The 175,466-nt window shown below is 60.2% G+C and carries 149 protein-coding genes, 1 tRNA gene and 2 pseudogenes (1 of these 152 running past the window's edge); 52 read left to right on the top strand and 100 right to left on the bottom strand.

The annotated features are described in order from the left end of the window. The 6 genes from V7714_RS06830 to V7714_RS06855 form a co-directional block, all read left to right on the top strand. A protein-coding gene (locus V7714_RS06830; RefSeq protein WP_335709039.1) for a branched-chain amino acid ABC transporter substrate-binding protein crosses the window boundary here: on the top strand, positions 1 to 306 show its end. 933 nt of this gene lie to the left of the window's left edge; the window shows 306 of its 1,239 coding nt (coding positions 934–1,239); its start codon lies off the left edge, out of view; it ends in the stop codon at positions 304 to 306. Positions 307 to 497: 191 nt separating this feature from the next. Then, on the top strand, positions 498 to 1,427 hold the full coding sequence (locus V7714_RS06835; protein ID WP_284197629.1) for a branched-chain amino acid ABC transporter permease: 930 nt from the start codon (positions 498 to 500) through the stop codon (positions 1,425 to 1,427). 16 nt (positions 1,428 to 1,443) lie between these two features. Further along, positions 1,444 to 2,586, top strand: a complete 1,143-nt coding sequence (locus V7714_RS06840; RefSeq protein WP_335709040.1) for an ABC transporter permease subunit — start codon at positions 1,444 to 1,446, stop codon at positions 2,584 to 2,586. After that, positions 2,579 to 3,364 (top strand): ABC transporter ATP-binding protein, encoded by a 786-nt coding sequence (locus tag V7714_RS06845; protein WP_335709041.1) that lies wholly within the window; start codon positions 2,579 to 2,581, stop codon positions 3,362 to 3,364. Before V7714_RS06840 ends, V7714_RS06845 begins: the two co-directional genes overlap by 8 nt. A 17-nt stretch (positions 3,365 to 3,381) precedes the next feature. After that, positions 3,382 to 4,104, top strand: coding sequence for an ABC transporter ATP-binding protein (locus tag V7714_RS06850; RefSeq protein ID WP_284197631.1), 723 nt, complete (start codon positions 3,382 to 3,384; stop codon positions 4,102 to 4,104). 129 nt (positions 4,105 to 4,233) lie between these two features. Further along, positions 4,234 to 5,010, top strand: coding sequence for a competence/damage-inducible protein A (locus V7714_RS06855; protein ID WP_335709042.1), 777 nt, complete (start codon positions 4,234 to 4,236; stop codon positions 5,008 to 5,010). Between the two features lie 9 nt (positions 5,011 to 5,019). Here the strand turns inward: V7714_RS06855 and V7714_RS06860 are convergent, their stop codons facing one another. Together V7714_RS06860 and nudC are read right to left on the bottom strand one after the other, a co-directional pair. Next, complete coding sequence (locus tag V7714_RS06860) at positions 5,020 to 5,910, bottom strand: ATP-grasp domain-containing protein (protein ID WP_335709043.1); 891 nt, start codon at positions 5,908 to 5,910, stop codon at positions 5,020 to 5,022. Continuing rightward, positions 5,910 to 6,722 carry an NAD(+) diphosphatase gene (gene nudC, locus V7714_RS06865; protein WP_335709044.1) on the bottom strand — a complete coding sequence of 271 codons (813 nt, stop codon included), beginning with the start codon at positions 6,720 to 6,722 and terminating at the stop codon, positions 5,910 to 5,912. The genes V7714_RS06860 and nudC overlap by 1 nt, the downstream gene beginning before the upstream one ends. Positions 6,723 to 6,828: 106 nt before the next feature. Between nudC and V7714_RS06870 the strand changes: the two genes are divergently transcribed. Next, entirely contained in the window at positions 6,829 to 8,529 is a 1,701-nt protein-coding gene (locus V7714_RS06870; protein ID WP_335709045.1) for a methyl-accepting chemotaxis protein, read from the top strand. Positions 8,530 to 8,623: 94 nt separating this feature from the next. Here V7714_RS06870 and V7714_RS06875 read toward each other — a convergent pair whose 3' ends face one another. After that, positions 8,624 to 8,926, bottom strand: a complete 303-nt coding sequence (locus tag V7714_RS06875; RefSeq protein ID WP_290331855.1) for a PilZ domain-containing protein — start codon at positions 8,924 to 8,926, stop codon at positions 8,624 to 8,626. A 93-nt stretch (positions 8,927 to 9,019) separates the two neighbouring features. Between V7714_RS06875 and V7714_RS06880 the strand changes: the two genes are divergently transcribed. Continuing rightward, positions 9,020 to 10,132: a serine hydrolase domain-containing protein gene (locus tag V7714_RS06880; protein ID WP_335709046.1), complete on the top strand. Its 1,113-nt coding sequence runs from the start codon at positions 9,020 to 9,022 to the stop codon at positions 10,130 to 10,132. On the opposite strand, the gene V7714_RS06885 is transcribed toward V7714_RS06880, so the two are convergent. Both V7714_RS06885 and V7714_RS06890 read right to left on the bottom strand, forming a co-directional pair. Continuing rightward, positions 10,116 to 11,291 carry an amino acid aminotransferase gene (locus tag V7714_RS06885; RefSeq protein WP_335709047.1) on the bottom strand — a complete coding sequence of 392 codons (1,176 nt, stop codon included), beginning with the start codon at positions 11,289 to 11,291 and terminating at the stop codon, positions 10,116 to 10,118. The two genes, V7714_RS06880 and V7714_RS06885, sit on opposite strands and share 17 nt — an antisense overlap. A gap of 138 nt (positions 11,292 to 11,429) precedes the next feature. Continuing rightward, on the bottom strand, positions 11,430 to 12,365 hold the full coding sequence (locus tag V7714_RS06890; RefSeq protein WP_335709048.1) for a DMT family transporter: 936 nt from the start codon (positions 12,363 to 12,365) through the stop codon (positions 11,430 to 11,432). Positions 12,366 to 12,516: 151 nt separating this feature from the next. On the opposite strand from V7714_RS06890, the gene V7714_RS06895 reads away from it, so the two are divergent. The 3 genes from V7714_RS06895 to V7714_RS06905 all read left to right on the top strand — a co-directional run bounded on the left by V7714_RS06895 (position 12,517) and on the right by V7714_RS06905 (position 15,836). Beyond that, positions 12,517 to 12,978 (top strand): Lrp/AsnC family transcriptional regulator, encoded by a 462-nt coding sequence (locus tag V7714_RS06895; RefSeq protein WP_290331859.1) that lies wholly within the window; start codon positions 12,517 to 12,519, stop codon positions 12,976 to 12,978. Positions 12,979 to 13,411: 433 nt separating this feature from the next. Continuing rightward, complete coding sequence (locus V7714_RS06900; protein ID WP_335709049.1) at positions 13,412 to 15,025, top strand: DUF262 domain-containing protein; 1,614 nt, start codon at positions 13,412 to 13,414, stop codon at positions 15,023 to 15,025. After that, positions 15,012 to 15,836 (top strand): PIN-like domain-containing protein, encoded by an 825-nt coding sequence (locus tag V7714_RS06905; protein ID WP_335709050.1) that lies wholly within the window; start codon positions 15,012 to 15,014, stop codon positions 15,834 to 15,836. The genes V7714_RS06900 and V7714_RS06905 overlap by 14 nt, the downstream gene beginning before the upstream one ends. A 262-nt stretch (positions 15,837 to 16,098) precedes the next feature. Here the strand turns inward: V7714_RS06905 and V7714_RS06910 are convergent, their stop codons facing one another. Beyond that, positions 16,099 to 17,271, bottom strand: a complete 1,173-nt coding sequence (locus V7714_RS06910) for a DUF3103 family protein (RefSeq protein ID WP_335709051.1) — start codon at positions 17,269 to 17,271, stop codon at positions 16,099 to 16,101. 489 nt (positions 17,272 to 17,760) lie between these two features. On the opposite strand from V7714_RS06910, the gene V7714_RS06915 reads away from it, so the two are divergent. The 3 genes from V7714_RS06915 to V7714_RS06925 all read left to right on the top strand — a co-directional run bounded on the left by V7714_RS06915 (position 17,761) and on the right by V7714_RS06925 (position 20,581). After that, positions 17,761 to 18,243, top strand: coding sequence for a MarR family winged helix-turn-helix transcriptional regulator (locus tag V7714_RS06915; RefSeq protein ID WP_335709052.1), 483 nt, complete (start codon positions 17,761 to 17,763; stop codon positions 18,241 to 18,243). A 246-nt stretch (positions 18,244 to 18,489) separates the two neighbouring features. Continuing rightward, positions 18,490 to 18,846 carry a hypothetical protein gene (locus V7714_RS06920; protein ID WP_335709053.1) on the top strand — a complete coding sequence of 119 codons (357 nt, stop codon included), beginning with the start codon at positions 18,490 to 18,492 and terminating at the stop codon, positions 18,844 to 18,846. A 265-nt stretch (positions 18,847 to 19,111) separates the two neighbouring features. Beyond that, positions 19,112 to 20,581, top strand: coding sequence for an amidohydrolase family protein (locus tag V7714_RS06925; RefSeq protein ID WP_335709054.1), 1,470 nt, complete (start codon positions 19,112 to 19,114; stop codon positions 20,579 to 20,581). A gap of 342 nt (positions 20,582 to 20,923) precedes the next feature. Here V7714_RS06925 and V7714_RS06930 read toward each other — a convergent pair whose 3' ends face one another. Continuing rightward, on the bottom strand, positions 20,924 to 21,802 hold the full coding sequence (locus tag V7714_RS06930) for a LysR family transcriptional regulator (RefSeq protein ID WP_335709055.1): 879 nt from the start codon (positions 21,800 to 21,802) through the stop codon (positions 20,924 to 20,926). Between the two features lie 91 nt (positions 21,803 to 21,893). Between V7714_RS06930 and V7714_RS06935 the strand changes: the two genes are divergently transcribed. Then, complete coding sequence (locus tag V7714_RS06935) at positions 21,894 to 22,862, top strand: MBL fold metallo-hydrolase (protein WP_335709056.1); 969 nt, start codon at positions 21,894 to 21,896, stop codon at positions 22,860 to 22,862. Positions 22,863 to 22,970: 108 nt separating this feature from the next. Here the strand turns inward: V7714_RS06935 and V7714_RS06940 are convergent, their stop codons facing one another. From V7714_RS06940 to V7714_RS06955, 4 genes are all read right to left on the bottom strand, one after another. Then, on the bottom strand, positions 22,971 to 23,141 hold the full coding sequence (locus V7714_RS06940) for a hypothetical protein (protein WP_335709057.1): 171 nt from the start codon (positions 23,139 to 23,141) through the stop codon (positions 22,971 to 22,973). Positions 23,142 to 23,148: 7 nt separating this feature from the next. Further along, the gene (locus V7714_RS06945) at positions 23,149 to 23,571 is read right to left on the bottom strand and encodes an ExbD/TolR family protein (RefSeq protein WP_290332051.1); all 423 of its coding nucleotides are present in this window, start codon (positions 23,569 to 23,571) and stop codon (positions 23,149 to 23,151) included. A gap of 2 nt (positions 23,572 to 23,573) precedes the next feature. Beyond that, the gene (locus V7714_RS06950; RefSeq protein ID WP_335709058.1) at positions 23,574 to 24,320 is read right to left on the bottom strand and encodes a MotA/TolQ/ExbB proton channel family protein; all 747 of its coding nucleotides are present in this window, start codon (positions 24,318 to 24,320) and stop codon (positions 23,574 to 23,576) included. Between the two features lie 69 nt (positions 24,321 to 24,389). Next, positions 24,390 to 25,049, bottom strand: a complete 660-nt coding sequence (locus tag V7714_RS06955; RefSeq protein WP_335709059.1) for an energy transducer TonB — start codon at positions 25,047 to 25,049, stop codon at positions 24,390 to 24,392. A 162-nt stretch (positions 25,050 to 25,211) separates the two neighbouring features. Here V7714_RS06955 and V7714_RS06960 point away from each other — a divergent pair, with 162 nt between their 5' ends. From V7714_RS06960 to V7714_RS06970, 3 genes are all read left to right on the top strand, one after another. Beyond that, complete coding sequence (locus V7714_RS06960; protein WP_442890661.1) at positions 25,212 to 26,255, top strand: YheT family hydrolase; 1,044 nt, start codon at positions 25,212 to 25,214, stop codon at positions 26,253 to 26,255. Between the two features lie 64 nt (positions 26,256 to 26,319). Beyond that, complete coding sequence (locus V7714_RS06965) at positions 26,320 to 27,693, top strand: phosphomannomutase/phosphoglucomutase (RefSeq protein WP_335709060.1); 1,374 nt, start codon at positions 26,320 to 26,322, stop codon at positions 27,691 to 27,693. 82 nt (positions 27,694 to 27,775) lie between these two features. Beyond that, positions 27,776 to 28,705, top strand: a complete 930-nt coding sequence (locus V7714_RS06970) for an alpha/beta fold hydrolase (RefSeq protein WP_335709061.1) — start codon at positions 27,776 to 27,778, stop codon at positions 28,703 to 28,705. Here V7714_RS06970 and V7714_RS06975 read toward each other — a convergent pair. From V7714_RS06975 to purU, 11 genes are all read right to left on the bottom strand, one after another. Continuing rightward, on the bottom strand, positions 28,702 to 30,384 hold the full coding sequence (locus tag V7714_RS06975) for an Ig-like domain-containing protein (RefSeq protein ID WP_335709062.1): 1,683 nt from the start codon (positions 30,382 to 30,384) through the stop codon (positions 28,702 to 28,704). The two genes, V7714_RS06970 and V7714_RS06975, sit on opposite strands and share 4 nt — an antisense overlap. A gap of 20 nt (positions 30,385 to 30,404) precedes the next feature. Next, complete coding sequence (gene gspK, locus V7714_RS06980; RefSeq protein WP_335709063.1) at positions 30,405 to 31,346, bottom strand: type II secretion system minor pseudopilin GspK; 942 nt, start codon at positions 31,344 to 31,346, stop codon at positions 30,405 to 30,407. Continuing rightward, positions 31,343 to 31,921, bottom strand: coding sequence for a type II secretion system minor pseudopilin GspJ (gspJ, locus tag V7714_RS06985; protein ID WP_335709064.1), 579 nt, complete (start codon positions 31,919 to 31,921; stop codon positions 31,343 to 31,345). Before gspJ ends, gspK begins: the two co-directional genes overlap by 4 nt. 22 nt (positions 31,922 to 31,943) lie before the next feature. Next, positions 31,944 to 32,306, bottom strand: coding sequence for a type II secretion system minor pseudopilin GspI (gene gspI / locus V7714_RS06990; RefSeq protein WP_335709065.1), 363 nt, complete (start codon positions 32,304 to 32,306; stop codon positions 31,944 to 31,946). Continuing rightward, positions 32,303 to 32,818, bottom strand: coding sequence for a GspH/FimT family pseudopilin (locus V7714_RS06995; RefSeq protein ID WP_335709066.1), 516 nt, complete (start codon positions 32,816 to 32,818; stop codon positions 32,303 to 32,305). The genes gspI and V7714_RS06995 overlap by 4 nt, the downstream gene beginning before the upstream one ends. A 21-nt stretch (positions 32,819 to 32,839) precedes the next feature. Further along, the gene (gene gspG / locus V7714_RS07000) at positions 32,840 to 33,259 is read right to left on the bottom strand and encodes a type II secretion system major pseudopilin GspG (protein WP_335709067.1); all 420 of its coding nucleotides are present in this window, start codon (positions 33,257 to 33,259) and stop codon (positions 32,840 to 32,842) included. Between the two features lie 3 nt (positions 33,260 to 33,262). Next, positions 33,263 to 33,598, bottom strand: a complete 336-nt coding sequence (locus V7714_RS07005; RefSeq protein ID WP_335709068.1) for a nucleotide pyrophosphohydrolase — start codon at positions 33,596 to 33,598, stop codon at positions 33,263 to 33,265. Then, positions 33,598 to 34,812, bottom strand: a complete 1,215-nt coding sequence (gspF, locus tag V7714_RS07010; RefSeq protein ID WP_335709069.1) for a type II secretion system inner membrane protein GspF — start codon at positions 34,810 to 34,812, stop codon at positions 33,598 to 33,600. Before gspF ends, V7714_RS07005 begins: the two co-directional genes overlap by 1 nt. Further along, positions 34,812 to 35,378 carry a hypothetical protein gene (locus V7714_RS07015; RefSeq protein ID WP_335709070.1) on the bottom strand — a complete coding sequence of 189 codons (567 nt, stop codon included), beginning with the start codon at positions 35,376 to 35,378 and terminating at the stop codon, positions 34,812 to 34,814. The genes gspF and V7714_RS07015 overlap by 1 nt, the downstream gene beginning before the upstream one ends. Before the next feature lie 59 nt (positions 35,379 to 35,437). Beyond that, a complete protein-coding gene (locus V7714_RS07020; protein WP_335709071.1) occupies positions 35,438 to 35,827 on the bottom strand; it encodes a hypothetical protein in 390 nt (129 codons plus the stop codon). 104 nt (positions 35,828 to 35,931) lie between these two features. Beyond that, positions 35,932 to 36,786, bottom strand: a complete 855-nt coding sequence (gene purU / locus V7714_RS07025; protein WP_335709072.1) for a formyltetrahydrofolate deformylase — start codon at positions 36,784 to 36,786, stop codon at positions 35,932 to 35,934. Between the two features lie 423 nt (positions 36,787 to 37,209). Between purU and V7714_RS07030 the strand changes: the two genes are divergently transcribed. From V7714_RS07030 to V7714_RS07040, 3 genes are all read left to right on the top strand, one after another. Then, on the top strand, positions 37,210 to 37,959 hold the full coding sequence (locus V7714_RS07030; protein ID WP_335709073.1) for an electron transfer flavoprotein subunit beta/FixA family protein: 750 nt from the start codon (positions 37,210 to 37,212) through the stop codon (positions 37,957 to 37,959). Further along, complete coding sequence (locus V7714_RS07035; RefSeq protein ID WP_335709074.1) at positions 37,960 to 38,895, top strand: electron transfer flavoprotein subunit alpha/FixB family protein; 936 nt, start codon at positions 37,960 to 37,962, stop codon at positions 38,893 to 38,895. 83 nt (positions 38,896 to 38,978) lie between these two features. Beyond that, positions 38,979 to 40,763, top strand: coding sequence for an acyl-CoA dehydrogenase C-terminal domain-containing protein (locus V7714_RS07040; protein ID WP_335709075.1), 1,785 nt, complete (start codon positions 38,979 to 38,981; stop codon positions 40,761 to 40,763). A gap of 148 nt (positions 40,764 to 40,911) precedes the next feature. On the opposite strand, the gene V7714_RS07045 is transcribed toward V7714_RS07040, so the two are convergent. Further along, positions 40,912 to 41,715, bottom strand: coding sequence for an MBL fold metallo-hydrolase (locus V7714_RS07045; RefSeq protein ID WP_335709076.1), 804 nt, complete (start codon positions 41,713 to 41,715; stop codon positions 40,912 to 40,914). 252 nt (positions 41,716 to 41,967) lie between these two features. Here V7714_RS07045 and fabI point away from each other — a divergent pair, with 252 nt between their 5' ends. Together fabI and V7714_RS07055 are read left to right on the top strand one after the other, a co-directional pair. Beyond that, positions 41,968 to 42,750, top strand: a complete 783-nt coding sequence (gene fabI, locus V7714_RS07050) for an enoyl-ACP reductase FabI (RefSeq protein WP_284198118.1) — start codon at positions 41,968 to 41,970, stop codon at positions 42,748 to 42,750. 283 nt (positions 42,751 to 43,033) lie between these two features. After that, the gene (locus tag V7714_RS07055; protein WP_335709077.1) at positions 43,034 to 43,825 is read left to right on the top strand and encodes a substrate-binding periplasmic protein; all 792 of its coding nucleotides are present in this window, start codon (positions 43,034 to 43,036) and stop codon (positions 43,823 to 43,825) included. A 70-nt stretch (positions 43,826 to 43,895) separates the two neighbouring features. Here the strand turns inward: V7714_RS07055 and V7714_RS07060 are convergent, their stop codons facing one another. The 23 genes from V7714_RS07060 to V7714_RS07170 form a co-directional block, all read right to left on the bottom strand. Further along, positions 43,896 to 44,576: a 4'-phosphopantetheinyl transferase family protein gene (locus V7714_RS07060; protein WP_335709078.1), complete on the bottom strand. Its 681-nt coding sequence runs from the start codon at positions 44,574 to 44,576 to the stop codon at positions 43,896 to 43,898. Between the two features lie 9 nt (positions 44,577 to 44,585). Beyond that, positions 44,586 to 45,023, bottom strand: coding sequence for an excinuclease ATPase subunit (locus V7714_RS07065; RefSeq protein ID WP_335709079.1), 438 nt, complete (start codon positions 45,021 to 45,023; stop codon positions 44,586 to 44,588). Between the two features lie 157 nt (positions 45,024 to 45,180). Beyond that, positions 45,181 to 45,741: a hypothetical protein gene (locus V7714_RS07070; protein WP_335709080.1), complete on the bottom strand. Its 561-nt coding sequence runs from the start codon at positions 45,739 to 45,741 to the stop codon at positions 45,181 to 45,183. A 71-nt stretch (positions 45,742 to 45,812) separates the two neighbouring features. Next, the gene (locus V7714_RS07075) at positions 45,813 to 46,376 is read right to left on the bottom strand and encodes a hypothetical protein (RefSeq protein ID WP_335709081.1); all 564 of its coding nucleotides are present in this window, start codon (positions 46,374 to 46,376) and stop codon (positions 45,813 to 45,815) included. A gap of 58 nt (positions 46,377 to 46,434) precedes the next feature. Continuing rightward, entirely contained in the window at positions 46,435 to 47,664 is a 1,230-nt protein-coding gene (locus V7714_RS07080; RefSeq protein ID WP_335709082.1) for a beta-ketoacyl-ACP synthase, read from the bottom strand. Then, positions 47,661 to 48,389, bottom strand: coding sequence for a 3-ketoacyl-ACP reductase FabG2 (locus tag V7714_RS07085; RefSeq protein ID WP_335709173.1), 729 nt, complete (start codon positions 48,387 to 48,389; stop codon positions 47,661 to 47,663). Before V7714_RS07085 ends, V7714_RS07080 begins: the two co-directional genes overlap by 4 nt. A gap of 29 nt (positions 48,390 to 48,418) precedes the next feature. Further along, positions 48,419 to 48,883 (bottom strand): hotdog family protein, encoded by a 465-nt coding sequence (locus V7714_RS07090; RefSeq protein ID WP_335709083.1) that lies wholly within the window; start codon positions 48,881 to 48,883, stop codon positions 48,419 to 48,421. Next, complete coding sequence (locus V7714_RS07095; RefSeq protein ID WP_335709084.1) at positions 48,880 to 50,070, bottom strand: beta-ketoacyl-ACP synthase; 1,191 nt, start codon at positions 50,068 to 50,070, stop codon at positions 48,880 to 48,882. The genes V7714_RS07090 and V7714_RS07095 overlap by 4 nt, the downstream gene beginning before the upstream one ends. Next, complete coding sequence (locus V7714_RS07100; RefSeq protein ID WP_335709085.1) at positions 50,067 to 50,648, bottom strand: DUF3261 domain-containing protein; 582 nt, start codon at positions 50,646 to 50,648, stop codon at positions 50,067 to 50,069. The genes V7714_RS07095 and V7714_RS07100 overlap by 4 nt, the downstream gene beginning before the upstream one ends. After that, a complete protein-coding gene (locus tag V7714_RS07105) occupies positions 50,636 to 51,862 on the bottom strand; it encodes an NAD(P)/FAD-dependent oxidoreductase (protein ID WP_335709086.1) in 1,227 nt (408 codons plus the stop codon). Before V7714_RS07105 ends, V7714_RS07100 begins: the two co-directional genes overlap by 13 nt. Positions 51,863 to 51,901: 39 nt before the next feature. Continuing rightward, positions 51,902 to 52,198 (bottom strand): hypothetical protein, encoded by a 297-nt coding sequence (locus V7714_RS07110; protein WP_335709087.1) that lies wholly within the window; start codon positions 52,196 to 52,198, stop codon positions 51,902 to 51,904. Between the two features lie 11 nt (positions 52,199 to 52,209). Further along, positions 52,210 to 54,576, bottom strand: a complete 2,367-nt coding sequence (locus V7714_RS07115; protein ID WP_335709088.1) for an MMPL family transporter — start codon at positions 54,574 to 54,576, stop codon at positions 52,210 to 52,212. Further along, positions 54,566 to 55,177 carry a LolA family protein gene (locus V7714_RS07120; RefSeq protein ID WP_335709089.1) on the bottom strand — a complete coding sequence of 204 codons (612 nt, stop codon included), beginning with the start codon at positions 55,175 to 55,177 and terminating at the stop codon, positions 54,566 to 54,568. Before V7714_RS07120 ends, V7714_RS07115 begins: the two co-directional genes overlap by 11 nt. Further along, positions 55,174 to 55,593, bottom strand: a complete 420-nt coding sequence (locus V7714_RS07125; protein ID WP_335709090.1) for an acyl-CoA thioesterase — start codon at positions 55,591 to 55,593, stop codon at positions 55,174 to 55,176. Before V7714_RS07125 ends, V7714_RS07120 begins: the two co-directional genes overlap by 4 nt. Continuing rightward, entirely contained in the window at positions 55,583 to 57,136 is a 1,554-nt protein-coding gene (locus V7714_RS07130; RefSeq protein ID WP_335709091.1) for an HAL/PAL/TAL family ammonia-lyase, read from the bottom strand. Before V7714_RS07130 ends, V7714_RS07125 begins: the two co-directional genes overlap by 11 nt. Further along, a complete protein-coding gene (locus V7714_RS07135) occupies positions 57,123 to 58,064 on the bottom strand; it encodes an LpxL/LpxP family acyltransferase (RefSeq protein WP_335709092.1) in 942 nt (313 codons plus the stop codon). Before V7714_RS07135 ends, V7714_RS07130 begins: the two co-directional genes overlap by 14 nt. After that, positions 58,061 to 58,798 (bottom strand): glycosyltransferase family 2 protein, encoded by a 738-nt coding sequence (locus tag V7714_RS07140; RefSeq protein ID WP_335709093.1) that lies wholly within the window; start codon positions 58,796 to 58,798, stop codon positions 58,061 to 58,063. Before V7714_RS07140 ends, V7714_RS07135 begins: the two co-directional genes overlap by 4 nt. Beyond that, positions 58,795 to 60,486, bottom strand: coding sequence for an AMP-binding protein (locus V7714_RS07145; RefSeq protein ID WP_335709094.1), 1,692 nt, complete (start codon positions 60,484 to 60,486; stop codon positions 58,795 to 58,797). Before V7714_RS07145 ends, V7714_RS07140 begins: the two co-directional genes overlap by 4 nt. Further along, positions 60,479 to 61,039, bottom strand: a complete 561-nt coding sequence (locus V7714_RS07150) for a hypothetical protein (protein ID WP_335709095.1) — start codon at positions 61,037 to 61,039, stop codon at positions 60,479 to 60,481. The genes V7714_RS07145 and V7714_RS07150 overlap by 8 nt, the downstream gene beginning before the upstream one ends. 1 nt (position 61,040) lies before the next feature. Continuing rightward, the gene (locus tag V7714_RS07155) at positions 61,041 to 61,295 is read right to left on the bottom strand and encodes an acyl carrier protein (protein ID WP_284198099.1); all 255 of its coding nucleotides are present in this window, start codon (positions 61,293 to 61,295) and stop codon (positions 61,041 to 61,043) included. Positions 61,296 to 61,414: 119 nt separating this feature from the next. Next, positions 61,415 to 61,675, bottom strand: coding sequence for a phosphopantetheine-binding protein (locus V7714_RS07160; protein WP_335709096.1), 261 nt, complete (start codon positions 61,673 to 61,675; stop codon positions 61,415 to 61,417). Next, positions 61,662 to 62,444, bottom strand: a complete 783-nt coding sequence (locus V7714_RS07165; RefSeq protein ID WP_335709097.1) for a lysophospholipid acyltransferase family protein — start codon at positions 62,442 to 62,444, stop codon at positions 61,662 to 61,664. The genes V7714_RS07160 and V7714_RS07165 overlap by 14 nt, the downstream gene beginning before the upstream one ends. Continuing rightward, positions 62,437 to 63,162, bottom strand: a complete 726-nt coding sequence (locus V7714_RS07170) for a beta-ketoacyl synthase chain length factor (protein ID WP_335709098.1) — start codon at positions 63,160 to 63,162, stop codon at positions 62,437 to 62,439. The genes V7714_RS07165 and V7714_RS07170 overlap by 8 nt, the downstream gene beginning before the upstream one ends. A 674-nt stretch (positions 63,163 to 63,836) precedes the next feature. On the opposite strand from V7714_RS07170, the gene V7714_RS07175 reads away from it, so the two are divergent. Beyond that, complete coding sequence (locus V7714_RS07175) at positions 63,837 to 64,769, top strand: diguanylate cyclase domain-containing protein (protein ID WP_335709099.1); 933 nt, start codon at positions 63,837 to 63,839, stop codon at positions 64,767 to 64,769. Between the two features lie 52 nt (positions 64,770 to 64,821). On the opposite strand, the gene V7714_RS07180 is transcribed toward V7714_RS07175, so the two are convergent. The 7 genes from V7714_RS07180 to V7714_RS07210 form a co-directional block, all read right to left on the bottom strand. Further along, positions 64,822 to 65,373: a DUF2799 domain-containing protein gene (locus V7714_RS07180; RefSeq protein WP_335709100.1), complete on the bottom strand. Its 552-nt coding sequence runs from the start codon at positions 65,371 to 65,373 to the stop codon at positions 64,822 to 64,824. A gap of 110 nt (positions 65,374 to 65,483) precedes the next feature. Continuing rightward, complete coding sequence (locus tag V7714_RS07185) at positions 65,484 to 66,701, bottom strand: argininosuccinate synthase (protein WP_335709101.1); 1,218 nt, start codon at positions 66,699 to 66,701, stop codon at positions 65,484 to 65,486. A 21-nt stretch (positions 66,702 to 66,722) separates the two neighbouring features. Then, positions 66,723 to 67,094, bottom strand: coding sequence for a 5-carboxymethyl-2-hydroxymuconate Delta-isomerase (locus V7714_RS07190; protein WP_335709102.1), 372 nt, complete (start codon positions 67,092 to 67,094; stop codon positions 66,723 to 66,725). Positions 67,095 to 67,096: 2 nt separating this feature from the next. Beyond that, on the bottom strand, positions 67,097 to 67,489 hold the full coding sequence (locus V7714_RS07195) for a VOC family protein (RefSeq protein ID WP_335709103.1): 393 nt from the start codon (positions 67,487 to 67,489) through the stop codon (positions 67,097 to 67,099). A gap of 14 nt (positions 67,490 to 67,503) precedes the next feature. Continuing rightward, positions 67,504 to 68,421 carry an ornithine carbamoyltransferase gene (gene argF / locus V7714_RS07200; RefSeq protein WP_335709104.1) on the bottom strand — a complete coding sequence of 306 codons (918 nt, stop codon included), beginning with the start codon at positions 68,419 to 68,421 and terminating at the stop codon, positions 67,504 to 67,506. 127 nt (positions 68,422 to 68,548) lie between these two features. Beyond that, the gene (locus V7714_RS07205; RefSeq protein WP_335709105.1) at positions 68,549 to 70,357 is read right to left on the bottom strand and encodes a diguanylate cyclase; all 1,809 of its coding nucleotides are present in this window, start codon (positions 70,355 to 70,357) and stop codon (positions 68,549 to 68,551) included. A gap of 37 nt (positions 70,358 to 70,394) precedes the next feature. Continuing rightward, complete coding sequence (locus V7714_RS07210) at positions 70,395 to 72,386, bottom strand: aminotransferase class V-fold PLP-dependent enzyme (RefSeq protein ID WP_284198088.1); 1,992 nt, start codon at positions 72,384 to 72,386, stop codon at positions 70,395 to 70,397. Between the two features lie 85 nt (positions 72,387 to 72,471). On the opposite strand from V7714_RS07210, the pseudogene V7714_RS07215 reads away from it, so the two are divergent. Further along, positions 72,472 to 72,759, top strand: a pseudogene (locus tag V7714_RS07215) (DUF3579 domain-containing protein); the annotation flags it as partial. Between the two features lie 137 nt (positions 72,760 to 72,896). On the opposite strand, the gene V7714_RS07220 reads toward V7714_RS07215, so the two are convergent. Both V7714_RS07220 and ubiD read right to left on the bottom strand, forming a co-directional pair. Next, entirely contained in the window at positions 72,897 to 73,916 is a 1,020-nt protein-coding gene (locus tag V7714_RS07220; RefSeq protein WP_335709106.1) for a DUF475 domain-containing protein, read from the bottom strand. 78 nt (positions 73,917 to 73,994) lie between these two features. Then, positions 73,995 to 75,518, bottom strand: coding sequence for a 4-hydroxy-3-polyprenylbenzoate decarboxylase (gene ubiD, locus V7714_RS07225; protein ID WP_335709107.1), 1,524 nt, complete (start codon positions 75,516 to 75,518; stop codon positions 73,995 to 73,997). A 339-nt stretch (positions 75,519 to 75,857) separates the two neighbouring features. On the opposite strand from ubiD, the gene V7714_RS07230 reads away from it, so the two are divergent. Then, positions 75,858 to 77,678 carry a DUF885 domain-containing protein gene (locus V7714_RS07230; RefSeq protein WP_335709108.1) on the top strand — a complete coding sequence of 607 codons (1,821 nt, stop codon included), beginning with the start codon at positions 75,858 to 75,860 and terminating at the stop codon, positions 77,676 to 77,678. 3 nt (positions 77,679 to 77,681) lie between these two features. On the opposite strand, the gene dacB is transcribed toward V7714_RS07230, so the two are convergent. From dacB to V7714_RS07270, 8 genes are all read right to left on the bottom strand, one after another. Continuing rightward, a complete protein-coding gene (gene dacB, locus V7714_RS07235; protein WP_335709174.1) occupies positions 77,682 to 79,088 on the bottom strand; it encodes a D-alanyl-D-alanine carboxypeptidase/D-alanyl-D-alanine endopeptidase in 1,407 nt (468 codons plus the stop codon). Positions 79,089 to 79,171: 83 nt separating this feature from the next. Next, the gene (locus V7714_RS07240; RefSeq protein ID WP_335709109.1) at positions 79,172 to 80,896 is read right to left on the bottom strand and encodes a CAP domain-containing protein; all 1,725 of its coding nucleotides are present in this window, start codon (positions 80,894 to 80,896) and stop codon (positions 79,172 to 79,174) included. A gap of 213 nt (positions 80,897 to 81,109) precedes the next feature. Next, complete coding sequence (locus V7714_RS07245; RefSeq protein WP_335709110.1) at positions 81,110 to 83,269, bottom strand: primosomal protein N'; 2,160 nt, start codon at positions 83,267 to 83,269, stop codon at positions 81,110 to 81,112. A gap of 409 nt (positions 83,270 to 83,678) precedes the next feature. Beyond that, complete coding sequence (gene hemE / locus V7714_RS07250) at positions 83,679 to 84,743, bottom strand: uroporphyrinogen decarboxylase (protein WP_335709111.1); 1,065 nt, start codon at positions 84,741 to 84,743, stop codon at positions 83,679 to 83,681. 80 nt (positions 84,744 to 84,823) lie between these two features. Next, positions 84,824 to 85,405 carry an HD domain-containing protein gene (locus V7714_RS07255; protein ID WP_335709112.1) on the bottom strand — a complete coding sequence of 194 codons (582 nt, stop codon included), beginning with the start codon at positions 85,403 to 85,405 and terminating at the stop codon, positions 84,824 to 84,826. After that, positions 85,398 to 86,219 carry an orotidine-5'-phosphate decarboxylase gene (gene pyrF / locus V7714_RS07260; RefSeq protein ID WP_335709113.1) on the bottom strand — a complete coding sequence of 274 codons (822 nt, stop codon included), beginning with the start codon at positions 86,217 to 86,219 and terminating at the stop codon, positions 85,398 to 85,400. The genes V7714_RS07255 and pyrF overlap by 8 nt, the downstream gene beginning before the upstream one ends. 112 nt (positions 86,220 to 86,331) lie before the next feature. Beyond that, a complete protein-coding gene (locus tag V7714_RS07265; protein ID WP_335709114.1) occupies positions 86,332 to 88,032 on the bottom strand; it encodes a glutamine--tRNA ligase/YqeY domain fusion protein in 1,701 nt (566 codons plus the stop codon). Positions 88,033 to 88,153: 121 nt separating this feature from the next. After that, entirely contained in the window at positions 88,154 to 88,507 is a 354-nt protein-coding gene (locus V7714_RS07270) for a DMT family protein (RefSeq protein WP_335709115.1), read from the bottom strand. 76 nt (positions 88,508 to 88,583) lie between these two features. Between V7714_RS07270 and V7714_RS07275 the strand changes: the two genes are divergently transcribed. Both V7714_RS07275 and V7714_RS07280 read left to right on the top strand, forming a co-directional pair. Beyond that, positions 88,584 to 89,693, top strand: a complete 1,110-nt coding sequence (locus V7714_RS07275; protein WP_335709116.1) for a L,D-transpeptidase Cds6 family protein — start codon at positions 88,584 to 88,586, stop codon at positions 89,691 to 89,693. 5 nt (positions 89,694 to 89,698) lie between these two features. Next, on the top strand, positions 89,699 to 90,964 hold the full coding sequence (locus V7714_RS07280) for a L,D-transpeptidase family protein (RefSeq protein WP_335709117.1): 1,266 nt from the start codon (positions 89,699 to 89,701) through the stop codon (positions 90,962 to 90,964). 78 nt (positions 90,965 to 91,042) lie between these two features. Here V7714_RS07280 and V7714_RS07285 read toward each other — a convergent pair whose 3' ends face one another. Both V7714_RS07285 and V7714_RS07290 read right to left on the bottom strand, forming a co-directional pair. Beyond that, positions 91,043 to 91,783, bottom strand: a complete 741-nt coding sequence (locus tag V7714_RS07285) for a beta-ketoacyl-ACP reductase (RefSeq protein ID WP_284198068.1) — start codon at positions 91,781 to 91,783, stop codon at positions 91,043 to 91,045. Between the two features lie 425 nt (positions 91,784 to 92,208). After that, complete coding sequence (locus V7714_RS07290; protein WP_335709118.1) at positions 92,209 to 93,813, bottom strand: ABC-F family ATPase; 1,605 nt, start codon at positions 93,811 to 93,813, stop codon at positions 92,209 to 92,211. Positions 93,814 to 93,969: 156 nt separating this feature from the next. On the opposite strand from V7714_RS07290, the gene V7714_RS07295 reads away from it, so the two are divergent. Beyond that, positions 93,970 to 95,460 carry a hypothetical protein gene (locus tag V7714_RS07295; RefSeq protein ID WP_335709119.1) on the top strand — a complete coding sequence of 497 codons (1,491 nt, stop codon included), beginning with the start codon at positions 93,970 to 93,972 and terminating at the stop codon, positions 95,458 to 95,460. Positions 95,461 to 95,484: 24 nt separating this feature from the next. Here the strand turns inward: V7714_RS07295 and V7714_RS07300 are convergent, their stop codons facing one another. Together V7714_RS07300 and V7714_RS07305 are read right to left on the bottom strand one after the other, a co-directional pair. Beyond that, positions 95,485 to 97,215, bottom strand: coding sequence for a sensor domain-containing diguanylate cyclase (locus V7714_RS07300; RefSeq protein WP_335709120.1), 1,731 nt, complete (start codon positions 97,213 to 97,215; stop codon positions 95,485 to 95,487). Positions 97,216 to 97,259: 44 nt separating this feature from the next. Further along, positions 97,260 to 97,784 (bottom strand): GNAT family N-acetyltransferase, encoded by a 525-nt coding sequence (locus V7714_RS07305; RefSeq protein WP_335709121.1) that lies wholly within the window; start codon positions 97,782 to 97,784, stop codon positions 97,260 to 97,262. 114 nt (positions 97,785 to 97,898) lie between these two features. Here V7714_RS07305 and V7714_RS07310 point away from each other — a divergent pair, with 114 nt between their 5' ends. Next, positions 97,899 to 99,515: a methyl-accepting chemotaxis protein gene (locus tag V7714_RS07310; protein WP_335709122.1), complete on the top strand. Its 1,617-nt coding sequence runs from the start codon at positions 97,899 to 97,901 to the stop codon at positions 99,513 to 99,515. 58 nt (positions 99,516 to 99,573) lie between these two features. On the opposite strand, the gene V7714_RS07315 is transcribed toward V7714_RS07310, so the two are convergent. From V7714_RS07315 to V7714_RS07330, 4 genes are all read right to left on the bottom strand, one after another. Continuing rightward, positions 99,574 to 101,253, bottom strand: a complete 1,680-nt coding sequence (locus V7714_RS07315; protein WP_335709123.1) for an ATP-binding protein — start codon at positions 101,251 to 101,253, stop codon at positions 99,574 to 99,576. Positions 101,254 to 101,333: 80 nt separating this feature from the next. After that, positions 101,334 to 102,134, bottom strand: coding sequence for a D-hexose-6-phosphate mutarotase (locus V7714_RS07320; RefSeq protein WP_335709124.1), 801 nt, complete (start codon positions 102,132 to 102,134; stop codon positions 101,334 to 101,336). 58 nt (positions 102,135 to 102,192) lie between these two features. Then, positions 102,193 to 102,354, bottom strand: coding sequence for a hypothetical protein (locus tag V7714_RS07325; protein ID WP_335709125.1), 162 nt, complete (start codon positions 102,352 to 102,354; stop codon positions 102,193 to 102,195). A gap of 85 nt (positions 102,355 to 102,439) precedes the next feature. Beyond that, positions 102,440 to 103,471 (bottom strand): MBL fold metallo-hydrolase, encoded by a 1,032-nt coding sequence (locus V7714_RS07330; RefSeq protein ID WP_335709126.1) that lies wholly within the window; start codon positions 103,469 to 103,471, stop codon positions 102,440 to 102,442. Positions 103,472 to 103,561: 90 nt separating this feature from the next. Here V7714_RS07330 and V7714_RS07335 point away from each other — a divergent pair, with 90 nt between their 5' ends. From V7714_RS07335 to V7714_RS07405, 15 genes are all read left to right on the top strand, one after another. After that, positions 103,562 to 103,939 (top strand): MerR family transcriptional regulator, encoded by a 378-nt coding sequence (locus tag V7714_RS07335; protein ID WP_284198058.1) that lies wholly within the window; start codon positions 103,562 to 103,564, stop codon positions 103,937 to 103,939. A gap of 157 nt (positions 103,940 to 104,096) precedes the next feature. Then, on the top strand, positions 104,097 to 105,260 hold the full coding sequence (locus V7714_RS07340; RefSeq protein ID WP_335709127.1) for an isovaleryl-CoA dehydrogenase: 1,164 nt from the start codon (positions 104,097 to 104,099) through the stop codon (positions 105,258 to 105,260). Between the two features lie 56 nt (positions 105,261 to 105,316). Next, on the top strand, positions 105,317 to 106,498 hold the full coding sequence (locus V7714_RS07345; protein WP_335709128.1) for an acetyl-CoA C-acetyltransferase: 1,182 nt from the start codon (positions 105,317 to 105,319) through the stop codon (positions 106,496 to 106,498). 57 nt (positions 106,499 to 106,555) lie between these two features. Next, positions 106,556 to 107,320, top strand: a complete 765-nt coding sequence (locus tag V7714_RS07350) for a substrate-binding periplasmic protein (protein ID WP_335709129.1) — start codon at positions 106,556 to 106,558, stop codon at positions 107,318 to 107,320. A 10-nt stretch (positions 107,321 to 107,330) separates the two neighbouring features. Next, a complete protein-coding gene (locus V7714_RS07355) occupies positions 107,331 to 107,789 on the top strand; it encodes a MaoC family dehydratase (RefSeq protein WP_284198054.1) in 459 nt (152 codons plus the stop codon). Position 107,790: 1 nt separating this feature from the next. Further along, positions 107,791 to 108,390 carry a glutathione S-transferase family protein gene (locus V7714_RS07360; RefSeq protein WP_335709130.1) on the top strand — a complete coding sequence of 200 codons (600 nt, stop codon included), beginning with the start codon at positions 107,791 to 107,793 and terminating at the stop codon, positions 108,388 to 108,390. Between the two features lie 51 nt (positions 108,391 to 108,441). Beyond that, positions 108,442 to 109,581, top strand: a complete 1,140-nt coding sequence (locus V7714_RS07365; protein WP_335709131.1) for an acyl-CoA dehydrogenase family protein — start codon at positions 108,442 to 108,444, stop codon at positions 109,579 to 109,581. Between the two features lie 49 nt (positions 109,582 to 109,630). Further along, on the top strand, positions 109,631 to 110,140 hold the full coding sequence (locus V7714_RS07370) for a GNAT family N-acetyltransferase (protein ID WP_335709132.1): 510 nt from the start codon (positions 109,631 to 109,633) through the stop codon (positions 110,138 to 110,140). A gap of 5 nt (positions 110,141 to 110,145) precedes the next feature. Then, entirely contained in the window at positions 110,146 to 110,886 is a 741-nt protein-coding gene (locus tag V7714_RS07375; RefSeq protein WP_335709133.1) for a GNAT family N-acetyltransferase, read from the top strand. A 19-nt stretch (positions 110,887 to 110,905) separates the two neighbouring features. Then, complete coding sequence (locus V7714_RS07380; RefSeq protein ID WP_335709134.1) at positions 110,906 to 111,253, top strand: cupin domain-containing protein; 348 nt, start codon at positions 110,906 to 110,908, stop codon at positions 111,251 to 111,253. A gap of 91 nt (positions 111,254 to 111,344) precedes the next feature. Beyond that, entirely contained in the window at positions 111,345 to 112,952 is a 1,608-nt protein-coding gene (locus V7714_RS07385; protein WP_335709135.1) for a carboxyl transferase domain-containing protein, read from the top strand. Positions 112,953 to 112,964: 12 nt separating this feature from the next. Then, entirely contained in the window at positions 112,965 to 113,621 is a 657-nt protein-coding gene (locus tag V7714_RS07390; protein ID WP_335709136.1) for a hypothetical protein, read from the top strand. Next, positions 113,618 to 114,091, top strand: coding sequence for a YaiI/YqxD family protein (locus tag V7714_RS07395; RefSeq protein ID WP_335709137.1), 474 nt, complete (start codon positions 113,618 to 113,620; stop codon positions 114,089 to 114,091). Before V7714_RS07390 ends, V7714_RS07395 begins: the two co-directional genes overlap by 4 nt. Positions 114,092 to 114,102: 11 nt before the next feature. Then, complete coding sequence (locus V7714_RS07400; protein WP_335709138.1) at positions 114,103 to 114,891, top strand: enoyl-CoA hydratase/isomerase family protein; 789 nt, start codon at positions 114,103 to 114,105, stop codon at positions 114,889 to 114,891. Between the two features lie 81 nt (positions 114,892 to 114,972). Continuing rightward, positions 114,973 to 116,970, top strand: coding sequence for an acetyl/propionyl/methylcrotonyl-CoA carboxylase subunit alpha (locus V7714_RS07405; protein WP_335709139.1), 1,998 nt, complete (start codon positions 114,973 to 114,975; stop codon positions 116,968 to 116,970). 92 nt (positions 116,971 to 117,062) lie between these two features. Here the strand turns inward: V7714_RS07405 and fliD are convergent, their stop codons facing one another. Next, positions 117,063 to 118,463 carry a flagellar filament capping protein FliD gene (gene fliD / locus V7714_RS07410; protein WP_335709140.1) on the bottom strand — a complete coding sequence of 467 codons (1,401 nt, stop codon included), beginning with the start codon at positions 118,461 to 118,463 and terminating at the stop codon, positions 117,063 to 117,065. 116 nt (positions 118,464 to 118,579) lie between these two features. Between fliD and V7714_RS07415 the strand changes: the two genes are divergently transcribed. Beyond that, positions 118,580 to 119,344, top strand: coding sequence for a class II glutamine amidotransferase (locus V7714_RS07415; RefSeq protein ID WP_290331944.1), 765 nt, complete (start codon positions 118,580 to 118,582; stop codon positions 119,342 to 119,344). A gap of 487 nt (positions 119,345 to 119,831) precedes the next feature. On the opposite strand, the gene V7714_RS07420 is transcribed toward V7714_RS07415, so the two are convergent. The 6 genes from V7714_RS07420 to V7714_RS07445 all read right to left on the bottom strand — a co-directional run bounded on the left by V7714_RS07420 (position 119,832) and on the right by V7714_RS07445 (position 131,757). Further along, positions 119,832 to 120,548 (bottom strand): FecR family protein, encoded by a 717-nt coding sequence (locus V7714_RS07420; protein WP_335709141.1) that lies wholly within the window; start codon positions 120,546 to 120,548, stop codon positions 119,832 to 119,834. A 13-nt stretch (positions 120,549 to 120,561) separates the two neighbouring features. Next, the gene (locus tag V7714_RS07425; RefSeq protein WP_335709142.1) at positions 120,562 to 127,107 is read right to left on the bottom strand and encodes a two-partner secretion domain-containing protein; all 6,546 of its coding nucleotides are present in this window, start codon (positions 127,105 to 127,107) and stop codon (positions 120,562 to 120,564) included. A 77-nt stretch (positions 127,108 to 127,184) separates the two neighbouring features. Further along, on the bottom strand, positions 127,185 to 128,765 hold the full coding sequence (locus V7714_RS07430; RefSeq protein WP_335709143.1) for a ShlB/FhaC/HecB family hemolysin secretion/activation protein: 1,581 nt from the start codon (positions 128,763 to 128,765) through the stop codon (positions 127,185 to 127,187). A 392-nt stretch (positions 128,766 to 129,157) separates the two neighbouring features. Beyond that, entirely contained in the window at positions 129,158 to 130,255 is a 1,098-nt protein-coding gene (locus V7714_RS07435) for a hypothetical protein (protein ID WP_335709144.1), read from the bottom strand. Between the two features lie 31 nt (positions 130,256 to 130,286). Then, the gene (locus V7714_RS07440; RefSeq protein ID WP_335709145.1) at positions 130,287 to 130,877 is read right to left on the bottom strand and encodes a malonic semialdehyde reductase; all 591 of its coding nucleotides are present in this window, start codon (positions 130,875 to 130,877) and stop codon (positions 130,287 to 130,289) included. A 190-nt stretch (positions 130,878 to 131,067) separates the two neighbouring features. Continuing rightward, positions 131,068 to 131,757: a Bax inhibitor-1/YccA family protein gene (locus V7714_RS07445; protein ID WP_335709146.1), complete on the bottom strand. Its 690-nt coding sequence runs from the start codon at positions 131,755 to 131,757 to the stop codon at positions 131,068 to 131,070. 219 nt (positions 131,758 to 131,976) lie between these two features. Here V7714_RS07445 and V7714_RS07450 point away from each other — a divergent pair. After that, positions 131,977 to 132,066 (top strand) — tRNA-Ser (locus tag V7714_RS07450). 147 nt (positions 132,067 to 132,213) lie between these two features. On the opposite strand, the gene V7714_RS07455 is transcribed toward V7714_RS07450, so the two are convergent. Further along, positions 132,214 to 132,906 (bottom strand): hypothetical protein, encoded by a 693-nt coding sequence (locus tag V7714_RS07455; RefSeq protein ID WP_335709147.1) that lies wholly within the window; start codon positions 132,904 to 132,906, stop codon positions 132,214 to 132,216. A gap of 212 nt (positions 132,907 to 133,118) precedes the next feature. Here V7714_RS07455 and V7714_RS20605 point away from each other — a divergent pair, with 212 nt between their 5' ends. Both V7714_RS20605 and V7714_RS07460 read left to right on the top strand, forming a co-directional pair. Next, on the top strand, positions 133,119 to 133,361 hold the full coding sequence (locus V7714_RS20605; protein ID WP_442890693.1) for a helix-turn-helix transcriptional regulator: 243 nt from the start codon (positions 133,119 to 133,121) through the stop codon (positions 133,359 to 133,361). Continuing rightward, positions 133,355 to 134,866 carry a DUF3987 domain-containing protein gene (locus V7714_RS07460; RefSeq protein ID WP_335709148.1) on the top strand — a complete coding sequence of 504 codons (1,512 nt, stop codon included), beginning with the start codon at positions 133,355 to 133,357 and terminating at the stop codon, positions 134,864 to 134,866. The genes V7714_RS20605 and V7714_RS07460 overlap by 7 nt, the downstream gene beginning before the upstream one ends. 1,120 nt (positions 134,867 to 135,986) lie before the next feature. Here V7714_RS07460 and V7714_RS07465 read toward each other — a convergent pair. Further along, positions 135,987 to 136,316, bottom strand: a complete 330-nt coding sequence (locus V7714_RS07465; RefSeq protein ID WP_335709149.1) for a hypothetical protein — start codon at positions 136,314 to 136,316, stop codon at positions 135,987 to 135,989. 190 nt (positions 136,317 to 136,506) lie between these two features. On the opposite strand from V7714_RS07465, the gene V7714_RS07470 reads away from it, so the two are divergent. Beyond that, the gene (locus tag V7714_RS07470) at positions 136,507 to 136,875 is read left to right on the top strand and encodes a helix-turn-helix domain-containing protein (protein WP_335709150.1); all 369 of its coding nucleotides are present in this window, start codon (positions 136,507 to 136,509) and stop codon (positions 136,873 to 136,875) included. Here V7714_RS07470 and V7714_RS07475 read toward each other — a convergent pair. After that, on the bottom strand, positions 136,872 to 137,831 hold the full coding sequence (locus V7714_RS07475; RefSeq protein ID WP_335709151.1) for a DUF932 domain-containing protein: 960 nt from the start codon (positions 137,829 to 137,831) through the stop codon (positions 136,872 to 136,874). The genes V7714_RS07470 and V7714_RS07475 overlap by 4 nt on opposite strands. Positions 137,832 to 138,024: 193 nt before the next feature. Beyond that, complete coding sequence (locus tag V7714_RS07480; RefSeq protein WP_335709152.1) at positions 138,025 to 138,390, bottom strand: hypothetical protein; 366 nt, start codon at positions 138,388 to 138,390, stop codon at positions 138,025 to 138,027. Positions 138,391 to 138,802: 412 nt separating this feature from the next. Here V7714_RS07480 and V7714_RS07485 point away from each other — a divergent pair, with 412 nt between their 5' ends. Further along, positions 138,803 to 139,870, top strand: a complete 1,068-nt coding sequence (locus tag V7714_RS07485) for a YagK/YfjJ domain-containing protein (RefSeq protein WP_335709153.1) — start codon at positions 138,803 to 138,805, stop codon at positions 139,868 to 139,870. Between the two features lie 554 nt (positions 139,871 to 140,424). On the opposite strand, the gene V7714_RS07490 is transcribed toward V7714_RS07485, so the two are convergent. The 16 genes from V7714_RS07490 to V7714_RS07565 all read right to left on the bottom strand — a co-directional run bounded on the left by V7714_RS07490 (position 140,425) and on the right by V7714_RS07565 (position 172,516). After that, positions 140,425 to 141,024 (bottom strand): DUF416 family protein, encoded by a 600-nt coding sequence (locus V7714_RS07490; protein ID WP_335709154.1) that lies wholly within the window; start codon positions 141,022 to 141,024, stop codon positions 140,425 to 140,427. Positions 141,025 to 141,027: 3 nt separating this feature from the next. Beyond that, positions 141,028 to 141,537, bottom strand: a complete 510-nt coding sequence (locus V7714_RS07495) for a hypothetical protein (RefSeq protein ID WP_335709155.1) — start codon at positions 141,535 to 141,537, stop codon at positions 141,028 to 141,030. 396 nt (positions 141,538 to 141,933) lie between these two features. Beyond that, the gene (locus tag V7714_RS07500) at positions 141,934 to 142,668 is read right to left on the bottom strand and encodes a hypothetical protein (RefSeq protein WP_335709156.1); all 735 of its coding nucleotides are present in this window, start codon (positions 142,666 to 142,668) and stop codon (positions 141,934 to 141,936) included. 5 nt (positions 142,669 to 142,673) lie between these two features. Continuing rightward, positions 142,674 to 152,435 (bottom strand): Ig-like domain-containing protein, encoded by a 9,762-nt coding sequence (locus V7714_RS07505; RefSeq protein ID WP_335709157.1) that lies wholly within the window; start codon positions 152,433 to 152,435, stop codon positions 142,674 to 142,676. Positions 152,436 to 152,634: 199 nt separating this feature from the next. Further along, positions 152,635 to 153,138, bottom strand: a complete 504-nt coding sequence (locus tag V7714_RS07510) for a PilN domain-containing protein (protein ID WP_335709158.1) — start codon at positions 153,136 to 153,138, stop codon at positions 152,635 to 152,637. A 3-nt stretch (positions 153,139 to 153,141) separates the two neighbouring features. Beyond that, positions 153,142 to 153,903, bottom strand: a complete 762-nt coding sequence (locus tag V7714_RS07515) for a hypothetical protein (RefSeq protein WP_335709159.1) — start codon at positions 153,901 to 153,903, stop codon at positions 153,142 to 153,144. Then, the gene (locus tag V7714_RS07520) at positions 153,884 to 155,536 is read right to left on the bottom strand and encodes a GspE/PulE family protein (protein ID WP_335709160.1); all 1,653 of its coding nucleotides are present in this window, start codon (positions 155,534 to 155,536) and stop codon (positions 153,884 to 153,886) included. Before V7714_RS07520 ends, V7714_RS07515 begins: the two co-directional genes overlap by 20 nt. A 15-nt stretch (positions 155,537 to 155,551) precedes the next feature. Beyond that, positions 155,552 to 156,730: a type II secretion system F family protein gene (locus V7714_RS07525; protein ID WP_335709161.1), complete on the bottom strand. Its 1,179-nt coding sequence runs from the start codon at positions 156,728 to 156,730 to the stop codon at positions 155,552 to 155,554. Between the two features lie 16 nt (positions 156,731 to 156,746). After that, entirely contained in the window at positions 156,747 to 157,169 is a 423-nt protein-coding gene (gspG, locus tag V7714_RS07530) for a type II secretion system major pseudopilin GspG (protein WP_290332794.1), read from the bottom strand. A 51-nt stretch (positions 157,170 to 157,220) separates the two neighbouring features. Next, positions 157,221 to 157,682 carry a type II secretion system protein gene (locus V7714_RS07535; RefSeq protein ID WP_335709162.1) on the bottom strand — a complete coding sequence of 154 codons (462 nt, stop codon included), beginning with the start codon at positions 157,680 to 157,682 and terminating at the stop codon, positions 157,221 to 157,223. A gap of 4 nt (positions 157,683 to 157,686) precedes the next feature. Continuing rightward, complete coding sequence (locus tag V7714_RS07540; RefSeq protein ID WP_335709163.1) at positions 157,687 to 158,055, bottom strand: type II secretion system protein; 369 nt, start codon at positions 158,053 to 158,055, stop codon at positions 157,687 to 157,689. 2 nt (positions 158,056 to 158,057) lie between these two features. Continuing rightward, on the bottom strand, positions 158,058 to 158,543 hold the full coding sequence (locus tag V7714_RS07545) for a type II secretion system protein (protein WP_335709164.1): 486 nt from the start codon (positions 158,541 to 158,543) through the stop codon (positions 158,058 to 158,060). A gap of 8 nt (positions 158,544 to 158,551) precedes the next feature. Continuing rightward, positions 158,552 to 160,888 (bottom strand): cohesin domain-containing protein, encoded by a 2,337-nt coding sequence (locus V7714_RS07550; protein WP_335709165.1) that lies wholly within the window; start codon positions 160,886 to 160,888, stop codon positions 158,552 to 158,554. A 48-nt stretch (positions 160,889 to 160,936) separates the two neighbouring features. Then, entirely contained in the window at positions 160,937 to 161,206 is a 270-nt protein-coding gene (locus V7714_RS07555; RefSeq protein ID WP_335709166.1) for a hypothetical protein, read from the bottom strand. Between the two features lie 262 nt (positions 161,207 to 161,468). Then, positions 161,469 to 162,017 carry a hypothetical protein gene (locus tag V7714_RS07560; RefSeq protein WP_335709167.1) on the bottom strand — a complete coding sequence of 183 codons (549 nt, stop codon included), beginning with the start codon at positions 162,015 to 162,017 and terminating at the stop codon, positions 161,469 to 161,471. 371 nt (positions 162,018 to 162,388) lie between these two features. Beyond that, positions 162,389 to 172,516: an RHS repeat-associated core domain-containing protein gene (locus tag V7714_RS07565; RefSeq protein WP_335709168.1), complete on the bottom strand. Its 10,128-nt coding sequence runs from the start codon at positions 172,514 to 172,516 to the stop codon at positions 162,389 to 162,391. A 172-nt stretch (positions 172,517 to 172,688) separates the two neighbouring features. On the opposite strand from V7714_RS07565, the pseudogene V7714_RS07570 reads away from it, so the two are divergent. Beyond that, positions 172,689 to 172,931: pseudogene (locus V7714_RS07570) on the top strand (IS5/IS1182 family transposase); the annotation flags it as partial. Positions 172,932 to 173,297: 366 nt separating this feature from the next. Here the strand turns inward: V7714_RS07570 and V7714_RS07575 are convergent. Beyond that, a complete protein-coding gene (locus tag V7714_RS07575) occupies positions 173,298 to 173,627 on the bottom strand; it encodes an H-NS histone family protein (protein ID WP_335709169.1) in 330 nt (109 codons plus the stop codon). An 11-nt stretch (positions 173,628 to 173,638) separates the two neighbouring features. Beyond that, entirely contained in the window at positions 173,639 to 174,904 is a 1,266-nt protein-coding gene (locus tag V7714_RS07580) for a tyrosine-type recombinase/integrase (protein WP_335709170.1), read from the bottom strand. Positions 174,905 to 175,466 lie beyond the last annotated feature (562 nt).

Here is a 175,466-nt window from a genome sequence, read left to right on the forward strand (position 1 = left end):
AAGGCCAAGTTCAACACCGACATCCAGATCTACGCACCGTTCACCTACGATGCAACCCGCCTGATGGTGGAAGCCATGAAGCGTGCTGGCTCGGCCGACCCGGCCAAGTACCTGCCCGAACTGGCCAAGACCGATTACCAAGGCGTGACCGGCCCCATCAAGTTCGACGAGAAGGGTGATATCGTCGGCGGCCAGGTAACCGTGTACCAGGTCAAGGCTGGCAAGTGGGAAGCAGTGGCCACCGTGGGCAGCCCAGCTGCCGCACCGGCAGCCGCAGCAGCGCCTGCTGAGCAACCTAAGCAGTAAGGTTGTTACAACAAAGGCGGCGTCGAAAGACGCCGCCTTTTTCACTTCCGGTTTTCCCCAACTACAACTGTAGTCATACCCCAGTCACAATCAGGCCCGCCTCAATATAATAATTCTGAGGCACACGGGGTTTCGTTTGCCTACCCGGCACGATTCGCTTTCCCTCACGCAACAAGACGAGGAGTCAACGCGTGGACATTTTCATCCAGCAACTTATCAACGGCCTGGTAGTCGGCAGCATCTATGCGCTGATCGCTCTGGGCTACACCATGGTCTACGGCATCCTGCAGCTCATCAACTTCGCCCATGGCGAAATCGTGATGATGGGCGCCATGATCACCATCTCGGCTGTCAGCATCCTCTCGGGTAGCGGCGTCAACCTGCCAGGGCCACTGCTGGTCGTGGCCGGCTTACTGGTCTCCATACCCATTACCATGCTGCTGGGCTTCACCATCGAGCGGGTAGCCTACCGACCGTTGCGTAAAGCACCACGCCTGGCCCCCCTGATCACCGCCATCGGTATCTCCATCGTGCTGCAACAGGTTGCAGTGCTGATCTGGAAGAACAACCCCCGTTCCTTCCCCGATCTGCTGCCCCATGCCTCGCACGACTTCATGGGCGCCGTGATTACCGATCTGCAGATACTCATCGTTGTACTGGCCCTGGTTGTCATGGGTGGCCTGCTCATCATGGTCGAGAAGACCAAGTTGGGTCGTGCCATGCGCGCAGTATCCATGAATCAGTCGGTTGCCAGCTTGATGGGCGTCAATATCAACTACGTTATCTCCATGACTTTCGTCATCGGCTCGGCGCTCGGTGCTGTGGCCGGCGTGATGGTTGGCGCCAACTATGGCCTGGCCTACCCCACCATGGGCTTCATGATAGGCCTGAAGGCCTTCACCGCAGCCGTGCTGGGTGGTATCGGCAACCTGGCTGGCGCAGTCGCTGGCGGCCTCCTGCTGGGCATTATCGAAAGCGTTGGCGCTGGTTACCTGGGCCCGATTACCGGTGGTGTGCTGGGTAGCCACTATCAGGACATCTTTGCCTTCATGGTGCTGATCCTGGTGCTGGTATTCCGCCCCAGCGGCCTGCTGGGCGAACGTGTCGCCGAACGCGCCTGATCGGGAGAGAGAGAACATGCTAGCCAACATCAAACAATCCAAGCCAGCGGCCTACGCCGGCATGGCGATCTTCGCCGTGGTACTGGCGGTGCTGCCGTTTGTCATGGGCGCCACCCTGGGCAATACCTGGGTGCGTAACCTCGACCTCGCCATGCTCTACATCATGCTGGCGCTGGGTCTTAACATCGTGGTGGGCTATGCCGGCCTGCTGGACCTGGGCTACATCGCCTTTTACGCTGTGGGGGCCTATGTCTATGCCCTGCTGAACTCGCCACACCTGGTGCCCATGCTATCGGGCACGGGCTTCGAGTGGCTGCTGCACATGCCTTTGCTGGTGGTGTTACCGCTGGCGGCGCTGTTGGCGGGCATATTCGGTGTGCTGCTAGGTTCACCCACACTGAAACTGCGTGGTGACTACCTGGCCATCGTGACCCTGGGTTTTGGCGAAATCGTCCGCCTGTTCATGAACAACCTGGATCGCCCCATCAACATCACCAACGGCCCGCAAGGCGTGAACCTGATCGAACCCGTGTCGCTGTTCGGCCACAAGTTCTCCCAGGCCATCACCGTGTTCGGCATCGAGTTCCGCAGCGTCCACCTCTACTACTACCTGTTCCTGGCACTGGCGCTGTTGATCATCGTGGTCTCCATCCGCCTGCAAAGCTCGCGTATCGGCCGTGCCTGGGTAGCCATACGGGAAGACGAAATTGCGGCACAGGCCATGGGTATCAACACCCGTAACGTCAAGCTGCTGGCCTTCGCCATGGGCGCCAGCTTTGGCGGTGTCTCCGGCGCCATGTTTGCCAGCTTCCAGGGCTTTGTGTCCCCCGAGAGCTTCATCCTGATGGAGTCCATCGTGGTGCTGGCCATGGTGGTGCTGGGCGGCATGGGGCACATCCCCGGCGTCATCCTGGGTGCGGTACTGCTGTTCCTCACCCCCGAGGTACTGCGTGATGTGGTCAACCCCCTGCAGGACAAACTGCTGGGCGAGCGCCTGGTCAACCCCGAGAACCTCCGCATGCTGCTGTTCGGCATTGCCCTGATCTTCGTCATGCTGGTACGTCCGGAAGGTCTGTGGCCTTCCAAGCAACGCAAGGCAGAGTTCCACGAGGATGATGACCCGGCCAAGGGTGCAGAGAAGGAGGCCGCTCATGGCTAATCAAGCAAATGGCGAAGTCCTGCTGGAGATTTCCGGCATACACAAGCGCTTTGGCGGCCTGCATGCCCTCAGCGATGTGGCGCTGTCCATCAACAAGGGCGAAATCTATGGCCTGATCGGCCCCAATGGCGCCGGCAAGACCACGCTGTTCAACGTGTTGACCGGTCTGTACCAACCCGACGAAGGCAAGTTCACCTTCAAGGGCATAGACCTGTTCCGCAAGAAGCCCAATGTGGTGGTGGAAAGCGGCATCGCCCGGACCTTCCAGAACATCCGTCTGTTCCACAACATGACGGCCCTGGAGAACGTCATGGTCGGGCGCCATGTCCGTACCCGTGCCAACGTGCTGGGTGCGGTCTTCCGCGATCCCAAGACCCGCGCCGAAGAGGCTGCCATCCACGAACGGGCGACCTCACTGCTCGACTACGTGGGGATACGCAAGCACGGCGGTGAGTTTGCAAAGAATCTGTCCTATGGCGACCAGCGCCGGCTGGAAATCGCCCGCGCGCTGGCAACCGACCCCCAGTTGCTGGCGCTGGACGAGCCCGCTGCCGGCATGAACCCCAAGGAAACCGACGACCTGAAGAAGCTCATGGAAAAGATCCGCAACGATGGCGTCACCATCCTGCTGATCGAACATGACGTGAAGCTGATGATGGGCTTGTGCGACCGTATTGCCGTACTGGACTACGGCAAGAAGATTGCCGAAGGCGTACCTGAAGAGGTCAAGAACAACCCGCGCGTGATCGAGGCTTACCTCGGCGCGTCGCCGGACTGAGCGGGTAAGGACATAGCATGAGCGAACAGAAAACACTGCTGGAAGTAAAAGGCCTGCAGGTTGCCTATGGCGGCATCCAGGCCGTCAAAGGCATAGACCTGGAGATCAAGCAGGGCGAGCTGGTGGCCTTGATCGGCGCCAACGGCGCCGGCAAGACCACCACCCTCAAGACCCTGGTGGGCATGGTCAAGCCGGCTGCCGGCACCATCATCTACAACGGCGAGGACAGCACCCGCATACCGGTGCATCACTATGTCTCCCGTGGCCTGGCCATGGTGCCGGAAGGCCGTGGCATCTTCCCCCGTCTGACGGTGGAGGAAAACCTGTGGATGGGTGCCTATTACCGTAACGACAAGGCCGAGATCCTGATGGATCTGGAGCGGGTCTACGGCCTGTTTCCCCGCCTGAAGGAACGCTACAAGCAGTTGGCCGGTACGCTGTCCGGCGGTGAACAGCAAATGGTGGCCATGGGCCGTGCCATTCTCAGCCGCCCCAAGCTGCTGCTGCTGGACGAGCCCTCCATGGGCCTCGCCCCCATCATCGTGCAGAAGATCTTTGAGATCATCCGGCAGATTGCCAGCGAAGGCGTGACCATGCTGCTGGTGGAACAGAACGCCAAGCTGGCGCTCAAGACCGCCAATCGTGGCTATGTGATGGAAAGCGGCCGTATCACCTACGCCGACAGCGCCGATGCCCTGCTGGCCAATGAAAAGGTACAGCACGCCTATCTGGGCGAGTAAGCTCGCCGTACCGAGTCATGCAGCCCGTTCGGCCCGCCCCTAGGCGGGCCGTTTTCATCGTGCCATGATGGCAGGGCACCTTGGCCCTGGCAGGGTCGCCAGTACCTATCGACAAGGAGTCTCCCCAGCATGCCCCAGCAATTTGGCGTGATCATTGTCGGCGACGAAATCCTCGCCGGCCGGCGCGAAGACAAGCATTTGCGCTTTGCCACCCAGGAACTGAGCAACCGCGGCCTACAGCTCGCCTGGGCCCGCTACATCGGCGACGATCCAGCCGCACAGACCGCGCTCTATCGCGAGACGCTGGCGGGCGACTGTATCGTCTTCAGCTTTGGTGGTATCGGCGCCACGCCCGATGACCACAGCAGGCAGGCTGCCGCAGCAGCAGCGGGCGTCCCCCTGGTACAGCACCCGGAAGCGACCTCGCTGATTACCGAACGCTTTGGCGAAGCAGCCTACTCCAATCGTATCCGCATGGCGCAGCTACCCGACGGCTGCCTGCTGATCCCCAACCCCATCAACCAGATCGCCGGCTTCAGCCTGGCCCGGCACTATTTCGTACCGGGCTTTCCCGAGATGGCCCACCCCATGGTGCGCTGGGTGCTGGATCAGCACTATCGCCACCTGGGCATTGCAGAAGAACGCGCCAGCCTGATCGTGCCCGACGCCAAGGAGGGTGACCTGATCGATCTGATGGAGGACCTGCTGGCGCGCCATCCGGATATCAGGCTTTCCTGCCTGCCCAGCTACGGCAACGCCCGCCACAGCGGCCTGCATATCGAGTTCACCCTGAGCGGCCGCCCAGGCTTGGCCGGCCCGGCCGCTGAGTGGCTGTCACAAGCCCTGCGGACGCAAGGCTACCAACCCGGCCCGGTTAGCCTGAGCCAGCCACCAGCAACCGCATAGCAGTTCCAGCTAATTGGCCAATCGCCGGGCAATGGCCGCCGCCAGTGCATCAGCCGCAGGGGGATGGAAGCGCAGGAACAACTCCGGCTCTATCAGCTCCAGTTCCATCAGGCGGCAGCCTGCTGCTGTCACCACGAAATCCACCCTGGCATAGGCCGGCAGGCTTGGGCAGGCAGCAACGGCGGCTTCGGCAAAGTCCACCTCAGCCCTGCTCGGCACATAGGGCTGAACCGTGCCCCCATGGTCGTCCTGCACCCGAAAATCCCCCGCCTTGGGCGATTTGCGTATGGCGTGGGTGTAACGGCCATCCATCACCATCAGCGACACCTCGCCCAGTGCAAGTATCTCAGGCTGGAATGGCTGCAGCAGCATGCCCTCGGCAGCCACACAGGCCGCAAAGACAGCTTGCAGCGCCTGCAGCTCCGGGCCAGTGGCACGGTAGGTCAATCGGGCACTGCCAGACACGGCCGGCTTGAACACCACGGCATCCCAGCCCTGCTCTGCCGCCAGCTGCGCCAGACTGGCCGTTTCTCCCCGTGCCACGAAACGGGTAGGCACGATCGCCACACCAGCCTGTGCCAGATCGGCCAGGTAGTGCTTGTCGATATTCCAGCGCAGCAGTGGCAAAGGGTTAAGCAGCATGGTCTGGCCGTCGGCACCCGCCAGCCAGGACGAAAAGGCATCGTAACGATGGAAATAGTCCCAGGTAGAACGCAGCACCGCACAGCGAGTCTGGCGCCAGTCCACCTGGCCATCAGCCCAGTCTGCGCGCTGGCACTGCAGGCCCAGCGCGGCCAGCGCCGTTGCCAGCAAGCGCTCTTCATGGTGTATCTGGCTGACATACCAGTCATCAGGCTGTGCCGCCAGATAGGGGCCAGCCGTCACCAGCGTCACGTCCATCAGCCCGCCTTCCCTTGCATGGCGGCCACCGTATCGCGTATCAGGTGTCCCGCTATGCTGAAACGCGGCGGTATGCCCGGCAGGCCGTCCAGCGGAAACCAGGCAGCATGCTCTATCTCCCCGGCCTGTGGCACGATTTCGCCCCCTACCCAGCGCGCGGTAAAGGCCAGCATAAAGCTATGGGGAAAAGGCCAGCTCTGGCTGCCGTAATAGCGTAGATCGCTGACCTGCAGACCCACCTCCTCCTCCACTTCACGCACCACGCACTCCTCCAGTGTTTCGCCCGGCTCCACAAAGCCCGCGAGCGCGCTGTAAATGCCCGGTGTAAACCCCGGCGAGCGCGCCAGCAACAGCTCACCCTCCCGCCACACCAAGGCCATCATGGCAGGGCTCAGGCGGGGGTAGGCCAGTTGGCCGCAACTAGGGCAGACGCGCGCCCGCTCGCCAGGCTTGTGCTCGGTTGGCGTGGCGCAGGCGCCACAGTAGCGGTGAGTCCTGTCCCACTCCACGATCTGTGCCGCACGTACTGCCAGGCTGAGCAACGCTGCCGGCATCTGCATCATGGCTGCGCGCAAGGCCATGGGCTGCCAGCCGTCCGGCACATCCAGCAGGGTGATGGCCCAGCAATCCAGGCCATCCAGCCTGCCCAGATAGTGCCGGCTACTCGCCGCCGGTTCGAAATCCAGTACAGGCACCGGTGCCAACGCCGCCCCCTCGACTGCGGGCAGCAATAATTTGCCCGCCACAAAGAACAGGCGCCAGGCCAGCGGGCTTGGGGTATCCAGCAGTTGCACAGCAGGAGAAAACATCATAACTAGAGTCAGGAAGCGGGGAAGTGACGCAGTATAGCTGCCAGGATATCGGCTATCGCTTATAGTTTCCTCATAAAAAAGCCGAGTCAACGCGGAGAACAAGCCGATGCGCAAGCCACTGAAATGGACCTTCAAGCTCCCCCACCTACCTGCCGCCAAGCCCGGGGGCTGGTCGCTGCGCAACCGCTCTCTCAAGTTCAAGCTGCTGGCCATCTTCTTTGTCGCCAACTTCATCACCGGCGCGCTCTATACCGGCTACGCCTACTACCTCAAGTCGCAGACCGTACTGGCCGGCATCGATGGCAAGTTGGTCGCCGCAGCCAGCGCAGCGCCCGATCTGGTGGGCGACAGCTATATCTCACGCGGTAGTTCGGCGGGCGGGATATCCGATACCGAATACACCCGGGTAGGCGAGAAGCTGAGACAGCTGGCCGACAAGGTAGGCCTGAGCTACCTGTATTTTGTTGGCAGCAGCGACGGCAAGCTGGTTTACCTGGCCGACGGCTTCAGCGCCGAGGACAAGAAAAAGGACACCTACCACAAGCACTTTGCCAGCTTCACCAGCGCCCCCCAGGCCGCCAAGGCCGCCCTGAGCCAGGGCAAGGAGAGCTATGCCGACTATGACGCCAATGGCCCCCTGCGGGCGGTCCTGGTGCCCTTCAAGACAGAGAGCGGCAAGGTCTATCTGATCGGCGCCGATGTCAGGGTAGACCATGTCGGCAAGGAACTGGCCACCACCTTCCTCTACTCGGTTGCCATTGGTGCCCTGGGCTTCATCCTGGGCATGCTGGTGTCGTACCTGCTGGTAGGCATCATCGTCAGGCGGGTACAGGCCATCAGCCAGACCATCGATACCATCGCCCGCGACAAGAACCTCACCCTGCATGTCGATGCCAGCCATGGCGATGAGCTGGGCCATATCGCCCGCAATCTCAACGAACTGATGGCCAGCTTCCGGCAGGCACTGGGCGAAGCCAAGTCAGCCTCAGGCGGCAATGCGCGCATCTCCACCGAGTTTGTCGAACAGACTGCCGCCATTTCCAGCGACACCATACAAGCCGCCGAGGGCCTGGACGTGGTTACCCATCGCGCCGACGAGATCGCCAGCGTCACCGCCCAGTCGGCCGAGCGTGCCAATAGCCTGCGGGCCGAGATAGGCAAGGTGGAAGCCAAGCTGGGCAACGCCCGCCAGCAAATCGACACCATGACTGGCCAGATCGAAGCCGGCGCCCAGGCCAATCGTGAGTTCACCGGTGCCTTCAAGACACTGTCGGGCAATGTCCGCGAGATCACCGGCATACTTCGCACCATTGCCGATATTTCTGAGCAGACCAATCTGCTGGCGCTGAATGCGGCCATCGAAGCCGCCCGTGCCGGTGAAATGGGCCGTGGCTTTGCCGTTGTGGCGGATGAAGTACGCAAGCTCGCAGGGCAAACCAAGGAGACCCTGGGCAAGACCAACGAGATGGTCAGCCGCATCCTGTCCACCATCGAAGCCACCAGCAAGCAGGTTGACGATCAGGCACGCCAGATAGATGGCCTGGTGGCCGCCTCCGGTACGGTAGATGCCGCTATCGCCAGCACAGCCGAGCTGATGTCCCAGACCAGCGGGGTGGTCGGTGAAAGCGCCCAGGACGCCGATGCCGCCCGGCAATCGGTCGATGCCATACGGGAGGCGCTGCTGGCGCTGAACGCCACCATGCAGGCCAATCGCGACAAGGCCGAGGGCATGGGCGAGGCAGCGCGCCAGTTGGGTGAGACCTCACAGCAGCTCGATGGCACGCTGGCAGTATTCCGCACCGAATAAGCCTCTCTGTCACACGCCTGGCAGCGCTAATGCCAGACAGCAAAACGGCGACCTAATGTCGCCGTTTTGTTTTCTGTGCAAGCCGCCCAACACTTCAGGTCAGTATCTGGACAATCTCCAGGCCAATTTCATAGGTCAGCCCAGCCTCGATCTCATGGCAGCGACGTACCTTCACCCTGGCCGTCATCGGCGGTACCGCCTTGCCACCGTTGCGCGGCGGCATCACTGTCACCTCAAGCTCCTCGTCGTGGCGGGGCACGAAGTTGCTATGTATCGTGAGGCCGCCAACAGAAAGGTCAGTACAGGTACCGTAATAGCTCGGCCCGATATCCAGCGTGCGGATACGGGCGGGACAAGCTACCGGAACGCGGCGGGCTGTACGCTTATCGCGGCTCATGGCCGGCCTTTGGGTTGAGTTCGCATGCTATGCAGGGATGAATGGCTCTCTCCATCAGCATAATCTGAAAAAGCCGCATCCAGAAACATTACGATGCAGACAAACGCCTTTTCAAAAAAGAACAGCCATGTCCGCACCAAGGACGTTACAGCGGTTGCAGTGGTGACGGTGGCACTGGCCGTATGCGTAGCCGAGACTCTGCACCCTATCACCCCACAAGCCCCTACCATGCTACTTGCACTGATCAGCCCACTGGCGCTGGCTACCCACCCAGTGCCACCCTATACCGCCGCCCTGGCCCAATTGCCAGACCGGCCATTCCGGGGCGTAGCCCTGATCAGCCAGGCGGGTGCCATCCAATGGCAATACCAGCAACTCGCCGCTGCAGATCTACCGCCGCGCTTTGTCATTGGCTCGCTGACCAAACAGATCACCGCAGCCATCGTCCTGCGCGAGGTGGATGCCGGCCGCGCCCAGCTGGATGCACCGGTAGGCAAGTACCTTCCGCAGCTCGACCCTGCCTGGCGTAGCCAGGTTACCTTGCGCCAGCTGCTCGATCACACAGCAGGGCTGACAGGTGAAGCTGGCCCACCCAGCACCCCGCCAGGCAGCCAGTTTGCCTATTCCAATCGGGCTTACGACCTGCTGGGCCATGTTGCGGCCAGCAGCAGCGGGCAAAGCTATGAGCAGCTGGCCAAGGACGTATTCCGCCTATGTGGCATGCACAGCGCCGCCGTGCAAGACCAGCAGCCCAGGCAGCCCGGCTTGCAGGAGCAAGAGGATGGCGCACTGCAGCCAGCTAAAGGCGCCACTTCGGTCGCTTCCGGCGGCATCGTTGCCAGTGCCGATGACTTGGTACGGTGGCAAGCCTGCCTGCACGGGGGCAAACTACTCTCGTCGGCCAGCTACCGCGCCATGGTCACCCCCAGCAGCCAGCGGCCACATCGCTGGGGTACGCTGGCTTATGGCCTGGGTTTGCAGATCAGCCAGGCCGATGGCTTGCTCGAATACAGCCATAGCGGCTATACCGCAGGCTATATCGCCACCCTCAGCTACTATCCGGCCAGCCAGACCAGCATGGTGGTATTGGAAAGCACCAGCTGGCGCAGCAGCGATATCGTCAGGGCCTTCGCCCCCCACGATAGCCTGAGGGCCCTGTTAAGACAGCACCTCCAGGCCCCATCGGCAACTAGGCCGCCAGGCTAACCCGCGCAACTGCATCGGCCAGCTCATCTATACGGCTCTCATCCAGGCCCGCCAGATTGATGCGGCCACCTGCCACCAGGTAGATGGCAAACTCATCGCGCAGCCGTGCAATAGCCGCCTCGCTTAGTGGCAACATGGAGAACATACCCTTGTGCTGGCGCAGATAGTCTGCCGCCAGGCCGCGCTGCGCCAATGCCGTCGCCAGCTTGTCGCGGCTAGCCAGCATGCGCAGGCGCATGGCTTCCAGTTCGGCCTGCCAGTTGGCCCGCAAATCATCAGACGCCATGATCATGGCCACGATCTCGGCACCATGGTCCGGCGGCATGGTGTAGCTGCGCCGCGCCAGTTCGAACAACTTACCGCGCACCAAGGCAGGTTGCGCCGATTTCACCATGGCCGCGCCAGTACGCTCGCGGTACAGGCCAAAATGCTTGGAGCACGAGTACACCAGCAGCATCTCGGGGCAAGCCGCAGCCAATACCCGCAAACCGGCTGCATCCTGTTCCAGCCCATCACCAAAGCCCTGGTAGGCCATATCAACAAACGGCAAAAATCCCTGCGCCTGCGCCATGGTGGCAATCGCCTGCCAATCCGCCAGGGTCAGGTCCAGGCCACTGGGGTTGTGGCAGCAGCCATGCAATAGCAGCACATCATCCTGGCCCAGGCCTGCCACCGCCTCAAGAAAGGCCTCGCGCCGCAGGGTGCCAGTTGCGGCATCCAGATAGGGATAGCGTTCAACACCCAGGCCAGCAGCCTGCATGATGGGGGCGTGGTTCACATAACTGGGGTCGCTGATCCAGATCTTGGCATGGCGCCGGCTGGCGGCAATCAGGTCTGCCACCAGGCGCAAGGCACCGCTGGCGCCAGGCGTCTGTATGGTCACCCAGGCGCTGGCATCTGCCTCCTGCCCCAGCACCAGTTGCTCCACGCAACGGTTGAAGCGCAGATTGCCCGCCAGGCCCACATAGCTCTTGCTGGGCTGATTGGCCGCAAGCTGCTGTTCCGCCTCGCGCACCGCCGCCATCACCGGCGTATTGCCGGCTGCATCGCGATACACCCCCACGCCCAGATCCAGCTTGTGGGTACGGCCGTCTGCGCGGAAAGCCTCGGCTACCGACAATATCGGATCAACAGCCGCAGGGCTCAGATTCTGGAACATGGGTGACTCCAAGTAAAAATAGGTAAGAAACACGCAAGCGCGCAGCAGACAGTACGTGGGTACGACAAGCTTGCACAACAACGCCAGAAGGTTTTGTTCGTGGCGCTTAGAGAGTATGGGCTGGCAGCCGCGCCAACCCTATCGGGACAAACGGTGAGTCAACACCACGCCAGCCACGATCAAGCCCATGCCCAGCAGGGAGGCCAGCGTGGGGACTTCGCCAAACAAGGGCAGCGCCAGCACCGACGCAACGACCGGCGTCAAAGCGCCCGCCGCCGCAGCCCGGCCAGCACCTAAACGCGCAATGGCATAGGCGTAGCAAAGCGTGGAGAGCAAGCCCACCCCCAAACCCTGCACCGCGACATGGAAACCCAGCGACGCCACCGGCAGGGCCAGCAAGCCGACGGGCGGGTGCATCAACAGCCAGACAGCCAGCAAGGCCAGCGAGCCACAAGAGATAACAGCCGCCCCTTCCCAGGGGCTCAGGCCAGACTGCTTGAGCGACACCGTGAAGTTGGCCCACATCAAGCTACCCAGCAGAAACAGGCCATAGCCCTGCCAGATATCGCCACTGCCATGATTGAGCAACAACATCAGCACCACGCCAGCCGCAATCAAGCCCAGCGCCCGCAGCTTGACGCTGGCCCAGGCCTGGCCGTAAAGCAATACGGAGATGGCCGCCACGAACAGCGGCAAGGTGCCCGGTATCAGGGTAGCCCCATCGCTGACCGGCGCGTGCCGCATGCCCATGCCCGCCACCAGAAAATAAGGCAAGCCACTGCCCGCCAGTATGCCCAGCAGATGGCGCAGGGGCACGGCCGCAATACGCCGCCACTGCCGCAGCAACACCGGCAGAAACACCAGCCCCGCCGGACCAAAACGCACCAGCGCCAGTTCATCCGGTGCCAGGTTGGCACGCGCACCCGCGCGCAGCGACAAAAAGAAACCCGCCCAGATCAATACCGTCACCACCAGCGCAGCCACCCCCAGCATAACGCCACGACGCTGCGCATCAAGGGTGTCGACCAGGCCACCGGCAGGTAGCGTCAATCGGGCATCGACAGGGGTAGTCATGGCAGAACTCCAGCGGGGCGGGGAATGCGCAAATTATCCGCCGCAAGCCTGGGTGTTTATGGGCATAGTTCACATAGGCACTCAGCAATATTGGCAATATCCACCAATCAACCCCACAATATGAGTGGAAACCACCAAGATCACCTAAACCATGGATCGCATAGACAGGCAAATGCTGCAGTTGCTGCAACAGGAGGGCCGGCTCAGCACGGTAGAACTGGCCGAGCGCGTTGCACTCTCGCCCTCCCCTTGCGCACGCCGGCTCAAACGGCTGGAAGACAGCGGCATCATCAGCAGCTACCGCGCCGTACTCAACCGCAAGCTGCTGCAGCTGGCCACCACGGTATTCGTCAACGTACGGCTCATGCACCACCGCGAAGATGCCGTCAGGCTGTTTGAAGAAGCCGTCACCACCATGGACGAGGTGATCGCCTGCCACGTGGTCTCGGGCGCATTCGATTACCTGCTGGAAGTCGTGGTGCGTGATCTGCCCGATTACGAAAAACTGGTGCGCAAACTGCAGGCGCTCAGCATGGTGCAGGACATCACCAGCAACTTCGCCATACGCACCGTCAAGAGTGGCACGCCGCTGCCTTTGCCTGGGCAGCTTTGAGCGCTGGCACGCGCAGCAGGTGCGTGCAGCGGACAATACGTGGGTACGGTGCGGATTCTGCTTGAACTGATTACGCGTTCTTGCCGCTCAAGATCGTGCCGCAGATTTTTCATGTGTACATTGCTGATTGGGGGGCTAGTGATGAATCGTTGGCCGCTTGTCGGCAGAAACGGTCATTGGTTGCTCTGTAAGATGGGGCCAGTCAGAGGCAGAAAGAGGGCTTTGAGGCCTGGGCGCCTTTCGACGCCCGGTTTCGTTGCACCTGAGCGCATATTTTCTACCCGTTGCTGACCTTCGTGCGGTCTCGGGTTAAGCGGCAGGTTACAAATCGCTACTAACGCCAGAAGCGACACGTCACCGACAAGTTATCAGGTTGGGTTGTCATCGCGATCCATGCTAAGGTTTATCACCTAAGGAACGAAAGCCCTTCACAGTGCAAACGCCACTAAATGCCTCCGCTAGCAGTGCTGGCGCCCTACTTTCCAGCTCAACATTTGATATCCCCCCGTTCCAGCGCGAGTATTCGTGGCAGGAAGATGAGGTCTCAGAGTTCTGGAGCGACTTACGCAATAGCATAGAAGCAGAGTCGTACTTCCTTGGTCTTATAATCCTAACCGACGAAGAAAAAAGAAAACACGTCGTAGATGGGCAGCAGCGCTTGGTTACGCTTACATTACTAGCAAATGCGCTTTATTTCGAAGCCGTAGAACGAGATCGGAAAGCGCTGGCGGACCGCATACAAGCTGACTTTCTTCGCTCTATAGACTATGCGACAGATCAGACAGATCCGCGTGTAAGGCTGACTGATCAAGCAGATAATGAAACCCTTCAGTCAATTCTCTCCACCGGACAGCCGCCAGTGGATACAGGAGAAGAAGGATCCGTATCTAGCCGAATGGTTCATTCATACAGATACCTACGCGAAAAACTGAGAGACGATCTCAAATCCGATCCATTCAAGCGGCTAGGCAAGTGGACCGAGTTTCTAACGCACAGAGTTTATTTTGCAGTTTTTGTACACCCGGACCCTGCTTCCGCGTACCAAGTTTTTGAAGTTATCAATACTAGGGGTAGAGAGCTCACAACAGCCGACCTACTTAAGAACTATGTTCTGAGTCAGACCGCACCACTGGAGCGCGAAGCCCGTTATAAGCAATGGCATTCAATCTCATGCCAGTTCTCGCCCGTTGGATCAAACTCTTTCGTTCAATATATCAGGCACGTGGTTACAGTGCAGAGCGGGCACATATTACCAAAGGACTTGTTTGGCTTTCTTGCACAACGTACTGCCAATTCCGATAAACACCCTCCGGCACCGACCAAGTTGATAGAGTTGCTAGAAAATCATCTGCCCTTATATATGCAGATGATTGACCCCTCTCTTGCTGGGCCTGCTGAACCAGAAGCACTAAAAGTCTTCGGAGCACTCAACAGTTTAGGCGTAATTGCAGTCCGACCAATTCTTTTGGCCGTCTCTAATGTGCCTGACTCCCTAAGTGGGATGAAATATGTTCTACAACTAGTACTACGTCGAATCGTTGTTGGGAACCTTGGCACTGGGAATGTTGAAAGAAGATTGGGTGAGGCTGCGAGAAGGGTGCATGAAACCGGAAATTGGAAGTCGCTTGTAGACGACCTGAAAGACTTGAATCCGACCAGGCAAGAATTCGTTGATCAAATCTGCAAACGATCCTTCAATAAGGGTGTACTCACATTTCTTCGCCGATCAATTCTCGCGAATAGCATTACACCGGATCCCACAGGCACGCTTCACTTCATTTGGACACGCCAAGCACCTCAATGGAATGGCATGAGCGAGGAGGACGGGGCATTTTGGGCCGCCACCATCGGCAACACGATCCTCTCGACACTAGATCGTAGACATAAAGCCGCTACTGATTGGCAAGGTTTCATTGAGCACATGCTATCTTCTACAATTCATGGCGAATGGGCGAGCAAATTGGGGGAAATTAATGAGTGGGACGCTGCCGCGATTGAACAGGTCGGTAAGGAATTGGCTAAGGTCGCTGGCGATGTTTGGTACTGATAAGGCCGATTTTCAGGAAAATTTACCTGAACAAGTAAGCCTATTTAATGTTCTTGATCGACGAACTGCGATCGAGTCTTTAGATGCCTTAGTCTACGCTTTGCGTCCATCGCATACGGCTACCCTCTTGGGGCGCACTGCGATTGGCCTAGACGCAAATGTTTTCTTGCGCCTTAGCGGGCATGCGAAAAGTGTGGACATCATCGACTACCTCAGCGCGACTCATTCTGCGCCATTGATTCTTCCTGGCCAAGCTATCCAAGAATTCTGGAATAATCAGCTCCAAGCAGTAGATACTGTAACATCAGGCCTAAGAAAGAAGTTTGATTCGCTGAAGGCAGACTTTGGGAAAGTTGATAAAAATTTTGGCGATTATGCCGCCCAAATCGATGAGCTACTTGAAAAGTTCAGTGCGGAACATGGGCACATCTATGAGGAAGGCACCGTACGTAAAACACTAGCCCTCTTAGAGATGCTGCAGAAGAAAGCTCTTGTACCTTATGCACCAAGGCTAAAATTTCGTGAGATTGCAGCTCAGCGCAAGAAGACAAAAACCCCACCTGGATTTAAAGACGAAGGAGACGGCGATTTTTTTATTTGGGTTGATCTATTAACTGGGCTTCAAAAGGCCAAAGCTGCCGGTCATGATTTCGACCTAGCAGTACTTATCTCGCATGACCAAAAGATCGATTGGAGCCGGGCTGGAATAGCTCATCCCATTCTTGTAGCAGAGGCTAAGGCGCTAGTCGGCGTGCCATTTGAGATTTGGACCATTGAAAAGCTGGCAAGCGAGATCGCCAACGCCACATGATATAGCTATGTCCTGGATAATCCGGAAATGGCGTACATTTCCGCTGAATGGGCAATTAGTGCTGTAAACCGGCAGTGACCGCGCTTTCTCAGGGAGATGAAGACTTTCCTGAGGAGTGGAAGGCTGCCAGAAATCGTCGGTTTAGCGCGCTTGTGTCCCCTACCCAAAAGTAAAAACCCCTCTCCATCCAGAGAGGGGTTTCCATCACCCTGCCCGCATACCAGCAGGCAAGGCGCAAACCAGCGTCACCGCAACAGCGGTTTTATTGCTCGTTCAAGCGATACGGCGTCAGCGTCATCACCACATTGCCGCCTACCCCCGCCCAATCGGTATAGGCACGGTTCTTTTCCAGGGTGTAGAACGCGTCCATATAGTCGTCGTCATTGGCGAACCAGTGGCTGGGCATGGCTTGCACAATGGCATTGGCTACCGTCGCGATAATGGCGAACTCCGGCTTGAACACACCCAGTATCTTCTCCACGCCCGAGGTCAGCGCCAGTACCAGGTCCTTGTAGTTGGTATTGTCGTCATGCTCGTAGAACAGCACATTGGCTGCGGCATAACGGAAATCCGCCCACTGGATCAGGATCTGGTTGGGGTTGTAGGTGGTGCCCGAGTAATCCAGGTAAGGCATGTCTACCGCCACGATCTGCGCCTTGGCTTGGTCTGGCTGTACGCCCGACACCAGCGCGTACACCTCGGCCGCACCCGAGATCCAGGGTTCCTGGTCATCCTTGACCGAGATACGGTCCAGCTTGGCGGTATCGACATAGCCACCAGCCTGCGCCCGTGCTTGCTGGGCCAGCTTGCCCGGCGCGGTCTGCATGCCATGCTGACGCAAAGCCTGGTTGATCAGCTTGAGGCCGGCACGCATGTCTTCGCGGGCATCGATGTCGGCCACCAGCACCGGCACATTCGGTGCCGATCGGGCATCGAAGCGGTGCACATTGCCCTGGCGGTCGTAGGCTTCGATCACCTTCCATTGCTTGTCGTCGCCAGCGGGCTCAAAGGCCACCAGGGTATTAGCCAGGCTGACCTCGGTGCTGGCCGTGGGCTGGTACAGCCGCACTTGCAGCAAGCCATCGCTATAGCCCTGCAGACCCTTGTGGCGCAGCGCCTCCTGATCCAGCCGCTTCAGCCCCTGGCTGTTGACCACCTGCTTGCCGGCAAAGCGCTGTACCCGCTCATACTGGGCCAGCACATTCCGCAGCGACGCGGCCTTGGCCTGCCCTGGTTTGGCTTCGACCTTCATCCGCTGCGCTAGGCTGGCGGCAAAATCCGGGTCGTTCAGCAATTGCGATACTTCATGTGCAGCCTGGCGCTTTACCAGGTCTACCGGTGTAGCGACTGCATTCAGGTCTTCCGCCTGTACACCCAATGCCAGCAGGCAAGCAGCACCTACCAGGCAACGTCGGGCCAGATGTTTCACACTCATGATTTCTCCTTAAGTTTTTATGGGTACTACATCGGTACGCTTTATCTCTACCAAGCGACCGATAGGCAAAACCTTAGTTGAGAGATCATGACAAATCAATATTTTGACGAAAATAATTCTCGCCAGAAAAATCGGGAAGCACCCTATGCCAGCCGCTTGGAAATCGCGAGGTACCCAGCCAAGTACCCGATATCTAAAAGGAAAATAGCGCGCATCATCCTGCCACAACCGCCGGCCAGGCCCTACTGGTAGAAGTAATGGGCTTTGTGGATAAAACCACGCCGTCCATATACATTTGTGTAAATGTATACAGGCATGCTAGTTTTAGCCCTGCGAACTCCGGCCCAGGCCGGCAGCGAACAGAGCAGCTTCCACCAGCGCCTCCGGGCGCTGTTTTTTTCTGTGCCCGCCCATCCCCCACCGGCTCTTGGTGAAATAGTTCGCCGCAAGCTCTAGAATCCGCCCATTCCCTTACTACGGCGCAAGCCAATGCCTCGCCCCGACCACCCTCTGGATGTAGAAGTACTGCAACAGTTCCGGCTGATTTTCCAATCCGTGCGCAAGCATTTTCAGTCGGTAGAGAAGCAATGCGGCATCTCTGGTTCGCAGCTCTGGGCCCTGGCTCGTATTGCCCAGCAGCCAGGCCAACGGGTTACCGAACTGGCCCGCGCCATGGCCATACATCAATCCACCGCCAGCAATCTGATAGAAGACCTGGTGCGCCAAGGCTTGATACGGCGCGAGCGCAGCCAGCAGGATCAACGCGCGGTACTGCTGCACCCTACCGAGCAAGGCCTGGCCGTCTATCAACGTGCCCCGCAGCCGCTGCGCGGACTCCTGCCCGACGCCTTGGAAAAGCTCGACCCCGCCGTCTTGCACGCGCTGCACGCCCAACTGGACACCCTCATCCGCGCCATGGGCCAGGATGTCGACCCCAAGGCCAAGCACACACCGCTATCGGATATACACTAGCTGGTTGGCGGGCGGAGAGTGGCAATACCTGGACAGTCTTCAGATTCCGGGGTAGCTGCCCACCTACACCGACGCATTCTCAGCGCTTCAAGAATGCCGCGCTGGTGATGGCAGCTTGCGGTTGATACGCTTCCAGCCAGATCGAAATTGCTATGTCACGTCTCGGCCAGAAGCGGAAGGTCGAGAACCCTCCCAAAAGCGGTCACATGCTCGTCCTTCAAGTCCTCAAGAAACACTAGGTGCCATATGTCGTCCACGCTCTCATACGCACAACACTGGATCGAACGAGCTTGGTCGGAAATGGGCCAAAACTTCGAGGCGAATCTTGTGCCGGTCTCTCGGTTTGACCGACTTGAAGTTGACGATATGGCGTTTCCATTCAAGAACGTCGCACTTGAGTCTTGGTGCTTGAAGGATGGGGTGCTAGTGAAAGATCCAAGTGCAAAGATAGTTCGTGTTCCTTTTATCGCGTTCTCGGTTGATGACAAGGAGAACACTATGAACATTCAGGTCCATTGGGCCGGTCGTTGTGGCTACGGTTTCGAGATCGTATTCGAAGAACATGGTAGCGTTCTCAATCAGAAAATGCGGTGGATTTCCTGACCCAACAGCCGCCTAGCCATTGCATTGAGGGTGCCTGCACGCCGGGCTTGCATGCACCTTCTGTCCTTTGGGCTCTGGCTGCCCCTCACTTACCAGCGCTTTGGTCAGCCTGAGCCAGCACGACTGACAGCGACCACCAGCGTCCGCACTCAACCCAGCCCAGACGCCGCCACGCCACACATCCCGCCCCAACCCTAGCTTGCATTCGCACTGGCGCACGCTTGTTGGCATCATGCGCAGCAATTGCAATTCACGAGACTCGCGCATGAAGTACCTGCTCCTCCCCCTCGCAGCGGCCATCCTCACCGGCTGCGCCAATCTATCGACCAGCCAGCCCGGCAGCCGCCTGGATGGATCGGGCTATCCCGTCGAAGTCTGTGCGCCGCGCTATGCCGGGGTTGCCGCCAGTTGCCAGCTGTCGGGCGCAGGCAGCAAGCAGGTCTGGCGGGCCAACCTCATCAGCGATGGCAAGCTCTATATCGGTGGCGCCCTGCGTGTAGGCAGCGATGGCAAGATAGAAGCTACCGGCTGCCAAGTTGCCAACGACGATGCCGTCGTGGTCGACTGCCCCGGCGCCTTGCTATCTGCCGGCCTGATCAACTTGCACGAGCATATCGACTACAGCTATCAGCAACCGCCACAGCCGCCCAAGCTCACCTGGCAGCATCGGCACGAGTGGCGCAAGCTACTGCCGGCCGAGCGTGGTTTTGAAGGCGACGCCCCCAAAGACCCCCAGGCCCGTACCGAGGTATCCGAACGCGCCATGCTGAGGCATGCCCTCAGCGGCACTACTGCCCTGGCAGGCGCCAAGGACTACCGCGTGTTCCTGCGCAATCTCAAGCTGGTAGACGGCCAATTGGCCACGCCTGCAGGCAAGCCCGTCACCGACAACACCTTCCCGCTCAACGATGCCCGCAGCATGCAATGGCCGCTGGCCCCCTGCACCCGCGAGCAGCTCGCCCAGATCAAGTTCGACCCCGCCCACCCCTATGTGCCCCACGTAGGAGAAGGCACCAACGACGGCGCCCGACATGAGATCGATTGCGTACTGGACGCCATACGCGACAAAGCCAGCCCCAGCGCCTTCATCCACGCAGTGGCGGTCGCCGGCCCACAACTGCAGCGCCTGGCCGAGCAGAAAGTCGCCGTCGTCGCCTCGCCCCGCTCCAACTTCCAGCTCTATGGCCGCACAGCTCCTCTGGCCGAGTTCAAGCAGGCCGGCGTCAATATCGCCCTGGGCACCGATTGGTCGCCCTCCGGCTCGCTGACCGAACTGGACGAAGCCCGCTGCCTGGCCCGCTACAACCGCGACAGCCTGCAAAGCCTGTTCAGCGGCGCCGACATCCACCGCATGATGACCGAGAACGCCGCAGCCGCCGTCGGCCTGCAGGGCCAACTCGGCAAACTGGCCGTGGGCGAGCAGGCCGATTTCGTCCTGTTCGATACCGAAGCCCGCCCCTCGCTCGGCGCCGTCCTGGAACACAGCGCCTTGCGCCAGACCCTCGCGGTCTTCATCGGTGGCCGGGCAGCCAGCCTGCCCAGCAGCTGGGCCGGCAAGCTCCCGCAACTGGAACACTGCATGGCCGACCCCCGCGACCTGTGCGGCCAGCAGCGCACCATCTGCGGCGCCCACCCCCAACGCAACCTGGCCCAGCTACTGCAGCAAGCCACCTACACCATAGACGACGCCAAAATCTGCCAACCGCAGCCAACCAACGATTGCGTGCTGCGCTAAGAGCCTGTTTAAAGACTTTTCGCCGCGTCGTTCGCAACCTTGCCGGATGAAGGGCAAGGCGCAAGCCGCGCAGCGGTACGGGTACCGTAAGCGGCTTGCAACGCCGCCATTCGCCGGCAAGGCTGCGAACCCGTAGGGCTGATCTGGAAAACGGCCATCCACTGCGTTGTGGCGCTTGGCAATAACTGGTTATTGCCTGCGCACCACGCCTTGTGCCTGGCCTTTTTCCAGATCAGCGACACGGCGAAAAGACTTTGAACAGGCTCTAAGACACGAACTGAAATCGGTGTTGGGGTATGCGCAACTGCACAGGCGCCAGGGCAACCGGATAGCGCCTGGCAGCTAACCCGCCATTGCGCTCCCCAGGGTCTGTTGCAGTAGCTGAAACACCACCTTGATACGCATCGTCTCGCGCAAATCGGGGTGGATCAGCAGCCAGAGGGCCGTTGCGCACTCGGGTATGGGCTCCCCCACCCGCTGCAGTGAGGTAGCGGCATCACCGAGTATGCAGGGCAGTACCGCCAAACCCAGGCCGTGGATACAGGCTTCCCGCACCAGGCCAAAGCTGCTGGTGCGGTAGCCCACCTGCTCCAGCGGCTGGCGCGCAGCCAGCCAGCGCAGGGTGCGGTGGCCGCTGTAGGTATCGTCCAGCGCAATCCACGCATGCTCATCTGGCGCCAGCGCTGTAGTGGCAGCCAGATAGGGCCGCGCACCGTAAACGCAAAAGTCCAGCGGTGCGATACGCTTACCTATCAGGTAATCAGGCGGTTGCGAGGTGGGGCGGATGGCGATATCGGCATCACGCTTCGATAGATTGGCCGAGCGATTATCGACCTCTACCGTCAGGCTGATCTGCGGATACTGCCGTCGGCACTGCGCAATGATGGGTTGCAGCAGCGCAAGGGCTATGGTGTCTGTGGTGGAGATACGCACCTGCCCGCTGGGGCGCATATCTCGCCCTGCCACTCGTAACAAGGCCTGGGTAGCCGTACTGTCCATCTCGGCCCCCGCCCGTATCAGCTCATCCCCTGCCGCAGTAGCGTGGTAGCGACCACCGCTGCGCTCGAACAGCCGCACGCCAAGGCGGCCCTCCAGCTGATTCAGCCGCCGGAACACCGTGGCATGGTTCACCCCCATACGCCTGGCGGCCCCAGCCAGCGAGCCACTTTCCCCTATCCAGGCAACCAGGCGCAGATCGTTCAGGTCTTCCACTTCTTGCATTTTTGCAAACTCAGCTTTTTGTTATTGGCAATTCTATTGCAAATATCGAAAACATAGAATGCAGCCATCCCAACCAGAGCTGGAGACCAACATGAAACACAATCTGATCAGCACCACCCTTGCCGTACTGTTTGCGGTGGGCACGGCCCACGCCGCCGAGCCCATCTGGGATGGCAACACCGTGCAGATGGTGAGCGAGAAGCTGGGCGATGGCACCTATGCCTTCTATGCCGACAATGCCCGCGAGCTGAACGCCAAGGGGGGTGCAGCCGCCACCAGCGGCGGCCTCATCGTGGGCAGCAAGGGGGCGCTGCTGGTCGAGACCATGCTCAACCAGCGCCTCAACACGCAAGTGCAGGCACTCAGCCAGAAACTGGGCAAGAAACCGCTGCTCTACGCCGTCAACACCAGCGCACACGGCGACCATGCCTACGGCAATATGTATCTGCCTGCCGGTACCGTCGTCGTGCAGCATGCCCATACCCGACGCTATATGGATCATCACCTGGCCGACGACAAGGCCTTCATGATCAAGCACTTCGGCACCGGCCGAGGTATCGAGGAGATCAAGGCACGTACCGGCGATGTGTTGGTACCCGCTGGCGGCACAGTCAGCCTGGACCTTGGGGGCAAGACCGTAGACGTAATGGATTTCGGCTTTGCCCAGACCGGCGGCGACCTGTGGGTATGGGAACCCCAGGCCAAGGTCCTGTGGGCCGGCAACGCAATCATCGCCAGCAAGCCGGCCCTGCCCTGGCTGCTGGACGGCAAGCTGGAAGCCACACTGGCCACGCTGCGCCGCGTCTACGATTTCCTGCCGGCCGATGCACGCATCGTCCCCGGCCATGGCGTACCCTTGGCCAAGGAAGACCTGAAGTGGCACATCGACTACCTGGCCACCGTGCATGCCCAGGTCAAGGCCGCCGTAGCGCAGGGCCTTAGCCTGGAACAGACAGTCAAGCAGGTCGCCATGCCAGAGTTCGCAGGCTACGCCTTGTTTGGCTGGGTACACCCCGGCCTGAACGTACCCGCCGCCTACAAGGACTTGAGCAACAAGTAGGCGCAGCACAGCAAAAAGGCGGTGCCGGATTCTGGTATCCGCACCGCCCTTACGCATTGCGCTGCCACTCGACGGTGAGGCCAACCTTCAAGCACCCCATCACCCCAGCTAACGCCTATGCACCACCACCGTATGCAGCCTGCCCACCGACGGCACCTTGGTGCAGGTATCCGCAGCGCAACCGCCCTGCCGGCGGTAGCTGCAGCGCAGGCAGGGGTCTACCCGCCAAGCCAGCCAGCCTACTCCCAAGGCAACACCCAGCAGTAGCAGGCCGGCCATGATCATGCTATTGCCCCGGCTCGGTCACAAAGCCCAGCTTGTGCACACCGGCCCGCTGCGCCGCTGCCATGACCTGGGCAACATGCTCATATTCCACCTTGCGGTCGGCCCGGATATGCACCTCGGGCTGGGGCTGCTGCCTGGCCAGTGTGGCCAACCTGGCTTCGAATTCCGCCTTGGCGACCACGGCTTCGTTCCAGTGTATGGCGCCGTCCTGGGTGACGGCGATGGTCACCGTCTCGGGCTTGATCTCATTGGGGGTATTGTCGGCCCTGGGCAGATCCAGCTTCACCGAATGGGTGATCACCGGCACGGTGATGATGAAGATGATCAGCAGCACCAGCATGACGTCCACCAGCGGTGTCATGTTGATCTCGCTCATCACCCCGCCGCCGCTGGGGCCATCGAAGTTGCCGCTGCCGAAGGCCATGATCAGCGCCCCTCTGCGTGGCTGGGCTTGACGCTGGTCAGCACCGGCTTGCCGCCCGGCTCGGTACGTACTGCCGGTGCGCCGGTGACAAAGTAGGCATGCAGGTCGTGGGCAAAGCGGTTGATACGGCCCAGCAAGGCATTGTTGCCACGGGTCAGCGCGTTGTAGCCCAATACCGCTGGGATGGCGACCACCAGGCCGAAGGCCGTCATGATCAGCGACTCCCCCACCGGGCCTGCCACCTTGTCTATGCTCACCTGGCCCGAGAATCCAATGCTGACCAAGGCATGAAAGATGCCCCAGACCGTGCCCAGCAGGCCCACGAAGGGGGCGGTGGAGCCGACCGAGGCCAGGATGGAGAGGCCGGACTGCATGCGCTCTACCGATTCATCAATGGCGCGCTTGAGGCAGCTGGTCACCCAGTCGCTCAGGGTCAGCTGGCCGTGCAGATCGCCTTGGCTGTCGCGGTGATGCGCCACGGCATCGCGGCCTTCTTCCGCCAGGTTGCGGAAAGGATTGTCCTCCCGCGTGCCGTCCAGCAGGTGCAGGCCTTCGGAGAACGACTGGGCGTGCCAGAACTCGGCCGTTGCGGCGTGGGCCATGCGGCGCTGCTGCATCTGGCGCAAGGCGCGGGTCACAATCACGTACCACGACACGATAGACATCAGCAGCAGGGCGATGGCTACGCTGCGGGTCACGAAATCGCCCTGCGCCCACATATTGGCAAGGCTGAAATGGTTGGGGTTCATACCAAGAAGTCTCCGGTGTAACAGATCAGGTGGCGGGTACGGCGTGTACCTGCCACCGTATTGGGCAAATCAGGCGTCCAGCGAAAAATTGATGGGCAGGTCATAGCGATAGGGGATGGCGGCATCACCCTGCTTGGCTGGCACAAAGCGCCAGCGCTTGACGGCTGCCAAGGCGGCGTCATCCAGGCGGTCGTGACCGCTGGTGCGCTTGAGCTTGATATCGCCCACCGAGCCATCGGCCAGCACATACACCGACAGCACTACCCGCCCCGCTTCGCCCAGCTTGCGCGACATGGCCGGATAGGCCGGTGCCTGGTTATTGAGATAGCTGGCATTGCTCAACGGCGGCACGATGGGTGCCGGTGCGGGCTCAGGTGCTGCTGCAGGCTCGGCCTTGGCCACCTCGACCGGCGGTGTCGGCTCGACCGGGGGCGCCGTAATGGCATTGGGTGCAGGTGGCGCCTGCTTGATCGGCGGCAGCGGCGTAGGCGTAGGCGTAGGCTTGGGCCGGACGATAGGCTGGGGCTTGGGCGGCTGCGGGGTGGGCTCGCTGGGGGGCGCCACAACGGGCATGGGCTGGGGTAGCACGACAGCCGTGATTACCTCGGGCGGCTTGATAGGCAAGGGCCTATCCATGCCCATGGCTAACCCGCCCAAGGCAAGCGCGTGGGCACCGCAAACCAGCAGCAAGGGGGTAAAACCAGGGTTCAAGGCGCGAAGGCTGAGCATGAAACTACAATCAAAAACAAAATGAGTTTGCGAAGTATTCTCATTTTATTGAGAATTGTTTTCAATAGCAAAAGAAATTGCTGCCGTGCAACAGATTTGCATCAGCCCTTGGCCTCAACAAAACAGCAGCTTAGCGCCCCCCTCTGCAGATCGGTACCCGCCATGCATGCCATCCAGGCCCTTGCCCTGCCCATGCGCCGTACAATCAACGCCATGAGCCATTTGCCTGCCTACCACCCTCCCCGCTGGCTGCTCGGCCCGCATAGCGAGACCATCTATCCCGCGCTGGCCCTCAAGCGCCCTGCGCCGCCCTATCGCAGGGAAATCTGGCCTACACCCGATGGCGACGAAATCGCGATCGATTGGCTTACCACCCCCAGCAAGGCACATGCGCCCCTGCTGGTGCACTTTCATGGCCTGGAAGGCAGCGGCAACAGCCACTATGCCGTGGCACTCATGCAGGCGGCAGCGCACCGTGGCTGGCGGGCCGCGGTGGCGCATTTCCGGGGCTGCGGCGGGCATCGCAACCGCAAGCCACGGGCTTATCACGCAGGCGATAGCGGCGAGATAGACTGGATACTGCGGTGTTTTCGGCAACAGCACGATGGCCCCATGCTGGCAGCAGGCGTATCGCTGGGCGGCAATGCCCTGGCCAAATGGCTGGGCGAGCAAGGCAATGCCGCCCATACAGCCCTGGATGGCGCGGCCGTCATCTCGGCTCCCCTGGACTTGGTCGCCGCCGGCCAGGTACTGGACAAGGGCCTGAACCGCGCCATCTATACCCGCGAGTTCCTGCGTACCCTGCGGCCCAAGACCTTGGCGCACCTGGCGGCGTTTGAGCAGGAGCTGGCTTTTTTGGGCGTGACCCCGCGCGAGATTGCCGCTGCCCGCACCTTCAAGGAATTCGACAACCGGGTGACCGCCCCCCTGCATGGCTTTCGCGACGTACATGATTACTGGTCACGGGCCAGCAGCAAACCCTGGCTGCAGCACATCACCGTACCCACGCTTGTCATCAATGCCAGGAATGATCCATTCCTGCCAGCGGCGGCGCTGCCGGGCCAGCACGAAGTCAGCAGCTCGGTTACGCTGCTGCAAACCGAGCGTGGTGGCCATGTGGGCTTTACCGAAGGGCCCTTCCCTGGCCGTATAGACTGGCTGCCACGGTGCCTGCTGGCCTACTTCGAGCCGCTGCTGCCTGCCTGAGCGCCCGCGCAAGCTTGCCGGCCAGACACTACAATCGTCATTCAACCTTGAGCCCAACCCCGCCATGCCACAGATTGCCCCCCAGATATTCAAGGCCTACGACATACGCGGCATCGTCGGCAAGACGCTGACCACCGACGCCGCCCTGCTGATAGGCCGCGCCATAGGCAGCGAGGCCTTGGCGCGGGGTCAGGCACGGCTGGTTCTGGGGCGTGACGGTCGTCACGCCAGCCCCAGCTTGGCCGAGGCCTTGTTGGCCGGGCTGCAGGCCTGCGGCATCACGGTCATCGACCTGGGCGTAGTGCCCACGCCCCTGGTCTGGTTTGCCGCCCATCACCTGGAGACGCTGTCCGGTGTCATGGTCACCGGCAGCCATAATCCGCCGGAGTACAACGGGGTCAAGATCATGCTGGCGGGCGAAACCCTGGCCGGCGATGCCATTCAGGCCCTCCGCGCCCGTATTGAGGCGGGGGATTTTGCCACCGGCGAGGGCAGCTATAGCCAATACGACATCCGCGAAGACTATCTGCACCGCATCAGCAGCGATCTGCAGCTACAACGCCGCGTCAGCGTGGTGGTGGATGCCGGCAACGGCGCGGGCGGCGGCATTGCGCCTGTCCTATACCGCCGTCTGGGCTGCCGTGTGCGGGAGCTGTTCTGCGACCTAGACGGCGACTTCCCCAACCACCACCCCGATCCCGCCCGGCCCGAGAACCTGGCCGACCTGGCCCACGCCCTGGCTGTCACCGATGCCGAGCTGGGACTGGCTTTCGACGGCGATGCAGATCGCCTGGGCGTGGTTACCAAGGACGGCACCATCATCTACCCCGACCGCCTGCTGATGGCTTTCGCCGCCGATGCGCTCAGCCGCCAACCGGGCGGCAGGGTGGTCTACGATGTCAAATCCAGCCGGCTGGTAGCCCCCTGGGTCAAGCAGCACAAGGGCCGTGCCGTCATGGCGCGTACCGGCCACAGCTATATGAAGGCCAAGATGAAGGAGAGCGGCGCTCTGGTCGGCGGCGAGCTCAGCGGCCATCTGTTCTTTGCCGAACGCTGGTATGGCTTCGACGATGGCATCTATGCCGGTGCGCGGCTACTGGAGATACTCTCGCAGGTCGACGACCCCAGCGCCCTGCTCAACGCCCTGCCGCAAGGCCAGAGTACGCCAGAGATACAGATACCCATGGCCGAAGGCGCCGCCCACGCGCTGATAGACAAGCTCAAGACCAGCGCCCGCTTCCCCGATGCGGAAGTGATCACGCTTGATGGGCTGCGGGTAGAGTATGAAGATGGCTTCGGCCTGTTGCGTGCGTCCAATACCACACCCGTGCTGGTGCTGCGCTTTGAAGGCGACGACAGCAAGGCCCTCAAGCGCATTCAAGCCACCTTCCGCAAGCTGCTGCACAAGGAACTCGGCACCACCGAACTGCCGTTCTGAGTTCCACTACGCTGGGCCGGCACCAACCCAGGCCGCCCCTTATCCAGGCGGCCCTTATCGCCGCGCCACCACAGAGAGCGCCATGTCGCGTACCCGCAAAGCCCTGCTGTTTTCAGTGCTGTTCCTGATCGCACCTGTCGTATTGGCCTACTACGCCCTGCCCAGCGCCTTCGTAGCGCCGCTGCTCAGTCTCAACCGCTCGCTCTCCAGCCTGCAGGAACACACCACCACGGTTGCCGGGCACCAGGTCCATTATCTCGATGGCGGTAGCGGCGAAACCGTCATCCTGCTGCATGGCATCTTTGCCGAGAAAGATCACTGGGTGGATTTTGCCCGCGAGCTGACGCCTGGCTACCGCGTCATCGCCCCCGATATCCCCGGTTTTGGCGAAAGCTCACGCCTTGCCGATCAAAGCTATCAATACGCTCCCCAGGTAGAACGGCTGCATGCCCTGGTCCAGCAACTGGGCCTGCGCCAGTTCCACCTGGCCGGCAACTCCATGGGTGGCACCATCGCGGCGCTATATGCCGCAAAATATCCCGGCGAGGTGCTCAGTGTTGCCTTTATCGGTGCACCGCACGGCATACGCTCGCCCAAGCTCAGCGAGATGGAACAGCGTGTCGCCCAGGGCGAAGCCCCGCTGATTGCCCGCAACGAGGCCGAGTTCGCTGGCATGATGAAGATGCTGTTTGTGGAGCCACCGTTCCTGCCCCGTCCCATCCTGCTCGACGCCCAAGCCAGCGCCATCCGCAATGCCGCATCCAACCTGCGCCTATGGGAAGACCAGCGACGCGACGGCTACCAGTTGCAAGCCGCCCTACCCCAGTTAAAAGCACCTACCTTGGCACTATGGGGGGCGCAAGACCGGGTGTTCGATATCTCAGGCCTAGCTGTGCTGGGCTCGCTGCTACCCGCAGCCGAGCAGGTTACCCTGCCCGCAACGGGCCATCTGCCCATGATGGAGCGGCCGGCCGAAACAGCCACACGCTACAAGGCGTTTCTGGACAGCTAGCGCACTGCCACCGCCCCCACCTCCACCCCATGCACGCCAGTTACCCGCCCCTCTGGCACATAGATGGTCTGCACCAACCAGCGCTCCCGGCCATTGGCCAGCTTGCCCAGGCGGTAGATGATCTGCTCGTGCTGGTCGGGGTAGCTCAGTTTCAGCTCATTGGCTATCGCGGTCCATTGCAGGCCATCGCTGCCGGTGCCATCGGCATTGAGTTGCAGGCTGACGGCGCGCACGGGAAAGCCCGGTACGATCAGGCGGTCCGGCAGGCCAGCCCAGGTTTTGCCCGCCAGCTCTGCGGCAGTCAGTTCCTGCAGGGCGTTGCCATCTATAAAGGCCGCTGGCTGCGCCAGCCTGCCCAGCGGCGTAATGCTTTGCAGCACATTGTTGCGCAGTACACGGTGCTCACCCACGGCTCTGTAGCTGGCCAGCTGCAGGCCTGGCAGGCCACGTAACCGCTTGACCTGCAACTGGCTGTATTCGCGCCGCTGCGTGACGATGACACCGGTTTCCAGCTCCAGCTCGTCGTTGCTGTAACCGGTGCGGGTGGGCAGTGTGATGCCCAGGGCGCCATCGCTAACCACCCAAGGCGCCGCTATCCAGTAGTTGCTCTGGTTGCTCAGGCTGCCCTCGGCCAAGCCGGCCAGCCCCAAGCTGATTTCAGCCCCTTCCTGCAAAGCGGTGTAGCTCCCCGGCAGCAGCCGTATCACGCTGTCGTCCACCGCCGGGTTGATTGCCCGCAGGTAGTAACGGTCGTCCATCAGGCGCTGCATGGCCCCCTCAAAACCCTCGGCCGGCGTGGCTTTAAGGGCGTTCAGGTGGGTCTGATAGGCAGTGCTGTTGCGCAACAATGCACGGGTGTCGGCAAAGCCGGCTGGCAGGCTGGCGTCAGCGTCGCCGGCTCGGCGCACCACCGCTGCCATCTCCACCAGAGCCTGCGGGTCCAGCTGCGGCAGCAGCGCTTCCAATTCGTCGCTGCTGCTTAGGGGCGCACCCTTGTAAAGCTCGGCCAGGCGGTAGCTGGCGGTATTCAGCTCGTTCAGCTCCAGCGCAGGCAACTCAGCCATATCGAGTACAAAGTCGTTCCCGGCCAGGAAAATCAACCCACCCAGGTCGCCCAGCACGGCATACAGCCCAACCCGACGCCGGTCGCCTGCCCCCACGGCCTCCAGCGACACCGGCTCGCTACCGTCACCGGTTTCCAGCTCGATGCGGTAATTGCCGGCACTATCGGTACTGGCCAGCACTTCGCGCGTGCCAACTTTGGCGATCACGCTGGCTGGTGCAGCAGCCCCCAGGTAAACGCTGCCACGCAGCAGCAAGCGGGCATGTATGCTCAGCTCCACCCGGCCGGTCGCCGTATTGCCATGGCCATCGCCTATCACATAGCTAAGGGTTTCATCGCCATAAAACCCCGGTGCCGGGGTGTACAGCAAGCGGCCGCTGACCACCGCCACCGTGCCATTGACGGCACCGCTGGCAGAGATCAGGCGCAGCGTCTCGTTCTCAGGCTCCCTGTCATTGGCCATCACATCCAGGCTGATGGGTACATTCCAGCTACCCGAGTACACATCGGTCACGGCCACGGGTGCGAAGTTACCGCTGCTGGAACCACCGCCGCAGGCCAGCAGGGCTTGCAGCAGCATCAGGCTCAGCAGTATTCGAAACGGCGGCAGCGACATGAAGGATTCCTTGCTGGACATCAGCGGCGGTGTAACCAGACAAGCTTGGGCTTGCCATTATCCCGGTTGATCAGGGCACTGTAGGCGACTGTCACACGGCCAAAGCGGGCGGCGACGTCCGACTGGACATACTGGCTCTGTATATCCAGCAGTCCCTGCTGCTGGAACAGCGTCTGTACCTGGCCCTGCAGTGTCTGGGTGTAGTCGTTCAGTTCGGTGGTAGTCTTGAAGGGCTGAGTCTTGCACTTGGTCGCCAAGGCCGTGGCCTCGGTCATATTCATTGTCGTCACCGCCGCAATCACTTCGGCGGGTGCAAAATTGATATTGACCGGTGTGCCAGGCGGCAAAGCCGTCACAAAAGGCGACAGGGCCTTGATTGTCTCTTCCGAGAAGCCCCGCACCAGGCGCAACTCATTGATATCGAACAGCACCCGGTTGGCGGCGCGTCGTGCCGGCTCCAAGGCCAGGTACTCCATGTCCTCGGCACCGCCCGGGTAGGTAGTCTGCTGGTCGGCATCTATCCAGTCGATCACCGCATTGGCCAGGTCAGGCGACAGTTGCTTGGCCGTCAACAGGCGCTGAAAAGCCGCCACATCGTCTGGGCTGACCGTCAGGTTGGGGCCGCGCAGCAGATTGTTCAGATTAAAGCGCCCTTGCAGATCAGTCAGCCGCCCACCGGCCTGCCCCTGCTCCACCGGCAAGGTCGGGATAGGGATAGTCCAGGGCTCCAGCGCATGGTCAACCTGGTTCTGCTGGTTGTCGTCACGCAGCGTCATCCGCCCCAGGTTGACGGCCGACCGTGCCACATCGCGCGCCTGCGCCAGATCGTGCTGGTTCTCTACCTGGCGCATCCATAAGCTATGGCGAAACGCCATAAAGCCAGCCAGCGTCGCCACCAGGGCGGCCACGGCCACGGCAGTCACAATGGCTATGCCGCGCTGCGGCTGAAGGCGCGTACTCATGGCAGGGCAAACATCCGCGTTATGGTTTCACCCGTTTCCATGGTCAACTCGATTTCCACCCCCCGTGGCGGTGGCGGCGTGCCTGGCCCTTGCGGCCAGCTCAGTTGCCATTGCCCGTTCGCATCCATGTATCGGGCATTGAAGGTCTTGACCTTGTCGAGCATGGCCAAGGCCGTGGGGCCGCTACGTGGCGCCAAGTCCAGCGAATTCCATAGCAGCAGTTCCAGCTTGCCTTCGCGCAGCCGGTAGCCCATGCGGGTCAGTTGCCCGCCGTCATAACGGACAAACTCCATCTGGGCGCCATTGAAATCAATGGCCCCGGCACTGCCGCGCAAAGGCGGCTGGGCAACACCGCCCTCGTCACGCCAGGATCGGTCGGCCACCTGAGAGAAATCTTCCTCAAAACGCGCCAATGCCACGGTCCATTCGCGCCATTTACGATTATCGGCATCCATCACCTGCTTGGTGGTGGCCATGCGCGCCACGCCCTGGTAGGCGATCACCATCAGCACACTGAACACGGCCAGCGCCACCAGTATCTCAACCAGCGTAAAGCCACGGTGGCGCCCGCCCATGCCCACCGGTTTCGGCCCAGGATTACTGCGACACATAGCTCACCAGCACTGCATCGGCATGATTGGCGTCATTCGGCGGATAGACCCGCACCTCCACCCGACGGAAAGCCTTGTTGGGGGTTTCAGAAACCGTCTCGCGCCAGACAAACTCCAGCCCCGCCTGGTTCGCCACCCCTTCGGTGGTACCGGTATCTGGCAAGGTATTCATGGCGGCATAGTTGGCCATGCGGTTCTGCGCCACCCAGCCGCCGGCCAGATGGCGTCGCAAGGCCATGGAGCCATCCGTCACGGCCAGCGTGGCACGGGCAGCAGCGGCCAGCGCAATGCCCAGCACGGCCAGCGCAATCAACACTTCAATCAGGGTAAAGCCGAGCGAACGCCTCATGATCCACCCGTCGCAGTGCCGGCTGGCAGGCCCGGTACTTCCAACGTCATGCGGCCCAGGGCGTCGGCATTCAGCTTGCGCATGACTTCGCCGGCACGCAGCTCTACGGTAAACGGTGCGTTGACGCCGGACGGCATGAAGACGACGCGGCCATCGGGGGGAAGCGGCAGCAGGTTGACCCGCATATCCGCCACCCGCACGGCCTCGGGCAGTTGGCGGACGCGCAGTATCTGGTTGTCTTCCAGCAGTTGCCACGCCCCCTCGGCATCCTGCTTCCAGAAGCCATAGCCCTGCTCGGCACGCCCGAAGGCCAGCGGCACACCCGCCGCTATCGCCTCGTCCCGTGCCGACTCCAGCAGCAAGGCCAGCCGCTCGGCCTCGTGCTGCAAGGCATCGGTATCGCTGCGGCTGAAGTTGACCGCCGCCAGCGTCACGATGATACCGACGATCACCATCACCACCAGGATCTCAATCAAGGTGAAGCCGGTGACTCGTCTGGGCCGGTGCTGCATGGTGGATTTCAAGATAGCGGCTTAGAGCATCCAGGAGCCGATATCGGCGTCGTGGTTCTCGCCGCCGGCCTTGCCGTCAGCACCATAGCTGAGAATATCGACTTCACCCTTCATCCCAGGATTGAGGTAGAGGTAGTCGTTACCCCAGGGGTCTTGCGGCAGCTTGGGCAGATACGCCTTCCAGTTGCCCGGAATCTGGCCGGTGGTGGGCTTCTCCACCAGGGCCTTGATACCTTGCTCGGTGCTGGGGTAGCGCGTGTTATCCAGCTTGTAGAGGTTCAATGCCTGAAGTATGGCCTGCACATCCTGCTTGGCCGCCACCACGCGTGCCTCGTCCGGCCGGCTCATGATCTTGGGCACGACCAGCGCCCCCAGGATGGCGAGAATGGTAATCACGACCAGGATTTCTATCAGGGTGAAGCCTTGCTGCTTGCGTTGCATCTGCTATTGCTCCTTGTATTGGTGTCGCCCCGTCGGGAAGCGGGTTTCGTTTTTTTCCATCTTGGCGATGATGGCCGCAGCCACATCGATATCAAGGCTGTTGGCAAAGGCCAATGCGTATAACAACACATCGGCCAGCTCTTCGGCCACTTCTGCCTTGTCCAGTTCCACCTCGGCCGGCGGCGTCCACTGAAAGTGCTCCATCAACTCGGCCGCTTCGATGGCAATGCTCATAGCCAGGTTCTTGCCGCTGTGGAAGGGTTGCCAGTCACGCGCTGCCGCAAAGGCGGCGACACGCAGCTTCAGTTCCGCCAGTGTCGTATCGTGGTCGGTCGCCATTATTTCACCAGTTGATTCATCTCGAACACCGGCAGCAGTATGGCCAGCACGATCAGCAGCACCGCACCGCCCATCAGCAGCACCATCACCGGCCCCAACAGGCTGGTGAACGTCGCCACCTTTTGCTCCAACTCGCCGGTTTGTTGCTTGGCGGCTTTGTCCAGCATCAACTCCAGCCTACCGCTGGCCTCGCCACTGGCAATCAGGTGCACCAGCACGGGCGGGAACAACTTCTGCCGCTCCAGCGATTTGGACAGCACCGCACCTTCGCGCACATCGCGCGCCGCGCTGCTCACCGCCTCGCGCAGCACCAGGTTCTCCACCACGCCGGCAGCCGCCTCCATGGCCTTCAGCAGCGGTACACCGCTGCCCACCAGGATCGATAAGGTACTGGCCAGCCGTGCCGTGTTGCCCGCCCGGTTCAGGCGGCCAAACAGCGGCAATCGCAACAGAAAGCCATCTACCTTGAGTCTGAAAGCGGGCTTTTTGAGCATCTGAGCAAAGCCAAAGCCGCCTGCCCCCAGCAGGGCAAACACCACCAGCCCGTATTCGCGTATGCCGCCCGAGATCAGCAGCAAAGCCCGGGTCAACAAGGGCAGCTCCTGCTTGGAGGACTGGAATACCGACACCATCTGCGGCACCACCCACCACAGCATGCCCACGATCACCAGTATCGATACCGACAGCACCACGGCCGGATAGACAAATGCCAGCACCACCTTGGAGGTCAGTGCCTGCCTGGCCTCGATGTAATCGGCCAGGCGCGACATGACGCCGGCCGCCTTGCCCGATTCCTCGCCCGCCCGCACGATGGTGCGGTACAGCTCAGGAAACACCTTGGGATGGCGGCCCAGCGCCACGCTCATGGCAGCACCGGCCAGCACCTCGCTGCGCACGCCTGCCAGCACATCACGTGCACGCGGGTTCTCGGCCTGCTCTATCAGCACCGTCAGGGCCCGCTCTATGGTCAAGCCGGCATCCAGCAAGGTGGCAAACTGGCGGGTAATCAGCGCCAGCTCGCCGGTAGACACCCCACCACGCTGGCGTCCACCGGGTTTGCTGGTCTCGGCCGCGCCGGCCAGCTCCCCCATTTCGGTCACCCACAGGCCTTGATCGCGCAAGTTGGCGCGGGCCTGTTTGGCATTGTCGGCTTCAATGACACCTTCGCTGCTACGCCCATTGGCATCCAGCGCCTGATAACGAAAACCCGCCATCAGTTTTGCTCCTGTTGTGTAGCTGCACCGACATCGGTCGGCAGAGGGGGCAGCAAACCTGCAGGACTGGCCAGCATCAAGGCCAGCAAGACCACGATGAAAACCGTGGGCAGATAAAGCAGCAAACCCACCAGCACATGTTTGATTTCCACACCGGTTGCCTTGCTCAGCGAATTGATCAGCACCGAGAGGCGATAGAAAACCAGTACACCACTGATCGGGATGCCCACGGCAGGCGGAATCATGTTCAGCAGCGGCGCGATCAACTGGCTGCTGCTTGCCAGCACGATCAAAGGGAACAAGGAGCCCTGGCCGTCCCAGCGATCTCCCAGCTTGAGCCACCAGCCAAAGAAGAAGGTCAACGCCAAGGCATGCAGCCAGGTCACTGCAACAAGCAAACCCACAGGGACGGTTATCCCGGCTTTATTCTCCGGCACACCCAATGCGGGTAATACGCTCAGCACCGTCAGCCACAGCACTGGCTGCCACCAAGTGTAGGCATAGTGCGACACAGGCTTCACACGGAAGCAGGCAAGGTCGATGGCGTCTTTGAATAAGGGCAGCATCTGTCATTTCTAAACAACAAGGCCGCCTCACGGCGGCCTTTGCGTAAGCTGGCGGGCTGCTAGCTCTTCACGCAATCAAGACGGTCTTCCACCTGTTGTACCACCAGTTGGAAATCCTGCCGCAGCGGGGCCTCACGCCTGGCGGCCAGATAGTAGCGCTTGCAGGGTTCAATGGTAAACGGCACGTCCTTCTCTACCGGCTGGGTAAAACCCGCCACAGGCGCCGCCAGCAGCCGCAGGGTACGCTGGCCCGGCTCGGCACGGACGGTGTCACGATCTACGGTGTAGTTGCCATCGATGGCCACTATCCGCACCGGATAGAGCTTCATATCGGCACGCCCCATCTCGCGCCGGCCATCCAGCAGGCTGGTATCCGTTACCTTCATGCTGGCGCAGCCGGAAAGCCCGATCAGGGCAAACAAGGCCAAGGTGTTCACGATGCGTTTCATCTTCCCACTCCTTCGCTGATAGACAGCAGTTATTGGCAACAGAAAGATTATGCGCGCCTGCCAGCCACCTGTATGGCCCGTGTTTACAGACTTTTACGCCTGAATCAGTCGAACACAACCGTCTTGTGGCCGTAGACCAGTACACGGTGATCCAGATGCCAACGCACGGCGCGGCTCAGCACGATGCGCTCCAGATCACGGCCTTTCTGCACCAGGTCTTCAACCGTCTCACGGTGCGAGATGCGGGTCACATCCTGCTCGATGATGGGGCCATCATCCAGCACCTCGGTCACATAGTGGCTGGTGGCGCCGATCAGCTTGACGCCACGGGCATGGGCGCGGTGATAAGGCTTGGCGCCCTCGAATGCCGGCAGGAAGCTGTGGTGGATATTGATCACCTTATGGCGATAGGCCGTGCTGAACGACTCAGACAGCACCTGCATATAGCGGGCCAGCACGATCAGATCCACGCCGTGCTCCGCCAGCAAGGCACGCTGCGCCGCCTCGGCCTCGGCCTTGTTGTCCTTGCTGACGGCCACCACATGGAAGGGAATACCGTAAAACTCGGCAATGCGGCGGCAGTCCTCATGGTTGGAGATGATCAACGGTATCTCGCAGGCCAGCTCGCCGGTATGCCAGCGATGCAGCAGATCAACCAGGCAGTGGTCGTACTTGGAGACAAAAATAGCCATGCGCGGCTTGTGGGCGGAACGCTTGAGCTTCCAGGCCATGCCAAAGCGTTCGGCAATCGGCGCGAACGCCGCCTCGAACGCCCCCATATCCAGCGCAAAGCCGTCCAGATCCCACTCGATGCGCATCAGGAACAGATCCGCATCGTCATCCTGGTGCTGATCGGCATGCAGGATGTTGGCGTTGTAGGTGTAGAGGAAATTGGCGATGGCAGCGACCAGCCCCTTGCGGTCAGGGCAGGAGATCAACAGTGTGGCGGTATTCTTCATGATGGCTAGGCTCGATGGAGGGGGCAGTGAGGCCATGGATGCAGACATCGCAACACCCAGGTCACCCTACCCCAGGGCACTGGCATGCCAGGCGGGCCGGTGATTCTGGCAATGCTGAGGGCAGTATGCAATCCCGCAGCCGTGTCGCGCGCCGTTCACATGCACAAATCAAACGCTTGTTTAAATCATTTGTTAGGTGCTAAGTTGTGGTCTATGGCCCGCTGCGGCAGTACCGCCAAAGCCCGGATAGGCCACGGCACACCCCGCGTTAGCCCGCCCTGAAGCACCAGGGCAGCAAGCGCCCGGCATCATGGTGCGGTGACGATATCCCTCGCTGGTGCTATGCTTCAGGCCCTCTTACGTTGACGTCACCTGGATGTCGCGTGTACACGAATTCCTAATCCGATCCCCAGCGGAGGCAGTGTGAAAATCCTGGTCGCAGTGAAGCGCGTTGTTGATTACAACGTCAAAGTCCGTTGCAAGACCGATGGCAGCGATGTCGATGTTGCCAACGTCAAGATGTCCATGAACCCCTTCGACGAAATCGCCGTCGAAGAAGCCGTGCGCCTGAAGGAAGCCGGCAAGGCCAGCGAGATCATCGTGGCCTCGCTGGGCGTCAAGCAGTGCGAAGAAACCCTGCGCACCGCCTTGGCCATGGGCGCCGATCGCGCCATCCATGTCGAGACCGATGCCGAGCTGCAGCCCCTGGCCGTCGCCAAGCTGCTCAAGGCTCTGGCAGACAAGGAACAGCCGCAGCTGGTGATCCTGGGCAAGCAGGCCATCGACGACGATGCCAACCAGACTGGCCAGATGCTGGCTGCCCTGATGAATGCGCCGCAAGGCACCTTCGCCTCCAAGGTGGAATTGGCAGGCGACAAGGTCAATGTCACCCGCGAAATCGACGGCGGCCTCGAAACCGTATCGCTGTCGCTGCCCGCCATCGTAACCACCGACCTGCGCTTGAACGAACCGCGCTACGTCAAGCTGCCCAACATCATGGCCGCCAAAAAGAAGCCGCTGGACAAGACCACGCCGGCAGAACTCGGCGTGGACGCAGCGCCCCGCCTCAAGACCCTCAAGGTTGCCGAGCCGCCCGTGCGCAAGGCCGGCATCAAGGTGGCTTCGGTTGCCGAGCTGGTAGCCAAGCTGAAGAACGAAGCGAAGGTGATCTAAATGTCTATCCTCGTCATTGCCGAACACGACAACGGCTCGCTCAAGGCCGCTACCCTCAATACCGTTACCGCCGCACAGAAGATCGGTGGCGACATCCATGTGCTGGTTGCAGGCCATAACGCCGCTGCCGCTGCCCAGGCTGCTGCCCAGATCGCTGGCGTAGCCAAGGTGCTGCTGGCCGACGCCGCCCACCTGGGCCACCAGCTGGCCGAGAACGTCACCCCCGTGGTGGTGGAACTGGCCCGTGGCTACAGCCATGTGCTGGCACCCGCCACTACTCACGGCAAGAACCTGCTGCCGCGCGTGGCCGCCCTGCTGGATGTGGCGCAGATTTCCGATGTGATCGCCGTCGAATCGGCCGACACCTTTGTGCGCCCCATCTATGCCGGCAACGTCATCGCCACCGTGCAGTCCAGCGATGCCATCAAGCTGATGACCATCCGCACCACCGCATTCGACGCCGCCGCCACTGGCGGCAGCGCAGCGGTAGAGAACATCGGCGCTGGCAGCGACGCAGGCAAATCCAGCTTCGTCAGCCAGGAGTTGACCAAGTCCAGCCGCCCCGAACTGGGCGCCGCCAAGATCATCGTCTCCGGCGGCCGTGCCCTGGCCTCCAGCGAGCAGTTCCATGGCGTGCTGGAACCCCTGGCCGACAAACTGGGTGCCGCCATCGGCGCCAGTCGTGCCGCTGTCGATGCGGGCTACGCCCCCAACGACTACCAGGTCGGCCAGACCGGCAAGATCGTGGCGCCGCAGCTCTACCTGGCAGTGGGCATCTCTGGCGCCATCCAGCATCTGGCCGGCATGAAGGACTCCAAGGTCATTGTCGCCATCAACAAGGATGAGGAAGCCCCCATCTTCCAGGTGGCAGACTACGGCCTGGTGGCCGATCTGTTCACGGCCGTGCCGGAACTGATCGCAGAACTCAACAAGTAAGCATCGTATGAACTAAAACGGTCACCACGGTGGCCGTTTTTTCAGCCCCACGAATCAAGCAAGCGCTCGAATTGGAGATAACCATGAGCTACCGTGCACCCGTTGCCGACATCCGCTTTGTGCTGAACGAACTGGCTGGCCTCAATGAGGTCGGCGCCCTGCCCGGCTATGAGGACGTCAATCCCGAACTGGCCGATGCCATCCTGGAAGAAGCCGCCAAGCTGGCCGAGAACGTGATCGCGCCGCTGAACAAGGTCGGCGACCAGCACGGCAACAAGCTCAGCGACGGCATCGTCACCACCGCGCCTGGCTTCAAGTCTGCCTACCAGCAATTCTCCGAAAACGGCTGGGTCAGCCTGCGCACCCCCACCGAGTTCGGCGGCCAGGGCATGCCCGCCCTGATCGCCATGGCCACCGAGGAAATGTGGTGTGCCGCCAATGTCGCCTTCAGCCTCTGTCCGCTGCTGACCTTGGGTGCCTTTGAGGCGCTGGAACACCACGCCTCAGACGAGCTCAAAGCCACCTACCTGCCCAAGATGGCATCAGGCGAGTGGACAGGCACCATGAACCTGACCGAACCGCAAGCCGGCTCGGACCTAGCCCAGGTCCGCGCCAAGGCCGTGCCGGTCGGTGATGGCACTTACAAGATCAGTGGTCAGAAGATCTTTATCACCTGGGGCGAGCACGATATGGTGGAGAACATCGTCCACCTGGTCTTGGCCCGCCTGCCCGACGCCCCAGCAGGCGTGAAGGGCATCTCCCTGTTCGTGGTGCCCAAGTACCTGGTCAACGCCGATGGCTCGCTGGGTGAGCGCAACGATGTCAGCTGCGTTTCGCTGGAGCACAAGCTGGGTATCCATGCCTCGCCTACCTGTGTGATGAGCTACGGCGACAAGGGGGGAGCCATAGGCTACCTGGTGGGCGAGGCCCACCGTGGCCTGGGCTATATGTTCACCATGATGAACCAGGCACGCCTGGGCGTGGGCATAGAGGGCATGGCTATTGCCGAACGTGCCTATCAGCAAGCGGTAGCCTACGCCAAGGATCGCGTTCAGAGCCGCGAGCTGGGGTCGGACAACCCTGCGCCGGCCGCCATCATCAAGCATGCCGACATCCGCCGCATGCTGATGACCATGAAAAGCCAGATCGAAGCCCAGCGCGCCCTGACCTACTATGCCGGCGCCGCACTCGACCGCGCCGCACGCCACCCCGATGCCGCTGAGAAACAGAAATGGCAGGCCGTGGTGAACTTCCTCATCCCCATCGTCAAGGGCTGGAACACCGAGCAGGTCAACGAAATCACCTCGCTGGGCGTACAGATCCACGGCGGCATGGGCTTTATCGAGGAAACCGGTGCCGCCCAGCATTTGCGCGATGCCCGCATTACCGCCATCTATGAAGGTACAACCGGCATTCAGGCCATGGACCTGGTGGGCCGCAAGACCGCCAGCGAGCAAGGCCGCACCGCCCGCGCCCTGCTGGCCGAAGTGGAAGCCGTGGCAGCACAGCTGAAGACCCAGGGCCTGGCCGAGATAGGCGATGCACTGGATGCCGCCCTGGTCCACGCCCGTGCCAGTACCGATTTCGTGGTGGGCCAGTTTGAAGCACAGCCCAAGGCCGTTGCTGCCGGCTCGGTGCCCTTCCTCAAGCTCATGGGTATCGTACTGGGTGGCTGGCAACTGGGCCGCGCCGCACTGGTGGCCAAGCAGAAGCTGGCTGATGGTGATGCGGACAGCGCTTTCCTCGAAGCCAAGCTGATCACCGCCCGCTTCTTTGCCATACACCTGCTACCCCAGGTAAGCGGCCTCTCGGCAGCCATATTGCATGGTGCTGATACCGTGCTGGCATTGCCGGAAGAAGCGTTCTGAGGGTCTGTACCCAATTGCAGGCAGTAGCATCAGGCTAAGTGGATGTGAGCACCCGGGAAACCCCGGGTGCTTACGATGGCAGTATCGCTAACCTCTACCCCGGCTGCGGCAGTGCGGATGAGCCCCCCGCCACCGGTGACAACTGTTTTCAGGCCTGCTCGGCCGGCATGCGATAGTGGCCGGAGTCGAACCGGTCTATGCCGCAACTAAGCGCACTGATCCAGTCCAGAAATGCCAGCAGCACCGTTTTGCCCACCATGTAGCGGCCATGCTGGGGCACCATCATCAGAATTTCACCGCGCTCCACCATGGGCCTGACCATATCCGCCCAGAGCCGGCATACCTTGTTCGCCACCATATAGCGGCGATGGAAGCCTTCCATGCTGGGTATCAGCCGGGTGAATTCCGCTACGGTGCTGACAGGCTCTGCCACCAACTCGTGCGCCACCATGGACGCCCCCATATCGCCCGAGAACAGAATGCGCGAGCGGGGGTCATAGAAATGGAAATTACCCTCGGCATGCAGAAAGTGGGCGGGCACTGCGGCGACCCGGCTCTCCCCAAGCTTGAACCAGGCTCCCTCATCCGGCACCCCCAGAATGCGCCCAGCCGCATTCCCGGCGGTACAGAAATGCGGTACGAAGCGCGACCAGAGCTTGGATACCACCAGGGTGCACTGGGTACTGATCAGCCATTTATTCAACGAGGCCACAATGTCCGGATCGGCGTGCGAGGCCAGGATGTACTTGAGCTCACGCGCTGGAAAATAGCTCGCCATGGCCATGATAAGGGCGTTGTAGGTCATGTTGCCAGCCGGATCGATCAAGGCGCCTTCACGCCCCGACACCAGCAGAAACTGATTAGCCTGGACGGCGTGGTCATCATCATCGTCCACCAGATCGGCAAACATCAGGCAGCGGTGGCTACCATCGTCGTACAGTGAAATCGCCATACCTGGCCCTTTAAAGACAAAGCGCGCAGGCTATCCATCCTGGCCCCTCCCTATTTTGATGCAGCGCAAGATAAGGCGCGATCAGCCACCGCCCAAGGTCATAGCTAGCACCTTTGCCAGTCTGTCCGGCCATCAGATGGCCGGATACCCGCCCACAGCCAACAGATCAAGCGTTTGACCGGTGGATCGACGTTGGCCCAAGGGCAAGGCAAGGCTACAATCGCCGCTTCCCCAAGTGAAGGAAGAGACAAGATGGGTTTTCTTGCCGACAAGAAGATACTGATCACCGGCCTGCTGTCCAACCGTTCCATCGCCTATGGCATCGCCAAGGCCTGCAAGCGCGAAGGCGCCACCCTGGCATTTACCTATGTGAACGACAAGCTCAAGGATCGCGTGGTCGAAATGGCCAGCGAGCTGGGCAGCGATATCGTGCTGCGCTGCGACGTCAGCTCGGATGAGGAAATCGCTGCCATGGCCGCCGACCTGGGCAAGGTCTGGGACAAGGTAGATGGCGTAGTGCATTCCATCGGCTTCGCCCCGCGCGAGGCCCTGTCTGGCGACTACCTGGATTCCGTCAGCCGCGAGGCCTTCCAGATCGCCCACGATATCAGCAGCTACAGCTTTGCCGCCCTGGCCAAGGCCCTGCGTCCGCAACTGGCAGACAACGCCGCCCTGCTGACCCTGAGCTACCTGGGTGCAGAACGCGCCGTGGTGAACTACAACGTCATGGGCTTGGCCAAGGCCAGCCTGGAAGCCAACGTGCGCTATATGGCGTCAGCACTCGGCGCCCAGGGCATACGCGTCAACGGCATTTCGGCCGGCCCCATCAAAACCCTGGCCGCCGCCGGTATTGCTGGCTTCTCCAAGATACTGCACCACGTGGAAGAGTCCGCACCACTGAAGCGCAATGTCACCATAGAGGAAGTCGGCAACGTCGCCGCCTTCCTGCTGTCTGACCTGTCCTCGGCCGTGACCGGCGAAATTATGCACGTGGACGCCGGCTACAGCACGGTGGCTGCAGGCATGGGCGAGTAAGTCTGGCCGCACTGGCACCAACAACAGCGCCCGGCAAGTCCGGGCGTTGTTGTTGGTGCCAAGCTCATGCAGAGGAAACGTGGCAAGCCCGGCCACGGTATCGCCATAACCCATGGTGCGATTCCCCGCTCCCGTCTCGATAATATATATTGCATACAGATGGTCAAGCTGCCATCAACCCGTCACCGCGATCAAGGCATAGTGTTCGGCAAGGCGTGTAACGCATATACAACCAGTACGGCAGTCCTGCCCGTATCGGCAGGCAAAAATCGGGAGCACTAGCATGCTGGCCCCTATCCGATTCGCCTTGCCCCTGTTGCTCTGTACCATCCTGGCGCAGGCTGAGGTCGTAACATTCCGGGTGGCCTACGAGGACAAGGACACCCCCGATCACACCGGTGCTTCAGAACTGATCCCGGACGATCCGGGCATCTCGGTAGAGCTGATCAAGCTGATCGAGACACGGGTCCCCAACCTGCGCATCAGCTTTAGCCGCAAACCCTGGCTGCGTTGCCTGGCCGAGCTGGAAAGCGGTGCCGCCGACGGTATCTTTGCCAGCAGCTTCAAGCAGGAGCGGCTGAAAATAGGGGTCTATCCCATGAAGGACGGTAAGGATGACCGCAGCTACCGGCTCGATACCAAGTCCTACAGTCTCTACAAACTCAAGGATGCGGCGGTTTCCTGGGACGGTAGCCGCTTCAGCCACCTCAAACAGGACATCGCCGCCATGCGTGGCTACGCCATCGTCGACGACCTCAAAAAGATGGGGGTTGCCGTCAGCGAGGTCGATAAATCGGAGAATGCCTTCAGGATGCTGCTGGCCGGCCGTATCGACGGCTTTGCCCAACTGACCGAGGTCGGCGACTATACGCTGAAGAAAGACCCCAGCTTCCAGCGCATCGTCAAGGTCACACCACCTATCGTGGTCAAGGATTACTACCTGCAGATCAGCCATCGCTTCCAGGCTCGCTACCCGGAACTGACGCTGACCATCTGGAAAACACTGGCAGAACTAAGGCAGACCGAGATGGAGCGTCTGACGCTCAAATACATGAAGGGCTATACCAGTGATTGAGCGGGCGCCTTGCCGATAGATCGAGGTCGGGATGTATGAGCGCTGTACGACGGGCTTGGCTCGCCCTGCATCAGCGCTCGCTCAACCGCCAGCCTTGCTGCACCGTGCCTTCGCCCAGCCCTGCCACACGCAGGCCATCCATGCCCCCTCCCCCCGCACAGACCAAGGCCACATGCAGGCCCAAGTCAGACACATGCCAGCTGGCGGCATTGCCGCCCACCGGCATTGGCGAGGCCAACAGGCGCCGCATCAGGGCGTAATCCAACCCCAGCCCATGGGATTTGAGCCAGGCCTCTTTCAGCGTCCAGTACTCGGTAAATTGCGCCAGTGCAGCCGTTGGCGCCAAACCTACCAGGGTAGCCTGCTCAGCAGGGTGGCACACCATGGCAGCCATGCCCGCAATATCCCGGCCGGGCTTGGCCAGTTCCAAATCCACGCCCACCGGGCCATCGGCCACAGCGCACAACAACCAGTCGCCACTGTGTGACAGGCTGACGGACAACCCTGCACGGCCGACCACGCGTGGCGGCTCCCCTGCCTGGCTATCTATCTGCCAATCAGCGGGCTGCCCACCATACGCCTGGCTCAGCAACCTGCGCGCAAGGTAATGCCCCGCCAGAAACTGCGCTCGCCGCCTTGGCGCGCTGATCGCATCAAGCCGCGCCTGCTCCGAACCGCTCAAAGCAAAAGAGCCTGCCGCCTGCAGTTCAGCCGTCAGCCGATCACAGGGGACAAGCTCCAGATGCAGCATGGCGGACAGCTACTTTCCTATCTTGGCATAGTTGCCCTTGAGGGCCACGCCTATGACGAAGTTACCAGCATGGCATTGAAAAGTGCTGCTGCTCTTGGTCTCGTTCTTCTTGTAGTAGCTGACGATATCAACCACTGCATTGGCACCGCGCTGCTTGGCAGACTCCTGGAACGCAATCAGTGCCGACAGGGCAGCCCACTTGCAACCAAACTCGTCGCTCTTGCCAACACCATTGGTCTTCTGGTTGGACGTATCGCTACCCATTTTCTTCTGGATTTTGGGTGTTTTCTGCCCATTCAGGAAAAACTTGACCGAGCCATCCAGCTTGCCTTCTGCCTCGGGCATGGCCAGCACATCGGCCAGCGGTATATCAAGCACAGAATCACGCGCCATGGCCAAGGGTGAAACAAGCACTGCAGCAGCCAACACCAATATCGTTCTTTTCATGCTTCCTCCGGTCTACGAATGGGGTGCCACACCAATCCAAACTGGCTGGCAGCCCCGCAGACTAATCGCTCCTGGCCTGGCACGGAAGCTTAAAAAGTACCGTTGCCCGCCAGGCCATGAAGAACGGCCGCGGCTGCCGCAGCACTCAACGTCATCATCAGGAGGCTTTGACGTCTTCTGCCACAGCCGGTTCTGCCTTGGCGGGTTCTACCGGATCATTCTCAATCTTCGCCTTGGGGTTGTAGGCCCAGTTGTACAAATCCTTGCTCAGACCTTTGGAAACGTGTCGGAACAGAGCACAGGTACTCCGGAATGGAGTCCAGAACCGGGGTACACCGGAAGTTGCACGCCGAAACTCGACCGTGCGGGTTTCCTTACCCTCTTCCACCAACTCGGCACGTACCATCATGGATTTGCGACCAGACCAACTACCGCCGCCATTACCCACCGCAGATGCTATTTGAACGCGCATCACCGCATAGCCAGCCGTATCCTTATCTTCCTCGACGACACCACGACCATCTTTGTTGCGCTTTGTCAGTTGTTGCTCAAGCTGCTCGGCCAGAACGGCTTCCAAGCTGCACTCATCCTTTATCTTATCCCTGACTTCTGTTTCATCTGAATACACAATGGGGAGAGACAACAAAACCTTATCTGCAGCCAAGCTGGGCAAGGCAATTGGCAGTAGGGCGATGGCAATTACAAGCGTTTTTTTCATCACGTTAAGAAATCTTTCTATTTAGTAAATACAGGTGGATTGGTGCTCATCAGGGCAAGACCATCCTACAATTAAGACGCAGTCGAGTCCTGAATCGCACCGGCAGCTGGTGACTCCTCCACTTTATCTGTGGGTTTTACAGCCTTATTTGGCAAAGCCTGCTCTTCATAAGCCCAAGACACCGCAGAAGCTGCCAACTCGCCACTGGCATAGGAGAAAATACTGCAAGTATCCCTTAAGGGTCCCCAAAACCCACCTCTTGTAGTCTTGCTGAATCGCTTACTTTGCATCACCTTGCCGTTCTCAAGCAAGGCTGCACGTATCGTCAATGCTTTGTGTCCTGTCACACCCCCTCCACCCATGCCCGCCACCAAGGATATCTGTACCTGCAGCACCTTTATGCCAGCATGGTCCATACCAGGCAACAATAGGCTACTACCATCACTGTTCCGCTTGGCCAGCAATGCGCCTATGTCCTCTTCCAGATCCTTCTCGATGGCGCACTCTCGCTTAACCTTCTTATTTATCCCCGAGCCGTCTGCCAAGGTAATAGGCACCTCTAACAGCACCTTGTCGGCAGCCCACACTGGCAGCGAAAAAACAGCTGCCAAGGAAATACTGATTATCTTGTTCATTAAACGCTGCTTTCCATAATGACACTCGACTCTTTAGCGATCATTGCGTCCTCCACCGCTACCAACGACGGAACACCAAAGACGTATTAATCCCACCAAACGCGAAGTTATTGCTCATCACGATATCGGTTTCTATCTTCCTGCCCTCGCCCGTGATGTAGTCCAGCGCACCGCAGCGCGGGTCTACCGTTTCCAGGTTCAGGGTTGGGGCAAACCAGCCGCTGTGCATCATCTGTATGCTCATCCAGGCCTCCAGCGCGCCGCAGGCACCCAGGGTGTGGCCCATATAGCTCTTGAGCGAGCTGATGGGCATGCGCTCGCCGAATACGCTATGGGTAGCTTGGGTTTCGGCCACATCGCCCTGGTCGGTGGCGGTGCCGTGGGCGTTGACATAGGCGATGTCGGATGGCGACAACTGGGCGTCATCCAAGGCCAGTTGCATTGCCACCGCCATGGTCTCGGCATTGGGGTGGGTGACATGGCGGCCGTCGCTATTGGTGCCATAGCCGATGATCTCAGCGTAGATTTTGGCGCCACGTGCCTTGGCATGCTCCAGCTCTTCCAGCACAAAGGTACAGGCGCCTTCGCCCAGCACCAGGCCATCACGGTTGGCATCAAAGGGGCGCGGGGTCAGGTTGGGGCTGTCGTTGTGCTTGACGCTGGTGGCGAACAGGGTGTCGAACACGGCCGCTTCGGTGGCATCGAGCTCCTCGGCGCCGCCGGCCAGCATGGCCACCTGCTTGCCCGACTGTATCATCTCGTAGGCGTAGCCTATGCCCTGGCTGCCCGATGTACAGGCGCTGGAGGTGGTGACGATGCGGCCGGTGATACCAAAGAACACACCGATATTCACAGCGGCGGTGTGCGCCATCATGCGGATATAGGTGGTGGCACTGACGCCATCGACGGTCTTCTCGACGATCATGCGACCAAAGTCACCCATATTGGCGGGCGTACCCGAGGACGAACCGTAGGAGATGCCCATGCGGCCGCTCTTGACCAGCGGATCGCCCAGCAGGCCGGCATCGAGCAATGCCTTTTCACTGGCACGCGTGGCCATCTGCGCCACCCTGCCCATGCTGCGGGTGTTCTTGCGGTTGTAGGTCTCGGGGGGCAGCACAAAGTCCGGCACGGGCACACCCACCTGGGTATGCAGGCCGTCGTACTCCGCCCATTCATGCATCACCTGTACGGCATTGCGGCCTGCCTGCAGCCGCGCCAATACGGTGGGCCAGTCATGCCCAAGCGGGCTGATCGCGCCTATGCCAGTCACCACTACGCGTTTCATCCCATCAACCCCCCATTAACTGAAATCACTTGCCGCGTAATGTACGCAGCATCCTCACTCATCAAGAAACTCACGGTCGCCGCCACTTCCTCCGGCTTACCCATGCGCTTGGCCGGTATCATCTTCAAGGCCTCGTCCAGCACTTCGGCCTCGACCATCTCGGTATCGATCAGGCCCGGCGCCACGCAGTTGACCGTGATGGCGCGGCTGGCCAACTCCACCGCCAGCGCCTTGGTAGCACCGATGATGCCGGCCTTGGCCGCACTGTAGTTCACCTGCCCGCGATTCCCCATCAGGCCCGATACGGACGACAGCGTCACGATGCGGCCGGGCTTGCGCCGGCGTACCAGCGGCATGGTCAGCGGGTGCAGCACGTTGTAAAAGCTGTCCAGGTTGGTATGGATCACCGCATCCCAATCTTCGGCCGGCATGGCCGGGAAGGCATTGTCGCGGGCGATGCCGGCATTGCAGACCACGCCGTAGTAGCAGCCATGTGCTTCCACATCGGCCAGCAGCACCTCGGCTGCGTGGGCGCGGTCGGCCACATCAAACTGCAGCACCCGTGCAGTACGCCCCAGCGCGACGATCTCTGCCGCCACGGCATCGGCCTCGTCCACCCGGCTGCGGCAGTGCAGCACCAGATCATAGCCATCGCGGGCCAGTCGCAAGGCGATCGCCTTACCTATGCCACGGCTGGAACCCGTGACCAATATGGTCTTGTCCATCATTCCTGCTACCTCATTCATGCTATCGCTCAGCTACCATCCGCCTGGCCCGCCAGGAATGCCTCGGCATCCTTGGGCTCGAATACGGTAAGTGCCGCGCTGGCGACCAACTGATCGCCTATCTCTATCCGGCAGTCGAACTGCCCCAATCCATTGTCGGCCTGAAAGGCTCGCCTGGCGCTTACCCGCAGGGTCTGCCCTGGCAAGAAATGCGACACCTGGCAGTCGTAGCGGCGGCTGCCCAGAAGAAACCCAACCTTGGGCTCGCCACCGGCCAGCCTGGCCTGCCATCCAGCCCAGGCCGCCACCGCCTGGGCCATGAACTCAATGCCCACCCAGCCGGCTACGCCATAGCCATCAAAGAACAGGCCGTCGGCACGGATGTCCACCTCGGCCACCAAGGACTCCGCATCCCCCGTCAGCGCACGATCCAGCAGGCTCATGGTGCCGGCATGCGGCACGATGGCCGAAATCGGGTAGTCGATCTGCGTCATGCACCGCTCCGTGCCAGCACCACGCTGGCATTGCTGCCGCCAAAGGCAAAGGAATTACTCAGGGCGTAGTCGAGCGGCCTGCCCAGAGCCTGGCCCGGCTGCACCAGTGCCAGCGTAGGCAGCGCGGCATCTGCCACGCCATCCCACCAGTGCGGCGGCAGCAGGCCATCGGGGTTGTCATGCAAGGTCAGCCAGCACAGGGCGGCCTCCAGCGCACCTGCCGCCCCCAGGGTGTGGCCGGTCAAAGGCTTGGTGGAGCTGGTCGGCGTATGGGCGCCAAACAACTCGCGCACGGCCAGGCTTTCCATGGCGTCGTTCTGCGGCGTGGCTGTGCCGTGCAGGTTGACATAATCGATATCGGCCGGCTGCAGGCCGGCACGTTGCAGGGCAGCACGCATTGCAGCCATGGCGCCACGGCCACTGGGCTCCGGCGCAGAAATATGGTGGGCATCGGACGATTCGCCCCAACCCGCCAGCCGCACCGGCCCCATGGCACGGCTCATCAGGAACAAGGCCGCCGCCTCGCCGATATTGATACCGCAGCGATTGGCGCTCATGGGATTGCAGCGCGCTGCACTGACCGACTCCAGGGCCGAGAAGCCGGCCACCGTGAAGGCGCACAGCATGTCCACGCCGCCGACGATCACCGCGTCGCAAGCACCCATATGCAGCAGCCTGGCGGCGCTGGCCAGGGCCTTGGCGCTGGATGAACAGGCGGTGGAGATCACCAGTGAGGGCCCGCCCAGGCCCAACAGCTGGCATAGCATCATGGCCGACGAGCCCATCTCCTGCTGGCCGATATGGAAGGCAGGCGGCAACTCGCCATGCTGCTGGTGGTGATCAATGGCCTGCTCAGATTCACCTATGCCCGAGGTGCTGGTACCCAGCACGATCGCGACCCGCTCCGGGCCATACTGGGCAATGGCCGCATCCACCTGCGGCCGTATCTGTGCCAGTGCCGTCAGCAGCAGGGCGTTGTTGCGGCTGCGGTGGACGCTGGGCAACCCGGCCACGTCTGCCACAGGCGTTTGTACAGCACCCAGATGCAGGGGGCGGCCGGGCATCAGGCTGGCGTTTTCAGCCACGCCACCGGGCGTGGTCGCAAACAAGGCAGCCCTGACAGCAGCAGGGCCATCGCCCAGGGCGCACACGACGCCAAGTTCATTGAGATAGACCGGGCTCGTCATAGCGCGGGTTCCGTGCTTTGTAAACGTGATTCAATCTGCAGCCGATAGCCTTCGCGCTGGTTCTCCAGCACGGCATCCCCCGCCCAGCGCGGGTTTGCGCTATAGCGCACGCTCAGGGCCGTAACACCATCCTGCTGCAATTGCCGCAGACCTTGATCCTCCAGCAGCACCCAGCCTGCAGGCAGCGCCTGGCGTATCGAGTCGGCCGGCCAGTAAGCCAGTTGCACATCCCGCAGCACACGGTCACCGTCGACTTCGGCCGGCAGCTTGGGATGGCGGTTCTGTTGCAACTCCTGCCCATCCCAGCTCAGGGTCAGCACCCGCTGGCCCAGCGCGATACCAGCCAGTTGTACTGTGCTCGGATCAATTTCCAGCAGGGCCTCCAGCACACGCGGCGTTTCCTCGCGCTTGCTGGGCAAACGGTTATCCACCCGCTCCAGCGTCAGGCGCTGTGCCAGGCTGACGCTGCTGCCAAATGCCGCTGGCGCCAGGCGCAGAGCCGGCATGGCCGGGCGCGGCTCTGGCGTGCTGGCGCATGCTGCCAGCAGCAAGGCGGCGGTGGCTATCAGGCGGCGCACAGCTGCTCCAGCGTCTTCAGGCGGCGTGGTTCAGCCACGTAGGGGTTCTGCTTGTCCCAGGCATAGCCGGCCAGGATGGCGGCAATCATGCGGCGTATCTCGGGCGATTGATCCTGATGGAAGATCACGTCCTGGAAGCCGCCGGCATACCAGCTCTCCACAAAGGCGCGGAAGGCATCCACCCCACCCTTCAGGGGCTCGGCATAGTCCGCCTGCCAATCCACCTTCTCGCCAGCGAACTCACGGGCAATGGCGGCCGTGGCCAGGCTGGCCGATTTGACGGCAATGGTGACACCGCTGGAAAACACCGGGTCGAGGAACTCGCCCGCATTGCCCAGCAGGGCATAGCCGGGGCCCCACAGCGATTTGACATTGGCGGCATAGCCGGTCAGCTTGCGCGCCGGGGTATCCCATACCGCGTCCTTGAGCAGGCCCGCCAGGGTAGGCGTCTCGGCAATGATGGCCCGCAGGCGCTCTGTCTCGGTGCCGCTATAGCGCTCGAGGAATTCGGTACGTGCCACCACGCCCTGCGAGCAACGGCCGTTGGAGAAGGGGATGGTCCAGAACCAGACGTCGACATGCTCGGGATGCACCGAGATCAGTATCTTGTTGCGGTCGAAACTACCGCTGGGGATGTTGTCCTGCACATGGGTGAAGTAGGCACCACGCAAGGGGAAAGCCGAGGGGGTTTCCAGATCCAGCAGGCGCGGCAGGATGCGGCCAAAACCGCTGGCATCCAGCAGGAATCGGGCGCTGACCTGGTAGGTCTCGCCTTCCGGCGACAATACCGTCACCTGCGGACGTTCACCGTCCACATTCACGGTCACCACCTGGTGACGATAGCGTACCTCGGCACCGGCCTTTTCCGCCGCCTTGGCCAGTACGTGGTCGAAGTCGGCCCGCTGCACTTGGTAGGTGGTACCCCAGCCCTTGGAGAACTTGTCGCGGAAATCAAACTGGGTCTGCTTCTCGCCACGCTGGAAAGCCGCACCGTTCTTGTACTGAAACCCAGCCTCGACCACATCCTGCAGAAAGCCCGCAGCTTCGATGTATTCCATCGATTGCGGCAGCAGGCTCTCACCTATGGAGAAACGGGGAAACTGTTCCTTCTCGATCACCAGCACCTGCCGCCCCTGCTGCCGCAACAGCCCGGCCGCCACCGAACCCGATGGGCCGGCACCAATGATCAGGATTTCAGTTTGTTCATGACGCATGGTCTTGTTCCTTGTTGCTGGCACAGTGGCAGCAGCGATTTAATGGATGATCTGCCCGGCACGGAGAATGCCCACCACGCCGACCAGGATCCAGAAGGTATTGAGCACGGTATAAGCCCGGTCACGCCGCAGGCTGGAACACCAGGCCAGCATCACGGCATCGATGGTGTTGAATATCCAGACGAACATGAAGGGGCTCTCCGCCCCCATCCAGCTCACCAGGCTGAAGCTGAAAATGCGCATCAGCACCCCTACCATCTCGATCTTCTCGATATGGCGCAGGATGAACTGGTTAAGTGTTGCCACCGGGGCAAGGGCCAGGCTGCTTGTCGTCATGTTTATTGCACTCAGGGTTGATTGTTTGCCGTGGCAAGCTGCGATACCGGGGCGGCTTCTACCTGCTCGCGGGCAAGTGCTTCGCCGGGGCGGAAACAGGGTGTCAAAAGCCAGATCAGCAGCTCGCCCAACAACATAGTCAGGCCAAAGGCCTGCAGGGCCGGCGTGGCGGAGAATGCCAGCAGGCCAAAAGACAGCAGGGTACTGACACCGGCCAGCGCGACCGCCAGCCAGGCGGTGCCGTCACCGGGGTGTTCCAGCAGGAAGATGCCGTAGTCCACCCCCATGCCCAGCAGCAAGACCAGCGCCAGCACGTTGAACAGCTGCAAGGGCACCCCCAGCAGGCCCAGCAAGGCCAGCACCAGCAGGCTGCCCAACAAGGTGGGCAGCAAGGCACGCCAGGCCGCCAGGCGGAAGCGCCAGGCCAACGCTACAAATACCGCCACATAGCCCGCCAGCAGCAGCCAGCTCATGCCCAGGCGATAGCGCGCCAGCAGGCTGGATATCTCCGCTGTCTTGTCCACCCAGCGCACGCCAGGCAAATCGGTGGCCGCCTTGTCCAGCGCCGGCAGCATGGTCGGGCTCAGGCCGCGCAGCATCAGTACGCTGTAGTGCTTGCCGTCCAGTTCGCCCAGCCACTGCGCCGCAATGATCGATGCGGCGGGACTGGCCAGCCAGGTGGCCGGGTCCAGCGCTTGGGGCGCCTGCAGCGGTCGAGCCGGCTGCTCGCCCGTCTGTTCGGCAATGGCCGCCAGCGCATGCCGTTCGGCCTGGGCGGTCAGCAAGGCAGCACGCTGTTGTGTGGCCAGTGAGGGCAACCAGTCCGATACTGCACGGTAGCCCGGCAAGACGCCGTCCCTTACCAGGCCGTCCAGCCTTGCCTTCAATCCTTCCTCTCGCTGCAGCAACTGCTCCGGGCTGTCACCCGCCACCAGGTAGAACTGACCGGGGCTAGGCATGCCCAGCAGCCGCCCTACTTCCATTTGTTCGGCCATCAGGCTGGCCGGTGAGCCCTGCAATTGGCGCAGATCGTCGCGGCTCTGCAGGCGCGACAGGCCCACACCCAGCACTACCAGGAGTATCAATGCCAGCACCCAGCCCTTGCGGTTGGGCTGCCAGCGCGGCCAGCGCGTCAGGCTATTGGCAAGATAGCGGGCGAAGGCCGTTTGCGGCAGTGCACCCCGGTCAAACAGCGGGAACCAGCACACCACGGTCAGAAAGGCCGCCAGCAAGCCTGCCACCGAGAACACGGCCATCTGCCGCAAGCCAGGGAACGGTGCCAAACCCAGCGCCATATAGGCCACCACACTGGTCAGCAGCGCCAGTGCCATACCAGGCAGCAGGCCACGCAGCACCTGCCAGCGCTCATTGGCCGGCCGGCCCTGGCGAGCCGCGAAATAGTGGAAGCCATAATCCTCGGCCACCCCTACCAGGCTGGCGCCAAACACCAGGGTGAGCAGATGCACCTGGCCAAACAGCATGGCCGTCACACTCAGCGCCACACCGCAACCTATCAGCAGCGACAGGCCCACCAGGACAATAGGCCGCAGGGAGCGGAAGGTCAGCCACACCAGCAACAGCACAGCCAGCAAGGAACCCCAGCCTATGGTGCTCATCTCCCGGTTGGCCTGGGCAGCAGCAGCTTCGGCATGCAGCGGCACGCCTGCGGCCAGCAGTCTGATCTCACCCATGCCTTGGGCGGCCAGCTCGGCACGGCTGGATTGCAGTAGTTCGGCCAGCGGCGCCTCACCGGTCACCGCAAAGGCGGCGCCCTGGAATTGGTAATTCAGCAGCGCCCACTGCTGCCCCTTGCCCTGTAACCACAACAAGCCATCACGGGGGCGGGCGGGGGACTCAGCCGCCCGTTCGGCCCACCAGTCCTGCCACAGGCCCAGCGGGTCGGCCAGGCGGTCGCCAAACTGCGGCCCAGCAGCGGGTTGGTACAAACGCATCAGGGCGGTGCTGGCCCATTGCTCGCTTGGTGCCGAGGCCAACGACCGCAATTGTTCCTGGGTCAACAACCGGTCACGCCAGGGCTGGTAGAACGCCACTGCCGCATCCAGCCTGCTGGCATCCACCGCAGCGGGCTGCAATAACGCTGGCTGGGTGGCCAGGCGAGCCTGCACCAGCTGCGCTGCACGGCGGGTCTGCGACCAGTCAGACGCGCCCACCAGCAGCACAATCTGGCGCTGCGACTGCTCCGCCAGCTTGCGGGTAGCCGCACTCACGGCAGGCGCCTGCTCGTTCTCGGGCAGCAGCGCCAGCACATCGGTGTTCAGGCGGGCAGCCCGCCAGAACTGAACCTGATGCAGCACGGTGCCCAGCACGACGACTGCCCACACGGCAGCCAGCCACAGAGAGAGACGCTTAGCGGCCAAGGCGCTTTGCCTCCTCGGCCGTGGGGGCGCTGGCCTCAACCAGCTTGTCAAAACGGATCAGGCTGCTGTCGCCATTGGCCTCTTCCAGCCGCACCAGTTTCACATGCCGCTCGCCTTCCAGTATCACCCGCTTGAATACACGAGCCAGGCCCGGCTCGCGGGGCGTCAGGGCCAATACCCAGGCATCCTTGCCACGCAGGCCGCCATCGGTCAGGAAGCGTTTCTGCAGCACGGCCACATCCCCGGCCAGCAAGGCAAACAGCAGCTCATTCATGGCCTGCAGTGCCGGCTCGCGGCTGGATTCCAGCTGATAGCTAGCCTGGCCCGACTCCGCCGACAGTTTGTCCGGGCTCACCACCAGGCTGGACTCGAACGGCTTGCGGGTCTGCCACAGCACGCCATGGCCACGCCACAGCAGGAACTCGCCACTGGACAGCAACGGCTTCTTGAAGCCCACCACACTCTTCTGCTGCTCGAACTGGCCGCGCAGAACCTGCGGGCTGCTCAACCGCGCTTTCACCGCCTCGGCGATATCGGCCGCCCAGGCGGAACCCGCCATTGCCAGGCACAGCAACAGAACGTATCGGAACCACTGATTCATGGCGCAGGCACTCCCAGTCTTTCCCACAACACCGGTGGGCAGAGGTATTGCATCTCCTGGCTCTTGGTGCAGACCGCCACCTGTATGGTGTAGGCCTTGTTCAGGCGCTGGCCGGTGTCTGCATCGCTGATCAGGTATTCGATCTTGAGCCGGTTTTCCCATTCCACGATCTCGGCACGGATACGCAGGCGCTGATTGAACACCGCCGACTTCACATACTTGAGGCGCATGTCGACGATGGGCCAGACAAAGCCCGAGGCATACATCTGCGGGTAGTCGTAATCGAATCGTGACAGCAAGGCGCAGCGGGCGATTTCCAGGTACTTCACATAGTTGCCGTGCCAGACGATATTCATCGGGTCCAGGTCATGGAAGGTCGGTGCCAGCTCGATCTCGTGGGCGAGGTCAATCGACATAAACACTCCATGCCTCACGCCGTATGGCGCCCAGCAAGGATTGCAGCTCGCCGTCCAGGGCACGGTCTTCCACCACCAGGGCGATACGGTCTTCCAGATCGGCCTGCATGCTGGCCAACGCAACCGGCAGCACCAGCTCGGCATCCAGCCGGCGGCGCAGGGCAACGCCCTGGCGCGCAGCGATCAGCATGGCCGCCACGACCTGCTCGGTCAGTTCCAGCACGCGCAGGCAATCGCGCGCGGCGATGGTGCCCATGCTGACCTTGTCCTGGTTATGGCACTCGGTAGAGCGGCTGAACACCGAGGCCGGCATGGTTTGCTTGAGGGCCTCGGCCGTCCAGGCCGACACACTGATCTGCAGCGCCTTGAGGCCATGATTGATGGCCGCACGGGGGCCTGTGGCGCCCGACAGGTTGCTGGGCAGGCCATGGTTGAAGCGGGTATCCACCAGCAGCGCCAGTTGCCGATCCAGCAGATCGGCCACATTGGCCACCGCATTCTTGAGGCCATCCATGGCGAAGGCGATATGGCCGCCGTAGAAATGACCGCCATGCAGCACGCGCTCATTCTCGCCGTCGATGATGGGATTATCGTTGGCGCTGTTCAGCTCGTTCTCTATCAGGGTGCGGAAGTAAGGCAGGGCATCTTCCAGCACACCGATCACATGCGGGGCGCAACGCAGCGAGTAGCGATCCTGCAGACGCTGCTCGTTGCGACTGGGCTGGTCGCTGGCCAGATCTTCGCGGATACGGCCTGCCACGCGCTGCTGGCCGATATGGGGCTTGACCGCAAACAGTGCCTGGTCGAAATGGTGGGCATTGCCGGCGCTGGCCAGTACGTTCATGGCGGTCAGGCGGGTTGCCAGCTGGCACAGGTAGTCGGCACGCCGCCAGGCCAGGCAGGCCAGCGCCGTCATCACCGCCGTACCATTCATGATGGCCAGGCCCTCCTTGGGGCGCAGGCGCAATGGCTGTATGCCCAGTTCAGCCAGCACATCGGCGGCATGCCGGCGTTGGCCCTGGTACATCACCTCGCGCTCACCGCACAGCACGGCCGCCAGATAAGACAAGGGCGTCAGGTCGCCGCTGGCGCCAACCGAGCCTTCTGCCGGTATCAACGGCAGGATGTCGTGCTTCATCAGGGTGGCGATCTGCTCCAGCAAACCCACGCTGACGCCCGACATGCCTTGCGACAACGAAGCCAGCCGGGTTGCCAGTACCGCCCGGGTTTCTTCCGGCGTCAGGAAACGGCCGGCGCCGCAACCGTGGTAGGTGTACAGATGGTGAGGCAGCTCTGCGACCAGCTCGGGCGGGATGCTGACAGTGCAGGAATCACCATAGCCGGTGGTCACGCCGTAGATGACGCCGTCTTCCGCCAGCAGGCGGTCAAGAAAATCGGCGCCACGGGCGATACGGGCACGGAAAACCGGGTCGGCCGACAATTCGGCCGGTTGGCGCTGCTCGGCCACCGCCACCACGTCTTCTATGGTCAGTCGGCTACCGTCAAAACGGATGGGATCAGTGTTGCGGTCAAGGTTTTGCATGTGTTTGATCCCAGAAGGGAAAGAAATTGAACCAATCAAAAGGCGAGCGGCGCACCAGGGCCGTCAGCGCGGTGGCGTAGCGGCCGGCATAGTCAGCCATGGCGGCTTCGCGCCGGCCGCGCGGCAATTGCACCTGTTCGGCAAGCCGCTCGAAATGCAGGGTGTAGCCTTCGTTCTCGTGTATGCAGCCCAGCAGATAGAGGGGGCATTTGAGCAAGCTGGCCAACACATAGGGCCCCACCGGAAAGGGCGCCGGGTGCCCCAGGAAATCGGTAGTGACCGTCTGGCTGGCAAACACCGGAATGCGGTCGCCCGCAATGGCCACATACTCGCCAGCCGCCACCTTCTCGGCCAGCAACACGGCGGTGGCGGGGCTGATCTCGGTGACCTCCAGCAAGGTCAGCTCATTATTTGGATTCAGCCGCTTGAGCAGCTTGTTGAAGCGCACGGCGTGGCGGGTATGCACCAGCACATTGAGCTTGAGCCCGCGCTTGCGCTCGGCCAGCACGCGGCACAGCTCCAGGCAGCCCATATGGGCCGTGACGATCACCCCGCCCTGCCCCGCCAATGCGGCCTGATACAGCACCTCGCTGCCCACGCTGCGCACCTGGGCAAACTGGTATCGCCCCGATACCGCCAGCAGCTTGTCCAGCATGGTTTCAGCAAACAGCATCACATGCCGGACGCTGTCCTGCCATACCGGTGGCCTGCCCAGCGCACCCGTCGCCTGCTCCAGCCGCGCCAGGTATTGCATGGAGGACGCCCGCAGCGCCGGCTTGGCGGCCCAGTGCAGCAGCACCACCGGGTACAGGCAAAGCCGGAACGGCCAGCGGCCCAGCAAGCGGTGTACCCAGTAAAGCAGCCAGATACCCAGGACAAAGGTGTTCTCACCCATCTCAGCCCAATGCTGGCGTGGCGCGGTACTCATGCTGCCACCTTGCGCCATAACAGCAGCGGGGCACGCAGCAACATGCCAAGGAACAGCCGCGCATGCATGCGCGAGATCAGGGCATTGTCCAGCCAGACCTTGAAATGAGACACGCCATCGCTGGGGTAGCACACCTTTGTGGGCTGATTGACGATGCCCATGCCACGCCAATACAGCCGCACCAGGATCTCGGTATCAAAATCCATCCGGCGGCCTATGTTCACCGCATCGATCAAGGCCACGGTAGGGGCCAGCGGATAGATACGGAAGCCGCACATGGAATCGCGTATCTGCAGCGACAGGGTATTGATCCACACCCAGATATGGGTGGCATAGCGGCCATAGAGCCTGGCCTTGGGCACGCTCTCGTCGTATATGGGACAACCGCAGATCAGGTGTGCCGGCTGCGCCGCCGACAGCCTCAGAAAGGCCGGGATATCACCCGTGTCATGCTGGCCATCGGCATCGATCTGCAGGGCATGGCTATAGCCCAGGCTGGCGGCCTGGCGCAGGCCGGCAATCATGGCACCACCCTTGCCCTGGTTCTGCGGCAGGCGCAGCAGTTGCACACCGGCGGCATCGGCCGCCGCCAGGGCATCGAGCACAGCAGCGCAGCCAGGTTCGCTGCCATCGTCCACCAGCAGGCACGGCAGGCCATGCTGACGTACGGCAGCCACTACCGCACCGATAGCCTCGCCATGGTTGTAGACCGGGATCACGGCACAGGTCTTCATGCTGGCGCTCCGAACACGATGCGCCCGCTGGCGTGCGCGCCAGCGGCAGAGGTGAGCTTAAAGCCCAGGCTGCCCCGCTCGGCTTGCCAGCTCAAATCCATGTTCACCAGGCTGCCGGGCGCTATCACCTGCTGAAATTTCACCGCCTCCAGCCGCAGAAAGCCGGCAGGAATGGCAAACAGCTCGCGTCCGAACAGCACTGCCCAGTCCAGTTGGGTAACGCCTGGCAGGATAGGCGTCTGCGGAAAGTGCCCCACGAAATAGGGTGAGCGTGCGTCAATCTCCAGCACCAGGCTGGCCTCGCCCGTGGTGCGCGACAGCAGCCGCGCCGCCGGGCGCCTGGGGTCAAACCAGGCTTGCAAGGCGGCTTCCGTCGCCTTGCCTTGGGCGTTGCTGGGCAAGGCCCAGGCATAGCGCCAACGGCGCGGCAGCACGCTGGCTTCCACCAGCTCTGCCAGCGCGGCACGCAAGCGGACATTCAGGGCACGCTTGCCCTGCTCATCGATCAAGGCCCAGCCTGCGGCGCTAGGGACGGCCAGCACACCCAAGGTGAGGCGCTGGCCGCTCAGCGGCAATACCCGCACCTCGGCCACCAGCCCGGTCGCCAGCAGGGCGCGCTCCATGGCTGTCAGCGAGACGCGCTTTTCTTCAATCTTGACGATGCGATCAGCCCGGCCCAACAGCTCAAAGCCATCGCCCACCAGGCTGACCCTGTCTTCGGTGCGCTGCCAATCCGTGCCTGCGAGATGGGGTGACTGCACCAGCAGCGTCTCACCATCCAGCTGCAGCTTTACCCCTGGCAAGGCACGCCAGGCCAGGTCACCATCGTTCATGCGCTGGCGCCAGGCAATGCCGCCCGTCTCGGAGCTACCATAGACTTCGATAGGCGCCCTACCCAGCAACCGCCTGCAATCAGGCAAGGCCTCGGCCGGCAAGGGGCCACCTGACGAAAACACCGCCCGCAGGCTGGTCTTGCTGGCAGCCCATGGCAGGTTATCCGGCAAGCGCTTGAGATGGGCTGGGCTGGCCACCAGTACACAGGGGCCATTGGCCGCCAGGGCGGCCACGATATCTTCCGGGAACACCAGCCGGTCGGCGGCGAACACGCGGCCAGCCGCCAGCGGCCACAACACGCGGAACAACAGGCCGTAAATGTGCTGATGCGACACCGTCGCCAGTACCAGGGCCTCGCCCATGTCTGTATCAAAACAGGCAGCCAGCGATTGGACTTCATCGAACAACTGCGACAGTTGCTTGGCAATGGCGACCGGTTCGCCAGTCGAACCCGAGGTGTAGACCACCAGGCCCGGCGCCTGTCTGTCCAGCACACCCCAATCGGGCACTACCGCATCTGTCACAGGCTGCAGGCTGGTCTCGCCGGCAATATCGCCGGCAAAGCCATCCACTTCACCCCGCAAGCGCGCCAGGGTGGCAGGCAGTACATCGGCCGGTAGATAGACGCACACACCAGCATGCCAGGCACCCAGCAAGGCGGCGGCAAAGGTAAAGCTGTCGTGACAGTACAGCGCAAAACGGCGCCCCGGCTGCGCGGCAAAAGCGGCCCGCCAGTTGGCAGCCTGTTGCGCCAGGCAGGCAAAGTCCAGCTGCTGCCCCTGGCGTACAGCCACGGTCGTGGCGGCGGGGCGGCCCACGGTCAGCAATTGTTCAAGGGCCAGGAAATCAGCCATGTATTACTCCAGCACGCACGCGGCGGCGAACCAGCCATTCAGCGGCGAACAACACGCCCATCAGGCCATAGGCGATCAGGCCGTTATACAAGGCCCAGACCGCATCACTGGCCCACAGCGCCGTTGCCAGGGCAATGCTGCCGTTAAGCACAAAGAAACCACACCACACCTGGGTCACCTTGCGGGTGTAGACCACGCCCTCGGGCGGCAGATCGGGCTCCTGCAGGCGTGCCAACCGTTCGATCACGCTGGGCGGGTAGATCAGGCTGGTACAGAACACCACCAGCAGCACGGCATTGACCAGTACCGGGTAGAGCTTGAGCGGCAGCGCGTGGTTGCCCACCGCCGTCACCAGCGCCAGCAGCAGGGCACCGGCCGCCGCAGCCAGCCAGGTTGGCTGACGGGTGGCAATCGCCCGCAACAGGGCCAGGCCAGCCAGCAGCAAGGCCAGCCAGCGCGGCTCGAATCGCCCTAGCCCCAGATAGACCAGCACTGGGTAGCTGAGCGTCAGCAGGCCGACCGCTACCGCACGCACACGCGTGGACGCGCTCACATCAAGCCGTGGCGTCGTGCATCAGGCCATACAGGGCGTCCACCACATCCTGCAGCGTACGCACCGACTTGAAGGCATCCGGTTGCAGGCGGCGGCCTGCAATGGGCTTGAGCTTGACGATCAGATCGACGGCATCGATGCTGTCGATGTCCAAGTCATCGTACAGGCGCGATTCGGGCTTGATACGCTCGGGGGCGATATCGAAGGTTTCCTGGAGAATCGCGCTAAGGCGATCGAACATTTCCTGCTTGGTCATGGTTTACCCCTGGCACCAGCAAGCCATGGCACAGGCTGCTGATGCATTTCATGATTACGGTAGTACCGCATGTCCACCCGGCGCGTCCCATGGCGCAGGGTGGTCATGCCGATGGCGAATTACTTGGTACGCTGCGCAGCAACAAACTGCGCCAGCGCACTGACACTGGCAAAGTGTTGGCGGGTTTCTTCCGAATCGGCCGACATGCTGACGCCGTAGCGCTTTTGCAGGGCCAGGCCCAGCTCCAGCGCGTCGATGGAATCCAGCCCCAGACCATCCACAAACAGGGCGGCGGAAGTGTCGATATCGTCAGGGGTGACATCTTCCAGATTCAGCGATTCGATGATGATCGCCTTGATTTCTTGTTCAAGCGCCTGCATGGGCGGGTTTCTCCGTAGAAAAATAATCGTGCAAATAATCTGTCAGGTGGCGTGCTGCCAGGGCCGGTTCGTTACCGGCACGCGCCAGAAAAGGCGTCACCTCGATATCGTCGCGTACCACGATGGTGAAATGCATGCGCCGCACCGGCACCTTCCACCAGGGCAAGCCCTTGGTCAGGCTCAGTGGCTCGCAACGTATGGTCACCGGCGTAATGGTGCAGGGGCCGCGGGTGGCGATATTGGCGGCGCCGCGCTGCAGCTTCATCGGCCCGGCCACCGGTGTACGCGTGCCCTCGGGGAAGATGATCAGGTTGTTGCCTGCATGCACCGAGGCAACACAGTCTTCCACCAGGCCGGCACCGCTATCGTTGCAGATGTAGCCGGTAGCGCGCACGGGGCCCCGGGTAAACGGGTTGCGTGCCAGGGCGGCCTTCACCACGCAGTCGGCATTCGGCACAAGCGAGATCAGGAACACCACGTCGATCAGAGTCGGGTGATTGGCCAAAATCAGCAGGCCGGGCCGACGCAGTCGCTCCGCGCCCACTATCTCGTAGCGCAAGATGCCCAGTACCCGCATCAGCTCGATAAACAGCCGAAAGGTATGGTGGATGGACAGCCGAGCCAGGCGGGTCTGCCTGGCGCGCTCGCGCACGATCAATTGCAGCAGCGGAAAATACACCAGGCGCAGCAGCAGGCCGCCCAGGCCGAAGCTCGAAAAAGCAATGGCGGTGGCGATGACGCGCCAGCCACGATCCAGCAGCTCAAGCATGGCGCACCCAGTGCCAACTACGGCCGGCCACATCATGCTGCCAGGCCGGAGCCTGCCCCAGCAGAAAGCGCAGGGCGGCCAGGTCATCCGGCAGGGTCGCCGGTTCAGCCGCACCTGCCAGCAAGCCAGGCTGCAAGGATATACCACCACTTTCGCAGCGGCTCAGGCGGCAGGCCCAGGCACGGGGGAAATCCAGGTATTCGGCAAAATCCGAATACGGTGTAGGCAAAGGCTCATCGTAATACACCACCAGCACAGCCGGCGCGCCATCAGCCAGCAGGCCCAGCGCCTCCATAAAGGCCGCCTCTACTGTCTCGGCACCGGCGGCCACTGCGGTACACGCACCCGTATCTGCGCGGGCAATGGAGAACAAGGCGCCTATGGCATTGTGTACCGACATGCTGAACGCCGTGGGCGACAGCCCCTCACCGGCTGCCAGTTGCCGCAGCAATTCCACCGAACGGGTCACATCGCCAAAGCGCGAAGCAAAAACATGGGGGCATGGCTCGGCCTCGCCCTGCGCCCAGTAAGCAGCCTGCAAGGCTACCTTGCCCAGGCGCTCGACCCGCCGCCGCATCATGGCGGGCATTTCCGCCAGCGCAGGCACACCTTCACCCACCAAGGGGCGTGGCGCTGCCAGCCAATCCAGCCAGGCATCATTGCCGACCAGACCCGGCGCCCAAGCGGCCCAAGCATCTATAGAAAATCTTACTGTCATTAATCGCGCAATCTAATTGAACTTTTTGGCGCGAAGGAAGGCCTGAGGCCAGCACAAGACCATCACCCCCTGCCCACCCATGGGTACAAAGGGAGCGACCACCCTCGAACGAAAGGGCGGCATTCTAACAGGTAATTTAACAAAAACAATCGCTTATGTGCTTTTTACCCATAGCGGATACTCTGTGCAACAGGCTGATGTGCACTTGCAACATGGCTGCACAATCAATCAAAATTTTTGTTAATTGATTGTCGTAGACAAAATAAAAAGTGTCGCCTGTAACCAACCGCACAAGCCAGCGCAGGCTCACCTACACCACAGGCTCCCCCGCCCCGCCAAGATTGTGACTTGCACCGCCGCAGGCCAGGCTGGACATCAAGCATGTAGCGACTCCGCCAGATCAACAGCGTTTGACCCAGCACAAAGTACTTTACCATCAATCGGTTACACTTTACTCAGCCTGCAACTGCGGGTGCACAAACCGGCGCGGTCAGCTATACAACAATTGCCTTGTGAGCATGCTCAAGCAAACCACGCTGGGCAGGACGGCAGTTTCCAGCAGCGCATGGGAGCAAGGCAGCCGCCATCCCACCGCTCAGGACGCCACCTTGGTAAAACCGCGATGGCGAAAAAATAACGCCGGAGGTGCCCCAGCCCAAGCAGCGGAGGGTGCAATGCTGAAAAAGCCGCAAGCCCTGCTGGCTCGTGCCTTTGCCACGGCAGCCAATGCCATCATGATTGCGGATCGCCACGGCCATATGGTGTGGGTCAATCAGGCCTTTTGCCGCCTGAGTGGCTATGCCGAGTCTGAGCTGATGGGCAAGTCGCCCGATCTGCTGCGTTCCGGCCAGCACGATACCGCGTTCTACCGCGAGCTATGGAGCACCATCCTGTCCGGGCGCCCGTGGCAAGGCGAGTTGATAGAGCGACGCAAGGATGGCGCTTTCTACACCGTCAACCAGATCATTACTCCGCTACAGGATAGCCACGGCAACATTACCCACTTTCTCGCCATCCAGCACGATGTCAGCGCCCAGCGTAGTGAGCAGGAGCGTATAGCCCGGCTGGCTTATCACGACAGCCTGACCGGCCTGCCCAATCGGCAGTATTTTCTGGAGCTGCTGGACAAGGCCATTGCTGCAGCCGCCTTGCAGGGCAATATGCTTGCCGTCATGTTTCTGGACCTGGACAAGTTCAAGCAGGTCAATGACACGCTGGGCCACGCGATAGGCGACCAGCTGTTGATCTCGGTGGCGGAGCGCCTGCATGGTGCCATACGCAAGTCCGACGTGGTCGCCCGCTTAGGTGGTGATGAATTCACCGTACTGATCAGCGAACTGCAGCACACCGACCATGCCAATGCCGTGGCGCAGCAACTGGTCGATGCCATAGGCCAGCCCTTTGCATTCGGGCCACACAAGGTACAAACCCATGCCAGCATCGGCATCAGCCTCTACCCGCGCGACGGCGTGGAAACCCAGGCCTTGCTCGACCAGGCCGACGCCGCCATGTACCACGCCAAGCGGCAAGGTGGTGGCGCTTACGCTTACTGGTCGGCCGCCATGCAGGCTGCACCGCCAGCAAAACCCAGCACAGGTGCAAGCTAAGCGCCTACTCCACCCGACATCACCCTTCCACGCCTTGGCCCATGACAGCCTGCTAGTCCCCCTGCACCAACCAACGAGCCTGCAGCAATATCAGTGTGCTCTTGGCCTCACGCCGCTGCCGCTCATAGCCATCGCGCTCACGGCGTAGCTTGCGACGCTCATCCTCGGTGGTAGCCTTGCCTATCAGTTCGCTCAAACGATTGATTTCGCGGCCATAGCGCACCATATCGCTTTCCAGATTGTCGATATCGCGGCGCAGCTCGTATCGCGCATAGCCCCGGTTGTACTCGCGCAAAAAACCTTCCTGCAGCTCGGGCGCACAGACATTGCCGTAGCTATACCCTGCCCTGCCTACACGGTAGCCATTCTCTGGCGTGCAATAGGCCAGCAGACCCCGCTCGCGGCCGCGCGAATATTCAGCCGGGTCGGGCAGGATATTGGCTTTCTGGCAGGCCTCGGCATAGTCACCCAAGCGGCTGCCCCGGCCATCCCGGCCATCTCGCTCACCCACACCATACCAATCACCCGTCCTGCATTCCGCCTCGCTCATGGCAGCACAAGCACCCAACAGCAACAAACTGGCCAACAACAGCAGCTTTTTCATTTTTGTTCTCCCTGGATGGATGACTGCAGTCTAGGCGCCACTGCTTGAATCCGCCCTGAACGGCAGGCAGCAAAAAGCCCGGCAAAGCCGGGCTTCTGGGATGGCAGCGCTCAACCGCGCTTGCGCGAAGCGATGCGCATGCGCAAGGCATTGAGCTTGATGAAGCCTTCGGCATCCTTCTGGTTATAGGCGCCACCATCATCGTCGAAAGTCGCGATAGTCTGGTCAAACAAGGTGTCCTTGGAGTCGCGCGCCACCACCGACACCCCGCCCTTGTAGAGCTTCACCCGCACCCAGCCGTTGACATATTGCTGGGTATTGTCGATCAGCGCCTGCAAGGCGCGGCGCTCCGGGCTCCACCAGTAGCCGTTGTAGATCAGCTCGGCGTAGCGGGGCATCAGGTTGTCCTTGAGATGCGCCACTTCCCTATCCAGGGTAATCGACTCGATACCCCGATGCGCCTTCAGCAGGATAGTGCCACCCGGTGTCTCGTAGCAGCCGCGCGATTTCATACCCACATAGCGGTTCTCCACCAGGTCCAGCCGGCCTATGCCATGCTTGCCGCCCAGTTCATTGAGCTTGGCCAGCAGTTCATGGGGCTTTTGGCGCAGGCCATTGATGGCCACCAGGTCACCTTGTTCAAATTCCATGTCCAGGTATTCAGGGGCGTCCGGCGCGGCTTCCGGCGCCACCGTCCAGCGCCACATGCTTTCCTCTGCCTCGGCCTTGGGGTCTTCCAGGTGGCGGCCTTCGAACGAGATATGCAGCAGGTTGGCATCCATGGAGTACGGTGCGCCACCGGCCTTGTGCTTCATCTCGATAGGTATGCCGGCCTTTTCGGCGTAGGCCAACAGTTTTTCGCGGCTCAACAGATCCCATTCCCGCCAAGGTGCAATCACCTTCACACCGGGCTTGAGCGCGTAGTAACCCAGCTCAAAACGCACCTGGTCATTGCCCTTGCCTGTGGCACCGTGGCTCACTGCATCTGCCCCGGTCTGGTTGGCAATCTCGATCTGGCGCTTGGCTATCAGTGGCCTAGCGATGGAGGTGCCCAGCAGGTATTCGCCCTCATACACGGTATTGGCGCGGAACATAGGGAAGACAAAATCGCGTACGAACTCTTCGCGCAAATCGTCGATATAGATGTTCTCTGGCTTGATACCCAGCTTGATGGCCTTGGCACGGGCCGGCTCCAGCTCTTCACCCTGGCCGATATCCGCGGTAAAGGTGACGATCTCCGATTGGTAGGTATCCTGCAGCCACTTGAGGATGACCGAGGTATCAAGACCACCGGAGTAGGCGAGTACAACTTTGTTGGCGTCAGACATAAGACTTTCCTGCTAATGGGTTCAATTCTGGGGTGAGACGATCTTGGCGTAGGTATCGCCGTCTATATCTATCGTCTCAAAACAAAGCTGGCACTGGCGCTCGGCCAGCGTACGCGGGAAATGGGCGGCGACTACAGGCTGCAGTGCCGCCAGCGCTCGTCGCTTGAACGCCGCAGTACGGCGGTTGATCAGGTAGAGCTTGAGGTGGACAAAAGCATGAGTGGCATTGCCATCCCCCACATACCAATCAGTCAGCTTGACGGCGCGGCTTTTGATATCGATCTCAGCCACATCGCCGGTCTCAACCAGCGCCGCATGGAGTTCTGCAAACAGTCGCCGAAAATCCGGCTGTTCTGCCAGGTTATCGGTGTATTCAATAACGATATGGGGCATGCTCAACCTGGGTGGTGACAGACGGCCTCGATATTGTGGCCGTCCGGGTCCAATACAAAGGCACCGTAATAATGCGGATGATAGTGCGGGCGCAAACCCGGCGCGCCATTGTCGCGGCCGCCCGCCAACAGGGCGGCGACATGGAATGCCTCAACGGCCGCGCGGCTGTCCGCCCTGAAAGCAATATGGATGGGCGGTTGGTTGGGGATACCCACGCTCAGCCAGAAATCCGGCTTGCCGCTGGCTTTCTCCCCAAAGCCCGCCACATCGGTGTGGCCCGTCACTTCGGCGGAGAATTCCGCCAGGCAGCCATAGCCCAGGGCAGCAAGTGCAGCTTCGTAAAACGCCTTGCTGCGGCTGTAGTCACTGACGATCACACCGGTGTGGTCTATCATCCTTCGCGCCCCGATTAGTTGTCTATCTTGCCCAGCAACAGGTATTCAATCAGTGCCTTCTGGGTGTGCATACGGTTCTCTGCCTCATCCCAGACGATGGATTGCGGACCGTCCAGCACATCCGGATCCACCTCCTCGCCGCGATGCGCCGGCAGGCAATGCATAAAGACCGCATCCTTGTCAGCCAGTTTCATCAACTCGCCAGTCACCTTGTAGCTGAGGAAATCAACCCGGCGCTGCAGGCTCTCCCGCTCAAAGCCCATGGAGACGCAAACGTCGGTAGAGACGAGATCCGCCCCTTCGGTTGCCTCACGCGGGTCATGGGTCTGTTCAAAGTGGCCACGGTAATCGATGCCATCCAGCACCGACATCTCATAGCCCTTGGGGCAGGCCAGCCGCAACTTGAAGTTGAAGATACGCGCCGCCTGCAGCCAGGTGCGGGAAATATTGTTGGAGTCGCCTATCCAGGCCACCGTCTTGCCTTCGATGGAACCACGATGCTCGATATAGGTAAAGATATCGGCCAAGGTCTGGCAAGGGTGGTACTCATTGGTCAGGCCATTGATGACCGGTGCCTTGGAATAGCTGGCGAAGGTATCGACGATGGTCTGCTCATAGGTGCGCAGCATCACCACATCACACATGCGGCCGATCACGCGTGCCACATCCTCGATAGGCTCCCCTCGCCCCAACTGCGTATCCTTGCTGGCCAGGAACATGGCATGGCCGCCAAGCTGGTTCATGCCCGCCTCGAACGACACCCGTGTGCGGGTGGAGCTCTTCTCGAAGATCATGGCCAGGGTCTTGCCTTGCAGGGGCTGATAGAGCTCCCCTCGGCGCAGGCGATCCTTCAGTACACGGCTGCGGACGAACAGGTGCTCGTATTCGTCACGGCTGAAGTCGGTAAACTGGAGGAAGTGCTTGCCTGGCATGCTGGCCTCTTTGTGCGTTGCGGAAAAGCTTTGAGCTTCTCCGAGCAAGGCCGCCCGGTCAAGAAGGATTTTCCACTATGCGACATCGATTTATGGAATATCGACATCACTGGCGGCCAGATCGGCGTTAATCGGCCGGGAATATCCGGTCGCGGCCACACGCCTTGGCGCGGTAAAGGGCTGCATCCGCAGCCGCCAGCAAGCTATCGGGGCTACGGCCATGGCGTGGATACTCGGCAACGCCGGCCGAGAAACTCAGTTGGTCCAGCCTGCGCCCATCCATCTCCACCACCAGAGCATGGAAACGGTGCAGCAGGGTGCGCACCCGCCCCAAAGCCAGCTCCAGATCGATATCCGAGAGCACCAGGCAGAATTCCTCACCCCCAAAGCGGCAAGCAAAGTCCGACCCACGGATATTGCCTATCAGCATGCTGGCCAGCTCTATCAGCACCTGGTCGCCCATGGGATGGCCAAAGCGGTCGTTCACCGCCTTGAAGTGATCGAGATCAATCAGCACCACACAGACGGAATAGTGCCGACGCTCCGCCAGCTTGATCTCATTGCTCAACTCTTCCTGCAGGTAGCGCCGGTTATAGAGATTGGTCAAGGGATCGCGTATGGCCTGCTCGCGCAGCTTGGCCTGCAGCCGCTCAATCTCATCGACCTTGTTGGCCAGCTCGCGGTTCAGCATCTCCAGCTCGGTACGGGCACGCTCGGCCTCGGCCTGCTTGAGCAGGGCGAAGTCGCGCTCGCGCTCTGCCTCGGCCAGCTCGCTCTGTATACGGGTAATCTGGGTGCGCGCACGGGCAGCACTACCCAGCGATCGCTGATATAGCTGCTGGTACTGATCCAGATAATCGTAAGCCTGCTGCCACTGCCCCAGGCTGGCATGGGCGCGTGCCAACTCACGATTGATCTGCACCGGGTAATAGGGGTCCTGCTGCTTGCTCAGATAGGCCTCGGCCTTCTGGAAAGCCCCCAGCGAGGCACTCACATGGCCCAAGCCACGTTCCACCAGGCCGCGCACCCACAGGCAATGGGTAATCACCCGGGATTCGCCCGATGCCTCAGCGGCCAGCAAGGCCCTGTCCACCATGGCGCCAGCTTCGTCCCAACGGCCATGTGCCGCATAGGTATGGGCGGCGATAGCCTGGAAAAAAGCGGCATCCGCCTTGCCTATGCGCACCTCGTCATCACTGAGGTTCAAATAGGGCTGTATGGTTTCGTAAGCTGCCTCATGGGCACCAATGGCCAATTGGCACATGGCCAGGTTGCCTGCCACCAAGGGCGCCAGGGCCGCCAGACGTGACTGCGCCACCATCTCGTCAGCCTCCACCAGAAAGCGGATGGCATCTTCATAATTGCCCGCACCATGCTGGGCGTCACCGAGATTGGAAAGTATCAAGGCCAGGTGGTCGGGCGAGCCCAGTTGCCTGGCAGCAGTCAAGGCCTTGTAGCAATGGCGCATGCCATCGTCGAGCTGGCCCGCCTCTATGCTGGTAATACCCAGGCAGTTATAGATGACAAAGGCGTCTACCGGCTCGGCCCCGTCCAGCTCAGACACAAAGCCGATCAACTCGGCATAGGCATCGTCAGAGCGGCCATCGCGCGACAACAGGGCCGATACGCCGAAACTGGCGCGCATCAGGCCGCGCACATCCTTCTTACGCTCGAAGAAATGCTTGGCCGACTCAAACTCCCGCCGCGCCAGCTCCACGTCACCATGGCGCATTTCGTAGCACGCCAGCGCCACACGGGCATAGACCTCACCCGCGTCATCCCCCGTCTGGCAGGCAAGCGCCAGCGCACGCTCGGCCAGCGAGCGCGCCTCCAGCGGGTCGCCATATTGCAGCCGCCAGGCACCGGCATTCAGCGCAGCGATTTCCTGCGCTACCGACACCTGGGCTACTGGGGGATCATGGGCCTCAGCGGTCATGGGTACTATGCAATGAATATGACTCAGGATGCGCGATTCAGGCCTTGCCGTCCAGCGTTCTCAGGCCTGCCTCGTCTTCTGCCGTCAGCACCCGGATACAAGGCAGCCAGCCGTCGAACACCACACCGTGCAGCTCGGTCTGCTTCTGGCTACGGAGCAGGTTGACCAGATAGCTGATGATCTCCGGCGTAATGACCTGACCGGGCACCAATACCGGTATGCCCGGTGGATAGGGTACAACCTGGTCAGAGCTGACGCGGCCCGCCAATGCCTGGTTGACCTGGTCAGCCTCATCCAGCAAGGGCGCCAGTTCACCACCGCAATAGAAGGCATCGCGCGGCAGGTATTTGAGCCGGGTGAAGTGCGGAATCGCCGGTGTACGGTACAGCCGCCGTGGTGCGCGGGTTTCGCGGCTGATACGCATCAGCGCATCGTACAGGCGCGCCACCTTGCTCTTGGTGGTGCCTATGGTCAGCAATAAAGTGATGGTGTTGAAGGTCGATTTCTCGATCTGGATGTTGTAGCGCTCAAACAACAGTTTCTGCAGGTCATCCACCGTATAGCCTGATGCCGAGATATCCACGGTCACCTTGGTCGGGTCCAGCCTCACCCCGTCCTGCTTCACTTCCTCGGGCAACAGGTCATCCAGTTCCAGCACCCGGAACACCCCGGTGGAGTTGATCAATTCCTTCAGTTCCGCCGCCAGCGCCAGGGTACGGCTCAGCAGCTTGTAGCCTTCCATGCTCATTTGCCGGCGGGCCACATCCAGGCTGGCAATCATGCTGTACTGCGGGCTGGTCGAGGTATGCATGTTGTAGTTCTCGCGGAACACATGCTCATTGAACTCAACCACCTCGTTCACATGAATCATCGACGCCTGCGAGAAAGCACTCATCACCTTGTGGGTGGACTGAGTGGCGAAATCCGCCCCCGCCTCCAGCGCAGTGGGGCGGAACTCGGGATGGAAACGGGCATGGCCGTACCAGGCCTCGTCGATGATCACCTTGATGCCGTGCTCGTGTGCCTTGGCAATGATGGGTGGCAGGTCATAGCGCAAGCCATCATAGGTGCACGAGGTCAGTATCATGGCCCTCGCATCGGTGTTGTCTTCTATGGCCTTGAAGATCAGCTGCTTGGGTACCGGGCCGAACAGGCCGTACTCCAGGTTGGTGCTCGAATCCAGGTAAACCGGCAAGGCGCCCGATATCACCACGCCGTGATGTACCGACTTATGGCAGTTGCGATCCAGCAGCAGCTTGTCGCCCGGCGCCAGCAAGGTCTGCAATATCACCTTGTTGGCGGTAGAGGTGCCATTGGTGGCAAAGAAAGTGCGATGGGCGCCAAAAGCCTTGGCAGCAATCTGCTGCGCCTCGTCAATGATGCCTGTCGGGTGCAGCAGGGAATCGAGCATGGGCACCGAGCACGACAAATCGCCCCGGAAGATATGCTCGCCCATGAAGTCATAGAAATCTTCGGCCCAGGGGCTGCCACGCAGGCTGTCGCCCGAGCTGTGGCCCGGTGTGTGCCAGGCATCCTTGGCCATGAATACATACTGCTTGAGCTTGTCGTAAAACGGCGTGTGGGCCCGCTCCAGCAACTGGGTGCTCAGTATGCGGTACCAGCCGAAATAGTCCGGATCATCGCGGTAGAAGTAACCGTCCACCGCCTCGCACAGCAAGGTGTTCACCACCTCGGCCTCATCCTGCTGGGCAATCAGGATGTAGACATCCAGCTCCGGCCGGTGGGCATGGATGGCATGCACCAGGTCCAGCGCCGACATCTGCAGTTTCTTCTTGCGCGCACCACCCTGCTCACCGACGCGATGCAGCTGGTCATCCACGATCACAGCCTGGATATCGCCGTCCTCACGTATGGCCGCCAGGGCTTCCTGCGCCGTTTCCACCCCGATAAACGTGGCACCCAAGGGGTTGTCCAATTGCCTTGCGGCAGCATTCAATCCCTTGACCAGTGCTTTCAGCACCAGCTTCTCGTCGTTTACCAGTAAAATGCGGCTAATCGGTTTTGACACGGTTATCTCTTCCTATAATTCTTGAATTGCGGGGCGGGATCTCCGCCCAAGCCCGCAAGAATAATCCAAGCCCAAGCTATAAGCGATGATTTGCAACCCATACGAAGTCATCATCCAAGGCCTCACCCGCAATGGCCGCGAGTTCCGCCCCTCTGATTGGGCTGAACGGCTGTCAGGTATTCTCTCGACTTTTGGTACCGACCAGAAGCTGTCGTACGCGCCTTATGTGCGTCCGATGGTCATGGAAAACGTACGCTGCGTCGCCATCGACAAGCAGCTCGAGAAGATAGACCCGCGCGTGTACAGCTTTCTGATGAGTTTTGCCAAAGACAACGACCTGCGCGTTGTCGACTGCCGCCAATTGCTGGAAGAACACTACCCCAGTCAGTTCCTGGGTTAGTTTCAGTGCCCCTGGCAACAGGGGCACCATTCTACGCCGCAATTGGAGCAATTACTCCAACCTCCTGACTTCATAGCCTGAAGGCCACAGGCCGGTACTTGCTCGGCCTGCTATTGTGCAGCCGCAACGCGGCGGTTGTGCCTGATCGACGAATACAGCGCCAAAACAATGAAGGCCGCACCGATCAAACCGGTGATGACTTCCGAGATATGGTGCACCGTACCGACGAACATGATGGTCGCCAAGGCGCCTATGGCATAGAACGCGCCATGCTCCAGGTAACGGAACTGATCGAGCGTGCCCTTGGCCACGAAATAAAGGGTCAGCGAACGCACGAACATGGCGCCCACACCCAGGCCGATGGCAATGATGAAGATGTTGTTGGACAGTGCAAACGCACCGATCACCCCATCAAAACTGAAGCTGGCGTCCAGCACCTCAAGATAGAGGAAGGCCGACAAGCCAGTGCGCACCACCGTGCCGTTATGGTTTGCCTCTTCGTCCGACTCCAGCAAGGCAGAGAATCCATCCACGATGATGTAGGTGATCAGGCCAGCCATGGCAGCCAGCACGAACTCCATCTGTTTAGCCTGGGGCAGGTAGGTCGATATCACATAGATGACAATCATGCAGATGGCTATGGTCACGGCCTCCATCTTGCCCAGCTTGCTCAGAGGTTCCTCGATCAGCCGCACCCAATGCACGTCCTTTTCCTTGTCCAGGAAAAACTGCAGGAACACCATCATCAGGAAGGCCCCGCCAAAACCAGCCACCACCACATGTGCCGAGGTCAGGGTGGCCGCATAACCATCCGGGTCGCCAACCGCCAGTTGCAGGGCCGCCCAAGGCGACAGCTTGGCAATCACCGCCACAATCAGCACAGGGAACACCACCCGCATGCCAAACACGGCAATCAGCATGCCCCAGGTGATAAAGCGATGGCGCCATTTTTCATCCATGTCCTTGAGCACCGTGGCATTGACCACGGCATTGTCAAACGACAAGGAGACCTCCAGCACGGACAGTATGGCCGCGATAAACATGGCCTTGGGGCCACCCACATAGAAAGCCGCCGCCAGGCCCAGGCCGGTAACGATAAAAGAGGATCGGAAGTATTGAAGGTTGCCCACGGGCCTGCCTCAGTTGGTTTTTGTTGAAATGAGATTGCCCCGGTCACACCGGGGTTATTGCGGGCTTCCAGAAGCCCCCTATAGCCCGAGATTGTCCCACAGGGCATCGACCTTCGTCTTGACCTCGGCGTCCTGGCTGATGGGCACGCCCCACTCCCGGCTGGTTTCGCCGGGCAGCTTGTTGGTGGCATCCAGCCCCATCTTCGACCCCAGTCCCGATACCGGTGAGGCAAAGTCCAGGTAATCAATGGGCGTGCTGTCCACCAGGGTCGTGTCGCGTGTCGGGTCCATCCGGGTGGTAATGGCCCAGATCACTTCCTTCCAGTCACGGGTGTTGACGTCGTCGTCCACCACCACAATGAACTTGGTGTACATAAACTGCCGCAAGAAGCTCCACACGCCAAACATCAAGCGCTTGGCATGGCCCGGATAGGCCTTCTTGATGCTGACGATGGCCATGCGATATGAGCACCCCTCTGGCGGCAGATAGAAATCCACAATCTCGGGAAACTGCTTCTGCAGTATGGGCACGAACACTTCGTTCAGAGCCACTCCAAGTACGGCAGGTTCATCTGGCGGCTTGCCGGTATAGGTGCTGTGATAAATCGGATCCGGTCGCATGGTGATGCGATCCACGGTAAACACCGGGAACCAGTCCTGCTCGTTGTAGTAACCGGTGTGATCGCCATAGGGGCCTTCCAGCGCATGCAGGTAGCCCCCTATCTCCTTCATGGCTATGCCTGTCTCGCTCACTCCCTGCCAGCCTTTCTCAGCCGGTGCAATATGGCCCTCCAGCACGATCTCGGCACTGGCCGGCACCTGCAAGGTATTGCCCAGGCACTGCACCAGCTCGGTCTTGCTACCCCGCAGCAGGCCAGCGAACTGATACTCGCTCAGGCTATCCGGCACTGGTGTCACTGCACCCAGGATGGTTGCCGGATCGCAGCCCAGCACCACCGCAAGGGGGAAAGCCTGCCCCGGATGCCGTATGGCATGCTCGCGAAAATCCAGTGCCCCGCCCCGATGCGCCAGCCAGCGCATGATGAGCTGACGTCGGCCTATCAGCTGCTGCCGGTAGATGCCCAGGTTCTGCCGTGGCTTGTGCGGCCCACGGCTCACTACCAGGCCCCAGGTAATCAAGGGCGCGACATCACCTGGCCAGCAGTGCTGTATGGGTATGCGGGCCAGATCAAGCTGTTCTCCCTCCCACACCACCTCCTGGCAGGGGGCCCGTCGTACCACCTTGGGTGCCATATTCAGCACCTGCTTCAGGATGGGCCATTTCTCCCAGGCATCCTTCAAGCCCTTGGGCGGCTCTGGTTCTTTCAGGTAGGCCAACAGCTTGCCTATCTCACGCAGAGCTTCCACCTCCTGCGCACCCATGCCCAGGGCCACACGGCGCGGTGTGCCAAACAGATTGCCCAGCACCGGCATGCTATGGCCCACCACGTTCTCGAACAGTAGCGCAGGGCCGCCAGCTCGCAGCACGCGATCGCATATCTCGGTCATCTCCAGCTTGGTGGAGATCGGCGTCTTGATGCGCTTGAGCTCGCCCATGGCTTCCAGTTGGGCAATGAAGTCGCGTAGATCTTGGTATTTCATGGAATATCCGCAGCCAGGCGCCGCCGCAAAGGGCAGCAAAGGCTGCAAGTATAAATCGAGGCAGCCACGATACCGGCGTCGCCGCAACAATTCGGCCCATACAGGCGGCTTTGATTGAAGCTACATAAGCTTATGTTTATGCTGCCCAGGCGCCAGACCTATCCAGGGCTGCGCACATCGAGGCCAGCAGCCTCACCACCATAAACGCCGCCAACAAAACAGCGCAGCGGTTCTGGCCAGGCCGGCAAATGCCGGCCGTGCATGCAGCAAGGCAGGTTTGCACAGCCACGCCCGGGGTTTTGCCAGCGGCACGACAATAAATCCTGAGGAAACCACGCCATGCATGTCCTTGCTCGCAAGCAACGCCCCTGCCTCACCCTCCTGGCCGCACTGGTCATGACCTTCCCCCCTGCTTACGCTGGCGACATTGCCGCCAGCCAAGCCCAGCAATCGTCGCCCAGTGCCAGCCAGGAACTCAAGGCGCTGCTCGATGCCGATCTGGACAAGGTTTTCCGCGCCATGCCGGATTTGGCTACCGCGCAAGGCATACCCGGCTACAACCATCTGCTGCCCGATCTCTCGGCAACCGCCCTGGAGTCACAGCAGCAGTATGAGCGCACTACGCTGATTCGCCTGCAGGCGCTGGATGCCAGCCAGTTGCATGGGCAGGAAAAACTCTCCTACGAGCTATTGCGCAACAAGATGGAGCAAGCCGTCGCAGCGCAGCGCTTCGACCATCGCCACGCCCTGGTACTGAGCAGCCTGGGTGGCATACAGAACATGATGCCGCGGCAGGCCCAGCTCACCGCTTTCCGTTCCGCCAATGACTACCAGGACTACCTGGCGCGGCTACGTGGCATACCCAAGCTGGTGGAACAGACCATGGCAAGGCTGGAACTGGGGCGCGACAGCGGCTGGATGCGCACCACCCCCGTGGTGGACCGCATTGTCTCGGCCATTGATGCCCACATGGTGAGCCAAGCTGATGACAGCGTGGTCTTCGGCCCTTTCAAGCGTTATCCGGCCACCGTATCGGAGGCCCAAAGGCAGGCACTGGCCGATGAAGCCAGGCAGCTGATCCTGAACCACTACCAGCCCGCCCTACAAAAGCTCAAGACCTATCTGCAGACCGAATACCGGCCCAAGGCGCCGGCCGAGGCCGGACTGGCCGCCCTGCCCGGCGGCCTGGACTATTACAACCACCTTATCCGCAGCGAGATTGCTGAGGGCATGAGCGCGGCGGAAATCCACACCCTGGGCCAGCAACAAGTGGCACGCCTGCGGCAGGAGATCGCCGGGGTGGCAAGGCAGACCGGCTTCAAAGGCAGCACCGACCAGTTCGTACGCAAGCTGGGCCGTGATCCACGCTATTTCTTCAAATCATCCGATGCCGTGCTGGCAGCCTATCGCGCCATGTCACAACGGGTCGATCCACAACTGAGCAAGCTGTTCCACGCCCTGCCCCGCACCCCCTATGCCATCCGCAGCATGACCGCCGCCGAAGCCAGCAGCAGTACGGCCGCCAACTACGCTGCAGGCTCCTTGGCGCTGGGCACCAGCGGCCTGTTCACCATCAACGCCCTGGGTTACCAAACCGAGCCGACCTGGCGGGTCGAATCCCTGTTCCTGCACGAAGCCGTGCCAGGCCACCATATGCAGATTGCCCGTGCCGCCGAAATCGAAGGCCTGCACCCGTGGCGCCGCATGGGCGGCTGGAATGTAGCCTACGGCGAGGGCTGGGCGCTCTATGCTGAAAAACTGGGCTATGCCATGGGGTTGTACAAGGATCCCTACCAGCACTACGGCCATCTGCAGGCCGAACTGTTCCGCGCTGCCCGGCTGGTGGTGGATACCGGCATCCATGCCTACAAATGGCCGCGCACCAAGGCAGTGGACTACATGGTGCGCCAAGGCGGCCTGACCCAGGATTTTGCCGAGAGCGAAGTGGACCGCTACTTCTCCAATCCCTCACAGGCGCTGGGTTACATGATAGGCCAGCGTAAGCTGATGGAACTACGCCGGCGGGCGGAGCAGGCCCTGGGCGACAAGTTCGATATCCGCGATTTTCACGCCGTGGTACTGGACGGCGGACGGATGCCCCTGCAACTGCTGGAGCGCAAGGTCGACAGCTGGATAGCCCAGGGCGGCGGCAAGGCCTGATCGCTAGCGTACCGGCGGCGCTGCCGCTGACACCTGCCCGGCCTGTGGGCAGGTGTCATGGCAGGCGGCCCATTCCAGCAGGGCATCCAGTGCCGTTTGCGCCTCATCGGCCCTGGGGTGGTTGATCATGCCAACCACCAGCCAGGCCTGCTCTGCCGTATCGGTCACATAGCCCGCCACCGCCTTGACGCCGTCCAGGGTGCCTGTCTTGATACGTGCCCTACCCGCCAGCGGGGTGCCCACCAGGCGCCGCCGCATGGTGCCATCCAGCGCCACGATAGGCAGGCTGGCCAGGTATTCGGCAGCAAACGCGCTGCGCTGCCCCACCGCCAGCACCGATGCCAGTTGCCGTGCGCTGATGCGGGCAGTGCGTGACAGGCCCGCGCCATTGTCCACCACCAGGCCCGGCATGCTCAGCCCTTGCCTGGCGAGCCAGGCAAGGAGTGCCGCCTCTGCCGCCTGCTGGCTATCCATGCCTGCCGGCCAGTTCAAGGCGCGGGCCTGCTCTGCCCCCATGGTCAGATACACCGAGCGCGCCATGGTGTTGTTGGAGAGCTTGTTGATATCGCGCAACTGCTCGGCCAGCGGTGGCGACACCTGCTCGGCCCACAGCCGCGCATCCTGCGGCGTTGTCGCCTCGCGGGTCGTGCCGGCTATCTCGCCCCCCAGCTCCTGCCACAGGCTACGTAGCAGCCGGCTGGTGAAATCCACGGTGCCAAACAGGCTCAAGTAACGGCCAGCCCGGCAATGGCGTGGAAAGCTGCCCTGCAAGGTTACCTTGACCCGGCCATCGGCCAGCCTCTCGATATCGGGCCTGGCCCAGCCACGGGCCCAGCGGGTGCAGTCGCCATCCACCAGCTTCATGCGGCTATCGGCCACCAGGTCCGCCAGCGGTGGCTCTATGCGCACCAGCATGCTGTCGGCACCCGACTCCATGTCAAAGCGCTGCGCCCTGAAGTTGGCCAGCAGGGCATCCGGCCCCACGTTATAGGCGCGCTCCGGCTGCTCATCGAACTGGCTCGCAGCAAGGTCTGGGGGCAGCACGAAATAACTGCGATCCAGCACCAGATCGCCTTCTATCCGCCTGACGCCACGGGCCCGCAGCTCACGCAGCAATAGCCAAAGGCGCTCGAATGTCAGCTTGGGGTCACCGCCGCCACGCAGGTATAAATCCCCCTTGAGCGTATCGCCCTCCAACCCAGCCTTGCTGTAAAGGCCGGTATGCCAGCTATGGCCCGGCCCCAAGGTCTCCAGTGCCGCCAGGGTACTCAGTAGCTTGATGGTAGAAGCCGGATTGAAGGGGGTATCGGGCTGATGCAGCAAGCGCGCACCCTCGCCTGCCAAGGGCATGACCACCGCCGCCATGGCGTTTTCCGGCACTTTGGCCTGCTTCAGCTGGCTGGCTACCATCTCAGGCAAGGCCGCACTTGCCGGTAATGCATTACAAAGCAAAACAGCGGCCCATGCCGCCAGGTTTGTTCTTATCGCCATGCTTATTCCACGTGTACCTGCCAAAGCGGCCCCCAGTCACCCGTAGCTTGGTAGACCAAGGGGCGCGCCTGCAAAAACCAGCGGCCCCTGGCCGCCGGCACAAAATCGAACTGCTCCTGCCGGGTATGCTGCGGCTCGGTGGTTTGCTGCGCCAGACCCGCATCATCAAGCTGTATATCATCGATATACCAACCTACCCGGCTATCGTCGGGGCTGTAGAAGTCCCCCTGGTCAAACTGGTAGCGAAAGCGCAATTGCACGCGCCGCAGACCATAGGCCGACAAATCCACCAGACGTTCAATGTACTGCCCCTCGGCGTGTGCAGGGACACCGTCACTGCCCTGTCGATAGACAGTCTCCCAGTCATCGCGGCCATCCGCCAGCACCTCCACCAGTGCCACTTCGTCGCGCCCAGCCACCCCCAGCTGGCTCATGAAGCGCAGTCTGGGCGCCGGCCCCAGCATCACGGCTTGCGACAGTGTGAGGGTCTCGTTACCCGCGCCCTGATGGGCCAGCCTATAGGCCTGCCTGCCACTGGCCACCACCTTGCCATTCAGCACAGCGTAATCATTGCGCCCGCTATAGGAGAACAGACCGTAACCCTGCTCCGCCCCGGCCGCCACGCCCCCTGTCGATACCTGTATGGCGCGCCATTGCGCGCCGGTGACACCAGGCTGTGACAACACCCTGAAGCCGCCACCCGCAAGGGGAATACGCCGTTCACCTTCAATACGGGCTTCAGATGTCGTGGCATGGACTGCCTCGGGGTCGAACAAGCTCACCTGATAGGCGTATTCCTGCCAGGCCCCGGCCAGCTTCACCCTGTCTATCCTCACCCGGTACTGGCCGTCTCGATCCGTCCATGCCGCATCGTGGGCCAGCGCATGCGCACGCCAGACCAGTGTGGGCTCGCCCACCTCGACCTCCAGTGGTTCGGTCGCCACGGCCACCTCCTCATCGCCCCGCCACATGCGGATGCGCGCCTCGGAAAAATCTGCGCCTGGCAGGGCAAACGACCAGCGTGGGAAAACCACGCCATAGGGCACCCACCCCGGCGGCGGCCAGGCCACAAAGCCGTCACGCACGGCGGGTCGGTTACTGCCATAGAGGCCATCGTAAGCAGTAAAGCCACTGGCGGCATCGGCTTGCCCAGCCATCGGCACGTCGCCCAGGCCGATGAAACGTGTCTGTGGGTAGAGCAACCAACGGCGGTGATTGACCCCCTGGTTTTGCAGGCCGGCGTCACGCATGAAGGCCGTCACTGCCCTCGCGCCGTTCTCACCACGGGCCAGCAGAGACAGCCTGGCACCTTCTTCTGCATCAGCAGAATGGCAACGCCAACCGGTGTCTATCGCGTGGGCGATACGGCCGTTGGCGGCCATCACCAAGGCTGCGGCCTGGGTCTTGCGGCTCGCCGCCGGGTCTTCCTCAACATCCGCCGGAACACCCGCCATGGCGCGAAACCAGTTGACACGCGCCAAGGCTGCCTGCCTATGCTGGGGCAGGGTCTCGCCCGCATCACAGCGGTCTATGCTGCCCTGCCAGAAACCCGAACGCGGTGTGGCACGGTAACGGACGCGATGAAACAGCCGTACCGCCTCACGCTGTTGCGTATCCACTACCCAGCCGGATCGCATACCGGCAGGCACCACCGCCGCAGGCTCATCGGGTTCGGGCTGGGGTGCCGCCACCAGCGGCAAGGAAAGCAGCAGACTCAGCAGGTGCATGGTTCAGTACCCATTCCGACAGATAGCCCAGGCCTGCCTGCAGGCCCGCTTACTATCAGGATAGCGACTCAAGGGTACTTCCAGATAACACGATTGCTCAGCCTGCCCAGGCATGATCGAAAATGTCGACCCAGCACAGGCTTGATATCCAAGGAGCATTCAATGCCGAGCAAAGCGCGCATTGCCACGAAAGCGTGGTTTCCGGCGGTTAGCTCACAGCTCTAGCGGGTCCACATCCAGTGACCACCTCACCTTGGCGGCCCGTCCTGCGCGCAAAGCCTGCATCCAGCCCGCCAGGAACGCCCCCAAGCGTGCGCGTGAGCCCGATTGCACCAATACCTGCGCACGCTCTCGATTGGCCAGCCGCATCATGCTGGCGGCAACGGGATCCCACACCGTAACGGCCTCATCAAGCGGCGCCAGGGCAACCGCCCCCTGCAGGAACTGCATCGCCTCCGCCAGGGTATCCGCTTCTGCCCTCAGTACGGCCTGGTAAAGATAGGGGGGGAAACCGGCCAGCTTGCGTTCAGCCAGCTCGGTAGTGGCAAAGTCCGCATAGTTGTCAGCCAGCAAGGCCTGGTAAAGCGGATGCTCTGGAAAATCTGTCTGTATCAGCACCTCGCCCGGTTTGTCGGCCCGCCCTGCCCGCCCTGCCACCTGGGCCAGCTGGGCATACAGCCGCTCGCTGGCGCGGAAGTCAGCCGAATACAAGCCACTGTCCGCCCCTATCACCGCCACCAGCGTCAGCGCCGGAAAATCATGCCCCTTGGCCAGCATCTGGGTACCGATCAGGATATCGACCTCACCGGCATGTATGGTCTTGAGTGCCGCCTCAAAACTGCCTTTACGGCGCATGCTGTCACGGTCTATGCGCAGCACCCGGGCTTGTGGGAAGCGCTGGGCCAGCAGCTCCTCCAGTCGCTGGGTACCCTGGCCCAGCGGTTTCATATCGCTATTGCCGCAACCCGGACAAGCGGGCGGAAAACGCTCTTCCCAGCCGCAATGGTGGCAGCGCAGCCGCCGTTCTCGCATATGTACGGTCAAGCGTGCCGAGCAACGGGTACAGGCAGCCAGCCAGCCACACTCACTGCAGTGCATGACCGGCGCATAGCCGCGCCGATTGAGAAAAATCAGGCTCTGCTCACCCCGCGCCAGGCGGTTCTCTATCGCCCCCAGGGTGTGGGCATGCAGGCCATCAGCCAGATGCTGACGCCGGGTTGGCACCAGCTGCCAGCTGGGCGGCTGCGCCCCGGCGACGGCACGCTGTGGCAAGGCCAGGCGTCTGTAGCGGCCCGCCTCGGCGTTGTACCAGCTCTCCAGCGCCGGCGTAGCCGAGCCCAGCACAATGGCCGCCTGCGCTTGGCGGGCCCGGTACACGGCCACATCGCGGGCCGAGTAGCGCAGGCCTTCCTGCTGCTTGAAGCTGGCGTCATGCTCCTCGTCCACCACCACCAGTCCCAGCCTGGGCAAGGGGGTAAACACAGCCAGCCGGGTACCCAGCACAATGGCGGCCTCACCCCGCGCCGCACGCACCCAACCCGTCGCACGTTCGCCATCAGCCACGCCGCTGTGCAGGCTGATGATCTCCACACCAGGAAAACGTTGCCGGAAGCGCCCTTCCAGCTGGGGCGTCAGATTGATCTCCGGCACCAGTACCAGTGCCTGCAGTCCGCGCCGCAACACCTCGGCAATCGCATGCAGATAGACCTCGGTCTTGCCGCTACCGGTAATGCCGCAGAGCAAATGGCAGGCAAACCCCTCCGATTGCGTGATGGCCGCAACAGCAGCCGCCTGTCCGGGGTTGAGCGCCGGGCCGGCCACCGGTTGCGGTGGCGCAAGCGATAGTGCCACCTGCCTGAGCAGGCCTTGCATTAGCCACGCCTGCACCAGGCGCCAGGCCGAGCCCGATTCCGCCCGCAGCTGTGCCTCGCTGCAGGGCTCCGCCAGCATGGCGGCCAAGCGCCGCTGCAGGCTGGCCCGCTTGGGCAGGCTACCCAGCAGGGCCTCGGCGTCCACTGCCTGGTAGGCACAGGCTGGCGCCACCCGGTACGGTGCTATTTCTCGAAACCTGCCCGGCAGGGCCGTATGCACCACCTGCCCCAGCGGGTGCTGGTAGTAATCGGCGCAGAACTGCAACAGGTCCAGGATATCGGCCGGTAGCGTAGGCAGATCGTCCAGCAAGGCCTCCACCGGTTTGATGGCAATGCCTGCATCGGCGGGGCTATCTGCCACCGCGATGACCAACCCGACCAGGGCACGCCGACCAAACGACACGACAGCGCGCTTACCCACTGCCGAGGCATCGGCATCCGCCAGTTCGTAATCGAACAGCCGGGCCAGCGGGACATCCAAGGCAAGTCGGAGATAGGGCATAGGCCTGTCAAGAAAACTATTTTCGATACGCCACAACGCCGCTAAATCCGTGTTGCGACAGGGATTTTCGGCCTGTCCACAAATCCTGTGGATAACTTTGTGGGCAAGTTTGGGGAAACGCGCTAAACCCCGGATACATCAAGCGCTTTATTATGTTGCACAAAAAATAGGCAACATTTAATTTTCTTACAAATCAGTGGCTTACACAATTTGCACCGATTTGCAGCGCGAACATACAGTGCTTGACAAGCGCGTTTCAGCCCATCCGCAACTCTGTGCATAACTTAGCCACCATTCAGGTGGCGGCACTTCAACATTGCAGCGCAAGTTACTGTTTTATATGGGCGATGCAGATGTTGACAAAAGCCTGCTGCAGTGCAGCAGGCTGGCACGGATTTGGTGCATTTACTCAGTTTGAATGATACGGGCGAGACAGTCGATGAACGGCATCGACCAGGGCCGTCACATGCTCCGGCGGCGTGAATTGCGAGATACCGTGGCCCAGGTTGAACACATGGCCCGCCCCCTCGCCATAGCTCGCCAGCAGCCTGGCCACTTCCGCCTCTATGGCAGCAGGCTTGGCGAACAAGGCATTTGGATCCAGATTGCCCTGCAAGGCAACCTTGTCACCCACCCGGCGGCGGGCGTCCACCAGATCTACCGTCCAGTCCAGCCCGATGGCATCGCAACCGGTGCCGGCAATGTCCTCCAGCCACAAACCACCGCCCTTGGTAAACACGATCACCGGCACACGGCGGCCATCATGCTCACGTATCAAGCCCGCCACGATCTGCTTCATATAGGCCAGCGAGAACTCCTGGTACTTGCCATAAGCCAGCGCGCCGCCCCAGCTATCAAATAGCTGGACCGCCTGGGCGCCAGCCTGTATCTGGGCATTCAGGTAGGCCGTCACGGCCTGGGCATTCACGGCCAGGATATGGTGCAGCAGTTCCGGGCGGTCATACATCAGGGTCTTGATGCGGCTGAAAGTGTCCGAACCGCCGCCTTCCACCATATAGCAGGCCAGGGTGAACGGGCTGCCAGAAAAACCAATCAGCGGCACACGACCATTCAAAGCGCGGCGGATCGAGCCCACGGCATCGAACACATACTGCAATTCGGCCATATCCGGCACCGACAATGCCCGGATAGCCGCCTCATCCCGCAATGGCCGCTCAAACTTGGGGCCTTCCCCTTCGGCAAAGTACAAGCCCAGCCCCATGGCATCCGGCACGGTCAGGATGTCTGAAAACAGGATGGCAGCATCGAGCGGATAGCGCTCCAGCGGCTGCAGGGTGACCTCGGTAGCCAGTTCGGTGTTCTTGCACAGGTCCAGAAAACTGCCGGCACGCTGCCGCGTGGCGCGGTACTCGGGCAGGTAGCGGCCGGCCTGGCGCATCAGCCAAAGCGGCGTGTGCTCGGTAGGTTGGCGCATCAGCGCACGCAGGAAGGTATCGTTCTGGAGTACGGACATGATGTTCTCTCAACTGCCGGGTAGCGCCGGAGCGTACCCGCTTGCTCGGGATGCCGGTCAACCGGCATCGGGAATGGTATTCAGCCCAGCCAACCCTTATCGCGGGCAGCCTCCAGCCTGGGCAGCACGTATTGCCACAATGCCGGTGCGGCATCATTGATGTGCAGGTTCTTGCGTATCACCTGCTCGAACCGCACGCTGTTCTCCTGCCAGCTGGCGCCTTCATTGGCCAGGTTCTGCAGCATGGGCAACAAGCGGTCACAGGCATAGGCAAAGCGCCCATCTGCCGTCGCCCGTTCCTCATACTCCCGCCACAGCGCGTGGAATTCACGGGCCTGCTCGGGGGGCAGCATGCCGAACAACCGTTCGGCCGCCGCCACTTCCTTGTCGGCCTTGCCTGCGGCGGCCGCCTCGTCGTAAAGAAAAGTATCGTCGGCATCAATCTCGACGATATCGTGCAACAGCAGCATCTTCACCACCCGCTCCACCGCCACGGGCGGCTCGGCATGCTCAGCCAACAGCATGGCCATCAAGGCCACATGCCAGCTGTGCTCGGCGGTATTCTCATAGCGGTCCAGTCCCACCGGCCGGGTACGGCGCAATATGGCCTTGAGCTTGTCCAGCTCCAGCAGGAATCCCAGCTGTGCGATCAATTTATCCATGCTGCCCAGCCGCCCGGTTCAGTTCATCCCGAAAACCCTGAGCCGCTGCAACAGCGGCATCCAGATCGCAACCCTGTGCATACTGTATACCCCGGCTGGCACTGACCACGGCGCCAGCGCCATCCGCCAGAAAGGCCGGCGCCAACGTAGCGGCGGTTGCGCCCTGCGCGCCCAGACCAGGCAAGAGCAAAGTGGCCTTGGGCATCAGTGCGCGAAAGCGTGCCAGCTCGGCCGGATGGGTAGCTCCCACCACCGCCCCCACACTGGCCAGCGCCTCGGCTTCCTCCTCACCCAGGCGCGCCACCTCGCGGGCAACATGCTCGGCCACGCTGCTGCCGTCGGCCATCAAGCCCTGCAAGTCTCCGCTATCGGGGTTGGACGTCCGCACCAGCACGAAGACCGCCCCGCCATGCCGGCGCGCCGATGCCACGAATGGCTGCAATGTGGCAAAGCCCAGATAAGGATTGATGGTAATGGCGTTACCGGCATGCCTGCCCTCCAGCCATGCCTGGGCATAAGCCTCGGCCGTCGAGCCAATATCGCCACGCTTGGCATCCAGCAGCACCGGCACATCCAGGCGCCGGGCCAGCGCCATGACTTCGTCCATCAACTGCAGGCCCGGCAGGCCAGCAGCCTCATAGAACGCCGCCTGGGGTTTGACGCAGGCGATAAATGGCGCCACTGCCTCCAGCACGGCCAGGGTGTGGCTACGCATGGCCTCGACACTGTCGTAGGCGGCAAGGCGCGGGTCCAACCCCAGGCAAAGCCGGGTCTTCAGCGCATTGCCGCGCTCTACTAATCGATACTGAAACAATTGTGCTTCCTCGTGCTATCCCAGCTCACCAGCCAGGCGGGCGACCAGCGCAGATGCGATGGGGGCGGCCGTGCCAGGCCTGGCGCCCCTGATCGCTGTCGATACGGGTGACTTACTTCTGCCAGCTGTCCTTCAGCCCCACCGTGCGGTTGAATACCGGGCGGCCGCCGGCCACATGTTCGTAGCGGTCGGTGACGAAATAACCCAGGCGCTCGAACTGGTAGCGGGTTTCCGGTGCTGCATCGCGCACAGCGGCCTCCACATAACCGGTAACCGTGCGCAGCGAAGTCGGGTTGACGAACTGGCGGAAGTCTTCGTACTGGCCGTCAGCCCCCCGTACCGCATCAGGGCGCTCCACCGTAAACAGCCGGTCATACAGTCGCACATCGGCTTCGATGGCGTGCTCGGCAGACACCCAGTGGATCACACCCTTGACCTTGCGGCCTACCGGATTCTGGCCCAGCGTTGCCGGATCAATCGAGCACTTCAACTCCACCACATTGCCTGCAGCATCCTTGATCACTTCGTCGCACTTGATCACATAGCTGTAGCGCAAGCGCACTTCGCTGCCCAGGGTGAGACGCTGCCAGCCCGCAGGCGGCACTTCGGCGAAGTCATCGCGCTCGATATAGAGCTGCGGCGCAATCGGCACCTCACGCTCGCCAAATTCAGGATGGTGAGGATGGAAAGGCGCCGTGCGGCTGCTGGTCACGCCAGCCTCGAAATTGGTCAGCGTCACCTTGATCGGGTCCAGCACGGCCATCACGCGGGGGGCTTCCGCTTCCAGCATCTCGCGTACCGCGCCTTCCAACACGCTGTAATCAATGATGTTTTCGCTCTTGGACACACCGCAACGTTGGGCAAACAGGCGCAGGCCGGCCGGGCTGTAGCCACGGCGGCGCATGCCCGAAATGGTCGGCATGCGCGGGTCATCCCAGCCGGTCACCAGGCCATCCACCACCAACTGGTTGAGCTTGCGCTTGGAGGTGATGGCATACAGCAGCTCCAGGCGCGAGAACTCGATCTGCTGCGGGTGGCAATCGATACTGATGTTGTCCAGCACCCAGTCGTACAGCGGGCGATGATCCTCGAACTCCAGCGAGCACAGGCTGTGAGTGACGCCTTCAATGGCATCCGAAATACAATGGGTGTAGTCATACATCGGGTAGATGCACCACTTGTCACCGGTACGGATATGGTGGGCACGGCGTATGCGGTAGAACACTGGATCGCGCAGATTGATGTTGGGCGAACCCATGTCTATCTTCAGGCGCAGGGTCTTGCTGCCGTCCTCGAACTCACCCGCCTTCATGCGGCGGAACAGATCCAGGTTTTCTGCCGCCGAACGATCACGGTAGGGGCTGTTGCGGCCAGGCTTCTGGAAATCACCGCGATATTCGCGCATTTCCTCGGCATTGAGCTCACAAACAAAGGCCTTGCCAGCCAGTATCAGCTCCTCGGCGTAGGCATACAGGCGGTCGAAATAATCCGATGCCCAACGCACCTCGCCATCCCAGCTGAAACCCAGCCAGCGCACGTCTTCCTTGAAGGCCAGCGCGTACTCTTCCGATTCCTTCTCCGGATTGGTGTCATCAAAGCGCAGGTTGCACTCGCTGGCGTAGCCCTTGGCCTGGTAGTCTTCCTTGATGCCAAAATTGATACAGATGGCCTTGCAGTGCCCGATATGGGCATAGCCATTGGGCTCGGGCGGAAAGCGGGTAACCGTGCGCTGATGCTTGCCCGAGGCAAGGTCAGCGTCGATGATGTTACGGATGAAATTGCTGGCGGCAGGCGCGTTGTTTTCGGTAGTCATTGAATTCCGCAAGGCGTTGATTTTGTGCAATGCGGCGATTTTACCCGATTCGGCGTCCGCACCCCATGTCTCGCTGGATTCATCCTGCAGCCCCGCCATCCCGCCCACCCCATCAGGCCACTCAGGTTCTGAACATAAAGTACACCGCCCCCAGCAGGCACAGGCCGGCCCAGAGGAAATCCCACTTGAAAGGCTGGTTCATATAGAACACGGCAAAGGGGATGAACACCGTCAGGGTGATCACCTCCTGCAAGATCTTGAGCTGGGCCAGGTTGTAGACGGTAAAGCCGATACGGTTGGCCGGCACCTGCAGCAAATACTCGAACAGGGCTATACCCCAGCTCAGCAAGGCCGCGATATACCAGGGCTTGGCCGACATGTCCTTGAGATGCGCATACCAGGCAAAGGTCATGAACACATTGGAGCACACCAGCAGGACGATGGCCTGCATGCCCGGCGGAATAGCAGTAAACATATGCGTGCGACCGGCGTTGGCCGGCGACTCTGATAAAATGGCAAGTTTGAACAGCCGCGAACCTGCCGTCCAGTCGATGCCCGCCTACCGCCTCCCCTCACTGTTGCTCAGTTTGGCCCTGATATCCGGGGCATACGCCGGCGAGGCCGAAGACATAGCCACCAGCCTCAATCGCGGCCAGGCCGACGCTGCCCTGCAAGCCGCCGACAAGGCGCTGGCAAAAACACCACGCGATGCCCGGCTACGCTTGCTGCGTGGCAACGCCCTGGCACAGCTGGGCCGCAGCGGCGAAGCCATACAGGTTTTTACCGCGCTGACCGGCGATTACCCCAACCTGCCCGAGCCCTATAACAACCTGGCAGCGCTGTATGCCCAGCAAGGCCAGCTCGACAAAGCGCGTGCCGCCTTGCAGATGGCCTTGCAGACCAACCCTGCCTACGCCACCGCGCATGCCAACCTGGCCGATGTCTATGCCCGCCTGGCGGCCCAGGCCTACGACAAGGCCTTGCAGCGCGACATCGTGGAGCGGCAGAACGGCAGCGCCGCCCCGGTGATCAAGTCCGATGCCCCCAGGCTGGCCCTGGTGCAGGATCTGCTCAGCCGACCTGCACCTGGCGGCACGCCGGCGCCTGTCGTGGCGGCAGCGCGGCCACCGGTGGTCGTAGCGGCGGCCAAGCCTGCAACCCCACCCGTCACCTTGCCGCCGGTCGCAGCGGCCAGCAAGCCTGTCACACCGACTACACCCGCCGTGCTTGCGCCCGTCCCCACCAAGCCCGCCGAAGTCAAACCCGCGCCGACCAAACCTGTTGAACCCAAGCCCGCCGAACCCAAGGTGGACGACAGCGCCAACGAGGAGCAAGTGGTCAAGGCCGTGCGCGGCTGGGCCGACGCCTGGTCAGACAAGCGGGTGCCGGCCTATCTGGCCAGCTATTCGCGCAGCTTCAAGCCTGGCGGCATGAGTCGCAGCGAGTGGGAAAAACAACGGCGCGAACGTATCGACGCCGCCCGCAAGATTGAAGTCAAACTGGCCAATATCCGGGTCAAGTTCAGCGACGGCGGCCAAACCGCCACCGTCAGGCTGGTGCAGCGCTACAAGTCCGACAAGCTCGACACCTCGACAGGCAAGACCCTGATACTGGAGCGCAATGGTAGCCGTTGGCTCATACGCGAAGAGCGGGTAGGATAAACACCATGCGTCGCTCCTGGTTCAAGCTGAGCGCCTGCCTCGCGGCAGGACTCTATCTCGCCCCGGCTGCCAACTCCATGCAGTGGCAGCGCCCCACCGTCTCTCCACTGGCCAACCTGCTGGCGCAGAACCCCTTGGCAGCAGCCCGAGGCAATCCCGAAGAGGTCGTGGTGGCCGCACTGACTGCGATACGTCAGAACCGGCTGGACGAAGCCGGCCGCCTGGTCGACGGGCTGCTGGAGGCCAAACCCAATTACCGCCTGGCCCACCTGCTCAAGGGCGACCTGCTGATGGCCCGGTCGCAACCCCTGGCCGGCATAGGCAGTGCACCGGTAGTGGACGACAAGCTGGATGATCTGCGCGCCGAAGCCAGCGCCCGGCTGTTGCGCTACCAGGCACCGCCCCCCGCCCAGCAAGCCATACCTGCCAATCTGCTGCAATTTGCGCCAGACCAACAATATGCCGTACTGGTCGATGCCGGCCGTGCCCGTATTTATCTGTATCGCAACGACAATGGTACGCCGCGCTATGTCCGGGATTTCTACGCCACCATAGGCAAGCTGGGTTTCGACAAGGCCCGCGAAGGCGACCAGCGCACGCCACTGGGTGTCTATTTTGTCACCGGCCATATGCCGCGCGAGCAGCTGGACCAACGCTACGGCAAGCGTGCGGAACTCTATGGCGTGGGTGCCTGGCCGCTGAGCTACCCGAATGACTGGGATCGCCGCCAGGGCCGCACCGGCAGCGGCATCTGGCTGCACGGCGTGCCCTACGATACCTATAGCCGAGCCCCCAAGGCTTCCAACGGCTGCGTTGCCATGTCCAATAGCGATATCAGTGCGCTCAGCCCCTATCTGCTACCGGGTACACCGGTCATCATTGCAGGCGAAGTGGAATGGCTGACGCCCACGGCCTGGCAAGCCCGGCGCGACGGTGCCCTGGCCCAGGTGGAGGCCTGGCGCCGCGACTGGGAGAGCCTGAATACCCCGCGCTACCTGAGCCATTACGCCAGTGACTTCAAGAGCGGCAATGCCGATCTGGATACCTGGCGGGCACAAAAGCAGGCCGTCAATGCCGGCAAGCAATGGGCCAAGGTCAAACTGACCGACCTGAGCCTGTTCGGCTATCCCAGCGCGCAAGGCGATCTGCTGCAGGCCAGCTTTATGCAGGACTATCAAAGCAGCAATCTGAACAACCAGATGCGCAAGCGCCTCTATATGCGCCAGGAAGCCGGTCGCTGGCGTATCAGCCTGGAAGGCTCGGCCGGTTAAGCGCCCGCCAAAGCGGGCCGCGCATAAAAAAACCGTCCATGGCTGGACGGTTTTTTTGGACTGCCACGACAGGGCCGATCAGATCACCAGACCACCATCAACCGACAAGACGGCGCCATTGATATAGCTGGCGTCATCACTGGCCAGGAACAGGTAGACCGAAGCGATCTCCTCTGGCTGGGCCAGACGGCGCATGGGCACCTTGTCTTCCATGGCCTGTATCACCTTCTCCGGCATATCCTTGAGTATGGGTGTGGCAACGAAGCCGGGGCAGACAGCATTGGAGCGTATGCCCTTCTTGCCCAGCTCCTTGGCCCAGGTCTTGGTAAAGCCTATCACCCCAAACTTGGCGGCCGCATAATTGGTCTGGCCGAAGTTGCCGTACAGGCCCACTACCGATGAGGCATTCAGGATCACACCCGAAGCCTGCTCCACCATGGTGTCGACCACGGCACGGGTGCAGTTGTAGACACCCTTGAGATTGATGTCGATCACCCGATCAAACTGTTCTTCGGTCATCTTGGTCAGCTGGGCATCGGCCACGATGCCGGCATTGTTCACCAGGACATCAATACGACCCCACTTGGCCTTGACCCCTGCCACCATCTCGGCAATCTGTGCCTTGTTGGTGACATTGACCACGTAGCCCACCGCCTCGCCACCTGCTGCGAGGATTTCACTCACCACCGCATCGATACCGGCGGCGTTCAGATCACAGACCACCACGCGAGCGCCTTCCTTGCCGAAGCGCAAGGCAGTGGCGTGGCCTATGCCACTGGCAGCGCCAGTGACGATGGTAACTTTGCCTGACAAACGCATAACTTTCTCCCTAAAAGGCTGGCCGCGTGCAGGGCCGGAAACAGAGCAAAAAAACTGAAAAGACATGGGGAAACGCAGCGCCCCTCAGGGGCACTGCGCTTCTGTCTGCTCCATACTTCTTCTTTGTCTTATCCGGTTGAGCGGCCCTTGCGGCGGCTCTGAGAGACGGTGACCTACCTACATCACCGGCTTGATCGCCCAATACTGGTTCATGGGCGCACTGAAGATGTGCGCGCATGATAGTACGGGTGATCTAGAGCGGCAACTCTAAACGGGTAGTTTCCGTCAGAGTCGCCTCCTTGTTTACAAAATGCAACAGTTTTGGCTTAACGGTATGCCAATGACGTGGCACTGCCATAAAAAACCAGCATAGCGGCTCTGTCCAGGTGTGCAAGCAAAGGCCTGAACAATCTGGCCGGTGGCGCTTACTCCAGGCCCTGGCTAGAGAGGTACTCCTCATAGCCACCGGTGTAATGCACGTAGCTGCCGTCGCCCTTCAGTTCCAACACCTGGGTGGCCAGCGACGAAACAAACTGGCGATCGTGCGAAACAAATACCAAGGTGCCCTTGAACAGCTCCAGCGCCAGGTTCAGCGACTCGATCGATTCCATATCCATATGGTTGGTCGGCTCATCCATGACCAGCACATTGGGCTGCTCCAGTATCAGCTTGCCATAGAGCATACGCCCCTTCTCACCACCGGAAAGTACCCGCACGGCCTTTTTCACGTCGTCACCGCTGAACAGCAAGCGGCCGAGGATGCCACGTATCACCTGGTCATCGTCACCAGGGCGCCCCCACTGCTTCATCCAGTCGAACAGGGTGTCGTCGCTGTCGAAATCTTCTTCGTGGTCCTGGGCGAAATACCCAACCTGCGCCTTTTCGGCCCACTTGATTGAACCCGAATCCGGCTTGAGTACGCCGACCAGCATCTTCATCAGTGTCGATTTACCCACACCGTTGCCGCCTATCACCGCCAGTTTCTGGCCGGCTTCGAATATCAGGTTCAGCCCCTGTATCAGCGGTTTGTCGAACGACTTGGACAGGTGCTGGGTCTCGAATGCCTGCCTGTGCAGCTTGAGCTTGTCGTCAAAGTCAAAGCGCACATAGGGGTTCTGGCGCGAGGAAGGCTTCACATCGACCATGCCTTCCTTGATCTTGTCGGCCAGTTTGAGCCGGCTGGTCGCCTGGCGGGCCTTGGATTTGTTGGCAGAGAAGCGGGCAGCAAACACCTGCAGCTCGGCAATCCGCTCCTTTGCCTTGGCATTGGCACCCAATGCACGCTCGCGGGCCTGGGTACTGGCTAGCATGTAGTCGTCGTAGTTGCCGGGGTAAATCTGGATGGTGCTGTAGTCCAGGTCGGCCATGTGGGTGCAGACCTGGTTCAGGAAGTGGCGATCATGCGAAATAATGATCATGGTGGAGTTGCGCTCGTTCAGCGTGTGCTCCAGCCAGCGGATAGTGTTGATATCCAGGTTGTTGGTGGGTTCGTCCAGCAGCAGCACGTCCGGATCGCTGAACAGGGCCTGCGCCAGCAGTACCCGCAGCTTCCAGCCGGGCGCCACTTCGCTCATCAGGCCAAAATGCTGGTCGGTCGGGATGCCCGCCCCCAGCAGCAACGCGCCTGCCCGGGCTTCCGCATCATAGCCGCCCATCTCGCCAAACTTCACTTCCAGGTCAGCCGCACGCATGTAGTCGTCTTCAGTGGCCTCCGGATTGGCATAGATGCCATCCTTCTCGTGCATGGTCTGCCACAGCTCGACATGCCCTTGCAGCACCACATCAATGACGCGCTGGTCTTCATAGCCAAATTGGTCCTGCCGCAACTTGCCCAAGCGCACGCCGGGGTCCAGACTGACATTGCCGGCCGTGGGTTCGAGATCCCCGCCCAGTATCTTCATGAAAGTGGATTTGCCCGAACCATTGGCACCAATCAAGCCGTAGCGATTGCCGCCACCGAACTTGACCGACACTTTTTCGAACAGCGGCTTGGCGCCGAACTGCATCGTGATATTGGCGGTGTTGATCACCTGGTACGCTCCTGGTGGGTGTTTTCTTGCACACCCGTCACAAAAATAAAAATCCGCGCATGGCGCGGTACGGCAAAATTGAGTAATTTTATCACATCAGCACAATCTGACCGTCCGGTGCAATGTCGCTGATCCACCGATAACAAAATACGAGATATGTTCGATTTCAAAGGCTTGATCGACGCACTGATGCGCCGTGCCCGTGAGGAGGAAGATGCCGGCCCTTCCGTCACGCGCCTCCTGATCGATCTGCCACGCGACGAAACACTGGTCGTCCTGACCGAGATCATCAAGGCACTGGCGGCGCTCAACCGCAATGCCAAAGTGGGATTGAAGGAGCGTTACCAGGCCGTGCAAGCCTTTGATGACAAGGCCCGCCCCCTGGCGCAGGTGCTGGTAAGGGTATTCCGGGGCGAAGAAAAGATAGACAGCATCAGCCCCCGCCAGGCCCTGCCCAGCCTGCTGGCCTGCTGGAAGGAGCTGGCCTCGGCCTACAAGCTGTGCCTCAAGCAGCATGCCCAATCCCCCAACAAGCGCTTCGCCCAGGACGCCGAGCTGATCACCCTGCGTTCGGTCAGCTACTATGCGCTGCAGGCCAAATGGGCCTATCTGCGTTACTTTGATGCCGAACCAAGACTATGGCGCAGCCTCAACCGCTTGTACCAGATTGCCGAGGCCGCCGGCTTTGCCAACAAAGCCATGCAGGCCTACTCGGATGCCGAGGCCACCAGCGTCAGCCAGATCTATCGCCACGCCATGTTACTCAAGCTGGCAGAACCCGAACGGCGGCGGATAGAGGAAATCTGGCAGTTGGACCGCTGGCTGCAGCACTGGCAGGAGAAAGTCACGCTGGAGAAAATCATCCGCCCGCGCGACCAGACCTATGCCATCAACCTGGATGAAACCCGCCCGCCCATGAAGTTGCGGCGCAATATGGTAGGGGAGCGCTACCGCTATCTTGATACCGAACCGCTGGCGGACTATCTGGCCGAGCTGGCACTCAATGCCGGCAAGGGCATTTTCCCGGTGGCCATCCCGGTGCCAGCCAAGGCCGACCAACCCGCCGTCGCCAGCCTGCTCAGCGACCTGGCCCTGATCTATTCCCGCGCTGGCCAGACGCGCTCCCGTCGCAGCGAGCGGCGGCATAAGGAACACAGCACCAGTGCTGCACTGGGCCTGAACCGCATCTACCAGTTGCTACGGGCCAACGGCGCGGCCCGCGACTGGGAGGAGTGGATGCTGGCGGACGAGAGCGCCAATGGCATGGGGGCACACTACAAGGCCAAGTTCGACGACAAGCTGGCGGTGTGCGAAGTCCTGGCACTGAAAGACGAGAATGGTGTGTGGCTGGCGGTGGTGCGCCGCCTGAATAAATCGCGCGAGGGCCTGGTCAAGGTTGGCGCAGAGCGGCTGGGCATGCAGCCCACACCGGTGATGCTGGAAGGCAACGGCCAAAGCTTGCCCGCGCTCTACTGTGCTGAGTCACCGCACGGCCGGATACTGCTGATGGGGCGCGACAAGCACCAGAAAGGGGGGCTCTACACACTCTCATCGGGCAGCAAGCGTTACCAGATCACCCTGGGGGCTGCCATTGAAACCCTGCCCGACTACATCATCAGCAGTTTCAGCGTCACCGCCAAGGGCTGACCCCGCCCACCCCGTCTATAGCACTCACGCCTGATCAGGCCAGGCCACCAGGCGGTTACGGCCGCCATGCTTGGCACCATAGAGCGCCTTGTCCGCCCGGCTGATCAAAATGTCCAGGCTCAGCCCAGGCTCCCACATGGCCAGCCCAAAGCTGGCCGTCATGCCGATAGGGCCAGCCGGCGTCACGATGCTGATCGCCGCAATAGCCAACCGTAGCCGCTCGGCCACCGCGATGGCCGCCGCCAACGGCGTATCCGGCAGCAAGGCCACAAACTCCTCGCCGCCGAATCGGGCCAGGATATCTACCTCCCGCAATACGCCAGTAGCCGTGCGCGACAGCAGACGGATTGCTTCGTCTCCGGCCTCATGGCCATGCTGATCATTGATGCGCTTGAAGTGATCGATATCGAAGATCATCAGCGCCAAAGGGGCAGGCTGCCGCTCCAGCCGCGCCAGTTCTATGGCCGCCCGTTCATGCAGGGCACGGCGGTTCAGCAAGCCGCTGAGGCTGTCGGTATGCGCCAATTCCTCCAGCCGTGCCACCAGGCGCTGCCGCTCTTCCAGCGAACTAAACAGATGGCGATTGGCTATATCCAAAGCCTCTGTGCGCTTCGCCACCTGTTCCTCCAGCGATTCATTCAGTGCCTGCAGCTTGCCCTGCTCCGCCTTGATGGCGTCCACCAGGTGCTTGAATGAACCTGCCAGCTGTGTCGTCTCAACAAAGGTGGAAGAGGCCGGGATAAGCGCGTTCATCTCCCCCCCGCGCAAGCGGTCTGCCACATGGCTGAGCTGGTGCAAGGGCTGCGCTATGCGCCTGGCAAGCCACAGGCCAAACAAGGCAAACAGCACGGCCATGGCCGCCCCGATGGCCCGCACCATGTCCTGCATCTGCCTGACCGGCGCGTAAGCCTCATGCGCCGCCTGGCGAGATACGATGGACCAGCCTAGGCCCGCATACTCATCATAACCACGGGTTCTGACCAAGGTGGTCACATAGTCCTGGCCGTCTGGCCAACGCAGCAATTGCCCGCTGCTGGTCTCGGCCAAATCCAGATTAGCCGGCAACAACACCCCCGCCCTGCCCTGCGGGGCCAACAGCGTCTGGCCTTCCCTGTTCAACACAAAGGTTTCTACGCCGCTGGCGCGCCGGCTGGCCGTGAATACATGCTGCTCAATATCGCGCGCCCATTCCCAGGACAAATGCACACCCAGCACACCGCGCAGGTGGCCAGTGGTGCCAAACACCGGGGCCGCCACATCGACAAAGCGCAGGGGCTCGCCCGAGGCAGGCGGCGGCAATATCTTGGCCAGCAGCTTGGCCTCGTGCACGTCACCCACGTACGGGCCTTGCTTGCCGCTGATATACCAGGGCCGGGCAGCCACATTGGCTCCCTCCAGGATACCGTCTGCCGAATAGACCACCTTGCCATCCACATCGGCAAAGCCTATCCAGGCGATCTTGATATCGTTGCGCCGCAGCTTCTCCAGCAGGAAACGGTTGTCCGCCGCAGCCGTGGCCGAATCTCGCATCTGTTGCAGGCTGGCCAGCAACTCCACAGTGCGTAATCTATCGGCCAGGCCCGCATCCAGCCTCGCCCGCATCTGGTCGGCCAGCTCGGTCAGGCTGGTACCGATATCCTGCCGCAAGGCGTCAGCCGTCAGCCGGCCCAGCAAGGCCGAGAGCAACACCGCCATCAGTACCGAGACTGCGGCAAAAGCCAGCGTCAATGTAGCCTGCAGCGATAAACGCGGCATCTTGACACCCCTATCCATGCCGAAAGCGACGCGCTGCCATCACGCTAGGCCGGCAGCGGCGCGTGCAGCAGCACCTTGCCCATCAGGAATTCATCCACCACCCTGTCATCCCAGCACAGCGCGGCACGCTTGCACCCTTCCACAGTAAAACCAGCGGCCAGGTACAGCTGCTGTGCTGCTTCATTATGTGCCATCACCGTCAACTCCAGGCGCCAGAATCCAGCCTCACGCGCCCAGGCCTCGGCGGCGGCAAACAGGGCACGCCCTACGCCCTTGCGACGAAACGCCACATCCACGCCGGTGACGATATAACCACATCCCCGATTCTTGCGCGCCATCCCCCCTGTGACCGTGATGAACCCCGCCAGTTGCCCATCCTGCCAAGCCAGCAGGAACAGTTGGTTGTCCTGCTCGGCAAACCGGCTGAAGGTGCTGGCGATCTCGGCAGCGGTGCGGCTCTGATACTCCTGTGGCGTGGGCAACATGGTGTCGGCAGTGGCAATCAGGCGGGCGAAAAAGGCCAGGTAGGCTTCCGCATCCTCCATCCGGGCGGGGTGTAGCGACAACATTGTATATATCCGTTGTGTGATGGCGGCATCGTACCCGCGATGGCACATCGCTGAAAGACACGGGCTGACATCTGTGCTTGAATCAAGCTATCGACCCGCCATGAAGACCACGCCATGTTCGCAGCCCTTTCCATTCGTACCCGGCTTGCCTTGCTCTGCACCTTCCTGCTGGTCTTGCTGGCTGGCGTCAGTGGCTTGGGCATGTGGGGCATACATAGCGGCAACCAGGAGCTGGCCGGTATCTACGAGCAACGTACAGTGCCGGTGGTCGATCTGGCCGACAAGCTAGAGCGCTTGCATCAGGGGCGAGCCTACCTGTTGCTGGCGCTGGATGCGCCCTTCCCCGATGTCGCCAAGCAGCATTTTGATGCCATCGACAAGCTGGAAGCGCCCCTGAAGGCTGCAATGGCAGCGCCCTCCACCCGCAGCGGCACCGAGGCCGCCGCCTATGCCGGCTTTGTCGAAGCCTACAAAGCCTATGACAACAGCCGCAAGGGGCTGCATGCTGTGGTTATGCAAGGCGACATGATGGTCGCCGGCCAGTTCTACCGAGAAAACGTACGCACGCCGTTTGAGGCCACCACCAAGTCGCTGGGCGATTTGATTGCCATGCAGCGGGAGGCCTCCAAGGCCTCCTATGAGGCGGCAAAAGCCACTGGCAACAAGCTGCGGGGTGTGCTCATTGCTGCCGTGATAGGCGGCATCATCATTGCCATCCTGTTTTCCATCGCCATAGTCCGCTCGGTGCTGGGGCCGCTGGATGCGGCTATCCGCCTGGCCGGCCGCATTGCGGCGGGCGAACTGGGCAAGACGGTGCAGTTGCAGGACAAAGGCGAAATGGGCCGACTGGGCAAGGCGCTGGAAACCATGCGTGTGCAGTTGCGCGACATGATGTCGGCCATAGGCGAATCCAGCCGGCAACTCGACGGTGCAGCCCATTCCCTGCGTAGTGCCTATGCCGAAATTGCTGATGGATCGTCCCGCCAGAGCGAGGCCACGGCCTCCATCGCCGCCGCAGTGGAGCAGATGACCGTCAGCTTTGACCATGTATCGCAGCGTAGCGGCGAGGTACGCAGCCAGGCAGAACGCGGTTGGCAACTGGCCGAGGCTGGCTCCAACCAAGCGGATGCCGCCAGTGCTGAAATAGGCCGGGCCGCCGAGGCAGTGAACGAGACCCAGGCCACCATAGACCGGCTGGAGAGCCACGCCCAGAGCATAGGCGGCATCGCCGCCACCATCCGCGAGATTGCCGACCAGACCAATCTGCTGGCGCTCAATGCCGCTATCGAAGCGGCCCGTGCCGGTGAACAGGGCCGGGGTTTTGCCGTCGTGGCCGACGAGGTACGCAAGCTGGCCGAGAAGACTTCCTCCGCCACCACCGACATCATGGCAGCGCTAGACTCAGTCCAGCGCGAGACCGGCCAGGCTGCCAGCACCATGCGCCAAAGCAGTCGCCAGGTGGCCAATGGTGCCGATACCGTGCGCGCTCTACTGCCAGCCCTGGCAGAACTCAAGGCCGGGTCAGGCACCACCAGTCGCGAGCTGGACGAGCTGTCCGGCGTCTACCGCGAGCAGACCAGCGCCAGCCAGTCCATCGCCCAGCATCTGGAACAGATCGCCCAGATGACCGAGACCAATAGTGCCAGCATAGGTCGCAGCAGTGCGACGGTAGGCGAGCTGGAACGGCTGGCGGGGGAGCTGGAACAAGCAGTGAAGCGCTTCAGCCTCTAGCTTGGTGGGCAGGACACACGACAGCCACAAAACACGCGACGACCTTACACCTTGCGGCTCAGGTTTCGTCGGTCTCGAGCAAGGCCATCAGCTCTCCCGCCGGTGGCAGCCAGAAGGTAAAGGCGGCCCCCTGCCCTGGTCGGCTCTCAGACTGTATGCCGCCGTGGTGGCGATGGATGACCCGCTGGGCGATGGCCAGCCCGGTACCGCCGCCAGCAAAGCCCCCCTCGCCCTGAAAGGTCTGAAAAGGGGCAAACAGCTTTTCCGCCGTCGGCGCATCAAAGCCCACACCATTGTCGAGCACCACGAACTCGCGACGGCCGCCCTGGTGCCGCTCAAACAGCTCCACCCGTGCATCGGGCATATGCTCGGTAAACCGCCAGGCATTGCGCAGCAGGCAATCGAGCAAGATGCGCATCAAGCCGGGGTCGGCATGCACCACCAAGTGCGGCGCAATCACCACCGACATACCAGGCCGGGGCTGCTGATTCTGCAGATCGGCCACGATCTCCAGCGCCAGCTGGGTCAGATGCACCTTGCCGACATTCAGCGGCCGTAACGAAATCTTGGACAGGCTGACCAGATCATCCAGCAAACGTCCCATACGCTCCGCCGCATTCAGTGTCCGTTCCAGATAATCCCGTCCGGGCGTATCCAGCCGGTCGGCATAATCCTCCCGCAGGATGGAACCAAAGCCGTGCACTGCCCGCAGGGGGGCATTCAGATCGTGCGATACGGCATAGGTAAATGCCTCCAACTCCCGCATGGTGCGCTTCACATGTTCGGTACGGGCCGTAACCCTGGCCTCCAGCTCGGCATTGAGCCGCCTGACCTCGGCCTCACGCCGCAGCCGTTCCAGCTCGGCTGCGGTGCGGCCGGCGAATAGCGCCATCAGCTTGCGCGCCAGCTCTGCATCGGCCACCGGCAGGCTATCCATCACCACCATCAGGCCCAAGGGGTTGCCGTCAGCGCCCATCAGCGGCATGCCCAGGTAGCTGTTTACATTGAGTTCGCGCAAGACCGGTGCCTCGGGGAAGCGGGCCTGTGCATCATTCAATTGCAGCCAGCCCGCCGTGCTATAGACCTGCTGGCAAGGCGTATGAAGCAAGGCAAAATCTCGTGGCGGCGCAGCGCGGCCATCCTGGCTGAATGCCAGGGTACGCATATGGGTGGGCTGATGGGCGGGATAGACTTCCGAGATCACGGCATAACCCATGCCCAGCGCCCGGCACAGCGCATCAGCCAGGGCGCCCAGAAAAGCCCGCCCGACCTGGCTATCCGTATCGGCCTGTACCTGCTCGACCAGTGCATCAAAGCGCTGGCTGTGGCTGATATCCTGGTTGATGCCCGCCATGCGCAGCGGCACCCCAGCGGCGTCCCGCTCTATCCAGGCGGTGCCGCGTACGTAGTTCCAGCCAGTTGCGGACTTGACCCGAAACACCGTGTCGTAGGGCCGCTCCCCACGTAGCGCCGCGATCACGTCGTCCCGAACGCGCAGCAGATCGTCTGGGTGCAGCAGGGCCAGCCAACTGGTACCGTCCAACGGCACCCGGCGCGACAACCCATAGACTTCATACATGGCGTCGTTCCACAGCAGGCGGTTCGCCGCCACCTCCCAGACAAACACCCCCAGCTTGGCTGACTTGGCGGCATCCAGCAAGGCAATGGCTATGCTGCCGGGATCGTCGAGTTCCTCGGCGGAGCGTATGTCCAGGCGGCTGAAATCGGGAATGACCATGGTGTGATGGCAGCGGTAGATTATCCAGTCTAGCCCAGCCCATCAGCGGCTGCCGGGCACAACAAGCAGGGCGCGTTGCTTCAACCGGGCTGGCGCAGCCGGCTTTCCAGCCACATGCTGGCCACATGGCGACCAGCCGGTGCCAGCGTCACCGCTGCCACCCCGATATTGCCCCGCTCCAGGCAGACATACTCGGTCCAGTGCGGCCCGATATCGGCAATCCCTTCGGCGTGCATGCCAGGGTTCCACACCACAGCGCTGCGCATGCCTTCGCCCCCCACCACAATCTCGCGCTGCCCATCCAGCAACTGCAAGGTGCCGGTAGCCGTCTCGAACACGGCATCGATAGGCTGATCCAGCCGCACCGTGCCATGGTGAGGCGTCGTGACATGTCCCACCTCACGGCGCAGCCGCCCACTCAGGCCTTCCACCGTGCACAGCCGGCTGTCCGTCACCGCAAAATAGCTATGCAAGGCATAGCTGAACGAGAACGGTTGCGTATCCAGGTTCTCCACGCTCAGGTCCAACTGCAGCCGCTCACCCAGGCTGATGGCCAACTCCAGCCGAAAAGCGTGCGGCCACAACGCACGCCCCTCGGGGCTGTCCTGCAAGGCCAGCACCACCCGGTCTGCCTGCTGCGCCTGTACCACCCAATCCTGATTCCGCGCAAACCCGTGTGCAGGCAAGCCATCGGGGTGCTTGCCAAACCAGGGGAAGCACACCGGCACGCCACCGCGTACCGGCTTACCCGCTTCAGTGCTGGCCAACGGCGACAGCCACAGCAACTGCTGGCCGCCGATTTCCGCCTCCAGTACCTGTGCCCCCTGCCGGCTGACGCGCGCACGGCCATGGGCTGAGATCAGTTCGATGCAATCGTCCATCCGTGCTCCACAAGTTAGCGTAACTGCATGGTCATTCGATGCTGCTGGCCCAATCCGGCTAGCGGCGCTGGTCATAGGTCAGCCATACCCCGCCCACCACCAGCGCCTCGCCCAGCGAGGTCAGCGCACCGAGATACAGTATGCCACCCCATTGCTGCAGGCTCAGTACCAGCGGCGAGTTGAGTTCGCCGCGCCACACTGCAGTCAGCTTCAACAGCACGCAAGCGATCAATGCTGCACAGGCCGCAGCCTGCTCAGATGCCGCCCCAGATCGCCATGGGTGCAACGGCTTCAGATACAGTCACTCAAAGCGCAATACTGAAGCGATGGCAACCGTCGGCATCGCACCGCCGTACCAGCTTGCCGCCATGCCAGAGGTAATTGAGGTGGGCGATGCATTCCGCCAGGGCAAACATGGTCTGGTACAGATCAAACATGCGGCCGAACAAGGCCGGCAGCAGCTCATAGGCTGTCATGGGGCCATCCATGGCCGCCAGCATGGCAGCCAGGCGCTCGTCGTGGTGGACCTTGAGCGCTGCCACCCTGGGCTGTATGCCCACAAAGGGGCGCCCATGCGACGGCAACACCAGGGTGTCTTCGGGCAAATGCAGGAAGCGATCCAGCGACGCCAGAAATTGCCTGAGCGGGTCGCCATCAGGCTCGCCGCCCCATACGCCCACATTGGTCGATATCTTGGGCAGCAGCATATCACCGGCAATCAGCACGCCCCTGTCTGCGCAGTACAGCGCCATATGCTCGGGCGAATGCCCGTAGCCCGGTATGGCCAACCAGTCCGATTCGCCTAGCCTGAGTACATCGCCAGCCAGGATACGGTTGAATGTCACCGGCAGGCTCTTCACGCCCCAATGATAGGTATTGCCCCGTTCGGCATACAGGGCCTGCTTGGCCTCGGGCAGCCCGTGCCGGGCAAAATGCCGGTTCAGCGCTGCCACATCATGCCCCGGCAAGTCATGCCATACCGCCTTGGCCAAGGCGATCTCACCCAGGCTGGCATGGAACGCTGCATCGAAGCGCGTCACCAACCAGTCCGCCAGGCCGATGTGATCGGGGTGGTAATGGGTGGCCACCACCCGGGTCATAGGCCTACCGCCCATGCTGCCGCTGAAATGCTGCTCCCACAGCGCCCGCGTGTCGGGGCTGTCGTAACCGGCATCCACTGCGCACCAACCGGTCTGCTCTTCCAGCAGCCACAGGTTGATGTGGTTGAGTGCAAACGGCAATGGCATCTTCAGCCAATGCACGCCTGCCGCCACTTGCAAGGTCTGGCCCGGCATCGGCAGGGTATCGTGTAGGGGGTAACGAAGACGGTGGGGCATGTGCAGGCAGACCAGCAAGGGCGAAGCGCAATTATGACAGCCGCGCTACCCTCTGCTATCTTCGCCAGGCAGATATAAATACAGGCCATCATGTCCGACGATCGCATTTACACCATCACTGAACTGGCCCGTGAGTTCGACCTCACCCCCCGCGCCATTCGACATTACGAGCACGAGGGCCTGCTGGCGCCTGGGCGGCAAGGCCGCAACCGGGTGTTTACCCGGGCAGACCGCACGCGTCTCAAACTTATCCTGCGCGGCAAGCGACTGGGCTTTTCGCTACAGGAGACCTTTGAGCTGTTCTCGCTCTACGATGCAGCCCGGGACGAGCGGCCGCAACTGGTCAAACTGCTGGAATTCCTGCGTCCCAAGCGCGAGGCCCTGGTGCAGCAGCGTGCTGACATCGATGCCATCCTGCTGGAGATGGACAAGCTGGAACACGAAGCTGAGGCCTTGCTGCGCGAATAGCCGGTTTTTGCAGGCTTTAGATTGACGTTAACGTCAACGTAAAATACAGTATCGAGCAAATGCTCGGCATGGCACCCGGCTGTCTTTCGCTGTCATGCCCAGCGGTAAAATCCGCTATCAATACCGTGGCGCACCGCGCTGCCCTGGAGACGACACCATGCACATCCCCGCCCTCAATTTCGGCCTAGGCGAAGACATCGACATGCTGCGCGAAGCCGTGCAGAGCTTTGTCGCCGCCGAGCTGGCACCGCACGCCGCCAAGATAGATGAAGAGAATCTGTTCCCCGCAGACATGTGGCGCAAGTTTGGCGATATGGGACTGCTGGGTCTCACCGTCGAGGAAGAATACGGCGGCAGCAATATGGGCTATCTGGCGCATATCGTCGCCATGGAAGAAATCTCCCGCGGCTCGGCTTCGGTTGGCCTGTCCTACGGCGCGCACTCCAATCTGTGCGTCAACCAGATCCGCAAGAACGGCAATGCGGCCCAGAAGCAGAAGTACCTGCCCAAGCTGGTCTCCGGCGAATTCGTCGGTGCGCTTGCCATGTCCGAACCCAATGCCGGCTCCGATGTGGTGAGCATGAAGCTGCGCGCCGACAAGCAAGGCGACCGCTACATACTCAATGGCTCCAAGATGTGGATCACCAACGGCGGCGATGCCGACGTGCTGGTGGTCTATGCCAAGACCGACGTGAATGCCGGCCCCAAGGGCATGACTGCCTTCCTGATCGAAAAGGGCATGAAGGGCTTCAGCCACGGCAGCAAGCTGGACAAGCTGGGCATGCGTGGCTCCAATACCTACCCCCTGTTTTTTGACGATGTGGAAGTACCCGAGGAAAACGTGCTGGGTACGGTCGGCAAGGGTGTCAATGTATTGATGAGCGGCCTGGATTACGAACGCGCCGTGCTGTCTGGCGGCCCGCTGGGCATCATGGCGGCCGCCATGGATGCCGTGGTGCCCTATGTGCACGAGCGCAAGCAATTTGGCCAGGCCATTGGCGAGTTTGAGCTGATGCAGGGCAAGCTGGCCGACATGTACGCCACCTGGAGCGCCTGCCGCGCCTATGTCTATACCGTGGGCCGCGCACTGGATCGTGGCGAGACCACCCGCAAGGATGCCGCTGGCGCGATACTGTATGCTGCCGAAAAAGCCACCTGGATGGCCGGCGAAGCAATTCAGACCCTGGGTGGCAACGGCTATATCAATGAGTACCCGGTCGCCCGTTTGTGGCGCGACGCCAAGCTGTACGAGATCGGCGCTGGCACCAGCGAGATCCGCCGCATGCTGATAGGCCGCGAACTGTTCAACGAAACCCGCTGATATCCACTCTCACGAGCCGGCCCTCAGGCCGGCTTTTGTGCTCAAGGAGCCCTACCATGTCTGAATCCATCGTCATTGTCTCTGCTGCCCGCACCCCCATGGCCGGGCTGATGGGTGACTTTGCCAGCCTCACCGCCAGCCAGTTGGGCGCCGTCGCCATCAAGGCCGCCGTCGAGCGCGCCGGTCTTGCCGCACATGACGTCGAAGAAATCATCATGGGCAACGTGCTGCCCGCCGGCCAGGGCCAGGCGCCCGCCCGCCAGGCTACCCTGGGTGCCGGCCTGCCGCTGTCGGTCAATGCCACCACCATCAACAAGATGTGCGGCAGCGGCATGAAAGCCATCATGCTGGCCCACGACATGCTGCGTGCCGGCAATAACAGCGTGATGGTGGCAGGCGGCATGGAAAGCATGAGCAATGCCCCCTATCTGCTGGCCAAGGCACGCGGTGGCTACCGCCTGGGCCATGGCGAGCTGAAGGACCATATGTTCCTCGACGGCCTGGAAGATGCCTACGACAAGGGTCGCCTGATGGGCACGTTTGCCGAGGAGTGCGCCAGCAAGTACAGCTTCAGCCGCGAGGCGCAGGATGCCTTTGCCCTGACTTCGCTGAGCCGTGCCAATGCCGCGATCGCGGCAGGTCACTTCCGCGACGAGATCAGCCCGGTGACCGTGGCTGGCCGCAAGGGTGATGTGTTGATCGATACCGACGAGCAGCCTGGCAAGGCCATGCCGGAGAAAATTCCTGGCCTCAAGCCCGCCTTCAAGAAGGATGGCACCGTCACTGCAGCCAACTCCAGCTCCATCTCGGACGGTGCAGCCGCCCTGGTGCTGATGCGCGAGTCGGATGCCAAGGCCCGGGGCCTGAAGCCACTGGCCCGCATAGTCGGCCATGCCAGCCATGCGCAGGAACCGGGCTGGTTCACCACGGCACCCGTCGGTGCCATCAAGAAGCTGTTCGAAAAGACCGGCTGGAGTGCCGACTCGGTCGACCTGTACGAAATCAACGAAGCCTTTGCCGTGGTCACCATGGCCGCCATGACCGAGCTGAACCTGCCGCATGACAAGGTCAATATCCATGGCGGTGCCTGTGCCCTGGGCCATCCCATAGGCGCATCGGGCGCCCGTATCGTTACCACCCTGCTCTATGCACTCAAGCAGCAAGGCAAGACCCGTGGCGTTGCCAGCCTGTGCATAGGTGGCGGCGAAGCCACTGCGCTTGCCGTTGAGCTGTACTGAGTTAGCAGACCCGGCAGCAAGGGCTAAAGTGGAATGACCATCTACGGGAGTCTACTCATGCGCCCTGCCCTGCCCCTAAGCCTTACCCTGCTTGTCGCCCTGGCAGCTTTGCCTGCCAGGGCGGAGCTGCGCACCGTCCTGTGCGAGTGCGACTCGCCTCCGCTGGTCGAATTCGCCCCTGGCAGCTACAAACCCACAGGCGGGTTGATCAAGGACATGAGTGAGCTGATCGCCCGGCAGATGGGGGTCAAGGCCAGCTATGTGGTGCTGTCGCGCAAACGTATCGACCTGGCGCTGACCCGGGGCGAAGTGGATTTGCTGTGCTTCTCCAACCCCGCCTGGACCTCGCTGGCAGACAAGCTGCACTGGACCGAAGAGATCGTGCCGCAGGTGGAAAGGGTGATGATGGACAAGACGCGCGCCGCCCGGACCAACAACGTCAGCGACCTGAAAGGTTTACGTATGGGGCTGATCCATGGCTTTCACTACCCTGCCATCGATCCCTTGATACTGACTGGCGATATCAAACCGGTGTACGAGAAGGATCATGAATCCAACTTCAAGCTGCTGGAGCGCGATGCGGTGGATGGCCTGATCAGCGCCGATCTGCAAATTGCCCATTACCTACGCAATCCGCCGGCCAGCGGTCGACCTTTTGGCATGTCCAACTATGTGGTCAGCAGTACGCCCACCCATTGCGCCGTGCCCAAGGCCAGCCCCATCAAGGTGGAACGGGTCATGCAGGCGGTACAGCAACTCAAGGCACAAGGCGCGTTCGACAAGCTGCTCAACCAATACCGGGTAGCACAACCTGCCCGTTAGGCAAGAACCCATGACGCTTTATTTCGAAGACCTCAAGCCAGGACGTGTATTCAAGGCAGGCCCCCTACAGGTGGAACCCGCCGAGGTGCACGACTTTGCCAGCAAGTACGACCCCCAGCCCTTCCACCTGGACGAAGCCGCCGGCGCCGCCAGTGTTTTCGGCAGCCTGGTGGCCAGCGGTTGGCAGACAGCGGCCTACAGCATGCGCATGCTGGCAGCCAGCGAGCTCAACAGCATTGCCAATGGTCTGGTAGGCCTGCAGATAGACAAACTGATGTGGCACCAACCGGTCAAACCGGGCGATACCCTGACCGCCGAATTCGATGTCATGGGCCGCAAGCATTCGCGTTCCCGCCCCGCCTTCGGCGTGGTGCAACTGGCCTGGCGCACCTTCAACCAGCACGGTGAGCTGGTGATGAGCCTGGAAAACGCCATCTGGGTCGCCGTACGCGATCCGGAGGGGAAGTGACATGGCGCTGACGCTGTATGGCAGCAGCTACTCACGCAGCCTGCGTGTGTTGTGGATGCTGAAGGAACTGGACCTGCCCTTCGAGCACATCCCGCTGGCTTGGAAGGAATGCAGCCAGAATGCCGACTACCTGGCCATCAACCCGACCGGCACCATACCAACGCTGGTGGACGATGGCTTTGTGCTGGCCGAATCGCTGGCCATCAACTTACACCTGGCACGCCGGTATGGCCGCCTGTGGCCTGCCACCGAACAGGATCAGGCACTGTGCTGGCAGTGGTCGCTCTGGGCAGTCGCCAGCATGGAAACCAGCTATATCCAGTGGGCCGACCACACCCTGTGGCGGGCACCGGAGGCACGCGACCCCGCCCTGGCCGCAGCGGCCAGCGAAGCCCTGCAGCGCCCGCTGGCCAGGCTGGAGCAGGCGCTGAAGGGCCAGCCCTGGTTGCTGGGGCACGATTTCAGCGTGGCCGATCTCAATGTCGCGGGTTGCATCAACGGCCTGCGCCGGTTCGACCTGACGGCCTACCCGACCGTGGCGGACTGGCTGAACCGCTGCCTGGACCGCCCAGCCTATCGCGCCGCCACCCAACTCCCCTGAAACGCCGGTACAGGCGTCACCACCCCACAGGAAGCAGCAGGAAGAGACACAATGATATTGAACGAAGAACAACAGATGATACGCGACGCAGTGCGCGACTTTGCCCGTGAAAAGCTGTGGCCCACGGCCGGCTTGCGCGACGAGACACTGGCCTTCCCCTATGACGAGCTGGCCGTAGCAGCCGACCTGGGCCTCTTGGGCCTGACCGTGCCGACCGAGTGGAACGGTGCTGGCCTCGACTACCTGTCCTCGGCCCTGGTCATAGAAGAACTGGCCGCTGGCGATGGGGCCTTTTCCACCATCGTATCGGTACACAACTCGGTCGGTTGCGGCCCCATCATGGCTTTTGGCACCGATGCCCAGAAAGAGCAGTACCTCAGAAAGCTGGCCTCCGGCTCCTGGCTGGCCAGCTTCTGCCTGACCGAGCCACAGGTTGGTTCCGAGGCGGCAGCGATCAAGACCCGCGCAGTCAAGGATGGAGACCACTACGTACTCAACGGCGCCAAGCAGTTCATTACCAATGGCAAGAACAGCCAGTTGGCCATCGTGATTGCGGTCACCGACCCGGCTGCCAGCAAGAAGGGCCTGAGCGCCTTTGTCATCCCCACCGACACGGCCGGCTATACCATCTCGCGGGTGGAGAAAAAGCTGGGGCAAGCTGCCTCCGATACCTGTGCCATCGTGCTGGACAACTGCCGTATACCCGCCGCCAACCTGCTGGGCCGCGAAGGCGAAGGCTACAAGGTGGCCCTGGCCAGTCTGGAGTCCGGTCGTATCGGTATCGCTGCCCAGGCGCTGGGCATGGCACGCTCGGCCTATGAATGCGCCCTGCGCTACAGCAAGGAACGCGTCACTTTTGGCCAGCCTATTTTCGAGCACCAGGCCGTCAATTTCCGCCTGGCCGATATGGCTACCCAACTGGAAGCCGCCCGCCAGCTGATCTGGCATGCCGCCAGCCTCAAGGATGCCGGCATGCCCTGCCTCAAGGAAGCCAGCATGGCCAAGCTGTTTGCCAGCGAGATGGCCGAGCGGGTCTGTTCCGATGCGATTCAGATCCACGGCGGCTATGGTTACTTGAACGATTTCCCGGTAGAGCGCATCTATCGAGATGTACGCGTGTGCCAGATATACGAAGGCACCAGCGACATTCAACGACTCGTCATCGGTCGCGCCATCGGCAACGAAGTGTAGGCTGCCGCAGCAAGACGCCCCGACGACCCAAGGAAATAGAGATACAGACATGCAGGAACAAATACAGCGCATACGCCCCGACCAGGGCGAGGTACTCCGTGGCCTGCGCCTGTCGGGCCTGAACGAGGCGCCCGATGCCTTTGGCCGCCGCTACGCAGAGATCGCCGCCCGCCCCCTGCAGTATTGGGATGACCATGTACGCCGATACGCCACCAGTGCGGAATCGGCCACCTTTGTGCTGTACCGCACCGGCAAACCGGTAGGTATGGCCGGCGCCTATCTCGAAGGCGGTCGCCGCGATCATGCCTATATCTGCAATATGTGGGTGGAGCCCACCTTCCGGCGTGGCGGTGCTGGCGCCCGCCTGGTCAATACCGCCAATCGATGGCTGGCCGAGCAAGGTGTGGAGCGCATCAACGCCTGGGTAGTCGAAACCAACGACACAGCGCTGCGCTTTTACGAAACCCTGGGATTCATGCGGACCGAGCAAAAGCGGCAGATGCCCAGCAACCCCGATATCCAAGAAGTGCTGCTGGTGTTCGATACCGCCTTGCTATGAGCGCCATGTTCGCCGCTACCCCCAAGCCGCCCTACTATGCCGTCATCTTCACGTCGCAACGCAGCGCCGTGACGGCAGCTTACGACGACACCGCAGAGCGGATGGTGGCACTGGCGCAACTGCAGCCGGGCTTTCTGGGGGTGGAGTCGGTGCGCGGCGCCGATGGCCTGGGCATCACGGTCTCCTACTGGGAGAGCGAGGCTGCCATCGCCAACTGGAAACAGCATGGCGAACATAGCCTGGCCCGCGAGCAGGGACGCAAGTCCTGGTACGCCGCGTTCGAGACCCGCGTTGCCCGCGTCGAGCGCGCCTACGGTCAGCAGCGCCCCGGCCTGCGGTTCGTGCCGGCGGGCGAGGCGGACAAGCCTTACATCCTGGAACAGACCCGCCTCAATCTGCCCCTGCGTGCGCTGGGCAATTGGGGTGTCGAGCAGTTGGAGCAGGATTGGCCCCTGCTGCAGAACCACCTGCTGTACCTGGATAGAGACCGCATAGGCATACTGCGCTGGCGCCTGCGCGACGAGAGCCTGCACATTTCAGATTTCCAGATCGAAGCAGCCCATCGCAATCGCGGACTGGGTAGCCAGGCCATGCTGCAGTTCGCCCAGCTGGCTCGCGCCCAGGGCCATGCCCGTGTGTCGCTGCGGGTCTTCCACGACAACCCGGCCCGGCGCTTGTATGAGCGACTGGGTTATGCCGAAATCGAACGCAGCGATCACTGGGCCGTACTGGCCAAGTCCGTCTGAACCGTCCACAGGAGCCGCCATGCAGACCTTCCACCTAGACGCCATCAGCCAGGATAGACAAACCCTGGGCGAGGCCTACCACGAGTTTCTGCGCAGCCGTGACATGAGTGCTGGCGTGTATCACCTGCAGCCAGGGGCACACGACAGCCAGGGCGCCCATCAGGAGGAATCGCTGTATTACGTGATCAATGGGTCAGCCAGCATGCAGGTGGGCAGCGACAGCCTGGAAGTGGCTGCTGGCAGCATCGTCCATGTCCCGGCCCGCGTCGCCCCGCGTTTCAGCACGGTACATAGCGCCCTCGACGTACTGGTGGTGTTTTCGCCTGCCGAATCAGCCCCTACCGTCGCCATACGAGGCGCGGTGTAAAGCCCCTATCGATCTCTCCCTACCCGCAACCGCCTGCCACCGGCAGGCACGACCATGCCAAGACCCGCGCCCCGGCGCTGACCGAGACCAGATGAATACCTTACCCAACACCATCAACCCCAAGGCAGAACAGTTCCAGACCAACCAGGCCGCCATGCAGCTGCTGGTGGACGACCTGCGCCTGCAGGCCGCCCGTGTCGAGCAAGGTGGCGGCGAAACAGCCCGCAACCGCCATACCGCCCGGGGCAAGCTGCTGCCGCGTGATCGCGTGGCGCAATTGCTCGATGTCGGCTCGCCCTTCCTGGAAATCGGCCAGTTGGCCGCCTACGGCCAGTACGACGACCAGGTGCCCTCTGCCGGGCTGATCGCTGGCATAGGCCGGGTCAGCGGTGTGGAATGCATGATCATCGCCAACGATGCCACGGTAAAGGGTGGTACCTACTACCCGATCACGGTGAAGAAGCACCTGCGCGCGCAAGAAATCGCCATGGGAAACCGCCTGCCCTGCATCGCACTGGTGGACTCCGGCGGCGCCAACCTGCCCAACCAGGACGAAGTCTTCCCCGATCGTGATCACTTCGGCCGCATCTTCTACAACCAGGCCAATCTCAGCGCCCAGGGCGTACCCCAGATTGCCGCCGTGATGGGCAGCTGTACGGCAGGCGGTGCCTATGTGCCCGCCATGAGCGACTACAGCGTGATGGTCAAAAACCAGGCCACCATCTTCCTGGCTGGCCCACCCTTGGTCCGCGCCGCAACCGGCGAGGTGGTAACGGCCGAGGAGCTGGGCGGTGCCGATGTACATGCCAAGATCAGCGGCGTGGCCGACTACTACGCGCACAACGATGCCCATGCGCTGGATCAGGTGCGTCGCATTGTTGCCAACCTCAACTGGGTCAAGCCTATGACAGTGGCGACCAAGCCTGTCCTGGCGCCGCTCTACCCGGCAGAAGAACTCTACGGCATTGTCGGCGCCGACCTGAAAAAGCCCTTTGATATCCGCCAAGTGATCGCCCGCATTGTCGATGGCTCGACCTTTGACGAGTTCAAGGAAACCTACGGCACTACGCTGGTTACCGGCTTTGCCCACATCTATGGCTATCCGGTCGGCATCATCGCCAACAACGGTGTGCTGTTCAGCGAGTCGGCCCAGAAGGGGGCGCACTTTATCGAGCTGTGCAGCCAGCGTGGTATTCCGCTGGTGTTCCTGCAGAACATCACCGGCTTTATGGTGGGCAAGAAATACGAGGCCGAAGGGATAGCCAAGCACGGCGCCAAGATGGTGACCGCTGTGGCAACCAGCAAGGTACCCAAGTTCACCATGGTGATCGGCGGCAGCTACGGCGCCGGCAACTACGGCATGTGTGGCCGGGCCTACAACCCCAACTTCATGTGGATGTGGCCCAATGCCCGCATCGCGGTGATGGGTGGCGAACAGGCCGCCGGCGTACTGGCCCAGGTGCGCGAAGAGGCGTTGGCCAAGCAGGGCAAGACACTGTCTGACGAGGACAAGGAAGCCATACGCAAACCGCTGCGCGACCAGTTCGAAGCGCAAAGCCACCCCTACTACGCCACCAGCCGGCTGTGGGACGATGGCATCATCGACCCCAAGGACAGCCGCCGCGTACTGGGCCTGGCCATTTCCGCCAGCCTGAACAAACCCATAGCCGACACCAAGTTCGGCGTGTTCCGGATGTAAGGCCTACCGCCCATGTCCCGCCTCCCTACACTTGCCGCCCGCCAGCTGCAGCCGCTGCTGTGGCTGGCCTGCGCGCTGGCAGCCTGGGCCGAATCCGGCCCGGCTGTCCCCGGTCCGGCTGTCCTATTGCAGCCCATGGGCCGCATTGCGCCGCAGCATGTGGAATCCGTACGCCAGGCCATTAGCCAGGTGTATGGTTTTGCGGTGGCCGTCGGCAAAACGCAGGGCCTGCCCCAGGCAGCCTACTACCCGGCTCGCCAGCGCTATCGGGCAGATCGCCTGCTCGACTATCTGGCGCAGCAACGGGCGGGCAATGGCCCCATCATACTGGCGCTGACCGATGCCGATATTTCCACCACCCTGCATGGCAAGCCGGATTGGGGGGTGTTTGGCCTGGGCTCGTTGGACCGCAAGGTGGCGGTCGCCTCCACCTACCGGCTCAAGCGGGGCGCCAGTGCGGCGCAGCAGCAACTGCGGCTGAGCAAGGTGGCAGTGCACGAGATTGCCCATAACCTGGGCCTGCCGCATTGCAGCAGTGCCTTGTGCGTGTTGACCGACATGGAAGGCAGCATAAGCAAGCTGGACGCCGCACCGCTGGCTTTCTGCGGCGTCAGCCGCCTGCTGGTGCAGGGACTCAGCTACGCCAAGACGCGGGTCGGCACGCCATGAATACCACTGCCCCACACACCATGCAGATTTGGGTCGATGCCGATGCCTGCCCCGGTGTCATCAAGGAAATCCTGTTCCGCGCCGCCGAGCGCTGGCAGGTGCCTACCACGCTGGTGGCTAACCAGCTGATACGCATACCGCCCTCGGCCTGGATACGCAGCCTGCAGGTGCCCGCCGGTTTCGATGTCGCGGACAGGGAGATCGTTTTAAAGGTGCAAGCCGGCGATCTGGTCATCACTGCGGATATTCCGCTGGCGGCGGCCGTCATAGAAAAAGGTGGCCATGCCATCAACCCGCGCGGCGAGATCTATACGCCCGAGAACATGGCCGAAAGACTGAGGATGCGGGACTTCATGGAGGCGCTGCGCAATAGCGGCGTAGAGACCGGCGGACCAGCCGCCTTCAGCCAATCGGACCGGCAGGCTTTTGCCAATCAGTTGGACCGGTTCTTGCAGAAACACCAAGCCTAGGAGACAAGATCATGAGCACATCCCTGACTACCCACATCGCCAGCAATGGCGTGGCTACCCTGACTCTCAACCGGCCCGAGCGCCACAATGCCTTCGACGACGGCCTGATTGTGGAGCTGACCGAGGCACTGCAGGCGTTGGCGGAGAATCCGGCCGCACGTGTCGTGGTCCTGGCCGCCACCGGCAAGAGTTTCTCGGCAGGTGCCGATTTGGGCTGGATGAAGCGCATGGCCAGCTACGGCGAGGCTGAGAACCTGGCCGATGCCCGCAAACTGGCCCAGCTGATGCATGTGCTAGACACGCTGCCCAAGCCGACCGTGGCCGCCGTGCAAGGCCCGGCCTATGGCGGTGGCGTAGGTCTGCTGGCCTGCTGCGACATGGTATTTGCCGCGCCCGAGGCCATGCTGGCTCTGACCGAGGTCAAACTCGGCCTGATCCCTGCCGTCATCTCCCCCTATGTGGTGCGCAAGATAGGCAGCAGCCATGCACGGCGCTACTTCCTGTCGGCCGAGCGCTTCACGCCTGAAACCGCCCTGCGCATCGGCCTGGTGCACGAGATCGCCCCGCAGGACGAAGTCAGTCCACTGGCGCACAGCTGGGCGGCGCAGTTGCTCATCAACGGCCCGGCCTCCATGCAGGCTGCCAAGCAACTGGTTGCCGAAGTGGCTGACCGCCCCATTTGCGGTGAACTGAACGAGCATTGCGCTCAGCGCATTGCCCGGCAGCGTGTCAGCCCGGAAGGCCAGGAGGGGCTCACCGCCTTCCTGGAAAAGCGCCCACCCAACTGGGTCACCCAATAACGACATGACTTGCGTACCGGCGCCTGGCGCCGGTACCGCCTCCCTCCCTTGCAGCACTGTGCTTCACAACGAGCCAAACCGATGTTCAAGAAAATCCTGATCGCCAACCGGGGCGAAATTGCCTGCCGTGTCATCAAGACAGCCCGCCAGATGGGTATCAAAACCGTCGCGGTCTATTCCGATGCCGACGCCGATGCCCGCCATGTAAAGCTGGCCGATGAAGCCTTCCGCCTGGGCCCACCTGCACCACGCGAGTCCTATCTCAAGGCTGACCTGATCCTGGAAATCGCCCAGCGCACCGGTGCCGAGGCCATCCACCCCGGTTATGGCTTCCTCAGCGAGAACGAGACGTTTGCCGAGGCCTGTGCTGCGGCCGGCGTGGTCTTTATCGGCCCACCTGCCAGCGCCATCGCCGCCATGGGTTCCAAGTCTGCCGCCAAGACGCTGATGGAGAAAGCCGACGTACCCCTGGTGCCCGGCTACCACGGCGACAATCAGGATGCCGCCTTCCTGCAGGCCGAAGCAGATCGCATGGGCTACCCCGTACTGATCAAGGCCTCCGCCGGTGGCGGCGGCAAGGGCATGAAGATCGTCGAGAAAAGCGAGGATTTCGCCGGCCAGCTGGCCTCGGCCAAACGCGAAGCCACCGCCAGTTTTGGCGATGACATGGTGCTGGTGGAGAAATACCTGACCAAACCCCGCCATATCGAAATACAGGTGTTTGGCGACACCCATGGCGAGGCGGTCTACCTGTTCGAGCGTGACTGCTCGGTGCAGCGCCGTCACCAGAAAGTGTTGGAAGAAGCACCGGCCCCCGGCCTGAGCCCCGCCTTGCGGGCGCAGATCGGCGAGGCGGCCGTACGGGCCGCCAAGGCCGTGGGCTATGTCGGCGCCGGTACTGTCGAATTCATCTTCGACACGCTTTCCGATGCCTTCTACTTCATGGAAATGAACACCCGGTTGCAGGTTGAGCATCCGGTGACCGAGATGATCACCGGTCTCGATCTGGTGGAGTGGCAGTTGCGCGTGGCCAGCGGAGAGCCGCTGCCGCGCCGCCAGGATGAACTACGCATACAGGGCCATGCCTTCGAGGCTCGCGTTTATGCCGAAGACCCCGCCCGCGACTTCCTGCCGCAGATAGGCCGACTGGCCCATATGCGCCAACCGCAAGAATCAGCCCATGTACGGGTGGATACCGGCGTCACCAGCGGCGATGAGATCTCGCCCTGGTACGACCCCATGATTGCCAAACTGATCGTCTGGGACGAAAACCGCGACCGCGCACTGGATCGCCTGTCCAGCGCCCTGGCAGAGTATGAAGTCGTGGGGCTGGATACCAACCTCGACTTCCTCGGCCAATTGGCCAGCCACCCCGCCTTCCGCGCCGCTGAACTCGATACCGGCTTTATTGCCCGCCACCGCGACACCCTGATTCCGCCACCAGCCACCATCAGCAACGAAACCCTGGCCCTGGCCGCCCTGGCGGAACTGGCCCTGTTGGAGGGTAAGAGCGAAGCCGCCCGCCAGCGTGCCAAGGATGCCGACTCGCCCTGGTGGCAGGTAGACGGCTGGCGCCTGAACCAGGACAACCGTCACGCCCTGCATTTCCGCCACGGCGAAGCAGAACACGCGGTGATGGCACACTATCGCGATACCGGCTATCTGCTGGAGATTGGCGAGGCACAGATCGCTGCACACGGTACGCTGACCGAAGGCCAGCTCCACGCCACGCTGGATGGCTATCGCCTGAGTGCCAGCGTGGTACGCGATGGCAACACCCTGACCCTGGTACGCAATGGTCACAACATCGCCCTAACCCCGTTCAACCCCTTGCTGGCCGGACTGGCAGCCGTCGAAGCCGGCGGTGGCCTGACCGCCCCCATGCCCGGCACGGTGGTAGCCGTTCACGTCAAGGCTGGCGATCAGGTGGAGAAAGGCACGCCCTTGGTCATCCTGGAAGCCATGAAGATGGAACACACCATACTGGCCCCCCAGGCCGGCAGGGTAGCCGAGGTGTTCTTCCAGAAGGGTGAGCAGGTCAAGGAAGGCGCCGCACTACTGGAAATTGCCAGCGACTAGGCACTGTCGGCCTGGGCGGCTCCCAAAATGACAAGCCCTGCTCTGGTGCATCAGAGCAGGGCTTTGTGGGGCTTTATGTCAGGTGGCGTGCATCAGAAGCTGGCAACAGACAGATACTGCGCCAAGCCATACAGATTGCGGGTCGTTGGTGAATAGTTGAGCAAGGTCGCCTGATTGCCCAGCAGGTTCTGCAGCTGTGTCTGGCGGGCTTGCGCGACGAATGGATTGCTATCTGTCGCATTGGCGGCGCGCAGCCCTTCGGTGCTACGGCGCAACTGGCTGGTCACCGTACTGTTCTCAGTCACCCCCTTCACCTCGCTGGCCACCTGCGACAGCAGGCTGGTAACGCCATCAGCGTTGGCTTCAAAGGCCCGGTTGAACTTTTCCTCGTCCAACTTGAAGCGCCCTTCTCCGGCGCGCTCAACACCAAGCTGCGACAGCGTCAGCCGCTTCAGGCCGCTACCCGATTCAGCGCCCCCCAGCGCCGAATCCAAGTCGTTAGCGACGCGGCGGGTCAAGCCATCTGCCTGCAGATTGCCCGCCTGGCTATAAAAGCCATTCAGTGCAGCAACCAGCTTACCGGCACTGCGGCTAGCTTCGCTGGCATCACGGCTCAAGCTTATGCGCGCCGTCCCCGTGCCCTCTATATTCAAGGTCGCCCCACTCAGCGCCCGGCTGACCTGGTTGCTGGGACTGCTGACAGCCCGTCCATCGACTTTCAGTTCCGCATCCTGCGCTGCCCGCAGCTGCGTGAGATTACGCCCCGCCCCAGCCTGTTCAACTGGATCAAAGGCCAGCCGCGATAGCCCCTGGGTGCTATCCGTGCCATTCGCATCATTGTCGCGTACCCGGATACGGAAAGCCTGGTCCGTACCCGTATTCTGGCCAGTCAGTTCCAGCCTGGCGCTGCTGTCTTCCTGCACCACCCTGGCGCTGATACCCACGCCCGCACGATTGATGGCATTGGCAATACCGTTGAGCGAACTGTCGAGCACACCTATGGAGACCTGCGCCGTGGCTTGGTCGCCCTGGGTAAAGGTATTGGTGCTGCTGTTGAAGCGGCCAAAGTCGATATTGAGCGTGCCCGTCCCCACCAGGCTGGACGGATCAAACGCCTGGCTTTGCAGGCGCTGCGACTCAGCGGTCTGTGTCACCTCCACGGTAGCAGCACGCAAAGGGCCCGCTTTTTTGTCCACATTGGCGCTGATCTGCCTGTTGTCGGAGCGCAGGCTTACGCCAGCAACTTCATCATCGCTATCCAGCCCGCCTACAGCCGTCTTGAGGTTGGTCAGTGCCGATTGCAGGCGCCCGTAGTCCGACAGCTTGACCTGTGTAGAACCAGGCAGGCGCAGGCCACCCACACCGCTGCCAGCGCCATTGCCGCCAGCCGAGTTCAACCCCGTTGCACGCCCAAGGCTTTGCAGACGCAGTGGATCGTTGGATACTAGGCCATAGGCCCGGCTCAGGTTGCTGGCGATGCTGGTGAGATTCACGATAACCTCCACGCAAGCGCCATGACAGCGGCACCTGCCCTTTTACTATACGCTTGATTTTACTAGGCTTAGCCACCGTTCTGCCAAGCGGTGCAGTATTACCCAAGGAGTATTTGATGTGCCAGCTGATGGGCATGAACTGCAATGTGCCTACCGATATCTGCTTTTCGTTCGAGGGTTTCCGCCGACGTGGCGGTGAAACGGACCACCATGCCGACGGCTGGGGCATAGGCTTCTTCGAAGGGCGTGGCTGCCGCCTGTTCATCGACTGGCAGGCCTCCACCACCTCGCCCATTGCCGAGCTGGTGCGCAGCTATCCCATCAAGTCCACCAACGTGATATCGCATATCCGCAAGGCCACCGTGGGCAAGGTATCGCTGGCCAATACCCACCCTTTCCTGCGTGAACTGTGGGGGCAATACTGGTTATTCGCCCACAACGGCGACCTCAAGACCTTGCCCGCGCTCAGCGCCGAGCGCTTTCAGCCAGTGGGCGACACCGATAGCGAACATGCCTTCTGCTGGCTACTCGAGCAGCTGTCTGCCCGATTCCCGGCCAAGCCAGACGCAGCCACCTTGCAGGCCGCCCTGAGCCAGTTGGCCGCCGAGCTATCCCGCCACGGCACGCTCAATTTCCTGCTATCGAATGGCGAATGGCTGGCTGCCCACTGCGCCACCAATCTGCACTACATCGTCCGCAAGGCACCATTCGGCCAGGCACACCTGATAGACCAGGACATCAGCGTCGATTTCGATGCCCTGACCACCCCCAACGACCGCGTCGCCCTGATCGCCACCCAGCCACTGACCGACAACGAGGCCTGGACAAAAATGCAGACGGGTGAGTTGGTTGTCTTTGTGGATGGCCAGCCTACCCGCTAGCAGGCTTCACACTGCCTCATAAACCAGGACGGATTGGTGCTTCAAAATATCGCCGATCATCCAGCCACACATTTTGTTGCAGATATGCAGATGGGGCTGCGTTGAGCTCTTACGCCATCACCTCTAGCTTCTCAATATCCTTCCAATCCGCCGCACGGCCAAGCGCGTGCATGTACTTATCAAATGTGGTTCCCACCTGATCGGAAATGGGTTGATCCAAGAGCCATACTGAATCACATTCGAAGCACAACGAAAAACGAAGCTCTGGCTTAGCTTTGAGTCGAACCCACCAAATGGCATCTTGCAGACAATAAGGACAGAGCTTCATATTTAGACGGTTCTTAACCTTCAAGAGCTTGAAGCAACACGCTCCGCGCAATGCTATTTGGCACAACCCAAATGGCAAGCACCCGGTTTTACCGGGTGCCAGCATCTCACTTATTCCAACGATACCGCTTTCCAGCTCCTCACTGGCACCCTACCAGACTCAGTCTATGGTGCACTCGAAGTCCTTTTGATCGGCCTGCTTCTCCAGCACGGCCTCAGGCGGCTTGTTGGTGCCCTTGTCAGTGGCGATGGGCACGCCACTGCGCGGCGGCACGGTGATCGGCGGTGTGGTCAAGGTACCCACATAACCGAACTCGCCGGTGCCGAACTCCTGTGCCCCACCCTGGTTCTGCACCACGATGCGACCATCTGCCACGTCAACATACAGGCCATCCAGCGGAATCTGCCCTTCGTTGCTGCGATAATCGTCGCACTGGCTTTCCTCCTTGCGGCAGAACAGCACGCCATAGTTGGTGCCGCGTATGCCTATGGTCGCCGTCGGCGTGGCCATACGGTAGTTCTCCAGGCCGTTACGCTTGCCCACCAGCCCAGTCACCGCCCGCAAGCCCCCTTTGACCAGCCGGAAGAAGGCGTTGTCTTCCTGCGGCTTGGCCTGATCGAACTTGTAGTCATCGATCTTGAGCTGGGTATTGGGCCGCAGGGTCAACTCCCCACCGTCGCTGAACTTCAGTCTGGCATAGGTATTGGCCCCAGTGGAGAGCAGGTCGCCCTTGTCCACGCTGGACTGTAAACCCAGTATCTTGACGATACCATCCGCCTTGCGCGCACTTAGCACGCCGGCCAGCTGGGTTACGGTACCCGCCTGGGCTGCGTAAGCAGGCACGGCGAGGGTGAACGAGACCAGAAGCGTCGCCATCTTCAGCATGGTGCTAGCACTTCTTGGTTTTCTTGTTCTTGTCATCGCCTTGTTCCTCATCAGTTTGCGTCTGGTCGCCGCTCTGCTGCTCGTCTATCTTCTTCTGGGCATCGTCCTTGACGTCGCCCGCATTATTCACCGTGGTATTGACCGTATTGATAGCGTTGACGGTATCGTTCTGGGCACTATCGTCTGTCGTCGGCGCCGAACTGCCCGGTACCAGACCACCCGATGCATCGCGTACCACGGCATAGCCTACGCCGCTGTTGAACTTGAGCTGATCGGCAGGCACATCCACGCCCATATCGATACGTCCACCCGCATTGACTGTCAGCTGACCACCACGCACATTGATGAGGCCAGGGGTAACCGAGCTGACTGCGCCCGTCGTCGCATTCACTGCCACCGCACCGGTCGGGCCAGCATCCAGCAAGCTCAGCGCAATATTGCCTTGCGCCGTGTACCCTATGCTGCCGCCATTGGTAGAGGTGGTGGTACCTGCTGCCATCAGCACATTGCCGGTCTGGGAATTCACCGTCACTGCCCCGTTGCCGCCGAGTACGATATTGGCGTTCTGGGCCACGCTGCCGCCGGCATCCACCAGGCAACCGCCCGTGGTGCTCTGCAGGTTGCCGTTGATGGTGATGTCATCGTTACCCGTACCCGAACCCGATTTGAGGGTAATCCCCGAGCCAGCCGACACGCCACCAGCACCAATGGTGAGTGGGCTATGGGTGATCAGATCCACCGAGGTGCCAGCCACAACCGGGCCGGTGGTGGTCAGGCCGCCGTTCGATTCGATACGCACGCTGCCCGAACCTGCAGTAGCCCCCTGCACTTCCAGTGCAGTTGCATTCAGTACATCGATGGAGCTGCCTGCCTTGGCTTGCAGCACCTGCAGACTGGTTTTCAGCGGTCCTATCATGCCGCCAGCCGAGAAACTGGCAAGGCGGGCGCTGACGCTATTGCCACTGCCCGAGCCCACGATATTGCCCGATGCCGTGGCAGCCAGGTCACCCGTGGTCAACAGCCCAGCCAGGTCTATCACACCCAGGCTGGCCAGCTTGATACCCTTGCCGCCACCTGCCGTGCCTGCGGCAGTCAGGTTGCCGCCTGCCGTCAGTTCGATGGCGCCATCGGTGGTCGTCACTACCGCGTTCAGGGCGTCCTTCTCGTTGATGAACACGCCGCCAGCGCTGGTCACCTTCAGGTTGTTGGCTGCCACCCGCAGTGCCTCGGCACTGGTGCCTACGCCGCCGGATGCCACCGACAGTTCAATATCGCCACCTTTGACCTCGCCGCTCAGGCCACCAGCCAAGTTAAGCAGTACCGAACCAGAGCCCGCGTCGATAGAAGCCAGCAAGCCGGTTGCATCGGCCGTCTTGAGCTGGATATTGCCGCTATCGCTGCCCAGATTGGCACTCGCCAGGCTGCCCAGGCTATTGATGAAGACGCCGCCACTGCCGGACTTAGCCGTGAGGTTGCTGGTATTGACCGAGGCCGCAGCGCCCGAACTACCGATGCCAGTAGCCGCAATCAGCGTCAGCGTCGGCGCCGTGATGCTGACACCGCTGGCGGTGGTAATGCTGCCGCCGCTGTCCAGCGTCAGTGCGCCGCTGGAACTCAGGTTACCGCCCAGATTGAAACTGCTGGCCGACTTGAGCGCCAGTTCCGCCGCCTCCAGGCTCACGCCTGCCGGTGTGTTCAGGCTGCCGCCGCTGGCCAGCGAGAGCTTGGCCAGCGAACCGCTCAGTGAACTGACAGTCAGGTCGCCGCTGGCGGTGGCCAGCGACAGGCTGCGATTGCTGCCCCCCACCGTTGCACCGACAGTGCTGGCACCGCCACTGGCAAAATCGATATCGCCATTGGTGGTGGTCAGTTGCGCCGTGGTGCCATCCGCCTCATTGGCAAAGATGCTACCGCCGCTGAGCAGGGTCAGGTTGTTGGATGCCAGTTGCAGGCGCTGCCCGGCATTGCCTATCGATCCCACAGCCTGGACATGGACATCGCTGCCCGCCACGCTGCCGGTCATATCGCCCGCCACGCTCAGGCGTACATTGCCCGAACCGGCGTTCACCCCTGCATTCAGTGGCGAAGTGCCCACGCTGTTGATATAGATGCCCGCGCCGCTACCGCTGGTGGAGGCCAGCAGGTTGCTGGTGTTGACATTGGCGCTACCGCCTTCGGTGCCTATGCCGCCTACGGCACGCAAGGTCAGCGTCGGCGCCGAAATGGTGGCGCCCGCCGCCGTCGTGATCACGCCGCCGCTATCGAGCGAGAGCGCCGTATTGGCAGTCAGGTTGCCGCCCAGGTTGAAGCTGTCTACCGATTTCAGGCTCAAATCCGCCGCAGACAGATTGACACCAGCACTGGTGATCAGGCTGCCCGCCGATGCCAGCGTCAGCTTGTTGGCCACATCGCTGAGGCCCGCTACCGTCAGGTTGCCGCTGGTGGTTGTCAGCGACACATTACGGCCGGCACCGCCGGTCGATGCCGTCACGCTGGCAGCCCCCCCGCTAGTAAAGCTGATATCGCCATTGTTGGTGGTCAATATGGCCGAATCCACGCCATCGGCCTCGGCAATATAGATGCCCGAGCCGCTACCAGTGGTAGTGGCCTTCAGCAGGCTGCTGGCATTCACCCGCACAGGCCCACCATCGGAGCCTATGCTGCCTGCAGCCATCAGCGTAATGCTGCCACCGCTGGCCCCGGCCAAGTTCAGGGCACCTGCGCTGTTGACCAGCACATCACCGGTGCCGGTCAGGCTGCTAAAGGACAAATCACCCGCACCCGTGATATTGATGCCGCCACCCGAGCTGGTCGCGCTGAGCGAAGCCGACCCCTGCGCGTTGTAGACAATATCGCCAGCCGCATTCAACGTTACCTGGCCCGCATTGGAGGCAGCATAGATACCGGCACCAGCACCTGTTGTCGCCAAGGTCAGGTTGTTGGCCGTGATGCCCAAGGGCGCACTCGCCGACCCCAGGCTGCTGGCCGATGTCAGGGAGACCAGACCGCCGGAGATGGCGGACAAGCCGGTAATGCCACCGCCGCTATTCACAATGATATCGGTGGCCGTCAGGCCATTAAGGCTCACACCGGCACCTGCCTTGATATCAACCACACTGGCGCTGACCATCGCACCGGCGTTGAAGCTGCCGGTCAGATCCGTACCCAGGCGACCTGACAAGGAGATGCCTGTTGGCAGATTGACGTTATTGCCGGTCAGCAGCAGGTTGTTGGTAAACAGACTGGCTGCCAAGCCGGTACTCAGGGTGAGATCGCCAGTGGGTTGGAAGGGCGACAGCGTCAGCGACGACAGTGGCGAGGCCGATGTGCCCAGCGACTGGCCGCCAAAGACGATATTGTCCGCTGCTACCGTGGCACTGCCTATGCTCAGCGCAGGCGCCGAGCTCATATTGAAGGTGCCGGCCTTGACGTTCAGGTTGTTGACGAACACCGACGAGCCATTGAAAGCCACCGAGCCTGCAGACCCCGCTTCCAGCGTCAACCCGCTCAGGTTGTAGCTGTAGTTGCTCAGCGACACACTACCGCCGCTGGACTTGAGCGCAAGCTCATTGCCAGTGATGCTGGCACTGGCGTTGATGTTGTTCAAGGCCGAAACAAACAGATTGCCGATATTCAAGGACGAGGATTCGCCACCTGCGAACAGGCTCAGGTTGCCGGAGCCTTGCATATCCAAGGCCACGGTACTGATGGTGTCCGATCCCGAGCCGATATAAACCGACATGCCGCCGCCGCTGGTCAGCTTCAGTGGTGCGCTCTTGGACCCTACGGCCCCCGTACCACCCATGCTCTGCAGATAGAGGTTGCTGGCGGACACCATGCCCGAGGCGCCAGCCTGCACCGCCGCGTTGCCGGACTTCAGGTTCACGCTCGTGGTACCTGCCACCAAGGCGTTGATATCGATCCCGCCGTCACCCTCCAGCGTCAGACCGCTGGCCGCAGTAACGTTGCTGTTGATCGTCAGCTTGCCATCACTGACCAGGTCGACAAACCCGCCTCCATTCACCAAGCCATTGACCGTCAGCGGCCCTACGCTCTTGATGGTGATGTCGTTGGGGCCGGTAACAGCATTGCCGCCAAAGTTGGTCAACGCCATCGCGGTATTGTTGTTCACATTCAACGAGCTGGCACCGCTGCAAGCGCTCTGGCATACCGCAGCACTTAACTCGGCAATCTCGTTGACCGAGCCACTGCCATTGAGCAGGATGTTGCCGGTCCCCGAGGCATTCCCCGAGGTCACAATCAGGTGCTTGGCCCGGACATGCGAACCGTCCACCTGCGTAATGTCGCCAAACTTGGAGTTGAGCTTGACCGTGCCGCCCGCCCAACCTATGCCGACACTACCGACCTTCAAGCCCTGATTGATACCGGCAGTCTCGGTAATATCGAGTGTCAGGCCGTTATAGCTACCATCGTGGGCAGCATTGATCTCGGTCTGGGTGGTCTTGCCATCTAGGCCGCCTATGGTGACATTGCCCTTGGCAGCAATAATGAAAAGGGCATCGGTATCCACCCGCGTGTTGACGCCGGAATTAAATCCTCCCGTGCCCACATGCAGATTCACCGTCGGCGCCATCACAGATGCCGTACCGGTCATGCTGGCAGCGCCGTTCAGCGACTTGAGTTCTACCGTGCTATCGCTATCTAGCGAGCCATCCAGCGTGATGTTGCGGCTTGCGTCAATTTTCAGCAGGCCCGCAGCGTCCACCAAGCCGCCCGAGCCCAGGTACACATCCCGCCCCATCAGGGTCACCGTGCCGCTGCTGGCAGTGATATTGGCGCCCGAGGCAATCGAGATGTCATTGGTCGCCTGCAACAGTACCGAAGTCGAACTGCTGATGGTACCGAGATGGAAAATCCCGTTACCTGCAATCAGGTCTACCGGGCCACCATTGGTCGTAATGGTGGCACCCGAACCCACCAGGATATCGTGATCGGCATCCAGCACCACACTGCCCAGATCGCTGAGTATGTTAACGCCGCTCAAAACCTCGATATCGTTGTTTGCTTGCAGGGTCAGGCCAAAGTCGCTCTCGACATCCTCGGCGACCGTGATGTTGTTGTTCGATTGCAGCGTAACCATCGCCGACGCACCCTGGATATTGATCAGGGAGGCGGAGATGTAGGAATGATCGGCGTGCTCGGCGTAGCTAAAGGTATTGTCCAGCAGGGTGCCGCCGCTGCCGCCATCCACGCACACCGTCGGCAGGCACACGGCTGGCGCAGAGCCTATCCACAGGTCTGTTGGGTCCAGCAGCAGCTGCCCCACCTTGCCATGGGTCGATGAAAGATCCACCACCGAGCGCAGGTCGAGGTGGCCCTTGCTCGAAATCTCGGTAAAGCCGCCGTCACCACCCAACTGGCCACCACGGGCACTCAGGTTGCCTTGCACACGGGTCGCCAGGTCAGACCAGACTATCAGCCGGCCGCCCATGCCATTACCGGTGGCGTTGGCACTCACCGTCGCCCCGTCGGCGATAGCAGTAACCTGCGCATTCTGTACGTCAGGGTTCTTGCCCTGGAAGTCACCGCCGATACGTATCTGGCCACCGCCATCACGCCCATCAGCCACCACGGTCGCGCCGTTGAACACGCCCACGCGCTTGCCCAGCAAGGTCGCCTGCCCGCCGACACCACCCGTGTTGGAGACATCCACCACACCACTGACCAGGGTGTCGCCCGCACTGGTCTGTGCCAGCACCTGGCCACCCTTGGCCTCGGTGCGGCTACCGGCAGCCAGGTTCAAGGCATCGGTGGCCTTGAAGACGATCTTGCCACCCTCGCCCACTTCGGCACGGTTGGCGCTGACCACGCCCTGCTGCATGATGGCCGCAGCAAAGATGCCGATACGGCCTTGCTCGGCAATCAGTTGCCCCACATTGACCACCTGGCCGGCAGGTGCATGCACCTTCACGCGCAGGCTGGTATCGACGCCATCGACCAACTCCACGCTGCGGCCCGCCGAGAGCAATATCTCGCCCTTGGGCGATACGATGACACCGCTGTTTTCGACATTGGGTGCGATCAGATAGACAAAGCCGCCAGACGGCGTGGTGATATTGGCGGCATTGCTGATATTGCCTGTGGCCGCACCTTCAAACTTAAGCTTGCCGGCCCTGAAATCGTCGTCGCTGATATTGAGCGTCGAGGCCACCAGACCCGCCGTATCAATCTGCGCCCCCTGGCCGAACACAATCCCGTTCGGGTTGATCAGGAACACCCGGCCATTCGATTGCAGCTGCCCCAGTATCTGCGAAGGATCCTGCCCAGTGATCCGGTTCAGCACTGCGCTATTGGCATTCTGCTGCACAAAGCGGGTCAGTTCGTCCTGATTGATGGAGAACGACTGCCAGTTGATCACCGTACCCGGTGTATTGGTCACGATCAGGCTGTTGCCTTGCTGATTGAACGTGGCACCACCCGACACCACCGTACCACCGGTGGGGTTGGCAGCGGCCAGCGGCGCATAGCAGGCCAGCGTGGCAACAAACAGGGATTTCATGGCAAAACCGGGCTGCTGCGAGATACTCATGGTGACTCCTTCCGCTCGACGCGGAGGCGGTTTACCGCCGTATTTATCCAGTTACTGCGGCACGCAAACGTGCCGGCTCAATATGAAACAATCGCCGAGACATGGGCCTTGGTATCGCCCTTCTTTTTAGGCTGTCCATCCTGCTGCCCCTCCTTCAGGGTCTGCGCGATGTCCAGCTTGATTGATGCACGCTTCCCCCAGCCCAGCCGCAAGCCTATACCCGCCCCGGCCAGCTCGGTGCTGTCGACCTCGCCCAGCGCCACGTCATTCCGGGTAATCCGCCCCCAGTCCAGAAACACCAGGCCGCGCAAGGTCATGCTTTCCCAGCCCCAGCGCTTGGCAAAATCCGGCGTATAGGCCTCCAGGGTAAGGTTCACACCCTCATCATTGGCGAATTCCCGCTCGTCATAGCCACGCACGCTATTGGCGCCGCCCAGGCCAAACTGCTCGCCTGGCGCAAGCGCATCGGGCGTCAGCTGAGCATTCATGCCCACATGGGCCGTCCATTCGGCAGGCAGGCTGATATAGGCATTACCGCCTAGGCGCGCAATCGTGTATTCGGTGGTAGCCGTCAGCCGGCCCGACTTGGATAGCCCGGCACCGGTCTGGCCCAATTCATCACCACCTGGCAGGTTGCGCGACAGGCCGGCACTCCAGTCATAGCTCGACTTGGCGTTTTGCCATTGCCCCTGATAGGCAAGGCTCACCGGTTGCACTGTGTAACGGTTGGAACCCACCGTGTTACCACCACCAAAGGTGGAGCGGGTATTGAAGCGGCGCCAATCCAGGCCCCACTGCAGCTTGTGCTGCAGCGCCCCTTCGGCTGGCAGGCCCTGGGTATAGCGGGCGCCGAACACGGTGCCCTTGCCGGTGACATTGAACAAGCCTGCCAAGGCCGCCGATTCCACATTGGAATAGCCGCCAAACAGGCTCAGGCTATCGCCCCAGCCATAGAACGGCACGCGATAGCCTATGCCGAATATCTTGACCTTGTCCGCCTCGCTGGGCGAGGTGGTGAATTGTGTGGTCAGGACATGATCCAGATCGAACAGATTGGAGTGCTGGTAACCGAGCGACAACCGCGCCTCGCCGGTCTCCTTGGAGCCGGTGTTGTCTGCCTGGGCAAACACCCGCCATGGCCACTCATCGACCACCTTGACGCTGGCATCCACCGTTTGTGGGGTATCCCCCGCCTGCAGGGTTACGGTCAGGCGGCGGGCGGGGCTCTCGTTGGCAAGACGCAGGCTATCGGTCACCGAGCCGGTATTGGGTACGTCGCCCTCGCGCAGCGCTGGCAGTGCCCGGCGGATATTGCCCTCGCCATAGTATTGGTTGCCCTCAATGCGGACCTTGCCCAGCTTGGGCTCGACCACCTTGAACACAATGGTGCCCTGGTTCATTTCCTGTTCTGGCAGATAAACCTGCAAAGCGCCGTAACCGGCCTTGCGGTACAAGGTTTCCAAAGCCTCGAGTGCGCGTTGCACATCGGCAAAATCGCGCCCCTGCCCGGCAAAGGGCGCCAGAGTGGCCTGGATACGCGCATCCGGCAGCACGGTATTCCCCTCCACCTTGTACTGGTTGATCGAGAACCTGAGCGTTTCTTCTGCGGCGGCTACCGTAGTGCATGCCAGCAGTAAAGCGGCTAAGTGCGATTTCATTCTGACCCCGGGCAAGATTGATGCGGTCTTACTTTAGACGGCATGAACCGCAAGCGCCAGCGCGATTCAGCACTGGCAGCCTACCCGGCAGATAGCTGCAACACTATCGCGGCCGGTAATCGGTTCACGAGTAATTATTACGGCAAGTATGCTGGCATTACTGCACAGTTGCTGGATTGCGCCCTCGCCACCTGTTATCCCCCTCATGCCAACAGGAAGCCTGCAACGGTACTACCGTCACCCTGCCACTACCTCATCATAGGAGGCGCTGAGAAAATCACAGCCTATCAAATACCGGCCACCTATCGGCTTGAGGGGTATCAGGCGCCATCGCTCGGATTACCGCCGTGACAACAGGCATCCAAGCGATACCCAATAGCAAGCCTGGCCTACTAGAAACCGCCCACCATGGACATGGACTGCAGCAATTGCATGCCTTGCTCCGAGACATAGTGGCGGAAATTGAACTGCTTGAGCTGCCTGAGCACCGTACTCGGATCAAACTTGCCCGACGATATCTGGTCGCGGATACGTTTAAAGCGCCCGCATTCCAGCAGCAAAGCCTGCCGCCGCTTGATCACCAGCTGTGCGTGGTGCTTCTCGATGATGACCGATAGCTGCAGCCAGATCAGCAAACCACCCGCCGCCCACCACCACTCCGCAAACAGGGCAATGATGCAAAGCAGCACCAGCAGCAGATACCACACCAGATCCGCATGGGGAAAATCCGGCGCCCAGTTCCCCAGCTTGGGCCAATTGAGCTTGAGCTGGCTGATGATGCGCTCGCGGTCGTTGGCATCACGCTTGAGCCGTGCCCAGATGGCATCGAACTCCAGCGCGATATACCACTTGTCAAACAGCTTGGACTGCAACCAGCCCGCCGCGCGGTAGTTCTCAATCTTGCTATTCAGCAATTGCCGATACGCGTCACTGGCCAGCGGCGGCAGCAGCTCCCACTCCGGGTGGGCCAGCTGGCGGCGCACGATCAACGGAAAACCCAACACCTCCGTCAACTGCGCCCGCCGTACGCCGATTGCATTCCGATCGAGCCTATCATCCATCTTGTCGAGATTGGCATACTCCTCGACCAAGGCATCCAGCTTCTCCAGCGGCGGCGACACCAGCGGATTCTTGACCAACGCCCGACGTTGATTCTCCACTTCCTCCAGAATACCCGGCACCAGGTACTGCGCCTCAATCGGCCAAGGCATGCGCAGGCAGTTCTCTACCTTGAAGAACACCTCTTCATAGTGAGACGCAAACGCCCGCTTGTACTCCTCTTGCGCCTGCGCATCCTTATCGCGCTCGCCGGTATTCAGCGGGGGTGATGGTGGCCGTCGCTGCAAGTCCAGCCGCAGGTTGTTCACCATCTGGGCAAACTCCGGCGCCACGCCCACCCGGGCAAACATGGGCGCCAGTTCCTTATAGCGCTGGCGTAGTTCTTCCAGCTCTTTCCAGATATCCCACTGCGGTTTCTTGTTCTCGGCCATCTCGACGCGGCATCCCTAGGCTGGCAGGCGGTTATGCAATGCGGCAGGCTTCCTCAAAGGCCAAGCGTGGGTTGCGCGGAAACAGGCCTTCCGGTACGCCATAACCCAGGTTGATCAGGAAATTGGACTTTACCGTAGTGCCCGCAAAGAACGCCTCATCCACCTTGGCATTGTCAAAGCCAGACATCGGGCCGCAATCCAAGCCCAAGGCCCGCGCCGCCATCATCAAATAAGCACCCTGCAAGGTACCGTTGCGGAAGGCCGTGGTCTGGATGACCGCATCATTGCCAGCAAACCAGCTACGGGCATCGGTATGCGGAAACAGCTTGGGCAATTGCTCGTAGAAGGCCAGATCGTGCCCCACAATCACACAGACAGGCGCCTTCAGCGTTTTTTCCAGATTTCCTTCAGACAAAGCAGGCCGCAGCTTCTGTTTGGCCTCGGCAGACTTCACAAAGACAAAGCGGGCCGGCGATGCATTGGCGCTGGTCGGCCCCCATTTGAGCAAGTCATACAGCGCAGCTAGCGTCGCATCGTCAACTTCGCGCTCGGCAAAAGCATTGTAGGTACGCGCTTCTCGGAACAGTTGGTCGAGAGCTTGAGGGGCGAGCGTGGCTTTCATGTAGGGCAATTCAAAAGTGATACAGACCGGGCCTAGCATAGCCGTCCGACAGGGGGAATGCCAGTTCCAGCCCCAGCCCGGCACAAAAAACAAACGCCCTGGCTAAGCCAGGGCGTTCTTGTTTGCACTGCTACGCATCAGCGATGCGGACAAGCCAAGCCCCGTCTCAGCAGGGCCTTGCCAGCACGACTTAGTCGCGCTCACCACCCAAGGCGGTCAGCAGGCTGAGCAGGTTCACAAAGATGTTGTACACGTTCAGGTACAACGACAGCGTAGCCGTGATGTAGTTGGTCTCACCACCGTTCACGATACGGCTGACATCAAACAGGATATAAGCCGAGAAGATCAGGATCACCGCAGCCGAAATCGCCAGCGACAGCGCAGGCAGCTGGAAATAGATATTGGCCAGCGAAGCCACTATCGCCAGTATCAAACCCACGAACAGGAACTTGCCCATGAACGAGAAATCGCGCTTGGTCACGGTCGCCAGTGTGGCCAGCGAGAAGAAGATCACCCCCGTGCCACCCGCCGCCATGGCGATCAACTGGGCGCCATTGCTGAACTGCATGGCAAACTGCAGGTACTGCGACATCCACAGGCCCATAAAGCCCGTGTAGGCCAGCAGCAGCACCACACCCATGGCGCTGTGCTTGGTCTTCTCGATGGCGAAGAAGGCACCAAAGCTCACGCCCAGAAACAGTATCAAGCCCATCCAGCCGCGCAGCATGAACTGCATCTCCATGCCCAACCAGGCGCCCAGCGCAGTCGGAATCATGGTCAAGGCCAGTAAGGAATAAGTATTGCGCAGTACCTTGTTCTGGGCGGCGCTATCTACGCCCTGCCCAAGGCCACCGGCTGTAGTTTGCCATTGCGATTGCATGATGCTGACTCCTCAAACGGGATTGAAACCAAGATGTGACTCAGATTGCGCCGCAGCAGCAAAGTTTCAAGTCACGCAGACGCTACTGTAGCCAAAATCCCCCACTTGCGGTAGCATCTGCGCCCGCTTTGTACAAAGACTGCAGGCCCGCTCTCTGTGGCCTAACCAGCGCTGCCGGTAAGCTTGGCAGACAACAGTCGAATCCAGCAGCAAAGCAAAGGAAGCGTGGCCGAGTGGTTTAAGGCAGCGGTCTTGAAAACCGCCGTAGGTGTGAGCCTACCGTGAGTTCGAATCTCACCGCTTCCGCCAATAACAATGCAAAAAGCCCTGATTTTTCAGGGCTTTTTGCATTCCCACGAAATCCAGTATGCCACCTGGTATGCCATTCAAGTTTGGCTCCAGTTGGACTTCCCTGAAGCGCCGTACATGTCATACTGACAAGGCAAGTAAGCAACCTCAAGCTCCCGACTTGGTCGCAAAGTATTTTTCATATTCAGGCATTTGCTTAATCCAGCCTCGAGCGGTTTTCTGAAATTGGTATTTACTTAGTACTCGCTCTGTTCCCCGAGAAAACTCTATGATGTCGTCTTGCAGTAATTCCAGGGCATTCTTTATTGATGGCCATTTCGAACCATTCTCACATTCCTGCTTAACCCGTCTCCAAAGTTCCTCTCTCACCGGTTGGCTCCGTGCTCCATTAGCTTCTCCGCCAGCCTTGGCCTTGCGTATCTTTTCGTCTTTTAGCGTGCTGTGATACATGCGGTAGACAGCGCCTGTTACCGAGATCTTCCCGAGAATGAATGCTGCTTCAACTAAAGACGGCCACGCATACATTTCCTTGTCATCGGCTATATGCTGCATGGCGGAAACTAGAAAAGCTTGACTTCTCTGAAACTCGAGACGCAACGCATTGTCTTTTAATTGCTCAGCCTTAAAGGGATCAGCCTCCTCACGAGACATCGCAATTGTCTTTTCACACTCCTTTAGAAACCTGGCAGGAGCATCTGGCTGTTGATTTTCCCAGGTGAAAAGCACTTCACTCCTGTACTGCTCGATTGTGATCTCCATCGTGTGCCTAAGAATTTGGATGCTTACCTCCTCCAAGTGGGCAAGCGTCTCAGCAAGCACGTCCCGATTCGACATCTCCATGATTCCCCCTCCTTAGATCCTTTCGGACCACGTTTGAGTTCAATTAGTGAAAGAAACCTTCCGAAACGAATCTCGGCGACGACGCTACCAACATCCCCCTCCCGTCATCCCAGATGACGGCATCCGCGATCCCGGATGACGCAATTTTCGGCCAATCGCACCCCTCGTAAAGTGGGTCTCGCAGTCCAACCACACCTAGCGAGGCCTAACTAATGACTACCGAATCCTTTGACATACTGACGCTCATAGCAACCTGCAAAAAAATCTCCCGGTCCCGCGCAGGAGTCTACGCAATGCTAGACGCACGCCATCCGTCCTACGACCCGACCTTTCCTCGCCCTATCAAGATCGGCAGTCGGCGTATCGGATTTGTAGAGCATGAACTGGACGCATGGATTGTGGAACGCATGCAAGCTCGCGATCTCGCAGCCACGACAGGAGCGGTAGCATGCTAAGCCAGCATTTCTACGGGTACGATCCGATCCTTAGTTCCCTGCCCGAGCCAATTCGCCAGTCAGTGATCGACATGGTTACTGTCTGCCAGGTGAGCGTACCCATGGCGATAATGTTGCATTTAGCCATTGTCTCTTCAGTCTGCCAAGGGGCCTACGACGTAATAGGTCACGACGAGAGGCCAACGCCCTGCCTCCTTTGGTTGATCATCCTAGCAAAATCCGGCGATCGGAAATCATCAGCGATGAGACATGGCCTAAATTTTGTCTACCAACTGATCGATCGCATCTCCGTTCAGTATGAGCATCGGTATGGAGAATATCGAGTACGGAAGACGTCCTTCGACACGGTGACAAAAGGACTGAAGCGTAAGCTCGAACAGGAGGTTCGAGAGGGGAAAAGCTATGGGGAAACAGCCCAAAGCTTGGCAGATCACTTAGTTACTGAGCCAAGTGCCCCACAAAAAAACCAGCTTCTTTACGACGATATCACCATTCCTGCACTATTGGAGCAAATGGCCGATCATACGCCGTTGGCTACATTGAACTGGGATGAAGGCGCTCCACGAATTAAAGCGCTTTCTAATCAGCACATTTCTATATTGAACAAATTATTCGACGGAGACGATGCAATTTGTCAGCGTAAAGGTGAGCCCGACAAGGTCATTAAAAGCCCCCGTCTAACTATGTGTATCGCCGCTCAACCGGAAGTCTGGAAGAAAACCCTGGGGGAAAGACTAGATTACTTCGAAGAGGTAGGTTTACAGGCAAGGTGTTTCATCCTCGAAACACCCTCATTACAAGGGCTTCGTCAAAAAAACGACTCTCCCTTTACATACCGAGAATTTGGGCGTGAGCAATTTGAGTCGCGACTTCTGCAGATTGCAGAAGCTACATACGGGACCGAGGACGGAACGATACCTCCCCGCAAAACCCTTGGCCTCAGTCCTGAAGCGAAGTTACTAGCCCTGCGGGAATACAACAACATCGAAAATTTGATAGGCCGCTTTGGTTCGTATGAGCCCATCGCGGCCCATGCCTCAAAATTGCCGAATTTGATTCTTCGAGTAGCCTGCCTTTACACGGCAGTTTGCAGTGACAGTGATGAAATCTCGGCAGAAATGTATGACCGTGCTGCATATTTGGGACATTTCTTCGCAGGTGAGCAACTTCGGATGAAACAGAAGCCTCTTCAATTCGAGGCATTTGTTGATCCGGTGGAGGACGGTTGTAATCGCCTGCAACAGTTCTTTTTGCGTATGTATCGTGAAAAGGGATGGTGCACGGTCACCAAACGTTGCATCCTCCGCAATGGTCCAGGCGGGCTCAGAACCTCATCAGCACTCATGCCTGTATTGCATCGAATGCAATTCCGCGGACAGGTTAAGCTGCAAAATATGGGGAAAGGTCTTATGGTCTCTTGGCCTACGCCTTTCTTTGGAACAGCCACATCACCGGGTGCCTCTTCATACGCTCCTGGCCTCCTCAATGCTGATTTCACTTTGTAGAACCAATCCCGCTCCATCGAGGCGCTGTCTTGGTAATAGTTACTGTATGTTGAATTGGCTCAGATTAGCCTTGGTGCCCCCCCACTCCAGGCCTTGCTTAATTATTACACACAGTCTCGACACTGCGACAACCGCGACCGTCGCGGTTGTCGCAGTGTCGAGACTAGTGCTCATCGCAGGATTAGGCGAACCGACACCGCACTCGACCTCTAACTTAAAAGCAGTTACTTCAGTTCCGTTACAAGCACTGTGCCTTTGCTTTTTCCACAAAAGCAAACCACTCAGGTGGTACGCTTCGATCTGTATTAATCTGATGCTCAATCGCCAAGAAGGCCTCTTGGCTGTACTCGTTCTGAAGCAAGTTGACCGAGCAACTACAATAGGATTTGTTTCCAAAGCTGCTTGCCATGCAACCGTTGTAAAAATCGTCCCGCACTCTCCTCTCATATTTTCCACATCCTTGCAGCGAGATCGCCAAGTAGGCCAATGCTATTCCCCGCGTTATAGGCATGATCGATTGTTTGACCATTTCAATTTTTGTCCCTTATCACAAAGCGCATCAAAACAAAGCCCGCGACGTGATTACGTCGCGGGCTTGTATCGCTACATCATCCCATTGCAAGAATAATTCTTCGTTCGACTGCTAGGCAGTACTTTGGCCGCTCCCTGCAACGGTAAGCTGATCAGTTGCCCGTCACCCGTCTTAGCCTGGAGTTTTTTTGCTTTGCGTATTGCGTTCCAGGCATACAAGAAATTGCCACTCCCCGCCCGCGAGTCCGCATCGAATGGCGAGGTCACTTCGTGGCCATCAATTATCAAGTCAAATCCCATATCTTCCCCGTAACCATACTGCCGTTTCCCAACCGTCAGCGTCATAGTGGCAGGTCGGCTATCACTGCATGCGATATACAAGGTGTTCCCTTCTGAGCTCACTACAATGTACTCCGCAGTTCCCTGCCCCCAACCACTAGACCAGCGACCAGCTTCACCAAAGGCGCTAGCGTAGCTTCCCAACACCGCCGCTGCCAAAACTATGCCCAGTCGTTTCATCGCTTACCCCTTCTTGAGTACTTATTAAAAGGTGCTTCCTTAAGAAACACCACCTTGCTACTACAGGCTACTAGATGTAATAACCCAATACATTGCGCATCATGCCTTGAAAGCCGATGAACCCAATGATCCAGCCGATCACCTGGGGACCGACCAACCAAAATATCTTCGCTTTCAATGTTTCAAAAGAACTGGACGACCAGATCAAATCCGGCCTGGTGAAGTGACGAAACATGTCACCTAGGAACGCGCCGGTTCCGGTAAACAGTGTGCCAAATACAAGCATTGCGACATAGCCAAAGAATCCAATGTGGACTCGGCTAGAGAAGACTGACATCCCTGTGATGACCAAAAATATTGCGAAGCAAATGGTCAAGCACTTAAAAAAACTCTGTTTCATGATTTATTTCCTAGGAAAAAGTGAGTTTCGGTCTACGCAAGGTGTACGAGGAAGCGTCAAACCACGCCGTTGCTGCAGGAGATACCGCCTAACCTCGTCGCATTTCAACTTTTTAGGTTGAATATCAACCCAAATACACCTTCCTGTCAACAGGTTGAGTAACCACCATCTGGGTTGGCTAGGAGGGGTAATGACGAAACCACGTGATGATCAGCTTGCAGGTGCCATCGGGAAGGCAATCGCACATAAGCGTCAGACCAAGAGGCTGACTCAAGAGCAAGTAGCTGAGCGCTTGGGAATAGGTAACGAAGCTGTTTCTCGTATTGAACGCGGCATCGTGATGCCTACGGTGGAGCGACTAGTAGCGTTGGCGCAGTTGTTCGAATGCGAGGCTGCTGAACTACTGAGCGAGGGTAGTTATCGTGCAACCGACCAATCCCAGCACTTGGATCGATTGTTGGCACCACTGAACCAAGCTGATCGCCAAATGGTGATAGATGTTGTTAAACGCCTAGCAGAGGGGCTTGCCAACCGTTTGCCTCTCGAAGATTCTGTCTAGCCCACCACCTTTAGCACCTGGGTGTATGCCTTGGCCTTCATCTCTGCCCCAGCGCCGAACCATGCCGAGTCCAGCCGATAGTCCTGACTACGTGCGCGGCGTGCATGGTCGACGTACTGGGTCACCGCATTGAGCAGCCCCCATGCAGTACCTGACGCGGAAGCCAGCTCAGCCCCTATGCCTGCTCCGGCGAACAGCGTGTGTATCTGCTGCAGTACGCGTCGGTTTGGCTGCTGGATTAGGGGTAAGGCGGGATCCCCTAGTGTGCTAATGAGCACATTCATTGCCTCGATACTGTTCAAGGGCCTTTCGGCCATACGCTTGATGGAGGTGATGAAACCGTCCCAGGTACTCAGCCCTAGCCCTAGTGCCGCTTTCACCAACTTCGGGTCAAATACCGTGGAGTGCGGTACTTTCACCACTGAGCCCCGATGGTTCACAGCTAATTGCAGGGTGTTGTTACATACGACCCGGACTGAGGTGAACTGCGCCGTGGTGGCCAGCGTGCCATCGCAGCTGGTAGCCAGTAACAGATAGGCTTTGACGCGGTCACCGCCTTTCAGCACGGTCTCCTGCCCGGTCTTGGCGAGCGCCCACAGCTTCCTGCCACCTTTCAGCACGCCCGCCGTTTCCAGCGCAAAGCCGGCTGACGACACGAGGTCACGGTAAAACTCCATGACCTCGCGAGGCTGGACCACCTTGTAGCGATTGCTCACCACAGACAGCGCTTCCTGAGTATCCGAGCGATAGAGCACTTTGGCGTCGGCATTTGCTTTGATGACTGCGCCCTCGCCACCGGCTGCGGAGTACAGCACGGGGGCTTCTTGAATCGCCCAGTCCATTCCCGCTGCAGTGAGCCAGACCTCCAGAGGCTGATTGGCAGGCAAGCTGTTGCCCAAGCGATGCCACGGTACCTGTTCTTCTCGGTAGGCCATGGTCTGTACGAGATGCGACATGATGGTTTCCTTTCTATATGGCATAGGCCGCCAGTCCCCCCGCTGAGATCAGCGGGGGGACTGGCTATATGCACAGTGGGTGGTTTGCGTGCTGCGAGGGGATGGAGGGAGAAGCCGATCAGGGACTACTAGGTACACGAAGTACTCGCGGTACATCGGTTGAAGGCTTGATCAAGCGATGTAACTCGGCAACTCACTCTGCGCTGAAGGTGCTGCCGCACTCCAGGCAGAGATGATTGCGCAGGACACGCTGGTCGATGACCTCACCCAGCTTGGCACCGGCCACGCAGCCTGCGGACGCCCCCACCAGGCAACCGATCAAGGCGCCGGTCATACTGCCGATGACAAAACCAACCGGGCCGGCCGTCAGACCCACCAGGCCACCGAGCTCGGCGCCTGAAGCGGCGCCCGTGACGCCGGCCACACCACCCGCCACCAGGCCAACGGTGCCACCGGCATGCTTGGCATAGTCCCTACGTTCACTATGGGTGGCGCCGCAATAGGGACAAACAGGTTTGGCCGTGCCTTCGATACGAGAAATAGGGAAATGATCAGCCATGGGAATCCTCACTGGTGTAACAGGGCGAATCAGGATGATTCGCTATCCGTTCTCCTCTGCGTGATATAGGGCTGAGATATTCTGGAATAACACCATGTGTGCATTCATATCAGATGCAATTATGAAATAACTTCGTATATTCATATGAAACTATCAATCACCACAGGGATAGCACCCACACACAGAAAAATGGCATCACCCATCACCAGTAGCAATGCAAGCTTAAAGGCACAGTAGCAATAAAACTAGGTTATTAGTGTTATTAATAGCCATAACCATATCACCAATACAAGCCACATCACCAACACTCACCACAACCACTCATCAAGACAGTAGCAGGAACCAATCCAACAGCTCCAGCTATCAGCAAGCACCTCTGAAATAAACACCTCAGACCAAAAGGATTAGGAGCATGGACGCCGTTTGCAATCTCGAAAATATTGGACCAAGCAACATCCACCGAGCAATCGCTGTGCAAGCAATCCAATCCACACACAATTGGGAGCTATTCGACGAACTCGACAACCTTCTGTATATCGAACGCATGGTCAAAACGATCATCACGACCGATAAAGCAGCCTTTACATGGATGCGAGATAAGCGCGGCAGAATAATACTGAAGGAGTCTCGCCTTGCGCTTTACTTCAATCTAGTAAAGTCTGCAGCAAATTATCTTATACAGCAGCAATACCCAGAACAGAACATCAGCCTACACGCTGACGCCTTCTTTGCAGCGCTGCATCAGCAGGGCTTTCTCTACAACAAACCCAACAACCCTTGCGGCGATGACTTATACGAAGCGGACTTATTCAATCAACTCCTTCACGACATCCGCCACCGCTGTAGCTCACCGGACTTTCAGAATGAACTGAGACAGCGGGGCGAGCTAGCAACACGCATGTATTTCGGTATGGTGGGTTGTGCTCGGCGCTTGATCAAACGTCACCGTAAGCTACTCGTCATCCGATTGGACTTCTACTTGCCGCCTTCAATCGCTCACTCTACTGCAGAATCGGCAAAGGCTCACCTCAAGCATTTTCTCGACAACCGACGTGGCAACCCGGGGATATTTCGTCACGGTGTCGGTTATATCTGGAAATTAGAGCACGGTGCAGATCGTGGCTTCCATTTCCACTGTGTGTTCTTTTTGAATGGTTCTACAGCCAAGGGTAATGGTGTGTACTGGGGGAATCAATACGGTGCTTACTGGAAAAGCCGGTTCCCGAGTGGAGATGCCGGCTTCCACAATTGCAATCAGGAAAAGTTCGAGAAAGCACAAAAAGGGCAATATCGGCAAGCAAGAATAGGTGTCGGCAAGCTGATTTACCACGACACCCGTAAGCGACAGCACCTTTACGACGCCCTCGCTTATTTAGCGAAAAAGGAGCAACTCCTACCCCTAAAGTCGAAATGGGGGAACGTATGGTCGTGCGGTGAAGTGCCGCCAGGAGAAAAGCCAGGACCAGAGAGAAGACAATGACAATCTGACGAAAGATTATCCGATCCAACCAATTTCCATAAGGATGCGATCGGGGCAGCGCACAGCGCTCTTTACGGCCTGCCGAGCGTTCGGCGAGAGTCACCAAGACTGGGGGCTATAATGGTCTGGCGGGCCGTTTCTACCGCATTGCCACCGCCCCTGGCAGCGAAATCTGTACTGAAACGCCTATCGTCTACATCCTAGACTATAGGAGACTTCCAGAAACCTCCGTTTTTAGCCGTTCGTGCGCTGTAACTAATTGATTCCTTGTGCGCCGGATTTGCAAAGAATAGGTTTCTGGAGTCCCCTATAGGCCAATCCCTGCCAACTTCCTGAACATCCCCAGCTAACTAATTGACACCTCTGACGGGGCCAGAGGGTGGTCGGAGGGCATACAGCCGGGCCTGTGCCCGGCTTCGTAGGGGTAGACTCAGCATAGACTACTCGGTGCGTCTTGCTAGCCTGGTGCGTCACTAAGAGGGGCTACTATGAGTACCGCGCCAAGCGGGGGAGCGATAGCTACTCAATCTGTTGCGGACGAGCGGTCGGGGTACCTACGAATTGAGATCGCCAAGGCAACCTACTTCTAGATTATACCACCTGCCTTTTATCTCAATGACATTTACATCATCACCACGGATTCTATTCAAATAGGAGATATCTTCCTTTTCCACCTTCAACTCTTCTTGCATCAGTGGATGAGAAGCGATCTTATCCTCCAGATCAGAACCCAAAGAATCCATCCCTTCCAGCTCCTGGACATGCATATCGATAGAATCCCTGATCAGAGTTAATCCAATAGACAAATGCTCCTCGTCAAATCTCTTCAAGTATCGCAACAATGCGCCTATTGCAACTGCCGCATCGAGTGCAGCAGAAACCAAAGGATCCTCATAATCCTCTGTTTCAGGTGCCAAATCTTCACATCGCCTTGCAAGGATCGAGAAGTCAATATCATCAGATGGTGTGGCAAGCCACTCCCATGCCCGATCTAAAGCACCGCGTAAGATGGCTTGGTCCAGGCCATGCTTTTTTGAGAAGAAGATGTAGCTAGGCAACATTCTTTCACACATCCAAGCAAGGAAAACAGCACGCAACCGATGTGGTAGCACCTCCAGCTCAGCATGTAATTCCTCCAAATCGAAATTCATCATTCCTCATGGTTCCTTTTTTACTTTAACAGGACTCAAAGCATCTACGCGCTCTTGCTTTAATGTTTGCTGACATCCAGTGCAAATAGGTCGACTTGCAGCCGTTCCGGTTGGATTTAGTTTCAAATCTCTAGCCGTATTTATCCCTGTAACCTCTGCATGCCCCGCCCCCTTGCCTTCTATTTCATTAGTTTTCAGCAACGCTCTTTGAGCAGGCCTCAACCTCTTCTCGCTTGAACTAACAATGCGTATACCTTCTGCCGTTTCGGTAACGGCGATAGTAGTTCTTCTCTGGGTTGCAGCGGGAACAGCTTGGTGAATTACTTGTGCTCGTTCTGCCGCGGTTACCGGAGGAGTTGCCGGCACACCAGCAGTCACAGGCAAACGCGCACCCGATATGACACTGTTCCCACCACCACCATTACCGCACTCAACGCAGCCCTGTGCAGCGATGGTGCTACTTGGACCATCAGTCAGGTCATCAACCATCTCCCCAACAACAGGAAGGCTGGTCACGAACTCCTGAACCGCTGATATCCCCTCCTGCACAGACGATGGCAGCGCCTTAATAACTCGGCCTACTACTCCCCTGTTTGGCTGAACTGGTGACCCCACCACGTCCTGTCGTACCCAAACGGCCAGACCCTAGACGCAGTGCGGCTTCCAGCGCATCACGCATACCGCCATATTCAGTTTAAAGAGCGAGACCCCCCAACGCAGTTTTCCGGCTACTGAAGGATCAAGTATTCACGGTTTTCGTCATGGTTGAGCCCAAGTTGATTCTTCCACAGCAGCAACCACTGAAATCGATCTAACGGAACAGTATTGAGACCTAACCCGGAGATCGATTGATAGCGAGCAGCAACCAGCCGGCGCGGAATCGGCCGGTGTCGGCTAGCCGCCTTACCGCGTTCACGCTGGCAGGCACCAATCATCGTGTATAAATCTATCGTAGGCAGGATTATCTTTTGCAATCCTCTTAAGCTGATTTAAATCAAAGCAAACAATACCACCCTGACCAAGCCCCTCTTCGCTCAACTTGAAACCCATATCCGCCAACCTGGAGGCAACAGGATTTTTCCAATAATTTACGGGATAAACACCTTTTATACTGCCAGAAATTACACCTTTTGGATGATGCAACCATGAGTCCTCAACGCTCCCAACTTTAACGCCAGACCCGAATAACCCCATCTTAATTCTTGTCTCTGACGCAGGACTGAAATCATCAGGCAAGCGACCAGCATAGCCATAATGCAATTCAAAAGCGCTTGAAAAGATTGCAAAAATATCAATCTCCACCTCAAACGAAGAACTCGGTTTAGATATAACAAAGCACTCAAATAGAAAATTTGAGTCAGGTTCATCAAAAGCCTTGCCAGCCCGCCCTATAGAAAGAACTACTCTTCCACTTTCGTCCGAGCAGTCAAAAGCCTCAAAATCAGCAAGTGAAACTCGCTTGAGTGCGCTCGGCAAAGAAGAGATTTTCTTATCACCCCCACAATTTATCGAGTACTCAACAGGCCTCCCAATGCAACGTTCAAATAAATTCCCCACAAGCCACTCAGGGTCAATATGCGCAGTCAAGTCAGCGGTAAAATACAACTTCGTAATATTAAAGAAATGCTTCTGCTTTCGGAAAAACACGACTATCAACCTCCAAAAAACTTGTTTATCCAAACCGCCCAGTTGTTGACCTGTACGGTACCTTGAATGTTGTCACGAAGCATTTTTTGCTCATTTCGCAAGATCAGCTTCGACGGGTTGTCAGTCTTCGACGCGACCTCGACAACCTTCACGATGCCATCCTTAAATCTCACTCCCACATCTGGTCGTGGGCCATATTTCGAAAGCGCAGCCTGCACTCCTTCCAGAAGGCGCTTATAGCCCAAGTCTAATGTGACGCGAGAAACATTTGGATTGAGTGCATACATATAGGCAAGAGTCTTCGAAACTGTCGCATGTCCAAGCGTTCCAGTGCTTTGAGCAGTGCCAATAATCTTGGCCCCTGCATACCCAACAGCAGCTTTACCAACAGAAACGAGCCCACCAGTAGCCAGGTTAAATGTCGTCTCCGTAGCCGTATCAGGCGTCCACAGAGACGCAAAACCACCCCCGACTGCAGCAGGTACATAAACAAAGGGATTATCAGTCCCAATGAATCTATCTGCATACCACTGGGCAGAATCCTCGCCTATAGTGGTGCCCGGAAGGTAGCTACCCCAAGTTCGACTTTCTGTCGGAGCGCTGCTCGTCCCACTGTTTGGCTGACCCGTCTTCGGCTCATTAGACTTCTCCCGCGATGTTGGCGCCTCAGAGGGTTTTGCCTCTATAGCACCATTCTTACCCGCAGTGACGGCTATCCAACTTCCGTCCTCCTTTTGTATATAGACAGTACCACCAGCCGCGATTGTCCTTGCTGCCTCTTTCACGGCATTCGACTTTCCCGGCTTTTCTGTCGGTTTACAGTCCGTTCCTTCGCGCTGCGCATCTCCCGCTGTGCAGCCCGCAAACCCCGTCGGATCCGTCATATTCGTCGGATTATTCCACACATACGTATAGCGGTTGTAGCTCTGGCTATGCTCCGGGTCCTGGATCAACGGGTCCGCCGACAGGAAACGCGCCACCAGCGGGTCGTAGATACGCCCGTTCATGTGTACTAGGTCCAGCTCATCCAGCATTTCGTGGCCGGTAAAGCCCCGGTCGATGACCTTGCCGTCGCCCAGCTCGTCCGGTGTGCCGCTGCCGTTCAGGTTGCGGCGCTTGCCCCAGGCGTCGTAGGCGAGCTTGTCCTTCAAACTGCCGTCGGCGCCGGTGATGGCCACCAGGCTGCCCAGCCGGTCGCTGTGCGTCCAGCTCTGCTCGGCCGGGTTGCCAAAGGTGTTGACTTCCACCCCCAGGCCCAGGGGCCAGTAGGTCTTGAGCCGTTTGTACTGCAGGGTGTCGCCATTGGCAGTTTCCAGTTCCATGGCGCCGGCGTACCAGGTGGTGCCGGTATCGGCGCCGTCCTTGACCTGCTTGGTGCGCTGGTGGTCGGGGCCGTAGACAAAGGTGCTCTTGTTGCTGCCTTTGCTCAGACTGGCAGGCATGTCAAAGCTGGTCCACTCGAGGAGCTGGTTGTTCTGGCCGTTTACCTTGGTGACGCTCTTAAGGTTGCCGTTGTCGTCGTAATAGAAGGTGCCGTAGCTGCCGATGCTTTGAACGGCATGCGGCCGGACGGCGTTGGGGCCGGGGACGGGGTAGTTGTAGCTGCCCGTGCCGACGCCAGTCTTGCTGGTGAGGTTGCCGATGCTGTCGTAGTGGAAGACCTGCTGGGCTTGGCCGGCAACTTGGCTGAGTTTGAGGCGGTTCAGTTCGTCATAGTCAAAGACTTCGCTGAAGCCTTCGCTGCCGTCCCAGTACTGGCTGCGCTGGCTGACGTTGCCGAGCAGGTCGTAGTTGTAGCTTTCCTGCAGGCGCGTGACCGCGCCGGCCTGGAGGCTGCCGGTGTCCAGTCGGCCGGTGTAGTCGTTGTAGCGGCGGTTGAGCTGGAGGCCGTTGCCGAGCAGGGCTTGGATGACGCGGTTGGCGGCATCCTGCTGTTGGGCTTTCCACAGGACGGTGCTGTTGTTGCGACCGATCTGCTTGAGGTAGCCGTAGGCGTTGTAGCGGTGCTCAAAGGTGTTGCTGGTGTTGCCGTGCTGGTGCTGTTCCTGGGCAAGCCGGCCCCAGTTGTCGTAGCTGGGGGTGCTGATGAAGCTGCCGTTGTTGCCGTTGAACAGTTGGGTGGTGACGGCACCAGGACGGCCGAGGCTGTCGTAGCTGTGCGTGCGGACGTATTCACGTGGGCAGTTGGCGCTGAGGTCGCTGCCGCCCTGGCAGGTGTAGCTTTGGTGCAGTTGGCCGATGCCCATGGTGGCGCTGTCGTAGCGCCAGTGGCTGACGAGGTCAGGTTCGAGTCGGGCGATCTGGCGGCCGAGCGGGTCGAAGCGGTAGTTGGTGTAGTACTTCCACTGTTCGTCCACGGGCTTGCCGGCGGCGGCGAGCCGTTGCTTGGGGCTGATCTGTTGCCAGACTTGGCCCAGGGGGTCGGTCTTGTATTCGATACGGCCGAGGTCGGGGTCGCGCAGTGCGGTCTTGCGGCCCAGTCGGTCGTAGTCGATGCCGATGAGGTTGCCGGTGGGGTCGGTGGTCTGGGTGAGGTTGCCCCAGGCGTCGCGAGCGAACAGGGTGATACCTTGCTTGGCGTCGCGGGTCTCGATCAGTTGGCCCAGGGGGTTGCGGGTGTCTCGCTTTTCTCGCGTCAAGGCGTTGATCTGGGTGGTGACCAGGCCTTGGTAGACGGTACGGTTGTGGACGCTGTTGCCTTTTTCGTCCTGGGTGTCGATCTGGGTGACGCGGTCGAGGTCGTCGTAGTGCTGCTTGGCGGCACGGACGGCGCCGACGCCGATGGCGACGGTGCTGGCCTGGCTGAGGCTGCTGCCGACGAAGCGGGCTTGGTAGCTTTCGTCGAGGCGGCCGCGGCTGTCGTAGCGTTGGTCATTGGCGGCGAGCTGGCCGTCATAGCTCCAGCTGAGGCTGCGCTGGGTATGGCCGGCATGATCGCTGTAGACGAGCGTGGGGACGGCGATACGCTGGCCGGCCTTGAGGCGGTCACTGAAACTGACGATATCGCTGCCGCTGGGGCAGAGGCCGTTGCCGCATTGCTTTTGGTAAAGGCGGGTTTCGGTCTCGCCGGCGGTGCCGACCAGGGTGATTTCTTTCTGTTTGCGACCGAAGGCGTCAACCACCCAGCTGGTGGTGAGGCCGTTGGGGCCGGTGAGGCGGGTCTGTACGCCATTGCGGGGGTCGTGGCTGCGGATCTCGGTATGGCCGAGGGCGTTCTTGACGGTCTGGGGGAAACGGCCCTTGGCGTCGTAGCTGATGTCTTCGACGGTGCGGGTTTCGTTCAGGCCGGTGGCGGGGTTGCGCCAGCTTTGTTGCTTAAGTTCGACCAGGCCGTACTTGTTGCTACGGCGATCAAAGGTGGTCACCAGCTTGTAGCTGGTGTCGTCAGGTTCGATGGTCTCGCTCTTGAGCAGGCCGTTGGCGTGGTAGTCGTACTGAACCTTGCGCGGCTGTGCGGTGGCAGTGGGGCTGGTTTGGTTGACGGTGACGGTCTCCACCAGGCTTTGCAGCCAGGGGGCGTCGTTGGCCGTGGCGGCCTTGTAGCTGCTATCGGTCTTGGTTTTCCATACCCCGCTGGTGCTGTCGGCTTGGGCACACGCGATATCCACCGCCGTCTTGGTGGCGGCTGTCAGTTTGAGGGTGCGTTTGACGTTGCCCCAGGTGGTCACACCGGGTGTCAGGCCGTAGTCGGTGCACTCAAGCTCGGTGCCGATGGAGCTGCCGTCCAGGTCGCGCTTTTCGGTCAGTTGGCGGCTGCTATGGACGAACCAGGTCGAAGCACCATTGGGGAAGGTATTGGCGTGCACCTTGGCATCAGCAACGGTGTCGTTCAGGACGCTGCCATTTGCGGCAATAACACGGGCGCGTTCGGTCTGGCCGTTGATTTGCCAAGCAACGCCATCCTGACGGCTAACCGTTAGCATACGCGTGCCCGTTGCCTGAACCATGGCCTCCACTACGCGGTATCCCTGCCGGCCTTTGCCCTGCAAATGCACCGCTGCTCCCGCATAGCGGTAGCTGGTTACCTTGTCGGCCGCTCTGCCATTGCCCTGGCTATGGCGCGACACAACGGATTCACTGCCACCCGGCAGCCGCCGTAGAGGGTAAACCAGGGTATCGTTGACACTGCTGTCCAGTGCCGATGGATTAGCCATGTAGACGCTGTTATCGCTCGTGGAGGCATACTCGATCCGATCGATAAGGCCAAAGCCATTCACGACGCTGACGAGCTTGTCCAGGGCTTGGCCAGGTTTGGCTTGGCGAACAGGCGTATAGATTTCCCAATTGTCGTTGCGGCGGTAAACCGTATAGTCCTGCTGGCCATCACCATTGAAGTCACCGCCATGCACCATGCGCTCGACGTTAAAATCCGTCGAGACACTTCCGGGTGCGTGGATCGTGTATTGCCAACCCCAAGGCGCACACCGTACATTTTGCATGGCCGTACCCAAACGGCACAGCACGTACCCACCTGCGTGTTGATTGCCTTGTGGGTCTATCGTCTCGCCAAAGGCACCACCACGCAGCACATCCACCTGACCATCATTGTCCAAATCTGCCACTGCCCTGACGAGAAAGTCGAGGGACGCCAACTCACCGTTGTCCAGGCGATAGCGATAACCAGAATCAGCAAGTTGTAGGCAGTCACCATCGCCATTACCCTTGGAGTAGCAGCCATAGGATGCTTTCCAGCTACCTGGACTTGCCGCGGAATGAAACTTGTGAACCCCAAGTACCATGTCGCTATAGCCGTCCCCATTGAGGTCGCCACTGAGTGACGCGCCCTCTATCGGAGTCAGCGTCGACGTGCTGGCTGTCTCGGCAACAGTCGGGAAGCTGAACCACTGACCTTCTTGCCAACGGAAACCCAGTTCTGAACTAACGGTCGGCGTAATCGCCTGCGAGAACGCACACTCCCAGGATCCTAGTTCAGACGGTGTTTCACCGGTACTGCGGCACTTGTTGAGGAAGAGATCATCACCACGTCCATCGCCATCGAAATCAGCGTTGGCATGGCCTGCCGCCGGGCCAAGAGTCGTCGGTAGACGTAGCCTTCTCTCGGGGGCCAAGGCAATGTCAATACAGTTAAAGCCGGTCCCAGTAGAGAGGCACATGTCCTGCCTACCGAGTGAGCTTGGACCACTCATACCACTACCGACAGAGAGATAGAGGTCATCACGGCCATCTGCATCCAAATCCTTGATGATGCGATAGCCTGCCGTCTGCCCTGCAGGGAAATTGGCAGCCACGCAATCGAACGGATTACTGCCCGTACCCTGACGTTCGCGCATGCGGGAGTAACAAATACGCCAGTTCGTGACCTCAAAATTGCCGGGCATTTGTGTACCCACCAGTAGATCGGTCTGGCCATCACCATCAAAGTCGCCGGTTTCCTTGATTGCCAGGTTGCTACCCAGCCCATTGAAGGGTTGGCTGGCCGCGAATGCACTGCCCGTCGAAATAAACAGCTTCTGGGTGTTGCCGTTCAGTACGAAGCGATCAATCAGATCAAACTTGCCATCGCCGTTAAAGTCGCCGCTGGCGTAGTACTCCACTGGCGTATTGCCATACAGGCGATCGCCGCCGGCTTCGAGGTTAGGTCCCTTCCAGATGCCCAGACTCACGAATTCCTGCTTAGCCGCCGGATCGGGCTTGGCCCACTCGAAGGTAGTCTTGGGCAGACACTTACCCCCTACCCCACCTTCACATGCCGTCACCGACTGCAGCATGCTGCGGCCGCTGGTCGGGCTCAATTCGTAGCCCAGGCTATAGCTCAGTACGGCCGTGCCGTTATTGCCATTAGCATCGGTGTCGGTATAGGTGCGAATCTTTTCCAACCGCTTGCGGCGGTCGATCCGGCTACCCATCAGATAGGCCACCTCGGCATCCGGCCTGTCAGCCGTGCCATAGTCGAATTCGATCTTGCCGTAGTGTGCCTGATTGGCGGCCGTATTGGCGCCCCAGCGAATACTGGCGGGCTGGTGCTCGCCAGTCTTGCCGACGCCGCTACCCGTATTGTCCAGGTAGTCGTAGTCAATGGCATTGCCATCGCGATCCTGGTTGCGGCGCAAAGCCCAACCATGAACCAGGTTGTTGTCGGTATTGACGGTGCTCTTGAGGCGGCTGTTGTCGCTGTCACCGTAATATTGGGTCTGGCCAGATTTGGACTCAACCGTGAAACCGCCCCCCGTACGTTTGATGCGCGTGAAACTCTCCATCTCGGTACGGTACTCGGCATTGTCTGCCCAGTAGTTGGTGTCGCTCAGCGGCAGATTGACCAGCACAAGGCGCTGACCATCCAGGCACAGGCGGTCTGCCTGGGTAAAGCGGACGGTATCGGTACGGCCATCCTGTACGATGGTTTTACCGCAGCGCTGAATCTTGGAAAGACCATTCAAGCTCCAGCCCATCCCAGCGATGCCATTCCCGCTATTGCTGTTGTAACCAAGGCTGATACTCGGCGCCATCCCCGCCGTCCCCGGCGGCACCGCAATCGGCAGGCTATACGTCGCCGCCCCATTGCTCACCCCCAGCTCACCCGGCAGGCTGCCCGCATCCGGCAAGGCCACCAGCCCTGCCACGGCGTCACCCACACCTGCTGCAATATTGTCCGACAGCTCCAATGCGCCGCCCCGCGACACCACCGTGATGGCCGGTCCTGGCGTGCTCGAGGTGCCCACCACGGTCGTGCCGGCCATGCCAATGTAGGCCTTGGCAACAATCTGGTGGCTGCCCAGGGGGGCGCTGGTCCAGTTCAGGGTAGCGATGCGCGAGCCGTCAACACTGTTCGACAGGCTGGTGGTCGTGCCCAGCAGGGTGGTGCCAGCACTGCCGCCGAAGAAGTTCACCTTCCCTATGGAAGCGGCACCCGAGCCGAGCTTGGCTTGCAGCGAGATCGTCGTGCCCTGGGTATATTGGCTGCCCGAGAGGGGGTTGACCACGCTGATGTTGACGTTGCTGCCGCCTGCATCCACATACACTTTGCGCGGGGCGGCGTGGATGGGCAGACCTTGGTCTTTGATACGGACGGTGGCGGTCAGCTGGTAGGGCTCGGGCCGGGCCAGGGCGCCGGTCTTGCGGGCGACATAGGTGTCGGCTTCGGTGTCGAGCAGGCCATCGAGGATCTGACCATCGACGCTGAACTCAACCTTGTCGATGACGGTGCCGGCGTCCTTGCCGGTGATACGGGCGCGCAGGAACAGGTCGGCGCCGAGGTTGCCGGCGCTGATGCGGGCGTTGTCTTCTGGGGTGGTAAAACCAATATTGAGGGTGCCGGGCAGGTAGCAGTGGCTGCCGGCACACGTCAGCGCCTTGGGGCTGCCACTGGCGCTGGGCAGGCCGTACACCAGCAAGGGGGCTTTGCCACTGTTGTTGGCGTCGGTGATATCGAGCTCGAAGCCGTGGCCTACGCCGCTGGTGCGGCAGACACTGCTGCGCTCGGGGCTGCTGAGGTTGGCGACCACGGTGCCGATGGCGGGGCTGTCGGCGCTCTGCTTGTGGGCGCGGATGCTGATGGGGTTGGGATTGCCTTGTTCACAGGCCCAGCCGCGCAGCAGGACTCTGCCGCCCTGCAGCTGCAGTCCGGTCACTTCGCCTTCGATAATGCTGTTGCCGACGGTGACGGTGGTTTCCGCTGTCTTCGTTTCGATGCCATGGTTGTCGATGGCTTTGACCTGAACACGATAGGTGCCAGCCGGCAAGTCCACATCGTGATCCCAGCCTATCGGGTTAAAGTTTTTACCATCCAGGATTTCCCGATCAAGCTTATAGCCGTCGCCACGGTCCATCCAGAATTCGAGCCGCGCCACATAGCCGTTGTCGTCTTGGGCAATGGCTTTGATGGTGACCTTGGCGGTGCCGTCACTGCCGATGACGGCAGGGTTGGGACTGACCTGATAAGTGCTGATGGTGGGCGCTGCGTTGACGACGCGGAAGGTGCTCTCCGTGCTGGTTTTCACGACACTGCCTGTGCCATTGGCACCGCTCATGGAGACCGCATAAATCTGGTAGACCTCCAGGCTGGGCAGGTTGAACTCAACCGGCTTGCTAAAGTCTGGGCCGCTGCCGTTAACGGTGGCGAGGGTCAGTTCGTTGCCGCTGGTGGGTTTGGCGCGAAAGACGACGGAGCCGATGCCGCTGCCCGTGGTTTTGGCGGTCAGTTGCAGTTGGTACGGTAGCTTGCTAATGCTCAAGCCACTGGTGGGGGCGGTGAGTGTGACACTGTCCGGCACGGCGCCCCGTACGGTGATGGCACTCGACTGTTCGCTGGCGCCCGCGACGATGACCTTGGCGCTGATCTGGTGGGTGCCGGCGGGGAAGTTGACCCAGTTGTATTCATAGGGGTCGCTGGTGTCGCTCCCGAGTAGGGTACTGCCCTGGTAGAACTCGACCCGCTGGATGGGCAGGCCGCCGCCGTTGGCGTTGGCCTTGAGCACGACGGTGCTGCCGGGGGCGTAGGTTTCGCCATGCAGGGGGGTGGTCAGGCTGATGCCTGGCTTCACGCTATTGATGATGAACGTAGTAACGTCATCGTCAACCAAGGTTTGGCCAACATAAGCCTTAGCGGTGATGGTGTGCGTACCGGCGGCGATATCGCTGAAGTCGACACTGTAGGGGCTGCTGTAGTCGCTGACTGGTTTGCCGGTGTCGAGTAGGAAGTCGACTCGGCTGATAGTGCCAGCCGTGCCGCCGTCGGCATCGGCGCCGACGATGATGCTGCCGGGGTAGTCGAAGCGGCCTGTGGGGGCGATGATCTTGACGAGGGCTTGGGTCCCTTGAGTCACCGTGGCGGTGACTTCGCTGGATTCCGTGGTCTCGCCCTGGTTATCCCTCGCGCGCAGTTTGAAGCGGTAGCTGCCCGCGCTGGCTGAGTAGGCGTAGCTGAAGCCGAGGCTGGTACTGCCTGTGCCGTAAACCGTGTGGGCCGGTGCGCTGCCGTAGCCGGCGCCATCCTTGGCGACGAGCAGCTCTATTCGCTCAATCCGGCCGTCTATGTCTTGGGCGGTGCCGTTGATGGTCAGTGTGGCGGATTTACCGGGCGTTACGGTGGGGGTGCTGGGGCTGACGGTGACGGTGTCAACGCTGGGCTTCAGGTTCTGTAGCAGCGTCCAGGTGGGGGCTGTCGTGGCTTTGCCGCCGTTTTCGTCGCTGACCTCTACATAGTAGCGGTAGTTGCCCATCGGCTGACCAGCGAGGTTAACGTCGCGGGTGTAGGTATTGCCGTTTTTGGTGCCACTGCCCAGGCTGGTGGTTTTGTCGGTGGTGTCGATCTGCCAGAAAGTGAGGGATTTGATGTTGTCGTCGCTGTCCGGGTCGCTGGCGGTGGCAGTGAGGCGCAGGGTGGTGGTCGGATGCTTGAAGTGGATGTCGTTCGTACTCAGACTAACGACAGGGTTTCTGTTGGGATTGACCGTCACCGTGACCTGGCTGGAGGTTTTAGTGCTGCCATCATGGCCGCGCGCAATGACGTAGGCACTGTAGGTGCCAGCTCCGACGCCGGAGAAATTAAGTTCGTAGGGGGCGACATCGTCGGTACTGGGGTTCGTGGCGCCGTTGACGTAGAAGTCCACCTGCTTGATGGTGGAGCTGCCACCCGGTTTAGCGGTCAGGAAGATATCGGCGGGCGCGGTGAGGCTGTTACCGGTGAGGCTGCTTAGCGTGACGGTGACGTCGGCCCAGGCGGTGCTGGTGATCGCGAGTACAGTAGCTGAAGCAATAGCCAGCCCTACACGCAGCGCGCGCAGGCCCTTAACGTATGCGTAAGACATACGTTCTCCCTTATTTTTGGTAGGTAGAGCCGGCCGATTTTATATTGCGGCGCGGCGAAAGGGCGGCACTCTACCCGAGGCGGGTGAGCGGTGGCAAGTCATTGTTATTGATAGATTTGCTGCAAAGCAGCAGGAATGAGGCGGGGGGCGGGTTTCGGGGAATATCGGCCTAGATAGGTACGGGCTACTTTCTTCCTCCCTACAACCCCGCCTTGATCTCGAACTCCACCGTCTCCAGCCGATCGCGCAGCAGCGACTGCTGATGCGTCAGGTGTACATGATGCAGCGCGGGTTGGGCTGACAAGGCCTCCAGGTAGCTGGCCAGCGCTTTGCGGTCGCGTGCTTCGCCGCTCAGTACTACACGGCGGTTTTGCTTGTCTGGCTGGAATTCCAACAGCTCCACATCGGCCTTGGCTGCACGCTCTATTGCCACCAGTAAGTCAGGCCATGGGAACTCGCGCTCAACCCGCAATGCCTCCCAGTGCTTGGCTTCTGCTGCGGCTGGCCGCGATACCTGGGTAGGCGCGACGGTTTGTGCAGCACGCAGCGTCTGGTTACGCAGCGCCAGCTTGTCTGCTGCCTGTCGTTGCGCCTGGGCTTGCCATCCCAGTATCCCCGCCCCAATCAGCAGGGCACAGGCCAATAGCCCTAGCTGGGCGCCATAACGGCTGCGTGGCTCAAGGTATCCAGAAGTCGATTTCATGATTCAACACCAAGCCGTTCTGGCAAAGGTTCGTACCTCGGCCGTCGGCCAACTAGCTGCAATATACCGAGCGGGGGCATCGGCCTCTGGGCCGAATGGCGACCAGGTATCCACCCGCGCAAACTCGCCGTGCTGAACGCTCAAACGCCGCAGCAGGCGGTTGCCCGCCTCTTGCTCGCTCCGCGTCACCGGTTCGACATCACGGGCTTGCAGCTTGCCCTGGGCATAGACCAGGGCCGTGATGCGTGTCGGCTCACGCAATAACAATAACGACAGGGCCTGCTTGGCCGGGAAGGCATGCAGCGAATAGGCCGCCGCTGACGCTGGCAACACGCCCTGTAGCCGTAGGTTGCGACGTTGCAGGCTGGCTAATACCTGCTCCAACCACGCAGCCGGCAAGGCATAAGCCAGGCCTTGGGCGCCATAACGCCGGAAATAGGTCGCCAAGGCCCAATCCGCCCCCACTTCGATACCCGCATTTTCAAAGCAGATGCGCGCATAAGCTTCGAGCTCTGCCGTTTCGGTCAACTCTGCCTGCCAAGGCAAGGCGATGCTGGCAGCGAGACTGTCTGATACAGTCAATGCCAAACGACTGCCAGGGTGTAGTGCCTTTGATGGCTTATCCAGCAAGGCATCCAAGGCAAGCAGGTAGTCATCCGGCTGCGGGCAGGCGATAGACGTTTCCGTGATGGCCTTGCCTTGCTGCAGCCAGCAATGCCCGGGGAATAAGCCTACATGCAAGCGATCAGGCCACAAAGGTGACACGATTAACCTCCTGCAAAGTGGTATGGCCATCACGCACCAGTTCCAGCGCAACATCACGCAGGAATCGGGTGCCTTCCTTGCGCGCCTGTTCCTTCAAGGCACGGATGGATGCACGGCCTATGATCATTTCACGTATCTCATCTGTCAGCCGCAGTACTTCCGCCACCGCACGCCGGCCCTTGTACCCGGTACCACGACAAACCGTACAGCCCTTCCCTGCCCTGAAGCGGTAGGTTTCAGGATCACGGATGCCCGAGTCCGACAAGAACAGCTCGTCCAACACCACATCCTCGGTGCAGTTCGGGCAGTTCTGTCGTACCAAGCGCTGGGCAATCACCCCTGTGAGGGAGGAGACAAAGTTGTAGGGATCGACCCCCATGTGCATGAAGCGGCCAATGACATCAAAGGTGTTGTTGGCGTGGACGGAGGTAAACACCAAATGCCCCGTCAGGGCGGATTGCACGGCAATCTGTGCGGTTTCCGGGTCGCGTATCTCGCCCACCAGTATCTTGTCCGGGTCATGTCGCAGGATCGAGCGCAGGCCGACGGCAAAGGTCAGGCCCTTCTTTTCATTCACCGGTATCTGCAGCACACCGGGTAGCTGATACTCCACCGGGTCTTCAATGGTGATGAACTTGTCCTCGCCATGGTTGATCTCGGTCATCGCGGCATACAGTGTGGTGGTCTTGCCGCTACCGGTGGGGCCGGTGACCAGCATCATGCCGTAGGGCTCTGATGCAAGACGGCGCAGCAGGCGTATGGTTTCCCCATCGAAGCCAAGCGAATCAAGAGTCAGGCGCTGCACTTGGTCGATCAGGGCCTGCTTGTCCAGGATACGCAGTACGGCATCCTCGCCATGGATACTGGGCATGATGGAAACGCGGATATCAATGTCGCGGCCCTTGGCCGCCACACGGAAGCGGCCATCCTGTGGGATGCGCTTCTCTGCAATATCCAACTCTGCCAAGACTTTGATACGGGCAATCGCCTGTTCTGCGAGGGCAGTGTTATTGACCGTTGCAATACGGTTCAATACGCCATCAATACGGAACTTGATCACTAGCCCCTGCGGCACAGACTCCAGGTGGATATCGCTGGCCTCAAAACGCAGCGCATCAAAAACGGTGGAATTGATCAACCTGACCGCAGGACTGGCCTCGCCCTGGATAGAGGTCAGTGTCAGGTCCGCGCTGTCGTCACGTGCCAACTCGATGGATTGATCGAGTCCGACTGCTTCGGCTACCGCACTGAAGGCCGATTCGTGCTTCTCCAGCTCACCACGTAAGGCATGTGGGTCAGCTAGATAAATCTCGTGCAAGGGCAGCCCCAGATTCGCCAGCCAGGCACCAATCTTACTATCGAGCGGTCGCCCCAATACGGCACAGAGCTGCCCATGCTGGTCTCTACCGACCACCAGCAAACGCTCCACCATGTCGGTGTAGGGCACCAGTTCGAAATCCGGCGCCACAGGCCAATCGGCCTGCACAGCCAAAGCCGGATAGCCCGCCAGTTCTGCTGCTACAAGCAGCAGATCGGCGCGCGGCAAATCGCGCTGTTCGGCCAACAGGCTGAGCCAGTCTGTCGTCATGCCGGCAGACTGCTGGGCCAGGTTCAGTTCTTGTAGCGTCAACATCACATAGGCCGTCGGTTACAGTGCATTTGCCAGATCAAATATCGGGGTGTAGAGCATCATGACGATGGCGCCGATGACAAGGCCGATACCCACCATCAGGATAGGCTCGACCAGTCTGCCTGCCATGTCTATCCAGCCGGCGACTTCCTGATCGTAGAAGTCGGCAATGCGCTCCATCATTTCATCCAAATTGCCGGACGACTCACCAGCCAGCAGCAATCTATGCGCCACTTCAGTACTTAGTTTGTTCTCCAGCATAACCAGTGAAATCGACTTGCCTTCGCTGACACCCTGGGCAGCAATACGTAAGTCGCCTTGCATGGCGAGGGGTAAGGAGGCCTCTGTCATCTTCATGGCGGAGAGCACGCTCACCCCGCTACGCAGCAACATGCCCAAGGTACGATAGAGCCGCGCCAACTGCAGTATCCACACCTTCTCGCCCAGCCAAGGGGTGGACAACATCCTGCGGCCCAGCCAGCCTCGCAAACCGGGGTGGACGACCAACACCACTAACGCGACAAACAGGCCCAACACGCCCAGCCAGGCCAGCGCCGTGTGCTCCCGCACAAAGCTGCCCCATACCTGCACGAATCCGGCGGTCGCATTCTTCCTGGCGGCCACATCGTCAAATACCGCGCTGAAGCGCGGCACCACATACAGCATCAGAAACGCGATCACCAGAAAACCCACGCTCACCAGGATGCCGGGGTAAATGGCTGCTGAGAGCAACTTGCCGCGTATCTCGTCCAACTGCTTCTGGTAGTGCATGAAACGTCGTATTGACGCCCTGACTGTGCCAGTCGTCTCGCTGGCACGCACCATGGCCACGTACAGCGGTGGAAAAACCGACGGCAAGCTGGCCATGGCTTCGGAAAGCTGCTTGCCTTGCTGCAAACCTTGCAACAGCGTGTCGTAAATGGCGCGGTGGCGCCCTGCCCTATCGTTGCGCCCCAGTATCTCGATGGCATCGACAATAGGCTGCCCAGCCTCCAGCAAGGAGTGCAATTGCTGGTTGAACACCGTCATATTGAAGGCACTGGGCCGTCGAGTCATGCCGGCGCTGATCGTATTCAATACCAGCAGGCGCTCACCGCTCGATTCAATGAATCGGCGTGCCTCTTCTTCGTTGGTGGCATCCAGCTCACGCACCACCACCGCCATGCTGGCATTCAACACCTTGGCCCGAAAACGCATCGCAGCGGGTCCTGGCTCAGTAGCTGGTCACATCGGCATTGTCATCGGTGCCACCCGCTACCCCATCCTTGCCGTACGAGATGATCTCGAACTCACGGTCATTGGAACCGGGCGAGTTGTAGACATAGGCCTTGCCCCAGGGGTCAACCGGCACCGCCTTCTTCAGGTAAGGGCCACGCCATTTGGCAGCATCTGCCGGTTTGGCAAACAACGCGGCCAAGCCCTCCGCCGTGGTCGGGTAGTTACCGGTATCCACGCGGTACTGATCCAACGCCTTGTCAAAGGCATCGATCTGGGCCTTGACCAGTTGCTGCTCAGAGCGGCCAATCTGGCCAAAATACTTGGGGCCAACAAAACCGGCCAACAAGCCGATGATCAGCAGTACAACCAGCAACTCCAGCAAGGTAAAGCCCTGCTGGCGATATTGCGACTTACTCATGGTGCTTCTTCCTCTCCAGAGGTAAGGGTAATTCATCGGACTGCGTCATGCTCAGCCCGGGGTAGGTTCAAACACAAACTTCCAGTCCTGATAGCGCTTGGCGCCCTCCAGGGCCTGCAAGGCGTCAGGAAAGCCGCCAGTCTTGATCGGTTGCTCCGTCGATAGCGAATACACGCCCTTCACCAGGCCATCCGGCGTCTTGACCAGCCCCCAATCGGCACTCCCCGTCATGGGGTCACGATATAGCCGACGCAGCGGCCGGCGGGTACGGGTTGCGCGATTATCCAGCAGTAAGGCCTGCAAGTCCGGCGGGTACTGCTTGCTGGTCCCGGGCGAGAACTGGTAGTAATCCTTGATCGCCTGCTGGTAGGCCAGGCCGGCAAACAACAGCTCTGCCTCGCGCTCCCGCCTGCCTGCCGTCTTGCTGTGCTCCAGCGCCCGCAGGCTGACCACCAACAGTACTGCCACGGCAAACAAGGCAATCAGATAGCTGTATCCACGCTGCTGACGCATGGTGCTACCACTCGGAATACTTGGTGCCGCTCTTGCTATTGGGCGCTGTGCTACGTACATCGTAAACGCCCCCCAAGGTCGTATCCTCCGGTGCTACTGACTTCCAGCCAGCCGCACTCTCGGTGAACGGGTCGATGGGGATAGCCCGCAGGTAGCGCTCCTTCACCAGGTCATTCAGCTCCTTGGGATAAGTACCCTTGTCGGTGTAGTACTTATCTATGGCATCTCGCATCAGGTACAGGTTCTCTCGCAGTACCGCTTCCTTGGTCCGCTCCAGATTGTTGAAGTACTTGGGCGCGGCTAATGACAGCAAGGTGGCGATAATGGCCATCGCAACCAATAGCTCGATTATGGTGAAGCCTTGTTTACGCATGCTCACCACTCCTTGTAGGGCACGCCATTCAAGCCCTTTTTTTCTGATAGCGAGTACACATCGAAAACATCATCTCCACTGCGCGGTGCATCGGGGGGTGATTCAAAACTACGCAAGCCCCAGCTAGCCTCGTTCGATGCCTCGTCATCCGTAAAGAAGGGATCTCGCGGCAGACGGCGCAGGAAATAGAGCTTGGCGCCATCGGGGTTCTTCTTGTCATCCACACCATTGACGAGATCCAGCAAGGTCGGTGGATAACCCGATCCATCTAGGCCCACCTCGATACGCCCTGCTGTTGCCGCCGCCTTGTAGGCATCGATGGCCTGGCGTATATCACGCAGGGACCGCCGGAGTTCATGCTCTTTGCTGCGCTGTACGGTTTTTTCGGCCAGCGGCATGGCCACGGCAGCCATCAAGGCCAATATGGCCAGCGAAGCGAGCAGCTCAATAAAGCTGAAACCCGTCTGGCGCGCGCGTCGACGCAGCATAGCCATGCTCAGGGCGCAATGCTCAGTCGATGTACCAAGGGCAAGGCAGGACGACCCACATTGCCCCCGCTGGCGATGGGAGTCATGCCGATGACACTGATCTCGGCCTCCTGCACGGCCTGCAAAGGCTTGAGCAACACCATCAATAGCGCGCCCTCGCCCTTGGCACCCGCGGCTTCCGCGCTGGCGGTGCCGACGGATACGCGACCGCTAGCCTTGTCGATCAACTGGCTGAAATTGGATTTCCCAGCTTTGCTGAAGTATTCGCCCTCCTTGACCGACAGCACTTCAAACAGCGTCTTGTCGTAAGCCAGTTGCAGCGGCGCCGCACGTAGGGCCTCAGCGCTATCCAGGTGTAGAACCAGCGTTATCGTCTCACCCACCTTGGCCGCGGCGGGGCCTTTCCATTGCATCTTGACGCCCGGCACAACCGCCGGTGTGGGTTCCGCGCTCGCCGGTGCAGCGGGTGCGGCCGGGGCTACAGTCGTCTGTTTCACTTCGTCGGCAGGCTTGGCGGGCACAGCATTCGTCGGGGCGGTCTCCAGACTGCGCAGTTGCAAGGGCTTCAGCCGCAGATTGGCCTCCGTGCCCGACCAGAACGACTCTGCCGCGGGCTCCTTACGCTGGGCATTGCGTATCAGCCTAGGCGTAATCGAGAGAATAATTTCGGTCTTGTTACCGCTATCAGACTGCGACGAGAACAATCGCCCCAGCAGCGGTACATCCCCCAGCAGCGGGATACGGCTGGCCGACGATCGATCTTCATCACGTATCAGCCCTGCCAGCACCTGGGTTTCACCATCCTTCAGGCGCAGCACGCTATTGGCGGTACGCGTGCCTATCTCGTAGGCCAACGCCCCACGCGCTGTCTTGATCGAATTCACGACATTGCTGACTTCCAGGCCGACCTTGATGCCGATCTCGTCACGCATATGCACATCCGGCTCGACTTCCAGCTTCAGCCCCACATCCAGATACTGGACATTTTCGGATATGAAACCATCTGAGCTGGCTGTCGTCGTCACCACAGGTACCTTGGAGCCGATCATGATCTTGGCCTTTTCCCTATCCTTGACCCGGATGCGGGGATTGGCCAGCAGATTGGCATCGCCATCGTTCTTTTCAAAACGGGCCGTCACGCTGGGCAAGGTCACGCCCAGATTGCTGGAGTTCAGGTTTTTCAGCTCGCTCAACTTGTAGAGTATGGGCGACGATTCGGAGCCATCGCCGGTCGAGTTGCCGCTATTGGCAAAGGGCCTCACCGTCAGCGACTTGGGCAGGTCTATGCCCAGTTCCAGCATGCGCGTGCGGTTGACCTCCAGCACCTCGACCTCCAGCATCACCTCCGGCTCATCCAGGTCATGCAGGGCAATCAGCTTCTCGGCCAGTGCAATGGTATCGGGCGTTTCGCGCAACATCAGCATGTTGAGCTTGTCGTCCACAAACACTTCCTTGATCTTGAGCATGGACTTCAGCAAACCTGCGGTCTGCTTGGCCTCGGCGGTAGACAGATAGAACGCCCGCACCACCAGGTCCTGGTACTCCTTGGTCTTGGCCGAGGTATTGGGATAGACCAGCACGCTAGTGCTGTTTAATATCTTCTTGTCCAACTGGTTGGTGGTCAGGATCACATCAATGGCGTCCTCCAGCGTGGTCTGCTTGAGGAACACCGTGGTGCGCTGGTCACTTTTGACTTCTCGGTCAAAAATGAAATTGATCCCTGTCGTGCGGGACAAGGCCTCAAACACCATTTTCAGGCTGGCATCGCGAAACTCCAGATTGATGGGCTTCTTGTACAGGTTGCTCAAGCTGGGAGAGGTGATCAGATCCTTGGCCTGTGCCGCATCCAGCTCGCGCTTCAAAGCCAACGCCTCAACATGGCCTGGGTGATTCTCCAGCGCCCGGCTCAGCAATTGTGCCGCCTGGCTGCTGTCACCTTTCTTGAGCGCCTCGCGCGCCTGCAGTGCTTGCTCATCGGCTTGCTTGAGCCGCAGCAAGCTCTCCAGCCCAGCCTTGGCACGGGCATGGTCTCGTTCATACTTCAAGATCAGCCGATAGTGCTGGGCCGCATCGCCCAGGCGCCCCTCTGCTGTCGCCACTTCGGCCTGCGCCAGCAAGCGGCGCGTGGCCACTTCGCGGTTACGCAGCCAGTCCTTGCGATAGATCACATCCTCGGGGTCCAGTTCGGCGGCCTTGCCCAGCTCTATCACCGCCTCGTCGTACTGCCCCTTGTCCATCGCCTCCAGCCCAGAGCGATGATGGTAGTCCGCCGCGCAACCGCCCAGCAGCAGCAACACACCGGCAGCAGCGGCCGGTGCTGGGTTCCATTGCGTAGCCGTGGGCATAGCAATACGTACAGCGTTCAATAAATCAGATAACAGCATGGCAATCGATTATTCCGATGCAGGCAGGGCAAGCTGCTGCTTGTCGCCCGTCGGCAAGTATTCAAATTCGATACGCTGGGCATCCAGGCCCAGCACCTTATACGTCGCCCCCAGGGTTTCCCCGACGCGGGCAATCAGGGTTTGCTCGCCCTGGCTCAGATACACCACTTGCTCACCGCCATCATGCAAGCGGCCCATGAATTTGAACGGCAAGGGAGGCGGCCCCGCCGGCTCTACCGGCAAAGCCGGCGCCACCACGACGGGCGCGGGAGCCGCCATCGGTAACGGGGGTGCTTGCCAATTACGGGGCGCAAATGGGTTGGCTACCATGGCTGGCATCGCGACTTGGCTGGTTTGGCCGAGCGGAGCCCCCGGCGTGCGTGGTTGCCGCGTGGTCGGCTGGCGGCTCACAGGTGCCGCGACGACTTCTACCGTCGACGCCGGTGTCGCCACTTCCGCCACGGCAACATCGTCTACCGGGTAAACCATGGCAACCACGGTCCCTGCAAGCAATGTCAACCAAAGCGCCCAGCGTTTTTGCTCAGCCTTGATCACGGCGAACCTGACGGTAAAATGCCGATAGCGAGACATCGCAGCTCAGCTCCGCCACGCCGATATCCTCTCTGCTGCAATGGATACCATCCAGCGTCACATTAGCCATGCCGATGCGCAGACCCTCCACAAACCGCCGTATTGCGGGGTAATCCGCCGACACCGACAGGCTGGCGCGATAACGCAAATAAGGTAGCTTGCCTTTGTCGTCCAAGGTAAAGGTCACCTCATCCAACGGTAGCTTGGCCGCATCGGCGGCCTGCTGCAGATCGCCCATCAATTGCGCACTGTTGAATACCGGGAAAACCGGCACCGAATGACCAGACAAGGCGACCACAGGCGCTGCCTTGGGGGCGGTACTCAGCGCGCGACGCTCGTGCTCGACCTTGTCCAGCATGTGGCCGCTGCGAGCATAGAACGCGGCAGCACACCCCAGTCCGACCAATGCCAGCAGCAAGGCGGCAGTAGGCCAAGGCTGCAGACGTAGCTGGCGGCGCAGGTAAAAAAGCCACTGTGCAGGGAGGTTGGACGGGGTCAAGCCGATGGTCCGGAGGGAGAACAAAGGGCGGGATTATATACAGAAGAAACTCTAAGTGTCTATAAAATAAGGAGTTTTACAAGACAGAGAGGTCAAATTCCAACGTAACCAATGTGACATGCCCGGGGATTTACGGACCAGCTGAAACTTGAGAGACCGGCCTCATGCAACCGGATGACCCTGCTCATTTTGCTGCTCTCTCTGAGGAAGCTGCGAGCGTGCCGCTGCTGCAATTGACTGACGGTGTGGGATGGGGGACCGAAACGCGTCGGCTCTCTGACTTGGCGGTCGAAAGTCGGTGAAATGCCTTCATTTCACCGACTTTCAGGCCTTGCTTTGTCAGTTGCACTGGCGCCTTGAAACCACCATCCTTACTTCAGAAGGTCCTTCCATTCAGTATTGGTCGTATATCCAACCGTGCTGGTAACTGCCGCCCCCATGCCAAGCCCTAGTGCTGCGCTACCTGCAAGTCCACCTCGCTCTGAATAAGAAGCACTAAAACTTGTGCCTGCCACAGAAACTCCAGCCTCCGTAGTAATGCCATCGGTATCTCCGAAATCACCTTTAAGCGCGGCACTTACTTCCATCCCAACAACGCGGCCTGTCCCGAAGTAACGCTGGACGCCAGATGTAGATATTGAAATTTTCCCGACAAAACCAGGTCCATATCCAACAGCCACTTCTGCACTAACTCCTACTTTCTGAATACCGGCTGTAATTATTTCCTTGTAGTCTTCGCGAGTAAAATCTGCGCTCACACCGCCAATGCGCGAAGCAATAGCAATATGCTTCGTCATCTTTGTGCATGCCTCTGAAGTACATTGAGGAATCGATACCGAACTATACTGATTCAGCAACTTCTCCCCAGTAGACTCTTGTTTATAGGGAGACTTGCTTTGATCTATTGCTAACAGGTTTTCCTCTGTTAATGTACTTGCCGTATTGTTTGCCGATAGACTGGCGTTGTTAGCACGGCTCATTGTGGCGCTAGCAAAGATTTTGCCATTTTGCCCTATCGCCTTAACCGTTACAGTGCCATTGCCATTAACTTTGACCACTACCGCCTTGGCCCCTTTAATTGAGCACCCCTCACCTTCGCACGGCTTCTCTTGCTTCTTGGGCGCCGGTGTAATCTTTTGTTTCTCACTGCCTACACCCGCAAAACCAGTCGGATCCGTCAGATTTGTTGGATTGTTCCAGACGTAGCTATACCGGTTGTAGCTCTGGCTATGCTCCGGGTCCTGGATCAACGGGTCGGCGCTCATGAAGCGCGCGACCAGGGGCTCGTAGATACGGCCATTCATGTGCACCAAATCCAGCTCTTCCAACATCTCGTGGCCGGTGAAACCCTTGTTGTCCACCACACCTTCCAACGCGCTTTCCAATTCTTCTGGCGTATTACTGCCATCTAGGCTGCGGCGCTTGCCCCAGGCGTCGTAGGCGAACTTTTCAGTCAGTTTGCCTTGTGCATCCGTAATGGCGATAACAGAGCCGAGGCGGTCACGATGCGTCCAGTGCTGCTTTGTTTCGCCTTGGGCTTGATTGCCTTCGTATTGATCGACTTCCAAGCCGAGACTTGCTGGCCAGTAGGTCTTGACCTTAGTGGTGTTGCCGCGGGTTTCTACTTCCATTCCTTCGGCGTACCACACAACACTACCGTCGCTACGCTCCTGGCGTACTCGCTGATGTTCCGGACCATAGACAAATTTACTCCAGACGCTACCTTTGCTCAGTTGCTGAGGCATGTCGAAGCTCGTCCAGGTCAGAACACGACTACCCTGCCCGTTCGCTTTGGTGACACGATCGAGGTTACCGTTGTCGTCGTAACTAAAGCTGCCGTAGCCAGGAATACTCTGAACGGCGTGCGGGCGGGTGATCGCCTGCTGCGGATCGGTGGTCTTGCCTGGATAGACATAATCCCCGGTACCAACACCGGTCTTGTTCAACAGATTACCAACCGCGTTGTATTGGTAGGTCTGCTGAACTTTGCCGGCGACATGCGCACTGGTCAGGCGATTGAGATCGTCGTAGCCGAACAGCTCGCTGAAACCCGCGTGATCCAGCCACTGCTGGCTGCGTTGGCTCATATTGCCCAGTACATCGTACTGGTAGTCCTCGAACAGCAGCGTCTGGTTCTGGCTGTTCTTGAGCGTAGCATCATCCGGCAGACCAGTGTACCGGTTGTAAGTTTGCAGCTGAGTCAGAGCACCGCCCAAGCTGGCTTCAAGCACTCTGTTAACAGCGTCCTGTTTCTCGGCTTGCCACAGTACGGTATTGCCACGTTCAACCCTGGCCAGATAGCCGTAGGCGTTGTAGCGCTGATCATACTGCTTGGCAGATTGGCTACCGCGCTGCTGGCGACTGACAGCGGCACGGCCCCAGGCGTCATACTGGGTTTCGCGGCTATAACGGGTACTGCCCAACAGCGCTTCGGTTCGGTTGGGGCGGCCCAGATTGTCGTAACCATGACTACGGCTGTAGTCCTTTCCTTGCTCAGTGAAGGTATAGGCCTCGACCAACAGGCCGCAGCTCTTGCGAGCAGTACAGGCCAGGTTATCGCCACTACCAGCAGGAGTGCCTTCAGGCTGGTCGTAGATCCACCGACTGGTCAGATCGGGCTCCAAGCGCGCAGTCATACGCCCTAGGGTGTCGAACTGGAAGCGGGTGTAATGCAACGCCTGTTCGGCAACTGGCTTGCCAAGTGCAGCCTTGCGCTGCTTGGGGCTGATCTGTTGCAGCACTTGGCCGATTGGATCGACGTCGTAATGAACCCAGCCAAGATCAGGGTCATGCAGATCGGTTTTATGACCCAGGCGGTTGTAGGCGATCTTGACGACATTGCCGACCGGGTCAGTCACCATGTCGAGATTTCCAAAAGGATCGCGGCCATAGGCGGTGACACCCTGCTTGGCATCCGTTGACTGGACCAACTGACCCAGCACATTACGCTGAGCAATACGGGTATGTCCCTTTGCATTGGTGTCGGTGACGATCAGGCCTGCATAACTGGTGGTGGCGGTTTTCTCCCTGCCTTGCTCGTCCAGCGTAGTGACAACCTTGACTCGGTCCAGAGCGTCATAGGACTTCCGGCTGGCGAGAATGGCGCCAGTACCTACAAAATGGGGCTGGTCCACTTCCCATATGCGGCCTAGGGTGTCATAGCGGCTATCCGTATGAACAACGGTGCCATCAAAGCTCCAACCTTGCGTGCGCAAAACACGGCCCTCGTGGTCGCTAAAGGCCAATGTGGGTACACCAATACGGTCTGTTCCCTTGAAACTGTCGGTCCAGCTGACAAGCTTCGCCCCCAGGTCCGAAGGGCAACCTACCCCGCAGACCTTGCTATAGATGCGCGTCTCCGTACCGTCGGCTCGAATTTCCTTCTGTTTGCGACCGAGACCATCTACCTGCCAGGTGGTGGTGAGACCATTGGAGCCAGTCAGGCTGGTTAGAATGCCATTACGAGCATCCACAGCCCGGATTTCGGTGTGGCCCAGGGCGTTGCCCACTGATTCAGCGAAGCGGCCACGGTTATCGTAGCGGGTAGTTTCGGAAGCGCGGCTTTCTGCTGCTCCTGTCAACGGATTGGTCCAGCTCAAGGTCTTGATGTTGACCAAGCCGAAGGCATTACCGCTGCGGTCCAGCGTGGTCACCAGTTTCAGTTTGGCATCGTCTGGTTCTACCGTATCCGTTTTGAGCAAGCCGTAGCTGTCGTAGGTGAACGCCTTGCTGCGGGTCAACGACCTGCCATCGGGCAGCGTATTGGTGACAGCGGTGGTATCCATCAGGCCGAAGCGCCAAGGTGCGTCGCCAGCATTGGCCGACTTGTAGGTGTTAACTGTTAGCGTTGTATAAGCCTTGTTGTCCGCTGCCTTGATGACGGATTCTTGGCGCGTCGCATTACCCCAGTCATCGAACTGGAACGATTGGGTAGTACTACCAAGATCGCAGCCGTTAGGGTCGTCGCAGAGGTCTCGCTTGATCGTAACTGTGTTGTTCACATGCACGAACCAGGTGCTGTCTTGGTTGGCATGTTTGAGCTCCCTGACGGCAGGGTTACTGATCACGTGGGACAGCACCGTGCCATTACCAGCCGTCGTAACAGTCTGCTTAACCATACCCACTTTGGGCCAGGTCTGCTCATAGGTCGACTGGGTCGTGATATTACTTTGCAGATCCTTCACGCTCTGCTTGGCAAAGCCGAGATTCTTGCGGCCCACCGCATCGCGTAGAACCTGCTCGTAGCGGAATTGCGTGGTACGGGTGCCAGCGACACCGTTGTCGCGCTCAATGGTCTTAACCATGACGCCGGGTTGACCAATCTGCTGGGGGTAAGCTGGCCATACCTTACGGCGATTCTCATCCTCGACTAAGCGTTGGTAAGTCTCGGCGTCGTCGGCACGGGCGTAATTGATGCTGTCGGCCTGTCCTAGGCCGTTGGTAACACTAACGATGCGATCCAAGCCAGGCACAGTAGCAAGGGTGTAGACCTTGGACGTAGTGGGCCAAGTACCACCAGCACTAATGGCACGTAAAATAATGCTAGGTACAGCGCTTTCAGGATCGGCATAGAGGCTGGCTGGTTTATGACCAGGCAAACTCGGCACACCACCAGCTACGGGGCGGCAAGCCAGGGTGCGATCACTAAGACGGCACAGTCGCAGCTCCGATGTATCGTTCTGATTGTTCACAGCGAGGCGATGCGCAATCAGCAGCGATGCCTGTCCACTGCCTTCGAAGTCGCCAATGCTGCCTGCAATACTGGTATTGCCCCCTGCAGCACGGTTGCCGTGTCCCCAGCCCTCGCCTGCAGCAAAGCAATCGGCACTGGTTTCGGTATTGAGACAGACGTAAGTGGTCTTATCACCATCGTAGAACGCGAAATCCGCTAAGCCGTCACCAGACAAGTCGCCCACCGTACTGGAGCCGGTGTATTCACCCAGAGTATTCATCTCCTTGTGGCGATGCCCCATCAGAACCTGGCATTCCCAATTGGCCTTGTTCAGGCAAATACGGACATAGCCCAGATGTTCAGATGTCGCGCTGGTATGTCGATATGTAACTGAGAAAAGGTCCGAAATCTCACCACGACTAAAGCTGAGTGCGGCAAAGCTATCGTACCTACCCGTAGCCTCGACGCTCCCCAACGGCGAATCTGCCGGCAACGGCAGATCAACCACTTGCTTATGTGGCTGGCACCGCAGTTGCCCTGCCATCCATACGCAGGCTTGCGACAAGCCACCTGCGGGACTCACAACGAGGCTGGGTTTACCAAACGATAGTTGATCGAAGTGGCTGAGGCCTACCGCAGTTGTTTCCGCCAGCTGTAGGTGGGTTTGGATACGCTGGCATTCAAACACCACACCATCGGTTACATCATCCTTCGCCGTACAATACCCAATAATAGGCATTGCACGGGTAGGGCCGCCTGCAACCGCTGCCAAATACGGCGACATCAACCAAAGACCATCTCGCGCGTCACCGTTGATCGTGCCTACAGAAATACTCCCAATCGCCTCAGGTGTGGTGACACCAGCAAGGGGAAGCATGCCTTCGACTGTACGTCCATCCGACAGCAGCATTCGATACTTGCCGGTAAGGTATTTGGTCGTACTCATTTCTTCCGGCAAAACAGGATAGTTCGGATCACAGAATCCGGGCGTGCAGACCTCGTTGCTTTCAAACAGTATCTTATTGGGCTTAGTACCTCCCTCGAAATAACCTTGATCAGGCCCGTATAGTCCCCATAGTTTCAGGCCCTGTACCGGCGGTGTTACCAGCTCTGGAATCTCCTTCGCCAAGGTAAATCGCAGCTCGGCAGCGGGCTGACCCCATGTAAATGTCGTCTTGGGCAAGCAGACTGTGGCTTCAGTTGGAGTTCGGCCAGGCGCACATTGCTCCGCCGTCTTCAGCAGGCTGCGGCCGGTACTGGCACTTTGGCTATAATCAAGGGTGTAGATACTCGCGACAGTGCCACCGATGCCATTGGATTCGGTACCAATCGCCGTGGTAATGGTCTTGAGGCGTTGGGTCTGGTCGGATTTGCTGCCACCGAAATAACCGTTCTGCACATCGGGTCGTGCTTCATAGGCAAAGCGTACAGCCAGATCAGCACTCTCGCTCGTATTGGCGTTGCTGCCATAACGAATTTGCTTGGGGTGATGCTCACCACGAGTAGCATCAAGTTCGTATTCAAACACCAGACGGTTACCCATGGTGTCCTCGCGGCGATCCACTGCCCAACTGACCGCGGCACCGTCCTGTCGGCCTTGCGCGAGTACATAGCTGGCCGCCTGGCCGTTGAGACCATCCACACCGTAATAAAGTGTCTGCCCTGCCTTGGTTTCGACCTTGAAACCAAGGCGGCCATTGGCGCTGTAACGCGTGATGCGCTGAAAGCTTTCGATCTCGGTGCGGTATTCGGCATCAGTAGCCCAGTAGGCAGCATCCTTGGTGGCGGCGTCACTCTCGCGGGTGTCGCTGCCGTTTACACGAATCAGGCGCTGGCCGTCGAGGCACAGGCGGTCAGACGTACTGAAGGTGATGCGGCCTGCAACACCGTCTTGTGCAATGGTGGTTTCGCAGCGATGGATAGATGAGAAGCCGCTCAGGCTCCAACCCAGGCCGGCGATGCCGTTTGCACCGTTGCTGCTGTAATTCAGACTGAGTGTCGGGGCAACACCCGCGGTACCAGGCGGCACCGCAATGGGCAGATTGTAGATAACTGCGCCGTCATTGCTACCCAGCTCACCCGGCAGGGTACCGGCATCGGCGTTGTTCAGATACTTGTCCAGCTCGGCCCCGACAGCAGGCGCAATCGCTACCGGAGTCCCATCATTCGGGACAGTCCCCGGGACCATCACGGTGATCGCGGTGCCGTTGCTCGCCGTTACTTCAGCTCCATTGGTATAAGCCTTGGCGATAATCTTGTGGCTACCCAATGCGGCATCAGTCCAGTTCAGGCTGGCCAGCATGTTGCCGTTGGCGTCGACGGTAAAGCTGGTGACCTTGCCCAACTGCGTGCCGCTGTCGTTACCCCCAAAGAACCTCACCGTATCGATGGACGTACCTGCCCCTATCCGGGCTTGCAGGCTGATCGCCATGCCTTGGTTAAATTGCGCGCCGGCAGCAGGGCTGGTTAGGCTAATGCTGCTGCCGCCTTGGCCTGCATCTACATAAACCTTGCGAGCAGCTGCATTCACCACAACACCGTCCGACGTCACCTTGGCAGTGACGATATAGGCGTTGCTGCGTGCAGCAACGCCGGGCTTAGTGACTGCGTAGGCCGTCGAGTCGTTGCTCTCCTGCACACCCAGCAGCATTTCGCCTTCAAAGTCGAATTCGACCTTGTCGATGGCGGCTGTGGCGCCGCTGACCTTAGCACGGAAGAAGAGGCTGGCGCCGTTCGTACCTGCGTTCATGCGAGCGTTGTCGTTGGGGGTGGTAAAGCCCACCTCCAGCGCGCCGGGCAACTGGCAGGCGCCGGCGGTGCAGCTGAGCTTCGTGGGCTGGCGGCCTTCGGTGGTGGGCAGGCCATAGAGATACAGTGGGGCTTTGCCGCCAGTGTTGCCTGCGGTGATGTCCACTTCAAACTTGTGGGCGCTGGTGCCGCTCTGGCACTGGGCGTTGATGGCGCCGTTGTCGTTGTCCGCTTGATTGGCGGTGGCGCTGCCGATCAGTTCGCTGCCGGCTTGGCCGAGTTCGGCTTGCTTAGCGACATGCACGGCGACAGGAGTATCGGTGCCTGTGTCACAGGCCCAGCCACGCAGCAGGAGCTTGCCACCGTCGCGGTAGAGGCCGTCGACCTGGCCAGTGATGGGGCCGACAGGACGTTGCTGTACCTGGATGGTGGTGTTGGCGGATTGGGTGTGTGATTCGCCGTTGATGCGGTAATACAAGCGAGCACGCAGGTCGTAGCTGCCCAACGTGGTGGGAATCCAGCTATGACTGTAGATACCGTTGGCATCCGTCACGCCATCGGCAATGGCGGTGTACTGGTAGACGTTTTGCGCGTTTGGGGTGCCCAGCTCGAACACAAGCCGTTCCACTTGACCGGCGCCGTCAAGCAGCTTGGCCTTGAGAATAACGGCCTGGCCTTGGGTAAGCGGATTGAAGCCTTGTGCATTGGGCAGTGGTTGCAGCAGTTGAACGCCGAGGCCAGCCTTGACGCGGAAGAAGGTCTGGGCCTTGCTGAGCCAGGGGAAAGTGGTACCGTTATTGCCACGGGCGAGGAATTGAACGTAGTACGTGCCCAGTGGGGGTGCAGCCCAGGTATAGGTGTAGCGGCCGCCACCTTGGTGGGTTGCCTGGCCGACGACAGGGTTGCTGGCCCAGAAGTTGTTATCAACATCGTTGGTGCCGACGCTGACATCGACGTGAGTCATCTGTGCGAGATACCCGTCGATCTTGGCTTCGAAGGTAATGGCGGCGGGTGGGCCGAAGTATTCCTGACCCATTTGCGGGGCGACGAGCTGAATGGTGGGTACACCGGCGCCAGCGACGACCTTGACGGTCTTGATGGGGCTGCGGCCCAGGCCAGCGCCGCCATCGACTGCGACGGCTTGAAGGGTGTGTATGCCCAGCGGGATGGGCAGCGTGACGCTGTAGTCGGCGGTGGGGCTGTTGATATCCTTGGCGTTGACTTCGACGCCGTCCATCAGGATGGCGATACGGCCGATTTGGTTGAGGGTGCCGGTGACGATGCCGGCGTCGTTGGCTTTGACCTTGAAGAGGACGTTGACGGTTGCGCCGTTACCGGCACCGTAGACGGTCTGGCTGTTGAGGCTGTCGAGTTCGACAACGGGCAGCGGATTGCCGGTGAGGGTGATGGCGGCGCTGTCACCGATGCCGCCTTGGTTGTCTTGGGCGCGGGCGCTGAGTTTGTAGTGGCCGCCTTCGGCTGGGATCACCCAGTCGGCGCGCCATAGGTTACCGACCTTGGTGCCATCGACGGTAATGGCATTGCCACCAGCGACGGGCTGCAGGACGAAACTGACTAGGCTGACAGCACCGTCGGTATCGCTAGCGGTGGCTTCGAAGCGGACGTTGCGTGCAGCGCTATCTTCAAGCTGACGGAAGATATCAGTAGTGGGCTGGCTCAGTTGCACCGTGGGGAAGAGGTTGCCCTTGACGGTGATGGTCTGGCTGCCGCTCACATAAACACCATACATCAGGTCAGTGGCACGCACTTTGACCACATAGGTGCCGGGTAGCGGTGTCCAGGTGTAGTCGAGCCGCATATCGCGTTTCGCGGCACCATCGCTGGTAGCAATGACCGTGTCGTTGGCGAGAAACTCCAGCCTGGCGACTTGGCCGGGATTGAATTGCGCATCAGGCCCGGCCAGCGGGCTAGGATCGGTGGCTGTGGCGGTGAGGGTGATCGAGGCCTTGCCATTGGCACCGGTCTGTAATGTGCCGGATGGACTGGCGGTGAAGCTGGCGGTGGGGGCCAGGTTAAGGTAGATCCGTGCCTTGGCGGAGTCGGTATAGACGTTCCGGTCGTCGTAGACACGGGCGTAGACTTCGTAATGGCCGCCTGTGCCCATGGTGGATTTGGCCCAGTTGGCGGTGACGATCTTGCTGGTGCCGCTGACGTTTTGGGTGTTGATCGTCTTGGATTCACCCGTGACGCGGTTGACAGCGTAGAACTCAACCTTCTTGATCGCGACATCATCGGAGGCTTCGACTTCGATTTTTACGGCACTGAGGGCATCGAGCTGGATTAGATCGCCTTCCTTGGGGCTGAGCAGCTTGCTTTCGGGGGGCTGCGGACCATTGACCTTGACGGTTTGCGTGGCGATGCCTACGCCACCGAGAATATCTTTGGCACGTACTTCGATTGACCAGACGCCTGCAGCCAGTTGCAGGGGGGTGAACGTGGTGGTCATATTGTTCGACCCCGAGGCGGGGTTGGATTTAGCTTCTACCTGACTGCCATTGACGAACAACTCCATACGACCGACGTGGTTGTAGTAACCCAGCGTTACGCCCGAGTCGACAGCGGTGGCCTTGACGGTGACCGTGGCGGTCTTGCCTTCGGCAACGGTGTAGGTGGTGGGGTTGATCGTGAGCGTGACGGCGGGGGGTGGATTGCCGTAGATAGTGTGGATGGCGGACGAGGCGGAGAGGCCCTTGTCGTCCGTGACCACGGCTTGAACAGTAACGGCGCCGCCAGCATCGCGGAAGCTCCAGTTGGCTGTCCAGTTGTTGCCGGTTGCGGGCGCGGTCGCAGCGACTTCTTCAACCGCTGCGGATTGCCCTGGCTTGATGATGAATTTGACGCTACCGATCTTGCCCTCTGGATCGGTGGCACGCGCACTCAGCGCAACATTGCGGTTACCTGAGCTGTAGTTGTAGTAGGACGTATCTAGTGGGGAGACAAGGCCGACGGTAGGTGCCTGATTGGCCCATGCTGAGCTGTAAATCACCATCAATATGATGCCAGCAATGGATAAGCGCGCGCGCAGTGAGCGCACCAGATCAACGTATGCAGTGGGCATACGCCCTCCCCTAGTAAATCTTATGTAATTAGATCAGTACCGTAGCGCCCAAGCCAGCCGCCACGACGAAACAAAGCGCGCGAATTTATACGATTAGGGTATTTCAACGCAAGTGTTTGTTTGTCAATGCAAACAGGCTTTGTTGCACAACTCTCTGAGGCGATCATCCGACGGCACGCGAGTTCGGAACGAGGTGCTACGTGTGATGCGCCGACTGTGCCCAGCGATCTGGCAATGCTGGAACGGCTACCACCGGCGCAGCCTGATCAAAGCCAAGATGCGCCGCTTCAAGTTGCTGGGTGAACGGGTGAAAGCGCGAACGTTTGAGCGACAGGTGGCCGAACTGCAAGTCCGCCCCGCCTTGCTCAACCGGTTCACCCAGTTGGGTACACCGGTGACGGTGCGTATGGCGTAAATCCGCCAAGGGTTCAGGGAAGCCTGCTAGTCATCAGTACTTCCCTTTTCTTTCTTCAATAGCATCAATGACTCCGGGTCAATTAGCAGACCTACTCTGGCCGCTTTTGTAGCCTGCTCTTCTGCCTGACGGGAGAGTTGCCGGTAGTAGTTTGCCTCAGCTTCTGCGGGCGGGATCAAACGTAGATTGCGCTAGCTAAGTGTTAGAGCAAAAAACATGTGCTGCATATTGCCCACGACGCCATCAGCGTCGTGGGCAATATGCAGCAGCCAATACTATTCAAACCAAGCCGCATCCATCATCAAGCTCAAGTGTCAGTTGCTGAAAGACTACCCACACGCATGATTCACTTCATGCAAACAGGGCTCAGGCAGCCAAGTCCTCCAGCTTGCCCCCGCTTGCAAGATGCGCGACTACCCAAGCAGGCTTGCGACCCCTTCCCGTCCATTCCTGGCCAGGCCCTGAACGGTATTTGACAGCCACTGGCGCACGAGGCTGTTTGACAGCTTTGGCGCTGCCGATCAGATCGTGAAGATCAAATCCCCTGTCGACAGCGAGTTGCTTCAGTTCTTGCACCACTTTGCGGCGCTCTTCGGCTTGGCGGTGAGGAATCTCTGCGACGAGTTTCTTCTCCAACTCGACGAGCTCATTCAGTGTCAGTTTGCTCAAATCAGGATTGTTCACGTCAATTTTCATCAGCTTGTTCCTTACTTAGCGCCCCTCTCGGGAGCATAGTTCATTTGTCCGCCGGAATACTGGGCAAAAGCGTCAGCCATGGTCCCTGTCTCTGTACCCGTGACATATTTCGCCCAGTCTTCCATCATTTTCCGTCGCTGCTCTAGTAGATCAGTACGATGGTAGGCTGCTTCGACTTTATTTTTGACCGTATGTGCCAAGGCTCTTTCGGCCAGATCTCTGGAATACCCTTGCTCGCTACACCAATCACGGAAACTGGAGCGGAAGCCATGAGCCGTTGCGAACCGTTCAGGTATATCACTCTGCGCGTGAACCCTACGCAAGAGCGAAGTCAGGGCCATATCGGATAACGCCACGGCGTCTCGCGGCGAGGGGAAGACGAGTACTTCGTGTTGTCCTTGCTGTTGGCTCAGGATTTCCAAAGCACGCCGAGAAAGGGGTACGCGATGCAACTGCTTGGCCTTCATCCGTTCAGCAGGGATCATCCAGACTCCAGCCTTGAGGTCGAACTCTTGCCACACCGCTCCCCGTACCTCACCCGAGCGCGCAGCAGTGAGTATCAGAAACTCCAGCATGGGTCGTGTTACATCCCCTCGTATTGTCTGCCTGAGGTGCTGTTGCACAAATGCGGGGATGTCTCGCCAGGGCATAGCCGGTTGGTGCTCAACTTTACTGGGTTGCTGCGGCAGTAAATAGTCTACGACATCCACGGGGTTAGCCTTACAGTGTCCGCGCGCCCAACTCCAGGCCATCACGGCGTGCAGCCGTTGCTTCACCCTGCTGGCGGTCTCTTCGATAGACAGCCATATCGGGCGAAGCACGTCGGCAATATCAGCAGGGGTAATGCTGTCCACCGGCTTGTGGCCGATCTTGGGATAGGCATATTGCACCAAGGTCGATATCCACTGCTTGCCATGCTTGGAGCTCTTCCAACCAGGCAGCAATTCCTTGTGCAGAATGGTTGCCGCTTCTTCGAATGTCGGGATACGTGGCTTCTCGGCCAGCGCTTTCCTGGCCTCAAGCGGGTCGGTCCCTGCGGCAAGCTGCTCTCTCATCGCCCGCGCTAGTTTGCCCGCATCGGCAATGCCAACGTCCGGGTAACTGCCCAGGCCGGCGTTGCGCCGTTTGCCTGTTTGTGGGCTGACGAAGCGGAATACCCATTTGCCACATCCTCTAGTAGTAGAAGGATGAAGCGTTAGCCCCGTCACACCTCCGTGGGGCAAGGGTAGATCCTCCGGTTTCATGTTTCGAGCCTTGGCATCAGTCAGCACCGCCATGATCTATCCCCCCATAATTGGTATGCCAGTTGGTATGCCACAAAATCTTAGATTCCACTGAACGTGATTGTACCAACCTGAATCACAACACGATACAACATACTGAATTTATTGTACTTTATAGACATCCTTGGGCTTCATTGGACACTATTCAGGCGGTCACCGCTTCCGCCAGAATTTCGCAAGCCCTTGATCTAATTGTGACGGGAACCATAAAGTTGCCGCAACGGCAAGTATATGCTTCCACTTTGCCGTATTTTCTTACAAGCCCCGTAAGAAATGGCACTACAGTCGATCTTCCCGCCCGCCCCTCATCTGCTTCAGAGCCAGGCCGTTCAACGGTTTCAGCGGTTTACCCCCCTAAGCCTCACTCTGCCGCACGTATGCCATTGGACTGGCAGCTTTATGCTTCGTTTTTCGCAAAACGGCAGCTTTATGGTTCCCGCTTCTCACGTGTGGAACCATAAAGTTGCCGCTTTTCGTGCAGCATGGAACCATATGGGAAGCATAAAGTTGCCGCAGGTGCTCGACCCCAAATTGGCGCGTAGCATCGTACGGCCAG

This window comes from Chitinimonas sp. JJ19 (genome assembly GCF_036961565.1).
Classification (GTDB): domain Bacteria; phylum Pseudomonadota; class Gammaproteobacteria; order Burkholderiales; family Chitinimonadaceae; genus Chitinimonas.

Bases quoted from the DNA above. Each gene is read 5' to 3' on its own strand.
- V7714_RS07295 (WP_335709119.1), top strand. From the start codon at position 93,970: ATGTTCGATTTCAAAGGCTTGATCGACGCACTGATGCGCCGTGCCCGT.
- gspF (WP_335709069.1), bottom strand. From the start codon at position 34,812: ATGGCGGGTTTTCGTTATCAGGCGCTGGATGCCAATGGGCGTAGCAGC.
- V7714_RS07465 (WP_335709149.1), bottom strand. From the start codon at position 136,316: ATGAAACAGAGTTTTTTTAAGTGCTTGACCATTTGCTTCGCAATATTT.
- V7714_RS07555 (WP_335709166.1), bottom strand. From the start codon at position 161,206: ATGGCGGCTCCCGCGCCCGTCGTGGTGGCGCCGGCTTTGCCGGTAGAG.
- V7714_RS07280 (WP_335709117.1), top strand. From the start codon at position 89,699: ATGCGTCGCTCCTGGTTCAAGCTGAGCGCCTGCCTCGCGGCAGGACTC.
- V7714_RS07185 (WP_335709101.1), bottom strand. From the start codon at position 66,701: ATGTCTGACGCCAACAAAGTTGTACTCGCCTACTCCGGTGGTCTTGAT.
- V7714_RS06875 (WP_290331855.1), bottom strand. From the start codon at position 8,926: ATGAGCCGCGATAAGCGTACAGCCCGCCGCGTTCCGGTAGCTTGTCCC.
- V7714_RS07075 (WP_335709081.1), bottom strand. From the start codon at position 46,376: ATGAACAAGATAATCAGTATTTCCTTGGCAGCTGTTTTTTCGCTGCCA.
- V7714_RS07190 (WP_335709102.1), bottom strand. From the start codon at position 67,094: ATGCCCCATATCGTTATTGAATACACCGATAACCTGGCAGAACAGCCG.
- V7714_RS07380 (WP_335709134.1), top strand. From the start codon at position 110,906: ATGCAGACCTTCCACCTAGACGCCATCAGCCAGGATAGACAAACCCTG.
- V7714_RS07285 (WP_284198068.1), bottom strand. From the start codon at position 91,783: ATGCGTTTGTCAGGCAAAGTTACCATCGTCACTGGCGCTGCCAGTGGC.
- V7714_RS20605 (WP_442890693.1), top strand. From the start codon at position 133,119: ATGACTACCGAATCCTTTGACATACTGACGCTCATAGCAACCTGCAAA.
- V7714_RS07505 (WP_335709157.1), bottom strand. From the start codon at position 152,435: ATGTCTTACGCATACGTTAAGGGCCTGCGCGCGCTGCGTGTAGGGCTG.
- V7714_RS07310 (WP_335709122.1), top strand. From the start codon at position 97,899: ATGTTCGCAGCCCTTTCCATTCGTACCCGGCTTGCCTTGCTCTGCACC.
- V7714_RS07145 (WP_335709094.1), bottom strand. From the start codon at position 60,486: ATGGCTGATTTCCTGGCCCTTGAACAATTGCTGACCGTGGGCCGCCCC.
- gspG (WP_290332794.1), bottom strand. From the start codon at position 157,169: ATGAGTAAGTCGCAATATCGCCAGCAGGGCTTTACCTTGCTGGAGTTG.
- V7714_RS07300 (WP_335709120.1), bottom strand. From the start codon at position 97,215: ATGCCGCGTTTATCGCTGCAGGCTACATTGACGCTGGCTTTTGCCGCA.
- V7714_RS06860 (WP_335709043.1), bottom strand. From the start codon at position 5,910: ATGGACGTGACGCTGGTGACGGCTGGCCCCTATCTGGCGGCACAGCCT.
- V7714_RS07275 (WP_335709116.1), top strand. From the start codon at position 88,584: ATGCCCGCCTACCGCCTCCCCTCACTGTTGCTCAGTTTGGCCCTGATA.
- V7714_RS06925 (WP_335709054.1), top strand. From the start codon at position 19,112: ATGAAGTACCTGCTCCTCCCCCTCGCAGCGGCCATCCTCACCGGCTGC.
- nudC (WP_335709044.1), bottom strand. From the start codon at position 6,722: ATGATGTTTTCTCCTGCTGTGCAACTGCTGGATACCCCAAGCCCGCTG.
- V7714_RS07350 (WP_335709129.1), top strand. From the start codon at position 106,556: ATGCGCCCTGCCCTGCCCCTAAGCCTTACCCTGCTTGTCGCCCTGGCA.
- V7714_RS07080 (WP_335709082.1), bottom strand. From the start codon at position 47,664: ATGAAACGCGTAGTGGTGACTGGCATAGGCGCGATCAGCCCGCTTGGG.
- V7714_RS07510 (WP_335709158.1), bottom strand. From the start codon at position 153,138: ATGAAATCGACTTCTGGATACCTTGAGCCACGCAGCCGTTATGGCGCC.
- V7714_RS07535 (WP_335709162.1), bottom strand. From the start codon at position 157,682: ATGCGTCAGCAGCGTGGATACAGCTATCTGATTGCCTTGTTTGCCGTG.
- V7714_RS07360 (WP_335709130.1), top strand. From the start codon at position 107,791: ATGGCGCTGACGCTGTATGGCAGCAGCTACTCACGCAGCCTGCGTGTG.
- purU (WP_335709072.1), bottom strand. From the start codon at position 36,786: ATGAAGAATACCGCCACACTGTTGATCTCCTGCCCTGACCGCAAGGGG.
- V7714_RS07270 (WP_335709115.1), bottom strand. From the start codon at position 88,507: ATGTTTACTGCTATTCCGCCGGGCATGCAGGCCATCGTCCTGCTGGTG.
- V7714_RS06855 (WP_335709042.1), top strand. From the start codon at position 4,234: ATGCCCCAGCAATTTGGCGTGATCATTGTCGGCGACGAAATCCTCGCC.
- V7714_RS07390 (WP_335709136.1), top strand. From the start codon at position 112,965: ATGTCCCGCCTCCCTACACTTGCCGCCCGCCAGCTGCAGCCGCTGCTG.
- V7714_RS07245 (WP_335709110.1), bottom strand. From the start codon at position 83,269: ATGCCCTATCTCCGACTTGCCTTGGATGTCCCGCTGGCCCGGCTGTTC.
- V7714_RS07540 (WP_335709163.1), bottom strand. From the start codon at position 158,055: ATGCGTAAACAAGGCTTCACCATAATCGAGCTATTGGTTGCGATGGCC.
- V7714_RS07095 (WP_335709084.1), bottom strand. From the start codon at position 50,070: ATGACGAGCCCGGTCTATCTCAATGAACTTGGCGTCGTGTGCGCCCTG.
- V7714_RS07040 (WP_335709075.1), top strand. From the start codon at position 38,979: ATGAGCTACCGTGCACCCGTTGCCGACATCCGCTTTGTGCTGAACGAA.
- V7714_RS07105 (WP_335709086.1), bottom strand. From the start codon at position 51,862: ATGCGTCATGAACAAACTGAAATCCTGATCATTGGTGCCGGCCCATCG.
- V7714_RS07005 (WP_335709068.1), bottom strand. From the start codon at position 33,598: ATGGCGACCGACCACGATACGACACTGGCGGAACTGAAGCTGCGTGTC.
- V7714_RS07340 (WP_335709127.1), top strand. From the start codon at position 104,097: ATGCACATCCCCGCCCTCAATTTCGGCCTAGGCGAAGACATCGACATG.
- V7714_RS06970 (WP_335709061.1), top strand. From the start codon at position 27,776: ATGTCGCGTACCCGCAAAGCCCTGCTGTTTTCAGTGCTGTTCCTGATC.
- V7714_RS07405 (WP_335709139.1), top strand. From the start codon at position 114,973: ATGTTCAAGAAAATCCTGATCGCCAACCGGGGCGAAATTGCCTGCCGT.
- V7714_RS07345 (WP_335709128.1), top strand. From the start codon at position 105,317: ATGTCTGAATCCATCGTCATTGTCTCTGCTGCCCGCACCCCCATGGCC.
- V7714_RS07255 (WP_335709112.1), bottom strand. From the start codon at position 85,405: ATGGATAAATTGATCGCACAGCTGGGATTCCTGCTGGAGCTGGACAAG.
- V7714_RS07545 (WP_335709164.1), bottom strand. From the start codon at position 158,543: ATGCTGCGTCGACGCGCGCGCCAGACGGGTTTCAGCTTTATTGAGCTG.
- V7714_RS07550 (WP_335709165.1), bottom strand. From the start codon at position 160,888: ATGCCCACGGCTACGCAATGGAACCCAGCACCGGCCGCTGCTGCCGGT.
- V7714_RS07335 (WP_284198058.1), top strand. From the start codon at position 103,562: ATGTCCGACGATCGCATTTACACCATCACTGAACTGGCCCGTGAGTTC.
- V7714_RS06870 (WP_335709045.1), top strand. From the start codon at position 6,829: ATGCGCAAGCCACTGAAATGGACCTTCAAGCTCCCCCACCTACCTGCC.
- V7714_RS07180 (WP_335709100.1), bottom strand. From the start codon at position 65,373: ATGAAAAAGCTGCTGTTGTTGGCCAGTTTGTTGCTGTTGGGTGCTTGT.
- V7714_RS06930 (WP_335709055.1), bottom strand. From the start codon at position 21,802: ATGCAAGAAGTGGAAGACCTGAACGATCTGCGCCTGGTTGCCTGGATA.
- V7714_RS07175 (WP_335709099.1), top strand. From the start codon at position 63,837: ATGCTGAAAAAGCCGCAAGCCCTGCTGGCTCGTGCCTTTGCCACGGCA.
- V7714_RS07205 (WP_335709105.1), bottom strand. From the start codon at position 70,357: ATGACCGCTGAGGCCCATGATCCCCCAGTAGCCCAGGTGTCGGTAGCG.
- V7714_RS07330 (WP_335709126.1), bottom strand. From the start codon at position 103,471: ATGCCCCACCGTCTTCGTTACCCCCTACACGATACCCTGCCGATGCCG.
- V7714_RS07395 (WP_335709137.1), top strand. From the start codon at position 113,618: ATGAATACCACTGCCCCACACACCATGCAGATTTGGGTCGATGCCGAT.
- V7714_RS06935 (WP_335709056.1), top strand. From the start codon at position 21,894: ATGAAACACAATCTGATCAGCACCACCCTTGCCGTACTGTTTGCGGTG.
- V7714_RS07315 (WP_335709123.1), bottom strand. From the start codon at position 101,253: ATGGTCATTCCCGATTTCAGCCGCCTGGACATACGCTCCGCCGAGGAA.
- V7714_RS07020 (WP_335709071.1), bottom strand. From the start codon at position 35,827: ATGAAACGCATCGTGAACACCTTGGCCTTGTTTGCCCTGATCGGGCTT.
- V7714_RS07265 (WP_335709114.1), bottom strand. From the start codon at position 88,032: ATGACTACCGAAAACAACGCGCCTGCCGCCAGCAATTTCATCCGTAAC.
- V7714_RS07490 (WP_335709154.1), bottom strand. From the start codon at position 141,024: ATGATGAATTTCGATTTGGAGGAATTACATGCTGAGCTGGAGGTGCTA.
- V7714_RS07355 (WP_284198054.1), top strand. From the start codon at position 107,331: ATGACGCTTTATTTCGAAGACCTCAAGCCAGGACGTGTATTCAAGGCA.
- V7714_RS06995 (WP_335709066.1), bottom strand. From the start codon at position 32,818: ATGCAGCACCGGCCCAGACGAGTCACCGGCTTCACCTTGATTGAGATC.
- V7714_RS07480 (WP_335709152.1), bottom strand. From the start codon at position 138,390: ATGGCTGATCATTTCCCTATTTCTCGTATCGAAGGCACGGCCAAACCT.
- V7714_RS06955 (WP_335709059.1), bottom strand. From the start codon at position 25,049: ATGCTCAGCCTTCGCGCCTTGAACCCTGGTTTTACCCCCTTGCTGCTG.
- V7714_RS06960 (WP_442890661.1), top strand. From the start codon at position 25,212: ATGCATGCCATCCAGGCCCTTGCCCTGCCCATGCGCCGTACAATCAAC.
- V7714_RS07110 (WP_335709087.1), bottom strand. From the start codon at position 52,198: ATGACGACAAGCAGCCTGGCCCTTGCCCCGGTGGCAACACTTAACCAG.
- V7714_RS07120 (WP_335709089.1), bottom strand. From the start codon at position 55,177: ATGAATCAGTGGTTCCGATACGTTCTGTTGCTGTGCCTGGCAATGGCG.
- gspI (WP_335709065.1), bottom strand. From the start codon at position 32,306: ATGAGGCGTTCGCTCGGCTTTACCCTGATTGAAGTGTTGATTGCGCTG.
- V7714_RS07140 (WP_335709093.1), bottom strand. From the start codon at position 58,798: ATGAAGACCTGTGCCGTGATCCCGGTCTACAACCATGGCGAGGCTATC.
- V7714_RS07425 (WP_335709142.1), bottom strand. From the start codon at position 127,107: ATGAGTATCTCGCAGCAGCCCGGTTTTGCCATGAAATCCCTGTTTGTT.
- V7714_RS07230 (WP_335709108.1), top strand. From the start codon at position 75,858: ATGCATGTCCTTGCTCGCAAGCAACGCCCCTGCCTCACCCTCCTGGCC.
- V7714_RS06845 (WP_335709041.1), top strand. From the start codon at position 2,579: ATGGCTAATCAAGCAAATGGCGAAGTCCTGCTGGAGATTTCCGGCATA.
- V7714_RS07435 (WP_335709144.1), bottom strand. From the start codon at position 130,255: ATGGCCGAGAACAAGAAACCGCAGTGGGATATCTGGAAAGAGCTGGAA.
- V7714_RS07455 (WP_335709147.1), bottom strand. From the start codon at position 132,906: ATGGAGATGTCGAATCGGGACGTGCTTGCTGAGACGCTTGCCCACTTG.
- V7714_RS06885 (WP_335709047.1), bottom strand. From the start codon at position 11,291: ATGTTCCAGAATCTGAGCCCTGCGGCTGTTGATCCGATATTGTCGGTA.
- gspG (WP_335709067.1), bottom strand. From the start codon at position 33,259: ATGCAACGCAAGCAGCAAGGCTTCACCCTGATAGAAATCCTGGTCGTG.
- argF (WP_335709104.1), bottom strand. From the start codon at position 68,421: ATGCCAGGCAAGCACTTCCTCCAGTTTACCGACTTCAGCCGTGACGAA.
- V7714_RS06905 (WP_335709050.1), top strand. From the start codon at position 15,012: ATGTTTGGTACTGATAAGGCCGATTTTCAGGAAAATTTACCTGAACAA.
- V7714_RS07045 (WP_335709076.1), bottom strand. From the start codon at position 41,715: ATGGCGATTTCACTGTACGACGATGGTAGCCACCGCTGCCTGATGTTT.
- V7714_RS07015 (WP_335709070.1), bottom strand. From the start codon at position 35,378: ATGCTGCCCTTATTCAAAGACGCCATCGACCTTGCCTGCTTCCGTGTG.
- V7714_RS07035 (WP_335709074.1), top strand. From the start codon at position 37,960: ATGTCTATCCTCGTCATTGCCGAACACGACAACGGCTCGCTCAAGGCC.
- V7714_RS07320 (WP_335709124.1), bottom strand. From the start codon at position 102,134: ATGGACGATTGCATCGAACTGATCTCAGCCCATGGCCGTGCGCGCGTC.
- V7714_RS06915 (WP_335709052.1), top strand. From the start codon at position 17,761: ATGCCTCGCCCCGACCACCCTCTGGATGTAGAAGTACTGCAACAGTTC.
- V7714_RS07460 (WP_335709148.1), top strand. From the start codon at position 133,355: ATGCTAAGCCAGCATTTCTACGGGTACGATCCGATCCTTAGTTCCCTG.
- V7714_RS07525 (WP_335709161.1), bottom strand. From the start codon at position 156,730: ATGCGTTTTCGGGCCAAGGTGTTGAATGCCAGCATGGCGGTGGTGGTG.
- V7714_RS07445 (WP_335709146.1), bottom strand. From the start codon at position 131,757: ATGCAATCGCAATGGCAAACTACAGCCGGTGGCCTTGGGCAGGGCGTA.
- V7714_RS06880 (WP_335709046.1), top strand. From the start codon at position 9,020: ATGCAGACAAACGCCTTTTCAAAAAAGAACAGCCATGTCCGCACCAAG.
- V7714_RS07125 (WP_335709090.1), bottom strand. From the start codon at position 55,593: ATGTCGATTGACCTCGCCCACGAGATCGAGCTGGCACCGACCTTCCAT.
- V7714_RS07065 (WP_335709079.1), bottom strand. From the start codon at position 45,023: ATGAAAAGAACGATATTGGTGTTGGCTGCTGCAGTGCTTGTTTCACCC.
- V7714_RS07370 (WP_335709132.1), top strand. From the start codon at position 109,631: ATGCAGGAACAAATACAGCGCATACGCCCCGACCAGGGCGAGGTACTC.
- V7714_RS06940 (WP_335709057.1), bottom strand. From the start codon at position 23,141: ATGGCCGGCCTGCTACTGCTGGGTGTTGCCTTGGGAGTAGGCTGGCTG.
- gspJ (WP_335709064.1), bottom strand. From the start codon at position 31,921: ATGGGCGGGCGCCACCGTGGCTTTACGCTGGTTGAGATACTGGTGGCG.
- V7714_RS06965 (WP_335709060.1), top strand. From the start codon at position 26,320: ATGCCACAGATTGCCCCCCAGATATTCAAGGCCTACGACATACGCGGC.
- hemE (WP_335709111.1), bottom strand. From the start codon at position 84,743: ATGTCCGTACTCCAGAACGATACCTTCCTGCGTGCGCTGATGCGCCAA.
- V7714_RS06850 (WP_284197631.1), top strand. From the start codon at position 3,382: ATGAGCGAACAGAAAACACTGCTGGAAGTAAAAGGCCTGCAGGTTGCC.
- V7714_RS07470 (WP_335709150.1), top strand. From the start codon at position 136,507: ATGACGAAACCACGTGATGATCAGCTTGCAGGTGCCATCGGGAAGGCA.
- V7714_RS07085 (WP_335709173.1), bottom strand. From the start codon at position 48,389: ATGGACAAGACCATATTGGTCACGGGTTCCAGCCGTGGCATAGGTAAG.
- dacB (WP_335709174.1), bottom strand. From the start codon at position 79,088: ATGGTAGCCAGCCAGCTGAAGCAGGCCAAAGTGCCGGAAAACGCCATG.
- V7714_RS06840 (WP_335709040.1), top strand. From the start codon at position 1,444: ATGCTAGCCAACATCAAACAATCCAAGCCAGCGGCCTACGCCGGCATG.
- fabI (WP_284198118.1), top strand. From the start codon at position 41,968: ATGGGTTTTCTTGCCGACAAGAAGATACTGATCACCGGCCTGCTGTCC.
- V7714_RS07575 (WP_335709169.1), bottom strand. From the start codon at position 173,627: ATGAAAATTGACGTGAACAATCCTGATTTGAGCAAACTGACACTGAAT.
- V7714_RS07365 (WP_335709131.1), top strand. From the start codon at position 108,442: ATGATATTGAACGAAGAACAACAGATGATACGCGACGCAGTGCGCGAC.
- V7714_RS07485 (WP_335709153.1), top strand. From the start codon at position 138,803: ATGGACGCCGTTTGCAATCTCGAAAATATTGGACCAAGCAACATCCAC.
- V7714_RS07520 (WP_335709160.1), bottom strand. From the start codon at position 155,536: ATGTTGACGCTACAAGAACTGAACCTGGCCCAGCAGTCTGCCGGCATG.
- V7714_RS06975 (WP_335709062.1), bottom strand. From the start codon at position 30,384: ATGTCGCTGCCGCCGTTTCGAATACTGCTGAGCCTGATGCTGCTGCAA.
- V7714_RS07305 (WP_335709121.1), bottom strand. From the start codon at position 97,784: ATGTTGTCGCTACACCCCGCCCGGATGGAGGATGCGGAAGCCTACCTG.
- V7714_RS07430 (WP_335709143.1), bottom strand. From the start codon at position 128,765: ATGAAATCGCACTTAGCCGCTTTACTGCTGGCATGCACTACGGTAGCC.
- V7714_RS07195 (WP_335709103.1), bottom strand. From the start codon at position 67,489: ATGATAGACCACACCGGTGTGATCGTCAGTGACTACAGCCGCAGCAAG.
- V7714_RS06895 (WP_290331859.1), top strand. From the start codon at position 12,517: ATGGATCGCATAGACAGGCAAATGCTGCAGTTGCTGCAACAGGAGGGC.
- V7714_RS07415 (WP_290331944.1), top strand. From the start codon at position 118,580: ATGTGCCAGCTGATGGGCATGAACTGCAATGTGCCTACCGATATCTGC.
- V7714_RS07475 (WP_335709151.1), bottom strand. From the start codon at position 137,831: ATGTCGCATCTCGTACAGACCATGGCCTACCGAGAAGAACAGGTACCG.
- V7714_RS06920 (WP_335709053.1), top strand. From the start codon at position 18,490: ATGTCGTCCACGCTCTCATACGCACAACACTGGATCGAACGAGCTTGG.
- V7714_RS07385 (WP_335709135.1), top strand. From the start codon at position 111,345: ATGAATACCTTACCCAACACCATCAACCCCAAGGCAGAACAGTTCCAG.
- V7714_RS07070 (WP_335709080.1), bottom strand. From the start codon at position 45,741: ATGAAAAAAACGCTTGTAATTGCCATCGCCCTACTGCCAATTGCCTTG.
- V7714_RS06890 (WP_335709048.1), bottom strand. From the start codon at position 12,365: ATGACTACCCCTGTCGATGCCCGATTGACGCTACCTGCCGGTGGCCTG.
- V7714_RS07130 (WP_335709091.1), bottom strand. From the start codon at position 57,136: ATGCAAAACCTTGACCGCAACACTGATCCCATCCGTTTTGACGGTAGC.
- V7714_RS07155 (WP_284198099.1), bottom strand. From the start codon at position 61,295: ATGACCAAGCAGGAAATGTTCGATCGCCTTAGCGCGATTCTCCAGGAA.
- V7714_RS07060 (WP_335709078.1), bottom strand. From the start codon at position 44,576: ATGCTGCATCTGGAGCTTGTCCCCTGTGATCGGCTGACGGCTGAACTG.
- V7714_RS07565 (WP_335709168.1), bottom strand. From the start codon at position 172,516: ATGCCCACTGCATACGTTGATCTGGTGCGCTCACTGCGCGCGCGCTTA.
- V7714_RS06945 (WP_290332051.1), bottom strand. From the start codon at position 23,571: ATGGCCTTCGGCAGCGGCAACTTCGATGGCCCCAGCGGCGGCGGGGTG.
- V7714_RS07090 (WP_335709083.1), bottom strand. From the start codon at position 48,883: ATGACGCAGATCGACTACCCGATTTCGGCCATCGTGCCGCATGCCGGC.
- V7714_RS07055 (WP_335709077.1), top strand. From the start codon at position 43,034: ATGCTGGCCCCTATCCGATTCGCCTTGCCCCTGTTGCTCTGTACCATC.
- V7714_RS07580 (WP_335709170.1), bottom strand. From the start codon at position 174,904: ATGGCGGTGCTGACTGATGCCAAGGCTCGAAACATGAAACCGGAGGAT.
- V7714_RS07440 (WP_335709145.1), bottom strand. From the start codon at position 130,877: ATGAAAGCCACGCTCGCCCCTCAAGCTCTCGACCAACTGTTCCGAGAA.
- V7714_RS07420 (WP_335709141.1), bottom strand. From the start codon at position 120,548: ATGGCGACGCTTCTGGTCTCGTTCACCCTCGCCGTGCCTGCTTACGCA.
- V7714_RS07400 (WP_335709138.1), top strand. From the start codon at position 114,103: ATGAGCACATCCCTGACTACCCACATCGCCAGCAATGGCGTGGCTACC.
- V7714_RS07165 (WP_335709097.1), bottom strand. From the start codon at position 62,444: ATGCTTGAGCTGCTGGATCGTGGCTGGCGCGTCATCGCCACCGCCATT.
- V7714_RS06950 (WP_335709058.1), bottom strand. From the start codon at position 24,320: ATGAACCCCAACCATTTCAGCCTTGCCAATATGTGGGCGCAGGGCGAT.
- V7714_RS07135 (WP_335709092.1), bottom strand. From the start codon at position 58,064: ATGAGTACCGCGCCACGCCAGCATTGGGCTGAGATGGGTGAGAACACC.
- V7714_RS07170 (WP_335709098.1), bottom strand. From the start codon at position 63,162: ATGACAGTAAGATTTTCTATAGATGCTTGGGCCGCTTGGGCGCCGGGT.
- V7714_RS07375 (WP_335709133.1), top strand. From the start codon at position 110,146: ATGTTCGCCGCTACCCCCAAGCCGCCCTACTATGCCGTCATCTTCACG.
- V7714_RS07160 (WP_335709096.1), bottom strand. From the start codon at position 61,675: ATGCAGGCGCTTGAACAAGAAATCAAGGCGATCATCATCGAATCGCTG.
- V7714_RS06910 (WP_335709051.1), bottom strand. From the start codon at position 17,271: ATGAGTGTGAAACATCTGGCCCGACGTTGCCTGGTAGGTGCTGCTTGC.
- gspK (WP_335709063.1), bottom strand. From the start codon at position 31,346: ATGAGTACGCGCCTTCAGCCGCAGCGCGGCATAGCCATTGTGACTGCC.
- ubiD (WP_335709107.1), bottom strand. From the start codon at position 75,518: ATGAAATACCAAGATCTACGCGACTTCATTGCCCAACTGGAAGCCATG.
- V7714_RS07240 (WP_335709109.1), bottom strand. From the start codon at position 80,896: ATGCACCTGCTGAGTCTGCTGCTTTCCTTGCCGCTGGTGGCGGCACCC.